Below are 228,922 nucleotides of genomic sequence, written 5' to 3'. Positions count from 1 at the left end.
CACGACTGCGGGCTCAGCCGCACCGCGCCTCGCCCTCGACGCCGGATCGAGCCGTCGAGACAACAGTCTCCCAGGCGATGCACTGCAACGTTTCCGCCAGCGGTTCGCCCAAGAAAGACGGTGCGGACAAGCCCACCGGGTTCTGGCCGTAAAGCGTCGCAAAGTGCACCAAGGCAGACATATAAATCCCAATCGCGGTGGGATGTATGTCGTCGAGCGGTCGCGTGGGGTCCCGCAGAACGAGCGCCTGACGTTGTGCTTCTAACTCGTCCGCATTCGCATTTCGCGTCGGCCAGTTCCGAGGCCAATTGACGTAAGGATTCTCGAATAGATCCGAGAAGGCAAGCCGACGTCCATCCGGCAGATCAAAACGATCCCCCGGCCTCGGTTCGGCAAGGCGATCGCGAAGCGAAATCAGGGCCTGCCCAACCGGAACAATCAGGATCGGATCCTTTGGAACGCATCCGCCGTCGGTCATCGACGTCAATCCAAGGCGTGCCAGCCAGCCCGGTTGCGGAACACGCGGCTGCAAGGCCCCATCGGCGAGCGCCTCCCAGCGACCCCTCTGCGCAACCATTTCAGCGCCCCAGTCGAACTCATGCATCGGCGGATAGCCCGCATAGGGATCGGTGCCGTGAAGATTGATCCAGGACTCGTACAGAAACACGCGCGCCGCCGGATTGGCCTGCTTGATCGTGCAATAGAACTTGCGAAGGTAATAGGTGCTGAACTCGTTCGCGAAAGAAGCCTGCAAAGGCAGGGCCTCCGTGAGCACGACCGTATCGTAGCGCCCGGCCTCGCGCTCGAAGGCCTCCCGCTTGGAAACCATCTCCGAAGCGTCGCGTTCGTAGGAATGGGGTTTCCCCCGCCACTGCGCCGAAAGCGGAATGCCTGAAAACGTATGATCGCCCATCGCGTAGTCCAGACCGCGCGTCTTTGCAAAGGAGCTGACAAGCGACATGAGGTCGATCGTCCCTTCCTCTGTTTGGACTTTGGTGTTGATGAGGCTGTGACCGATCCAATACACGGAGACCGAGGCAAAGCCGTTTGGGGACACTGTTTGTTGCTCGGCCACGCTATTATTCCAGGAAGTAGCCAGCGCAACGCTCAAGACCGCTGCTCCTAGCCGCCGACGTTGGGGCGCCCTTTTGCTCATCGTTCTGCTCCTTGCAGGACATCCCGACTAAGCTTTGGATCGCTCGCTCGCACGGAGCACAGGTGCATCGCGATCGGTTGCGGTTCTCGACACCGCTTCATTCCCCGCCGGAAGCACGCGCGACCTCAGACCATGCAGCATCGGACGCTCGACAAACTCATGCACCGTAAGAGCCCCAACGATGGACACTCCAACTCCGATTGCCCCCCACGCGATGGCATGTTCGGCCGTCCCTCCTAATGCCTTTATGGAAAGGAGCGCGATGTCGAGGAGCAGGACATGGAGCAGGTAGAGCGCATATGAAGCGTCACCGAGCGCGGTGAACGCGCTCATCCACCTTGGCGCGCCGCGGCGGATCTCCTGAGCCGCCAGCGCCAGGACCAGAAGCGCGCTCGGCACGCCCCAGAGAACAACGGTTGGGATACTGCTGGCGTCGTACGCCGCGCCGGACAGAAACAGTAGCAACGAAATGACAATGAGCGGCGCAATTGTGCGTTCCGGGACATCGTCAGGGCCGAGAACGAGAACTGCAATCCAGGCACCGAGCAAGAATTCGAGGAGCAGCGGGTTGGTCAAAACTTGCAGCCACGGCTGCTCAAATCTCGAGATCACGCCTACGGCAATGCAGAATAGGAAAAAGATTGTCACCGCAAGCAAGCCGCGGCGGCCAGTGAGCAGCAGACCTGCGGCAAAGCAGGCATAGAAGTAAACCTCATAGGAGAGCGTCCAGCCCGGCCCGATGATGCCAGCTGATTTACCCGGCGCAAGAGCAAGCGCGAGCAAGAGATCCGGAATGGCCAGTTGGTTGGGCGTTCCGACAAGGGCAAAGATAGCCAAGTAGAGAACGCAACATAGTATGTAGAATGGATAGATGCGTAGGAAGCGCCGCGCTAGAAATGCGCGCGCGGCAGCAGTTCCTCTCGCTGTCATCTCGGTCGTTAGGACCATGATAAATCCGCTGATGACAAAGAAGATGTGCACGCCCGCCGCGCCCATATCCGTCCACCGCGCCGATCGGGAAACGACGTCGTCCGCCAAGTCGTGATGCACCAGGGCGATCTGCGCATGATGCACAACCACCATGAACGCAGCTAGGAAGCGCAGAAATTGAATGCTTACGACGTGGTTGGGCATGTGTCCTCGACGCCGAGCCAATACATGCGGCCACGATCGGCCAACAAAAAAGCCCTCATGTGGGGCTGGCGCCGAAGCAACATAGAGGGGTTGGCCGCTCGCGGCCGCGTTTGACACGCGCAAGGGTTAATCTCGATCCCGAAGTTCCTCAGGCACCGCGCCCATTCACCATCAGAGCTTTATGGTTTTCCAGAATGACTCCGAGACGGCCTAATGTGCGCCCGCTGCACCTCGCGGACCTAGCTCGGCCAATGGAATCCAATGTTCGATAAATTCGAAAAGGCAGTGGTCATCAACCTTCCGGAACGTTTGGATCGCCGCCGCGACACCGTGGCAGAGCTCGAACGTGTCGGCGCGACCGGTGCCTCCTTCTTCTCTGCCATCCGGCCAACATCGGCGGGCGTATTCGGGTCGCGCGGCGAACACGGATGCTTCCTCAGCCATATGAACGTGCTGAAGGAAAACCAAGCGGCGAAGAGTCTAATTGTCATGGAGGACGATGTGGCGTTCTCGCCGAGCTTCGGCAGCCGATCGTCGATCGTTTCCAGCCTCCCGGACAACTGGGACATCTTTTATGCGGGTCACTACCAATTGCCCGAGGTCCGGGTGGAGTGGACACGGGACGGGTTAGTTGAGGTCGACGGGTCAGTCGAGTTCATCGGCGCGCATTGCTACGGCATTCGCGGTCCTGCCCTGCCAAAGCTCCTGAGTTTCTGCGAAACCCTTCTGAACTCAAAACAGCCACCCGACCGATGCATGCCATTCGACGGAGCCATCAACATCGCGCGCCGCGAGCTTGGGCTGCGGACATTCGCGGCTATTCCGCCGCTCGCCCACCAGCGCCCATCCCGGACCGACATAGCAAACGTGCGCTGGTTCGATCGGATCAAACCCCTCGAGCCGATCGTATACGCCCTTCGGAAGGTCAAACACAGGCTGGACGCACGCACATAGCCAGGCAGCAGAACACCGCCTCTTCCCATTCCATTTCTTCCGTAGCACCCGGAAAACCCCATCCGGAACACCATGAAATGAAGAACGCCATTCTTCTCGTGACTCATGTTGCCCTTCGCAATCGCGGTGGTGTGCCTCACATCGACGACCAGACCTTTCATGGGATCGAGCGTTGGCTGGAGCATTTCGATACCGTAACATATGCCGGGCTCGACCAGAGTGGCGACACAGGCGAGTCCACCGTCGCTTGGCGCAGCCTCGCGCCCTTGATCAACACCGGCCGATTGAATGTCCTTGCCCTTCCGGTCGGCTATCGCGCCCTCGATCATGTGAGGCACTACGGGAGCGTTCGGAGCACCCTCGGCGATCTCATTGCTCAGCACCAATATCTCTGCTTTTCGATTGGTGCCCTTTTCGGCGATTGGGGCGCCATCGCAGGCCTCGAAGCGAAAAAACAAGGCCGACCATTTGCCGTTTGGTTCGACCGGGTCGAGCACCGGGTGCAACTCGCAACGCTATCCTCGTCATCGATCAAGCGGCAGGCGAAGACACTGGCGCTTCTGCCGGCCATGAAGCTCTACCATGAGCAGCTCATCCGAAAGGCGACCGTCGGAATTTTTCAGGGAAAAGACTGCTTCGACTATTACAAGGCACACGCCGCAAATCCGCAGCTCGTCTACGATACCCATACGAAAACGTCCGACCTCATCAGTGACGACGATCTTGAGAGGAAAACCGCACGCATCCTCTCAGGCGCTCCCGTGCGCATCTGCTACGCAGGTCGCGCAGCTCCGATGAAGGGCCCGGAGGATTGGATAGCCGCGCTCATCGCACTACATCGTTCTGGCGTTGCATTCGAAGCCACGTGGCTGGGCGACGGACCGAGCCTGCCCGAAATGAGAAATAAAGTGGCGCAGGCCGGTCTCTCGGATGTCGTCCATCTGCGCGGACACGTATCGGATCGCGACCAGCTGCTCGATCAGTTGCGCGAAAGCGATGTCTTTCTCTTTTGCCACAAAACACCGGAATCACCGCGATGCCTGATTGAAGCGCTGGTGTCGGGAACGCCGATCGTCGGCTACAAGAGTGCTTACCCCGAGGGGCTGGTCGAAGGCTTCGGCGGCGGAAGCCTGACGCCCGTTGGAGACGTTCCCGCCCTCGTGCGTGAGATCCGTCAGATCGACAAAGAGCGCCAGACGCTAAAAACACTGATCACACAAGCCGCACAATCCGGCCGCCGCTTTGACGAGGAAACGGTCTATCGGGCGCGCGCTGAACTCATCCGAGACAGCTTAAGCCGCGCATAAGTATCGCCCAGCGCAATATTCAGATCAGATCACGGCGCCATCTCGAAGAAGAGGTTGCGGGCCAACCGTTGCAGGTTTCCGCATCGCCACCCGCGACGCCACTCCGGCTACGATTCCGAACGTAATGGCAAAGACGTACTGCACATCCTGGCCAAACAAGATGTACTCATAACTGGAATGCAACGACACGATGGTGAGTGCGGCCGCGATCCCCATCAACAGATCTCCGGCAACAAGCGTGGGAGCCGATAGCGAGTATCGGAACGCCGTCACAAGCGGGTAGAACAACAAGACAACGAACGCGAAGAGACCGAGATATCCGGTCTCCACCGCCGCAAGTAGGTAGGCGTTGTGGACAATGTTGTTGAGATTCCCATCAACGTCGATAACGCCTGCCTTGATCGAGTATCCGAAGTTTTTCGCGACATACACATAGTGATTGGCACCCACGCCCCAAGGGTTGCCATCAACGATCATCGCGGCAGCTCGATTGAAAGCTGCCCGCTCGTCATACGCGTTCTCACTCAGCGGCGTCGCGGCAATGCGCCTTTCGAACGACGATAGGGCGATCGGCACCACCAACAGAACCACGAGAAATCCAAGAGCACCCGTAGTAATCTTTCGTTTCGAGACGCCGCGGAAGAGCGACAGAAAATAGGTGAGCCCCAATCCCGCAAGGCATAACACAATCGTGGCACGCGACGCTGTGAGCGCCGCGATGAGCAAGCTCATGGGCGGTACGACAACGAACTGCAGTCCGCGCGCGCCGGCAAGAAACATCGCGAAGTGGGGAAGCGCGATGAAATGAATGACCATGCCCAAGGTGTTCTGATGCGCAAAGGTTCCGGGAGGCTGCACATAAGCGCCACTGGCGAGCTGATACGCCACAACGATGAGCTGTAGAGCGAGGCCCAGCGCGAGCCCCTTCATGAGCAGTAAAGGCACACCCTCCTCGGCGCATCCCCGCGCGACGACGACGGCGAGCAGATAAATACGCGCGAACTGGACGACGTTGAAGAACGCGGCTACGGGCTCCGCCGCCTGTGTGAGCGAAAGCACCAGCGCGAACATGTAGAGCGCCAGAGGCACGTGAAAGCTGAGGACCTTTCGCGTGCGCGGCAACGCAATCAGGAGAGCGATGACCAGAAAATCGATGACCGTCATCTCGGCGCCGTGCACATATCCGATCCAACCCTCGCCGGAGATGAGCGCGATATCCACCTGCTGCACAGCGGGAAGGAGAAAAGGAAGGAAGCCAATGGCTATCCAAGCCCACTCCGCAATGCGACGGCTAGAACGAAGGAGCAGACTGAGCGGCAACACGCCGGCAAGAGCGACGAGAACCACGACAATTTTCATGGACGATGCCCTTAACCGCTCGCCCACCAACACGTTGCATTGCAACCCACGCCGGCACTACCTGTTCTCAAGGGCTTTCGGAACCGGAGCATAGCTTCTCCGGCGCGAAAGTGAGTTTCGCGCATCGATAGAGTTAACAGCGGTCTTTGTCTCCGCCAGCGGCGCTGGCCTCGAGACAGTTGAGGATACATGCAGAGATCTTCGGTACTCTCAACGGCAGCTTGGGCTCTTGCGCTGTTCTGGCTTTCGACATCCGCCGCATGGTCCAATCTCGAACCGCAGGTTGCCGAGGTAACCATCGCAGCACCGGATGTCATCGGCGTTGTCGTGCGCGATCCTCCGTTCACCCCCGGCCGCCTCATCAAGGTTGCTCCTGGCATCGCGACGCGGAATAGCTGGATGAGTCACGGCGGCGAATGGGGCGTGCTCGTCGGGCCCCGGCAGGATCATCTGCGTACGCAGGATACGCCGCCCAGCACCTATCTCGACCGCGAGGCAATTGACGCCGCACAGGATTACGCACCGATCTCTGGCCGGAAGGTCGAAGGCGTTTACCGCAAGTCCGTTCCCTACGACTCAGGCGTCAGCCGCGGCGCGATGGGCGCAACCCTGAGCGGCGCGAGCTTTCAGCACTTCATCTATCTGAAGCTCGAGGCACCGCTGCCGGAAGGATCTCATCGCATCGTCTGGCCACGCGCGGCGCTCGCGCCTACGCAGTTTGACTATCGCGAGGATACGACACGGGCAATTGCGCTACGCATTAACCAGAATGGCTATGCGCCCGGCGACAAGGCAAAAGTTGCATATCTATCCCTCTGGTTGCCCGGTGGCCCCAACGAGGGGCGGGTCGATTTTCGCCGCTACGGTCTTAAACGCTTTGAAATCCGTGACGAGCAAGGATCTCGCGTCTTCGAAGGTCCAATCACACTCCGCCGCGCACCAGGCGATCCAGAGATCGGAACCGGGATGCCAAACCTTCTCGAGTATCCGAGCTCCTCCGTCCCCGCGCACAACGCAACCGCTCTCTCGGTCGACAAGGAGATGATCCTCCAAGTACCGGAACACGGCCTCACAGGGCCGCGCGCTTGGCTTCAAGGGTTTTCCGGAAATCTGGCTGCTTTGAACGGAGCACACGCGTTCAGGATCGTAGATGCCGACCGCATCGCTCTCACCGATACGACGGCTTCGGTTACGTCCTGGTCCCGAAACGAGCTTGGCGTCGTAGGTCCCGCCGTCAGCTCCAACAGAGCCGGCACCTATGTATTCGAGTTAAACTTCGGTAATTGGACGCCGGACAAAAGCGGTACGTATCGGATTCACATCAACGGTCTCGGCGTCTCCGACAAATTTCCAGTCACAGATGACGTATGGCTGCGGGCAGCTCAAACCGCTTTCGCAGGCCTTTACAATCACCGCAGCGGAATCGCGCTCGATGGCCGCTTCGGCTACACGCGTCCGGCCGCATTTCGCGCCGGCGGAGATACCAAGATCTTTAGCTCGAAGCTGCCCCTGATTTTCACCTCGAACTTCCCCGAAGGCCCGATCCCGTTCACGGTTGGCGCGGAAACCAATTGGATCGGCGCAGTCTCGACAGACGAAGATCGTCTCTGGGGCGGCTACATGGACGCAGGTGACTGGGACCGCCGCATCCAGCATTTGGAAGTCAGCTACGGGTTGATGGACCTCTTCGAGTACGGGGGAGAAGCGGCACGCACCGCGCGCCTATCCATTCCAAAATCTCACGAAGTTCTGGATCCGGCTCTATACCTCGAACTCGACGACGCGCCCGATCTCATTCACGAGATTGCCTGGGGTTTGGACTTCTTCCGGCGCCTCCAGCTTCCGAACGGACAGGTTCGCGGCGGCATCGAAAGCGCCGAGCACCCGCGCGCCAACGAGCCAAGCTATCTCGAGTCCCTTCGCGTCTACGCGTATGCCCCGGACCACATATCGAGTTTCCGCTACGCAGCCGCTGCTGCAAAATTCTCTGTCATCCTATCCGCACTCCGCAAACCTTCCCTCGCTGAGCTCTACAAAGCGAGCGCATTGAAAGCCTGGGCTGCCGCGGAACAGGGCTACCAGAACCCCGACGGTTTCTATTCCGAAGCGATCAAGACCGCCCTCGAGACCAAGGCGCTCGATGCGGCGGCTTGGGACCGCCTTCGCAGCACATTGCAAAAGATTGCCCATGAACACAGAGCCGGCGCCGCTGGCGCGCTCTACCGTCTTACCGGCGACAAGACCTATGCTGTGGTCTTCGAAACCGCTTGGAAGGAGCACCTTCCCCTATTCTCACACGCCGCCGACGGCGCCTGGGAGTACTTGCACGCGGCGACCGCAGACCCGACCCTCCGAAATGCCGTCCGACGCGCATTCGAAGCACAAGCCCGAGAGTTTCTGCGCCCGCTTCAGCAGGCAACCTATCCAACTCTCAAACACCCGCAAAGCCCCGCCGGATGGGGCCAGGGACTGGTGCCCGACTCAAACGTTCTTCAGACGCTGATGCGCGCACACATTCTTTCTGGCAATCCAGCGATCGTTCAAGCGATGCAGATGAACTCCGGAGTAATCCTGGGAGCCAATCAGAACGGCCTTTCCTTCACGACTGGTCTGGGTGTCCGCAACGTTCGCCATCCCCTGCACGAAGACCATCGCGCAATGGGCGTCGCGGCACCGATCGGCATCACCATCTACGGCTGGGCGCCGCAGGCCATGACGTCATACGACTGGGTGTTCGGTCCGCACGTCTCGGCGCCCTTGCCGGATAGCGGCAGGCGTGAGAACAGCGTCGAACCCAACCGCTTCACCTTGCCCTACTACGAATATCTCATCGAGCATCCCGGCGTGATCATGCAGCAGGAGTACACGATCAACCAGAGCATCGGCCCTACGGCCACCATGTGGCTCTATCTGCATTCCCAGTCCGCCCGTCCGCCAAGCGCCCCCAGGGTACACTGATCGCAGCCGTTGATATGCGCTTCTTTCCTGAAATCTGGAGCACCTGATGCAGCTTTCGACAGGCATGCTCTTTCGCGGCGCAAGCTGGATCGCAGGGCTCTTCATCCTGTCGACGCTCTTTCGCTTTGGCTCGAACATCTACCTCACGCGCCTGCTCACACCGGAGATCATGGGCGCGCTACTCGTCATTATGACCGTGCGCAATGCCGTCGAGCTTCTCTCGGACGTTGGCATCGGCCAGAACATCGTCGCCAGCAAGCACGGATCCGATCCCGTCTTCCAGAACACCGCCTGGCTGATCCAGTGCGCACGCGGAAGCATCCTCGGCTTCCTTATGTACATGACGGCGTCTTACATCGCCGATCTCTACGGCGTACCAGCCTCGGCCATAGAGCTGGTTGCCATCTCGCTGGTGGCAAGTGGCCTGTCATCAACCTCAATCTACATTCTGCAGCGAAATATCCAGGTGGCGCGTCTGTCACTCTTCGATTTCGCGCACGAAATGCTCGGCGCCACGCTCGCCATCCTTGCCGCGACCATCTCGCCCACTATCTGGGCGCTGGTGATCGCCAACGTCGCGGCCTCGATCATCAGAGCCCTCACCACCTATCTGCTGCCCGCCGATCGGAGCACACACACCGTTTCCAGATCCTATGCCAAAGAGATTCTACATTTCGGCAAGTGGATCTTCCTGATGTCGGCGCTCATGCTCTTTTGCTCTAGCTTTGACAGATTGTATCTCGGCGCAGCGGTCCCTCTGGCACTCGTCGGCATCTACGGAATTGCGCGCACGATTAGCGACATCCCGGCCATGCTTGCGGCCCGGCTGTGTCACACCCTCGTGTTTCCTGCCATCGCCTCCGCCGCCTCGAGACCGCGCGAAGATCTGAGATCCCAGTTGGCTACAACGCGGCTGCGCGCCCTTACCTTCGGTGCCCTATGCATGGGCATCGGCATCAGCATTTCGGATCTCGTCATCAACTTCGTCTACGACCAGCGCTATCAGGAAGCCGGCCTGATGCTCCCCATCCTTCTGATGGGCGTATGGTTCGCGATCATCGCGAACATCAACGAGTATGCGCTGCTTGGTGTCAGCCGGCCGGCATACGGGGTCGGCGGCAACATGCTCAAGGCTGGCTATCTACTGATTGGCCTGCCTCTCGCGCTGGCCGTGGGCGGCCTCATGCTGGCACTTGCGGTCCTTGCAACGGCGGATCTGCTCCGCCTGGTCCCGCTGGCTATCGGCCTAAAACGCGAGCAACTGACCTTCTTCACCCAGGACGCCGCTTGCACGCTCATTGTGGTCGTCACCGCGATCATCGTCGCGATCCTGCGCTACAGCCTTGGCTTCGGCGCCGGCTTCCTGCGCTTTCTGATCTGAGGGATGGCCATGTCGGAGACGTCGGTTGGCATTGTGGTCATCGGACGGAACGAAGGCGCCCGCCTCGAACGCTGCCTCGCATCCGTCGCCGATCTGGGACTGCCCTGCGTCTATGTCGACTCGGGCTCGACCGACGGCAGCATTGCGGCCGCGCGACGCGCTGGTGCGCTCGTGGTCGAACTCGACTTGACGATCCCGTTCACCGCGGCCCGCGCGCGCAATGCAGGTTTTGCGGCGCTGAAGAGCGCGCACCCAGGTGTAGCGTTCGTACAATTCGTCGACGGAGATTGCGAGCTTGCGGCAGGATGGATCGAAGCCGCGCGCACCTTCCTCGTAGCACATCCCGACGTTGCGATCGTCTGCGGGCGGCGAAGGGAGCGTTTTCCTGAGCAGTCACTCTACAATCGGATGTGCGATATCGAGTGGAACACACCGATCGGGGAAGCGCAGGCGTGTGGCGGTGACTGTTTGGCAAGAACCGAAGCCTTCGCCGCTGTCGGCGGATTTCGCGCGACGCTCATTGCCGGAGAAGAGCCGGACTTGTGCCGCCGTCTACGGAACGCCGGCTGGAGAATTTGGCGGCTCGATCACGAAATGACATTGCACGACGCAGCCATCCTCACCTTCGGGCAATGGTGGCGGCGCTCGGTGCGTGCAGGACATGCCTTCGCCGAGGTCTCGTCCCTGCATCCCGAACGCGACTTTCCTTGGCATCGGAACGTCAAAAGCGCGCTGGCCTGGAGCAGCCTCATGGGCGCGTCTCTTATCGCCGCCCTTTGGGACTGGCGCGCCGCCGTCGTCGTCCTACTTTTTCCAGTTCAGATTTTCCGGATCGCCCAGCGCCAGCGGGTGAACGGCAAACCGGACTACGGATACGGAAGCTTGATCCTGGCCGGAAAAGTCGCGGAGACCGTCGGCATCCTCAAATTCTACGTCAATCGCCTGCTGAGCAAAGAAAACACCCTCATCGAATACAAGTAGCTACCGGGGCCCACAACGAACAATAGATGCCCGTGTGCGAGCCTCCGCCTAAACCGCAACCGGAGGCAGGTGTTGCGAGCAGAAGGCGCGCACGATGTGACAGGCCTGCCTGTTCGCCGCATCCATGCAAAGGTGGCCTGCGTCCCGGATGATCTCGACCGAGACCAGAGGATTGCCGATCTGCCTGATAAACGCCTTGTCGACCTCATCGATCAGGCACGGGACATGCTTCGGGATATCTTTGACATCAGGGAGAGCAGGAAACAGCGGTGTATCTCCGGTGATCACCAACGTCGGCACGCGAACCTTTTCGATCAACGGATAGTAGAGATGATCTTTCAAGATCTTATCGCCATCGAACCCCATCATGTTGGTCAGGAGCGCGCGCTGATACGGCGTCATCGGTATGGCCGGTCTTTGCACGTTGAGCCGAACACACCACTGCTTCGCCGTCGAAAGCGGAGGGTCGGCCGCCATGACAGCCGCAACCCGAGGCGTCGTCCCCTGACCGAGCCCGAGAGCGACCAAACCTCCGAGGGACTCGCCCAGAACGGCGACCTTCCGGCGTTCGTCGATGACTGAGATAAAATCCTGCAGCCGCACCGCATAGTCGCTAAGCGACGGATTGCCTATTGCGCGATCTCGCCCGTGCCCCGGCAAATCCACGAGGATCATATCGTAGTCGCGGGAAAGCACAGGCAGCCAACCGGCGAGCGAGTCACAACACCGCAACGCGCCGTGCAGCATGATCACGACATGGCGGTTGGAATTTTGGAAATCGGTGCTCGCGATGAAGTGGAGCGAACCGCTCGTCGTGCTCGACTCGCAGATTTGGAAGGTTAGGTCCTGCATCCAGCGCGAAATCCCCGGGCCGAGCCATGCGAGTCGGTCGCGAGAAAGTAGGCACAGGCGCGGTCGGCATTGCAACCCCGGAGCCCGGCTGAGCTGACTGCGTTGACCATCGACGCCAAAGGCTATTTTTCCGGCCCGCACCCGAAACCAGGGAACTCCTGCACAATCGAACCCGTTCACAGGGGAAGACTGACGGTGGTTCGCGTGAACGTACCGCATGAACCGCTGAGGATTGAGCAATGCCCGGCAGCCAACCTCAAGGACGATACCTCCCATACTTCATCCTGCACGAAGCCCAACCTGCAGGCCGCTGCATTGGCTACCTCGGGGATGAGCCAATATCAGAATACGTCACTGATTATTTTGGGAGATCCTATATCTACGTCGGCATGGCCCCGCGCACATGGGGAGGCGAAATTGATATCGACGCGCTCGGAGACGGTGAGTTCCTCCTTCCGCCATCGTTGTTGTATCGCAGAAGTGAGCGCGCGAGCACCCGCACCCCTGGGCTCATCGGCCGTGCCCTGCACGCCTTGCACGTCCGAGCAACCGGCCCGCGATAGTTGAGCGCCCCTCGAACAGCCTTCGAAAGCTCTATGATGAAGGGGACGACAACGGCATTGCTCAGGGCACGGCCGACATGAGCATGACCTTCGGCGAGTTAGCTCCCGCCGCCGTAACATATTGATATAAATACCGGAAAAAGGCAGTGGCGGTCCCTACGGGAGTCGAACCCGTCTTTCAAGATTGAAAATCTCGCGTCCTAACCGATAGACGAAGGGACCTAGCGCCGTGCCGGACGAAGGTCCGCCGCACAAGCGAGCACGGACGTATAGAAAGGTTTGCCGCAAGACGCAAGCGCCAGCCGAGCGACAGCGCCGAAGCGCGCCATTTTCGCGCAGCCATCTGGTAATTCAGGATTTTCTGGGATTTGCCGCGTCCTCGATCTGAAGCTCGATCCGGTTTCGCCCGCCCCAAGTGTCGCGCCTGAGTTGCCCTGCCACATGAATAGGGAGTCCGCCGGATGCGGCCATCAGAAGATCGCCCAGCGGTTGCCCTGCGGCTCGAAATGCGACCGCGTCCAACCGCGACCCATCGCCCGCCTCGAGCACACAGCGGATGTGCGCCGTGCCGACGGGTTTTGCAAATTTCACGCGATGGGCCGGAAACGCAAAACGCGGCTGCGGATTGCCCTGACCGTAAGGTCCCGCCCGCTCCAGAAGATCGACGAGCCCGTCGTTGACGGCGGAAGGCGTCAGCGCGCCGTCAATGGCCAGCGACGCGCGTTCCGCGAGACGAACAGCGGCGCCCGCAAGCGTCGTCGCAAAGAAACGTCCGAGGTCGTCCAGCTTTGCCTTGTCGACGGTGAGCCCCGCAGCCATCGCGTGGCCGCCGCCTTTGAGCAGGTGGCCAGCCGCTACGGCCTGACGCACGGCCGCCCCGATATCGATGCCGGCAACCGAGCGCAGCGAACCCGTCCCGGCGACAACGCCGCCGATGGCATCCTTATCCCACGCGATGACGCACGACGGCCGCTTGAAACGCTCCGTCAAACGGCTCGCGATCAGGCCGACGACACCCCTATGCCAATCTTCCGAGCCGACCATGAGCACGCTGAGATCGGGCGTCTCGGTCAAGAGCCGGTCCGCCGTCGCTGTCGCTTCCTCCAGCGCGGCCTGCTCGATCTCCTTCCGCTCCTTGTTCAGCCGGTCGAGGATCGTCGCGATGCGCACGGCCTCGGCCGCATCATCCGTGGACAAAAGCTTCGCGCCCAAAGCCGCGTCGCCGATACGGCCGCCAGCATTGATGCGTGGACCTAAAATGAATCCGAGATGATACGCGGTCGGCGCCTCGCTGAGCCCCGCTGCGTCGGACAGCGCCCGAAGGCCCACGTTGTCGCGCCCGCGCATCACCGTGAGCCCTTTGGTCACGTAGGCACGGTTGAGTCCCTTGAGCGGCACGACGTCGGCAACCGTCGCCAGCGCAACAAGATCGAGGTCGCCGATGAGCTGCGGCTCGCGCGGGTCGGCACCATAGTGTCCTCGCCGTCTCAATTCACGCGCCGTAGCGACGAGCGTGAGAAACACGACGCCAGCCGCACAGAGGTGCCCCTGCCCCGAGATGTCGTCCAAACGGTTCGGATTGACGAGCGCATGCACGTCCGGAAGCACCTCGTCGGCCTGATGGTGATCTATGACGACCACATCCACGCCGCGCTTGCCCGCGCCAGCCAGAACATCGACGCTCGTCGTACCACAGTCGACGGTCACGATCAGTCTCGCACCCTCGCCGATAAGCTGATCGATAGCCGACGCGTTCGGGCCATAGCCCTCCGTCAGCCGATCGGGAATGTAGATCCGGCTTGGCACATCATGGTGTGCGAGGAACCGCGCCAGGAGCGCTGACGAGCAGGCTCCATCGACGTCGTAGTCGCCGAAGATGGCCACCGGCTCTCGGCGCATGATTGCATCGGCCAATCTGCGCGCTGCCTTCTCCATATCGGTCAGCGTAGAGGGATCGGGCATCAGCGCGCGGATCGTCGGATCCAGAAACACCGGCACCTCGTCAAGACCGACACCGCGAGCGGCGAGCACGCGGCCCAGCAATTCCGGCAAACCATGCTGCTGGCTGATCGCCGTGGCGTCCTTCGCCCGCGAGGGCTCGAGCGTTTCGCGCCAGCGATACCCCCGAGCCGACTGAACGACGTCAAGAAATGGCGTTTCGGCCGGCACCGGCGCCTGAACGTCGGCGCGCACCTTACGAACTGCGGTCATGCTGCGAGATGCCCCCACCCGATTCGCTCGATGGGGAAGGCTCCCATGCTGGGAAGCGAAAGGCGAATCGCTGGGTAGGGATGTCCACAACGCACGCTTGTTCGGCCGCGGCCCTTATGGCAGGAGGTGCAGCACGGACACAGAACAAGGCGCCCCCACATGAGCGACCCGAAGAACATCCTGATCGTGCTGTTGCTCGTCGCCGTCGGCGTGCTCGGCTACCTGTACTACGATAGCCAGCGCACGGCGGTCCGCATCGACGTCCCGGGATTCAAGCTCGAAGCGAAGTGAGCGGAACTCAGTCCCCGTTGCCCGGCAGGCGCTGACCCACGTCGCGGAAGCGGCTCTTGATCCGGCGTACGGTGCCGGTCTTCGAGCGCATGATCAGCGTCTCGGTTTCCGCAGTACTTCCGCGGAAACGCACGCCATCGAGAAGCGAGCCGCTGGTCACACCGGTGGCCGCGAAGATCACGTCCGACGACGCCATATCTTCCAGCTTGAACTTCTTGCGGATGTCGGTGATGCCCATCTTGTGCGCGCGCTCGCGCTCCTCGTCGTTCGAGGGCATCAGGCGGCCCTGGATCTGCCCGCCGATGCACCTGAGCGCGGCAGCCGCGAGCACACCTTCCGGCGCACCGCCCGAACCCAGATAAATGTCGATCCCCGTTTCGGCCGGGTCCGTCGTCCAGATGACGCCTGCGATATCGCCATCCGGAATAAGCTGCACGGCGGCACCCGCCTCACGAACGGCCTTGATGATATCCGCATGACGCGAACGATCGAGTACGCAGGCCGTGATTCCGCTGATCGGCACGCCCTTGGCTTCCGCAAGCGCCTTGAGGTTCTTTTCGACCGGTGCATCGAGATCGACGATCCCAGCGGGATAACCCGGACCGATGGCGATCTTGTTCATGTACATATCGGGCGCATGCAGCAGACCGCCGCGCTCCGAGATCGCAAGTACGGCGAGCGCGTTTGGCATCAACTTGGCGCAGATCGTCGTGCCCTCGAGCGGATCGACAGCGATATCGACCTCAGGTCCCGTGCCGTTTCCGACCTCCTCGCCGATATACAGCATCGGCGCTTCGTCCATCTCGCCTTCGCCGATAACGACGGTACCACGCAGCGAGACGCGGCCGAGCTCATGACGCATGGCATCGACGGCCGCCTTGTCCGCAGCCTTCTCGTTCCCTCGTCCGCAGAAGCGCGCCGCCGCGATCGCCGCGGCTTCGGTCACGCGTGCGACCTCGAGAACGAGCATACGGTCGAGCCCGCCCTCAGCAATGTCCTTCGCCATGTAATTCCCTTGACCCAATTCAGCTCTCAAAGATCTTCGATACGGATCATCTGCGGGCGCTCGGTGATTTTACCATCCTTCTCGATGGCCCGGAGCGCCTTCCGCATCGCATCCTCAGTGGTATCGTGTGTAATAAGTATGACGTTGACCGCCGCTTCCGCTTCGCCCGGCGCCGGTTCGGCCGCCTGGCCCGGATGCACGGGACCAGGACGCCGCTGCACGATGCTCTCCAACGAGACGTTCTCGTCGCTCATGCGCTTCGTGATCGCAGCCATGGCGCCCGGCCGGTCATAAACCTTGAGGCGCACATAATAGTTGCCCTGATGGGCCTTGAGATTGAGACCCTTCACTTTTTCGAGGACCGACGTGGGGCGAATAAACGGCGGCAGCACCAAGCCGCGCGCCACATCCATGATATCGCTCGCGACGGCCGAAGCTGTCGGCTTCGATCCGGCCCCGGGCCCGACGAGCAGAAGGTTTCCGGCGAAATCACCGTCGATGCCCACGCAGTTCGTGACGCCGGACACTTCGGCCAGGGCCGACTCTTCCGCGACCAGAACCGGCGTTACACGCGCCTCGATGCCGTGCTCGGTCTGCATCGCCACGCCGAGCAGCTTGATGCAGTAGCCAAGCTCGGTCGCAGCCTCGATGTCGGCACTCGTGATGTTTTCGATGCCCTCGACATGGATCTCGTCAAAGGCGACCGCAGCTCCGAAGGCGAGGCATGTCAGCAGCGAGAGCTTGTGCGCGGCATCGAACCCACCAATGTCAAACGTAGGATCGGCTTCCGCATACCCCTTCTCCTGCGCCTCCTTGAGCGCATCCGCGAAGGCGCGCTTCTCATCGGTCATCTTGGAGAGGATGAAGTTACAGGTGCCGTTCAGGATGCCGTAGACACGACGAACTTCGTTCGCGGCCAGCGCCTCACGCAGCATCTTGATGATCGGAATGCCGCCGGCAACAGCCGCTTCGAAATTGAGGGCGACGCCGTTGCTTTCGGCAAGCTTGGCCAGCGCGATGCCATGCTTGGCGAGCAGCGCTTTGTTCGCCGTCACCACGTGCTTCTTCGCCTTAAGCGCGGCTTCGACGGCCGCCTTGGCTGGCCCGTCCTCACCACCCATCAACTCGATGAACACCGAGTTCGAGGGGTCCTTGGCAAGCGCGACGGGATCGTCAAACCACTGTGCGCCGCCCAGCGCTGCCTCTCGCTCTTTCTTGCGCGACCGGGCTGAAACACCGGTGACGGTGATCGGGCGTCCGAGCATCTTCTCGATGCGCGTCGCATGGGCGGAAAGCAGTTGGATGAGACCCATTCCGACGGTGCCAAGTCCGGCAACGCCGAGGGTCAAAGGCTCTGACATGGTTGGCAAATCTGAAACAGCTAACGACTGGCTTTTTGCTGGATGGGGATGACGTTATGCATCGTTTCCGGAGACTGGGCCAGGAACTTCTTGATCGAGCGGGCGGCCTGCCGGATGCGGTGCTCGTTCTCGACCAAGGCGATACGCACATAGCCTTCGCCGTACTCGCCGAAGCCGAGACCCGGAGAAACGGCAACATCAGCCTTTTCAATCAATAGCTTAGCAAATTCGACCGACCCCAGCGCACGGAACGGCTCCGGAATCGGACACCAGGCAAACATGGTGGCCGGCGGCGGCGGCACCGGGAACCCAGCCCGCTCGAAACTTTCGACCAGACAGTCACGCCGGTTCTTGTAGGTCTTCCGGATTTCCTCGACGCAATCCTGCGAGCCGTTGAGCGCGGCCGCGGCAGCCACCTGGATCGGAGTAAAGGCGCCGTAGTCGAGGTACGACTTGACCCGTGCGAGCGCGCCAATCAGCCGTTCGTTGCCGACGGCAAAGCCCATGCGCCAGCCCGGCATGTTGTAGGTCTTCGACAACGACGTGAACTCGACAGTGATGTCCATCGCACCCGGAACCTGAAGCACCGAGGGCGGCGGATTGTCATCGAAGTAGATCTCCGAATAGGCGAGATCCGAAAGAATGATCAGGTCGAGCTTCTTCGCCAGCGCCACGGCCTCTTTGTAAAAGTCGAGGTCCGCCGTCATCGCCGTCGGATTCGACGGATATGAGAGGACGACGGCCAGCGGCTTCGGTATCGAGTGGCGCACCGCATGTTCAACAGCCCGCAGGAAATCGTCACCATTCCCAGCCGGCACATGCCGCATCGCAGCCCCGGAGATCAGGAACCCGAACTCGTGGATCGGATAGGTGGGGTTCGGCACGATGATCACGTCGCCCGGCGCCGTAATGGCCTGCGCCATGTTGGCGAAACCTTCCTTCGAGCCCAGCGTCGCGACCACCTGCGTATCGGGATCGAGCTTCACGCCGAAGCGGCGCGCATAGTAGGCAGCCTGCGCGCGGCGAAGACCCGTAATGCCCTTCGATGCCGAGTAACGATGCGTGCGCGGCTTCGACACCGTCTCGACGAGCTTGTCGACGATGTGCTGCGGCGTCGGCAAATCAGGATTGCCCATGCCGAGATCGATGATATCGGCGCCCCGCGCGCGCGCCGCCGCCTTGAGGCGGTTCACTTCGGCGAAGACATACGGCGGCAAGCGTTTGATGCGGTGAAAATCGTCGATCACGATCGTCTCTTGGTGTTGCGGCCCCGCGCGGGAACGCCACGACGCGCAACCGCTTTGAGCGGCGCCCGCGCAGACGCGGCGAATACAGGGTCTACCTCCTCGGGTTTTACGCCAAGCTGCCCCGGAACGTCCAGTGGCGGGCAAATTGTGCTTGCTTCTGTGCACATCCTGTTCCGAACCTCAGTCCTTCTTTCATCCTACTAGGCATTGTCACAGGGAGGCCCTATCTTGGCCCCATGACCGAGCCGATGAGCACGACCGCAACGCCCTACCGCATCGAGAACCCCGAGGAATTCGCGCGCAATATGTTGCGCTTCTTTGAGGAAGGAGGGCGCGCGGTTTCCGAGCTCCTGGAGCGGCCCGATGCCAAGATCACTCCGTTCTCCGCAGCGAGCGAAATGACGGAGGCCGCCGCGACGCTGACCGATATAGCCCGCCTCTGGCTGACCGATCCCGCCAAGCTCGCCGAGGCGCAGGGAACCCTGCTCAGCTCCTACATCGACCTGTGGAATACCTCGATCCGCCGCCTCCTGGGTGAAGAGGTTGAACCCGTTGCCGAACCGGAGCCGTCCGACAATCGCTTCAAGGACCCGGAATGGTCGTCGAATCCCTATTTCGACTTCCTGAAGCAGGTCTATCTCGTGACGACGAACTGGGCCGAGGATGTCCTGCAGCAGACCGAGGGGCTGGGCGAGGCCGAGCGCCACAAGGCGGAATTCTATCTGCGTCAGCTTTCGAGTGCTCTTTCGCCGTCCAACTTCCCGATGACAAACCCCGAAGTCGTCCGCGAAACCTTCGCGACGAATGCCAGAAACCTCGTGACCGGCATGGCGCACCTCGTGCGCGACATGGAGAAATCCGGCGACCTCCTGAAGATCAGTCAGACGGATACGGAGGCGTTCGAGGTCGGCCGCAACCTGGCCACGACACCCGGCAAAGTCGTCTTCGCCAACGACATCTTCCAGCTCATCCAGTATTCGCCCACGACCGACAAAGTGCGCGAGGTCCCGCTGCTCGTGATCCCGCCGTGGATCAACAAGTACTACATCCTCGATCTCACACCGCCGAAGAGCCTGCTGAAATACGTCGTCGATCAGGGTTTCACGGTCTTCGTCGTGTCCTGGGTGAACCCGGACGAACGCCTCGCCCACAAGACCTTCGAGGACTACATGCTCGAAGGACTCCTGACGGCAGCAGACGCCGTGAGCCGCGAGACCGGCGTCGAAAAGATCAATGTCGTCGGCTACTGCGTCGGCGGCACGCTGCTGGGCACAACCCTTGCCTATCTCGCCGCACGAGGCGAGGAGCCGTTCCGCTCCGTTACCTTCCTCACCACTCAGCTCGATTTCTCGAAAGCCGGTGACCTCCTGCTCTTCACGACGGACAGCCAGCTCTCCTCGCTGAAGGAGATGATGGCCGAGCGCGGCTACCTCGACGGCTCACGCATGGCGAACGTGTTCAACATGATGCGCCCGCGCGACCTGATCTGGCCCTACATCGTCAACAACTACCTGCTCGGCAAGAAGCCGTTCCCGTTCGACCTGCTCTACTGGAACCAGGATTCCACGCGCATGCCGGCCGCGAACCACGGCTTCTACCTCACGGAATTCTACAACGAGAACAAGCTCGCCAAGGGCGAGATGACGCTTGCGGGCGTGAAGCTGGATCTCAAGAAAATAAAGCTGCCAGTCTTCGAACTCGCCACCAAGGAAGACCACATCGCACCGGCCAAGTCGGTGTTCATCGGCTCCAAGCTGCTCGGCGGCCCAGTCGAGTTCGTGATGGCCGGATCGGGCCACATCGCCGGCGTGGTCAATCCGCCAGACAAGATGAAGTACCAGTACTGGACCGCCAACAAGGCCGCAGCCGATACCCTCGAGGAATGGCTCGGGATGGCCAAGGAGCATGTCGGCTCCTGGTGGCCGTACTGGATGGAATGGCTAACGAAGTACTCGGGCGGGTGGACGATCCCGCGCGAGTCCGGCGAGAAGCTCGGCGTCATCGAAGACGCCCCCGGCAGCTACGCCAGAACGAAGACTTGATTTCATAGGCTTCCATTGAGCCGTACACGGCCCTGCGGCCCTGTGAGGGCTACACGGGGACCGAACCTGTGCTAGAAGGCCGGTTTTCCGCCTCCAAGGCCTGAGATGACCGCCAAAACACCGGCAAGCCCATCCCTGTCTCCCGCCCCGCGCGGGCCGAAATCGGCCCCGAAGGTCGGCTTTGTCTCGCTCGGCTGCCCGAAAGCCCTTGTCGACAGCGAGCGCATCATCACGAAGCTCCGCTCCGAGGGCTATCAGGTCGCGCCCGATTACGCCGGCGCCGACGTGGTCGTCGTGAACACCTGCGGCTTCCTCGACAGCGCCAAGCAAGAGAGCCTCGACGCCATTGGCGAAGCGTTGGCCGAGAACGGCCGCGTCATCGTCACGGGTTGCATGGGCGTCGAGGAGGGCCGCATCCGCGAGGTTCACCCTGGCGTGCTCGCCGTCACCGGACCGCATCAGTACGAGCAGGTCGTCACTGCCGTGCATGACGCCGTTCCGCCGATGCACGATCCCTACGTCGATCTCGTGCCGCCGGAAGGCCTGCGCCTCACCCCGCGCCACTACGCCTATCTGAAGATTTCCGAGGGCTGCAACAACCGCTGCTCGTTCTGCATCATTCCGAGCATTCGTGGCGATCTTGCGAGCCGCCCCGCCAATCACGTCATGACCGAAGCCGAGCGCCTCGTGAAAGCTGGCGTGAAGGAGCTGCTCGTCATCAGCCAGGACACGAGCGCCTACGGACTCGACATCAAGTACGCCGAGAGCCCGTGGAAAGGTGCGCCGCTCAAGGCCAAGTTCCTCGATCTCTCACGCGCGCTCGGCGAACTCGGTGCATGGGTCCGCATGCACTATGTCTATCCCTATCCGCACGTCGACGACGTCATCCCGCTGATGGCGGAAGGCAAGATCCTTCCCTACCTCGACATTCCCTTCCAGCACGCCTCACCTGCTGTACTGAAGGCCATGCGCCGTCCGGCGCATCAGGAGAAGACGGCGGACCGCATCGCCAATTGGCGCAAGGTCTGCCCGGATCTCGCCGTCCGCTCGACGTTCATCGTCGGCTTCCCCGGCGAGACGGAGGAGGATTTCGAATTTCTTTTGCAGTGGCTCCGCGAAGCGAAGCTCAACCGCGTCGGCTGCTTCAAGTACGAGCCCGTATCCGGCGCCAAGGCCAACGAGATCGCAGACATCGTGCCGGACGAGGTCAAGGAAGAGCGCTGGCATCGCTTCATGGCGGCCCAGCAGGAGGTCTCGCGCGAAATCCTCGCCTCGCGCGTCGGCACCACGATCGACGTCATTATCGACGAGGTGGATGAAGACGGCGCCCTCGGCCGCTCCAAGTGGGATGCTCCGGAAATTGACGGCAGCGTGTTCCTCAACGGCGAACAGAACGTGAAGCCCGGCGACATCGTCAAGGCACACGTGGATACCGCCGACGACTACGATCTCTGGGCCTCTGTCATCAAGACGGCCTGATCGGCTGTTAACCCTCCCCAGGATCTGTCCGTACCCGGCCTGCGTTGACAGTCGGCGCGCACGGGTGCGACAGTTCCGCCCAATAATCGGGGAGGACGTCTCGCAATGGCTATGCCGGACCAGGCGGCTGCTTCCGCGCCCACAGCGCAGAGCGGAACGGAAATTCGCATCTACGCGCACTCGCCCATCCTCTACTGGTGGGTGATCTGGGCCTACGGCTTCGTCTGCGCCGCCCTCACCTATTTTCAGGGCGACAAGCTGACCATCGGCGAAAGCGCAAAGCCCCTCTTCGTCCACCCGAGCCCGTGGGTGGGACTGTCCTTCACGCTTCTTCTCCTGCTCGTGATCGTCGCAACATCGGTCCGCGCCCGTGGCGTAAGCGCCCTTCTGCTACTGCTTCTGATGGGCGGCGCTGCGGCAGCCACCTATTTCGTCATGACCATGCCCGGCCTCTGGACAACCCCGCCGTCGCTGCTGCTGCACATGAACCTCGCCTTCTATTTGCTGATCTCGTCGGTGCTGTTCATCGTCTGGTTCGTGATCGTCTTCATCGTCGACCGCCTGAGCTACTGGCGCGTCCGCGGCACTCAGGTCGAGCGCGTCCAGATGTTTGCGAGCGTCCTCGGCCGTGCGCCCGAGAGCTGGTCCGTCATGCACATCCGCCTGACGCGATACAGCGACGACATCATCGCCCATAAGATCCTCGCCCTCGGCATCCTGGGCCTGGGCACAAGCGACATAGACGTGAAGCTGTCGATCTTCGGCGGCGGCCACGAGCAGTTCCGGATCGAGAACGTCTGGCGTGCCGCAGGTCCGATGAAAGCTGTGCAGGCTGCCATGGGGCCGAAGGCAACGGTGGTTATCTGAGAATTGGGGCCGGAGCTGAGTTGCGGCGTCGCCCAAGGGCTATGAGACTGCCGTGATGACATTGCACCGGCCATCGCTCTATCTGATCGTCACCGCCGCGGTCCTCGCGCTGGCGGTCGCGCTGCGTATTGCCGATCCAGACCCGGTTGCGCGCCTGCGGCTTTCAATTTTCGATAGCTACCTGAACCTCAAACCACGCGAGACCGATCCCGCGTTCCCGGTCCGCATCGTCGACATCGACGAAGCCTCCCTCGCCAAGATCGGCCAATGGCCCTGGCCACGCTCCGAGCTGGCCCACATCATCGACAAGCTTGCGGAGGCAGGCGCCAAGACCGTTGCGATCGACCTCATTCTCGCCGAGCCGGACCGCCTCTCGCCCGAAGCGCTCGCCCGGCAAGCGCAAGTCCGCAGCGAGCTCGCCCCTATCGTCGCGGAGCTGTCCTCGCTGCCCTCGAACGATGCGATCCTCGCGCACGCCATGGGCAAGCTGCCGGTTGTGGTCGGAAGCGTGGGGGACGCCTCGACCCAGCGCTCCCCTCCGCCACCCAAAGCCTCCTTCGCCATCGCAGGTGACGATCCGACCTCCTTCGTGCCGAGCTTCCCCGGCGTGATCACCCCGCTGCCCGTGCTGACCGATGCTGCCGCGGGCAACGGCGCCGTCAACTGGCTGCCCGCCAAAGACCAGATCGTTCGCCAGGTTCCGTTGCTGGTGTCCCTTCATGGCACGCTCTATCCGACGCTCTCGCTCGAGGCGTTGCGGACCGGCCTCGGCGAAAAGACGGCCTTCGTGCGCTCGTCCGGAGGAAGCGGTGTCCTGGCCTTCGGCCAGCAGACCGGCGTCGACACCGTTCGCGTCGGAAAGACCGTTCTCCCGACCTCCCACGACGGCCAGCTCTGGCTCAACTTCGCCGAACCCGATCCACGCCGCTATGTCTCGGCGCACAAGATCCTCGACGGCAGTTTCGATCCGAAAGATTTCGCAGGCCGCCACGTCCTGATCGGCGCCAGCGCAACCGGACTGCTCGATCTGCGCGCGACACCCCTCGCATCCTCCGTGCCGGGGGTCGAGATCCACGCGCAAGCCATCGAGCAGATGCTCTCAGGCGAGCATCTCACGCGGCCCGCGCTCGCGACCGGCGCGGAAATCCTGTTCCTCGTCGCCATGGGCGCCCTCGTGGCCGCTCTCATCCGCCGATCAGGCCCATTGAACGCCGCCATTATCGGCTGCGTAGCCATCGCCGCGATCGCCATCGGCTCGTGGCTCGCCTTCGCGCGGGGCGGATACCTGTTCGACCCTGTCTATCCGTCTCTGTCGCTGCTAGCCGTCTACCTCTCCGGCTCGCTTCTCTCATTCATCAAGACGGAAACGGACCGCGCCCGCGTCAAGCGCGCCTTCGGTCACTATCTCGCTGCACCCCTCGTCGAGGAATTGGCCACCGACCCATCCCGACTCAAGCTCGGCGGCGAGACCCGCGACGTCACCTTGCTGTTCGCGGACGTGCGCGGCTTCTCCCGCCTCTCCGAGGGCATGGACGCCGAAACGCTCATCCGTTTCGTCAACCGGCTCTTCACGCCCCTGTCGGACATCATTCTTGAACACCGCGGCACCATCGACAAGTTCATGGGTGACGCCGTGATGGCCTTCTGGAATGCACCCGTCCGTGACCCGGAGCACGCCCGCAACGCCTGTCGTGCAGCGCTCACCATGCAGATTGAGATGGATCGCCTCAATCGCGAAGAGGCCGCGCGCAAGGCGGCGGCCGGAGAAACGCATGTGCCCATCCGGATCGGGATCGGCCTCAACACCGGCGCCTGCTGCGTCGGCAACGTCGGTTCGCCGCAGCGCTTCGACTACTCCGTACTGGGCGACGCCGTGAACGTTGCTTCCCGCATTGAGGGCACAACGAAAACCTTCGGCGCGCCTATCATCGCCGGCGAGACCACCGCGCACGATGCTGCGGACTTTGCATTTCTGGAAATCGACACAGCCGTACGCCTCCGCGGCAAGGATCGGCCGGAGCGGCTCCATGCGCTCGTAGGCGATGAAGCGGTGGCGACCTCGCCAGCTTTCCGGAATCTGAGCCAACACTACGCCGCACTGCGAGCAGCTATGGAAGCGAACCAAATGATGGCCGTTTCGGCCGAGATCGCCGCGTGTCGCGAAGCCGCCCAGGCCCTCGCCATCGCGAACCCAGGCGCCATGCCGCTAGATGCCCTGTTCGAACACTATGCTCGCCGGGCAGTAGGATCCTGAGACCTACCGCGGGCTCATGCCGCCGCCACCCATGCCGCGCCCGCCCATGGAGCCGCCGCCGTAGCCGCCTCCGCCGCGATTTCCGCCATAGTCACCACCGCCGCGGTTGTGCTTGCCCATGCCGCCGATGCCGATCCCAATGCCAATCCCGATCGCAGAGCCGATGCCCTTCATGTCATCGTCGGAATTCTGCTTCTTCGTCGTCCTGGTCTTCTTCGGCTTCTGCTTGTAGTCGGACGGTGTCTCGCGCGTGCGCTCGGCCCGTTTGGTGGGCTTCGTAGGCTTCGTTTCCGTCCGCTTGGGCTTGTCGTCGTAGTCAGGAATTTTGCCGGTAACGATGGCTTCGCGTGTGAAGACCGGTTTGGGATCGATGCCCGGCGCCTTGATGACGAAGGGGAACGCATCGTCGAACGGCACCTTGTCATTGCCGGACAGCGAAGCCCATTTGACGGGCGACCCGACGTCACCATCACCGCCGATCCGGATCAGCTTTCCGGGCTGATCGAGCACCTTGCACTGTTTGCGCTCGTTGCAGACCTCGACCGCGCCCTCGTGAAGAAGCAGCCAGGACATCCCATCATCTTGGACAAAGACGTCAAAGACCGTACCGCGCACCGTAATTGACGCAGCCGGCGTCTTGATTTGATAGGTCGGCTTCTCGGCCACGCCGGTCATGAAGCGGAACGTGCCCTTGACGAGATCGAGCACAATCGAGCCGTTCGACTTGGCGGGGTCATAGACGAACTTGTCCAGCGTCAGCTGAGAACCGGGACCCAGCGCCAGCTTGGTGTCGTCATCGAGCTTGAGTTCGCTGGACGCATCGAGGCCGACTTCGATCGACTCGTCCTGATGCACGCGATCGCCGACCTGCAGAGTACGTGTGTCGCGATTGTATTCTGCGGTGACGAGATTGACGACTGTGAGGGTGGACCCGATCGGTTCCTGGGGCGCGGCCTGAAGACCCGATACCGACAGCAACAGCAGGGACGCGCCCGTAACGGCCGAAGGAAACTTCATGACATCTGTCCTTCAAACGTGCCCCTGCGAGAAACATGGAGTTGCGTCTGCATAGCAAGGGCCGCAGTGATATGGCCACGGATCATAGCAGATAACGGATCAACCACCCAAGGGACGACAGTCCCGGCCGCAGCTCGATCAACGAGGGGACACGAGGGAAGATGCGGGCGCAGTTACCTAGGGAACAACGAGCGCGCTAAAGCGGGATGGTACCCTTGGAGTGATCCTTGGCCTTATGCTCGGGTTCGACATGAATGACGACCTCCGAGCCCTCGATCTCCGCTTCGAGGGCGGCTTCCAGCCGGTCGCAGATCTCATGCGCCTCATGCACGGTCATATTGCCTGGCACAACGAGGTGGAACTCGATGAAAATGGCTCGTCCCGCCTGACGGGTCCGCACGTCGTGGGCTTCCAGCGCCCCGTCCCCGCTTCGCTGGATTGCCTCGCGGATGCGCGCCTGGATGGCGGTCGATGCCGCCTCGTCCAGAAGTCCACTCATGGATGAAATGATGATCTTGGACCCGCTCCAGAGGATGTACACCGCCACCGCGATGGCCAGCAAAGGATCAAGGATTTTGATCCCCGTGACCGCGACGAGGACGAGACCGGCGATGACGCCAACCGAGGTCATGACGTCGGTGAACAGATGCCAGCCGTCGGCCACCAGGGCCGGCGAACGCAGGCTCCGTCCGCGCCGGATGAGAAATGCCGACCACCCGCCGTTCAGCGCCGTGGCGAGACCACTCAAAGCCATGCCAATTCCGAAGTCCTCGATCACACGCGGCGCGACGATCGCATCATAGGCCTCGCGAAAAATCAGGATAGACGCGACGACGATCAGCACGCCTTCGAGAACCGCCGACAGGTACTCGGCCTTGTGATGTCCGAACTGATGATTCCGGTCTGCCGGACGTGAGCTGACGTTGATCGCAAGCAGGGCCGCGAGTGCGGTCACGAGATTGACGATGCTCTCGAGCGCATCCGAATAGAGCGCCACGCTGCCCGTGACGAGGAACGCACAGTACTTAAGCGCCATCACGGCAATTGCGACGGCGATGCTTCCTGCGGCGATCAAATGCAGCGTACGGACCGAGCTGGTCTCGGCCAAAGACGGCGTGGCTGTCATGTGGGGCACCCTGACTCGCGGGACGAACCCGTCGTGGACAGTCTCAGAGCACCCTCGTGCCAGACTTGAATCGAAAGCGCCACCCTCCATTCGTGCGGCGTCTCGGCACAATTTCCCTGTTGTTGCAAGCGGTTCGCAGCAGCCCGCGTTTTCCACACCGTTTGCGCCACCTAACCTCCCCGACAAGCGGCGAATCTGGTCCCAAGAGCAACCAGGGGCGCCGCGGGATGGGGACAGGCGCAAGGCTTCGGATCAAGGAGCATTTTCGCCATGGCGAATTTCACGACCCATATTGCAGTCGGCACCGTCGTCGCCGGCACTCTTGCCACACTCACTCTCGCCGCCGACGTCATCGCAACGGAGAATTTGATCCCGATAACGATGGCCGGAGTGTTGGGCTCTGTTCTGCCGGACATCGATCTCAAGGACAGCCGCCCGAGTCGCGCAATGTTCTCCGGCCTCGCGATCTTCTTCTCGTTCGCTGTGCTGTTCTCAGCGGCCGATCGCTTGTCGATCGCCGAGCTCTGGATCCTCTGGCTCGGAACGCTTCTGCTCGTGCGTTATGGATTGCACACGATCTTCCACAATCTCGCCGTCCATCGCGGCATCTGGCATTCCATCGTTGCCGCGCTTTTCTGCGCTGCGGCCACGGCGGTCGTGTTTGGTCATGTCTTGGATCGCCATTCAGGCGTCGCCTGGCTGGCCGCGGGGTTCATGCTGATCGGCTATCTCGTCCATCTGACGCTTGACGAGATCTATTCGGTCGACGTCATGGATACTCGGATCAAATCCTCATTCGGCACGGCGTTGAAGCTTTTCGACCGGCGCCATCCCTATGCCTCGGGAGGCATGGCGGCCGCGCTTGCGCTCGCCGTCTGGCTCGCTCCGTCCCCAACCGTATTCGTCGACGGCTTGTCTTCCCGCGACATGTGGGCCGGACTGAACGAGCGGCTCCTCCCCAAGGAAAGCTGGTTCGGCATCGTGAAGGTTCCCCACGCAGTGGCAAGCACGCCTGCGCCGGGCGGAGGCATCGAGACCGGCGCCATTCCCGACAAAGCCTTGGCACCCGCACCGAGCAACCCGCCCGCCAGTCCATAGGCGGGGAGGCGAGAGCCAGACCCTGGATGCGCGTGCCGCCGGCCCGTTACGCGGGCTGGCGGCGTGCGCCCTCAAAACCAGCCAGATAGTTCCGGATCAGATTGTCCATCAGGACGTTGGCATCGTCCGCGGTAATGGTGGAAAGCTTGTCGGCAGCCGACAGGGACGAGACCCCATGCACGCCGGCCCACAAAACACGGGCCGAGCGCCGAAGCTCTTCGGCGTCGAGGCCGTCGGCGAGTGGCGCCAGCACATCCTCCACCTTGCCCATAAGCGCCTCGAGCTTTTGCCGGTACCAGTCTGGAATGGCTTGTGACGCAGGGACGTGATGCTCGAACAAAAGGTTCCAGAGCTTCGGATTTCGGCCCGCGAAGGTGAGATAGCAATTTGCGATGGCGTGAACCTGCTTGCGCGGATCATCGGCAGTCGGAAGCGAGGAAATGGACGCCAGCAGATCATCGAGAAGTCTGCCCTCGATCGTCAGCACCAGATCGTCGAGATTTTCGAAGGAATTATAGAGAGTACCCGGCGAGTAATTGATGCGCCGGGCAATCTCGCGGGCAGAGAGCCCACTCAATCCGGACTCCTGGATGAGTTCCGTGGAAGCCCCGATGATCAATTCGCGCAGCTCTTCAGCGGTATGCAGGGAACGGCGGCCCATAAGGATCTCTCGCGCAAAAGACCGGAACAACGGGGTGTGCCGATGGGTATCCCGAGACTCGGCTCAGATCCTTTTCAATCCGACGTGCCGGCACGGCCTTCGGATTGAAATCACTCTGAACAAGTCGCAACAGCTCTGCTCGTGGAGCTCCTGAACACCCCGGCAAACCAGCAGTGCACGCGCAAGGCCGCAAACCCTCACAGAACGGACAGGGCGAGATTTCGTTCCTTGTCGTTCGCGAGATCACGAAAGGCGAGGAACGAAACACGTCACTTGCGTCGCTTCGTTACTGTATACGGAATAATTTCGCGGGCCACAATATTTTGCGTGCCTCGATCAAGAGAAGCAGGTGCCACACGGCTTGCCAATGCCATCAAAATCAACACACGCCGACTTGCGCGGCCTGGTGATTGACTTCGCTTCAAACGTCATTTTGGGCAGAAGAAACAGATCAGCGAATTCGTAGCTGGACTCGACGACGATGACGCTTTCATTGGCGGCGATAAGCCCAGCAGACAGGGGATAGGCCTGACACTTGGCAAGCTCCCCGCCCGCAGCAGGGAACGAAGGCCTGTTCGTCGTCGCAGCATAGACAGCCGTCTTATTTGCGTCCGTGGGATTCGACGCCACCGGAATGATCGCCACCTTCAGATCTGTTGTCCCGTAAGGCGACATAGCCAGCCTGGCGATATCGTAGATCTTCCTTACGTCATCGCCCGTAAGCTTCTCCTCGCGCGCCACGAGGTCGGAGACCATGCTGGTAACGAGTTCGAACTTGCGATTTGCCGCGATCGCCCGCGCAAGATCCGCGCTGCCAAGCAACAGCACCATCAACACGGGAGCGATAAAGCCGAATTCTACAGCCACAACACCGCGCACATCGCTCCAAAACGTGCGGAGCGATCGCACCGTCTGAGCTGGCCGCATCATTGTGCGAGGACCTGGCATCGACTCTTTCCTCTTGCAGATCGGATCCAGCCGTTTCCAGCCGTGCTTTGCACTAGACTTCCGCCTCATTGGAACGGCTCGGACCTAAAGGCTGAGACCGCCGAAAGAACGACCTTGCCCTCTTCCGTTGCGGGAACGGGGGCCACCAAATTGAAAAGCATCCGCCAAAGACCACCACCCTGTGCCCACTCATAGCAAGCCAGGACCACGACGGCATCGCTTGCGCCTCCCGCACGGGTACCGACACCGTCGGCGGCTGCGCCGGCCGATGGAGTCAATTGGCCGTTTGTCACGCAGGGCGTCAGCTCGCCGAGCCCTGCAAAGGTCTTGCTGTTCTTGACATGAATCACGAGGTGCTGGTCGCAATCGACGTAGCCGCCCGCCGCGTCGCAGAACAGCTTGCGGAAATCGTTGAGGGTTATCCCGGCCTTCTGCGCTTCACCCGTGCGGAGCTTGCGCGAAGCTTCGGCAACACCATGCTCGAGGAAATGCATGACGAGAAATTGCATGCCGATGACCATGATCGCCAGCACCATGGCAAAGAAAGGCGCCGCGACCATTGCAAACTCGATAGCGGTCGCACCACGGCAATCGGCGCGAAAGCGGAGCAGCTTGCGCGCCAGAGCGACGCGACGTCTGTCGATAAAAGAGCTACGTTTGCGCATAGGCTCCCGCCCAAGGGATTAAGATTCCCGGAGCTTAGAAGCGGCGCGATATACGAATGGTTTACGGCTATTGAATTCGCAAAGCGAAGGTAAAGGAAGCGTTACCTGGCTCCCGCCTGGGTGCGCTCCGCGACGCAAGCGCCTTACGGAGATCTGGCACCCCTCCCGGCGCCCGATCAGGTGCGCCGAAGGAGAGAGCCATATGGTGCGGTCGAGAAGACTCGAACTTCCACGGGTTGCCCCGCTACCACCTCAAGGTAGTGCGTCTACCAATTCCGCCACGACCGCATCATGGCTCGAAGCGCCCCATATAGCCAACCCGAGGGGGTCGAACAAGAGGCGCCTGGAAGCCCGCCGAACTAACAGAGGCCGCCGGAGAAGGCAAGCAGGAAACCACCCGCCAAAACGTCTCATCGCGCGATGGCAGCCTCCCAAAACTTCGAGGAAATGCGAAGATCTAGGCTTCGCGCCGATAACCCGCGCAGGACACACGCAGCAGGATGGCAGGAAAGCACCATTTTTCGGCGCGGACCGTGAGTGATAGATCTCTATCCATGACCGATTTCGATAGAAGAGCCGTCGAATGGACCGCGAGTTCAGCCCTCGTTGGCTACCCTTTTGCCGTGGCGTTCATGGAGCAGCGCGCGGCCGAGATCCGCGAGGGTCGCGCGTCTGAACTCGTCTGGCTGCTCGAGCATCCCCCCCTCTATACCGCTGGCACCAGCGCCGTCTCCGCCGACCTCAAATCCCCCAGCCGGTTTCCCGTGTTCGCAACGGGACGTGGCGGCCAATACACCTATCATGGTCCGGGCCAGCGCATTGCTTACGTGATGCTCGACATTCAGCGCCGTTTCGGCACGGATGTGCGTGCATTCGTGGAAGCTCTGGAGCTTTGGATCATCGGCGCCCTGGCACTGGCGGGCGTGCGGGGCGAGGTCCGCGACGGCAGGGTCGGCGTGTGGGTCGCCAATGAGCAGGCCGGAGGCGTCGAGCAGAAGATCGCCGCGATTGGTATCCGCATCCGCCGAGGCGTGAGCTTCCACGGCATAAGTCTCAACGTTGCTCCGGACCTGTCGCACTATGAGGGGATCGTCCCCTGCGGGATCTCTGAGTACGGGGTCACCAGCCTTGCCGGACTGGCAAAGCCGATCCCGATAAAAGATGTGGATATGTTCTTGCGGCAGAGTTTCGAGCGCGTGTTCGGACCCGCAATCGACGCTGGCGCACCTCAAACGGACGATGTGCTTGTCCGATAGTGGGCGGTCTCAACGGGCACGTGTCCTCGCAAAAAAAAGAAAACCCGGCCCGCGGTAAGCGGGGCCGGGTCTCTATTCACTACGACAAGCCTCGGCTACGGACGCGAACTGGGCTGAGAAGGCTGGGCGTCAGATCCTGTACCAGTCCCTGACGGCACCCCCACCTCGTCGTCGTAGAGCTGCCCTTCCTCGATCGACGTGACATCCGAGCCTTCAAGCTCGAAGGGATCTTCCCGGTTGTCGTCCAACCGGATCAAACACCCCGTCCCGCATATCCCCTCAAGCACCGCATTCGGCTTTAGAACATGGACTTTTTGGGAGCTTCCCTCAATGACGGTGACCGTGTGGTCCCTGTCATCCCGATTTGTGATCGACGCCGAATGAACGGCTGAGGGTAAGAGACAGAGTGCGATAAGAACCCCTGGAATGACGCGACCAAAAATCAACGGCCAGCTCCGAGAGCTCGTGGCAGAAACTCGTTACTTCTTCTTCTTCGCCGCGGGCTTCTTCGCAGCAGCCTTCTTAGCAGCAGGCTTCTTAGCAGCTTTAGCCATCTTCGTTAGTCCTTCCATTGAACGCCCAGCGTGAGCTGAGCCGAATCTGACCCGACTCGAGTCGAGCCGATCCTCAATGTGGTCAGAATCAATCTCCTCTTCAAACGGAAATTTCCGGTGACGGCTATCGAAGATTTCGATAGATAGCCGTCGAGCGCATTCACGCGTTGCGAGCGGCATATGGATATCAATCTCGCACGAACGTTTCTGATGGTCGCCGAAACCGGCAGCTTCATCGAAGCGGCTGAGAAGCTCAACATCACGCAATCCACGGTCTCGGCCCGCATCAAGGGGCTCGAAGAGCTCCTCGGCCGCCCACTTTTTGAGCGGTCGAAGTCCGGAGCAGACCTCACGGCTGCCGGAGAGCAGTTCCGCAAACACGCCCTGGCGCTCGTCCGCGTATGGCAGCGCGCCCAGCTCGAAGTCAGCCTCGCCGACCAGCATCGCGATCATCTGGCTATCGGTGCGACCGTCGGATTGTGGCAAGGTTTCCTGCTCAAATGGATCGCGAAGATGCGCGCGACGGCTCCGGACATCGCCGTCTCCGCGATATCTGCCCCCTCGAGCGTTCTGACACAGCGGCTCATCGAAGGCACTCTCGACCTCGCGGTCATGTATCGTCCCATCCAGCCGCCCGGACACGTCGTCGAGCATCTCTTCGACGAGGAGTTCGTTCTTGTGACGAGCGCCAAGCCATCCGGACGGCGCGGGACCAGCGAGTATGTGTTCGTCGACTGGGGACCGGACTTTCAGCAGGACCATGCCGCGGCCTATCCGGAGCTTGCAAGCCCCGGCCTGCACCTCGATCTCGGATCGATCAGCATTGAATATCTGCTGAGCAACGAAGCGTCGGCTTATTTTCCGGCCCGTATCGTCAAGCCCCATATCGCACGCGGCCGGCTCCGCCAGCCAAAGCGCGCGCGCCGCTTCGTCTATCCCGTCTACATGGTCTACCCGGAAGCGCGGGACGAGGAGACGTACGAGTTGATCATCCACGGCCTGCGCAGCGCCGCCGGCCGGTTCAGCAGGGCTGCCGCGTCCGAATGATCAGGCGGTTTCGCGAACCTCGAACCCTTCGAAGGCGCCGACACCCTCGCCCACGATGTGAACCTCGCTGACGGCCGCCCCCGCCGGACCTGAGCGGCAGCGCTCGATCATGAGGCCCACATCGGCATCAGCCCCCTGGAACACCGCCTCGACGGAGCCATCGCGCCGATTGCGCACCCACCCGGAAAGACCGATCCCCGCGGCTGTCCGCTGCGTCCACATCCGATACCCGACACCCTGGACCCGTCCTTCGATCCTGACGTGAGTCGTCCGCGACGCGCCTGCCATCTGCTGAACCTCCAAAAACAATGTCCCCTCCCGCTATGTGCGGAGAGGGGACAGGGCATTCCAGATCTCGATCGGACGAGCGGCAAACGCCGGCTTATACGAACTCGAGGATCACAGCATCGACAGCCAAGCTGTCACCCGGCTTGGCGTTGATCTTCTTGACCTTGCCGTCGCGCTCGGCGCGGAGAATGTTCTCCATCTTCATGGCCTCGACGACCGCGAGCGCGTCACCCGCCTTCACGTCCTGCCCCTCGGCGGCATGGATCACCTTGACGAGGCCCGGCATCGGGCAGAGCAGGAACTTCGACATGTCCGCCGCTGCCTTGACCGGCATCAGCGCCACGAGCTCAGCTTCCTTCTCGGTGTAGACGTAGACCGGCGCCTGGATGCCGCGATAGGACAGCGTTGCACCGTTGAGGATCGGCCGAACCTGGACCGCAATGGTCTTGCCACCCACCTGGCCGCGCCAAACCGGCTCACCGGCCGCCCAAGCGGAGCTGACAGAGACCGTCTGCGCGGCATTGCCCTCGGCATCGAGGAAGCTCACGTGCAGGAGATTGCCCTCGGTGCCACCCACCACGATCGCCTGACGCTCGCCAGCAATCTCGACCACGCGACGTTTCGCGAACTCAACGGCCCCATTCACCATCTGATCGCTGATCTGGCGCCGGCGCATATTGTTGAGGTGGTCGATCGCGGCCGCGACAGCGACGAGAACCGCCTTCTCCTCGCCCTCCGCCTTACGGCCCTTGAAGCCTTCCGGATACTCCTCGGCGATGAAGCCGGTCGAAAGCGCCCCCTCCCGCCAGCGCGGGTGATGCATCAGCGCCGTCACGAACGGCACGTTGTGCTGGATGCCGTCGATGTAGAAGGCGTCGAGAGCTTCGGCCTGCGCGTCGATGGCCGCGATGCGCGTCGGCCCGTGGGTCACGAGCTTGGCGATCATCGGATCGTAATACATCGAGATCTCGCCGCCTTCGAAGACGCCGGTGTCGTTGCGCACCGTGAGGCCGTTCTTCACCTCCTCGGCGGGCGGGCGATACTTCACGAGGCGGCCGATCGAGGGCAGGAAGTTGCGGAATGGATCCTCGGCATAGACGCGGCTCTCGATGGCCCAGCCGTTGAGCTTCACGTCCGACTGCTTGAACGGCAGCTTCTCACCGGCTGCCGAGCGGATCATCAACTCGACGAGGTCGACGCCTGTAACGAGCTCCGTCACGGGATGCTCGACCTGAAGGCGCGTATTCATCTCGAGGAAGTAGAAGCTCTTGTCCTGACCCGCCACGAACTCGACCGTGCCGGCAGAATCGTAACCGACCGCCTTGGCGAGAGCGACAGCCTGCTCGCCCATGGCCCGGCGCGTCTTCTCGTCGAGCAGCGGCGACGGCGCCTCTTCGATGACCTTCTGGTTGCGACGCTGGATCGAGCACTCGCGCTCACCGAGATAAATGACGTTGCCGTGCTTATCGCCGATCAGCTGGATCTCGATGTGGCGCGGATCGACGATGAACTTCTCGATGAACATGCGGTCGTCGCCGAACGACGCTTTCGCTTCCGAACGAGCCAGCGGGAAGCCTTCCTCGACTTCCTTGCGGTTGTACGCGATGCGCATACCCTTACCGCCGCCGCCAGCCGAGGCCTTCATCATCACCGGGTAGCCGATTTCCTCGGCAATCTTGATGGCGTGCTTTTCGTCGGCGATCTCGCCCATGTAGCCGGGCACGGTCGAAACCTTGGCCGCTGCCGCCGCCTTCTTGCTCTCGATCTTGTCGCCCATTGCGGCGATCGCCTTGGGATTGGGACCGATGAAGACGATGCCGGCCTTTTGGAGGGCGATCGGAAAGGCTTCGCGCTCTGAAAGGAAGCCGTAGCCCGGATGGACGGCCTCAGCGCCGGTCGCCTTGCAGGCTTCGACAATCTTGTCGATCAACAGATAGGACTGAGCGGCGGGCGGAGGACCAAGATGGACCGCCTCGTCTGCCATCTCGACATGGAGCGCGTCACGGTCGGCATCCGAATAGACCGCAACGGTCTTGATGCCCATCTTGCGTGCGGTCTTGATCACGCGGCAAGCGATCTCGCCACGATTGGCAATGAGGATTTTCTTGAACATTATCCCTTGGCGCCCTGTCTGAATGTCGGGAAGGTCGTTTCGTACGGCTCTTCTAGACTAAACCCGCCGAGCCCGTAAACCGCGATAAATGGGGGCATCCGGGCAGAGCCCGGCCGAACCGCGACGGCGGGAATGACGGAATTGCTACAGGAACAGGCCCAGCGCCGGTTCACGCGTCAAAATGGCTCTATCCCGCCTGAGACTTGCATAGCAGACGCTGGCCGCGGCCCGAGGCCCCGGTTAGGCCGCCCACCCGCTCCTGAGCGGCGGGGACACGAAATCCCCGATGAGGCATTCCCGGTCCAGATGAGCCAGCACCGCCGTTTCGATTGCGGCCGGCAGGAAGCTGGAAGCCAGCCGCTCGCCGAGCCAGCCCATATCCTCCGCTCCGATCGATTCACCGGTCACAATTTCGATCCGCTGCCGCTCCAGCCGGGCAAGAGCACGTTCTTCCCCGGACTGCCGATGGTAATCGCGCCGGAGGTTTCCGAGGCACACGGCAACCTGCTCGTCGAGGGCCGCGGGAACCTCGTCGGAGGTCCAGACAGACAAAGCTACCGAGCGAGGAGGAACGGAATAGCCGTGCTCGGCCAGAAGGACGTTCGCGATGGCCTTGGCGTAGAGATCAACCCACGCGAGCGGCAACGGCCGCCCGGCTACCGCCCGATGCACGCTCATGAGAATTTCGGCTTCGGGCCGTGTGAGCGGCAGAGCACTATCGCCCCCAAACGCATTCAAGATCACGCGCAGAAGCGCGATCTCCGACCCTCCGATCGTGCCGGGAACAGCGCCATTGGCAATTCCCGATGCATGGCTGCCGCGCAAGGGACCGAACCCATGGATGACAGCACCGGCCACCTGCTCGAGTGCGAACGTTGCCAAGCTGAGCGGAAACCAGCGCGCCTTTCCGAGGATGCTGACCAGAAGATCTAGCTCGGCGCGGTTTGCCACCCATCCGCCGCTCGAAAGCTTGGAAACGAGCCACTGGCTCTTTTCGGCGGTGATGTAACCCTCGGGGCCGCTGTGATTGAGAATATAGTCGGCGATCACGTCGACAAGGAAGCCGCTCCATGTCGGTCCCTGAATCGGGCAGCGCCGGTTCAGCCGGAGTAGGGCTTCGGCCTCGTCCTCATTGATGTGGGGTTCTTCTCCAAAGGCGCGGATAAGCTTGGTGACGTCACTGTCCTTAATGCTGCCGCGAAACTCGAAATCCTCAATTGGAACAGACTTGACTACGCGCATTGACTTCCCCGCCGCCCGAGCACTGCACTACGCCTCGACGCTAGGCGAGCAACCTTACCAATCGCCTAATGGTCGCACCGAGATGGGCCGGCTGAAGGACCGTAGGACTGAGGTGTTGCCCAATTGCCGCGTCGCCTTCTAACGTGGCAGAGGCACCTGAAGACAATTATTGGCTCGTGGTGGTAGAGCCCTCCGATCATCCGCCTAAAGGACAAATGATGCGTCCCCTTCGGGCTCTCCTGGTCAACGATGCATCTTTGTCCGGTCACCACGGATCAGCTCTGGTGACGGATCAGGCCGTGCGCTTGGCAAGCGACGCCAACATTGACCTTGCAGCGGGATGGGATTGGGCAGCGGTTGAAGACACACTTTTCGATCCGCTCGCACGGAGCCGTTTCGATCTCGCAATCGTTAACGGCGAAGGCTCGATCCACCACGACGCAAAAGCCGCGATACGGATCGCTAAGATCGCAACGACCCTGAACGCAGCACACTTTCCTGCTTACTTGATCAACGCAACGGTGGAAGCGACGCCACCGCATGTGACCACCGCCCTGAACACGTTCCGGCGCATCTTCGTCCGCGATCGCGAAAGCGCCGCCTTCCTGGCGACGTCGGATATCGCGTCCACGGTCGTTCCCGATCTCACACTCAGCTTTGACGGAGCGCCAAGCGCCATGAAACGTGGCCCCCTGCTGGTCACCGACAGCTCCGAACCGCGCAAGACTGCGGCACTCCTTGCCCTCGCCGGAAAATGGTCCGGCGCCGCGCCCATGACGATGCGCGCCGAGCCGCCATGGCCACAAAATGGAAGCAAGCGCCGCCGCTGGAAGTTCGAGGCCAAACGTATTCTCGCACGGCCGCTGCCGGTTTCCCCTTGGTCGATCCGATACAAAGGTGCGCTCCGCACCCGCGCTGAATTGCTGGATCTATTGGGATCTCATGCCCGCGCGGCCATCTGTGGACGCTACCACGCGGTCTGCTTCGCCCTTTTGACGCGCCTTCCCTTTGTGGCTGTGGCCGGAAATACGTCGAAAGTGGCCTCCCTCCTCGCTGACATCGGCCTCTCATCGCGCCACGTCACTTTAGCCGAGCTGGAGGAGGCCGATCCGGCGCAAGTCGCTCCGGATTTCACGCCCGAGGATGAGGCGCGGATCGATGCATTCCTCCAGAGTGCCCGGCGCAACGCCACGGAAATGTTCCACCTCATCGCCCGGGATGCCGTCCAGCAAAAGGCCGTGCGCTAGCATTCACCCCCGATCGCGCTGGAGCTTGAGTTCTCGCAGCCGGACGATAGGGTGGCGCCGAACCCACGCCGCGAACCCGGCCAATCCGACACGCCGAAAGAAGAACCACGCGCCTCATGAAACCCACCGTACGCTTCGCGCCGAGCCCCACGGGCCGGCTTCACATCGGCAACATCCGGACCGCGGTGCTGAATTATCTCCTTGCCCGCAAGGCCGGAGGCACCCTCATCCTGCGCCTCGACGACACCGACCGCGAGCGCTCGACCGAAGAATTCGCCGAGGGGATCCGCACGGATCTCCGCTGGCTGGGCTTCGAATGGGGACGTGAGGAACGGCAATCCGCGCGGCTCGCACGGTATTCAGAAGTTGCCGAACAGCTGAAAGGCGCGGGCCGCCTCTACGCCTGTTACGAGAGCGAGGAAGAGCTCGACCGCAAGCGCAAGCGCCAGCTCGGGCGCGGCATGCCGCCGATCTACGACCGCGCAGGCCTCAAGCTGACCGATGCGGAAAGGGCAAAGCTGGAAGCCGAGGGCCGCCGTCCGCACTGGCGCTTCCGGCTGAACAACACCAGCGCCGAAAGCGGTCTGACGCCTCTGCCGACCATCGTCTCGTGGAACGACCTCATCCGCGGCGACCAGACCGTCGACATAGGCTCGCTGTCCGACCCCGTCCTGATCCGCGAGGATGGCACGCCGCTCTACACCTTCACGAGCGTCGTCGACGACGTCGATTTCGGCATCACACATATCGTCCGTGGCGAGGACCACGTGACGAACTCCGGCGTGCAAATCTCGATTTTCGAAGCGCTCGATGCCGTCCCGCCGGCACTGGCTCACCACAGCCTGCTGATCGGCGCCGACGGCCACGCGCTCTCGAAACGGCTCGGCACGCTTTCGATCGAGACCTTCCGCAAGGACGGCCTCGAACCCATGGCCATTCTGAGCCACGCTGCCCTCGTCGGCACCTCCGACGCCATCGAGCCGCACGGCAATATCGACGAGTTGGCCGAGTTGTTCGATTTCGGCAAAATTTCCACCGCGCCCGGCCGCTTCGATCTCGAAGAGCTGAAGACGCTCAATGCCAAGCTTCTTCACAAGCGTCCCTATGAGGACGTTGCCGATCGCTTGGCAGCCCTTGGCATCACAGGCGGCGCGCCGTTCTGGGAGGCAGTTCGCGGTAACGTCACCGTGCTCTCCGATGCACGCACTTGGTGGACGGTCGTCGCTGGCGAAATCGACCCCGTGATCGAAAACCCCGATGTAACGGCGAAGGCCGCGGAACTGCTGCCCTCAGAGCCGTGGGACAGCTCCACTTGGGGCAAGCTGACCGCAGAGGTCGGAAAGGCAACCGGCCTCAAGGGTCGGGCCCTGTTTCATCCGCTGCGTCTGGCGCTTACAGGCCAGGATGCAGGACCGGAGCTGAAAGCGCTTCTTCCCCTCATCGGCCGCGCGCGCGCCGAAGCGCGCCTGCGCGGCCAGCGAGGCTAAGTCACTGAAAACAGCAAAAAATTATTGACTCTGCGTCGCCCAAGGGAGCGTTTCGCCACCCTGCCGAGCTGGCGGAGGCGGCGGCGGAGCTTGAGCGGGCACCTGAGCTTGGCCCGCCGTCGATCCGGTCGGGCTCTCGGAAACCCAGCCGCCCGCATCACCCTGCGTCGAGCCCGGCGCAATCGTGCCCGGCGCCGGGGTGTACTCGGCCATCTTGCACGAGCAGCCCTGAATGTATTCCTTGCGGTAGCGGAAGGCCTGCTTGAGCTGCGTGTAGGGTTCGTTGGAGCGCGCGTTGACCGCCTGCTCCATACCGGCGCCCGGGTTCTGGTGATAATAGAGCTCCGCCGGGGCGGCGCACTTCGAGTGACACACTTCCTCGTCGCGCTGGAAGTGGTTCGGCAGCGTCGAGAAGCTGACCGGGAAGTAATAGCCGTCACACATTCTCACGCACACCGTGCGGTAGGTCGCATAAGGCAGCGCACCGAAGCCCGATCCGCCGCTCGCCCCGCTGCTTTCCTCATCTTCCCAGAATGAACCGCTGCCGCCGCTTTGACGACGCGCCTGCTGCTGATAGTTGGCGCCGCAGTTATTGCGGGCCAGCTCGCGCACGATCTCATCTTGATAGGAACGCCCGGACGAGCCCTGGAGCTGCTGGAGTTGGACTTCAAGGTCCTCGATACGCTGGCGCGTGGCGTCGGCCTGATTGGCCAGCTCCACGCAGCGCCGCGTTCGCTTCAGCGTCTTGGAGAACAGGAAATATTCATAGCAATCGCTGCGATCGAGCTGTTGCTTCTGACCCCGGTAGGCTTCCTCGGCCTGCCGCATCTCGTTCTCGACCATCGGCACCAGGTTGCGGGATTCGCTGCCGCGCTGCCCTTCCTGCACAAGCCGCTGCTCAAGTTGAAGACAGATCGGACTACGCCCCGCGGCACCACCGCCTTGCGCCCAGTTTCCCTGTGTTCCCGGCTGTCCTTGCGGCGGGGGCGGCGGACCATCGTCCATGTCGCCAGGGTAAACGGGGGCCTGGGGCACGGGCGCGGGTCGCTGACGCGGCTGCTGCTCATTGCCGCCGAAGGGCCACCAGCTCTGCGCGAGGGCCGGCACGCCTGCGGAGAGCGCGAGCGTGGTCCCAGCCAGAATTCCGAATAGGGCGCGCCTGTTGGCCATTGCCGCCAACGCAGAAAGGAACCGCCTCAGGCTATTGCCGCTTATTTTCATCAGCTCATCGATCGTCGGGGCAAGCGCCCGGAAATGCTCACGTCGTTCAACGCACTATGAGAGCCCCCGGATAGGGGGTCAATGCGGGAGAAATGCGGCGTCTCGCCCAGAACGCCACTTACCCCCGGGGAAACCCTGGCGGCCATGCAACGGTTCGCTAAGGCGTTTCAGTGGCCGGAGCTTGACGCAATGCGTGCCGCCCCGCATAACACCGGACCATGAGAACGCTGCTGCGCAACCCTGCCGTTACCATTTGCGGCATTATTATCATTTCGAGCTAGTCATACCGGCTGGCGCGCGGCCCCGTTCTTTGCCTCATGACAAGACAGAGAAACGCCACCGCCAGACGGAGGATCGGTCTGCGCACGACGATTTCGCGTCGTGCGGTGCATGAGGAGAGAACGCGTGTCGCTCACGCTTTATAATACGCTGACACGCCGCAAGGAGCCGTTCGAGCCCATCGATCCGGCCAATGTCCGCATGTATGTCTGCGGACCGACGGTTTACGACTATGCCCATATCGGCAATGCGCGCCCCGTCATCGTCTTCGACGTTCTCTATCGCCTCCTCCGCCATATCTACGGGCCGGAGCACGTCACCTATGTCCGGAACATCACGGACGTCGACGACAAGATCAACGCCCGCGCCGGGCAGGACTACCCGAACCTGCCGCTGAACGAGGCCATCCGGCGCGTCACCAGCGCCACCGAAAAGCAATTCCACGACGACATCGCCGCCCTTGGCGTGTTGCCGCCTTCGGTCGAACCGCGTGCCACCGAGCACATCGAGGAGATGAAAACGCTTTGCGAGGCGCTTGTCGCCCGCGGCCATGCCTACGTCGCACAGGGCCATGTGCTCTTCGACGTCTCGTCCATGCCCGACTATGGCAAGCTCTCCAACCGCTCGCTCGAGGAAATGGAAGCCGGCGCCCGCGTCGAGGTCGCGCCCTACAAGAAGGGCCCCATGGACTTCGTGCTGTGGAAGCCCTCGAAGCCGGGCGAGCCCGCGTGGCCATCGCCAGCTGGCATTGCCGAGCCCGGCCGTCCCGGCTGGCACATCGAGTGCTCCGCGATGTCCGAAAAGCACCTAGGGCCCGTTTTCGACATTCATGGCGGTGGCATCGACCTCGTCTTCCCGCACCACGAGAACGAGATTGCGCAGTCCCGCTGCGCCCACGGCCTTCCCGTGATGGCCAACGTCTGGATGCACAACGGCTTCCTGCAGGTGGAAGGCGAGAAGATGTCGAAATCCCTCGGCAACTTCATCACCATCAACGAGCTGCTGGCGACGAAGAAGTTCGGGGCCAACCAGTGGCACGGTCGCGTTGTCCGCCTCGCCATGCTTGGCACGCACTACCGCCAGCCCATCGACTGGACGGCGGAACGGCTGCTGCAGGCCCGCGCCACGCTACTCGACTTCGCCGATTTGCTGTCGGACATCGACCCTGCGTCTGAACCCAACGCGGACGTCATCGCAGCGCTCTCCGACGACCTCAACACGCCAAGCGCGCTGTCGATCGTCTATGGCCTTGCCAAATCCGCAAAGCGCAATCCCGACACGGCAGCCGAGCTTCGCGCCACGCTGGAGTTCATAGGCGTCTACGGCGGCGAGACGCGCGAGGAGCTGAATGTCGGCATCGAGTCCGTCTCCGTCGACGCCGATATCGTGGACTCGCTCGTCGCAGCCCGCCTGGCGGCCCGCAGGGCGAAGGACTTCAAGGAAAGCGATCGCATCCGCGACGAGCTGGCCGCCATGGGCGTCGCCCTCAAGGACGCGAAAGACCCGAAAACGGGCGAGATCGTCACCACCTGGGAAATCGCCCGATGAGTGACTGGCGCAAGGATCTCCCGTTTCCGCGACACTGGCTGTTCTACATCGCGGTCAAGATCGGGATCCTCGCGCTCGCCGTCTATTTGGCATTCCACTATGGCTACATCTGAGCATCACGCGATGACCACGGCTTATCCGCTCCGTCCCTTTCTCCGCGCCGACACCATGGCGCTGCGGGAGCTCTTTGCCCATAGCATCGAGGAGCTGACGGCCGACGACTACGACGAAGACCAGCGCGTGGCCTGGGCCAGCTCGGCCGCCGACGCCGATGCTTTTGCCGAACGGCTCGCCGGCATGGTCACGCTCGTCGTGCAGGTCGACGGCGAGTACGCAGGCTTCGCCTCCCTGAAGGACAACGACAAGTTCGAGATGCTCTACGTGCATCCCTATTTCGCGGGCCAAGGTGTCGGCGCGGCGCTCGCCGATGCAATCGAGCGGCTGGCCCAGGGTCGGGGCGCGGCAGCGATTACGGTCGAGGCCAGCGACACGGCCGAACCATTTTTCGGGGCGCGCGGCTACCAGGCGACCCAGCGCAACATGATGCCGCGTGATGACCTCTGGCTCCCCAACACCACCATGAAGAAGCGGCTCGGCGCCGCGAACGATGGCTGAGATGACCAAAGAACGCCTCTACCTCTTTGACACCACGCTGCGTGACGGCGCGCAGACGACCGGCGTCGATTTTTCGCTCGAAGACAAGCGGCGCGTCGCGGCCATTCTTGACGAGCTGGGTATCGACTACGTGGAAGGCGGCTATCCGGGCGCGAACGACACGGACACCGAATTCTTCAAATCGAAACCAGCGTTTCAGAATGCCCGCTTCACGGCCTTCGGCATGATCAAGCGCGCGGGCCGTTCTGTTTCGAACGACCCCGGCCTGCAGGCGCTGCTCAATTCCGCGGCCGACAGCATCTGCATGGTCGCCAAGTCGTCGGACTACCACGTGCGCGTCGCCCTTGGCATCTCCAATGAGGAGAATCTTGAAGCAATCGCCGAAAGCGTCCGCGCCGTGGTGGCATCAGGCCGCGAAGCGATGCTCGACTGCGAGCACTTCTTCGACGGTTACAAAGCCAATCCAGCTTATACGCTGTCCGTTGCGCGAACCGCATTTGAGGCCGGCGCCCGTTGGGTCGTACTCTGCGACACGAATGGCGGAACGCTGCCGCATGAGGTCGAGGCCATCGTATCGGAAGTGGTCAAGCACGTGCCGGGCGATCACCTCGGCATCCACACCCACAACGACACCGAGAACGCCGTCGCCAATACGCTGGCCGCCGTGCGTCAGGGCTGCCGCCAGATCCAGGGCACGTTGAACGGCCTCGGCGAGCGCTGCGGCAACGCCAACATGACCTCGATCATCCCGACGCTGCTCCTGAAGAAGGACTTCGCGGAACGGTTCGAGACGGGCATCACGCCGGAACGCCTGCGCACGCTCACCCACGCCAGCCGCGTCCTCGATGAGCTTCTGAACGAAGCCCCGAACCGCCACGCGCCATACGTCGGCGAAAGCGCGTTCGCCACCAAGGCCGGCATCCACGCGTCCGCGATCCTCAAGGATCCGGAGACGTACGAGCACGTGCCGCCGGAAACCGTGGGCAACGAGCGCCGTCTTCTCGTTTCGAAGCAGGCCGGTCGTTCGAACGTAACGGCCTCCCTCGAGCGGCTGGGCCTTGCGGTCGACAAGGATGACCCGCGCATCCAGACGCTCCTCGACGAAGTCAAGACACGCGAGTCGGCCGGCTATGCCTATGAATCGGCGGAGGCCTCGTTCGAGCTTCTGGCACGCCGTTACCTTTCCAACGTCCCGCGCTACTTCTCGGTCGACAGCTTCCGCGTCATGGTCGAGCGCCGTCACAACGCCCTGGGCGAGCTGGTCACCGTCTCGGAAGCCATCGTGAAAGTCTTCATCAACGGCGACCGCGAGCCGCTCTGGTCGGTCGGCGAAGGCAATGGCCCCGTGAACGCGCTCGACCGCGCGCTCCGCAAGGATCTCGGCCGCTACCAGAAACACATCGAGACTATCGAGCTGGTCGACTACAAGGTGCGTATCCTGACAGGCGGCACGGAGGCCGTGACCCGCGTGTTGGTCGAGACGCTCGATAACGCAACCGGCGAACGCTGGATCACCGTCGGCGTTTCGCCGAATATCATCGATGCGAGTTTCGAAGCGCTTCTCGATTCCATCAACTACAAGCTGCTGACGGACGGAGCGGCGGCATAGACCATGATCGCTTCGGACCCCAGTCGCCCCGATCGCCGCGCCGCCTATCAGGCGCGGCGTGAATCGGCGGCGCAGGAAAAGTCCGAAGCGTGAATCATCGGTCTCAAAAAAGATCAGCGGCCCAGTACGGTCGGGCAGAGATTTTGATCAGGAGAGGGAAAGACATGCGTCTCCCCAACGGCATTGCAACGCTGGCCTTGATCCTGGCTGCCACGACCGGCGCCGTCGCAGGCGGGCTGCCGAGCTACACGGCGCCGGCGCCGGACAGCAAACCAGCCGAGGCTGAAGATTCGAAACTCACCGCACGCGATGTGACCGAGCGCCTGTTCAAAGCCGCACCGGGTTCCAAGCCGGAACTCAAAGGGCTCAATCTTACCCGCCTCGACTTAGCGGAACTCGACTTCAAGGGAGCGAACCTCGACGGCTCCGATCTGTACGGAGCAGACCTGACACGCGCCAAGCTCGCCGGTGCGTCTCTGGTCGGTGCGCGCCTTGATCGCGCGACGATCACCTCCGCCGATTTTTCGGGCGCGGATCTGACCGATGCGCGCATCCTCCGTCCGACGATCTTCACGACGCTGGAAGTCGAAACCATTGAGGCCCCCAAGTTCACTGGCGCCAAGCTGGTCCGCATTCGCTCGGATGGGTGGCTTGATCGCGCGGATTTCTCCGGCGCCGATCTGACCGGCGCCGTCTTCGGCGGCGGAGCCTCACGCGAAGAAACGCTGTTCTCTCCCGCAAGCCTGGTCAGCGCAAACTTCACCAAGGCCATTTTGAAGGAGACGAAGTTTCCTGGCGCCTCGCTGAAATACGCGCGTTTCAACGGCGCCGATCTCTCGGGCGCCAATCTCGTGGGTACGAACCTCACCCAGGCCAACTTCACCGGTGCCAATCTCGCTGGAGCGGATTTCACCGGCGCAAACCTGGACGAAGCGGACCTGCGTGGCGCGCGCGGCCTCGAGCAAGCGGTAGGCCTCACGTCCGCAACCAACCTCGACCGCGCCCAGCGCGACACGATCCCGTAAACCGACCGCCTGTTGCCAGCCGCCGACGAGCCTCCCCCCATGTCCGACACTCTGAACCTCGCAGCCTTGGCCGACGGCACGATCCTTTCGCCGTTCTCGCGTCTCCGCACGCTGCTGGACGGCACGGAGCCCGGCCACGCGAAGCCCATCGACCTGACGCTCGGCGAGCCGCGCGAAACAATGCCCCCATTCGTCGCCGCCAAGATTGCCGAAGCCGAAGCTCTGTTTGCGAAGTATCCGCCCATCCGTGGCTCCGACGAATTGAGGGGGGCCATTGCTGACTGGGCCGGCCGCCGCTTTGACCTCGCAGGCCAAATCGATGCAGCGCGCGAGATCCTCCCCTGCAACGGTTCGCGCGAAGGCCTCTTCTACGCCGCCTTCCCAGCCGTGGGCCGCAAGCGTGGCGTCCCACGCCCCGCCATTCTCATGTGCAACCCGTTCTACCAGGCCTACCTCGGCGGCGCGTTGGCCGCGGGAGCCGAGCCCGTCTTCCTCGACGCCACCGCCGACACCGGGCATTTGCCGGACCTCGCCGCCCTGGAGGCGGACCCCGACCTCCTCGCCCGCACGGCCGCACTCTATCTCTGCTCGCCCGCCAACCCGCAGGGCGCCGTGGCGGACGCAACCTACATCGCCCGCGCCTTAGCCCTCGCCCGCCAGTACGACTTCATGTTGTTCTTCGACGAGTGCTACTCGGAGATCTATTCCGGCGCGCCTCCTGTCGGCGCCCTCCAAGTTGCAGCAAAAACCCCGGAACGCTTTCGCAACCTCGTCGTCTTCAACTCGCTTTCCAAGCGCTCGAACCTGCCAGGTCTGCGGTCCGGCTTTTCAGCCGGCGACCCGGAGTTCATGGCGACCCTGTTCGAGGTCCGCAACTTGATCGGTCCGCAAATGCCGGGACCCACCCAGCATGCCTCCGCCGCTGTCTGGGCAGAAGAACAGCATGTCACGGCCAACCGGCTGGCTTACTCCCGGAAGTACGACATCGCCGACGCCGTCCTGGGTGACCGCTTCGGCTACAAACGACCCGCCGGCGGATTTTTCCTTTGGCTCGACATGAGCCAAATCGGCGACGGCGCTCATGCAGCACTAACCTTATGGAAACGTTTCGGCGTCAAGGTGATACCCGGTGCCTATCTGGCTCAGACCGGCCGTGACGGAACCAATCCGGGCGCAAACTATGTGCGCGTCGCATTGGTCCACGATCCCGAAACGATCAGAGAGGCCCTCGAACGGTTCGTTCATGTATCTGCGTAAGAGACGTTCGCAGCCATGCCTTCTGTTACCGGGTCGTCCACTCGTGGACCTGATCGCCAGCGGTTTTTGCCGCCCGCACTCGAAGCGCGCCTGATCGGCACGCTTGGACGCGGTGGCGGGTTGCTGCTTGTTGCCGTTCTCGCAGCCGTATGGACCAGCATGGTCTCGTGGTCGGTCGCCGATCCGAGCCTCACCCACGCGACGGATGGCTCGATCCGCAATGCGCTTGGCGCGCCGGGCGCCATCATCGCCGACCTTTTTCTGCAGACGCTCGGCCTCGCCACGGCTGCCGCACTGCTCCCGCCCATGATGTGGAGCGTCGAGCTTCTGACCGCCCAGCACATCGCAGGGCTCCGCACCAAGGCAACCTACTACCCGCTTGCCATCCTCGGCCTCGCGGGCGCAGGTTCCGCCTTTCCCAACTCTCCGACTTGGCCCATCCAGCGCGGTTATGGCGGCATTCTCGGCGATGCGATCTTCGACTTCACCGCGTCGTTGCTCCGCTTCATAAGCACGGACACGGCCGCGCTTGCCGCTGGCGTGCTGTTACTCGGCGCCGGTCTCTCTGCGCTGCTCCATGCCGTCGGAATGACCCACGACGACATTCTGAAATTCGTTCCGGCTCGCACGCCTCGGCCCAAGTCGCCTCACGCCGATTGGGAGCAGCCAGCCCGCGCTCCGAGCCATCGCCTCCCGCGCGCCGGAAGCCTGCTTTCGGCGCTGAACGCTTTGCGCCCACGTAGCATTACCGCCGCAGTCATGTCGCGCCAGAGCGTCGACGCTGGCGAATTCGTTTTGCCTGGGGCATTCGGGAGAACCGCCCCCGACGCCTACACAAAGGCTCGGCATCAGGCGAACCCGCACGCGGACTACAGCGCGTCTGCCGACCTTCCGGACTTCGACGAAAACGCCGTTGAGGATTTCTCGCACGAAGAATCCGACAGCGTGACCGCCGACTCCGCCCTCGAAATGTCGAGCCGCGCCATCGCCGAACGCTTCGCGCCCGCCAACGGACGCCCGATGCCGCGCGACCCCGAACTTCCCGAGATCGACCTTCCCCGCATTCTGCGCGCGGCGGTACGCGATGCAGCACCCGCACCTGCGCCGGCGCCCGCGCCGGTCCAGAAGCAAGCCGAGCCGCAGCGCCGCCAGAAGCCGAGCCTTCTGCGCGCAGTCGCCGCGCGTCCTGCTGTTTTCAAACGCCCCTCGCCGGCGATGCTGAAGCGCAGCCCGCCGTCGAAAGCAGGCAGCGAATTCTCGCAAACCGTCCTGCGCGGAACCGCACGTCTCCTCGAAGACGTGCTCGCAGACTTCGGCGTCAAGGGCGAGGTTCGCGACATCAAGCCCGGTCCCGTCGTTACGCTCTATGAGCTCGAGCCCGCGCGCGGCACGAAGGCAACGCGCATCATGGCGCTCGCCGACGACATCGCCCGCTCGATGAGCGCCACCAGCGCACGCGTTGCCGTCATCCCAGGACGCAATGTGATCGGCATCGAGTTGCCCAACGCACGCCGCGAGACCGTTGGTCTGCGCGAACTGCTCGAGAGCCCCAACTTTACGTCTGCCGAAGGCATCTTGCCTTTGGCGCTTGGCCGTTCGATTGGCGGCGAGCCCATCGTTGCAGACCTGACGCGCATGCCCCACCTGCTGGTCGCCGGCACCACCGGCTCGGGCAAGTCGGTCGGCGTCAATGCGATGATCCTGTCGATCCTGTTCCGCCACACACCGGAGCAGTGCCGCTTCATCATGATCGACCCGAAGATGCTCGAGCTGTCGGTCTACAACGACATCCCGCATCTCTTGACCCCGGTCGTCACGGACCCGCAGAAGGCCGTCGGTGCGCTGAATTGGGTCGTCGCCGAGATGGAGGAGCGCTACAAGCGCATGGCGCGGCTTTCGGTGCGCAACATCGAAGCCTTCAACGGCCGCGTAAAGAGCGCGGCCGAGCGCGGCGAACAGCTCTCGCGCACGGTACAGACCGGCTTCGATCCTGCCACCGGCCAGCCGATCTATGAGCGGGAGGAGATGGACCTCGCGCCTATGCCGCACATCGTCGTCGTGGTCGACGAGTTCGCCGACCTGATGATCACTGCGGGCAAGGACATCGAAACCGCCGTGCAGCGCCTCGCCCAGAAAGCGCGCGCGGCCGGCATTCATCTCATTATGGCGACGCAGCGTCCGTCGGTCGACATCATCACCGGCACGATCAAGGCCAACTTCCCGACGCGCATCAGCTTCAAGGTCGCGTCCAAGATCGACAGCCGCACGATCCTGAACGAGCAGGGCGCAGAGCAGCTCCTCGGTCAGGGTGACATGCTCTATACCTCGGGCGCCGGGCAAATGCTCCGCGTACACGGCCCCTTCGTCTCGGACGAAGAGGTGGAAGCCGTTGCCGCGTATCTGCGCTCGCAGGGCTCGCCCCGTTATGTTGAAAGCATTGCCGACGCCCAGGAGAACATCGGTGCACCGGGTCCGTCGTCCGGCGGCTCAGAGGACGGCGAAAGCCTCTACGATCGCGCGGTTGCTGTCGTGCTCCGCGATCGCAAGGCCTCGACCAGCTACGTGCAGCGCCGCCTGTCGATCGGCTACAACCGCGCGGCCGATCTCATTGAGCGAATGGAACAGGAAGGCCTTATCAGCGCACCGAACCACACCGGCCGGCGCGAAATTCTGGCTGGAGACGGCCCGGCCCGTTCGATTGCCTGAGACCAACACGAGCGCACGCTGAGACGATTGTCTCAAAGGTGGGAAAAGCACTGACGTATACCCACCGCCACTGGACTGAAGAGACGCCAGATCCTATCAATCACGCGGCTCCGGCCAGATACCGGGCGCCCACGCGGTAAAGGAACCGCAATTGCATCCACAGGCTCGCAAACTGCCAACTTGTGGTCGCAATGTCCGGTCAGACAGCTATTGGTGCCTCCGGATGATTTTCGGGGGCGGGGGCTTATGGACACAAAAATGAAGAGATTCAACTCGGTCGCCGCTGCGGGAATCGTGCTCGCGCTGATGACAGCATCAGCCCGGGCTGGCGACACGCCCCAGGCCGCGACACCCGCCCCCCCGGCCGCAACGGCTGTTCCCGCCCCCGTTCCAGCAACACGCCCCGGCACCCCTGCGCCGGAGGCCAAGGCAGAGGATCCGAAGGCCCCCGCAGCGCCCGACAATGGCGCCGCCGCGGTGGGACAAGGCTCGGGCTGGAATGCCGAAGTCGCAACCCCCGGCGGTGGCATCGTGCTCAGCGACGCGCAGGTCGAGATCGTCAAAAAGGTCAACGCCTACTTCAACGCCCTCGGCGACATGAAGGGCACCTTCGTTCAGACGACCGCCGACAACAAGCGTATGAAAGGCAAGTTCATGGTGAAGCGCCCCGGCCGCTTCCGCTTCGACTATGCCCTGCCGTCAAAACAGATCATCATTTCAGACGGCGAGTACCTTGCCATTCAGGATCTGGACCTCAACAACGAGGACCGCGTCTCCCTCGATCAGACGCCCTTCCGGCTTCTTCTCCGGAAAGACGTAGATCTGGTGCGCGACGCCAAGATTGTCGAAGTGCAGGAATCGGACGATCAGCTCGTCCTCGCGCTCAGTGACAAGAGCCCCGATGCTCCCGGCAAGATCAAGCTGCTCCTGGGGACCAAACCGGAGATTGAACTCAAGGAGTGGGTCACCACGGACGCTCAGGGCCTTGATACGCGGGTCGAGGTCTCCCAGTTATCGAAGGGCGAGCCCCTGGACGCCAAGCTCTTCAAGATCGAAGCCGTTAGCCTCAATAATTTCCATCCGTGACAAACTGTCCTAGCCGTCAGCAGGCCTGTTGCGGTGAAATCCCCTGAATTCAAGCCGCTGGCAGCAAAATAAGCAGCCAACGGAAGCGTTTAAAAACAAGGCATTTTTAGTCCCTTCGGGCGACCAAATCGGGGCGTTCTGGGGATTCGGTGGAAAAGTCCATCACGATTTCGTGATAATAACGTTTGCCCCCTATTGAAAGCTGGCGTGTTGCGCTTATGTCAATGGCAGTCAGACGATGCCATATACATCGGTAGCTCCCCCCGTCTAACCGAGGCACTCGTCTGGAACGCCGGCTTCCCTCCCGGCGTTGCGCGCGAGAGCGCTACACGCCCAGCCCCGCCCCCCGGGGTTGGGCGTTTCTCATTGTAAACGTCCCGCCCGTTCGCAACCTCCGATATTCGCAATCTCAGATGCCGGTCAAGATGAACGCTGGCTGACCGCCGCGTTCAGTCACGGTTCAACGCGCCTCGTCTATCCATTGCGCCATCGACGCCCGGCATGAAGCCGAGGGCACGACCGCAAAAGGATAACGCCACGATGACCCGCTCTATTCTTCCCCTCGCTCTCATTCTTTCGATTGCCGCTCCGGCCATCGCGTCGGCACACACGGTGGACGATCGCCGCGATCGTCAGGCCGAGCGCATCGAAAAAGGCCGCAACAACGGCTCGATCACCTGGACCGAAGGCATCAAGCTTCGCGCCGAGCAGCGCAAGATCGCGCGCACCGAAGCCGCTCTGAAGTCCGATGGCTATCTCTCGAAGAGAGATCGCACCAAGCTGAACAAGATGCAGAACGAGGCGAGCCACAACATTCGCGCTGAATCGAATGATGGCTGGCACCGCCTCTGGGGCCTCCCCCGCGTCGGCAAGTAATCCGGCAATTACTTGCACGACCACCCCGGCGGAGCGGCGAAAGCTGCTCCGCCGGTTTCCTTTTGTGTTCGCCTGGAGTGCTTCCAGCAAAGTGGGAACCGGTCATGGCGAAGCCGTGCAAACAACGAGCCCGATAAGAAGCACGACAAAACAAGAACGAGGGTCGGTCCTCGATTCAGCTATAGCCGGAACGACCCTAGGTGCAGCCGAACATGAACGTAGCCTGCAAGAGGTGTTCAGAACAGGTTCAAGGCCAATCCGCCATTCTCTGTCTCAAGGCCTAAGGGGGCTGACACATGTCAGCCAGGCCCCAAAGGGAGAGATGACATGAAGCACTCAATTTTCGCCACGGTCGCAATCGCTGCGGCAGCCACCATCGTTTCGCTGTCACCTGCACTCGCCGACCGCGGCGACTATCGCCACGCCAAGAAGCCGCAGCACACTGAGCGCGGCTACGGCCACGACCATCGTGGCGACCGCAACGACTATCGCCGCAGCCGACACGGGTACGGCTATGGTCACCACCATCATCACCGCCCGTATTGGAAGAAGCGGTTCTACGGCTGGAACTACGACTACAGGCCCTACCGCGGCTGGTAAGGCACCCGCGGCCCACTGACCTCTTGATACGCCCTTCCGCCTTGGCCGCCCTTCGTGGGCGGCCTCTTTTTTTTGCTCCGTCTGCCTTGCATTGCGCAGCCTCCGGCCCCAAAGTCTCGACGTTCCAAGGGGCGCCGGAGAGACCGGCTGAGATGGCGGTAGTTGTCTGCCAGAACCCTTCGAACCTGATCCGGCTCATACCGGCGAAGGGATGGACGATATGACGAACGCAGAGCTAATAGCCGGCTTTGCCGGCCCGCTGTTTGTAGCGGTTGCGGTGGCACTTCTGATCAACCGGCAGACTGTCGCCGGATTGGTCACAGGCGTGCTGAACACACCGGAGTTCATTTTCTTTTCCGGCATCTTCACGCTCCTCGCCGGACTTGCGATCGTCCGCGCTCACAACATCTGGTCGGCCGAATGGACTGTGCTCGTCACAGTCATCGGCTGGTTGTGTGTGATCGGCGGTTTCATCCGCATCGTCTGGCCTGAACACGTCTCCTCGCTGCGCGACCGCATGATGGGCAGCGAGAACGCCATCACGGCGTGGGCGCTCGTGACCTTGCTCCTTGGCGCTTTCCTGACCGCCAAGGGCTACGCGCTCGTTTAGCGCCTCACCGTTTCACACATTCACTCGGAGTGCACTCTATGAACAAGCCGACGCGCGCGTCAGACATGACGCCATTCAAAGTCACCGCGAGCGCCCTCCCCGGCTCGCGCAAGATCTACACGTCGCCCGAGGGCGCGTCGGATCTCCACGTCCCCCTGCGCGAAATCGCCTTGTCGCCCGACAGCGGCGAGCTCCCCGTCCGCGTCTACGATCCGTCCGGCCCCTACACCGATACGAACATCGAGATCGACGTGAACCGCGGCCTGTCGCGCCACCGCGAAGCGTGGGTGGCCGAGCGCGGCGGTATCGAGCGCTATGACGGGCGCACCATCAAGCCCGAGGACAACGGCGGCGTCACCGGCCGCCACGCCGCGCGCGAATTCCCGACCGTATACCGCCCGGCACGGGGTCTCGACGGAAAGCCCGTGACGCAGCTCGAATTCGCGCGCGCCGGCATCGTCACGAAGGAAATGATCTACGCCGCACATCGAGAGAACATTGGCCGCACGGCCGTGTTGGAGCGGGCGAACGCGGCGCTGAAGGATGGAGAAAGCTTCGGCGCCGCCATTCCGCCCCACATCACGCCCGAGTTCGTGCGCGACGAGATCGCGCGCGGGCGCGCCATCATCCCGGCCAACATCAATCACGCCGAGCTTGAGCCGATGATCATCGGCCGCAACTTCCTCGTGAAGATCAACGCCAACATCGGCAACTCCGCCGTCACCTCGTCGGTGGAAGAGGAGGTCGAGAAAATGGTGTGGGCCATCCGCTGGGGCGCCGACACCGTCATGGACCTCTCGACCGGCCGCAACATCCACACCACACGCGAGTGGATCATCCGCAATGCGCCCGTGCCCATCGGCACCGTGCCGATCTACCAGGCTCTCGAGAAATGCGGCGGTGATCCCGTGAAGCTCACCTGGGAGCTCTACCGCGACACGCTCATCGAGCAGTGCGAGCAGGGGGTCGACTACTTCACCATTCACGCCGGCGTGCGCCTGCGCTACGTGCCGCTGACCGCCAATCGCGTCACTGGCATCGTCTCGCGTGGCGGCTCGATCATGGCCAAGTGGTGCCTCGCCCATCATCGCGAAAGCTTCCTCTATGAGCGCTTCGACGAGATCTGCGACCTGATGCGCCGCTACGACGTGTCGTTCTCGCTCGGCGACGGCCTGCGCCCCGGCTCCATCGCCGACGCCAACGACCGCGCCCAGTTCGCCGAGCTGGAAACCCTTGGCGAGCTGACGCAGATCGCCTGGGCCAAGGGCTGCCAGGTCATGATCGAAGGCCCCGGCCACGTGCCGATGCACAAGATCAAGGTCAACATGGAGAAGCAGCTCCGCGAATGCGGCGAGGCGCCGTTCTACACGCTGGGGCCGCTGACCACCGACATCGCGCCCGGCTACGACCACATCACGAGCGGCATCGGCGCCGCCATGATCGGTTGGTACGGCACCTCGATGCTCTGCTACGTGACGCCGAAGGAGCACCTCGGACTTCCGAACCGCGACGACGTGAAGACCGGTGTCATCACCTACAAGATTGCGGCCCATGCTGCCGACCTTGCCAAGGGCCACCCCGCAGCCCAGCTCCGCGACGACGCCCTCTCACGCGCCCGCTTCGAATTCCGCTGGGAGGATCAGTTCAATCTCTCGCTCGATCCCGACACGGCCCGCAGCTTCCACGACGAAACACTCCCGAAGGAAGCGCACAAAGTCGCCCACTTCTGCTCCATGTGCGGGCCGAAGTTCTGTTCGATGGAGATCACGCGCGAGGTCCGCGACTACGCCGCGAGGCTGAACGAAGCCGCCGCGTCGGGGCTTGCCCCGGAGCGGGAAGCGGAAAGAGATGTCGAACTCGCCGCGGAAACCACACAGATCGACCCTGAAGCCGGTATGGACGCCATGAGCGAAAAGTTCCGCGAGTTGGGCAGCGAGATCTACATAAGTCCGGATGGAAGCCGCAACGGTTAGAACTTGCTCCCACTGTCATCCTCGGGCTTGTCCCGAGGATCCAACCTGCCGCACGAAGAGCGTTGAGTTGGATGGTCGGGACAAGCCCGACCATGACACCGTAAGGAGCGATCCGCATCAAACATGCCGGTGAAAACGTGTATCCATAGCAGGAGAAGCGCTTCTGTTTGATGGACCGCGATGGCTACTTTGCTACCCGACGACCTCGTCCCCGGCCGTTCGTGCGACGGCTGCACCATGTGCTGCAAGCTCATGGAGATCGACGTCCTCGCGAAGCCACGCGCGGTCTGGTGTCCGAAGTGCGATCAGAAGCGCGGCTGCACGATTTACGAAGTGCGCCCCGAGCCCTGCCGCATCTTCTATTGCGGCTATCGCAAGGTGCCGGCCCTCGACGATCGCTGGAAGCCGTCCAAGGCCAAGTTCCTGGTCAACTATGAGAGCCGCAACAATCGCATCGTGATCCACGTCGATCCGGCGCGCGCCGGCGCCTGGCGTACCGAGCCCTACTACTCCGCGATCAAGGACTGGGCCAAGAACGCCGTCCGCCAGAATGGCATGGTCATCGTCTGGACCGGCGACACGGCCACAGCGGTGTTGCCCGGCCGAGAAAAGGATCTCGGCCGCGTGCGCGACGACCAGATCCTGATCGCATCCCTGCAAGAGACCGCCAACGGCCCCGTCTATGACGTGACGGTCTCCGATCCAACCCCGCCGGGCTGAGCCTCAGAACACGTCAATGTGGAGCATGGCTTCGCCTTGACGCGGCAGCGTGTATTAAGGGGAAAGCAACTCCCGAAGGCAGAAAGCCCCTCGGCGCGTTGCGGGGACGAGGGAGGGAACCATGCGCCTTAAGGCATCACAGCTCTGCGAGTTGGTCGGCATCTTCATCCTGCTGGCATCGACCGCCGCACAGCTTTTCTATCTGGAACCGCTGAAGCGTGAGATCGAATGGCGCTTGGCCGCGTTCTCGACCCAGCAGTCCACCCAAGTGCAGACGCGCGCGCTCTACGACAACCACATCGAGCTCCTGACCTTGATGAAGGCGCCAGCCGAGCAGGTCAAAGCCGCCGAAACCAAACGAGACTCGACGCTCGGCCAGTTCAAGACGGCCGACGCCAACATTTCCGACTACATGATCGAGAAGGAAAGCGTCGAAAGCCATATCGAGATCATCGTCATCGCGCTGTTCGCCTTCGGCACCATTCTCGCCGGAGTAGGTCGCGCCCTCGAGATGCAAGCCGCACCGGAGTAGCGTCGAATGACCGATGACGAACGCGCCATCCGCGATCTCGTCGCGACCTGGATGACGGCCACATCCAAATGAACGTTCTGAACATTTAGAGGACTGGAAGAGCGAGAAACACAAGCCAAATCATGGCCCTGCGAGCCACCACCGCACTGGCCTATCGATTTCTAAAGGTTACGGAAGGGGACTTGCGCGGGAAAGCCCGGACGGGTGTAGAATTGCGGCGTTCCTCCTGAGTGTTCCTCCTCCTTGAGTGCGAGGCCTGGACCGATGACGACGAACCATTTGTCCGCTGCCCTCGGATTGGGTCTCGCAATCCTTCTCGGCCAACTGCCGAGTGCCCCCCCTGCCCACGCCGCCAATCCCAAGGAGGTGTCGAAAGACATCATCGCGACCCAAATCCGCAGACAGGGATTCGAGTGCAAGAACCCGCAGAAGGCGGAACGCGACCAATCAAGCGGCAACCCCGACGATCCGACCTGGACGCTGACATGCGAGAACGCTGTCTATCGCGTCCACCTCATTCCCAATATGGCGGCGAAGGTCGAACTGCTCTCCCAACAACAAAACAACCCAAATCAATAGCCACCCTTTCGACGCGCCTCCCGTCAAACTCGCCTCTTTGGCAATTGACCCCGTGCAGCCGAGCCGCGATGCTTTGCGCCCCACCGATGAAAAGGCGCAAGACAAATGCGTGATGCCGACACTCCGACACCCCTAGCGATCATAGCCAGCACGGCGCCGCTGCGCACGAAGCCATCCAACTATCCGGAACCCTTCTTCAGCCGCATGGCCAAGCGGGAGAAGCGCCCGCTCGGCGAGCTCTTTGGGCTGAAAAACTTTGGCGTGAACCTCACGACGCTCACACCGGGCGGCGAGTCCGCACTGCTGCATCGCCATTCAAAGCAGGACGAGTTCGTCTTCATCCTGGAGGGCGAGCCGACGCTGATCACGGATGCCGGTGACGTCCAACTCCGCCCCGGCATGTGCGCGGGATTTCCGGCGAAAGGCGTCGCCCATCACCTCGTCAACCGCACGGACACGAACGTCGTCTACCTGGAAATCGGAGATCGCACCGAAGGCGATGAAGGTACCTACCCGAACGACGACCTGAAGGCCGCACTAGGACCCGACGGCAAATGGACCTTCACGCACAAGGATGGACGCCCCTATTGAGGTGATCGCCACCGTATCGCTCAATCCACGGCGAACCGCATCGCATTGCGCGCCTTAGCCTTCGCGGCTTCGACCTCGCGATCACGCGGCGGCGCCATCGTCACGAGCGAGCCGAGGAGATCTTCCGCCGCCTTGGTGACTTGCTCCACGGCGCGGTTGAAAGCTTCCTCGTTCGCCTGCGACGGACGATTGAACCCCGAGAGCTTGCGCACAAACTGCAACGCCGATGCCCTAATCTCGTCTTCAGTGGCGGGCGGCGAGAAGTTGTAGAGCGTCTTGATGTTGCGGCACATACGCAAACTCCCCACTTCTTCTTCCTTGAAGACGATTGAGCTCGCCTCCATCCGACACCCCTCGTCAGGCTAGTTCACTGCAGCCGCCGCAGACTTCGCGATCTCCGCTTCCACAGCCGAAACCAGCCGATCCGCATCCGGTGCCGTCGCAGAGAAGAAGCTCGTCACCAGCTTGCCGTCGCGGCCGACGAGATATTTGTGGAAGTTCCACTTCGGCGCATTGATCCAGCCGAGCTCGTCCCGCGCCCACTTGTAGAACGGATGCGCGCTGTCGCCCGTGACGACATTCTTGTCAGTCAGCGGGAACGTCACGCCGAACATGCCTTCGCAGAATTCCTTGATCTCGCCCGCCGCCTTCGGCTCCTGCCCGCCGAAGTCGTTCGACGGCACACCGATCACCGCAAAGCCTTTTGCCTCATACTTAGCGTTCAGGGCCTGCAGCGCTTCATACTGCTTCGTGAAGCCGCAAAACGAAGCGGTGTTCACGACAAGCAGCACTTTGCCCCTGAAATCCGAGAGCGGCATCGGCTTGCCGTCGATCGACGTGAACGAGAAATCCCACGCCGTCTTAGCGGCCGCCTGGCCCGCCTGCGAAAAAAAGCCCGCCCCGAGGGCCGCAGCCAACATGGAGAAAGTGGCAAGGAGCCAGCGCATACGTCACCTCTTCGTCGCCTGACAAGGACATACGAAGCAAGCGCCCGCCGTTCAAGTTTTGATCCGGGATTGGGCCGGCCGCGGCCTCAAAACCCCGATTTCAGCCCGACAAAGCCCGCAACGGACTGTGCCTGACCGGTGAGCAACACTTCGGTGTCGGCGAAGAGCGCGACACCCGGCGTCAGCGCCGCCGCAAACCCGATGCTTCCGTACGCACCCGCCTCCGTTTCCTCCATGCCGGAGGCAAACGTCAGCGCGGTTCCGAGCAAGCGCGCGTCGACATCGAGATCACCCGCCAGTCCACCGCCGAGCGATTGATCGGACTTGAGCAATTCGTCGCCGTTGATCTCCGCAAAATTGCCAAGCGCGACAGCCCAAAGGTGCGATCGCTTGGCGTCATCGAAACCATCCAGCTCTCCGGCAAGTACGTTGCCAACGCCGGTCATCAAGGCATATCCCGCGCGGTCTTCGTTGGCGAAGGCAGTTCGGTCGATCACGGCGACCTGCGAGCCGCTGACAACGAAGGGGTTGCCGCCGGCGGAAATCATCACGTTGCCGAAGGCAGAAGTATCGATGCTCCAGTTCGCCTTGCTGAACGTGAGCGACGTGACCGTGAGCGACACGTTCGGAACCACATTGAAGAGCGTCACTTTCCGGTTGCCCTTCCGCGCTGTCGTCCTCTCAAGCTCTTGCACACGCTCCTCGAGATCAGCGCAGCAGTTCCCACCCAAGTTTGCCGCTTGTGTCGGGAGGACGGCGAGATCGACTGCGATGACTGCTAAGGCACAGACCCTGGAAATCCACGCCACCCGGCTCTTCATCTGCCCTCGCTATCAGAATGACTAGCGTCGAATCCGCGAGACTCACATAGCGTCAAAGCTTGTACGCGCTCGGCATTGTGTGAGTCATGGGGCGCAGGTCCCCGTCCGCCTCCGAAGGAAATATGGCGTTGCCTGACAGTCACAGGACTGCGCACTCGCACGAGGCGAAACCCGGCAATCGGTTGCAGCACCTATCTAAAACTTAACTTTGCAAGTCTCGCGAAGCATGGCACGCTTTCTCCAGGCTTCAACAACTGGAAGGAGGTGATCCGATGTCGAGTGGGATCTTGAGGACGGCGATGTCGGGATCGCTGGGTTTCAAGCCGGATCTACCTCTAGGATCCGTCTGAGATCAGCGGTTCGCGGCACGGCGCAACAATCGCCGAATTTCGCCGCCCAATCTCACGGGGGCTGCCCATCGGGCGGCCCCTTTGTTTTTGTCCTGGCAAAAGCCCGGGCTTATTCCTGATCCCCTGTCGTGCCGTCGAACATCCGCTCGCCGGGATCTTTCATCTCATCCCGGGACGGGTCCGCCGCATCTTCTTGGGGCTGCGCGGAAGGTGCATCACCCACCACCTCCACCGCATACTCCTGCGTCTTGGCCGGTGCTGCACCCGCTTTGACGTAGTGGAACACCAGACTGGCGCTTCCAGGCGTAACGCCCGTAACCAGCACCTGCATTTTCTGCGGCGCGCCAAGAACAGGCCGTTCTCCCGGCGCCAGCTCGCGCTTCGCATAGCCGAGAAGATCGACAGCCACGATTTTCGGCGTCCCAACGAGAACCCACGAATAGCCAGTCGAAGGATTGCCATCGAGCTGGAGGGTTACGCTGTCCCCAACGCTGACCTGAACCGGAATCTGCTGATCGACCGCCAACGTAGGAGAGCAGCCGAACACCAGCATGAACCCAAGGCCAAAGGCGATAAATGATCGCCTGCCAAGACCGATTGCCATCTGACCCTCCACCCGAAAACCACGGCGACGGACCTTCGCACGGCCGAACATGGGCAGTCCACCGGACGCACACGACGCATCCAAGGCTTTCCCATGCCGCGAGCATAAATTAGGGAACCGGACTGGCACCATGCGAAGAGAAACTTGAGCAGCCCACCACCCACGCCAAGTTCAGGGCAGATTTAATTTTATTCCCGGCGCGATCCGCGCTTCTTGGGCGCAGAAAAATTAAGACAATTTCTTCGACATTCACTCTTTAAAGACAAATTTCCTCCACCTGACCGTGGTTCTGTCCATAGTGGATCATCCATTTGGTGGGTTGTTAGGGGAGGTAAAGCGTGTTCAGCCGCGGCTCAAATTCAGATCCTGCTATTGGTTTGCCGAAACCGCCGGGTGCGGCCAACGGCTTGCCGCCGACCATCCCCTCGGCTCCGGTCGCCACCAACGGGCGCGCTTCGCCTTTTGGCGCAGCTTCCGTCATTGGGCAGTCCGTCATCGGCACGGACCTGACCATTCTCGGTGAGAAGATCACCATCATCTCGCAGAACAGGCTGCAGATCGACGGCGACGTGCGCGGCGACGTGACCGGCAAGCAGGTCGTAATCGGCGAAGAGGGTTCGATCATCGGCACCGTCTGCGCCGAGCAGATTGAGGTGCGCGGCGGCGTCCGCGGAGCCATCAAGGCCCAGAATGTGATGCTGCATCCGACCTCCGTGGTCGAAGGCGACATCTTCCATCAGACGCTATCGATTTCCGAAGGCGCCCAGTTCGACGGCCGCGTGCGCCGCGCGAAGGATATTTCCGAGATCACGCCCAATCTGGACGTCAACAGCTATCCGGTCTCATCATCGCAGACTGGCTGACGCCGCCTAGACCGGAAATTCAAATCGAGCCCCTCCCGTCCGGGAGGGGCTTTTTTTTGCGCACGGACGGCTTTCAGAACCCGCGCCGGCCAGCGCTGTTGGCGTCGATGCAGGCCTGGTAGATACGGATGTCGCGCCCTACGAACTGGCAGACGTTGCGCTTGTAGTTCGGGTTGTTGCGAACCTCGGATGCGGAAACCTTCATACCGTGCTCGCGCGCAACAGAAGCCACCAGCTCATCTTGGCAGTACGGCGTGGCGAGCAGCGAGCCGTTAACAATCTGGTTTCCGTTCACGCAGCGAATGCGCGCTTCTGCTGGGTGAACCCAGGCCAGTGCGACAAGCGGTAAGGCAAGGGCCGCCGAGACGGCACAAATCCGGGTGCGGGCGAAATATCGAGATACGGGGCGAAATGTCATGAATCTGCTCCATTAATCAAACCGTCCGCCAAGTTTACCAAAGCCGACGGAGAGGCCTCGATCGAGCGGCGTATCTTAGATGGGTCTCATGGGGCGCGGCTGTACCGAAAGTAAACGAGCCGGATCGGCCTCCGCGCCAGATCGAAAGAGCACCAATCCACTTTGAAGTAAGGTATGGAAAAACGCCAGGGGAGTTCAAGGCGTCAGGGGACCAATCATGCTTACGATCTACGATACGACGGGCCACAGCCTGCTGAAACACAACGAAACCGCCCCAATTACGTCGGATACGGTTTGGTTCGACCTTCTGAACCCAACCAAGGAGGAGGACAATCACGTTGAGAGCCTTCTCAAAATCTCCGTTCCGACGCGCGCCGAGATGCGCGAGATCGAAGCATCCAGCCGCTTCTATCAGGAGAACGGCGCGAGCTACATGACGGGCTACATCGTCCACAATATCGACGAACAAACCCTGGGCTCGTCCACGCTGACCTTCATTCTCACTGGCAACGCCCTCGTGACGGTACGCTATACGGATACCAAAGCGTTTCCAGATTTCCTGTCCCGCGTCGATCGCGGCGACGCGACGTGCAAAACCGGCGCCGCCATCATGATCGGCATTATCGAAACGCTCATCGAGCGCCAGGCAGATCTCATCGTCCAGATCCAGGATCGCGTCGACAAGACGGCCCAAGGCGTTTTTGAGCTGCGCAAACGGCGCACGCGCGACACCAAACTCGATGTTCTGCTGAAAGGTACGGGCAAGCAGGGTGACATCGTTGCGCGCGTCACCGAAAGCGCGACATCCATCGAGCGCGTCCTGCACTTTTTCAAGAATACCGCCCAGGAGCGCAATTGCGACGGCAAGATCTTTCAGCGCATTGAAACAGCCGATCGAGATCTAAAATCTCTCGCCGAGCACACACGTTTCCTGTCCGATCGCATCGGCTTCCTGCTCAACGCCACGCTCGGCCTGATCTCTAACGAGCAGAACCAGATCATCAAGCTCTTCTCGGTGATGGCTGTCATGCTGATGCCGCCCACGCTCGTTGCCTCGATCTACGGCATGAACTTCCGCCACATGCCCGAGCTCGAGTGGCTCGAGGGCTACCCTTGGGCTCTCGGCCTGATGTTCCTGTCGGCCGTCATTCCGTTCATCATTTTCCGCCGCAAAGGCTGGCTCTAGACTGAGGGCACCAGAAGAGACCAAGCAAGGCTCGCGGCCGCACAGATCGCGAGCGTGGTCAAGATTCCGCGTTTCAAGACGAATATGAGGAGCGCTCCGAGCACGCTCAGAACGGCCAGCACCGGCTGGAAGCTAGAAAGCACCGGAACGGAAAGACTGAAGACGCTTGCCTGCACACGTTCGACGTCGGCAAACAGCACGTGAAGTCCGAACCAGACTGTCAGGTTGAGAATGACACCGACGACGGCAGCGGTCACAGCTTTGAGCGCGCCCGCGAGCCTCGGTTCGTGCGTCAAGCGATCGATGTAGGGGGCACCCGCAAAGATCCAGAGGAAGCAGGGCGCAAATGTCGCCCACAGCGTCACCAGTGCGCCGAGCACTCCCATGAGAAGCGGCGAGCCACCTCCATGGCGCCAGGCCGCCAGCGTGCCCACGAACTCGGTGACCAGGATAAGCGGCCCCGGTGTGGTTTCGGCCAAGCCCAGCGCATCAAGCATTTCGCCCGGTGTGAGCCAGCCATAGCCCTCCACGACCTGCTGCGCCATGTAGGAGAGCACGGCGTACGCCCCGCCGAACGTCACCACCGCGAGCTTCGAATAGAACCAGGCGAGCTGGGACAGAACGTGGGACGGTCCAAAAGCGAGCACGACCAGACCCAACGGCGCGATCCAGATCACCAGCCACAAGAGGACAGTCCGCAAGGTTCCCGCCAATGAAACCGGCGCCGGCGACGCGAATGGCACTTCGCGCTCCGTTCGACCCGATATCAAGAAACCCACGATGAGCGCAGCCGCGACGATGAAGGGGAAAGGCGCAGCGAACAGGAACAGCGCCAAGAATGCGACACCTGCGATCACCCAATCCAAATTGCCATGCAGCGCCCGGCGGGCAACACGAACAAGAGCCTCGACGATTATCGCGAGCACGGCGGCCTTGATACCGATGAAGAGAGCCTCGACCACCGGCAGCTTGCCGAACGCCGCGTACAGCAGTCCCAAGGCGAGAATGACGAACGCGCCCGGAAGCACGAACAGCAGTCCGGCGGCGAGACCGCCGGCAACGCCATGCAGGCGCCAACCGGAATAGGTCGCCAGTTGCATGGCCTCCGGACCAGGTAGGAGCATGCAAAAGTTCAAAGCCGATAGAAAACGCCGCTCGTCCAGCCAGCGACGCTCCTCCACCAGCACCTTGTGCATCAGCGCGATCTGACCGGCCGGCCCTCCGAAGGACAGCAAGCCGATCCTGAGCCAAACGCCGAGGGCTTCTTGAAATGAAGGACGGTTTTCTTCTGTTGTCGTCATATGTCGAGGAGCGGCAAGCGCATCTTGTTGTCGTTCTGTCGACACTAACCGCATCACGATGACGGACGCACAACAAGCAAATGCTTGCCGCCATCCGCGCACTCCAGGGATCGCAACCCCAAAACGCGCGCCACAAAGTCGCCGTATTTCCAGCCCCTTGCGCGACAATCGTCAGATTGCGTGTCGTGCGACCTGCCGTCGCACTTTTTGCGACGCACCAAGAAAAGAGGAGTTAAATCAATATGCGTGCAAAGTCTTAAAAACGACGTTCAGTATTTAGCGTTGATTCCGCCCAATTCGACTGTTCAGGTGCCGGCACCAGAACGGGGGGTAGTAAGGGACCCCGCATTTTATAGAGTGGCAGGACAGAGTTCTGGAGTTGCGTCGAGGTTCGTTCTTCACGCCGGTAGCCCCGTCTTCTTGATGAAGAGAAATCGTTCGCCGCGAGGCGGACATCCGAAGCCCAGCCGAGAAAATCCTATTGGGCCGGAGAGGCGCACCGTATTTGAACCGCGGCACTGCCACCATCGATGAATGGAGACTTGATCATGCGATTTTTTGCATTCGCAGCGCTTGCACTTATGGCAGTTGGTCTGATCGACGCTCGCCCGGCGAGCGCAGCTGGCTGGCAGTGCTCCGGCCCGGAAGTTGCCTGCGGTGGCGCATCCCATGCAAAGAAGGCCACCTACAAGAAGGCCGCTTCTCACCGTAACCACAAGGCCAACCGTTATGCCAAGACCGCAAAGCGCTCGTCCTCGCACGCTGCGAGCAGCGGTTCGTACGGCGGCGGCTCCAACGGCATGGCGTCCTACTACTGGCAGGGCCAGATGACCGCCTCGGGCGCACGCTTCAATCCGAGCGGAATGACGGCCGCCCATCGCACGCTGCCCTTCGGCACCAAGGTCCTCGTGACGAACCGCAACAACGGCCGCTCGGTCACCGTGACGATCAATGACCGTGGTCCGTTCATCAAGGGCCGCATCATCGACCTCTCGTCCGGCGCAGCTGGCGTCATCGGCATGAAGGGATCGGGCGTCGCCCCGGTTTCGATTACGGTCCTCGGCCGCGGCTGATACCCGGATTATCTATGAGTTGCAGAGGCGGGTCGCGGTGCGGCCCGCCTTTTTTCTGTGATCTGACGGATCTTAAGAGGTCTTCACCAACCCAGCGGGTTAGCACTTGGGGTGGCGGAAAAATTCGGTATATTACGGAAAGTTGTTATCCAAGACTTGGGTCCCACCGCAATGAAGCCGACGGCGAGCACCAAAGAGCGGGTTGCGGCGGTCCAGATTGTTCGCACCGCCATGGTCGAGAAGAAGCTGACTCAGGCCGAGTTGGCTGACGCCGCCGATTGCCACGAAAAAACGATCCAGAACCTGCTGCACGGCAAACCGGTCCGCGAACAAACCCTGTTCGACGTGGCGATGGTGCTCGGCCTCGACTACCAGCGCCTCAAGGAATCCTGGTTTGGCTCCATGTCGACCGCCCAGCCCATGGAGCTCAAGGGCGAAGGCGGCGTCGTGGCTCCCGTCTACATGGGCGCTTACACGCGCGCGGCGGTCGACCACTACATCGGCAGCTATCTTACGATCCGCCCGGCGTTCGCCAAGCCGGATACCATCGTCGCGTATCGTACGGACATCGTCTGGGATCCGGAATGGCCGAGCCTTCTTTTCGAGGAGCGCGATCGCCCTGACGCGCCGTTCTGCCATCGCGGACGCCTCTATGTCCCCGCGTCGTCCATGTACATCCACTTGGTCTCGCTGACCAAAGGCGCCATGCGCATGATCCTGGTCTCCCAGATCGACCAAAGCGGCGAGATGCGCGGACTGATCACGACGCTGAACAAGCAGCGCGCGACGTTCATCCCGGTTTCCGCGCCGATCGTTTACTTGAAGCGACAGGAATTCAAGTCGCTCACGCTGGGCGAGCTCACGCCGAAAAACCCGGAATACAAACTCTATAAGGCTGCGCTCGAAACATCGGTCGATGAAGGTTACGCGCGCCTCGTCGGGCCATGAACCCGCACCAAGTTCGCTGAGTTAGCGGCGTCAATTTCATCGGCCTCTGCAGCCTCCTCGTCGACGACGCCCGAGCCACCGGACCCGAACCGTTGCGCAAGATCGACCGTCTCACGTCGCCCAACGGAACTCAGGTGACGCGCGATCCACTTGTGGGTTTGCGTCCGCCCGGCCGCATGCAGGTACGTGAACAGCCCCAAATCCGGCTTGAGCTTGCTGTCGTCCGATAGCGAAGCTGTGTAGCGACCCGCCTCGATCATGTGAAAGCGATGCGTCGCAAGCGCGCTTTGGCGGCCGCGACGTACAGCGCCGAAACGGCCGCGCAGCGCCTCGCGCACAGCCAGGATCAACTCGACGTCCCGAAGCAACGGGGCATTGAACGTGAGCCGGTTAGCCGTCCCCGCGATTTCGCGCGCGCCCTTAGGCAACTCGCGCCGCTCGAGCGGATTGAGCTCTACGATCAGCGTATCCTGGATCGGGCTCTCGGTAGCGACCGTAATGAGATCCGGATTCTTCGAAAAGCCGCCGTCCCAATAACCGACACCATCGATCACCACCGTTCGGTGCAGCGTCGGAAGGCAGGCCGAAGCCAGCACCGCTTCAATTGTGATTTCTTCACGTCGAAAAAGACGCGGCCGGCCAGTCGAAACTTCGGTGGCGGCGATCAGAAGTTCAACTGGAGAATTCTTCCGTATGCTTTCGAAGTCGATCGTCTCGGCCAGAAGATTGCGCAATGGATCGTAGCCGAGCGGATTGAAGTCATAGGGAGACAGAAGACCCGCGACCTGCGCGAACGTCGAAGCATTGCTGAGGCCGAAGAGAAATGGGTTGAGCCGCAAAAGATCCGGCACGCCCGCCTTGTGTACGGCCTCCCAAACTTCGCGCAGCTTGGCACGCGCTCCGTCTCTCCCGCCCTGCGCGAGACCGGCAGCGACAGCCACGGCATTCACGGCTCCAGCGCTCGTGCCCGAAATCCACCCGAGCGTCAGTTGCTCCTCTTCGAGCAACCGATCGAGCACACCCCAGGTGAACGCACCATGTGCGCCGCCGCCCTGAAGCGCGAGGTTGATTTTGAACTGACGTCTGAAAAGCTGCAACAAGTGCGGTGCTCCTGCCCTGATTCCGGAATGTCGGAAAGAAGCGCCAACATGGAAATCCTACGTGCCGCGATTGGAGACTAGCACGAACGCCACACCGGATTGCCGCGCAATCGGCCGCACAATCGAGATTTGCATGTCCAATTTGCAACACGATATCGGTTTCGCACCGTCACTCCGGTGCAATGAGATCGCGGCGTCCCAGACTCGTAATCACACCCGTGCCATCCAATCCGCGCGTCTCACAGTCCACGTGCACAATTCCGTCCTCGCGCCTGAGACGAATGAGATTGTAGCGCGCCGAAGGCTCGTCCTTGTGCCTCACCGCCGCTGAAGCCGACGCGACCCCGACCACCGGAATGCCGCGTCCTGCAGATGTCCGCCACGCGAGCATGTCACGGTGATTGTGACCGTGTAGAACGAGCTCCGCACCGTATCGTTCGAGCACTTCGGTCAACTCAACAGCATCTTGCAACGCGCGCCTCGGTGGCGCCTGATCCGGCAACGGCGGATGATGAATAAGAACGACGCGAATGAGCTGCTCGCCAGCCAACCTGTCGAGGATCGGTCCGAGTTCCGCAATCTGAGATTTGCCGAGCCGTCCCGCGGCGACGAAAGGCGGTGTCGGCACGGCCGAGTTCAAGCCGATGAGCGCAACGGGGCCGAGCTTGCGCACGTAAGGAAAGTGAACCGGCTGGTCGTCATCCACGCCGTCGCTACCACGCATGAATGACGCCCACGCACTGAGGCACGAGGCCGTGCCGATACGCCCGGAGTAGATGTCATGATTGCCAGGGACGACGGAAACGTGCTGCGGATCGCCCAGAGACTCGAGCCACGTCAACGCCGCGGCAAACTCTCCCGGCAAGCCGAGATTGGCGAGGTCACCGGTGACGGCGATGTGGTCGGGGTTCTGCGCCAACGCATCGGCGGCGATCAAATCTGCGACCGGCCTCAGGTGCACGCGCCGCCGTCCGCGATGCCAGTTGACGAGACCGAGCGCACGCTTGGCATTCATGTGCCGGGGATGAAAGCCCACGATTGGCCCGAGATGAACGTCCGAAAGGTGGACAAGCTTGAAAGTCTCGGTCATATGCCCTCTAGGACTTCCGGCGCGTGAATTCCAACTTCGCCATGCAGATCTCCAGCCGCCCTGCCCGAAGTAACTTTCCTGGAGGCACAACGTGTCGCCTGAGAAACTGATCCGCGCCGCCATGCAGCGATATTGGCGCTACTCTCGCGGCTTGACGCTTGGCGCGCAAGGCGTGGTGCTCGATAGCGACAATCGCGTGCTTCTGATCCGCCACACCTACCGGCCAGGCTGGCATTTCCCTGGCGGCGGGGTGGAGAAGAACGAAACCATCGAGGATGCGCTGACACGAGAGCTTCATGAAGAAGCAGGCATCACGCTGGAAGGCCCGCCGGAGCTATTCGGGCTATACGCCAATCACCGGCTCTTTCCGGGAGATCACATCGCACTCTTCATCGTTCGGAATTGGCGGCAACTGTCCATCCCGAAACCGAATGCGGAAATTGCCGAGCAGGTCATGGTGCCTTGGAACGCCCTGCCGGCAAATACCAATGCCCCGACACGGGAGCGGATCATCGAAATTATGGGCCAGCACCCCCGCTCATCTCATTGGTAAATGAGCCTGGAAAGGCCGCTGTCGGCCTGACGGCCCTGCGCCGTTGACGCACGCCCTGGACCCGATTTTTCGCGCATGCTAAAGCCGCGGCCATGAGCATCCGATCCTCACGCCTGAACGAACAGCGACCGCGACGAGCGCGCATTGCGCGCACTTCGCGTTGACACGTTTGCCCGGCCCCATTCCAGGATCCACCTCGATGCTTTCGAAAGTCGTCACCCGGCCCGTCACGCCGGAAGACATCCCCCTGATCTCCGCCCTGCACGACCGCGTTTTCGGACCCGGCCGCTTTGCGCGCACAGCCTACCGCGTCCGCGAGCAGATCGGCCCCGCATCCGAACTTTCGCGCTTCTGCCTGCTGGCAATGGCCGACGATCGGCTGATCGCGGCATTGCGCATGTCGGAAATTGTCATCGGCGGCAAGAAGGGCGCCGCACTTCTCGGCCCTCTCGTCGTGGCACCGGAGTACGCCGGACAAGGCTACGGACGCGCCCTCGTGAAGGAAGCGATGGAGGCGATGCGCGCGGCCGGAGTGAAGGCTGTCGTCCTTGTCGGTGACGAACCCTACTATGGGCGCTTCGGCTTCAAACCGGTGGCGCCGGGCGCAATAACATTTCCCGGCCCCGTCAATCCGGCGCGCATTCTCGCCGCCGAACTTGAAGACGGCGCGCTCGCCGGCTTTAACGGCCAGATCTCTGGCCGTTAACACCAAACTGCCGACCGCCCAGCTATATCAGTCCTCGAACGGATCCTTCATCAGGATCGTGTCCTCGCGCTCGGGGCTCGTCGAGAGCAGCGTGATCGGGCACTCGATCAGCTCCTCGATGTGCTTGACGTATTTGACGGCCTGAGCGGGCAGATCCGCCCACCGCCGCGCGCCACGCGTCGACTGCGACCAGCCTTCGAACGTCTCCCAGATCGGCTCCACCCGCGCCTGCGAATTCGAACCCGCGGGAAGACGGTCGAGCTTCTCGCCGTCGAGCTTGTAGCCGACGCAAACCTTTACTTCGGAAAAGCCATCGAGCACGTCGAGCTTCGTCAGTGCAATGCCATTGATGCCCGAGACCTTCGCCACCTGACGCACGAGCACCGCATCGAACCAGCCGCAGCGCCGCTTGCGTCCCGTCACCGTACCGAACTCGTGGCCACGCTCTCCGAGCGTTTCGCCGATCTTGTCGGTCAATTCGGTCGGGAACGGCCCCGCACCGACGCGCGTCGTGTAAGCCTTCGCAATGCCGAGCACGAAACCCAGTGATCCCGGCCCCATCCCCGATCCGATCGCAGCCTGCGCTGCAATCGTGTTCGAAGACGTCACGTAGGGATATGTCCCGTGATCGACGTCGAGCAACGCGCCCTGCGCGCCTTCGAACAGAATGCGCTTTCCGGCCTTGCGCTCGGCGTCGAGAAGATCCCAGGTGACATCCATGTAGGGCAGCACCTTCGGCGCGACGGCCGCCAGCTCGGCCATCAGCGCATCTTTGCTGATCTCCGGCTTTCCGAGCCCGCGCCGCAGCGCATTGTGATGGAGAAGGATGCGATCGATCTTGGGACCGAGCGTCGCCAGATTCTTGAGATCCTGCACGCGGATCGCACGACGTCCGGCCTTGTCCTCATAGGCAGGACCGATGCCGCGGCCAGTCGTTCCGATCTTGCCGTCGCCGGCTGCTTCTTCGCGCATGACATCGAGTTCGCGGTGAAGCGGAAGGATGAGCGTCGCATTTTCGGCAACGCGCAGGTTGGCCCGTTCGACAGACACGCCCTGCGCTCTGAGCTTCTCGATCTCCGCGCAGAGCGCCCACGGATCCACGACGACGCCGTTGCCGATGACGCTGAGCTTGTTCGAACGCACGACGCCCGACGGCAGCAGCGACAGCTTGTAGGTTTTTTCACCGATGACGAGCGTATGGCCCGCATTGTGCCCGCCCTGGAAGCGGACCACGACGTCAGCTCTCTCCGAGAGCCAGTCGACGATCTTGCCCTTCCCCTCGTCGCCCCACTGCGCGCCGACGACTACGACGTTAGCCATTTCTGCCACCACTTGTCATGAAATGGCCCCGGTCGATCGAACCGGGGCCGAAAACCAAGGATCTACGTTTAAAGGGCCTGTCAAAAAGTGGAAGCGGTTTTCCTGCGACATGGGCTCATCCAGTGTGATGATCGAGAAATTCGCCATACTTGGCCGCGAGGGACCTAGCGAATTTCTCGATCTGAATCACACTGGCAACTCATAGGCTTGCTAGTGTCCCTTTGATTTCGAAGTTCGCTCGGTACCTAGCATTAAACTCTGGCGAACTTCAAAATCGGGACACTAGCCCATTTTCCAGCCCATTCAGATCCTTAACCGCTACCTACTGCCTGTAGATGACCGCCTTCGACGAAGGCCAGGAGACCCGATAGCCGAACTCGATGGTCTGTTCCTGATCGGGCTCGAGTTTCCCCTCCCACACGAGCACGCCGCGTTTGTCGTCGACGTTCTGCTTACTGGGACTGGTCCGGCCGGTCAGCTCGACCTTGATGTCCTGATTGGCCGAAACCGGAATCTGATCGTAAACCACGAGCGCGATGGCGCGTTCATGCATGCTCTTCACCGAAAGGATGTAGTTGCGGCTGTCTGTGCGCGACGTCGAGATGAGGCCCGTCTCGCCGCGCGTTTCCTGCGCGATCGCGTGGCGCACGCGGACCAGGTCGTCCACGCCAAACCCGAGTTCGTGCTCTTCGCCAGGCGACAGCATGGGCAGCCGGCCCGTCCCGACGAACGTCCCGTCGCGGAACAAGGAGACTGCGCCCGGGAGCAGCGGAGATCCCTTAGGCAGATTGAACTTGGCGTAGAGATAGGCCTTCGCGTCGACCTTCGGAACCGCACGGATAGTCAGCTGCGGCTCGATCGTCTCTGCGCCGAGCTGAACACGTTTCGACTCTCCCGTCTCCGGAATGGAGAGACGCCCCGGCACGGCGTAGAGCGCGTGGAAAGGCGCCCGGATCACCTCGGCGGGGCGCTCGACCAGAATGGCCTTCCTCGGACGTACGCCGCCTCCGAGTCTATCCAGCTCCTTGCTCTCTTCCTCCGCAGCCTCGGGTTGGGCTGCTACGGAATCCTGCGCACCCATCGCCCTCCCTTCGGTCGAGGGAGCGGCAGCCACCGGCGCCGGAGGGGGTACGAATTCAGGCTCGAAATCCACGATCAGCGACCGGAGTTCCGGCGCTGCGGCACCCGCCGTTGGACGCGTCGTGGACAGCGTCAAACCGATATCGTCCCAGCTCTCGCCGGTCTTCTGGTTGATGGCAGCACGGCGCGCGAGATCGATCTTCGGCGCAACCGTCTTGCCACCCGTAGCGAGCCGTACGTCGTAGAGAGGTGTCCACGAGGCATGCGCGACCTGATAGCGGATGGTGATGTCGGCTTCGAGCGGCGACTGCGCCACGACGAAGACCTTGGCTTCCGTGCGCTCGGTCTTCTCGGGCGCTATCTCTCCGAGCTTCTTCTCGAGATCTTCGATCTTGCGGTCGGTCTCCCGCATGCGGATCTGCGCGTCCTGCAGCGATTTCTGCGCTTCGGTCGATCCCGCCGCGATCAACGCGAGGATCGCCGTCCAGTCCTCGCCGCGCTCGGCGCCGTTGGAGGGAGCAGGCCGCGTCGGCAGTTGCGTGAGATTGGAGATGAGGGATTTTTGCGTCTCTGCGGCTTGGACCTGGGCTTCAAGCCGCGCACGGTCGTCCCGAAGCTGCTCGATCTCGGTCTCGATCCGCCGACGCTCCGACGCTGCGGCTTCGGCATCGGCGCGCGGCACGAACAATCGGCGCGTATCGACAGAACCGATTTCGAGCTTGCCCGATGCCGTTCCCTCGACACGGATCGATCCCTCGATCGCACTCGCCGGAAGATCGCGGAACAGGATGGTGTGCTCGCCCTTTTCCAGCTGCACTTTGGCGACGCGCATGACTTCGGCGCCCATCGGGAACACGACGACACTGTCGATCCGCGAGACGGCATCGACTTCAGCCGCCTCAACGGTGCCTGCGCCAAAGCTGACAGACAAGAGCGCGGCAAGGAGAACCTTCTTCACGGGAGCGCGACCTTTCGCTTGAGTTGAGCGGGACGTGAATGGAGCGTGACGTTTGTGGCCGCAGGAAGAGTGTGCGGCGCGCCCTCGACGGCTCGTGTGCGGCCGTTTCCCGACGAAATTATGGCCGAAAATGCGGCTCCCGCTGAAGAAGATGAAAGACGTCGGGATTCACCAAACCTCATTGGAATCGATCAAAAAACAAAACGGGACCGGCGTCGCGCCAGCCCCGTTCGAGTCATTCCAAAACCTACGAAGACGCAGCCCGGTACGAGACACAGGACGGGCCGCGCCTTCAATTCTATTTGATGGCGACCGGATACATTTCAGCCGGGCGATCCAGGCGATAACGGGCGCTGAACAGCAGGTCGTGCGAAACGATATCGCGGATCTCGAGGCCGCCGTTCGTAAACGCGCCGTCGTAGGATGTCGTTGCCCCGGTCTCGACGGTGCCGAGGTCGGTATAGCGATACCCGAGATCGACCGTGAACTGCGGTGTCACGTCGTAGCTCAAGCCGGCATAGAGTGCCCAGGCGAAGTTGGTCTGCCCTTTGTCGGCATTGCCGTACCACACGCTGTTGGCTGGAACGTTCACGTCCTTGTAGCCTTGCACATCGATGTAGGCCAAGCCGATACCGCCGCCGACATACGGCGTGACCCCGTGCCAGGTGCCGAGATCGATATAGGCGTTGAAGAGGCCGAGCCAGCTTTCGAGATCGGCCGTGTGCTCGTTGGTGCCGCAGATCGTGGGATCGCCGTTGCAAACACCGTGACGGTAGGAATCCTGCGCGATGAAGAGCTGCTTGCCGCGGTATTCACCGGTTACGTCGAAGCGCAGCCACCGGCTGTGCTCGATACCGATACCGAACCCGTAGAGCGCCGTGCTCTTGATGTCCTCGTGATGGACCGTAAAGCCGTCATGACCCGGGCCATCGTCCACGCCGCGGATCGAACCCACTTCCGGGTTCTTCATGCCGATGGTGCCCTTGAGATACCACGCGCGGCCCGAAGGCGGAGGAGGCGGAATGTCTTTGATGCTGCCGTATCCGAGGTCAGCAGCCTGAACAGGCGCGAAGGATACGGAAAGAATCGCGGCGGCCGCTGCGCCCAGGAGGACGCAGACGCGTGAGGTTCTCATGACTGTCCCTTTCAATGTGTCCCGAACGCTGCGGCGGGACGTGCGTAGACGCAGCACTAACTGAAGGGAAATCTGTCCGAGAACGTTTAATATACACTTAAATCCTGTATCGGAACGAAGCGCACGAGCGCACGCACCACATGGAAGGCGACACAGGCGCCACACATGTATCGATGCGGTGATCGAGTCCGTTAAGGAAGGATTTATGCGGCTTGCGCGGCGGCCTTCACGGCTTCGACGATATCGCCCACCACCGTATTGACGAGCGTCTCGTCGTCACCCTCCGCCATCACGCGGATGACAGGTTCGGTCCCGGACGGCCTAATGACAAGACGGCCCGTATCGCCGAGACGTTGCTTCGCCCCTTCGATCGCCTTGCGCACGCGATTGTCGTCAAGCGGCTTGCCGTTCGCATACCGTACATTCTGCAGCACCTGCGGCAGAGGCGTGAAGCGCGCGCACACTTCCGACACCGGACGCCCGGTTGCCACAACGCAAGCCAGCACCTGCAGCGCAGAGACGAGGCCGTCGCCCGTCGTTGTGAAGTCGGACAACACGATGTGGCCCGACTGCTCACCGCCGAGATTGTATCCGTGACGGCGCATATACTCGACGACATACCGGTCGCCGACCGGCGTACGCGCGAGCGAAAGCCCATGCGCCTTAAGATAGCGTTCGAGACCGAGATTGCTCATCACGGTCGCGACGATACCGCCAGCGCTAAGCTTTCCGCGCCGGTGCCAGCTCTCGGCGATCACCGCCATGAGCTGGTCGCCGTCTACGATGGAGCCCTTCTCGTCGACGATCACAACGCGATCCGCGTCGCCATCGAGCGCAATGCCGATATCCGCCCGGATCTCACGCACTTTCTCGATAAGCGCTTCAGGCGCCGTGGATCCGCACTTGTGGTTGATGTTGCGACCATTCGGATCGACACCGATCGGAATGACTTCCGCGCCAAGTTCCCAAAGCGCCTCGGGCGCCACCTTATAGGCGGCGCCGTGCGCGCAATCGATAACGATCCTCAATCCATTGAGCTTGAGGTTCTTTGGAAGCGTCCGCTTCGCGAACTCGATGTAGCGTTCCTGCGCGCTGTCGACTCGCGTGGCCCGCCCGATCTTATCGGCGGACACGAGGAGCTGTTCGCTCGGACCCTCGATCAACTGTTCGATTTCCTGCTCCACTTGGTCCGAGAGCTTGTACCCATCGGGATCGAAGAGCTTGATGCCGTTGTCGTCGTAGCGATTGTGAGAGGCCGAAATCATGACGCCGAGATCGGCGCGCAAACTGCGGGTCAGCATGGCGACGGCGGGAGTGGGCATGGGGCCGAGCAGAAACACGTCCATACCCACCGCTGTGAAGCCGGACATCAATGCCGCCTCGAGCATGTAGCCCGACAGCCGCGTGTCCTTGCCGATCACCACCCGGTGCCGATGCGTGCCGCTTTGAAAGAGCTTGCCCGCGGCCATACCGACCTTGAGCGCAACCTCGGACGTCATCGGGTGCCTGTTGGCGAGGCCACGAATGCCGTCGGTCCCGAAATAGCGGCGTGTCATGTGTTCCCTCATCGGAAGGACGACCTTGGCGATTTTAGGCTGCTTACCAACCCGCGCCAAGGCATGTTGTCGGGCGAACTCGGCCAGTCTGTGCCACAGTCAACACCCGCCCCTGAAGCGTCAGAAATGCCCTAACCAGGGTACCAAGGCCAAGCGTAATCGCGACAATGATCACATAAAAAAGGAGGTCAGCAGAGCGCCGTCTCCGAGCCAGCCTGCGCCGCCTCCCACACGGCCACGGCCTGCCGCGTCTCGGCGACGTCGTGCACGCGAACGATCTGCACCCCCTGTGCAATCGAGTGCAGCGCAGCCGCGATCGAGCCGGGAACGCGCTCTTGAGGCGCCTCCAAGTTGCAGAGTTGGCCAATTAGCTTCTTGCGGCTGGCCCCCAGGAGCACCGGAACGCCAAGGCCATGATACAGGCTCATGGCGCTCAACACGGCTACGTTATGATGCAGATGCTTTCCGAAACCGATTCCCGGGTCCGCAATCAGCCGCGACTTGGGAATCCCGGCTGCCACGCAAGCGCGGACCCGCTGTTCGAGAAAATCGAACACATCGAGCACCACATCGCTGTACTGCGGGTTGTCGTTCATCGTCTTCGGGTCGCCCTGGGCATGCATGAGCATGACCGGCAGCCCGCTCTCGGCCGCGACTTCAAGTGCAAGGGGATCATGCGTCAGGGCCGAAACGTCGTTGAGAATGTCCGCACCGGCCTGTGCGGCACGGCGCATTACTTCGGCTTTCCGCGTATCGATTGAGATCAGTTTGTCGGTCTTTGCCCGGAGCCCCTCGATGACGGGAATGACTCGCCGCAGCTCGTCGTCGACCGCAACAGTGTCGGAACCCGGCCGCGTCGACTCCCCTCCGACATCGAGAATATCGGCGCCCTGTTCCGCAAGCTTGAGGCCATGAGCCACCGCCGCAGTGACGGAGTCGTACTGGCCGCCGTCGGAAAAGCTGTCAGGCGTGACGTTGACGATGCCCATGATGCGCGGCCGGTCGAGCGAAAGTCCGGCGAGGCGGGGCCGCGGGCTTCGGATCTGTTCCAGCAGATCCGAGGCAACCAAAGTATTGCGTCCCCAGTCGCGCTCGAAAAGGTCGCCAAGCCCGATCGTGCGCCGAAGAGTGCCGCGCGAACTGCGCTCCAGAACTTCGAGCGCCGAGAATGCCAAGGGACCGCCGGCAAGAGGCAAGCCGCCCCAGACCCCCTGCGGCACGTCTTCTGTCGCAGCGTCCTGCCGGAACGCATAGACGCCGAGCGGTCGAATATAGAGCGAACGTTGCATTGAGCCTATTTTCCCAAGCGCCTTTGCCTCGGCGCCCATCAAAGCAGAACGGCCGCGAGATCAGCGCGGCCGTTCAGAACTTACGCGAAGCCTTTGAAGCCCATCAAGCCTGCGGTTGAGGCTCCATGCCGCCCGTACCCGGCTCCTCGCGCGGACGCGTACGTCCTGCAGTCGGAACAGCCGGCCCGGCCGAGCCCTTGGAACCATCATCGTCACGGCGCACGATCTTGTCGCCGCGCATGATGGTCGCAACTTCCTCGCCGGAGATCGTCTCGAAGTCGAGCAGGGCCTTGGCGACGGCATGCAGCTTGTCGATGTTGTCCGTCAGGAGCTTCCTGGCCTTCTCCTCACCCGTATGAATGAGATTGCGGATCTCCTCGTCGATGAGCTTCGCCGTCTCGTCGGAAATGTTCTTGGTCTGGGTGACGGAATGGCCGAGGAACACTTCCTGCTCGTTGCCGTTGTAGCGCACGCGCCCGAGCTTGTCGGACATGCCCCACTCCATGATCATCGCACGCGCGAGCTGCGTCGCCATCTGGATGTCGCCGGTCGCGCCGTTGGTCACGTTGTCGGGACCACCGAGAAGGATCTCAGCCTCGCGTCCGCCGAACAGCACCGCGAGACGGGCCTCGCACCACTGCCGCGTACGGCTGTAGCGATCGCCTTCCGGCAGGTTCATGGTTACGCCGAGCGCGCGTCCGCGCGGAATGATCGTCACCTTGTGCAGAGGATCGTACGGCACCAACAGACCCACTATGGCGTGACCCGCCTCGTGATAGGCCGTGTTGCGCTTCTCTTCCTCGCTCATCACCATGGACCGCCGCTCGGCGCCCATCATGACCTTGTCCTTGGCGTCCTCGAACTCCGCTTGAGTGACGAGCCGCTTGTTGCGGCGCGCTGCAAGCAGGGCTGCCTCGTTGACGAGGTTGGCAAGATCGGCACCCGAGAAGCCGGGCGTACCACGCGCGATCGTCTTCGGATCGACGTCCGGCGCGATCGGGCTCTTGCGCATATGAACCTTGAGGATCTTCTCGCGGCCGACGATGTCGGGGTTCGGCACAACGATCTGCCGGTCGAAGCGGCCGGGACGCAGCAACGCAGGATCGAGCACGTCCGGCCGGTTGGTGGCCGCGATGATGATGATGCCTTCGTTGGCCTCGAAGCCGTCCATCTCGACGAGCAGCTGGTTGAGCGTCTGCTCGCGCTCGTCGTTGCCGCCGCCGAGACCGGCGCCGCGATGACGGCCGACCGCGTCGATTTCGTCGATGAAGATGATGCAGGGCGCGTTCTTCTTCGCCTGCTCGAACATGTCGCGCACACGGCTCGCGCCGACGCCGACGAACATCTCGACGAAATCCGAGCCCGAGATCGTGAAGAACGGCACGTTGGCTTCACCGGCCACCGCGCGTGCAATCAGCGTCTTACCGGTACCCGGCGGGCCAACCAGAAGCGCGCCGCGCGGAATGCGTCCGCCGAGCCGCTGGAACTTCTGCGGGTCGCGCAGGAACTCGACGATCTCCTCAAGGTCGGATTTAGCCTCGTCCACACCGGCGACATCCTCGAACGTCACGCGGCCCTGCCGCTCGGTGAGAAGCTTTGCGCGGCTCTTGCCGAAGCCCATGGCCCGGCCCGAACCGGACTGCATCTGGCGCATGAAGAATACCCACACCGCGATCAGAAGCAGCATGGGGAACCAGTTGAGAATGACGGACAGGATCGAGGGCACGTCCTCATCGGACGGCCGCGCCTTGAACTTCACATCCTTCGCCTTGAGACGCTCGACCAGGCCGGGATCGGCGGGAGCGTAGCTCGTGAACGGGGTCGAATTCTCCCGCATCGTTCCGTAGATGCGATTGCCGGCCAGCGTCACCTCCGACACCGTGCCCGCATCGACCGCACTGAGGAAATCCGAATAGCTGATCTCGCTGCCGCGCCGGCCCTGTGTCGGGTTGTTGAACAGGTTGAAGAGCGCTGCCAGCAGCACGAAAACCGCTACCCAGATCGCAAGCTTCTGAAAGTTCGGATTCATTTGTTTTCCCGAGAAGTCCGGCGCGAGGCATAGGGCCGGCACGATCCGCGTCTAACTAGGCCAGTAAGATAGGTGCCACACCCGTGTTTGCCAAGTTTAATGGCCCATTTGCTACAGGGTGACGGCGCCGCATCGTTCCTCATTGGTGAACAGTGAGTCTCGGGCGTTTTTAGGGGCCCAGACCCTGCGAAAACTACCTCGGTAAGCGATCCAGGCCCAGGAAAACCGCGCTGAAGCGGTCATCGAACGCCGAACCCCCGGACAGGGCGGGAGCCGCCAGCAGCCGCTGGCCCGCCCAGATCGACGGCAGCCCCGCAGCGGCTAGCGCCGGAGGACGGGCATTGCTCGGCAAACTACCGCGCAAGGTTGCATACGCTGAGAGACCAAGCGGCCGCACTGAGACCACCGGCGGAAGCGGATCTTCGCCCCCCTCGCTGGCATCATACCGCACCCGAAAGCGCCAATCCCAAAGGGCCTCTTGGCCGGGCCCGAGCGGAAACTCCGGTAAGTCATGATGTCCAGGCTCCCGGTAGAGCCGCAAAGTTGTCCGGCCCTGCGAGACGATGCAACCGCCGAGCGTTTGGGCCATCGGCCGACCGTTCGCCATCGCCGCCTCCAAGGCTTCGACCTGGGAGAGTTGCGCCGGCTTGGCACCGCCACCGAAGGCGCCGAGCAGCCGTGCCAGGAGACGCACGCGAATCTCTGCAGGCTCCCGCTCCCACGCCCCACGACTAAGCGATGCAAACACTCCGTTGTGCAGATCGACCAAGCTCGCGAGCCGATCATCCGTTAGCTTCTCCAGAGCGTCCCTCGCCCGCGTCAGACGCGCCGCACTCAAGGCGAGCTTCTCGTTGGAGAGCCCCAGCGCCGCCATGTGTGCCTGCGCTGCCCGCAGTCGGACACGTTCGAAATCGGTCCGTTCGTTGGAGGGATCGTCGAGCCAAGCGCACGCCGCTTGGGTCAATGTGGCTTTGAGTGATTCCTTCGAGACCCCAAGCAGCGGACGTACGAGCTGAACCGAGCCATCAGGAAGGAGCGGACGCCCCACTGCCATGCCCGAGAGTCCGTCCAGACCGCTGCCCCGCCCGAGCCGCATCAGAACCGTCTCAGCCTGATCGTCGGATGTGTGGGCCGTGACGATAGCGGCGGGAGCACTCTTTCTCGCGTGCGCCACCAGCAGTGCGTAGCGCGCCTCGCGCGCCTGCGCTTGAATTCCGGTGTCCGGCTTCGCGCCGCTCCAGACGAGCGTGGTATGCGTGAATCCCAGCTCCTTCGCGCGCTCAGCGACCCAGTCCGCTTCGCGGCTCGATCCGAGCCGAAGACCGTGATCGACGGTCGCCACATCGAACGAGAGTCCGCCCGGCGCACGTCCCAATCGAGCCCAACGCGCGACCAAGTGCATGAGCGCCATGCTGTCCGGGCCGCCAGAGACCGCGAGCACAATACGATTGAACGCCGTCAACGGCGCGAACAGCTGATCGAGATCACCATCCTGGACAGCTTGGTCGTTCAAAGGCTCTCCTGTCGGCGTCGCGCACCCTCAAAGACGCCCCGCTTCGCGAGGTTCTCAGCGCCCCATGCGCGCCGCGGCACGCCTCACGGACAACCGATCCTCTGCCGCTCGCTGTCGGCCTTCGCCTTAAGCTGAGCGGGTGCGCTCGGAAACTTGGACGCCACGCCCCTGAGAGCCGTGCAGGCATCCTGCCTCTTGCCGAGCTGGGCGAGCGACATGCCGCGCTTCAGTTGTGCATCGGCAGCCTTGCCGCTTGAACTGTAAGCCGTCGTGACAAGGTCAAACGCTTCCGCAGCGTCCGCATAGTTGCGCTGCACGTATTGCGTTTCGCCAAGCCAGTAGAGTGCATTCGGCGCCAGCGGGTCTTGCGGATAGGACTTCAGAAACTCTCGGAAGCCGGTCTGGGCCGAGCCGTAGTCCTGCTGCAACAGATGCCCGTAGGCCGTCTCGTAGAGCTGCTTCGGATTTCCACTTGCTGCCGGGTCGGCCGCAGCGAACTGAGTACCCCCGCCGCCACCAACCGACGGCAGCGTCTCAGATCCATAGGTCGAAGGCGGCGCCGGCGGTGCCTGCGTCGGAGCGCGAGCCTGCGGTGCCGGGCCTTGCGGTGCATATGCGCCGTTCGGATCAGCGAGCGCGCCGATCGGATCGGCATTATCGGATGTCACCGTCGTCGAGCCAAAACGGCTCGTCTGCGGTGCCGTGTCGGCGAAATTGTTTTGCTGCACCGGAGGAGCAGCATCCGAGCGGCGTTGTCCCTGCGCGCGCACTTCGCTCGCAAGCTGCTCGACTTGCGCGGTCAGCGCACGAATTTGCGTTTCCATGCTGTCGAGGCGCGCGCGATCGCCCGTTCCAACACCACCGCCGCCTCCTTCGGAACGAGCGGGCGCGGATACGGGCCCACCAGTGCGAGCCAACGACTCGAGCGTACCGATGACCACCTGTAGATCGACGAGCTGCCCCTCGAGCTGCTCCACCCGTTCGCGCAATCCGGCGTCTCCGCCGCCGCCACCCGACGGTGACGCGGCCTTCTGCTGCGGCTTGGCCTGGGCGCCCTTCACGGCCGGCAACTGCTCGCTCTCGACACCCTGTCCGAATGCGCCAACCGCGCTCAACCCCACGGCAAGCGCAGCACTCGCGATGACACCGAAGAAGCCCCGTGCGGATACGGGCCTGGACGATTGCATGGGCGAAACGCCCTCCTTAACTGTGTGCTTTGACCCATGCCTGGACGAAGCACGAACAATCAGAAACCTAGTTGACTTCAGCCAGCATAAGCTCGGCACCTTGCGAAAGCCACCCAGCGGCATAGAAGCACGTCTGCCGAAGTCCATACTGCATGCGCGGCCTGGTGTCTGTCGCTCGCCTGTTGTTGTCAACTTGAACGGCCGCGATCAACCCTACTACTGGCTCGGCAGCGCGCCATTCCCCGCATCCAGACCGGCGTCCGCGGCCCGGCGCTGCGGTTTGATTTCCGACAGGATTGACCCTTCCAGAAGGATGGTCACGACGCGCCGGTTTTGCGCCAGACATTCCGGCGCTGGACAATCGGACACGCGATCCTCGCGGCCGCGCCCATAGGCAACGATACGTGCCGGCTCGACACCCTCGGCGATCAGACGATCGCGCACGACCGCGGCGCGAGCTTCCGAAAGCCGTACCGTTTCATCGCCCGGAAGCGATCCATCGTCCGCATGACCTTCAACTGCAGCGGAAAGCGCAGGATGTTGCCGAAGAAACCGAGCCTGCTGCTGAATTACGCCGCGGGCCCGCACACCAAGATCCGCGCTACCCGCGCTGAAGAAAACCCGGTCACCCGCGTCCGAAAGGAACTGGCCATCGATGACCGACGAAACGCGAGCGCGCTGCAGGGCCGCGCTCGAGAGCACCGGCGACAAATTGAGCGACGCGGCTTTTGCGACCACCGGCTTGCCATCGCTCCACTGCCCCGCATTGACTGGCGCACTGGTGGACGGGGTGACAGCGCCTGTCTCGACGGTTCGATAGATACGGCCCAGATGCTGGCGCGCCTCACCAGCGCGCGGACTACTCGGTGACTCGGCAATCAGTCGCTCGAACAGGCGCTGTGCGTCGGTCGTGCGCCCTTTGTCGAGCGCCTCCATGGCATCGCCGTAAAGCTTTTCGGACGAGTCGTTCGGAGCAGCTTTCTCCCAGCCTTGGAAGAACCAGCGTCCGCTCCCGTCGCTCGGGTTATCCCGCCGCCCCGTCTGCACTCCGGCGGGCGGTTCAACGACGGAAAAACCATCCGGAGAGCTACCCAGATTAAAAGTGCCGATCGGCACTTCACTGGGAGGTGAGCCCGCTTCTTGTCCATGGGATGCGAGCGGCATCACCACTAGACCGGCAGCTGCGACAAGGAACATCGACGTCACGCGAACTGTACGGCCTGCTGTCACGTACCGCGACGCACATCCCGCGCTCATGGAGGACACCTCACCTCACGTAGCGGCAACCGAAGGCAACCGCTGATAGTTGCAGGCAAAGCTGTGCACCCGCATTGCGGCCAAACTTTGCCGCATGCCGGGCCATCGCCCGGCAAAAAACCAATTTAAATGAAGGATTTCCGAGCGTGAGGTATTTTGATCAAGGCCGCGCGCTGAGCACGCGGCCTACACCTCACGAGGCCACGCGGTTGTTGAGCACCGTCTGTGCGCGGCGGTTCTGCGACCAGCACGAAATGTCGTTACACACGGCAACCGGACGCTCCTTGCCGTAGGAGATCGTGCGGATACGATTCGCCGCCACGCCATTCTGCGCCAGGAAGTTGCGTACTGAGGTCGCACGGCGTGCACCGAGAGCAATGTTGTACTCACGCGTGCCGCGCTCGTCCGCATGGCCCTCGACGGTGATCGTGAACTGAGAATACTGGCGCAGCCACTGAGCCTGCTTCTGCAGGATGGCTTGGGCTTCAGGCGTCAGGTCCGTGCTGTCGGACGAGAAGTAGACGAGATCGCCCACGTTCACGCTGAAATCGCGCTGCGTGCCCGGCGTGATCGGACCTTTTCCGTCCGGCCCGAGCTGCGAGTTGGGGTCGTTCTGGTTATTGGCGCAACCGACGAGTGCCGCTGCTGACATCAGAAGCAACAAAGCGCAGGCAAAGCGTGAGGCCCGAGAAACAGGCGCCATAAAGTTCATCCTTTCGCCGACTCGACGGCGGCCACTCCCGCGCACCGGAGCCAAAGTATTCCCCTAAAACGACCCAGATAACCGAGCCGAAGTACGAAAATGTGGCCACTTACCGCGTTCGACTGAGATCCGCGAAAAGTGCCCGCACACCCGCTTTGCCGTGCAGCCTGAGCGCTTCCTGAAGCCGCCACCCGCCTCTGCCGGGCTTAAAGAGCGACCTGCATGCGGATGGCACGGACGGAATACCGTCACGGAAATTGCCGCCTAAGTGGTCGATCCCTGAGACGCTTTTTTGCAAAATGAGCGATCTAACGCAATGCGGCAAGCTGCGTTTGTGAAACGCACAAAATCGGCTGGGGAAACCCGCCCAGTGTGTCAAAAAATTCGGAATGACCTGGACCACGATCGCTTCGGACCCTAGTCGCCCCGATCGTCGCGCCTCCTATCAGGCGCAACGTGAAACGGCGGCGCAGGGAAAGTCCGAAGCGTGAATCATCGGTCTCATCAAAGGCCTAGAACGCAATTTTGATTCAATCAAAATTAATGACGCTCTAGCGAGCGTTGAATGGAATCGCCAGCAACGCGATTGCTCAAAAAAAAAGAACTGTCGTAGCGCATGCTACGACAGCTCTTTGATTTCCAAGCGTGCACGGGCATTACGCCCGTGCCAGCTTTGAATTCGCTTAGCGAACGTCGGCGACAGCCGGAACGTCTGCGCCGAGCTTGAGCGGAGCAGCCTCTTCACGACGGCAAGCGCCGAGAGCGACAGCAACGATAGCAGCGGCAAGAACGATAGCGCCCTTCATGGTAGTATCTCCTGTTGTGTCCCAAAAAATATTTCGGACGTTAGCGAGCCACTTCCGTGGCAGTCGGAACCTCGGCGCCGAGTTTCAACGGTGCCGCTTCTTCACGACGGCAAGCGCCGAGAGCAACAGCGACAACGGCAGCCGAGAGAACGATCAGCCCCTTCACACCCTGCATGGTCTTATCTCCTGATGCTTGTTCGGCAACGAGCCGAATATTTGGGTACCGGCACGGCATGATTTGATCAAGAACTGAGGGTCAAGCAGCACTGTTTTCCCCCCTCGTTGATGCGAAAATGCCACTCCGTTGTCGACGCCCCACGAACCTCTGAAGGACCAAAGGATGGTGTTCGGAACTTGCTGATTTACAAGACAAAACCGCCCCATCACGACGCAAAGGCGGGAGATGCAATCCTAAGGCTTGTGCCGTTAAAATCAGGTTAAGCGTCGTCTCAGTTCAGGAGCGGAGACCACGCCGGATCCGACCCATAGGACGGCGTGTTCACGACTCGCTCGTTGTAGCCCGTGAGGTCCACGGAGTAGATTCGCGGACCACTGTTCTCTCCCTGGCTCTCGCGGAAGAACATGAGCACGCGGCCGTTCGGCGCCCAAGTGGGCCCCTCATTGTGATAGCCCTCGGTCAGAACACGCTCGCCGGACCCGTCAGGCCGCATGACACCAATCAGGAATCGGCCGGCGAGTTGCTTCGTAAAGGCGATGTAGTCCCCGCGAGGCGACCAGACCGGCGTCGAATAGCGTCCGTCTCCCAAGCTGATGCGCCGGGCGTTCGATCCGTCCGCGTTCATGACATAAAGCTGCTGCGTACCCTCCCGGTCCGATTCGAACACGATCTGGCGGCCGTCGGGCGCGAAGCTGGGGCTGGTGTCGAGCGCACCCGAGTTCGTAAGCTGGCGTGACTGCCGGGTCCGCAGATCCATCACGTGGATATTGGAATCACTCCCGCTCTGAAGGCTCATGATCACGCTCTGCCCATCGGGTGAGAAGCGCGGCGCGAACGTCATGCCCGGAAACTCGCCCACGGCCTCCGCCTTCCCATTCTGCAGGTTCATGAGGAAGACTTCCGGCTGATCTTTCGTATAGGCCATGTAGGCGATCTCGCTCGCAACCGGATTGAACCGCGGTGTCAGCACGAGCTGCTGGCCTTGCGTCAGCAACCGCACGTTGGCGCCATCCTGGTCCATGATCGCGAGACGCTTCACGCGCTTCGCCTTTGTCCCCGTCTCGTCGACGAACACGACGCGCGTGTCGAAGTAGCCCTTCTCGCCCGTGAGGCGTTCATAAACCTGATCGGCCACGAGATGTCCGACTCGCCGCCAGTTCTGTGCGCTAGTTGTGAAGCGTTGTCCGGCAAGCTGCTTGCCGGCTGTCACATCCCACAGTCTGAATTCGGAGGTCAGCTTCCCATCGGCGCCCCGCACGACACGCCCCACGGCCAGCGCTTCGGCACCGACCTGGCGCCAGTCAGGAAAACGCGGCAACGCGTTGACGTCTCGAATGTCCTCCAGGAACGACGCGGGGTCGAGCGGCTGGAACAGGCCCGAACGCTCGAGATCTGCCATCACAACCTGAGCGACGTCTGCAGCGAGCTTCGGATCGTCGCCCGTGAACACCGGAATAGCGATCGGAATCGGCGCCACAGTGCCCTGCCGCTGCGTGCCGCGAAGACCGCCTTCACCCGTGAAGTTGTTGCCGCCGCTCATGCCGGGGCCGCCCCCAGGGCCAGCCGCACCGCCGCCGCGGAAACCGCCCTCTCCGCCCCCGCCACTCGGCGGCGGAACGTCGTAGCCTTGCTGGCGCAATTGATCGCCGAAGCCCCCGCCGCCACCACCACCGCCCGCCGGTGGGCGGTAGGCGTCATCCACCTGAGCAAATACGGGCTGCGCAACGAACGTCATCGCCGTGATCACAAGCGCAGCGAAAGGAAGGGACATCAAACGCATCTGGCGGTTCCGGATGGCAAAGAAAGGGGAGCGGCGGTCGGTCATGGTCCTCTTCTTCGGTGCTAATCGTGGCGCCAGAGTGCTTTCCGAGACCGGATAAGCAAAAAACATCCTAAGACGCTACGCTTACAGCATTTCGCGCGGATCGAAATCCCACGTGATCAACTTCCAGGCCCAGTACTTGTCGGGCGGCAGATTGAACGGCGAGCAGGCCTTGACGGCGCGGAGCGCCGCCTCGGCCGCAATCTGGAACACGGGGCCCGACTGCGGAGCCTCTATTACGGGTTCGCCGTCAAGCGAGCCGTCCGGATGCATTCGCCAGCGGATCGTCACAACCATTGTTTCGATGCCGCCGCCGCCGCCCGGCAGCTTCCAGCATTGCCGAAGCTGTGCGCTGATCTGCCCGCGAAGTAAATCCTGCTCTCGCACGGAAAGGACCGGCGCATCGCCTTCGCGCGCGCCCGCCGTCGGGCCGGTATAATCCGTGGGATTCTGCGGCTGCGTCGCGGAGTTCGGTGCACCTTTCCGCGTCGGATCCTTGTCCAACAGGGCCGCAAGCCGGTCGGCCTGCTGCTTCTCTTTTTTCTTCTTTTCCTCTTCCTTGCGCTTCTGCTCGGCGAGCTTTTTCTTCTTTTCCTCTTCGAGCTTCTTTTTCTTCTCCTCGGCCTTCTTTTTCTCTTCGGCCTTTTTCTTTTCTTCTTCCGCCTTCTTCTGCTCCTCGAGCTTTTTCTGCTCTTCCGCCTTCTTCGCTTCCTCGGCCTTCTTTTCGTCCTCGATCTTCTTCAGTTCGTCGGGCGTCGGCCCCGGCGGAGGATCGGGCGGAAGCGCCGCGAGCTTGTCCGCGATCGGGTCGGACTTGGGTGGCTCCTGCTTGGGCGGTTCCTGTTTCGGAGGCTCAGGCGGAGGGGCTTCCGCGGCCTTCGTCGGCTCCGGCGGAGTGGGTGGCGTGGGTTCGACGGGGAGTTCGGGTGCCGTGATTGGCTTCGGCTTTTCCGCCTCGACCTTGGAAACTTCAGGTTTCGGCTCATCCTTGGCCTTGGCCTCGAGTTCCTTCGCGGTCTCACTGCCCTTCTTGAGCGCCAAAAGCTCGGACGGCGTGATCAGCGCGACCGTAACCGGCTCCGGCTCCGGCGGCGCCAACGGGGGCGTCGAGGCCATCGCAAGATAGGCCCACAACAGCGCTCCGCCATGCAAGAGGATGGAGAGGGTCAGCCCGAAAGGCACGGCTGGCCCCCGCGATGAGGTTGAGCGTGTGCGGAGACCGGCGCGCGAAGCGTCGCCGGGATCGAGGGCGCGGAGCCGGCGCGGAAAAGCGCCTCATGTCCTCGCAAGTGCTGCATCTGCCTTCGTCCTCGCACGCACATCCGGATTGCCCGAAAGCGCGGATCGGTCTCTCAAGGGGCCTTGGCGGCCCCTTCTTCCACCTCAGTTACGAGCGACACCTTCTTGAACCCTCCGGCGCTGATGCGGCCCATGACGCGCATCACCGTGCCGTAGGTGATCCCTTTGTCGCCGCGCACGAAGATCTGTTCGTCGACACCGTTCTTGGCGATGGCCTTGAGCTTCTCGGCCACCTCGTCGATCGAGACCTTCGTTTCGCCGATGAAAACATCACCGTTGGCCGAAACCGAGATGGTCAGCGGCTCTTTGTTGCTTTCGAGCTGCTTACCTTGCGATTGCGGTAGCTCGATGGGCACACCGACCGTCAACAGCGGTGCGGCGACCATGAAGATGATGAGAAGCACGAGCATCACGTCCACCATCGGTGTGACGTTGATCTCGCTCATGGGGGCCGCTTTGGCGCGCCTACCACGCCGCCGGCCGCCGCTCCCCGCTTTGACGCTCATCCCCATCGAGGTATCAGCTCCTGACGTCGATCTGGCGCGAGACGATCGCGGCGAACTCGTCGGCGAAGGCCTCGAGGCGATGACTGATCTGCGCCGAGTCAGCCGAGAACTTGTTGTAGAAGACAACCGCCGGAATGGCGGCCATGAGGCCGAGCGCCGTTGCGAACAGGGCCTCTGCGATACCGGGTGCCACGACCGCAAGGTTGGTGTTCTTCGAAATGGCGATGGCCTGGAAGCTCGTCATGATGCCCCAGACCGTGCCGAACAGCCCGACGAAGGGGGCGGTGGAACCGACGGTCGCGAGGAACAGGAGACGACGGTCGAGCCGTTCCATCTCGCGGCTGATGGTGACGTCCATCACCTTCTCGACGCGGAGCTGAATGCCGCCAAGCGCGCGGATGTTACCCTCGACAGAGCGCTTCCATTCGCGCATCGCGGCCACGAACAGCGCAGCCATGGTGATCGTGTGCCCACGCGACAGCCCATTGTAGAGCTCGTCGAGCGATTGGCCCGACCAGAACGTCTGCTCGAAGCGGTCCGCCTCGACGCGCGCGCGCCGGAACGCGATCAGCTTCTCGATGATGATCGCCCACGACCAGATGGACGCGAGACCGAGACCGACCATCACGAACTGGACGGTCGGCGAGGCTTGCATGAAGAGTTCGATGAAGGACACACCATGCGCCTGAGGCGCAAGGGTGGTTTGCGTCACGTCTGCCGGATTCATTGCGTCAACCGTCTTTCGAGGCTTAAACCGTGATTGCGCCGGACCCTACTCATCCGGAGCGAGTATCATCGGTCTCATACATGACCTGAGGTCGGGCGGCCGAGTGCCCCGTGAAGATATCGGTGTCGAATCGGCAATCCGCCCCCTGGCGGCCGCAAACGTGCACTGACGCGCACGGACCATCAAGAACCTTGTTGCCGCGCAATATGACCAAACAAGGGCCATGTTGTCATGGTCTCTGGCCGGTCCTCCACAGCGGCGATTTTCTACACAGTCCGTGGACCGTAAAGGATCAAGATCGCGCCGAACACGCACACCACGCCACCCGCCACGTCCCAGCGATCCGGCCGCGTTCCTTCGAACACCCAAAGCCACAGCAGCGACGCCACGATGTAGATCCCGCCGTAAGCCGCATAGGCGCGGCCGGCGTGGTCGCTGTCGATCCGGGTCAGAAGCCAGGCAAAGGCAATAAGCGCGGCCACGCCCGGCCCGAGCCACCACGCGGACGCCCCCTGGCGCGCCCAGGCCCAGAACGCGAAACATCCGGCGATTTCGCACAGCGCGGTCAGCGTGAAGATGGCGATTGTCGTCATGGCGTTTCCTGCGCCGCGCCCTCGAGCAGCCCGCGCCACGCGCCGGTCTTGGCGTCGTAAGCTTGGATCTCGCCCTGCTCCATGTCGTAGAGCCAGCCGTGGATGCCGACTTTTCCTTCCGCCACGCGGTTCGCGACGATCTCATATGTCATGAGGTTGTCGAGCTGGAACAGAATGTGCGCCTTGATGGTCGCGGCAATCCGCTCCTCGTCCGGCACACGCGCAGCGGCCACGAGTTGATGCGCCGGCCGCGTATATTCCACCCAGCGCCCCAGATGAGCCTCCTGGTCCGGGGGGATCGGCTCGGCCAAGGCATGGATACCGCCGCATCCGGAATGTCCACACACGACAATGTCGTCGATGCCGAGATGTCCCAGCGCGTACTCGATCGCAGCTCCGACCGCCTCGTCGTTCGCCCAGGCCGGCGGAACGCAGTTCGCGATGTTCCGCACCTCGAACAGCTCACCGGGATCTGCCTGTGTGATCTGCGACGGCACCACACGGCTGTCACAGCAGCCGATCCACAAAAGCCGCGGCTTTTGCTTCTTTGTCGCGAGGCTTTTGTAGAATGCCTTGTCGCGCTCGAACTCGAGCCGGAACCGCTCGTGCCCTTCCATCGCGTCCTTGATGTCGAGATCGATCCCGCTCGCATCTTTCGCGGTCGTCATGGCGCCCCCCGGCAAATCCCTGCAAAGCCAACATCATTGCTGGCCGTTGACGACTTGTCTATGCGCCTTCGATGACGGAACTTACGCCGGGTCTGGGCGAGTGCCCAAAATATGAGCTTCGTCCGCGCCGCTGAATGCCGAGCGAACAGCCGTCGAAAGCCGCAGCGGTTTCCCCGAGACGGCGACCAGCACGACGGTGACCTCGGCTTCGAAGACGCGCCGATCCTGATTGAGAACAGTCTGAAGCAACGTGACGCTTGCCCCGCCGAGCTCCTTGACGCGCGTCTCGACGATCAGCACGTCATCCATGCGCGACGGCCGCAGGAAATCGCAGTTCATGCGACGCACAACGAACGCCGCCGGCTCGTGACTTGCGGATCCGTCGATCAGCCGCCGCGAATCCGTACCCAGCAGTCGCAGAAAATCCGTGCGCCCACGCTCGCACCAGCGGATGTAGGAGGCGTGATAGGCAATGCCGCCCGCATCCGTGTCTTCGAAATAGACGCGAACTGGCAACACATGCCGCCGCCCCGTTTCGTCATCGATGATGCGGCCTGCGAGATCCGGCCAGGCGTTTGCTGTGTCACTCATGTGTCGATTTCCGATTGATCAATCGTCGGCGTCACGCAACGTTGCGTCCGGACACGACGTCCACGACCACGATTTCCGGCGGCGCGCCGAAGCGCACCGGCAGAGTCGAACATCCGAGCCCCGCCGAGACGATCAGGTTGCGGCCGTCTTCGACGATGTGCCCATAGAGATAGCGCTGACCGTACCGCGACGGAACGATCGGCGCATATCCCGCGATCCGCACCTGTCCGCCGTGTGTATGTCCCGCGAGCGTCAACGCCACCCGCGACGGAACCTTCGGGAAGATGTCAGGCTCGTGAACCATGAGGATCACGGGCTCGTCATCCGTGACCTTACCGAGCGTGGCTTCGAGATCGTCGACGCCTTGGTACGAGTCTTCGCGCTCGTCTGCGTGCCTTCTCGGCCAAAAGGCCCACTGGTCGCCCAATCCGGCAATCCAGAACGGCCAGCCATCCTTCTCGAAACGCACGGCATCGTTTTGGTAGACCGGGATACCGGCCGCCTCGAGCGCCACCTTGGATTTGATGGGACCAGCCCGGCGCCGCTGCACCTCGATATCTTCCCACCAGTCGTGATTGCCGAGTACGGCGTGCACACCAAGCGGCGCCTTGAGGCCCGCCAGTACGGCGGCCCAATCGGCGTGTTTGACATCGCGGCTCCAAAGCGCCATGCGCCCGCCGCGCACATAGTCACCGAGCAGAAAGATCGCATCGGCGCCAAGCACGTTCGTGCGGCTGACAATGCGCTGCAAACGGTCGAGGCCGAGCCACGGCTCACAGATGTGCAGATCGGTGATGACGGCAATTCGCAGTGAGAAGTCCTGCGGCCAGCCAGGCGGCGAAACGGTGTAGCGGGTAATCCCAAGCCGGAACGGTTCGGCAAGCGCATAGCCGCCGAAGGTCATGGAGCCCACCCCGGCGACCGCCAAACCCTTGAGAACTTGCCTGCGCGTAAGCAATGGAACTCCGCAATCGCAACCGGATCGGCCCGGCCCGGCCCGAGCCGAACCTCAGCATCGAAAAATGACGAGATGGAAGCCGCCGAATTCGCCGGACCAATAATCCGCCGGAACTTCTAGAGTGCTTCCGGAAAAGTGGGAACCGGTTTTCCGATAAGAAGCACGACAAAACAAAGAATTAGGGTCGGCCCTCGATTCAAGCGAAGCCTGGACGACCCTAATGGCTCATGAAGGCTAAAACGCGCTTGCCCTTCAAGGCATAAGACAATTCCGCACGCCCGCGCGCCTACTCCTCCCCCTCCTCGAACATGGGGAGTTCGGGAGTGGACGCCCGCGCCGGCCCGGAAAGTCCCAGGTGCCGGAAGGCCTTGAAGGTCAGAACGCGCCCCCGCGGCGTGCGTCCGATGAACCCCTGCTGCAGGAGGTAAGGCTCGACGATTTCCTCTAGGGCGTCCCGCGGTTCCGAGAGCGCGGCAGCGATGGTCTCGATGCCGACGGGACCGCCTTCGTAGGTGCCCGCGATGCAGGTCAGATAGCGATGGTCGAGCGCATCAAGCCCGGCGTGATCGACCTCGAGGGCGCGCAGCGCCGTGTCCGCGATTGTCGCGTCGATGACGGGCGAACCCGCGACGGCCGCGAAGTCGCGCACGCGGCGAAGCAGCCGCCCGGCGATACGCGGCGTGCCACGCGCGCGCCGCGCGATCTCGACTGCGCCATCGGGTGCAATAGGGGCACCCAACACCCGCGCCCCGCGCGTCACGACGCTCTCCAGCTCCTCGACCGTATAGAAGTTGAGCCGGATCGGGATGCCGAAGCGGTCTCGCAGCGGTGTCGTCAGGAGACCCGCGCGCGTCGTCGCGCCGACAAGCGTGAACTTCGCGAGATCGATGCGCACCGAGCGCGCCGCAGGCCCCTCGCCGATGATGAGGTCGAGCTGAAAGTCCTCCATTGCAGGATAGAGGATTTCCTCGATCGCCGGATTGAGGCGATGGATTTCATCGATGAAGAGCACGTCGCGCTCTTCAAGATTGGTAAGCAGCGCCGCAAGATCGCCCGCCTTCGAGATCACCGGACCCGACGTGGCGCGGAACCCGACGCCCATCTCTTTGGCCATGATCTGGGCGAGCGTCGTCTTGCCGAGGCCGGGTGGCCCGGCGAACAGCACATGATCCAGCGCATCGCCGCGCGTCTTCGCCGCCTCGATGAAGACGCGAAGGTTGGCGCGTGCCTGCTCTTGGCCCACGAAGTCGTCGAGCGAGCGCGGCCGGATTGAGGCCTCATAGGCATCCGCCTCGCGCTTCGCTCCGCTGATGAGGCGGTCGGTCATGTTTTGTTCGTGGCCGTGTTCGGCCCGCAGGTCAAGGGTACCTGGACGATGGAGCGGTCAGTTACAGACTGATATGTGCAGCTAAGGTAACGGCTCTAGGCCCGGCGGCACATAAGCCGTCCGAACAGAAGGGCGATCGCCGGCGGCACGGCCGCGAGCAGCCCGTACATGATCGCGTGCTTGCCGGTCGCGGCGCGCAAAGCTTCCACCGTCGCAGGATCGTTCGCGGACATATCCATCGGCACATGCGGCGTGGTGGTGTAGCCGAAATAAGCGACGATGCCGACCCAGATCAGGGACAGCACAAACCACATCGGAAACGAGAACAGCCTGCACATCGCCCTGTCGCTCCATTGCAGCCAACTGCGTTGTCCTAGCACACCACGACCGCGGACGGTGTGAGGAGCTCCCAAAAAAGCTAACGCGCCAACTCCTTAAGCCCGCGCCGGATGAGCTTGGCCGTGTCGGCGTCCGCGCCGAGCTCTTTCATGGCCGCCGCGACCGCCGCCGACGCCTGGGCAGGGTTGTAGCCAAGATTGGTGAGCGCCGAGATCGCCTCGGCTGCGGCCATACCCTCGACTGGCACGCTCGACGCAACGCCGCCCGCACCGGAAACCTCGGGAACGTTGAGCCCCGCGACGGACAGCGCCGGCGCCTTGTCCTTGAGCTCGGCGACGATGCGCTGCGCGAGCTTCTTGCCGACACCCGGTGCCTGCTCCACCGCCGCCCAGTTGCCGAGCGCAATGGCATTGGCGAGATCGTGCGTCGAGAGCACTCCGAGCACCCCGAGCCCCACCTTTGCGCCCACGCCCTGCACGTTCTGCAGCGTGCGGAACCAGCTACGCTCCACTTCGCTTTGGAATCCGTAGAGGCGAATGGCGTCCTCGCGTACGTGCGTGTCGATGGTGAGCGTCACCGCTTCGCCGATCTTGAGGTTGCGCAGCGTGCGCGTCGAAAGCTGTACCTCGTAGCCGACCCCGCCGACGTCGATGATCGCGTGCGCTTCGCCGATGGCGTCGACCTTGCCCCTAAGTTGCCCGATCATGAGTGCTGCCCGATCATCGCACCGCCTCTTCCTTGAGTACGCGTCGCGCCAAGGCAGCCGCGCCGCGATGATTGGCGTGACAGATGGCGATGGCAAGCGCATCCGCCTCGTCCGCGCTCTCGAAGCGCGCCTTCGGCAGCAGAAAGCCAATCATGGCCTGGATTTGCTGCTTTTCCGCATGTCCCGCCCCGACAACGGATTTCTTGATGAGGTTGGGTGTGTATTCCGCCACCCGCAGCCCCTTCATGGCGGGGGCCAGCAAGGCCATACCGCGCGCCTGCCCGAGCTTCAGCGTCGACCGCGGGTTCTCGTTGACGAAGGTCTCTTCGACGGCCGCCTCGCTGGCACCGGACACCGCGATGACACTGGTCAGGCCCTCGAACAGCTCTCGCAGCCGGTAGGCCAAATCCTCGCCCGACGTAGAGGTGATCAGCCCCGACGAGATGTAGCTCAGCCGCACGCCGTCGGTCTCGATGACGCCCCATCCGGTGCGCCGGAGTCCCGGGTCGATGCCGATAATGCGAACCAATGTCTGTCCCCTCATGCCACCGGCTTAACACACGCCGTGTGATTCGCGGCGGCATGCGCCTGCCAAATCGGCGGCACCAGGCCGACGGCTAATTCCCAATAACCACAACCCCATCCGATTGCTCCGAGTCGTGAATTTGCGGCGGCAGAACCTCTTGTTCGTGATAGAATCGCTGCGTCGTCTCGCCCCATGAGGAGATCCCGATGTCATTCTCAACAGACCAGATCGTCGTTTGGATCATCGTCGGTTTGCTCGGAGGGAGTCTCGCCGGCCTCCTCGCGAAGGGCGAGAAGCGGGGGTTCGGAATCTGGAAGAACCTCGCTCTGGGCCTCGCAGGAGCCCTCATCGGTGGGCTTCTGTTTCGCCTTCTCGGGCTGTTCCCGTCCCTCGACGGCGTTACGGTTTCACTCCGCGACGTCGTCTCGGCATTCATTGGATCTTTGCTGGTCCTTATCGGCCTGTGGCTGAAGGACCGGAGCACGTCCGGCTCCTGATCGCCCAACGTCCCTGTTGACCGGATACGCGTCGGCCGTCATCCCTCCACTTTCTTTGGGCTGAATACGTCCGCGTGACGGATCAAGAGGACCTGCATGACCTTCCCGACCGAGCTTGGCTCCAACGAATGGATGATGATCTGGGGTGCCGGGCTGGCGCTCCTAGCCGTCGTGATTATGTGGCGCGTCTCTCGCTACGATCTCGCGGGCGCGGCCTTCGATAGCGCCTGGCAGGTCGCGCGCGGCCAACGCACGACCGAAGCACCGACTGCGCTCGAGGAAAAGTACAATGAGATCGCCCGCGAAGCCTCCGTAACGGGAAAAGCCAAGCGCGCCGCCGGCACCGTCATCGGTCACTTCGCCGCCAAGGTGGCGAACCTGATCGCCATGATCATGCTCGGCATTGGTGCCGTCTTGATCGGGCTCGGCGTCTACTGGCGCTGAGCGCGGGGTGCCCCTCCACCCACTGCGGGAAAGGGGCGCGCCGCCACCTATTCGCGCTGCATGAACTTGTCGGCGACGGTCACGAGGCCGGTCTCTCGGCTCTGCGCGCAGGCCTTGCCGATTTCGTAGCCTTCGGTCTTGAGCTTGTCGAAATCGATCATCTTGTCTCCGGCATAGCTGGCGTAGTAGCCCGCAAGCCACATCAGGATGATGCCGAGCCCTTCATTATCGTTGCTGTCGGCCGTATCGACGATGCGCTGGCATTTGATCGTCGCAAGATCGATCGCCTCGGAGGACGCTTCCGTGGCGTTCTCGCCCATGAATTTCTCGGATGCCGTGTAAACACCGATCCGCGGATTCTTCTTGCAGAACTCGACCGTGCGCTGGATGTCCTCTTTCAGCCCATCGAAATCGACCACCGTCCCCTGGTCCTCGGTCGCGTGATAGCCCGCCATCCAGGACAACAAGGCAGCCCCGCCGAAATGGTCGGAATCCGAACCCGACGCATCCACTTCCGCTAGTTCGGCACAGGTGAACGTCGTTGCGTCGACGGCATTCTCGGCCGACGCGGGTAGGCTAAAGGCACACAGAAGGGGGATGATCGCGACGAGGGAATGACGCGGCATGGCACGCTCCACGGGGACCCGGCAGCCCGATGGGGGCGCGCCTCTCGATCCGACACTGCATTCTGTCCGCGCACGCCTTAAATAAGCTTTAGCAAAGCATAAGGGCCCGAGCGCATGGCCCGAGCCCTTGTTTCATGATCGCCACATCGTGCTGGCGTCTGTCTCTCAGATGAGCTTGCCCATCGCGACGGCCGTATCGGCCATGCGGTTCGAGAAGCCCCACTCGTTATCATACCAGGAAAGAACGCGCACCAGCGTGCCGTCCATGACCTTCGTCTGATCGAGATGGAAGATCGACGAACGAGGATCGTGATTGAAGTCAGTCGATACGTTCGGCTGATCGGTGACGCCGAGGATTCCCTTGAGCTGTTGCGCAGCCGCCGCCTTCACGCCCGCGTTGATCTCGTCCTTCGTCGTCTCGTTCTTGGCGATGAACTTGAAGTCGACGACCGACACGTTGGGCGTCGGCACGCGGATCGAGGTGCCGTCGAGCTTGCCGTTGAGTTCCGGCAGCACGAGACCGACCGCCTTGGCCGCACCCGTGGTCGTCGGGATCATCGACAGCGCCGCCGCGCGAGCGCGATAGAGGTCCTTGTGCAGCGTATCGAGCGTCGGCTGATCGCCCGTATAGCTGTGAATGGTCGTCATGAAGCCCTTCTCGATGCCGACCAGATCGTGCAGCACCTTGGCGACCGGCGCCAGGCAGTTGGTCGTGCACGAGGCGTTCGAGACCACGAGGTGGTCCTTGGTCAGCTTGTCGTGGTTGACGCCATAGACGACCGTCAGGTCGGCGCCATCCGCAGGCGCGGAAACGAGCACGCGCTTTGCCCCCGCCGTCAAATGCGCAGACGCCTTATCCTTGCTCGTGAAGATGCCGGTGCACTCGAGCGCGATGTCGACGCCCATCTCCTTGTGTGGCAGCTCCGCAGGATTCTTGACCGCCGTCACCTTGATCGGTCCGCGTCCGAGATCGATGCTGTCACCCTTGACCGTGACCTCGCCGGGAAACCGTCCGTGCACGCTATCGAACCGCAGAAGATGCGCATTCGTCTCCACCGGACCTAGATCGTTGATGGCAACAACTTCGATGTCGGTGCGGCCGGACTCATAGATCGCGCGCAGCACGTTGCGGCCGATGCGGCCAAATCCGTTGATCGCGACCTTGAGTGCCATGAGTGTCCTCCAGAGGGGTGATGAGATTGTCTTCGGGCGGGAGGCCGGGCGATACGCAACGCCAGCAACCGCCGGGCGGGCGCCATTAAGTTGGCGGACACCCATGCTGTCAATCCTTCCTCCGTCCACAGCGCTGCGCTTAAAGCCGCGCTTGAAAAAGTAATCCTCGTTTTGTTTCGTCCGTTTCGGGTGTTTTCTTGCACCGCAACGTTAGATTACATATGCTGCGCGCCGTGGTGCGGATCCCCTGAATTCATGGTCCGCAGATCTGCGAGGGAGGGAGCGGATCATCTCATGGTTCAGCGTGCAAAAGAGAAGGCAAGGCGTCCGGCCGGCCGTCTGAAAGAGCAGCCGGCAGCGGCGCAAACCCCGGAAGCGCGCGTCAAGGCGCTCGAACAAGAACGGGATGCACTCAAGGCCGACTTGGACGCTGCTCGCCAGAGAATCGCCGCCCTCGAAGAAAGCCGCAGCGCCGTCGCCAACCGCATCGACTGGGTCATCGAGTCGCTTAGCGGCGTTGTCGACAGAGAGGACTGAGCCCCTCGCTTTTTAGTCCCCCCGGCACTATGTTGGTTCTGCTGCGGGGTTCGTCAGGAACACATGAATCTCCAGGGCCTATAAGATCTGCCTGGGAGCTGTCCCTGGCCGGGGCCGTGGCCCCGGACATATGGCGCCCACCTTACATTTGTAGGGACCCGGCGAGATCAACCGTTCCAACGGCCACCGCGGCACTTTACCCTTCCCCGTAATCATTCCTGAGTGGTCGAACGCCCTCGCAGGACGCAGCGAGAGGGCCCAGTCAGGAATACGCATGTCGACGACGATTTCCGATCTCAAGAAGGAGATGCGCCGCGCCGCCAAGGCCACGCGGCAGCAAGCGTTTGCGCGCCTGGGCGATAGCGCATCACACGCGATTGCCGGGCATGGCGTCGGCTTCGCTGGCAAGCCCGCACCCGCAATCGTCTCCGGTTTTCTGGCCATCGGAGACGAGATCGACCCGACCCCTCTGATGCAGCGCTTGCTCGGCGAAGGTTACCGGCTTTGCCTCCCGGTCATGGAAGGCAAAGGCAAGCCGCTCGTCTTTCGTGCCTGGTCGCCAGGCGACCCGCTGGCGGAAACCACTTGGGGCATTCGCGAGCCTCTACCGGAGGCCGAGGTTCTGGATCCTGACATCGTGCTCGGCCCGCTGCTCTCGTTTGACGATCAAGGTTACCGTCTGGGCTACGGCGGCGGCTTCTACGACCGCACGCTTGCGCGGTTGCGCGCGTTGAAGCCGATCGTTTCGATTGGGATCGCTTTCGACGAGCAAAAGGTCGACGCCGTCCCCCATGTCGACTATGACGAGCGGCTTGACTGGATCTTGACCCCCTCCGGCCCAACGAGATGCCCGGCTAAAGGATAAGAACGACCCCAGAATGCGCCTGCTCTTTCTTGGAGACATCGTCGGACGAGCCGGCCGCCGGGCAGCGGTCGAAGCCATTCCGCGGCTGCGCGCGCGCTACAAGCTCGATTTCCTGGTCATCAACGCAGAGAACGCCGCCGGCGGTTTCGGAATCACCGAAGCCATCCACCTCGAGCTGATCGACGCCGGAGCGGACGCCGTCACACTCGGCAATCACGCCTTCGACCAGAAGGACACGCTCGTCTTCATCGAGCGTCAGGAACGCCTCATCCGGCCCATCAACTTTCCACCGGGAACGCCGGGCCGCGGCGCAGGTCTCTTCAGAGCAAAGAACGGCGCCGACGTACTCGTGATCAACGCCATGGGCCGGGTCTTCATGACCGAAATCGATTGCCCATTCCGGGCAGTCGATCGCGAGATCACCGCCTGCGGCCTGAAGTCCGGCGCCGATGTCATCCTCATCGACTTCCACGCCGAGGCGACGAGCGAGAAACAGGCCCTCGGCCATTTCGTCGACGGGCGCGCCAGCGTCGTTGTCGGCACACACACGCACACACCGACCAGCGACGAGCGCATCCTTTCGGGCGGCACCGCCTACATGTCGGACGCCGGCATGTGCGGCGACTACAATTCCGTGCTCGGCATGGAAATCGACGAACCGCTCAATCGCTTCCTGACCCGCCTGCCGCGCGAACGCTTCGAGCCGGCTCTGGGCCCGGCGACTGTCTCGGGTCTGGCTGTCGAAATCGACGACAAGACCGGGCTTGCCGTGCGCGTGAAAAGTTTGCGGCTCGGTGGCGTTCTTGAGCCGACCGAGCCGCTCTTCTGGGTAGATTGAGAGAGAGTCTATGGCAACCGCATGAGGAGGGGTCTGCCCCGCCCTCAGCGCAATGATGAGCATGCTCACCCTGTCCGCGATTGGGCATTGGCGGTATGGGGTAAGCCTAGTTGATTCTGCACCGCACAGCGAGACCCCGCCCCTTAAGGAAAAAACAGGGGGGAATCGCCCTGTTGTCGCTGATATTGCGGGCTTGAGGGGGGTTGACCGGCGCGAGGCGCCCGCTCATTAAATCGGACCCAAACCTGCGGGGGACCGCCCCGCCAACGGACTTCAGGACACATGGCCGGCCACTCAGCGTTTAAGAACATCATGCACAAGAAGGGCCGCAAGGACGCAGCCCGCGCCAAGATGTTCACGAAATTTGCCCGGGAAATCACCGTCGCCGCCAAGTCCGGCCTTCCCGATCCCGATATGAACCCGCGCCTGCGTCTCGCCATCCAGTCGGCGCGGGCCGAAAACATGCCCAAAGACAACATCGAGCGGGCCATCAAGAAGGCGATCGGCGGCGATAGCGAAGCCTATGAAACGATCCGCTACGAGGGTTACGCGCCCGGTGGCGTCGCCGTCATCGCCGAGGCCCTGACCGACAATCGAAACCGCACGGGCGGCGCCGTCCGTGCGGTTTTTACCAAGAACGGCGGTAACTTGGCCTCGACCGGCGCCGTCTCCCACATGTTCGAGCACGTGGGCGAGATCCGCTTCAAGCCGGCCGCCGGATCGCCCGACGCCGTGCTCGAGGCAGCCATTGAAGCCGGCGCCGATGACGCGATTTCCGATGCAACGGCCCACGTCGTGACGTGTTCGTTCGACAGCCTCGGCACCGTCGCAGGCGCGCTCGAGGAGAAGCTGGGCGAACCCGAGAGCGTCAAAGCCGTTTGGAAGCCAAACCTCACGACCGAGGTGGACGAGGAGAACGCCCAGAGCATCATGAAGCTCATTGCGGCGCTCGAGGACGACGACGACGTTCAGAACGTCTTCGCCAATTTCGAGGTCTCCGAGGAAGTCTTGAAGAAGCTCACTGCAGCCTGATCGCGCACCAGCCGCGAGATCGGCACGAAACCCTGAAATCAACGAACCGGACCAGAGGCACATGACCGAGAAGCTCGCAGACATCGCCCAAGCCATGGTAGCGCCCGGAAAAGGCATCCTGGCCGCCGACGAAAGCTCCGGCACCATCAAAAAGCGCTTCGACAGCATCGGCGTCACCTCGACGGAAGACACCCGCCGCGATTATCGCGAGATGCTGTTCCGCGCCAATGACGCCATGAAGAACTACGTTTCCGGCGTCATCCTCTACGACGAGACGATCCGCCAGAAGGCCAAGGATGGTACGACGCTTGTCGACATCATGAAGGCCGCCGGCTCCATTCCCGGCATCAAGGTGGACGTTGGAGCCAAGCCGCTCGTCGGCCCAACCTCCAAGAACGAAACCATCACCGAAGGCCTCGACGGCCTGCGCGAACGTCTCGCCGAGTACTACAAGCTCGGCGCCCGCTTTGCGAAGTGGCGTGGCGTCATCACCATCGCCGACGGCCTGCCTACCTGGAACTGCGTGAAGGCCAACGCCCACGCCCTCGCCCGCTACGCGGCGCTCTGCCAGGAAGCCGGCATCGTCCCGATCGTCGAGCCGGAAATCCTGATGGACGGTCCGCACTCGAGCCACGACATCAACGAGTGCTACCGCGTCACCGAGTGGACGCTGCGCACAGTGTTCCGCGAGCTTTATGACGCGCGCGTTGAGCTCGAAGGCATGGTCTTGAAGCCGAACATGGTGATCGCGGGCCAGAAGGCCGTGAAGCAGGCCTCCGCCGAAGAGGTCGCCGAGAAGACGCTGCGCTGTCTGAAGTCGACGGTGCCGTCGGCGGTCCCTGGCATCGCGTTCCTTTCGGGCGGCCAGTCCGACGAAGCCGCAACCCAGCATCTCTCGCTGATGAACGCCGCAGGCCCGCTACCCTGGGCGTTGACGTTCTCCTACGGCCGAGCACTCCAGGCCGCAGCGCTCACCGCCTGGGGCGGCAAGCCCGAGAACGTTGCGGCAGGCCAGCGCGCATTCACGCACCGTGCCCGCATGAACAGCCTCGCCGCGCTCGGCAAGTGGGATGCGAAGCTCGAGAAGGCCGCGTAACCTCTCAAGTTGCAACACTAACAATCAGGGTGCGAGCGATGAGCTCGCATCCTTTTTTATTGGAAAGCCGGAACCGGCTGCGGGGATCTGCATTGTGGGGCAGGCGCGGAGCATTGCGCGTATTTATTCGCGCGTAAAACTCGCCGCCGAATCTTGAACCGAATTCCTTGGGTGGAGACCCAAACCCTATAGCCTTCGAACCGATGGAACGAAGGCCAAGCAGCAAGGCGCGACGAGCCCCCTCGTTGCGCCTTGACTGTTTTCAGATCTCAAGTTTCGAGGAGCTCTCAGTTCATCCAGAAGCCGGAGATCGCATCGGCCAGCGTGTCAGGCGACTGATACTTCTTTTTCTTCTTCTGCTTTGAGCCGCTCTGCATCGGCTCGTCGGAAACGGGATCGGCCGACGACGTCTCGATCACCGGATCGAGCTTCAAAGCCCGCCCGGTCAGCGCCGCCGAAAGGCGGCTGTCGTGGCCATAGAGATCGGCGAATGTCGAGACATGGCCTTGCTCATCCGCGACCGCTGTAAAGTAGGTCATGTGCACGGGGATCGGATTTTTGAGGGTGACATCTCCGCCTCCACCGACAGCACGTTCCACACCGGCAGCGTCGAGACCGTTGGCCTGCTCGATCATGACCTCGGCGAACTGCCGCGGGTTCTGCACGCGGATACAGCCGTGGGACAGCGCGCGGCTCGGCTGAGCGAACAGGGATCGCTCGATGGTGTCGTGCATGTAGACATCGTGTTTGTTGGGGAACAGGAACTTGACGGTCCCGAGCGGATTCTTACCGCCCGGCGGCTGAACGAAGCTGAAGTTCCTGACATCGGCCGTGGTCCAGTCGACGCTGTCCGGATCGATCCGGCGGCCGCCGCGATAGACGTCGAGACCATAGGCGCGGATGATATTGCCCCCGCCTCCGCCGCCGAAGAACAGGAAGCCGCCGCCCGCAGCCCGCAGACGCGGAGCGAGCTCGCGCGTCTTGATACCATCGGGCATACCCCACGACGGGTTGAAGACGATCGTCTTCATCGTTTCCGAGAACACCGGCGTCGGCCACTGCGGCAGGCCCACGATGATCCGCTCTTTGAAGATGACCTCGTTGCCCTTGTAAACGCGCGTGACGTATTCGGGGATGTTGTTCTGGACATAGACCTTGCCGAGATCCTCCGGCATCCAGCGCCAGCGCTCCATATTGAGCACGATCCGCTGCGTGCCGCGCTCCGGATCGGGCGCGCGCTGCGCGTCCACTTCTTTGTTGAGCGACACGCGCGTGGCGCCGGAGAGCTGTCCGCTCGCCTTGATCCCCTTCTCGACCTGATAGGCCTTGAGCGCCAGCTCGAGCTTCTCGTCGAACAGTGAGTCTTTGGCCCCCGCGTCCGCGGGAACCTTGAGACGCTGGCGCAGCAGCGCCACTTCCGGCGCATCGACACCCACTTTCAACGTTGTTTTCGTGGGCGGCAGATTGATCTTGAGTGCTGGATCCACCTCAACCGCGGTGTCCGTGGTGCCGCGCGCCTTGAGCAGCGCCTTGTGCAGGAGCTGGAACTGCGGATGCTTCGGATGGAGATTGCGTAGATAAGCATCCGGCGTCGCTGAAGCCGCCAGCTCCGTCATCACGACGGCCGGGTCCTTGATGGGCGGCGTCTGATCCATGAGACGGCTCAGCGAAGCCAGACTGACACGTCCGCCCCTTGCGAAGCGCGCATACTTCAACAGCGCAAGCGTCAACTTACTTTCAGCCTCGGCACGAGCTTCCGGCGTCGCAGACGAGTCCGCAAGGGTCGGCAGGTCGAACGCTGCAGCCGAGAGGCCCCAGTCATCCGCCTTCCGTACCTCGGCCATCGCGCTCTTTGCTTTCGCGTTGAACCCCGAGGCGTCGACCCATACCGGGCCTTCAGTACGGTTGCCGTAGAATGCTGAGGCAGCCGCGACGTCATCCTTGGCAAACTTCGACGTGTTGGCCGACGTGCCGAGCCAGGTCCGCACTACGGCGACGACTGGATCGACCACGGGCGCTTGAGGCGCTGCAGCCTGAGCGGGCGTTGCGGGCGGCGTCTGAGCAGGCGCGGTTGTCGCTGCTGCAGCTGCAGGAGCAGCTGGCGGCGTCGCTGCCGGCGCTGCGGTGTCGGTGGGCGCGGCCTGCGCTGCTGGAGTTGCAGCAGGAGTGCTGGAACCCGATGGAGCGTTCGGAGTCGTCGCCGTCGAAGCCGCAGCGGGTGGCGTGGAAGCTGCGGGAGTCGCCGGCGCAGCAGACGTCGCAGCCGGAGGTGTGGGTGCTGCTGCGTTAGCAATGGCGTTCGCGGGAGCTTCCGCAGGTTTCGTGTCCGTTGCGGCCGGAGCCGCCGGCGTTGTCCCGGTTTGGGCGGCGGGTGCTGGTGGCGTTTGTGGTGTGGGGAGCGCGCCTGTCGTAGTCTGGGCTCCGGCGCTCGAAGCGGCCAGAGCGAATGTGCCAAGCGCGACTGTGGCGGCAAAAATGCGCGTAGAAACTGTCGTGAGCATCAATTTGGCTCCCCCAAAGCGGGACACGCAGCACCCCGTTTGTAACACCCACTTTCTGGGCATTGCCCGACAAGTGGAGACACAGCATGGCAATTTCATGCCCGGAAAATCAGGCATAGACCGGAAACAATCGATAGAAACACGCTTAACATCGGCGCCCGAATCTATTCGGCCATACTGCAGAACAGCGGCAGCAAGCTTAAGTCAGGCTTAAAACTGAGCCCGCTCTGTCGGTTAGGCAGACCCAACCCTCGGATTCGCAAGAGCTGACGATAGCCGGAACCAGGCCCCCGCGATAGAGAAACACCTTTTCTTTCCCTCACAATTCCATCACACCGGGCGGAGTCTCTTTTCCGCCGGATTTGAGACACATAGGCTCGCGCGAAAGGGGCTTCCAAGCCCCTGTGGAATAGAACCGAGGGGTCATGTCCCAGAAATCTTCAGACCCTGGCTTGTGCCTCATCGTGGAAGCGCGTTCCGGCGCGGACTGGTCCTCCCGTCTCGATGCAGCACTCGAGGCAACCGGCGCATTGACTCTGATCCTTGTCCCGCCCGGCGATAGCCCGGCTATCGATCCGACTGTCGCGAAGCCCCTCGTGGCACTCGCGCAGAGCAAGACCATTGCGGCGCTCCTTGCGAACGACATAGCGACCGCCAAAGCCGTCGGCGCGGATGGCGTGCACATCTCCTGGCGCCCCGAAATCGAAGACGCGTACGAAGCCGCGCGCACAGCGCTCGGCCCTGACGCGATCGTCGGCGTCGACGCGGGGATCTCGCGCCACGATGCGATGGCACTCGGAGAGGCAGGCGCCGACTACATCGCCTTCGGCCGCATGACAGATGCCTACACGCAAGAGGAAGCGCGAGAGACCCAGCACGAGCTGGTGACTTGGTGGGCGGAAATCTTTCTCGTGCCGGTGGTCGCGCTCGTTTCGGCGACACCGGATGACGTCGCCGAATTCGTGCAAGCCGGCGTGGATTTCGTTGCCGTGCAGCTTCCCTCCGAATTCCCGGGTGCAGCGGTTGAAAAGACATGGGGGCAGGACTTGGCCTCGGCGCTCTCCGCTTCCGCCAACGCAGCCTGAGGAGCAGCCGTCGTGAAAACAGCCCATCTTGTCGCTCTGGGATGCGTGGGCTTGTCCCTCGGGGGGATCGGTGGCCTCGTGGCGACGGGAATGCTCAAGCCGTATTGGCCGCAGACCACGATGGCACCCGCACCTCCCGCAGCCACGACTCCCGAGCTGAAAAGCGAATCTTCGGCCCTTCCGGAAGAAGATCCCGCCTACGCCGCATTCGATCAGGGACAATATCTGACGGCGCTGAAACTCGCGGAAGAAGCTGCCGCTCACGACGACCCCGAGGCACACACCCTGGTCGGACGCATTTACGCCGAGGGGCTCGGCGTTCCCAAGGATGAAGGCACCGCCGCCCGTTGGTACGCGAAAGCCGCCGAGTTAGGCGACCTCCAGGGTATGGTCGCGCTCGGCAAGATGCTTGCGGAAGGACGCGGCGTCTCGAAGGACATGAACCTCGCCGCTGAGATGTTCGAAAAGGCCGCCGCGACCGGCGACCCGGTAGCGAACTACAATCTCGGCCTTCTGTTCTTGCGCGGCTCTGGCAAGCCCGAGAACCCTTACCGCGCCGCGCAGCACATCCGTTACGCCGCCGAGAGAGGCGTCGCCGCCGCGCAATACGATCTCGCCGCGCTCTATCTCGAAGGCAACGGCGTCCCGAACGATGCGCTCGAGGCCGCGAAGTGGAGTTCCAAAGCCGCAGCCCAAGGATTGCCCGCGGCCCAGTACGACTACGCTGTGATGCTGCTCCAGGGCCGCGGCCTCACCGCCGACGAAGGCAAGTTCGTCACGTATCTCCAATCGGCAGCCGACAAGGGCGTCGCCGGCGCTCAGAACCGGCTTGGCCACTTGTATGCCGAAGGCGTCGGCGTCGAGGCCAATCCGATCGAGGCTGCCAAATGGCGCTACATCGCCAAGGCGGGCGGGATCGTTGACGACAAGCTGGACCTGTTCGTCGCGGCATTGCCCGATAAAGATCGCACCAAGGCTGAAGCCGCCGCGACCGAATGGCGCGAACGCCGGGAAGTCATGGCGTTACCCTGATCGTTCAACGCCTCCGCGCGCGGAACGTTAAGGAGTTGAACGGAACCGCCCGCGAAAAAGGTTGACGTTCCGGCCCGAAAGCGTCAGAGCCTCGCCATCCCTCTCAATCGCCGTGCCGCCAGCCTGCGGCCCGCCTTCAACTTTCCTGGCCGCTGCTCATGCCCGCCTCAGCCCTGATGAACGTAATGGTCGCCGCCGCGCGCAAAGCCGGCCGGTCGCTCGCCCGCGACTTCGGCGAGGTCGAGAATCTTCAGGTGTCCGTGAAGGGACCCGCCAATTTCGTGTCCGCCGCCGACCATAAGGCCGAGGACATCATCTTCAAGGAGCTGTCGAAGGCGCGCCCCGGCTACGGCTTCCTGATGGAAGAGCGCGGCGAGATCGAAGGCGTCGACAAAACCCACCGCTGGATCGTCGATCCCCTCGACGGCACCACGAACTTCCTGCACGGCATTCCGCACTTCGCCATCTCGATCGGCCTCGAGCGTGAGGGTGTGCTCGTAGCAGGCGTCGTCTACAATCCCGCAAGCGACGAACTTTTCACGGCCGAAAAGGGCAAAGGTGCGTTTCTGAGCGACAAGCGCCGCCTGCGCGTGGCCGCCCGCAAAAGCTTGGCCGACGCCGTCGTCGTCACCGGCATCCCCCATCGCGGCCGCCCTGGCCATCCGCGCTTCTTGAACGAAATGCAGACGGTGATGATGGAAGTCGCGGGCCTGCGCCGGTCCGGCTCCGCCGCCCTTGATCTCGCCTACGTCGCAGCCGGCCGATACGACGGCTACTGGGAGCGCGGGCTGAAGCCGTGGGATCTCGCGGCGGGCATCGTTCTCGTGCGCGAAGCCGGTGGACTGGTAACGGACGTGGATGGCGGCGATACGGCGCTCACCCGCGGCGATGTCCTGGCCGGCAACAGCGCCATCACGAAGGCTCTCTTGCCCCTCCTCGCCCACTAACCCGTCGAGGCGAACTTTCGCTCCGCGCGAAAGCAGTCAATCAAGACCGTCGACCGAGATCATCTGGGGCCACAACCGGCTCGCCTCAGCCGGTATCCCCTCTTCTCCCAACGCCCCTCTGTCCTGCCTGATCCCACCTCGTCACGAGGGCCATGCCGGAGCATGCACACATAATGACAGTGTGTGGCAGCGACGCCGTGTGCTTGTGGCAAGGTTACCATACTTTGATGCGCATACAGAAAGTGATTCGGCCTGTCATCAGAGGGGGAACGGTTATGCGATTCAAACTGACGCTAGCGATCATCGCGAGTCTTGTGGCGGCACCGGCCGTCGCTGCAGACAAGCCGGCCCGCGGTGTTTACGTCGGCGTTTTCGGCGGTGGGGGCTCCAGCACCGCCACTGACGTCAGCCAGCTTGGCACCGCCTTTTTTCCCGAGGCCTCGGGAGGCCCGTTAGCCGTCAATGCGACGGGGCGGACCGGCAGCGGCGGTGTCGGGTTCGTCGGCGGACAGGTCGGTTATGAAATGTCTTATCCCTCGCTCGTGCTGCCCGCCTTCGAAATCGAAGGTTTTTATCTCGACACTGGCACCCGGCGCGCGGCGCTGAACAACCCTACGAACAGGCTTCCTGAGCATACGTTCGATGCCACCTACCCGATGAATAGCGCCGTTTTCCTGGCAAACATGGTTCTCAGCTTTCCAACGTCCTATCCGGGTGTGACGCCCTATATCGGCGGCGGTATCGGCGGCGCCCTCGTCAGCATCGACGGCGCGAAGTCCCTTCAGACCAACCCATCGGAGGGTAACCTCAACCACTTCAACTCCGGCCCCGACTCCTCTGCCTGGACCTTCGCTGCGCAGATCAAGGCCGGTCTTCGCGTCGCAATTGGCAGCAACGCCTACCTGTTCGGCGAGTATCGCTACCTATACCTCGGCGCCGTCGATCAGACATTCGGGCCCACTGCGTTTGATACCCATGTTCCCACGAGTGCCTGGACAGTTCGCTTCGACGGCACGTCCCACCATCTGGCAACCGCCGGCATCGGGTTCGATTTCTAGTTTGACGCCACGGACGTGCCGCCGGGACACTGCGTCTCGGCGGCACGGTTCGCGCGTTGCGACGTGGAGAACGCCATTTAGGGCTGAGGAGCGAGCGTCCGCTTGGGATCAGCCGCGAAAATCGCGGACACGCGTCGCGCTGTGCGCTTTGAGCCGGAAACCGGACACGCACTGAGGATCCGGCCTAGCGCGCCCTCTTGCTCCCACGCGAGGCGAAGCGCACGGCTTCCTCTGCTGCTCGCACAATGGCCTTGGCCTTGTTGATGCATTCCTGCTGCTCTTTTTCAGGAACGCTGTCGAACACGATGCCCGCACCCGACTGGACATAAAGCTTCCCGTCCTTCACGAGCGCCGTGCGCAACACGATGCAGGTATCCATCTCGCCATCGGCCGTGAAGTACCCGACGCAACCCGCATACGGACCGCGCTTCGCCTTCTCGAGATCGTCGATGATCTCCATCGCGCGGACCTTGGGCGCGCCGGAGACGGTGCCCGCGGGAAAACCTGCCATCAGCGCGTCGATCGCGTCGTGTTTCTTGGAGAGCCGCCCGATCACGTTCGAGACAATGTGCATGACGTGGCTGTAGCGTTCGACGACGAACTTCTGCGTCACCTCCACCGAGCCCACATCCGCCACGCGGCCCACATCGTTGCGCCCGAGATCGAGCAGCATGAGATGCTCGCTGCGCTCCTTCGGATCACGCAGCAGCGTGTCCGCGAGTGTCTTGTCCTCGGCTTCCGTCGCACCACGCGGCGCGGTTCCAGCGATCGGACGGATCGTCACCTCGCCGTCCCGCACACGCACCAGAATCTCTGGGCTCGATCCGACAAGAGCGAAGGAGCCGAGATCGAGATGGAACAGGAACGGCGACGGGTTCGTGCGCCTGAGTGCGCGGTAGAGCGCGAACGGCGGCAGCGCAAACGGCGCCGAAAAACGTTGCGAGAGCACCACCTGGAAAATGTCGCCGGCGCGGATGTACTCCTTCGCGCGGTCGACCATGCTCATGTATTCGCGTGCGGTGGTATTGGACTTCGGCTCCGGCTGCGCAAGCTTCTTGGAAGCGACGGACGCCGCATGGGGGAGCGGCTCGTCCAGCGCGTGCACGGTCTTCTTGAGCCGCTTCAGCGCGGCCTTGTAGTCCTTTTCCGCATCGGCCTTGCCGTCTTTGCCCACAGGACGGACCGGCGTCACGATGCTGATCTCGTCCTTCACGGAATCGAAGATCACGATCACCATCGGCCGCATCAGCACGGCATCCGGCACGTCGAGTTCATTGTCCTTGACGTCGGGCAGCTTCTCGATGAGCCGCACCGTGTCATAGCCCATATAGCCGAAGACACCGGCCGCCATTGGCGGCAACTCGGACGGAAGTGCGAGGCGCGAGTCCGCCAGGAGCGCGCGCAGCGACTCGAGCGCGGGCTTCTTGTCGGCCTTGAAAGCGTCCGGCTTTTTTACCGGGTCGCAATTGATCTCCGCGGAGTTGCCGTTCGCGCGCCAGACCACATCGGGCGAAAGCCCAATCACCGAATAGCGCCCCCGCGAGGCGCCACCTTCGACAGACTCGAGCAGGAACGAGAACGGTTTGCCCAGCGCGAGCTTGAGATAAACCGAAACAGGCGTCTCAAGATCCGCAACAAGACGCGTCCAGACCACCTGCGCTTCGCCTGCGCGATAACGTTTGGCGAAGGCGTCGAGCGACGGGAGCGCCTCGATTGCCTGGGCCCTCTGCGAGAGCGTGCTCACGACGCCTCCTGCTTTACTGGGTCTCGGACGCCGCGCCTGTTGCGCGGGCGAGCTCGGCTTCGTTGATGCGGACGCCGAGAGTCTTCTTGATGGCGTCGACGTAGGCGAGAAGGTCGTCGTTGGCGAGCTGGTCCTTGAGCTCCTTGGCGAGCTTGTCCGCTTCTTCCTTGGTGGCTGCGGGCGCCGCAACGATGTCCTTCACCTGGAAGATGACTCGGCTCGCCTGATCACTCGTCGCTGCATACCCCGCACCACCCTTGGGCAGCGCGAAGGCCTGCCTCACGGCCTCGGTGGTGAGCCCCGGCGGCGAGTGATTGCGCTTGATTTGCTCGGACACCTCGGCCTCGCCGCCAGCATCTTGCGCGATCTTGGCGAACGGCTCGCCAGCCTTCAGCCGATCAACCAGCTTCTGCGCCGTTTCGTTGAGCTGCTTGGCGGTCTCCTTGTCCATGTAGAGCTTCTTGACGTCCGCCTTTACGTCATCGAACGGCTTCTGCTTCGGTTCCGTGACCGACAGCACGTCGAACCACACGAACGTCGAACCGGGCAGCTCGACGGCCTCTGGCTGCGTGCCGACGCCCGACGCGAAGATTTCCTTGAGCGCGACTTCTGCGTCCGGAATGTCGATGCCGGCCTTGCCGTCGGGCGTCTTGTTGGTGCGGTCCACGGCATCCACGTCGAAGAACTTCAGCTTCTGCTCTGCACTGATCTCTTTCAGCGTCTTGCCAGCGTTGCGCCCCTCTTCGACAAGATCAAAGCGCTCCTGAATGAGACCCTCGGCCTTCTGCGACGCAAGCTTGTCGCGAACCTTGTCCTTGGACTCTTCAAACGTGCTTTCCTTGCCGGGGTCGATCTCGATCGCGCGCACCAGCACAGTCGCGAAGTTGCCTTCGACAGGTTCCGAAAGCTTGTCGCGCTCGAGCGCGAACGCCGCGTCGGCGATCTTCGAGTCGATCATATCCTTCTTGGCGAGCATGCCGAGGTTGACGTCGGTCTCGGTTGCGCCAGCCGCCTTGGCCACGTCGAGGAAGTTCTTCTTACCGTCGACGATCTCCTTGCGGGCCGCTTCCGCCGCTGCCTTATCCTTGAAGGGGATCTGCTGGATGCGCCGCCGCTCGGGTTTGTCGTAGGTCGCCTTGTTCTCGGTGTAGTAGGTCTTGAGCTCGTCGTCGGTAAGCGTAACTTCCTTCTTGAGCTCGTCGACCGAGAGTACGAGCGCCGCAGCCTTTCGATACTCGGGCGTCATGAACTCGGCCTTCTGAGCCTCATACGTCTCCTGCAGCTTCGCGTCGTCAGGCTCGGCAACGGAGACCTTCTTGGAATCCATCGTGACCTGATCGAGTGTCCGCGTCTCCTCGCGCCATGCATGCAGATTGTCGATCATCGGCTTCGGCACCACGACTGCGCCTGACAGCGCATCGGAGATCTGGCCGCGCACCTCGTCGTCGCGCCGCATCGCAAGGAAGCCTTGCTCGCTGAGATTGAGCTGGCGCAGCAGGCCGTCGAAACCGACGCGCGAGAACTTCCCATCGGGTCCCGCAAAGTTAGGGTCGTTTTTCACACCCTCGGCCAGGGTCTCCTCGGAGAGCGAAAGCCCGAGCTCGTTGGCATGGCTCTTGACCGCCGCTTGCGCGATGAGCTGGTCGAGCGCCTGCCGGTCCAGACGCAGCATCAACGCCTGTTCGGTCGTGAGCCGTCCGCCATCCTGGAGTTGCAGCGACCGGAGCTGATTCTGGAACGTCCGCTGGAAGTCTGTGACCGAGATCTCCGTATCGCCGACATGCGCGATTGAACCGCGCCCGAACCCGCGGAATACGTCGGCAACGTTCCAGAAGATGCCGAAGCTCACGATCAAAATCGCGAACAGAAGCTTAGCCACCCAGCCTTGGGCGCCGCGTCGGAGGGCGTCAAGCATAGAAGAAAATCTTCCTGTTAGATGCGGGTCGGCGAGGCACAGCTTTCCAGCTCGGCCGCCACCGCTTGCAGAAACGGTTTATCCCGTCCATGACGGGGGATGGGCTGATATGAAGCCCAGCCCGCTGCTGAATGCAAGACCGAGCTGCGGCGCCGAGGGTAAACAAATGTCCACGTTCGAAGCCGCCTACGGCACCGCCGTGAGACGATCAGGGAGCAGTCGTGCCGATGGCCGAAAATTCGAACGGAATTCGCCCCTTGGTAGCCGGCAACTGGAAGATGAACGGGCTTGCTGCGGCGCTGACCGAAGCGGCGGCCGTGCGTGACGCCCTCCCCTCCCTCGGGACGGGCGCGCCGGAGGTCATGATATGCCCGCCGGCCACCCTGCTGTCCCAGCTTGCTTCGACATCCCGGGGATCCGCCCTGGCAGTTGGTGCCCAGGACTGCCATCCGTCGGCATCCGGCGCACACACCGGCGACATTTCGGCGGAAATGGCGAAGGATGCAGGCGCATCCGCAGTCATCGTCGGTCATTCCGAACGCCGCGCCGATCACGGCGAGCTGGATCGCATCGTACAGGCCAAGGCATCGGCCGCGCACCGGGCCGGCCTCTCCGCAATTATCTGCATCGGTGAAACCAACGGCGAGCGCGTGGCAGGCCTCACGCTCACCGTCGTCGAGCGCCAGCTTCGTGGCTCCATTCCCGGCACAGCTGACAAAACCAACACCGTCATTGCCTACGAGCCGATCTGGGCGATCGGCACCGGCCTCACCCCGTCGCCCAACGACGTGGCCGAAGTCCATGCAGCCATTCGCAAAAATCTCGAAGATCGCTTCGGTGCCGACGGCCTGAGCATGCGCATTCTCTATGGCGGATCCGTCAAACCCTCGAACGCACGCGAGTTGCTGTCGCTTCCCAACGTGAACGGCGCGCTTGTCGGTGGCGCCAGTCTCAAGGCCGAAGATTTTCTCGCCATCATCCGGGCCTATGCCTAAAACCCCCTGCTAAGTAGCAGGCCGGTGTTGCAGGTCGGCGGATCAAAAGCCATGAAGGCATATCGCAGTTCGGATTCGGCCGGACGAGGTTGAAGCATGCGCATCACGCGGATTTTCTTGCTCTTGGCGCCTGCCGTCCTTGCGGCTCCGCAGGCCGTCGCCGCGCCGCTTGATCCGCCCGCCTGCACGGCCCTGAAAACCGAATATGACGGCCTCATTGCTGCCGGCGCCAAGGCCGACATGGACCGTGGCCCCGAGTGGGCAAAGACCAACCTCGCGCCCGATCGCCTCGGCAAGATCGAGCGCCTGATCGCCATCGAGGAGCAGCTGAGTTTCCGCTGCGGCGAGCAGCTCACGGCACGGCCCGCCATCAAGGAGCTGCCGAAACCGCCGCAGACCGCCGGGGCAGACCCCGATCAACCTACTGCCAAGCTCAACGGCAACGCGACCGGCGGCGGCACGCCGAGCAACATCCCGCCTCCCAAGCGCAAGAACAAAAGCGCGGCGTCAAAGCAATAGGTGCACCGCCCGGCGGATAACGGCGAAGTGAAGAATTGATCGCCTGCTGCGACAACCTGTCATCTACTCGCCAAGAAACTGGCTCCTCGCGGACGAAGACTGTCCGAATACGGAATACCTCGAAGTCTACTCCAGCAATCGTTGCACTAGCAGGGACGACGCGCGTAGTGTAGAAACCGCGCCAATCCCCCTGATTTCGCCCTTCTCGAAAGGGCACGGAGTTGCATCCTCTATGACCACCGTTCTACTCGTGATCCACATTATGGTTGCAGCCGCTCTGGTAGCAGTCGTCCTTTGGCAGCGTTCCGAAGGCGGCGCGCTCGGCATCGGCGGAGGTGGCGGCGGCTTCCTGACCGGCCGTGGCACCGCCAACCTGCTGACGCGGACCACGGCGATCCTCGCCGCCTGCTTCTTCCTGACCAGCATCCTGCTGACGCTGATCTCGCAGCACTCGGCACCGAAAGGCTCGGCCTTCGACGCGCCGGCCTCCGCTCCGGCGACCACGTCGGCACCCGAGACGCCCGGCGCCCAGCCGACCGCTCCGGCCGACAACGCACCGCGCGGCGGCATTCTGGACAAGCTGAAGTAGGCGCCGGTCCAGGCGCATTGACCTGAGGATGTTGCCGCGCCGCAACTGGCGGCGCGGGGCGTCCGTTGCTACCGTCCGCGAAAGCTTGGGGACGGGAGAGCGGCCATGTTCAGGCCATTGGCAAACTGCGCGGCACTGGCTTCAGCCGCGATTTTTATGGCTGGCTGCTCCACGGGGGTAGGCGGCATCGGAGCCACGGGCGCGCTGCCGTATCAGCATTCCAACGCCATCATTTCAGCCGGCTACTCCGAATCCATCATCGGCCCGGACCGCTACCGCATCGAGGTCAAAGGCCCGGTCGCGACGCCCCGCGAGCGCATGGAAAAGATCGCCGCCACCCGCGCGGCCGAGATCGGCTCAGAGAACAAGCTCAAGTTCTTCAAGATCGAGAGCATGGCCCACAACACGATCTGCAAATCCTACGTCGCCGGTGGACAGCCCGGCAGTGGTGCGGGCCCGACCAAGAAAACCCAGCAGCTCGCCGTGCTGACGGCCGACGTCTCCTATGCCGCCGCGCCGGTTGACGCCTCCTACGCCGAATCCAAAACCGCCTTCGACCAGTACCGCGCCGAGCTCGACCTCCCGTCCGCCACCCCAGCCGCTGCGGCGCCCGTATCGTCCGCCCCCTGCGGGTAGTCCACCCGACGCTGCTCTAAAATTCACCAACCGTCAGCGTTCCCCACACCCGGCCGTGGATGAGACAAGAAATCCTCTTCGAATCACGCCGCTAGGGCTGTACTGTTAAAGCCCATGCAACGGTACATCTTCATTACCGGCGGCGTGGTCTCCTCCCTTGGAAAAGGCCTGACGTCAGCCGCGCTCGGCGCGCTTCTGCAAGCGCGTGGGTATTCCGTACGTCTCCGCAAGCTCGACCCGTATCTCAACGTCGATCCCGGAACGATGAGCCCCTATCAGCACGGCGAGGTGTTCGTCACCGACGACGGCGCCGAGACGGACCTCGACCTTGGCCACTATGAGCGCTTCACCGGCGTTCCGGCCAAGAAGTCCGACAACATCACCACGGGCCGCATCTACCAGGACATCCTCACGCGCGAGCGCCGGGGCGACTACCTGGGCGGCACCGTGCAGGTGATCCCGCACGTCACCGACGCCATCAAGCAGTTCGTCATCACCGGCAACGAAGGCATCGACTTCGTGCTCGTCGAAATCGGCGGCACAGTGGGCGACATCGAGGGCCTTCCCTTCTTCGAGGCCATCCGCCAGCTCGGCAACGAGCTGCCGCGCCATTCGTCGATCTTCATCCACCTGACGCTGGTGCCCTACATCCCGTCCGCGGGCGAGCTCAAGACCAAGCCGACGCAGCACTCGGTGAAGGAGCTGCGCTCCATCGGCATCCAGCCCGACATCCTGATGTGCCGCGCCGACCGCGAGGTGCCGAAGTCGGAGCGCAAGAAGATTGCCCTCTTCTGCAACGTGCGCGAGGACGCCGTCATCCAGGCGCTCGATGCGCCGTCGATCTACGACGTGCCGCTCGCCTACCACCGCGAAGGCCTCGACGAGCAGGTGCTCGAAGCGTTCGGCATCACTGGCGCGCCGAAGCCCGACCTCACCCGCTGGGAGACGATCTCGCGCAACATCGCGACCCCCGAGGGCGAGGTCACCATCGCCATCGTCGGCAAGTACACCGGGCTCAAGGACGCCTACAAATCGCTGATCGAAGCGCTCGTGCATGGCGGCATCGCCAACCGCGTGAAGGTCAAGCTGGATTGGATCGAGAGCGAGATCTTCGAGGGTGAGGACGCCGCGCCCTATCTCGAAGGCGTGCACGGCATCCTCGTGCCGGGCGGATTCGGCGAACGCGGCTCGGAAGGCAAGATCCTCGCCGCCAAGTTCGCGCGCGAGCGCCGCGTGCCCTACTTCGGCATCTGCTTCGGCATGCAGATGGCGACCGTCGAAGCCGCGCGCAATCTGTGCGGCATCACCGGCGCCAGCTCGACCGAGTTCGGCGCCACGCCCGAGCCCGTCGTCGGCCTCATGACCGAATGGATGAAGGGCAACGAGCTCGAGCAGCGCCGCCAGGGCGGCGACCTCGGCGGCACCATGCGCCTCGGCGCCTTCCCCGCGCACCTTGGAAAAGGCAGCCGCATCGCGCAGATCTACGGCTCGAACGACATCTCCGAGCGCCACCGCCATCGCTACGAGGTCAACACCGACTATCGCCAGCGCCTGGAGAACGCGGGCCTCCGCTTCGCCGGCACCTCGCCCGACGGGCTACTGCCGGAGACGGTCGAATACCCGGATCACCCGTGGTTCATAGGCGTCCAGTTCCACCCGGAATTAAAGAGCCGCCCCTTCGAGCCGCATCCGCTCTTCAAGAGCTTCATCGCGGCAGCGGTGGAGCAGTCAAGGTTGGTTTAACTAGCTTTGCGTCGGGCATCTCCCCCACCCCGGCTGCCTCAACAAACGTTAGGAAATCACGGTGACCCAACAGGACACTTGATTTTTTCGACGAATCTGACAACATACTTGAATTCTCATGCTGCGGAGCCTTTATGGCCGCTCTCGACCACATCGACGACTGCCTCAGAGACATCGACCCTGAGTTTTTGAGCTCGGCGTGCATCGCCGCCGCCTGGGAGTATCGTCGGCTTTATGACGAGCTTGCCGAGAACGCAGATTTCTCCGACGAGTATCGGAACGAGCAGTTCAATCGCCGTCGCGGTGATTGCCTTGTGAAGGCCCTCTGCTTCGCGGCGAAGAAGCATGGCGTTCCTTTTGAATTCCTGAGTTTGGGTTCGAACGGCCAAGCGAAACTCCTGCTGAAATGCGGCCGCGTCACGATCATCCAGGAACCTATTCTTTCCCTTAAAGATGCGCCTCGATCAGCCGACTACAAGGTGGAGTTAGCGAACGCCCACGGCGTGGTCCGCCAGCTTGAGTTCGATCTCGGGGACTTGCCGGGCCGCGTTCTCGATTGGGATGGCCGCGTGCTCGGTGTCGTTCTGCACGGGCCCGCCGGTCAACACTTTGACGAAGATGATCGCGCATTGGGTACGCTGATGTTGGGCATCCCCGATGCGGCGTACTCGCACTGGGTCGTCCGAGTAGACCTGCACAACGTCGCAATGGAAGGCTTGCGCGCTCACAAACCGGATCCCGCCCCGACGCCGCCGGACGGTTCGACCCAGCCCGACAACGTGACCGTGACGCTGAAAAGAAACTCCAAGAAGGCCGTGTGATGACGGTTGGAGTTCCGACATTTTGTGGCGGCCGACTGGCCGAGGCACGTCGCGCGCGCGGACTTTTTAAGAAGTCGCTCGGCGATATGATCGGTGTCAGCGGCACTGCCATAACGAGGTATGAGGATGGTGATGACAATCCTCAGCTGTCAAACTTGTCCGCGTTAGCGGAGAGACTCAATTTCCCTGTCGAATTTTTCGCCCGCCCTGTATGGCCTGAGACGCTATCGCCTATTTTTTGGAGATCTCAGTCAGCCGAGAGCAAGCTCGCAAGAGAAATGACAGCGCAACGCGCTGTATGGGCCTGCGAAATCTTTTATTTCTTGGAACAGGAGGTCAACTTTCCGGCGTTCGATTTGCCGCAAATGGATCTCCCGAATGACTACAGGCTAATCACTCCTGAGATTATTGAGCGAACCGCCCGCGACCTCCGCGAATATTGGGGATTGCGGAATAGGCCTATACCAGATGTAACGCTGGCGCTGGAGAATGCTGGAATTCCCGTCATTCATCTCGATATTCCGTCCGATAAGCAAGATGGTTTTTGTTTTAGCTCGAAAGAAATCGGACGATCGTTTGTTGGAATCAACATTGCACAGATAAGTGCTGCTCGTGCTCGGTACGACGCTTGTCATGAGCTTGGACATGCCGTCCTCCATCGGTCGGTTGCCGCGGAGGAAATCCGGGAGGCGGCACTCAAACAGATAGAGGCACAGGCACACAGATTTGCCGGCGCATTCCTTTTCCCGCGTGACGAATTCATGACGGAAGTACGCGCGCCGTCGCTGGATTATTTTTGCAGTTTGAAAAGACGATGGGGAATGTCCATCGCCGCGATGGCATATCGCGCATTTAATTTGGGCCTCATTGACGACCTCGAGAGATCAGCGCTTTTTAAAAGCATGGCACGACGGGGTTGGCGAGGGGTCTTGCGGGAACCATTCGACCAGCCGGGAGAGATGCCTGTGGAGCGACCCCGAATGCTCAAGCGCGGTGTAGAAGCCGTTGTAGAGGGCGGAGTATTTGGTCGCTCGGCGCTTCTCGCGGCGTTGACATTGCCCACAGTGGAAATTGAGCAAATTGCGGGGCTAGATGCCGGATATCTTACAACCGCGGATATCGTTCGGCTTCCGATATCGACAAAGCAAGGTGAAGTGCGCGCTATTGATCTGGAGAGCGGAAAAATCGTTGAGTTTCATCCCCGAAGCAAGAAGTAGGGGACCCTGATTTCTTCCGCGGCCGCCGAGTCCGCACTTGCTTCCAAACGTGGGTAGTGGCCGCATAAAATGCTAGTCGACATATTCGCGAGGAGATACGCGGCACAGCCGCTGTGGACGAGCTTTGGCGAGAATGAGCGCAGATTGCTCGTTCAATCATTTAGATTGCTTGAAGAGCAAGTCGCGCCCTACTACGACGCTAAGGGCAACGCGACGGACGAGGGAAAAGCATTCTGGAGCGATCTACAATCTCGACTCAGCATGGAGCTTGGATTGAGGTCGCTATCAACATTGAACTACTCTTATCAAACGTCATGGAACGGCAATAATTTTACCCAGTCGGGGACATGGCCGATGACAAAAGTTTGCGAGAACTGGTTCATGGCAGACCTGCCATATGGAGGGGACACAAACCGTTATGTCCAAGAGCGGCTAAGCCTGATTGAGATCGGTTTCCGCATGCGAGAAGAGAAGATCCGGGAAATCAATGCCGGACTCGACAAGCGCATTGCAGATACTCGCAAATGGCAGCCGGTCTTAGGCGGTAGCGATATCGGCGACGTAATGCGTGCCTTGAATACGAAGCTCAATGCCGAGTTCCATTCGGCGGTGGACGAATTGAATGTCCGCTTCCGTCAGGCTGAGTGCGATCTCCACTACCACAATGGATATATTCAAATTGGGTCAGACGCCCTCACTGCCGAACATGTTCAAGCTCCGTTCTGGTCGATCGTCGCCGCACCACGTTGGAAAAATGTTGATACGGACATGAAGGAGGCGATCGATCGACGCGATACTGACGGTCGAGATCCTGCCTTCTACGCAGCCCGCGCACTCGAAAGCACCATCAAGATCGTTTCAACTGCGAAGGGCTGGACGCACGGCAAGGAAAAGGGTGCGCACAACTTCATTGACAACTTGAGTTCAAAGAATACGGGCTTCATCGATCAATGGGAGGCCGACGCGCTGAAATGGTATTTTACCAACATTAGAAACCCGCTTGGCCACGGACCTGGCGATCAGCCAATGGTTGCGTTGTCACCCGAACAGACGACCTTTGCTATCGAGTCTGCGATGATGTGGATTAAGTCATTGATACGACGTTCGTCCCTTTGAGATCCCTCAACTGAAAGTAGGGACTCACCACAACTTATCCCCGCCCCCAATCCTCCGCATACCCTCGCCCCATCCCGCTCATCCGGGGGCCGGCACGAGCTGGGCGTTTGGTGAGCAGGAGCTGCGCCTCCGCTTATCGCTGGTACCATCAGCTAGGCTGGCAAGGTGCGGAGCAGTCTTCTCGATGTGATGGATCGAGGAGCAAACGCGCGCACGGTGGATGTTCGGGCGCGCGGTTCCGTATCGGTGGAGGTCGTGTTGCGATGGAGTGGCCTCATAAGCCATTCACCTCGTCGCGATGCTGGGCAGCGGCGGAGCGGCATGGCCGCATCCCCGAGTTCTACCCACGGCCTGCCGCTCCGCTCCCCGGAATTCCCGGGTTGCACTTCTGCTCTTTGAGCCTGACCGTTTGACACCCGCGCGAGCTGCGTCCTGCCGAAGGCGGGCAAGCAAACACGTCGCGGCTATCTCATCATGCCTGACATCCGGCCTCACCCTTCGAGCCGCATCCGCTCTTCAAGAGCTTCATCGCCACCGCCATCAAGCAGAGCCGGTTGGTGTAACGAGGCGGACCTCCTCCCCACCCATGTCATCCTCGGGCTTGTCCCGAGGATCCATCGCTCCGCAAGGGCGGCGTGAGTAGATTGGCGCGCGTACGACCTCGACAACGCGCGAAATGCTTAATGCGCCAGATGCAAAGCCTCATGGACATTCAAACAATTAAGCAGCTATGTTGAAGGTGCATCTCGTCCGGTTTCACGGATGTCAGTTGGGGGGATGGCGCATTCAGTGCCATCGGCCGAGTCGAGCTCCCTTCAGACCTTTGGAGATAAAAGCCATGTCGACAAAAAACACTTTTGCAGTCCTCGGCGCTTCCCTGTTGGCACTCCTGTTTGCCCTACCCGCATTTGCCGAAGACCTCCCGAAAATGGAGAAGCAGAACATCGAAGGCTCGGGGCCTGATGTGGATGCCAGCGCATCCAAGGGAAAAGACCCGTCTATCGTCAAGCAGGAGCAGGAGCAGTTGCAGGGTTCAGGGCCGGATGTTGATCCTGGCGCGTCCCAGGGCAAAGATCCTTCTATCGTCGATCAGGAAAAGAAGGACTTGCAGTAAGCCGCCTGGCTAGCGAGCCAATCGAACACGAGCGGGACTCTGTTCGGCTTGCGCTCGCCTTTCGAGGGTTCATCGTGGCCCGGCGGAGTGGCTGCGATGAACCCAAAATTCCACGTTTGCGAAGCATCGCGTTTCCATTTCACAGGGTCTCTTAGCGAACATCGCTGACGACGCGCCTCCGCGCATCGCAAAGCGCCGCCGTACGCGAATGATCGCCCTAAGGATCGGCGCGCAGCGCACAACGAGCGGGTTTCGATTGCGCACCGTCCTCCCGGTTCCTAACATCGAGGAACTGATCGGCAGCGAAGGTGAGTGACTAAGAAGCAGCTCAAGGATGGCGACGATGACCAACCAGGCGACGCTCGAACTCGAAGACTTCCCGGCAGCTCCCAACGAAAACGGCCACTGGCTGCACGAAGATGGCCGGACATTCTTCCTCTGGCCCGCGCGCGACCTGAAGACCAACGCGGCCGTCCGGGTCGAGGTCGAGGTCACGAGCATCCGCCACGAGGCCGTGGCCGAGCAGCTGAAGCCGAGCCGCAAGGCCATCGAGTTCGCCGCACGCGAGCTGTACCTGCCGGGAACGCCCGCCGTCCGCCTCATGCGCCCCGACGCCTACTGGATGCAGCGCGGCCATTGAGCGTTGGTGCGGGCGGCGGCCGTAGCGAACCCGGCGTAGAGCAAATGCCCCGTAGCGCGCGGGATTGGAAAAGCGGGATGGAGGCGATGGCTTGGTTTGGGTTCCAGCGCATACGCTGGTTGACGGCCGGTCGTATGGACCAAACGCGCGGCGCCCCAACACGCGTAAGCACGTCTATAAGAAAGTGGACGAGAGCTTGCTGAACATCTCCTGTTTGGAGAACACCTTTCACCTTAAGAATCTCGGAATCGCCATCAACGCTAACAGCGTTCGAAAAATTGCCGAAGACAAGTACGAGATCGACCTGCCGGACACGGAGTATCACGGCGTGCTCAACGGCGGTCACACTCTTGACCTTGTCGCGCGGCGCATTAAGGACGGCGCTCTTTGAAACGGTCTGAACAAAAATCCGCGTGGCTCGGCTCCTCGCGGCCATCCTCACGCGTCTTTCTCTTCCCCTCTGACTCCGCCTGTCAAATAACCTAACCTCACCGCGTCGATAGCGACGCAAAGAGATAAGCGGGAGGAGAGTGAATGGGCATTGTAATATTGCTGGTTTTGCCACTGTGCGTGATTGCATTCGCTGCAGCTGTTGGGGTCGCTACGGTTATCCTCTTCCGGGGCAAACTGGTTTACGAGGGAGAGGATGTGTTGAGCGAAGATGTCACAAGATTGTTTCTGACACTCGCGATTGCATGTGGAATTCCCTCGGTGGGCATAGTGGCACTCGCTTTTTCAGAAGCGGGTTTCATAAGGGAACTTTTCGGGCCACGCGCGGCACACATTTGGGTTTTTACAGCATGTGCATACCTCGTCGGCGCGATAGCTGGTTGGGCTTACACCCGGCGCCCATAGATAACCGAACCTAACCTTACCCCTCTTCAACCGCAGGCGGCTCAAGTGCTCACACGTATTGCCCTCTCGGTTCTGCTCATCGCGTGCGCCCTCGGACGCGAGCCCGCGTTCGCCGCCGACCGCGCGCTCACGGTGTCGTTCGGGGAGGCGAAGACAACGTTCACCGCCGCCGAGTTGCTGGCGCGGGCCGACGCGGAAACGCTCGCCATCCCTGCCGATGTCTCCTATCGCCGCGCCATGACCTACCGCGCCGTGCCGCTGCTCGCGCTGATCGGCGACGCGGCCCGCGCCTTCGACACCCTCGAAGCGCGCGCAAGCGATGGGTTCGTCTCGCAGCTCCCGGCCAAGCTCGTCACGGAGGGCGCGTCAGGCGGCGCCGTGGCCTGGATCGCGGTCGAGGATCCGACCGCGCCGTGGCCCAACCTTCCGGGTCGTGACGCGAGCGCCGGACCATTCTACCTCGTTTGGCAGCATCCGGAGCGCTCCAACATCGGGTCCGAGCAGTGGCCGTTCGCGCTAGCTGCACTGACCGGAGTGGAAGATCCCGTGCATCGTTGGCCGCAGCTGGCCGTCGATCCCGCCTTGCCGTCTGATGCCGCCGAGCGGCGCGGTCAAGCGGCCTTCATCAAGACGTGCCTGGCGTGCCATCGCCTGAAGGGCGCGGGCGAAGGCGACATCGGCCCCGACCTCGGCCAGCCCATGAACGTCACTCGCTACATGACGCCGGCCGGGCTGCGCGCCCTGATCCGTGATCCGAAGTCCGTGCGCACCTGGCCGCAACAGCAGATGCCCGGCTTCGACGCGAAGAACCTGCCCGACGCCGATCTCGAAGCGCTGATCGCCTTTCTCACGCACATGGCCACGCGCTGAAGGCAGAAACCCCCAGCGCGGGCGCCAGGGGCTTCAGGAAATCGAAACGCTCGAAACGCTCGGCTTCAGTGCTTGTGCTTGTGATCGCCGTCCTCGATCTCTTCCTTCACGATCGAGCCGTCGACCGGATTGAAGTAGACCTCGACTTCCTTGCCGTCCTTGTTCTTCCCATAGATCTCGTAGCAGTTACCCGAGACCTTGAAGACGTCGTGCGTGTAGCCCAAGTCGGCCACCTTCTTCTTCATGTCGGCTTCGGACAGCCACTTATCCTTCGGCGCGGCCGGGCAATCGGCGTCGGCGAGTGCAACGCCCGAGCCAAGAACGAGAGCAAGGCCGGCGAGCGCGAGTTTGAACGTCATGGAACAGCACCTCTTTTGCAGATGACGGTCTGACATAGCATGCAAAATGTGCCACCCATCTGACGGTTCCGGCCCTCCGGATTTGCACGGAGGGATTGGGCGCCGCCATGAATTCCCCAGAAGTAGCGGAGGACCACGCCGCTGGCGTCGTTTCCTGGAATTCCTGGAAGTGGAAGGTGGGCGCTAAGCGCTCAACGCGATGCCATCAGCATCACACCGAAGCTGCGGCCGAACACGTCCGCAGCAGGCGTCCGAACCGCTCGTACCGCGTGGCGGGCACGGGTCCGGCTGATGGAGCGGACCGAGGGCTTCACCGTCGCGAGATCTGCACTCTCGGAAACGTCCATCTGCGCAGCCAGGACCGGAAGAGCGATGTCGGGAGCGTCCGGGACGATGGTCACCTCGTCTTGCAGATTGGCCTCGATCACGATAGCGGCCTCGATCTGCCGGCGCTCCACGAGCGTTGGAGCGCGCTCACCCTGCGCTGGCATCAGATATGGGGAGGCAAGCACAATTGCATGTGTTCCGGCGTGGCGGGCAAGATGGACGCATACGGTCCCGAGTCCGGCGATGAACGCCAGATAGGCCGTAATTCCTAGGGATCTTGCAAGGACCGTACGCACGTTACTGGCTCCTGGCCTTGCGTTGCAACGCCAAGTGCGCGCAACGGTTCCACAGCCAGACCTCCTCCAAACGTCCAAGACTGCGCGGTATCCTTGTCGTCCGTCAACGCGCCAATTACGCTCAGGCCCTGGTCCAGCCCTGGCAAAAGGACATTCCCGTGCACTCGCGACATTTCATCGTTTTCGGCGCAGTGACCTGTATCGCCGCGATGCTGGCCTATCTATTCGTGTTTGCCGACGGGCCCATCGTATCGGCCGAGCCGCCCCCGGCTACGACGGCGCCGCAATAGCGCGCTTCCCGTAGCGCAAGATTAGGGTAAAAGGCGGCATCAACCGAAGGAGACTCCAATGCCTACGATGACGGACCAGCGCCGCAAGCGCATTCAAGCCAGACAGCGCAAGGTAAAGAACGCCCAAAAGCGCGTTGCGAAAGCGGCCAAGCGCGAGAGCAACAGCAAGTAGGCTTCTGCCTACTGACGGCTTCGGCCCATCACGATCGTGATGGGCCGCTCACACGCTCTGGCAAGCCAACCAGACTGTGCTAGACTTGCATCCGCACGACCCGGGGGAAGATGTTCTGAACCTGTGAGGTGGATGCTATGCGTTTGAAATCTGCATTTGCAGCACTAGTGGCAGTCGGCGCAGTGATCGTTGTCGCTGCGTGGGCTCCGGCAAAAGCGATGGGACCGTTAGGCCCATCGGCGGCGAGCAAGGCCGATAACAGTGTCGTCGAGAAGGTGCATCGGCGCTGGCGCCGGGGCTATTACGGTTACTACGGCGGCTACCGGCCCTATCGCTACTACCGCCCCTACAATTATTCCTACTACAGACCTTACTATCGGCCTTACTACTATGGCGGATATTACCCGTACTACGGCGGCTATTACGGCCCGCGCTATTATGGCTATGGGTTCTATGGACCTCGTTTCGGCCTTAGCATCGGGTTCTAATTGAAGCACCGCCACGCGTTCGCACCAGCCGGTCCCGTCACGAACGGGACCGGGGCGCAGGTGCAGACGCACGCGCAGACTTCTTCGCCTTGATGGACCGCGTCGTCAGCAGCCCCGCCTGAGAGGCAGCCTCCTGTAACTCGTGCCGGAATTCATCGCGCTTCTCATGAATGGACGCGATAACAAGTCCCGTGGGCAAGCCAAGCCCGACCAGCGTCGCTTCCGAGAGCTGGAGGCTCGCCTCGATCGTTTCGGGCACCGCATCCGTCACACCCTTGAGATAGAGATGGCGCGCATGTTCGGCGTCTCGGGCGCGCGCAATGACAAGGACGTCCGGCCGCTGTGCACGGACTGTCTTGACGATCTCGTCGATGGCTGCTTGCGACCGCACCGTTACGATCACCCCTGCAGCATCCGCGAGTCCGCAACTGTTGAGAAACGCCGGATTCGTCGCCTGCCCATAGTAGACATCACGCCCCCGCCGCCGGTGCTCCGTCACGGCCACGGGATCGCTGTCGACCGCTAGAAACGGAAATTTATGGCCCTCAAGCATCTCGGCGACCACCTGCCCCACGCGGCCATGGCCGACGACGATGGCGTGCCCCTTCGCTGATTTCGGGGTAACCGCAAGTTCTGGATCGCGCGGCTTGCGCTTCTCGAGCTTGGCCGAAAGCCGCCGGCCGAACAAAGAGAGCAGCGGAATGAGCGCCATGCTGAACGAGGTCACGGCAAGCGTGAAGCTCGAGGTGTCTTGATCCACAATTTCCAAAGCCGTCGCCATGCCGATACCGACGAAGGCGAACTCCCCACCCGGACCAAGCAGCAAGCCGGTCTCTATGGCCGCCGGCCAAGGTATGGAAAAGAGCCGGGCCAACCCCGTCAGAACTGCAGACTTGAGCGCAATAACACCGACGACCGCCGCCGAAAGCAGGAGCGGCTCGCGCGCGAGCTCCCGCAGATCGATGCTCATGCCGACCGTGAAGAAGAAGATACCGAGCAGCAACCCCTTGAAGGGTTCGATGGTCGTTTCGATCGCCTTCCGGTATTCGGACTCAGCCAGCAGGAGCCCCGCGACGAAGGCCCCGATCGACATCGGCAGCCCCGCGAGCCCTGCTGCCGTGGCCGTCCCGACGATCACGAAAAGAATTGCCGCGACGAACAGCTCAGTCGTGCCGACAGCGGCAACGAGCCCGAACAGAGGCCTCAGGAACAGGCGCCCGAGAAGCACGATCAAGCCGAGCGCCAGAACGCCGGTGGCCAGAGCCAGAACAACGCTCGTTAAAGCGGAACTGCTTTCCCCGCGCCCCAGGATGGAAATCGTGAGCAGGATAGGAACAACGGCCAGATCCTGCGCAAGCAGCACGGAAAAACTGGTACGGCCGGTCGTCGTGGTGAGCCTGCGCTGGTTCGAAAGCACCTCGATCACGATCGCGGTCGATGACAGCGCGAGACAGGCGCCGAGAACGACCGCCACGGATGGTCCGTAGCCGAGCAAAGACGCAATTCCGCCGATCAGCGCCGTCGATAACACCACCTGCAAGGTGCCGAATCCGAACACGAGGCGCCGCATCGTCAGAAGGCGTTGATAAGAAAGCTCGAGTCCGATCACGAAAAGGAGAAAGACAACGCCAAGCTCAGCGATAGCGGACACGTTCTTCGCGTCGACCACTGTCACCCAATAGAGAAATGGGAACTCGCTCTTGAACGATCCGAGGCCGATCGGCCCCAGCACGGCGCCGGCACACAAGTAGCCGAGGACGCTGCTGAGCCCCCATCGCTGCACCAGCGGAACGACGATGCCCGCAGTACCGAGCACAACCAACGCGTCACTATAAGCCTCGATATTGAATCCGGCAGCCGCCATGAACACCCCTCTGAAGCCAAAGCATGAAGGGTTCGCGACCGGCACACAAGGCCAGCGTTTGGCCATCGAGATGACCGAAAAACAGGCAGCAAGGGCTTTTGCACTGCAAAGCGGGTCCGGGCGGGCACAGTACACCCCCGTCCGCCACTCACCAAGACGGGAGCGTGCCGGACGGGTTATGGTCCGTGCCATGCTGACGCTCTACTCCTACCCGGCCCTCTTCGGCGTCGCCGACAACAACGGCTACGGGCTGAAGGTCTACGCGTTTCTCAAGCTTGCTGGGGTGCCGTTCAACCACGAGCACATCTTCGACGCATCAACCGCCCCGCGGGGTCAGCTCCCCTACATCGTCGACAGCGGAGAAACGATCGGCGATAGCGAGACCATTATCGCCCACGTCACACGCAAATATCGCCTGACCACCGACGCCGCACTCTCGGTGGCCCAACGCGACGGCGACCTGCTCGTCACGCGTCTGCTCGACGACCTCTACTGGGTGATGTCGTATTCACGCTGGAAAGATGATCGCTACTACCCGTCATTCCGGGACGCGCTCAAGCGAGAGCACCCGCGATTGACGAATGACGCGCTCGACAAGGCCCGAGCCTTCAACTTCCAGCGCTATCATTTCCAAGGCATCGGCCGGTATACTCCCGACGGAGCCTATGCGCGGGGCCTCGCCGACCTCGGCATCCTGGCGCGCCTCGTACCGGAAACGGGCTTCGTGCACGGAATGAGGCCGGCGACTATCGATGCCAGCATCTACGCCTTCATAGCCAATATCCACTATTACCCGATCGAAACGCCGCTAAAAGCCTGCGTCGAATCCCATACGAACCTCGTGCGCCACTGCGAGGAGATACACGCGGCCGTGTCGGGATAAGAACTAGCTCTCGAGCCGAGCCACGTAGTCGCCGCCCGCCGATCCGCCGATGGCGAGATTCGTCTCACCCGACCCGCGCGAGCGCTGCTCACTGCGCCAGAGCATGGACCCGTCTTCGACGCGAAGCGCGAACACATGGCCCATCGCCCCAGCGAGCACCATCTCATCGGCAATGCCGACGCTGACTGGCTGGCCTTCGCACTGGGACGCACCCGGCAGCGCGGCAAGGGCACACGTCCAGATCAGCCGTCCGGTCACCGCATCGAGAAGATGCACGTGCCCCGCATGCCCGACGGCAACAACGCGGTCCCCGCGCATCGCCGTTCGCCCGAGCGGCACCTTGATATCGGAGATGCCAGTCATGACCATGGGTCGCTATCCTCCATTGCAGTGAAGATCAGCACGAGACCGAACATGGCGGCGAAGCGGAACGCCGCCTCCTGTCCGTTCCAGGTCTGGGACTGCCACATCTGGAACCATTCGCCACCGACCACAAGGAAACCGAAGAAATAGAGCGCGAATCCGGCAACGAGGCCGGCAATCGCCAGCGACTTCGCGCTCCTGAATTCCCGTGGGGGCAAGTCCCGCCCGGCAAAGATGCGCCAGGCTCCCGCCGTACACAGCAATCCCACACCGATTTCGGATGCGATAATGGCGGCATAGGCGGCGTGATGCACCCCCTCGCTGGTGATGGCGCGCCACATGAGGGTGTTGCCGGGAAACGTCGTATCCATCGACAGGACGTGGCGCACGAACGCGAAATTCGTCCCGTAGTCGATAACATTGTCCACGCCGACCAGAAGCGCAAAGACGCCAAGCAGCAGGGCCAGCAGGGCTTTAGAGAGACGGACGAGCATGAGGCGGCCTCTTCCGCAATTCCAGTTGCAGCCGGCCGTCTATATCACATTACGGACATTTGAGAGCAGTCCACGCGAAAGGCGCGGCCGTTCCAGCCCTTACATCCGGGCCTGCCCCTTGGTCACGGCGGTCTCGCCTGCAGGAGCCAAGGCGGCCGCGGAACGCAGAGACTGCGCCAGTAGGTGGCCCAGGCAATCGTAGGACCTGTCGTTCAAATGAAACTGATCGGGCGACAGCAGGGTCGCCGTCGTGAACTGTGCACTCGATATCAGATGCTGCATGATGCGAAAGCGCTGTACGACCGGCACGTTGAACTGGGCCGCCGTGTCGCGCAGAGCCGCCAGATAGAGCGGCCCGTCCTTCACCGACTTGAACCCGGGATAGTATTGCTGATCGATGAGAACGACGTCTGCGCCCGTCGCACGCAGACGTTCGATCCCTGTGCGCACCTGAAGCCTAAAGGTGTCGAGCGGCACACCCCGGATGGCATCGTTGACGCCCGTCTGCCAAATGACGAGCTGCGGATTGTGCGGCGTCACCTGCTGTCCGATACGCGCCAGCATGTTGCGTGCAAGCTCACCGTTGACACCCGCATTGATGACGCGAACGTCTGCCTTCGGCCACGCGGTACGCAGTTCGCTTTCGAGACGAGCTGGATAGGCGCGTGCCCGGCTGCTCGCCCCCGCCCCCCATGTGCTGGAGGATCCAAGCGCAACGATGCGAATACGCTCGCTCTCGCGCACGGCGGCGACAAGCCGTGGCAACGGGGCTTGAAGCTTCACCAGATCAGCGGGCGCGGTGCAGTCAGCGGAGGCCGGGACGGAGAACAGGAGAGCCGCCAACGCGGCACCTCCAAGAAGCGAACCTAGGAAGCGAGAGCCTGCACGGGCTGCGATCCGGAGTGCGGACGAGCCTGCGAGGACGTGCGGCGCGACATCTGCCATGCGGTCATACCCATGATCGCGATGCCGGCCGCGTTGACCACCAGCATCGTCATCTGATTGGAACCCAATTCTGTGAGGGCTATCCAACCAAAAAATGACAGCAGTGTGCCAAGTGCGAAGATTTCGAGCGAGCGCTTCCCGCAAAGCTCAACCATGTGGGCCCAGGATTGCTTGAGCCACGGTGCATTCTTGGGCACCAGCGCCGCGATAACGTAGGCCAGCGCGAGAACGTGCAGGAAGCGCCAGACCGAAAGGTCCGACTTGCTCATCGGTCCGAGGATCTCTCGCGCGAGCAGCCGCTCGTCGGGAAGCCAGGAGATTGCAACCCACGGCGCAGCCACAAGGAAGGAAAAAACCACGTAGGCGACGGCCGGGAAGGCGAGCTCCGGCCGTGGATGCGTACCGTCCAGCCGGCGCGCAAGAACAGACGCCGCTGCACCCGTGGTGAACAGGAGCTGCCAGGCAAAGGGATTGAACAGCCAGCCCTCAGAACGCTGATGGGCAGGCAGGTTCAGCCCCGCCTGATTGGCAATGAACCAGATCGCAAACGACACGCCCAGCGCAAGCACAACGCTCCGGCGCAGCATCACGATCACGAACGGCAACCAGAACATCAGAACGACGTACATCGGCAGAATGTTCATCATGTTCGGCTGGTAGAAGAGTGCCAGCGCCGACGCCAGGGTGCGAACGGGATTTGTGGCCAACTCGCTGATGGCGATGTTGTTGACGTAAGAAGGATTGTTGAAGAGGCGCGCTGCGGAATAGAGCAGCAAGGCCGAAACGACGAAAAGCCCAATGTGCCAGATGTAGATCTCGCGGGCTCGACGGCTGGCCCGGCTGAAGGCTGCGCTGAACCCGCCCGTCTCGGTCGTCGACCAATAGGCGAGCCCCGCCGAATAGCCGGCCAGCAGAACGAATACCTCGCTTGCGTCGGCGAAACCGAAGTTCCGCAGCGTCCCCAACGCCCACGTGTTGTCGGGAATGTGGTCGATGAAGATGAAGATGAGCGCCAACCCGCGGAAGAAATCAATCCGCAGATCCCGTTCCTTCTGATGGCTCAGACGCATGGCAGCGCAATCATCTCTTTACTGAGGCTCAAGCGACAGAGTTTGTCCATCGCCGCCTGATAAACCCGCAAGTGTCATTTTTGTTTCAGGTCTGAGAACTCCCGCGCCGCACCACGCTGGGCTTTCATCACAAGGCTCGGCTGGAAACAAATCGTATCATTCTCCGAGATAGCGGATCGAACCTGAACGGCAGATGAGCGGGCGAACGGCAGGATAAGCTTGGCCAATGCGCCTGGAACCTGACGACGAGCGTCAAAAAAACGAGCCCAATCCGCGTCGCAGGACAATTTGTTCGACAGCGGTACCCTCCAGGGTCATAGTCCCGACATCAACACGTCCGATAATACGCGCTTAAGCTATTTCATTGCTCCGCTGCACGCAGCACCTCATTTCAGGCATAATTCGCCAGCGAAGACCCCGTCACAAGAGTGACGCCCAACACCAAATTCCGGAGGTTGGACGATGGAACGAACGGCCATTCACGTCACGCATCACAAGGACGTCGGCTGGACGATCAAACAATCGTTTGGGAACAAGTGCTTCGGTAGCTTCCGTAAGCGCGAGTATGCTGAAGCTTACGCACGCGCCTTGGCACATCGTGGCAAAGTCGACCTGATCGTACATCAGACAGACGGCAAGCAAGCCCGCGTCCCGGCGTCTGACCTCACTTACCCCGTGTTTCTCTGAGTACGACGCGCGGATGCGGTGACGACCATCGCCCGCTACCGGTCGATCTCGGCCAGCGCCAATTTTGCTACCGCAAGATCTATGTCCGCTCCCTCGCCGTCATTTAGGAGCCACGCGGCCGACAGGCCCGTGTAGGCGAGAACCCATTGCAGCAACCGCTTCCGTTCCAACCCCGAGCGTTCGACGACGATCTCGAGCCGACGCAGAAAACGCTCCGGCAGAACGGCAACGGGGCGCGCGGGGTCTTCTATGTCGGGGTTGCAGAAGAGATTTGCGTAGTCGTACCCGCGCTCTCCGCAAAGCCGGTTCGGATCGATTGCAAGCCATCCGCGCTCGCCGAAGTCGAGAATGTTGTCATGGTGGATGTCGCCATGAAGCGCCCCAATCTCCCGCTCGCTTGAAAGAAGGGCCCGGGCCGCTTCGGCGGAGCGCGCGAAAATTCCTCCTTGCGTTGCCGCGACAGGCCAAAGCTCCGCAAACCAGCGATCGAGAGGGATGAGATCGGGAAGCGCCTTGTCGCGCGGCACGTGCAGCTCTGAGATGACGTCGCAGATAATCTCCGTGGCTTCGTCGTCCCGGCCGTTGCGGGCATAAGCCGAGAGCGAGCGGGAGCCCTCCGCCCGCTCGAGCAGAAGCGCATCGCCATCCACGGCGAGAACGCGCGCGGCGCCGCGTCCCTCCCACCAGTTCAGAAGCACCTCGCCACCCTTCGCCTCCTCCAGGACGGTGATCCTGAGCATCGCCGCCTCCCCGCCACGGCGGACGGGAAGCAGGCGAGCGGCCCGCGTGAAGATGGGATCGCCGTCGGGCACGAGGCCCCAGCGCGTGAGGTAGACGTCGAAATCGGTGCTGTTGGGAAGCATGCACCGATTTCGCACACTGCACCGCGCAACTCAATCGATGAATCTCAAGAACTCGTGACGCACCGAAGCATCCTCGCGAAAGCACCCCAGCATCCGGCTCGTAACCAGATCGGTATTCGCCTTGCGCGCGCCGCGTGTCGTCATGCAATGGTGTGCCGCCTTGAGAACGACGCCGACACCACGCGGTTTCAGAACGCTGTGGATCGCAGTCGCGACCTGCACCGTCATCTTCTCCTGGATTTGAAGGCGTTTTGCATAAGCCTCCACCACGCGCGCAAGCTTGCTGATCCCGACCACGCGCCCCTGCGGAATATAGCCCACCCACGCGCGTCCGATGATCGGCGCGAGATGATGCTCGCAATGACTTTCGAAGGGAATTCCCCTCAGCACGACCATTTCGTCATACCCCTCCGTCTCCGCAAAAGTCTTCCGAAGAAGTAGCCGGGGATCGACGGCGTATCCCGAAAAATGCTCCTCGAACGCCCGCGCCATACGAGAAGGCGTCTCGGCCAATCCCGGACGATCCGGATCATCGCCAGCCCACTGAATGATCGTCCGGAACGCCGTTTCGACTTCGACCCTATCCGGCCGAACATGCGTCGGCACAACCCCGTTCCTCACGCTCTCGTCGAGCGGTTTCACCCATGCATCCATGATTGCCTTGCCTACCTGATATTGCGTTGCACGAACGGAGCGCGTCCCTCGTCGCGACGCGCTCTAGTCGCTCGTGACATGCACTTTTCCCTTCATGTTGGGATGTATGGTGCAGATGTAATCGAACGTTCCCGCCTTCGTCAGAACAACACGCCCTGTTCCGCCAACCGGCAGCACGACGTCCCAGCCTCCTTCACTCGACGTCGCCGTGTGATCGATGAAATCGGCATTTTCCCACGTCACGGTGTCCCCGACATGCGCCGTGACCTCCGCCGGAGCGAAAGCCAAGGCGGCGATCTTTACGTCCACCGTCTTCGCCGCGACGACGACGACGGCGCCTGCCGTCGCGGCCAGCACAAAGATCGCGCAGGGTAGCGCGATCGCGCGAAACATTGCCCCGATCACTTCAGTGAACCTAGAAGGTGCTCCGCGTGTTGCTGGTGGCCCTGAAAGATCTTGAGCCCGGTTTCCAGCAGACCTTTCAGCTCGGCATTGCTTGACGATGGGATCAACGTTTTCTCAAGTGCCCCATTGACCGTCTTGTGATAGGCGACCTCGTTCGCGACATAGGCCTTGTCGAACTCGGCGCCCGAGAGCTTCGCCAGCTTTGCGCGCTCCTGATCGGCATCCTTTACGAGCCCCTTGCTCGTATCGTTGTCCTCTGGCGTGACATTGAGTTTTTTCACCAACGCCAGCGCCTTATCGTTCACGGCCTTATGGTCGCGAACCATGTCCTCAGCAAAGGCGCGCACAGTCTTGGTTTTCGACTTTTGAAGCGCGAGCTCTGCGGTTTTGACGTCGATATCGCCCGCCGTGTAGGCGATGTGAGCAATCTGCGGATCGGTGGGCCCTTCGGCCAGGGCGCTTGTTGTGGCACCGGCCAGGATCAACCCAATCGCCGCGCCGATGACATTTGAACGATGCATAATCTGATCTCCATGAGGTGAGCCGTTACGGCTCACGTGCTGCACGGAGAATTGGATGCAGGGTCGGAACGAAGGTTCCCGCAAATATCAGAGTTGAGCGTTGAGCCGCTTGATGACGCTGTCCGTGATCCGCTCGCACCGGGGACCATCAAACGGAAATACGTCGCTGAACAGAGAATCGACGTGCTCCGAGAGGGCATCCCGGAGCAACCGGCGCGCGCGATGGAGCCTTGTCTTGACGGTTTCAGGACGCAGCCCGAGCAGTTGGGCCGTCTCCTCGACGCTCATCGTCTCGATGACGCGCGCCACCAACACCACCCGGAACTCCTCGGGAAGGTCATCGATGGCGCGCTCGAGCAATCGGCACAGCTGCTTCTGGGCCGTCGCACGCTCGGGATCGACAGTCGGATCGCCTGTTGGAAATTGTATCACTTGAGCCTCGTGCAGCGGGAAACCCTCGTCCGCCGGCAACGGCGCCCCGTGCGCGCGCCGGAGCCGTTGAAGCGCCTCATTGATCACGATGCGCGTAAGCCAGGTAGAAAGGCTTGAATCTCCCCGAAAGCGATCCAACGCGGAAAACGCCCGGAGATAAGCCTCCTGCACGATGTCTTCGGCCTCGCTGTCATCCTTCACGATGCTCCGCGCCGCTCGGTAGAGCCGCCTGTTGTTCGCCTGAATGATCGCGCGTATCGCGGCCTCATCCTTGGACAAGGCGCGCGAAACAAGATCGCTCTCGGCAGTGCGGGCAGCGGCATCGCGTTGCGGATACGTCATGGACCCTCCGGGCTCAGGATCAGCCTCTCGGGTCTTTGATGCAGAGTTTCAGACGAGGTTCCCAGTCGCGAGCAAAAAACTCTAGCGGCCAGCCTCTTCGATGACATCCTTGAGCACGACCGCATTGTTCTGGTCCTCGGTGCGGGCGGCAAACAACAACGTGACGGCGCGTTTCGCTGCCGCTTTCCGAAGCATTTGGACGTGTTCCGCCTTGCCGGCAAGCTCATGCCGATACTTCTGCTGGAATGCGCCCCACCGGCCCGGATCGTGGCCGAACCAGCTTCTCAACTCCGAGCTCGGCGCAATGTCCTTCAGCCAAAGATCGACCTTGGCGCGCTCTTTCGCGAGGCCTCGCGGCCAAAGACGGTCGACAAGAACACGCAGCCCGTCTCCGCGCTGCGGCGCGTCGTAAACACGCTTGATGCGAATCCGCATGCTGGTTCGGCTCATGGCCGATCACCTCTGCCCCGCGTAAGGGAACGCGGGGAAAGCAAACTCGAAAGCCCGCCGCTAAAGAACCGGCGTCACTTTCTGGCTGTCGAGCCACTTGGCGATGATCGACCGGTCGTGGAACTCGATCGCCCCACAATTATGGCACACGATCATCAGAACGTTCAGCGTGGAGCTCGACGAGCAGTCAGCCGTGGCGCCCCGCTGGCAACTCAACGTGTGGACGTCGAGATCGCACTTGGAGCGAAAACGCCCGCAGACGGCGCAGCTCGTGAGATGTTTGCCGAACAGGAACTTGTCGACATCGGCTTTCGTGATATCGCGGGTCGGCGTTTCGGTCATTCGCACCCACCTTCGAGATTTGGAAGTTTCCTCGGCTTTATTGTTCTAGCCTTATCTCGAAGATAATCTCCCCAAGTATTCGGAGCAAGAAGGCGTTTGCTATTCTCGCAATGCAGCAATGCCTTTTGAGCAGCTAGTTGGCTCCCACTCGCTTGATCTGCGGAACGCGCGTCTCGTCTGCGCTCTTGAGAGCGACCGTCGCCCCCGAGCCTCCCCCCTCGATCACGATCTCAGCGGACTTGATGCAGATCGCCATGCGCTCCGGCTTGAAGGTCTGCTTGATCTCGAACACGCCGTCGTTGTCGCGCACGGTGAGGTTGGCTTGGCCTTGCGCCAGCTTCTCCACCTCCGCCTTGCCGCCGAGGCGCGCGAGATCCGTCTGCTTGAGTTTGTAGCTGACCGCACCCGCACGCACCGTCTCGCGCACGAGGAAATACTTGCTGCCCGGCTTGGGCTTCATGCTGGCCTTGAAGAGGTCGACGATCTTATCGGCTACGTTGTCGTCGATCACCTCGCCGACCATGTCCTCAACCGTGATGTCGACCGTCATGGCCTTCTTGTAGTCGGCAGAGCCCGAGGCATTGAGCCCCGGCACGACTTTTTTCAGAAGGTCGAATGAGAGCCCCGCGTTCGCTTGTTGCGTATCGGACAGCTGATAGTTGGAAATCGGCACGTCGCGCTTGTAGGGCCCAAGCGCCGTGACGCTCGGATCCGACGTGAAATCCTTCACGCGGAAATAGGTGCCCTCCTTGTCGAGGCGATAGATGGAGCCGGCAGGATCGAACCCGTTCGGGACCAGCGGACATTGATAGCCCTTCGGCACCCCCGGCACGAAGTCGTGCGTCACGGCGTCCGCAGCGGGTTTGATCGAAGCGGTATCGACACCCGAAAGGCCTTCGGAGCAACCTCCCAAGAGCCCAGCGAGGCTGAGCAACCCAGCCCAACGAAGAAACGTCCCCATAGCGCGCCCCTGCTCCCACCTAGCGACTCGGAGTCGTAGCAGCCGTTCAGCGCACCAACAATGTCGCCCAGAGCACAATCACCAACCGCAAGAAATCCTCGCAAGAGGGAGAAGTGCTGGAGCCTCGATCCGCGCGGCAGCCTCAGATAGAAGCTGACGAAGCAATCGAACATCCACTGCGGCGACAACTCCAAAGAACTGCAACGCAAACACGCGTCCACTTGCCATGAATGCAACGCACGCATGAGGTGCATTCAATTTTTCTGTACTGTTTTACTACTCGTTAAGCATGCAAGCAGGACACACAGTGCTGAAAATACGCCTCCAATTGATCCTTGCTTTCGCCACAGACTGTCCGCATATACGCCAGTGCCGGTGCGCTCCGAGGTGGATCGTACCCTCACGAAGTTGAATGAGAGAGCGTGCCACCGGCCGTTTTGCCTTATTCCTGATCGACTGAGATCCCAGGCGTACGGCGTGCCGTCTGGGATTGGCTCAACTTTTTTGCACGCAAGAAGGAACACTGCCTATGGATCGCATCACCGGAACCGTGAAGTTCTTCAACACCGCTAAGGGCTTCGGCTTCGTCCAGCCCGAGGACGGCTCGAAGGACGTCTTCCTCCACGTTTCCGCTCTCGAGCGGGCCGGCATCAACGGCGTTTACGAAGGCGACAAGATCTCCTTCGTTCTCGAGGACGACCGCAAGGGCCGCGGCAAGCAGGCCGGCCAGGTTCAGCTCGTCTAAGCGAGCACCGGCTTTACAGAAATTCATGCCGCCGGCCCCCGCCGGCGGCATTTTCGTTTATGTGCTCCGCGCGAGCCAAACCGTATGACCGCCGCACGTCCTGTCCTCCACGACGTGAGCCAGCGTTTCGAAACCGTTCTCGGCAAGCAGCGTCTCGTACTCGGAAGCGGCGAGGCTCGCGTGATAAAGCGGCTCGCCCTGAAAGGAGCCGATTGCTTCGCCCTGATCCGGTCCGCTCGTAAAGAGAAGCGCCGCTCCAGGCTTCGCATGCGCCTTGAACACGGGAAACATCCCCCTCTGATCATCGGGCGACAGGTGGAAGAAGCTGTCCCAGGCGATCAGCCCGCCGAAGCACCGGCCGAGGCTCAAACGCCGCATGTCGGCGACGATCCACGTCTGATCCGCGAAACGCTCGCCGCAAGTCCGGATGAGAGACGCTGAAGAATCGACGCCCGTCACGGCATGCCCCGTCTCGATGAAATACCGCGCAATCGGCTCGCCCGAACCGCATCCGATGTCGAGGATAGAGGTATCGCACCCCATCGCGGCTCTGAACCGGTCGAGCCAAGGCTTCTCAAATAGCGATTTACCTCGATCCGAGTCCCAGGCACCGGCGTGCCGCTCATAGAGGTCGATGATCTTGTTGGCTGGGGTCTGCATCGGCCGAGTGTTAAGGATCATATCTTCCGGATCAAGCCGTCCCAGTACGCAGGAGGGTCAGCGTTGGGCTGCGACCCCGTCAACCGGCAGCTCACCTTGACTTAACACCCCCAACATGAGACAAGCCGCGCAACGCTCACACAAAAAGAGCGTCTTCCGGCGCTCCAGCCGCGTGAAGGGACATGTGTCGAACTCGAGGTCCATGAGACCGCAGTGAGTTCAATTCGTCCTCCTGTTGAGCGCCCTGAAAAAAATCCCCATCCGACAGCCCAGGCCACGCGGGGCGTCATCGAAGAATGAGACATGTCCGGCACGGAGCTGGGCAACTCGTCGCCGCGTGCGCGGCCTCAAAAAGAAAGACTGTCCTTTGACATCATTTACCGACCTTCGCCTCGCCGAGCCGATCCTTAAGGCCCTCGCGGAAGAAGGCTACTCGACCCCCACGCCCATCCAGGCCAAGGCCATTGCGCCGGTCATGGAAGGCCGCAATCTCCTCGGCATCGCACAGACCGGCACCGGCAAGACCGCTGCCTTCGCGTTGCCGATTCTCCACCGCCTTGCCGCGAATCCGCGCCCGGCACCGCGCAAAGGCTGCCGGGTGCTCGTCCTCTCTCCCACGCGCGAGCTGGCGTCCCAGATCGGTGATAGCTTCCGCGCCTATGGCCGCCATCTCGGGATCACCGTTGCGGTTGTCTTTGGCGGCGTCGCCCATCGGCCCCAGATCCAAGCACTCTCCCGCGGCGTCGACGTCCTCGTCGCGGCGCCGGGCCGGCTCCTCGACCTCATGGACCAGCGCTGCGCCGACATCTCCGGCACGGAGATCTTCGTCCTCGACGAAGCCGACCAGATGCTCGACCTCGGTTTCGTGAAACCGATCCGCCGCATCGTCTCGCATCTCTCCCATCGGCGGCAGAACCTTTTCTTCTCAGCCACCATGCCGAGCGAGATTTCGGGTCTCGCTGATGAGCTTCTTGAGAACCCGACCAAGGTTTCGGTCGCGCCCGTTGCGACGACTGCCGAGCGCGTCCGCCAGCGCGTGATCCATATTGAAGCTGGGAAGAAGCGTGCGCTCCTGGCCGAACTGCTCGCCAATCCCGAGATGACACGCACCCTCGTGTTCACGCGGACCAAGCGCGGCGCAGATCGCGTCGCCCGGCATCTCGAAAGCCATGGCATGAAGGCCGCGGCCATTCACGGCAACAAGAGCCAGCGCCAGCGTGAAATCGCACTCGAGGATTTCAAGCAGTCGCGCATCAAGATCCTGGTTGCCACCGACATCGCAGCGCGCGGCATCGACATCGATCTCGTCACCCACGTCATCAACTACGAGCTGCCTGAAGTCCCCGAGGCGTACGTGCACCGCATCGGCCGCACGGCCCGCGCGGGTGCATCGGGCATCGCCATCTCATTGTGCGACGTTGAGGAACGCGATCAGCTCCGCGCCATCGAGCGCCTGACGCGACAGCAGATCCCGCACGAGGACCGTCGCAACGATCCCTCGATTGTCGCCGACCGTACACCCCCGCGCCGCGAAGACGGAGAGCGGTCGCAGGGTAGCCATCGTGGACAGCGCAACGGTGGCGGACGCGACAATCGCCAAGCGCAAGCGTCGCGCGGTGAACGTCCGCAACGCGGACAGCGTCCGCACCGCGATCGGAATGCGAACGCGAGCGCGAACGAAGGCAAACGCGGTCAACAGCGCAACGAGCACTCCCGCGACGAGGATACCGGATCGCTGGCCCATGTCGGCTTCCTCGCACGCCCCGGCAACGGAGGCGGCGGACGCCGCGATGGCGCACGCGGACACGCTCACCACGACCGCCATCAGAATGGCGATCGTGCGCACGCCCAACGCGACCGCAACGGCGGTCGGCCGAACGGCGGCGGACACGAGCGCCAGCGCCGGCCGAATGCCGACGCCGGCAGCCGGAATCGCGACGCGGGATAACGGGCCGGAGCCGTGCAAACGGCACTCTGAAACCCCATTTCACACGTCAACGCCGTGGAAGCAGCGCACTGCCGCCGCATCCCGCCTTGCCTCACTGAAAGGACGCCCATGGCCCGCAAGAAACCGAACCCGAAAGCCGAATTCGTGCTGTTCAATGTCCTCTATCAGGACGGGTCCCAAACTTCGAACCGCAAAGTGCCGGGGGAAATCCTCGGAGGCCTGGATGGCGATGAGCCGGCACGTGCCGCGATCGAAGCTCAAGATCGCGAGATCGCTGAGCGCTCAGGTCGCCCCCGCGGTCCGATCAAATCCATCGAGCGTGCATGAGATCTGCAAGCGCGCCCGAAGAAAATAAAAACCGGCCGCCCAGAAAGGCGGCCGTTTTTTTTATTGGAGCATCCCGGAAAGGAAGCGGCGGCTTAGGCGATAGCTGCTTCGGACAGAGCGACGAGCCGGCGCCCCTCCTCGTCCCAAAGACGCAGCTTCACGCACTTGAAGCTTTCCCAGAGCGTGATGCGGTGCACGTTCGCGAGTTCCGGGTGGTCCTTCAAAACCTTCGGCAGGTTGTAATAAGGAATCCGGCTGTAGAGATGATGAACGTGGTGCACCCCAATATGCGCCGTCAGCCAAGGCAGGAACCCGGGGAGAGCATAGTGCGAGCTGCCGTGCAGAGCGGCCTCGTGCACGTTCCAATCGGGCTTCTCCGCCCAGATCGTGTCCTCGAATTGGTGCTGGATGTAGAACAGCCATACGCCAATCGAAGAGCCGATCGCCACGATCGGAAGCTGCACCGCAAGGAAGGCTTTCCAGCCCACAAGCCAGATGAGCAACCCGCCGCCGGCGATGAGCCCAAGGTTGGTTCCGATCACGCTCGCCCAGCTGCGCCAATCCGCACCACGGAGCATGCTGAACGGCAGACGGTGCTGCACGACGAAGAGCAGCGTCGGCCCAATCCCAAACAGAACGATCGGGTGACGATACGTGCGATATAGGAAGCGGCGCCATGGCGAGAGCGCCGAATACTCGCGTACCGTGAGCGTATCGATGTCACCGGTGCCACGGTCCTCAAGGCTGCCGTGCGTCGCGTGGTGGATCGCGTGAGAACGCTTCCAGGCGTCGTAAGGCGTCAGCGTGAGGACGCCCATCACGCGACCGACCCAATCGTTGGTCAGCCTCTTGCGGAAGAGCGCTCCGTGGCCGCAGTCGTGCTGAATGAGGAAAACCCGCACGAGGAAGAACGCGGCCGGAACGGTGATCAGGAGCGTAAGCCAGTAGCCGACATCGAGCGCCAGCCAGGCAGCGATCCAAAGCACGACAAACGGAACGAGAGTGATGAACACTTCGAAGATGCTGCGCGCAGGATCTGGATGGCGATAGCGCTGCAGGATCTCGATCCAATCGCGCGCCTTTTGCGGCTGCGCCAGCGTCTCGGAACCGGACGCGGCTGAGCCGGACGCAAGAGTGTGTGCCAAATATTCCCCCGTGGAATTCGCGGTCGAAGCGCCCGCCGAGGCGACTCCCCATGGTTGCGGGGGCACACTTGCAGGCTGCCAGTCAATCCGCAAGTAGGCGCGCCAAATTCCACTGGGCTGGTACACAAAAAGCCAAATACACGCCGAATGCACGCCGACTTGGTTTTGTGCACTGCACGAATTTCTAATAGAGCACGGGGCTTTCTCACAAATCCGTCAAACCGTGACGGTTGTGGGACGAAACAAAGCCCTATCGAGGCTCAAGGAAAGAGCCTCGTTTTCGTCCACGGCTCCGAAGAGGCCGCGCGACGAAACACCACTCTGTCGTGCAGGCGAAACGGACGATCGTGCCACAACTCGATCTCGACGGGGGTCAGCCGGAAGCCCGACCAATGCGGAGGCCGCGGCACCTCGCTCATCCCGAACTTTGCCGTGAACTGGGCGACGCGCTTCTCGAAGGCGTAGCGGCTCTCGAGCGGCCGGGACTGATCGGAAGCCCAGGCACCGATACGCGACAAACGTGGACGCGATGCGAAATAGAGATTTGCTTCCTCGGCGGACACTGCCGTAACCGGCCCCCGAACGCGGACCTGCCGCCTAAGGGACTTCCAATGGAACAACAACGCCGCGGCGGGATGCTGCGCCAGCTCGCGGCCCTTCGCACTTTCGAGGTTCGTATAGAAGACAAAGCCGCGCTCCGGATGCACGACCTCGTCGACGCCTTTGAGCAGCACCATGCGAACATTGGGATTTCCCGCAGCATCGACCGTCGCGAGCGCCATGGCCGTGGGATCGTTGGGCTCAGAGACAGTGGCTTCGGCGAGCCAGGCTTCGAACAGCGCAAACGGTTCATCCGACGCCGTGAAATCCGGCGTCTCTGCACAAGGTTCGAAATTGTCTTTTGTCACTAGCCCTACTGCCTGCTGCGAAAAATGGGACGAACCTTTAGCACCTTTTAACCAAGCGCGACCAGAATAGGCTGGCCGGCTCTGAGTTTTTGTCGGCCGGTAAAAAGTTGAGTTTTGGAGTTGGTCGTCATGCGTCACGCCCCCGTGCTGGAGACCTGCGTCCTGGCCGCTGCGACTGCGGTCATGCTGATCGCGTTCGTCTTCCTGTGGAACGATAAAAGTGTGGCAGGCGAACAGGCCGTCGGCCAGCTTCGCTGCACATGCCCCGGCGCGGAAAACGGGTCTGCCAAGCCGAAATTCGCAGAATTCGACTCCCGCCGCTTCTTCCTTGACGAAACAGACGAGATCGCCGCTCTCGAGAGCATTCAGGTCGGCCTGACCCGTATGGACGACGGGACCGCCTTTGTATGGCGCCGCACCAACGGCCGCCTCTCGGGGGTCGTACGCCCCACCACCTCGTTCCGCAATGCCAGCGGCACCCTTTGCCGCCATGTCGTCGTTCTGTTGACCACGGGCTTCAAAACCAGAACGGCCGAAGGGGTCGCCTGCCGATCGGCAGATCGCCGCTGGGTGCTCGAAGGCTGAGCAGCATCGCCGCACCCGGCCACTGGCGAGAAGTCCTCTTAAGGATTTGATAAAACATTACATTTTGTAAGGAAGCCGACGGGACACCGCCCTGGTCGGCGTCCCTGGGCACCTGAGGCTCCGATGGTATGCGCATAAGACAAAGGGCGCATCTGGACCGGCATGGCCTTTTGTGTAGGATGCGCCCAAATTTCAAGACGAGGGATTACTTGCAAATGACCGAAAAGGCGGCGGACGTGGAACACCTTGCCGGCACGCTGATGGCGGGCAAACGCGGCCTTATCATGGGTGTCGCCAATAACCGCTCAATCGCCTGGGGAATTGCCAAGGCCGTCGTTGCCCAAGGCGCTGAAGTGGCCCTGACCTATCAGGGCGACGCCCTGAAGAAGCGGGTCGAGCCGCTCGCCACCGAGCTGGGCTCGAAGGTCGTTCTGCCGTGTGACGTGTCCGACCGGGCTTCGGTCGACGCGCTCTTCGCAGAGCTCAGCAAGACCTGGGGCCGACTGGACTTCCTCGTCCATGCCATTGCGTTCTCCGACAAGAACGAACTCGACGGCCGCTACGTCGACACGACGGAAGCCAACTTCACCCAGACGATGCTGGTCTCCTGCTACTCGCTGACCGCACTGGCCCAGCGCGCCGAGAAGCTGATGACCAACGGCGGATCGATCATCACACTCACCTACTACGGCGCCGAAAAGGTAATGCCGCATTACAACGTGATGGGCGTCGCCAAGGCCGCGCTCGAGGCGTCCGTCCGCTATCTGGCTTCCGACCTCGGCAGAAACGCAATCCGCGTCAATGCCATCTCGGCCGGCCCGATCAAGACCCTCGCCGCTGCTGGCATCTCCGATTTCCGCTACATTCTGAAGTGGAACGAGTACAATTCTCCGCTGCGCCGCACCGTCACCATCGAGGATGTCGGCGGGGCTGGTGTCTATCTGCTCTCTGACCTCTCGAAGGGTGTGACTGGCGAAGTGCATCACGTGGATGCCGGCTACCACGTTCAGGGCATGAAGAACGAGGATGCGCCTGACATCGCCGTCGTGAAAAACGAGGGCTGATCCCCGCGGGATCGGCCCACGATCCCCGCTCTCGCCGGACACCGGATCGCCTATGCGGGACCACCCGACGATCTACTTCATTCGCCACGGCGAAACAGACTGGAACCGGGACCGCCGCTACCAGGGTCAGAGCGACGTCACGCTCAATGAAACCGGCCGCGCCCAGGCCCGTCGGAACGGAGCGGCGCTTCGCGCCTTCCTTCCCGCCATCGCTGAGGCCGAGTTCATCGCCAGTCCGCTCGGCCGCACGCGGGAGACGATGGAAATCGTTCGCCAGTCCCTTGGTCTCGAACCGCTCGGATATCGGGTCGATCCGCGATTGCTTGAGCTGTCCTATGGCGCATGGGAAGGCACGCTCCAAGACGACGTAGCCACACAAGATCCGTCCGGATTTGCCGATCGAAAAAAAGACCCACTCCGCTGGCGCCCAAAAGGCGGTGAGAGCTACGCGGATCTTCACGCTCGCGTAAAGATCTGGACCGATACGATCGAACGCGATTGCGTGGTCGTCTCCCACGGCGGCGTGTCGCGTTGTCTTCGCGTCGACTTCCTCGGGCTTGACCCGGAACTGATCCCTCAGCTCGAAAGCCCGCAGGACCGGGTGCTGATCCTCCAGGACCGCACCATGCGATGGCTTTGAGACGCAGAGCCCAAAAAATAGGGAGCCAGAGCAGCGGCTGCTCCAGCTCCCTCATGCAAACTGAATAAGTGCGAGACCCTCGACGCGGTTGCTCAGACCGTGAGGAGGTGCCCGCTGAACGCAAAAAGTACGCACTCAAGCAACGCTGAGCGAGAGCCCGTATGCAGCCGGACCTCACTCGTTGCGCCACATGCTGCCACCCGTCCGAAACGGCGCACACATGCGCTGGCACTCTGTCTGATTAACTGCGTCGCGCGTCCTTGCAAAACAATTCCGAAAGCACCCATCCTACTTGTACATGCCCTCGCGCAAATTGATCCCGTGTTCGAGAAAAGCTTTGAGCGCGCACAGCATTTGCGTCCAGCCGTGGCAATTGCCGTAAGACGCCCTGAGCGCTTTTGGCGTCTCACGCCAGCCTTCCTCTGAGATCGTGACCAGCGTCCGCCCATCCTCAAGCGCTTCGAATTCCATGGTCACTGTCGTGTTGTATCCGGCAGATGCAGCGCCCGCATCGCCGTCGGAGGGCGCGCCTTCGTGCGCTGCCCATTGGAAAACGATGCGCTTGTTCTCCTCCACCTCGGCGACCTCAACCGGAAACTCACCGGGAAAGTCGTGGAAGCTCCAATAAACGACCGCCCCTGTCGCGAGCCGCCCCTTCGCTCCGCCGGTCGTGAAGTACCGCGACAATTGCTGCGGGTTGACCACGGCCTCGAAAACCTCAGCCACCGGTCTGGCAACGCGCCCCGTCACTTTGAACTTGAGTTCCATCACAGTTACTCCCTTGCTGACCCTCCCATAATGTTATAAATATATAACATGTCAACAGAAGACGAGAATGATAAAATATTCAAAGCTTTATCGGCATCGACCCGCCGCGTGATTCTTGATGCGCTAAGGGACCAACCTCAAACAACAGGCGCGCTCTGCGCGCGCTTTACGGCGCTTGATCGGTGCACTGTCATGCAGCACCTCAAGGTCCTGGAGGATGCGGAGCTGATCATCGTGCGGCGCAAGGGGCGCGAGCGCTGGAACTATCTCAATCCCCTGCCCATCAAACACATCCACGACCGATGGATTGGGCCCTACGCTGCGCATGCTGTCGAAATTCTCGATCGTCTGAAGGCCGATCTCGAAACGCCAGAGTAGGTGGGCGTTCCGCTGAAGGAGAGCTAGGTCCTAACGCCCTTTGAGCACTGCCCTTGCTGCGCAAGCCCACGACACTTAAGACAGGCTATGCACGTGCGTCGGATTTGTTACCGATGCTATCGATACACCCCAACAGCGGCATCCATGTCACACAATACCTTCGGCCATCTCTTCCGCATGACCACCTGGGGCGAAAGTCACGGGCCCGCCATCGGCTGCGTTGTCGACGGATGCCCGCCCGGAATTCCGCTGACCGCTGAAGAAATCCAAGTTCACCTCGATCGCCGCAAACCCGGACAATCGCGTTTCACCACCCAGCGCCGCGAAGCCGACGCCGTCGAGATCCTGTCCGGCGTATTTCCGGACGCGAACGGCCAGCAGGTCACGACCGGTACGCCAATCTCACTCCTGATCCACAACACGGATCAGCGCAGCAAGGACTATGGTGAGATCAAGGACGCATTTCGCCCTGGACACGCGGACATCACATACTGGATGAAATACGGCATCCGCGACCATCGCGGCGGCGGGCGGTCCTCGGCGCGCGAGACGGCCATGCGCGTCGCGGCAGGCGCCATTGCGCGCAAGGTGCTCGGCCCTGGCGTTGTCATCCGCGGCGCACTCACGCAAATCGGTACTCTTAAGATCGATCGCTCCCGCTGGGACTGGGACAGCGTCGATAGCAATCCGTTCTTCTCGCCCGATCCGTGCATGGTGCCGGAATGGACTCACTACCTCGACAGCGTGCGCAAAAGCGGCTCGTCGGTCGGAGCCGTCATTGAAGTCGTGGCGGAGGGCGTGCCGGCGGGACTCGGCGCCCCCATCTACGGCAAGCTCGATCAGGATCTCGCGTCCGCCATGATGAGCATCAACGCCGTTAAAGGCGTCGAGATCGGCGCCGGCATGGGAGCCGCCGAGCTGACCGGCGAAGCCAACGCGGACGAAATTCGCATCGGCGCCGACGGCAAACCGCGCTTCCTCTCCAACAACGCAGGTGGCATCCTCGGCGGCATCTCGACGGGACAGTCGGTTGTTTGTCGCTTCGCCGTGAAACCGACCTCGTCGATCCTGACCCCGCGGCAAACGATCGACTCGCAGGGCCACGAGACCGAAATCGTCACAAAAGGCCGTCATGATCCGTGCGTCGGGATCCGCGCGGTACCCGTCGGAGAGGCCATGATGGCACTCGTTTTAGCCGATCATCTGCTGCGACATCGAGCGCAACGCGGATGACCTGAGCGCCAGCCTCTTGCGCACAGGAACATGCCGCACGAGGTATGCAATGTGACGCGAAGCCTGGACGCGGGTTTTCGGCGAATGTATCTATAAGGATATGTGCGCGACCGGGCGTTTCCCAAGGGAGACCGGCGATGACCAAATCACCAGCCACTTTCGAGGAATTCTGGCCCGAGTACTTGCGCGCGCACAGCGATCCCAAAACGCGCACAATGCACCTCGCAGGCACCGCAATGGGCATTGGTTGCGCGGCTATGTTTCTCAGCACGAAGCGCCCCGGCTGGGCGATCGCGGCGGCTCTTTCTTCCTACGGCGCTGCCTGGACCAGTCACGCGCTGTTCGAGCACAACACACCGAAGACCTTCTCCAACCCGCTATGGTCACTACGCGGCGACTTGCGCATGTTCCGGCTTGCGCTCGAGGGCAAGCTGGACAACGAGGTCACAAAACTCTGCGGCCCCGAGAAGGCCTAGCCACCCCACATGGCCGGATTGATGCGGCGCGGAACAAATCTCCGCACCGTACGGTTCTATTCGCACATAGCCGTCACCGAAACGGCAGACCACTAAGCAAACTTAGCGAACGGAGCTGAGACATGCGGAGAGCAATCATTGCCGCCGCAGCGAGCGTTGTCGCGTGCGGAACTGCATACGCCCAGGAAGTCTATGTAGACCCCAATATCGACGACGATGACCCCTACGTCGAAGAACCAGCTTACACGGATCCTCCTCTCGTCGACGAGGACGTCGCCCCTGGCCCGCGCGTCTATGGCTGGCATGCGATCCGTCCCGCCGATTGCGGCACGTTCAGGTATTGGAATGGCGAGTATTGCGCGGACGCGCGTGACGGGCCGCCGGAGGACTGAGGGTGCGCGGAGCAGTCAGGCGAAATTGAAATGCGGATCGCTGCTTCTGAAAAAAGGAATCACAACAATGCACCCGATCATGGCGCTCTATCTCTGGTCATCCTTTGTCCAGAGGACTGTACAGTCCACAATGCGCCCGGCCGACCCCGCCCCGGCCTCAAGTCAGCCGCGCGGAAAGGACTGATAGTTCCGATTCTGAGCCTCAACTACGCTCGACGGCGGCGTCCGCGCCAATATTTTCGTCTGAGCCAGAACGTAAACTTGCGTCACCAGCGCCAAACATCTGCTTGATCGCTTGACTGATTTCGGCCTCGATCGCTTTGCGCTGTTCGGGCGGCAGGGCCGCCAAGCTGCGTTCATCGAGGTCCTTGGACTCGAGAATGCGCTCGCGCAATTTCTCGATCGGGTCCTTTTTCATCCAGTCCAGGAAGTCGTTCGCGACTTTCTCGTTGGCCGACGAGTTGTCATCGTTCTCTCCCCACCTGACCTTCGATGGCGAGGACTGCGTAACGCCGGCCGCAGTTTGGTCGCCTGCAGACATGAGGGCGTTGAATGCCACCCCTGCCTCGGCAGCGGCAGAGCGGCCGCTCACAAAAGGCCTCGAACCGAACTGTTCGGCAGCGTTTGGTCCAATCCGCATCGATGTCTCCCTCTGTCGAGAGTCCACGACGCTAGAGGGCTAGCCCTGCCCGAAGCTGGTCTGACGGTGAACGATCAGGCGCGAAGGAGACTCAGTTCCCGCCTTTTATGGCCGCAACCGCTCCGCCGAATATCGCAAAGCCGGCCAGGATGCAGAGAAGGTCCCGATCCGTGCACATGCTGGAAAGACCATTCATGATCGGATGCTCATCGCGGACATCCACAACCTCATGGCCGCTCGCACTCATCGGCTCCGGGTTGTAGTGGGCGCACCCCGCCAACATCGACACGCTCACACTTACGCTGACAAGGCTTCTAAGAAATCTTGCCGCCATGGAGCTTCTCCAGAAAGAGAATCGCTTGCCATCAAGCTAGCGCCTTCGCAGCTCTACGTACGGGATTTTGCGGGACGTCTGACGGGTTGAATAGGCGCGCGTGGCAAAGCCGCAACAAAGCGCCTCGACAACCCTTGCTCATTGAAAGGGCCCTGAAACGAACAATCCGTCCACGACCCTGGGGTCGTGGACGGATTGCGGTAGGACCTGAGCGTACTTGAGCTCGGTTGCTCACACGGCCAGGAACAATCCAGCAAGCGCGATCGCGCCGCCTGCAACGCGCGAAGCTGCACCCTGCATCGAGATCATCCGGCTGAGACCGGTGCCGGCTGCAATGCCGGCGAGGTGCAGGAGTCCGGTGGCAACCAGGAAACCTGCCGCATAGCTCGCGCCAGAGGCGTCGATGGGCATCTCAGCCCCATGCGCATAGCCGTGGAAAATCGCGAAGAAGCCAGCGGCTCCCATGGCGGCGATGATCGGCAACGGCAACCGCAACGCGACCGTCAATCCGAGCGCGACGACGGAGAGCGAGATGCCAAGCTCGACAAAGGGGAGATGGATTCCCGCCATCGCTACGCCCGCGCCGACGGCCATCATGGCCATGAAGGACGCCGGTACCAGCCAGAGCGCGCGGCCGCCGAGAGCTGCAGCCAGCATGCCGACTGCGATCATCGCCAGCATGTGATCTGCGCCGCCGATCGGATGCATGAACCCGTGCATCAGACCATGGGTCTCTCCATGTCCAACGTGCGCCGAAGCAGGAACCGCAGACGAAAGGATCAATAGCCCGGCAAGTGCCGGCTTGAGGAACGAACGGTTTGCCATTGTTATCTCACTTCATGACCTTGTTGCGATGACCGAGATGCCCCTCGGCGACGAGCGTGCCGAGAACATCGAGCACGACGCGGCAAGCGAGCTGTGCCGTGTTGTCGTTGACGTCATAGGGCGGAGAAACTTCGACGACTTCCATACCGCAGAGACCTTCCCGCGCGATCGTATGGATCATTTCAAAGGCCTCACGCGGCAGAAGCCCGCCGGGTTCGGGCGACCCCGTTCCCGGTGCGAAGCCGGGATCGATGGAGTCGATGTCGAAGGAGAGGTAGACGGCTTTGCAACCCTCCCACGCCATCTCCAGCGCGATTTCAGCCACCTTCTGCGGGCCATGCTTCTGCACGTCATGCATTGTGAGAACGCTGGTGCCGCGCCGTTTGGCGACGGCCGTTCCCGGACGATTGCCGTACCAGCCGCCGATACCGATCTGGACGAGATTCTTCGGATGGCAGTTCGGCAAGCCGACATCGTGCATGTGGCTGTGATCGCGGTGCGAGTGTGTGCCGCCTTCGTGCGTGGTCCAGAACCACGGCGTGGTGTGCATGCGCTCATCCATATCCTTCTCCTGGATATCGATGTGCCGGTCGATGTGAATGATGCCCACGTTGCCGTCGATGTGCGGAGCAATTCCGCGCACGTTCGGGAATCCGAGGCTGTGGTCACCGCCACAGATGATCGGGAAAACCCCGGAGGTGTAGATGTGCGAAACCGCTTTCGTGACCTGATCGAAGGTTTTCTCGATATTACCGGGAATTACGAAGATATCTCCCGCGTCGCAAAGATCGAGTTCTTCATAGATATCCACGCCGCCATCGAACCAATAACCGTCGTAAAGCGCCGAAATTCGGCGCACAGCCTGCGGTCCAAAACGCGTTCCAGGCCGATAGGTCGTAGCGGAGTCGAAAGGTGCTCCGACGAATGCTGCCTCATAATTTCCGATTTTGCGAATATCCTCGCAATAAGGCGCCTTCATGAAGGTATTAATTCCGGCAAAAGCCGGTTGATGGCCGCGGCTGAAAAGCGAAATATTGCGGTCGATGACCGAGTCGGCGGCTTCGAGCCCGAACTCGAGGGACTGCCTCACCTCTTCATCCTGCTTCCGCTGCGAGATGCGCGAAAGCGCCTCCATCGTCTTCGCGCCGTGGGTGTCCTCCCGCTTCACGCCGTGAGGTTGATGATGATGCGTATGTCCGTGGCCGTGCGTGTGGCCGTGATCGTCTTTTTTGCCTGCCATCGAAGTAACCTTGATCGCTGCTGAACCTCAGTCAGCCCGATGATAGAGGCGCTCATCCCACATAAAACTCCCAAAGGTTTTATGGTGATCATTGGTGCCATCAATGTTCGAAGCGGCAGCTCGTCCATGCTGCATTGCACTCATGCTTGCTAGATGGCGGCGGATCTGTAGAGTTCCGCGACGTCGTAGAGAGCGATGGGCCCGCGGCCCAGCCCTTATGCCCCCGAGGAGCATGCATGAGAGCGCGTCAAAAATTTTGCCTCGACCTGGACTGGAATCTCCTGAAGATCTTCCACGGCATCGTCGAGGCAAATGGCGTGACGTCCGCAGCCAACGCCTTGTGGCGCAAGCAATCCACGATCAGCCTCGCCCTGCAGAGACTTGAGAGGCACCTTGGAAAGAAGCTCTGCCGCCGAGGCCCTGCCGGGTTCGAGCTGACCGATGAGGGCCGAATTCTCTACGAATGCGTGAGCGAGGTCTATGCCAAGCTCGATAGGATTCCTGACAGCCTGGACAACGTCTCACAGGAGCTGCGCGGTCGGTTGCGGCTGCGCACAATCAGCAATTTTGTGAGCGCGAAGTTCGACAAGTTGCTTGTCGCTTACAGCGCGCGTTGCCCCTACGTCGAGCTGCAAATCGAAGTCGCCACCTGGGAGACGATCTCACTCGCCGTGCTCCGCAACGAAGTTGATGTCGGCATCGCTCCTGTACACGCGAAGTATCCGGAACTTCACTACGAATTCCTCACCCGAGAGGTGCACCTCGTCTACTGCGGAAAGCGCCATCATCTGTTCGGAGTATCGTTGGACACGGTGGAATCCCTGTCCGACGAGCCCCTCATTCTTACAGGCGCCGACGAGCCAGATAGTCTGACGTACTACCGCCTGCGGCACGGCCTCGGAAAGCGCATCGCAGCAACGACCCCCAATCTCGAAGAAGCAAAGCGCCTCGCGGTCTTAGGGCTCGGAATCTGCTTGCTGCCGGAGCGGATGGCGGCCGCCGATGTGAGGAAGGGTACGCTTTGGCCACTCACCTCGAAAACGCTCGGCACCGGATGTGATATCTATGCCATCTCGAACCGCCATGCGCCGAAGCGGCTCGTCACTGATATCTTCATGGAAGAGGTGAGCCGAAAGGCCAACCGCGCTGTCGCGGAAAAGACAACCGCATGTGAAGATCTTCTATTTGCCGACGAGACTGAGATGCGCGATGTCGTTGCAAAAACGAATTAAGCGCAACCCTTCGTGCGTAACGCTCGGCGATGCATTCCCCCAAGCATCAAACTGCTCAATGCAATAAATAGCCGCCCGGGGAGTTTTACAATCGCAACCCTGTGATCTCCTAGAAGCTGGGATTTGGCATATCGAAAAATCGAGTGCCGAGCCCGGAAAAAAGAAACTTTATATTGGGAGGTGGGGATGTCGGAGGCGGTATTATCATCCGCACAAGACGTGCCGGAAGACGCGGGCACGATGCGCCGCACGTTGAATTGGACGCACGCGTTCTGGATCGCGTCCGGCACACCGGTGCTTGTATTGTTCTCGATTGGAGCCGTGGCATCAGCGGCCGGAAATATTTCGGCAGGCGTGTGGATCGCGTCGATGTTTATCGGCTTCGTTCAGTGCTTCACGTACGCCGAGATCTCGGGGCTCTTTCCTAAAAAGTCGGGCGGGGCATCCGTTTACGGTGCAATTGCCTGGGTGCCATACGGCAAGATGCTGGGACCGATTTCCGTCTGGGCAAATTGGTTCTCGTGGTCCCCGGTGCTCGCGATCGGCTCCGGCTTGGCTGCGGGCTACGTCCTGAACCTGCTGTTTCCAGCCGATTCTCTGATCAGAACGTGGCAGATCACGCTGTTCGATCTGAGTTTCATCAAGGAAGGCGTCGTGGTTCGGCTCAACGCCACGTTCTTCCTCGGCCTGGCGCTGATGCTCACCGTCTTCATGATCCAGCATCGCGGAATCCTGAAAGCAGCGCGCGTTCAGATGATCGTCGCGATCGCCGTTCTGTTGCCGCTGCTTCTGATCGGCATCGTGCCGCTTCTGACGGGCGACATCCAGACTCAGAACTTCACGCCCTTCGTTCCTCTCGTCCTCGACGCGGCCGGAAAGCCCGTGCACGGGGCTTGGGACATGGTGGGAATGACCACGCTGATGGCCTGCCTTTTGCTCGCGGCTTGGTCCACCTATCCCTTTGAAACGGCCGTTTGCTACGTGAGCGAATTCAAGAACCCGGGTTACGATACGGTTCGAGCGCTCGTCTACTCCGGCCTGCTGTGCATCGCGTTCTACACGCTCGTTCCAGTCGCCTTCCAAGGGTATCTCGGCCTAGACGGCCTCCTCGATCCCGGGATCTACGACGGCACCGGCGTGGGCAAAGTCATGACCCAAATGGTCGGCGCCGGTCCGATGTTGGGCAACGTCATTATCGCGACGCTGACACTTTCGATCTGTCTCGTCGTGATGACGGCAATGGCTGGCTCGTCGCGCACGCTCTACCAGGGCTCCTATGACGGTTGGCTGCCGAAGTACCTGTCGCGCGTCAACAGTCACGGCGCACCGGTGGCGGCGATGTGGACGGATCTCGCGGTCAACGCCGTGCTGCTGTCCATATCGGACTATGTGTTCCTCATCGTCCTTGCGAACACTACCTACATGATCTTCGTGTTCCTCAACCTGCAGGCCGGCTGGCTGCACAGGATTGATCGCCCCAACCAGGAGCGTCCCTACCGCGCACCGACCTGGCTGCTGGCAGTGGGCGCGGTTTGCGGCTTCCTCAATCTTCTTATCATGGGTTGGGGTGCAGACTTCTGGGGCCAGCGCGTGTTGCTGACCAGCTTGCTCATCGTAGCGGGTATCATTCCGATCTTCGCATATCGTCACTACGTGACCGACCGCGGCCAGTTCCCGCGGTGGATGCAGGATGATCTGGAGCAAAATGGTCAGCCCATCCGTCGTCGTGCAGGCATCTTGCCGTACCTGACGCTTCTAGCAGGCGGCCTGACGATCTACGTCGGTCACCTACTGGCCACCTATCACGTTCCTTGAGGTGACATGCCGGGGCGGCGGACCGCCGCCCCGCGCAAGGCCACGAGGCTCAAAAATCGCGACAACCGAAACGGTATTCCCCCTTCACAGGAATGTGCCCTGTGGAGCGACTGGACACCTCGGTCACTGGCCGAGGTGTCCCTTTTGCGTAACGAGCGGTTCGACAAGCTGATACCGGCGTGGCCGACGTCAGCATCCCGGTGAGAAACGGCCGTCACCGGCACGCTGACGCGTTGCACACGATTGCTCTCCACCACACCAAGCTCGCCGGCGTCTTTCGCGCGGCAGCATTTTCGCCGGAAGGTGTGCCGCCCGGCCTTGACCGATAGGGTTGACCGCATCCAAGCGAGCGTTATTGGTAGCGTACGCAAATCGCGCGCCTGAGATGGGTGCAGTCGTTAGTGGAATGTGGCGCACCAGGTCGTTCTCGGCACGCCAATTCTTTTTCGCACCGAGCCGCGCATTTCCGGAAGGTGAAACGATGGATCCCACGGACTGGCGAATCGTGCGCTTAACGCCTCTTCTCGGCGCAGTGTCAGAGGAGGTCGCCCAGTCATTGATCGGCAACCAGTCCGTCGGCGTCTTCAAGAAGGGCGAAACGCTATTCCAACAGGGCGAAGCGGCGGATGCGTTCTTCGTCGTGCTCGGTGGGTGGGTTAAGCTTTATCGTGCAACGCCGGACGGCAACGAAGCGGTCGTAGGTGTCTATCGGCGCGGAGAGACGTTCGCCGAGGCGGCCATGTTTCTGGGCGGCCGCTATCCGGTCAACGCGGAAGTCGTGACGGATGCGCGCCTGCTTCGGGTGGATGGCCGTGTGCTGCGCAGGCGCATCATGGAGCAGCCGGAGCTCTCGCTCTCGATGTTGGCATCGGCGTCATACCATTTGAAGGCGCTCGTAGAGCAGATCGAGCACATCAAACTGCTTTCGGCGCCGCAACGTCTCGCCGATTTTCTCGTCCGCTTGGCGCCGGTGCGCGAGGGTGGCGCCACCATCGAGCTTCCTTACGAGAAGGCGCTGATCGCCAACAGGCTCGGCATGAAGCCCGAAAGCCTGTCACGCGCGCTCGCAAGGCTGCGCCCGCTCGGGGTCAGCGTCGACCGCGAGCATATATCTGTCGTCGATGTGGCGGTGCTCGTGAAATTCGTCGAGCAGGGCGACCGCGGCGAAGAGGGATTCTGACGCGCGCCGCGCACGCTAGTTGACCGCGGTTAAGTGGCGCCCTGGGACAAAAGGCTATCCTGCCACGCAATCAAAGAGGCAGGGAGGCCGAGGTCTCGGCCGCAGTGCGGCCTGCCCGGCGGGCAGCGATGACCATCTCACACGTCCCCCAGTCGCCATCTTCGGCGCCGCCGTCAGCCGCACGCCCGAGTTTCGAGGCGCTATTCTCCTATGGATTCCGGCCGTTTTTTCTAGGCGCGGCCATCCATGCCGTTCTCGTGATGACCCTCTGGATTGCCTGGATCGCTTGGGCCACCGCCGGGTGGACGCAAGACTGGCTGCCCGTGGCCGGATCACCGTATGCTTGGCATGCCCATGAAATGGTATTTGGATTCGCCGCCGCTGCGATCGCAGGCTTTCTTTTGACAGCAGTGCCCAACTGGACCGGCGCCCTTCCGCTATCCGGCCTGCCGCTCGCAGTCGTGTTCGTTGCTTGGCTTGTAGGTCGCGTGGCAATGGGGGCTTCCGCCTTGATGCCGTACCCGCTCGCGGCGGCGCTCGATCTCTTGTTTTTACCCACCCTCGGCGGAGTCGCCGCGCGCCAGCTCTTCGCACGTTCCACGCTACGCAATCTCGTCTTTCTCGGCCTCGTCGCCGGCATGACGGTCTGCAATGGTCTCTTTCATCTCGGAAACGGCGGCTACATCGACGTCGATCCGCTAGCCGCGACCCGGGCCGCCATGCTGATCGTCATAGTCATGATCGCTATCATCGGCGGCCGCATCATCCCGGCCTTCACCCACAACTGGCTAAACGGAAAGCGCCCGCCCTTGCCCATGCCCCAGCGCATTCCCTGGCTGGACAGGAGCGCGCTCGCATCTCTCGTCGTGTTTGCCGTGTTTGAAGCGAGCGGCGTGTCCGGCATGCTCTTAGGCACGGTTGCGTTGTGCGCCGCCGTTGCAAACGGCGCGCGTCTCGCGCTCTGGCGTGGCATTGCCACGCGCTCCGAACCGATCGTTTGGATTCTGCACATCGCCTATGCCTGGATCGTCCTGGCGCTGGCGCTCGCGGCGTTGGCCTCGTTCGGCGGCGGGGTTCCCTTACCCCTCGTTTCGCATGCGTTCGGCACGGGCGCGATCGGCACCATGATCCTTGCCATCATGAGCCGCGCCTCCCTCGGCCACACCGGCCGGCGCATCGTAGCGTCGCGCGCCATCGTCGTTGCCTATCACCTCGTCACGCTCTCGGCGGTGTTGCGAATTGGAGGCCCACTCCTCGCCCCTGAGTATGCTGCACCTCTGCTCGCCGCGGCGGGCCTGGCCTGGATCGGCGCATTTCTTCTTTTTGCGATCGTCTATGCGCCGATCCTGACAACGCCCCGGGTTCACACAAAGCTAGCGCATTGATGATGCCAGTGCGTCGGCGCCCGTCGTGCCCGCCCACAGCGACACCGAAATCTCTCCACCGCTTGCCTTTCGTCAAGAGCCACCCGGAAGCTTCGCGCCACACTCCGCTTCCAGGACTCTCGGCGGGAGGCAACGAGCAATGCGCGAAGTCATGACGAAAGCCATGGCCCGAAACATTTTCTATGGCGGGTCGCTGTTCTTCATTCTGATTTTCGTCGGGCTGACAGCCCACAGCCACTACTACATCGTCACCAAATCGACCGCGGCCATGCCGCTCACGGAGAGCGTCGCACGCGGTAAGCGCGTGTGGGAGGTCAATGCGTGCATCAACTGCCACACGATACATGGCGAAGGCGCCTATTTCGCACCCGAAGTCGGAAACGTCATGACGCGATGGGGCGTGCTCAATTCGCCCGATGACGCGTTCCAGGCGCTCAAGGGGTGGATCGAAGCCCAGCCGACCGGCATTCCCGGTCGCCGGCAGATGCCGCGCTTCCACCTGTCCGACGAGGACATCCGCGCGCTCTCCGATTTCCTGATCTGGGCCGACAAGAGCGACACACAAGGCTGGCCGCCGAAAGATTCCGGCTGACGCGGATGCACGGGAGCACAATGCAATGAAATATCAGACACAGAAGATCGCCCTCGCCTACTTCGTCACGGCACTGGGGCTGTTTATCGTGCAGGTCTCCGGCGGGCTACTGGCCGGCTGGATCTATATCTTTCCGAATACCCTGTCGGACGTGCTGCCGTTCAACATCGTGCGCATGTTGCACACCAACGCGCTCATCGTGTGGCTCTTGATCGGCTTCTTCGGCGCCGCGTACTTCATCATACCTGAGGAGGCGGAACGCGAGATCCACTCACCGAAGATCGCGTACTGGCAGCTCGCAATACTGGTCGTGGGCACGCTCGGGGCTGTCGTCACGTACGTGTTCGACCTGTTCCACGGCAATATCCTGCTCGGCAAGGATGGCCGCGAGTTTCTTGAGCAGCCGCTCTGGGTGAAAATAGGCATCGTCGTAGCGGCCCTGATGTTCCTCTACAATGTCTCGATGACGGTCCTCGCCGGCAAGAAGACGGCCATCACCAGTGTGCTGCTCATTGGACTTTGGGGCCTCGCACTCCTGTTTCTCTTCGCCTTCTACAATCCCCACAACCTCAGCGTCGACAAGATGTACTGGTGGTACGTCGTCCACCTCTGGGTCGAGGGCGTCTGGGAACTGATCATGGCGTCGATCCTCGCCTATCTCATGCTGAAGCTAACAGGCGTGGATCGCGAGATTGTCGAGAAGTGGCTGTACGTCATCGTCGGCACGGCACTCTTCTCCGGCATTCTCGGCACCGGACACCACTACTACTGGATCGGCACACCCGGTTACTGGCAGTGGATCGGCTCGATCTTCTCCTCGTTCGAGGTCGTTCCCTTCTTCCTGATGATGGCGTTCAGCTTCGTCATGGTCTGGAAGGGGCGGCGCGAGCATCCCAACAAGGCCGCGTTGCTTTGGTCGCTCGGCTGCACGACGCTCGCGTTCTTCGGCGCAGGCGTGTGGGGCTTCATGCACACGCTGCATGGGGTAAATTTCTATAGTCACGGCACGCAGATCACGGCTGCCCACGGGCATCTCGCGTTCTTCGGCGCCTACGTGTCGCTCAATCTCGCCATCTTCACCTACGCGTTCCCGATGCTGAGGAACCGCGATCCCTACAATCAGGTGCTCAACATGGTGAGCTTCTGGCTGATGGCGGGCGGCATGTGCTTCATGACCTTCGTGCTGACCTTCGCCGGCATCATCCAGACGCACCTGCAGCGTGTCATGGGTCAGTACTACATGGAGGTGCAGGACCAGATCATGCTGTTCCACTACATGCGCTTCGGCGCAGGTCTCGCGGTGGTGCTTGGCGCGTTCCTATTCGTATTCGCCATCCTGGCGCCGCGCCGGGAGATCATCGACGCCGGCCCCGCAACGAACCAACTGTCGCCGGCGGAGTGAAGCACCATGCAAGCCGTTCAACTCCCGGAGAAGGGAACAGCGCTTCCCTTCTACCTCCCGCAAGGCGACGAATGCGACGTCTTCCGGGCCGCGTACCGCAACCAGATGCCGCTCTTGCTCAAAGGGCCGACCGGTTGCGGAAAGACCCGCTTCGTGGCGCACATGGCCGCCGTTCTCGGTCGTCCGCTCTACACGGTGGCCTGCCACGACGACCTCTCTGCCGCCGACTTGATCGGACGCTTCCTTCTTAAAGGTGGCGAGACCGAATGGATCGATGGACCGCTGACGCGCGCGGTGCGCGAAGGCGCCATTTGCTATCTCGATGAAGTCGTCGAGGCCCGCAAGGACGTGGCGGTGGTCCTGCATCCGCTGACCGACGACCGGCGCATGCTGCCGATCGAGCGTACGGGTGAGGTGCTGGAGGCGGGTCCGCAATTCATGCTCGTCGCCTCCTACAATCCCGGCTACCAGAACATCCTGAAGACGCTTAAGCCATCCACCAGACAGCGCTTCCTCGCCGTCGACTTCGATTTCCCGGCGCCCGATCGCGAGGTGGAGATCGTCGTTCGGGAAAGCGGGCTCGCAAAGGAACGCGTCGCATCCCTTGTCAGGCTCTCCGGCAAACTGCGGGCGCTCAAGGGACAGGACCTGGAGGAAGGCGTATCGACACGCCTCATCGTCTACTGCGCGAGTCTGATCCAAGGCGGCATGCCGATCGAGCGGGCCGTTCAGGCGGCGTTGATCGAGCCGCTCACCGACGACGCGGACATCAAGCGAGGCCTCAGCGATCTCGTCGCGACGGTCTACGGGTGAGCAGTCGGATGGCGCACCTCGAGTTCGAGCCCTGGGAGCCGGAAGAGAGCGTCGGAAAGCTGTGGCATTCCCTCGTCACCCCGCTCGATGCGCCGGGCGCCTTCGAGAACGCGGCCGTGACACTCGAGGAGACGCGCGGGCGCCTCGGCGTACTCTTCCGCGGACTTGGCGGAGCACCTGACGTAGAGATCAAGGTAACGACGCCCGAGATCTCTGCACACCGGCTCTCGTGGCGGCGCGCGCTTGGCCGCAACGCCGAACGCCTCGCAACACCAAGCTTCGACGGCGAGACGCTGCGGCTGCCGGATCGCATTGCGGCGTTCCCCGATCGTGAGGCGAACATCTCTCTCTACTTGTGGCTCGCAGCTTCCGCAGTCTTCGCGCGCGCCCCCGGAATGGAACGCGATCCGCTCATAGCTGATATCCGCACGCTGCAGGCAGCGCAGAGAATGACGCGCGACACGCTCGCAGAATGCCCGGGGCTGCGCAGGATGCACGCCGCACTTACCGTCGAGATGCGTACGCGGCGACCGGAGCGGCACCTGCCTCCCGCCGAAACAGCAATCGAGGCCACTATCCTGCATCTGCTCGGGGCACCACCGCCGAAACAGGATTTTGCGGCGGCCGTCTCGGCGGCGGTGCACGGCCAAGCGGACGATCTTTCGACATTTTCGGCGCCGCGCGGATATCGGCCATTCCTGCCCGTTCTGCTATGGCCGAACTTACGTCCTCTCGCGAACCGTGCCGAAAACCTCCGAGATGAAACGCCCCAAGGCGAGGCCGAAACGCCTCCGAACGCAGAGCAGGGAACGTTCAAGGCCTCGCGCAAACCCTCCGACCAGGCGGCGCGCAAGGATAGTCTCATCCTGCACAAGTTCGAGGCCATCCTGTCCTGGGCCGAGCTTCTGAACATCAACCGCCGCATCGATGATGACGACGAGGAGAACGCTAAGAAGGCCGCTGACGACCAAGACGAGATTAGCCTCGCGCAGGTGCCGCAACGCGCTCGAACGCGCTTGAGGCTGCATCTCGATTTGTCGCCCGAGGAGGCTGAGTTCGAGCGGCTGGCGGGCGTGCACGTCTATCCGGAGTGGGACCACCGCACCAAGGCCTACCTGCCGGACTATTGCCGGGTCCTCTCCGGCGTGGCCAAGCCGTCCCCGGCGCTGGATGTTCGCGAAACGCCCGACAGCGCACGCACGCGACGCCGCATCCGAAGCGTGCGGCGGCAGTTCGAGGCGCTGCGGCCAAAGCGCGTTCAGCTGACGCGCCAGCTCGAAGGGCACGACATCGACATCGCAGCCGCAATCGAGGCACGCGTCGATCTCGCAACGACAGGCGAGCATTCCGACCGCGTCTATCTCGCGACACGCAGCCAAGAGCGCGATCTGGCCGTCTCTATCCTGCTCGACGCCTCGCGCTCCACGGAGACCTACGTGGGGGGGCGACAGGTGATCGACATCGCGCGAGAGGCGCTGGTCGCGCTCGCCTGGGGACTCGATGCTTGCGGTGACGATACGGCCATCGAAGCCTTCTCCTCGCGCCGCCGCGACCGAGTATTCGTTGAAACCTTGAAGGCCTTTGACGAGCCCATGGGCTCCACGGTCGAGGCGCGCATCGCCGGATTGAGGCCAGGACACTACACCCGGCTCGGCACGGCAATACGCCATGTTTCGAATGCACTTTCCGAGCGCCCTCGCCAGCGGCGCCTCCTGCTCGTGCTGACGGACGGCAAGCCCAACGACATCGACCACTACGAAGGCCGGTACGGCATCGAGGACACGCACATGGCCGTGCGTGAGGCGAGACGGCGGGGACAATCGGTTTTCGGCGTCACCATCGACACCAAGTCTCAGGCGACATTCAGCCGGATCTTCGGCCAGGGCGGCTATGTGGTCATTCCCGATCCCGAGAAGCTCGTGGCGGCCTTGCCGCAACTCTATCGTCATCTGGTCAGCGGATGAGCAACGAGGCGAACCCACCGTCCGTCACGAACGGCTCCGATGTGCTCTCCGAGCTTCCGGGCGAACTCATGATGTGGGTTCTCATCGTGAGCGAGCTCCTGGTGTTCGGCGCGGCGCTCATCGCGTGTCTGGCGGTCCGCGCGACCGATCCCACGGCGTTCGCTGCCGATCAGGCTCGGCTCGACCAGACCGCAGCCGCCATCAACACGATAGCGCTGGTAACGAGCGGTCTCTGTGCCGCCGCCGCGGTGCGCGAGCGCGAGGCCGAACGGCGCCGGGTGGCGAGGCTTTGGCTCCTCGCGGCCGGCAGCCTCGGCGTCCTGTTCCTGGTCGTGAAGAGCTTCGAGTATGCCGGCAAGGCGAGCCTGGGGATCGGCATCGAGACCAGCCCTTTCTTCACGTTCTACTATCTGATCACCGGCTTCCACGCGCTGCACGTCGTCGCCGGCGTCCTTCTCCTTGCACTCGTGGCCTGGGCCGACAGCGTACGCAACATGGAAGCGGCCGTCGCCTTCTGGCACATGGTCGATCTGGTGTGGGTCCTGCTGTTTCCCATCATCTATGTCCTGAGGTGACGCCATGCCGGCACGCGATCTTATCGAAGCGTGGGGATCCCTCGTCGCTCTCAGCATTGGAACTGTGCTGATCGCGTCGGTCGACGCCTCGGGGAAGCGCGGAACGCTTGCGGCCGCAGGTGTTCTGACATTGGCCGGCATCAAGGCGCGCGTGATCCTAGCTCGCTACCTCGGTCTTTCCGGCTCGCGCTTCTGGACGCGCACCTTCGACCTCGCGATTGGGATATTCCTCGCACTGGCTTTCGGGCTCTACACGTTCGGCTCAGGGAACTGAGATGTCGGGGCGCCACGGCACACCCCTCGGAAGACGACAGAAGCGCCCACTCCCACGCGGGCTCGTCCTGTTCTGCATTGCGTTGATGGGGCCAGCCTTTGCCATCAATGCCGCCTTCATCGCCATTGCCCTACCGATGATGGCGCCCTACGGCGTCAAGGGGCTGGTGATAGCCGGGCTCATCGGATCGGTGTTCGGGATCTTCCCGGCCCTCTGGCTCGCGCGCCGGATCCATGACGGCATCCAGGATCATTAATCCACAATCCTCGCGCCACTGGCAGCGCAAGCTTCACGGCCGTCTCGAGGCACACGCCAGCAGCGACCGGAGATCGCGCCTTCGGCTCAACGGAGCTCGTAGCAATTCAAGACGATCCGTGGCGTGCGCGTAACATCGTAGAGAGTTCCGCACTGGACGAGATACGTTTCCGTCGGATGGCGAAATAAGATGACTGACGCCCGGTTCTCGAAGGTCCCGGCATAGCCGATGACCTGCCAACCACCCTTCAAAAGGGTTTCGACTGAGATGTTGTCGGCGGCGGCCCCCACCGCGTCTATGGCTGATAGGGCGAGAGCAATGGCTGCAACAAGGGACCGGCTGAGTTGTTTTTCCATGGCATCCTCCAGTCGACACTTTTCGGGCTGTCACCTCGACAATCGAGTGGGCGTCCGCTGGGCGCCTTCCGCTGTTTGATGTAAGCTGGCGTTGCGGACCATTGGAGATGGCAATGGATCAAGATGAGGCTAGGCCGACCGGCCCCGACCTGACACTTGGCATTCCGCTTGATGCGCTCTCGGACGGCAAAATGGTTGCCGGTCATGTGGGCGGCGAGGAGGTCCTCTTAGCTCGGCGGGGAGACGAGATCTTCGCGGTTAGCGCCCATTGCTCGCACTATAGCGGCCCTCTTGCCGAGGGCTTGATGATTGGCGACACGGTCCGGTGTCCTTGGCACCACGCCTGTTTCGATCTGCGCACAGGCGAGGCGCTGGACGCGCCAGCCATCGGCCCGCTCGCATGCTGGTCCGTCGAGCATCGCAACGGGACAATCGTAGTCGGCGACAAACGCGAGCAGCCTCAGCCGAAGCCACGCGGCAAGCCTACAGGTGCGGAGCCGGAGAAGATCGTCATTGTCGGCGGTGGAGCGGCGGGATTCGCAGCCGCCGAAATGTTGCGACGGCAGAAGTACAAGGGGAGCATCGTCATGCTGAGCAGCGACGAAGCTCGGCCCTACGATCGACCGAACCTCTCCAAGGACTACCTCGCGGGTGGTATACCCTTCGATTACGTGCCGTTGCAGCCCGAGAGCTTTTATTCCGACAACGGCATCGATCTGCGCCTGGGCCGAACGGCGGTCGAGATCGACACGCATGCCCGCGAAGTCGTGCTCGCCGGCGGCGACAGGATTCCGTACGACCGGCTGCTGCTTGCGACGGGTGCCGAGCCCGTTCGTCTCACCATCCCGGGAGCCGATCAGCCGCACGTGCGGACACTACGCTCGCTCGCCGACTGTGATGCCATCATCGAACGCGCCAAGGGCGCACGCCGCGTCGTCGTCATTGGGGCAAGTTTCATCGGCCTCGAGGTTGCAGCAGCGCTCCGAGCACGCGAACTCGAGGTCCACGTTGTGGCACCGGACAAGCGGCCGATGGAGCGCGTCCTCGGTCCCGAGATCGGCGAATTCGTTCGCGCGCTACACGAGGAGCACGGCGTTGTCTTCCATCTCGAAGACACCGCAACCGCCATTGACGGCAAGACGGTCAAGCTCAAGAGCGGCGGCACGCTCGAAGCGGATCTCGTGGTCGTTGGCATCGGCGTCCGCCCGCGCCTCGAGCTGGCCGAGAAAGCCGGGCTTAAGCTCGACCGCGGAGTTGTGGTCAACCAATTCCTCGAGACAAGTGCTCCGAAGATCTACGCTGCCGGCGACATCGCGCGCTGGCCGGACCCTCATTCCGGCGAGAGTATCCGCGTTGAGCACTGGGTCGTCGCTGAATGCCAAGGGCAGAATGCAGCGCTCAATATGCTGGGTCTTGGGATTCCCTTCACGGCCGTGCCGTTCTTCTGGAGCCAGCATTACGATGTCCCGATCAACTATGTCGGCCATGCTGAGAAATGGGACGAGATAGCGATCGACGGTGACGTCATGAAGCGGGACTGCTTCCTGCGCTTCATGCGAAATGGACGCGCACTGGCCGTGGCTTCAATCTTCCGCGACCTTGAAAGCCTTAAGGAGGAGGTCGCAATGGAACGTGCCACCGCCTGAGCCACAGCCATCCTTCTCGCGTCTAATTCCCAAACCTGCCGCCAGGATCGGGAAACGGCGGAGATATTCCGAATATTTTCAATGCTGAAACCGGTGGCGACCCCGGCAGGATTTGAACCTGCGACCCCCAGATTAGGAATCTGGTGCTCTATCCAGCTGAGCTACGGGGCCTCGTCGGCCGAACTGACCCTGACCTATCAAGAACCGAGTCGCACTGCAATTTCATAAAGCAAGGCACCGGATTTCCTAAAAGCTGCGAGCTAGCTCTGAGCGCCAGCCTCGATCAGCAGGCCACGGGCCATTTCCGCGAGTTCACGGGGCAATCTCCCGAGCTCGCGATGGCGGGCAACAAGCGTCAGCTTCCGCGAAATCTGGGCGCCCGGCAACGGAGCCGTAATGAAACTCGCCTCAGGAAGCGCCGCTTCACGAATGCAGAGCGGCGTCGTGATCGCAAATCCCAGCCCGCCCGCGACCATCGAGGCCACGCCGAAAGGAGAGTCGAACTCGAACGTTCGCGGCGCTTCGAGCCCGAGACGGCGAATGTGCGCCTCGATCTCGAGACCCGTCTGCGAGCGAGAGCTGAAACGGATCAAGGGCATATCCTGAACGAGCTTGCGCAGCGCCCCCACCGTCCGCGGCGCAGGCGTGGCTGCCGGAAGCATGAGCACATAGGGCTCCCGCGCAAGCTGCCATCGCTCGAGACCGGCCCAGTTCTCGAGATCGTCGACACCAAGAAAAATATCGAGGCGCCGCGTCAGGAGATCGCTTGCGTGCGAGGCAGTGAGCCCTGACAGGATAGCCACTTCATCCGCCCTTGCATCAAGGAACGCCGCAAGCGGCCCGGTCAGGCTCCGCGCGAGGGAATCCACGAGACCGACGCGAATGAGGGGAAGCTTGCCGTGCTCCGTCTCACGCAGCAGCGGACCGATCTGCCGCGCTTCCGCAATCAGGGCGCTCGCCCGCTGCCGCAGCAGTCCGCCGGCGACCGTGACGGCCAGCGGGCGCACGGTCCGGTCGAAGAGATCGAACCCCAGTTTCCGCTCGAGCTCGCCGACGGCCAGCGACACCGCCGGCTGCGTCAGGCCCAGCGCCCGGGCAGCCGAGGACATGGCCCCCGTTTCACAGACAGCCAGAAAGATCTCCAGCGAACGGAGATCGAACGGAAGAGTGGGAGACAGCTCACGCATGACAGCAGTATAAATAACACTTATATGGCCCACAATACCGTTTTCTTTTAGTCATTGAGCGTCAAGTCCGAGGAGCGAGCTAGCCGATGTCAGGCGCCCATTATTCGATCTTCTCAGTCCTTCGCGAAGCCCTGCGCGGCCACACGGGTTGGGGCCCGGCGTGGCGCGACGCGGCGCCTAAGTCAGACTACGACGTCGTGATCGTAGGCGGCGGCGGTCACGGCCTCGCAACGGCCTACTACCTTGCCAAGAACCACGGCCCGCTGAAGATCGCGGTGCTCGAGAAGGGCTGGATCGGCGGCGGCAACGTCGGCCGCAACACCACCATCGTCCGCTCGAACTACCTCCTGCCGGGCAATATCCCGTTCTACGAGCTTTCGATGAAGCTCTGGGAAGGCCTTGAGCAGGACCTCAACTACAACGCCATGGTCAGCCAGCGCGGCGTGTTGAACCTCTATCACTCGGATGCGCAGCGCGACGCCTTCGCACGCCGCGGCAACGCCATGCGGCTGCACGGCGTCGATGCCGAGCTGCTCGATCAGGCCGCCGTCCGCAAGATGGTTCCCTTCCTGAACTTCGAGAACGGCCGCTTTCCGATCCACGGCGGCCTCCTGCAGCGCCGCGGCGGCACGGTTCGTCACGACGCCGTGGCCTGGGGCTACGCACGCGCCGCCGACAAGCTCGGCGTCGACATTATCCAGAATTGCGAAGTGAAGGGCTTCAAGCGCGAGAACGGCCGCATTGTAGGCGTCGAGACATCTCGCGGCTACATCGGCGCGAAGAAAGTGGCCATGGCCGTTGCCGGCAGCTCTTCCCGCGTCGCGGCTATGGCCGATCTCCGTCTTCCCATCGAAAGCCACGTGCTCCAGGCGTTCGTCACCGAATCCATCAAGCCGTTCATCGATGGTGTCGTCACCTTCGGCGCGGGTCACTTCTACATCAGCCAGTCCGACAAGGGCGGCCTCGTGTTCGGCGGTGACCTCGACGGCTACAACAGCTACGCCCAGCGCGGAAACCTCCCGGTCGTCGAGGATGTCTGCGAAGGCGGCATGGCCCTGATGCCACGTATTGGACGCGTCCGCCTGCTGCGCCATTGGGGCGGCATCATGGACATGTCCATGGATGGCAGCCCCATCATCGATACCACGCCCGTACCCGGCCTCTACCTCAACGCGGGCTGGTGCTACGGCGGCTTCAAGGCGACGCCGGCGTCCGGGTTCTGCTTCGCGCATCTGATCGCGCGAGACGAGCCGCATGAGGTGGCGCGTGCTTACCGCCTCGACCGCTTCGCCACTGGCCATGCCATCGACGAAAAGGGCATGGGTCCGCATCCCAATCTGCACTGACGCGCAACCCCAGAGGAAACACCGGCGATGAGAATCGCATGCCCCTATTGCGGCGAACGCAGCCTCGACGAGTTCGTGTACTCAGGCGACGCAACCGTCAAACGGCCCGACTTCGCGAGCCCGACCGCCGCGGTCGACTTCACGCGTTACGTCTACGAGCGCACCAACCCGCCCGGCGAGCACCGCGAGCTCTGGTATCACTCTGCCGGCTGCCACGCTTGGCTGGTTGTAACGCGCAATGTCGCCACGCACGCGATCTCTAAAGTCGAATCTGCGCGCGATGTCGCCCTCGGCGAGAAGTCTCAAGGGAAGGACGCCACCTGATGGCCACGCCCCACAAATATGCGAGCAACAGCACGCAGCCGAACCGCCTCAATAGCGGCGGCTTGATCGATCGCAGCCGCACGCTTCATTTCACGTTCGATGGCAAGACGTACTCCGGCCATCCCGGCGACACGTTGGCATCCGCGCTGCTGGCCAACGGCGTGAAGCTCACCGGCCGGTCATTCAAGTATCACCGCCCGCGCGGCATTCTGAGCGCCGGATCCGAGGAGCCGAACGCGCTCGTCGAGCTGCGCTCCGGCAAGCGCCGCGAGCCGAACACGAAGGCCACTATGGCCGAGATCTACGACGGGCTTTCCGCCACGAGCCAGAACCGCTGGCCGTCGCTCGACTTCGACGTCATGTCGGTCAATTCGCTGCTGTCGCCGGTTTTCGTGGCTGGCTTCTACTACAAGACCTTCATGTGGCCGGCGGCGTTGTGGGAGAAGTTGTACGAACCCGCCATCCGCCGCGCCGCAGGTCTCGGCCGCGCCTCGGACGACGCCGATCCCGATACCTACGAAAAGGCGACCGCGTTTGCCGATGTCCTCATCATCGGCGGCGGCCCGGCTGGCCTCATGGCAGCCCTTGCGGCAGCCCGCACCAACGCGCGCGTAGTCCTCGTCGATGAGAACGCAGCGCTCGGCGGACGCGCCATTGACGACGGTTCTGACATCGGCGGCAACCCCGCACACGAATGGCTTCGGACCGTCGAAGCGGAGCTCGCCCGCACGGAAACCGTCCGCATCCTACGCCGCACGACCGCGTTCGGCCAGTACGATGGCAACACCTATGGCGCTGTCGAACGCGTCAGCGATCACCTCTCGTTCGCGGCGAATGGCGTCCCGCGGCAACGGCTCTGGCGCATCGTCGCCAAGAAAGTCGTGCTCGCATCCGGCGCCACCGAACGCCCGCTGGTATTCGGCGGCAACGATCGTCCCGGCGTCATGCTGGCAGGAGCCGTGCGCACGTACATCAACCGGTTCGGCGTCGTCCCCGGACACCGGGCGGTCGTGTTCACCAACAATGACTACGGCGCAACGACGGCCGCTGCCCTCAAGCGGGCGGGAGCCGAGGTCGTAGCGCTTGTCGATACGCGCCCTCAAGCCAGCGAAGCCGTGAAACGCGTGGCAATGGACACGGGCACCAAGCTCATCCTGAGCGGAGTTGTGGCCGGAGCCATCGGCGGCAAGCGTGTGACCGGCGCGAACGTGCGCACGCAAAGCGGCGATATCGTGCGGCTCGAATGCGATCTCATCGCCATGTCGGGAGGTTGGAACCCGAACATCCAGCTGACCACGCATACCGGCGGCAAGCCGACCTGGAATGATCGCCTGCACTGCTTCCTCGCAGGCACCTTCCCGCCGCACATGACGCTGGCCGGTGCCGTCGCAGGCGAGTTCAGCCTGGCGAAGTCGCTCAGCGGTGGTGCAGCCGCAGGTTCGGCCGCGGCCGATCAGACAGGCTTCAAGGCTGTATCGGTTATCGTGCCGAAGGCTGACGACGAAAGCGACGCCATCACACCGATGTGGCGCGTCGACAATCCCGACGGCAAGGCCTTCGTCGATCAGCAGAACGACGTGGCTGTCACCGACATCGACCTCGCCGAACGCGAGGGCTTCCGGTCGGTCGAGCACCTGAAGCGCTATACCACGCTCGGTATGGCCACCGACCAGGGCCGCACGGCCAACGTCAATGCTCTTGCGATCATGGCCGAGCTTACCGGCCGGTCCATTCCCGAAACCGGCATGACGCTCGCGCGTCCGCCGTATTCGCCGGTTGCGATCGGTGCATTTGCTGGCCACCACCGCGAAAAGAGCTTCAAGCCAACCCGTCTCCCCCCGTCCTACAAGTGGGCGAAGGAAAACGGCTGCGTGTTCGTCGAGACCGGGCTTTGGCTCCGTCCGAGCTACTTCCCGCGCCCTGGCGAGAAGGATTGGCTGGAAACTGTCACGCGCGAAGTGAATACGGTACGCAATGCGGTAGGCATCTGCGACGTCTCCACCCTCGGAAAGGTGGACATCCAGGGCGCTGACGCAGCCGCGTTCCTCGACAAGATTTACATGAACGGCCTCAAGACGCTGGCCATCGGCAAATGCCGCTACGGCGGCATGCTGCGCGAGGACGGCATCCTGATGGACGACGGCACCGTCGCCCGCCTTGGCGAGAACCACTACTTCATCACCACGACCACGGCGAATGCCGTGAAGGTCGTGCAGCACATGGAGTATTGCGCTCAGTGGCTCTGGCCGGAGCTTGATGTTCAGATCGTCTCCGCCACCGAACAGTGGGCACAGTATGCGGTCGCCGGACCGAAATGCCGCGACCTGCTGCAGAAGGTTGTCGATCCCAAGTTCGATATTTCGGATGCGGGCTTCCCCTATCTCGGCGTCGGCGAGATCTCGGTCTGCGGTGGCATCAAAGCCCGCCTGTTCCGTCTCTCGTTCTCGGGCGAACGCGCCTTCGAGATCGGCGTCCCGGCCCGCTACGGCGATGCCCTCATGCGCCGCCTCATGGAAGCCGGCAAGGAATTCGGCGTCTGCGCTTACGGCACCGAAGCCCTCGGCGTCATGCGTATCGAGAAGGGTCATATCAGCGGTCCCGAGCTCAACGGCACGACAACCCCGCGTGATGTCGGACTTGGCGGCATGGTTTCGACGAAGAAGGACTTCGTCGGCCATGTGCTCGGCAACCGGCCGGGTCTCAAGGATCCGGAGCGCCCCGCGCTCATCGGCTTCCGTCCCGTAGACCGTTCCCAGCGCCTGCGGTCGGGTGCACACTTCATCGCCCGCGATGCGGCACCCAATGCGAGCAACGACGATGGCTACATGACGTCCGTCGCCTTCTCGCCATCGAACGGGCACTGGGTCGGCCTCGGCCTTCTGAAACGTGGGCCAGACCGCATCGGAGAAATTGTGCGCGCCTACGACCCGGTGCGCGGCGGGGATACCCTCGTAGAGGTCATATCGCCTGTATTTGTCGATCCCGAAGGAGGACGCGTCCGTGGCTGATCAAGGATTGATGGCAACGTCGGCATTCCTCGACTGGCATCCGCCGACGGTGCCGGGCCTCGCCCTCGAAAGGCGCGAGACTCTGACGATCGCCAGCCTTGCCGCGCTCAAGGGTAAGAAGGATGCGCTCCTCGCAGCCATCCGCTCCACCTATGGTGTGGATCTTCCGCAGCGTCCAGGCCGAGTCGAGAGCGCGGGATTGGCGTTCGTCTGGGCCGGCCCCGACCAGTGGCTGGCCATATCCGAACGCGGCCAGAACAACCGCGATCTCGAGGTCGAACTCAAGACCGCTCTCGCGGGCTCCGCCTCGGTAGCGGACTTGTCCGATGGTCGCGTAATTCTGCGGGTTTCGGGGGATCGCGCACGAGACGTACTCGTCAAAGGCGTACCGGTCGACCTCCATCCACGCGCTTTCCGTCCGGGTGATGTCGCCATCACGCACGCAAGCCACATCGGCGTCATTCTTTGGCAAGTCGACGAGAAGCCGACGTACGAGCTGGCAATGTTCCGCAGCTACGCCGACAGCCTCGCACACTGGTTGTTCGACGCCGCAGCCGAATTCGCATCGGCACGTTGATAGAGACGGGAGAGACATATGAGCGGTCGCATTGGAATTCGCGTTGGTGAGGCGCTCGTTGCAGGTGGTCCTCCCGGCACGGCCGCGGAACCCGAGGTTGCCATCGGCGAGATGGACGGCCCGCTCGGTACCGCATTCGCGAACCTGCTCGGAAATCAGGTAGCGGGCCACAGCCGCGTGCTCGCATTGCTCAACACCGACGTCATGGTCCGTCCGGCCACGATCTGCGTGAGCAAGGTCACCGTCACCAGCGAGCGCTACACGAATATTCTCATGGGAACCGTGCAGTACGCCACCGCGATGGGCGTCCTCGATGCGGTCCGAAACGGCGACATCCCCAAGGAGAAGGCCAACGATCTCGGGATCATCGTCTCGGTTTGGCTTAATCCCTCGGTCGCCACTATCGACAACCTCGATCACAAGATCCTGTTCGACATCCACCGCGAGGCCACCACGCGCGCCATCCACAAGGCGATGACGAACGAGCCATCCATCGATTGGCTGCTTCAGAACCAGGACAAGATCATCCACAAGTACTTCGAGAAGGGTCTCAAGGGCGAGATTTAGCCCGCGGCCCGGACAAGGACTTGACGGCGCACGTGAGTTTGCCATGCTCGGCAAATGCTGACCCTTTCGATCCTCCGTCACGCCAAATCAAGCTGGGCCGACCCAGAGCTGGATGACCATGACCGCCCCCTCGCGAAACGGGGCGTCAAGGCGATGCCGGGTATTGCCAAGTTCATCCGTCGCGAGAAACTGCGCCCCAGCCTGGCGCTTTGCTCGGACGCCATGCGGACGCGTGCAACGCTGAGCCTGTTGCTCGCCGAGCTTGGGCCACCTGCGCCTCGCATCGTTTACGACGAAGCTCTCTATCTTGCCGCGCCCGAAACCATACGGGCTCAGATCGCACAGCATGGCGACGGCGAGCCACACATCCTGGTCGTAGGGCATAATCCCGGGCTCCACGCGCTCACTCTCGAGCTGGTGGGCGAAGGGGACTACAAGATGCTCGCTGCCCTCGCACGCGAGTTTCCCACCGGCGCCCTGGCCGTTCTGACGTTCGATGTTGCGGACTGGAAGGACGTGACAAGCGCGAGCGGCCACTTACAGCACTACACGACGCCGCGCAGCTTGGCGTCTTAATCCGCGAGGATCATGTCCTGCGAGAGCCGCATTCGGCATGCGAACCCGTCCGGTTCAAAGCTGAAGGTGCCCGACCTCGACAAAGATGACACGAGCGCAAGGCCGAATCCGCGGCGCGGAGGCGCATGAACCGGTGGCCCTCCGCGTTCCGTCCAAGCAACTTCAAGATAGCGGTCCGGTCCCGTCTCGAAGAATGTCCAGCCAACAGCAACCGATCCGTCAGGCCCGGAGAAAGCACCGTACTTCGTCGCGTTCGACGCCAGCTCGTGAATGGCAAGCACGAAGGTCAGGACAACAGATCCTGAAAGCCGGGCTGGCGGTCCTGAGGCGGTCGCACGGTGCGCAGCCGCCCCCAATCCCGCCTCGACCATATCGGAGATCTCTGTACCCCGCCCGTTGGCGGCTATTAGGAACTCATGGGCACGCGCCATCGCGCGCAACCGGCCGGCCAACGCCTCGCGCGCGTCCCCCATCTCCCGGCCATCACCGAGCGTGCGCATGGAGACGGACTGGATGATCGCGAGAAGATTTTTGCTGCGATGGATTTGCTCGCCGACGAGGCTGCGAAGAAGCTCGGTTGTTTGCCTTTCCTCGCCGAGGGCGCGTTTCAATTCGTCGATCTTGTGATTGAGCGCGCCGGAACCTGCCCCGGCGTCAGCGAGCCGGTGTCGCGCATATGCGAGGTCCGCCAGAAGGCCGACCTTTGAACGAAGGAACGCCGGCACGATCGGCCACGCCAGAAAGTCCAGGGACCCTCGGATATGGTCCTCGAGAGCGAGCGCATCGGCAACGTCGTGTGCGATTAGTACGAACGGGGTACGCCCGGCAGCGCCGAGCAGCGATGCAAGCTCAGAGGAGCGGCTCTCGTTGTCCGCTCCGATCCCCTCGAGATTGATGATAATGGCTAAGAGCCCCGGGTCTCCGGCAAGCCGGGCGGCCTCGTCTCCCGGTGTGACTGTCACCACCCTCGAGACGATATCTTCAAGAAGATTCCGATAGACCGCATGCCGCGCAACGACTGCGTCGACAATGAGAACTGCGGCGGAGGCCGCTGGATCTGTCATTCAATGACCATTGGGCTGTCGCTGGCATCGTTGGAGATTCAGCGCACGCAGTTCGGACAAAGTTCCACAAGTCCGAAGCTCATGAACGCCGACGCCCCGCCCTGCAAAACGCCCCCCGCCCTAAAGATGCTGCTGTGGTGCAACCAGCTCATCGATGAGCTTACGCACGACGTCAAAATCGAAGGGCTTGGACACTGTGATGCGCTCTCGAAACGCGTCTGGCATCGATTGGACGCCGTGTCCGGTCGCGAACGCAAACGGAATACCGCGCGCCCCCAGCGCTTCCGCCACTGCAAAGCAGTCGTGGTCCCCCAGCGTCACGTCGAGGATGGCCGCATCAATCGGCGTCGAGGCCACCAGTTGAAGGGCCTGATCCTCCGAATGCGCCGGACCGACGGTTTCATGACCATACTCGACGATGAGATCGCTGAGCATCATGGCAATCAGCGCTTCGTCGTCGACAACCAACACACGCGCCATTCAAACCTACCTGTTATCACGCCGAACTGGCCCCGCGGACAATGGACAATTGCCGAGAAGCATTCACTCGGAGTGTTCGGCCAAACGGCCGAGCTCAAGGATGAGCCTGAATCACGTTGGACTGTGATTCAACACAAAAATTCGTCACACCTTTGGGAACTTAGTAGGAATATGCTCGCGCGCAGACCAATTTCCGGCCTCGTTCAAAAACGAGGTCACTGAGAGACGCCCCAATCGGCGCGCCTCTCATGCAAGAGCGTCTGATCTTCAGGACCGAGCCGCCCGCGCGCCGGCGGAGGTTGCCAAACGCGGTCCGCGCTGGCTTCCAACACCAGCAGGCGTATCAGGAATACGAGCATCCGTTCCGAAGAACAGAGCCTGACTGACAAGCGCGCGCACCGTGTTCGGCTCGAACGGCTTGGTGATCAGGAACGTAGGCTCGGGCCGCTCGCCGGTAAGCAGACGCTCGGGGAAAGCCGTGATGAAAATAACGGGAAGATTGAACCCAAGCAGGATCTCGTTAACCGCGTCTAGACCGGAACTTCCGTCAGCGAGATGAATATCCGCAAGCACGAGGCCGGGCTTCTTCTTCTTGACCTCGGCAAGCGCTTCGCGGTGCGTTCTGGCGATACCCGAAACGCGATGGCCGAGCCCGCCAACCAAGGCCTCGAGATCCATCGAAATCAACGGCTCGTCCTCGATGATCAAGACGTCGGTCGCGGTTTGCTCGGCGATCTGCTCGCCAGCCTCCTCAATCAACGCGGTGACTTCGGCAGTTGAGCAGTTGAGAATCTCAGCGATCTGCTGCGTGGTGAACCCCTCGACAGACGCCAGCAGAAACGCTTGGCGGGGTCGCGGCGTGATCGCCTCAAGGCTGCGATCCGCCTGAGTCTTGGGTGATGAAGCCTCGTGATTGAGGCTGATGGAATCCCAAACTTTAAGGAAGCACTTGTAGAGCGCCACGCGCTTCATGTTTCCCTGAGGGAAGCTCTGCGGGTCTGCCACCAGCGTCTCGAGCACAGCGACAACATAGGCGTCGCCACTTTCCTGGCTCCCGGTCAAGGCGCGAGCGAAGCGCCTCAGATACGGAAGTTGTGGAGCGATTGTTTCTGCGAGCGACATGAGATTTTCTCCCTACCTAGCGGCGCTTCAGCCATTCCGGCTGGGCCGCGACCCTGGCGCTCAACGCCCGGGCAAGCCTCAAAGTTCCAATCAATAATAGTTGATGTTTCCGTAGACTGAGCGAAGGCTGGCCTCCCTTTAGCCGCGCGCGGTGTCCTTGACCAAACCGGAATTGGCGGCCTGCGGGTTCGCGTGCCCGGTCCCCTTGAGCTCCGGATCGCCGAGTAACTCGATCAATCTGTTTCTCGCCCGGTTGACGCGGCTTTTTATGGTCCCAACTGCGCAACCGCAGATCTCAGCGGCTTCCTCATAGGAAAACCCTTCTGCACCGACCAGAACCAGGGCTTCGCGCTGATCGGAGGGAAGCGCGCTCAGCGCGGTGCGGAAATCGGCAAGATCGAGATAGCCGTACTGCTCGGGCGGAACGGCTAGAGAATTTTGATACTGCTCATCTGGGTCGTCCACCTCACGGCGCAACTTGCGATGCTGGGAAAAATAGACGTTGCGCAGAATGGTGAAGAGCCAGGCGCGGAAGTTGGTGCCGGGTGTAAAGGACTCCCTGCTGTTCCATGCCTTCACCAGCGTTTCCTGCACAAGATCGTCAGCGCGCGCCGGATCGTTCGCAAACGACCGCGCAAAGGCGCGGAGATGCGGAATCGCACCGACGAGGGATTGCTCGAAGTCAGGCGCTACCATTATCAGCCCTTGCTGCTGGTTTCGGAATGCTTGAGCTGGTCGAGCAGCTTGAGAAATTTGTCGGGCACCTGCTCGCGCACAACTTCGTCGTAGCTCTCGCGCAGCTTACGCCCGAGCGCACCCTGGATAGCCTCGTCGAGGCTCGCCGCCGGCTCGGCATCCACCGCCTCTTGTGCCGCGATATTCGCCGGTTGGACGGGTTTGGGAGTGGTCATTGGTATTCTATCCCTCCGAATCCTTCGCACGCTCGCACCGGCCGCTGGCATTCCCGCCCCGCATGGGCCGACACGTTCGATCGGTTCGTTTCCGTCGAACGCGCGAATTCTGACTTTGAAATGCGCCCCTGTCTCGCCATGTCCCAGCTCTTTCCTCCACTTTCGTTGAAAAAGGAAAACGGAGAAAAACAAATTATTATCAGAGCATTACGCAAAAGGATGGAGGCCACAAGCTAGCTTTCCCCCTCCCGCCCCGACGGCTCAAAACGCTCGGGCCCGGAATAAGTTCCACCCCCGCGGAATTGAGGCGACGGAACCCAGCCAGCCGATTTGCGTTGTCTGGGTGACGAAGGCGATAGGTCGTTGTGACGAGATCCGGTGAACCCGGCTCAGTCGACCCGATTTTCGCATGTTGTAGCTGACGCCACCCGCACCCCCTCCCCGACCCTAGAGCACGGGTGTCGTCATGCTCGTGGTGCCGGCAGGCAGTTCCCTCCCGATCAAACTGCCGGCACCACACCTCCACGGCGTCGCCGGGTGAACCGCGGTAATCAGCTGTTCACCAAGCGTGTGTAAGTCTTCTGGTCCGTGGTCGGATTCAAAAAAAGAAGAACGGATGCACGTTGTCATAGTCGATCCAAGCCGGGTCGTTCAGCAGAAGCTCGCAATCGAACTCGAAGCGACTGGCTGTTACGTCGATTGCTTCTCGGCATCCGATCTGGCCCTGCAGTACGTCGAAGCCACACGTTCCGTGGATGTCGTTCTAACGAGCCTCGAGCTCGAACCCATTCCAGGGCTCGAGCTGTGCTGGAACCTGCGCACGCTGGTTGGCGAGAAGCGCCCCTTGCACATCATTGTCATGTCGTCCAACACCAGCGAACGCGCGCTGGCAGAAGCCCTCGATTGCGGCGCAGATGACTTCACCGTGAAACCCGTGCGCCGAGAAGAGCTGATGGCGCGGCTCCGCGCCGCCAACCGCATCATCACGCTGCAACGCCAGCTCGTTGAGCAGGCCCACACGGACTATCTGACCGGAGTTCTCAATAGGCGCGCGTTTCTAGCGGCGATGGAGGAGAAGCGCCTGGAACTGGATCCGACCGATCACCTGTCGCTCTGCCTTCTGGACATCGACCGCTTCAAGAACATCAATGACACCTACGGCAATGATGTCGGCGACACGGTTATCAAGGCGGTCGCCCGGATCGCCGGCGAGGAGGCACCCATCGTGGCGCGGCTGGGCGGGCAGGAATACGCGCTCGCGTTCCCGGTCCTCGACGCAGCCCAAGCCGCCCACTGGTGCGACGTCATCCGCACCAACATCGAGGGTCACGTCTTCGAGCACGAGAACGGCACATTCAACGCCACATGCAGCTTCGGTGTAACCGAATGGAATCAAGGTGAGTCGCTAGGTGTTGCACTGCAGCGAGCCGATCGAGCGCTGATGACTGCGAAGCACAATGGGCGCAACCAAGTCCAGACCGCAGAGAAACAACCCGCGCTGGAGACAGCCTAATTTCGCCTGATCAAGCGATAAGCGCATTGCTCGAAAAATAAGCAAAATCAGAAAAACGGACATTTACCTAAGCTACTGATGGCTTTTCCGATCTGCTGACATATCCTTGGCGCGCCAAATTGGCGCACTTTGGGGAGCACAACATGCAGCAGTCAACGCAAGGCGTTACCTACGAGAAAGTAGATGACGCTTACTTCAAGGCACGCGGCCTGAGACGTCATGCCGGTGTTTGGTCGCTCTGGGCGCTCGGCGTGGGCGCAGTTATTTCAGGTCACTTCTCCGGTTGGAATCTCGGTCTCGCGCAAGGTGGTTGGGGCGGAATGTTCTTCGCCACTATCATCATCGCGATCATGTACCTGGGCCTGACGTTCAGCCTCGCGGAGATGAGCCCTGCCATGCCGCACACTGGCGGCGCTTATTCCTTCGCACGCACCGCATTCGGCCCCTGGGGCGGCTTTCTTACAGGACTTGCCGAAAACGTCGAATACGTCATCACGCCCGCCGTTATCGTGTTCTTCATCGGCAGCTATGCCGCGGCCATCCTCGGCGCACCTGCGGAAATGCAGCCATTGTTCTGGATTGGCTTCTATATCGTCTTCGTCGGCCTCAACTACATCGGCGTCGAACTGTCGTTCAAATTTTCGCTGGTGATCACAATCCTCGCTTTGCTGTGCCTTGCTGTATTCTACGTCAGCGCCATTGGGCACATCGATTTCAACCGTTGGGCTTTGAATATCGGCTCCGACGGTACTGAACTTCCGGAAGGTAACGGACCGTTCCTGCCGCTCGGCGCGTACGGTATTCTAGCCGGCCTGCCTTTCGCAGTTTGGCTATTCCTCGCCATCGAACAGCTTCCGCTTGCAGCAGAAGAGTCGGTCGATCCCAAGCGCGACATGCCGAAGGGCATTATGCTTGGGATGTTCACGCTTCTTCTTTCGGCATTTTTGGTGCTGACGCTCAACCCGTCCGTCAACGGTGTCGGATCCTTCAAGCTCGGCGCATCGGGCGAACCTCTGCTCGACGGTTTCCGCGCCCTGTACGGAAACGAGATCGCAACGCTGCTTGCAGTCGTGGCCCTGACAGGCTTGATCGCGAGCTTCCATACGATCATCTACGCTTATGGACGCCAGATCTACTCGCTGTCCCGCGCAGGCTACTTCCCGCGCACGCTTTCTGTGACCCACGGCACGCGCAAGACCCCGCACGTCGCCTTGTTTACAGGCGCCTTGCTCGGTCTCACGGTGATGATGATCGTGTGGTTCGCCGAGGGCGCTGACCAGGGCGCTAAGGTAATCGGCGGCACGCTTCTCAACATGGCCGTGTTCGGCGCCATGTTCTCCTACGTGATGCAGGGCCTCACCTACATCAAGCTGAAGAAGGACTTCCCGACCCTCGAGCGGCCGTACAAGAGCCCGCTTGGTACCGTCGGCGCTGCGCTCACGGTCATCATCGCGCTGGTGACGATCTACATGCAGCTCCAGGACCCGGTCTATCGAGTTGGCGTCTACTGGGTTGCGGCTTGGTTCGCCATCGGCATCGTCTACTTCGCCCTGATCGGCCGTCACAAGCTCATCCTCTCGCCGGAGGAAGAGTTCGCGCTGACCAAGGGCGAGAAGGCCTACGAGACGCACTAATTCCAGAAAACCAGGATTGCAGAGGGGCCGGGCATTCGCTCGGTCCCTTTTGTTTTCAGACAAGCGGCAATGCCCAGCTGAAAGGCTGCAATAACGGAGCACCTTGCCAACATCGCGGCTTGTGACGGGCTCGTGACAACCTCGGAGAAAGAAGCTTCGAGCAGAGCGCTTGACACAGAGCCGTCGCCAGGAGATCGCTGTATTCACCAAAATACAGCTAAGGACATCCCATGTCGCAATTCGCCCGGCTGCTCATTGGCGCACTCGCCCTCGCCTTCGTAAACCTTCCCCTGGCGAACGCCCAAGACGCGCGCCCCGCCGAGAACACCGCCACCACCACCAAGCCGGTCGTCGTGTTCGCCGCCGCGAGCCTCAAGAACGCGCTGGATACGGTCAGCAAGGAGTGGGAAGCCAAGACCGGCAACAAGACAACCTTGTCGTTCGCGGCATCTTCGGCAATCGCCAAGCAGATCGAATCCGGAGCGCCCGCCGACCTTTTCATCTCCGCCGACCTCAAGTGGATGGACTGGCTCACCGAACGCAAACTGATCGACGCCGCATCCCGCAAAACACTGCTCGGCAACACCCTCGTGCTGGTTGCGCCGAAGGACAGCAAAGTGCAGCTGAAGATCGAAAAAGGCTTTGCTCTGGCAGCAGCTCTCGGCGACGGCCGCTTGGCCATGGGCGATCCGAAATCGGTTCCGGCTGGCACCTATGGGCAAGCCGCACTGACCGATTTGGGTGTCTGGGACCAGGTTTCGTCGAAGGTTGCAGGCGCCGAAAACGTGCGTGTCGCTCTCGCCTATGTTGCCCGCGGAGAAACCCCGCTCGGCATCGTCTACGGCTCCGACGCCAAGAGCGAACCGCAGGTAAAGATCGTCGATACGTTCCCCGCCGACAGCCACCAGCCGATCGTCTATCCGGTGGCTATTACGTCGTCGTCGGCCAATGCCGAGGCCAAGAAGTTCCTCGAGTTCCTTTCCTCTCCGGAAGCTGTCAAAGCGTTCGAAGCCGAAGGCTTCACCGTGCTCAAATAACCGCGAGCGGCATCAAACGTCGTTGAGGTCGGATTCGAACGCGATCAACTCCGCGCGAACCGCCTCAGCGGCACGATCCTCGATCCTGCGATACGCCGCGATCAACGCACGGCCGAAATCGGTCAACTCCGCGCCACCGCCGTGGGCGCCCCCTGCCGCCGTCGTCAGAATGGGCCGCTTGAACAGCTTGCCCAGTTCATCGACCAGCAGCCAAGCGCGCCGGTAGGACATCCCAAGATCGCGCGCGGCCGACGAGATCGACCCGGTCCGCGCGATGGCTTCCAGCAAGTCGGCTTTTCCAGGACCAATCTGCCTCTCATCCGGAAAAACGATCCGTAAGCGCAAGGAGGCCCGCGAGAGCGGCCCTTGCTCGGCAATCTTTTTGCGCCGCGTTGTGCTCGGCGGCTCTGACTTGCGTTTCCCGCTCATCGCCTCTTTGCCATCGTGACGGAATGCCCTCTAACGGTTTCAGCCGAAGATTCTACAGTGCACCGGCGACGGAAGCGATAGCCGTCCGGAGGGGCACAGGGCAAGGGAGGAGAGAGGGTTGACCGACGCCGGCACAACGAAGGACGCGCTCGATCGACTGGCCGAACAGGCCGTCGCACACTTTGAAATCCCCTCGCGCGCCACATCCACCCTGATCAACATCTCCGAAAACGCCACCTACCGCCTCGACGACCCCGCGTCCGGCACCAAATGGGCGCTCCGTATACACCGGGAGGGTTACCACTCTCCGACTGCGATCGCTTCCGAGCTGGCGTGGCTGCACGCCCTTTCGGCCTCTGGCACCGCCAAGGTTCCCACTCCGCTGGCTGGCAAAAACGGAAAATTGATCCAGACGCTTTCTGCTGCAGGCCTTGAGCGGCCGCGCAACGTCGTCCTTTTTGCCTGGGAGGCGGGGACCGAGCCGGCGTCCGACGACATCGCAGGCTATGAGAAACTGGGCGAGACCGCCGCGAAAATGCACGCGCACGTCCGCGCTTGGACGCCCCCGGCCTGGTTCGAGCGGCATACGTGGAATTTTAAAACCAGTCTCGGTGTAGCTCCCCACTGGGGACGCTGGCGCGACGGAATGGGCATGACACCCGAGATCGAAGCCGTCTTCGGGGAGACGGTGGCGTTGATTGGGCAGCGGCTCGGTCGCATCGGTACAGGACCGGATGTGTTCAATCTGGTCCATGGTGACATGCGCCTCGCCAACCTGCTCCTGGACAACGGCACCGTGAAGGTGATCGACTTTGACGACTGCGGATTCTCCTGGTTCCTCTACGACTGTGCCACGACGGTTTCCTTCTTCGAGGACGCGCCCGAAGTGCCGGACCTTATTCAAGCCTGGGTTCGCGGTTACCGCCGGTTTGGCAACCTCAGCCCTGAGGAAGCGGCCGAAATCGAGACCTTCGTCATGCTTCGCCGTATCCTCCTCGTCGCGTGGATCGGCTCACACTCGGAAACCGACCTCGCCCGCTCGATGGGCGTCGCCTACACTCAGGGGACGGTTCCATTGTGCGAGCGCTATTTGAGCCACTTCGGCGCATAAACACAGGAAAGACGTTCCGATGCAGCCGAAGCTCTTCATCGATGGTAGCTGGCAAGACGCGACAAACGGCGGGACCATCGACGTCGTCAACCCGGCGACCGAACGCACCTTCGCCCAGTTTGCCGCCGGGACCGAGATTGATGTCGATCGCGCCGTCGCCGCCGCCAAACGTGCGGGGCAAAGCACCTGGAGCCAAACGACCGGCCGCGAGCGCGCAGCCATTTTGCGCGCCATCGCGTCAGGCATCGAACACGAGCAGGATGAACTCGCGCGTCTCGAAGTGCGCGACAATGGCAAACCGCTTGCGGAGGCACACGGCGACATCGCCGACACGATCTACTGCTTCAATCTCTACGCCGACTACGCGGAAGACTTGGACAGAAAGCAGGGTGAATCGATCACTATCCCGGACGACCGGTTCAAAACCACTGTCAAATATGTGCCAGCGGGCGTGGCTGGACTCATTGTTCCCTGGAACTATCCGCTGCTGATGGCCGCCTGGAAAGTGGCCCCCGCGCTCGCCGCCGGGTGCACCGTCGTGCTGAAGCCTTCCGAATTCACATCGCTGACCGCCCTCGAGCTTGCCCGCATTTGTCGCGACGCCGGTGTGCCCCCCGGCGTGTTCAACCTGGTCACTGGCTATGGCCGCGAAGCGGGAGCGCGCCTTGCGGCCCATCCCGACGTCCGCAAGCTCGCCTTCACCGGCTCGGTACCGACGGGCATCGCCGTGGCGACAGCCGCCGCAAAAGACGTGAAAAGCCTCAGCTTGGAGCTTGGCGGAAAATCACCCATCGTCGTTTTCAACGATGCCGACCTGGAGCAGGTCGTCGAGTGGGTGATGTTTGGCATCTTCTGGAACCAGGGACAGGTTTGTAGCGCCACCTCCCGTCTGATCGTGCAATCCGGCATCGCCGGTCGACTGATCGAGCGCCTTGCGGAGGAAGCAAAGAAAATAACGATCGGCGATGGCATGACCGACGGCGTTCTGCTCGGCCCCCTCGTCAGCAAGACGCAGTACGACAAGGTCATGGGTTACATCGAGGCAGGCAAGCGAGAAGCTTCGCTCGTCTGTGGCGGCGGCCGGCCCGCAGGCTTCAACGCCGGCTACTTCGTCGAGCCGACGATCTTCACCGGAGTGCCTGCCGATGCACGCATCTGGGCAGAAGAGATCTTCGGTCCCGTGCTCTCCGTCGCCGCCTTCAAGACGGAAGACGAAGCCCTCGCTCTGGCCAACGACACGGAGTTCGGGCTCGCCGCCGCCGTGATGACTCAAGATTTGGAGAGAGCCGCCCGCGTTGCAGATCGCTTCGAAGCGGGTGTTGTGTGGATTAACTGCTCGCAGCCGAATTTCCTGGAGCCGCCGTGGGGAGGAATGAAACACAGCGGCGTCGGACGTGAGCTTGGCACCTGGGGGCTGATGAACTTCCTGGAGCCGAAGCAGATCACCGCGTATCAAAGCGCCGAGCCATGGGGCTGGTACTTGAAGGATCCGAAGTCGCGCTGAATGGCGTTTGACCGTCCTCAAGTTCCAACCACCGATGAGCTGGCAAAGACGAAAGCGGAAAGGTCGCGGAGCACGGGATGCCGAGAGAACGACAACCGCATGACCTCGCGGGAGCCGACGCAGAGGAAAAGGAACTCATCGCATTCCTTACGGATCCGGCCTCCTACCCCGATCATCCCGAACGCGTCGACACCATCAAGACACACGCCGCCCGCGTATTCCTGGCTGGTGACAAGGCCTACAAGATCAAGAAACACGTCAAGTTGCCGTTCCTCGACTTCTCGACACGCGAGTTGCGCCGCCAAGCCCTAGAACGCGAGCTGGAACTGAATCGGGACCACGCACCCGACATCTATCTGAAGACTGTTGCGATCAATCGCGATAGCGGCGGCGCGTTGACCTTCGGCGACGGACAAATCGTAGACTACGCCCTGGTGATGAATCGCTTCGAGCAGAACGCGGTTCTTGCCCGCATTGCGGAGAAAGGTCCGCTCCCGGCGCCGATCCCGAGAAACCTTGCCGAAATGGTCGCGCAGTATCACAGCTCGGTGCCCATCGCAGAGGGAACCTCCGGCTCGGACATCATGCGCGACACGGTCGGCGGTCTCGCCACCGGCCTGTTGGATGCGGCACCTGCCGCCGCCGCCCCGTTGATGGACACCTTCGCGCGCTTGAGCCGTGCGGAAGTCGTACTCCTCGGACCGCTCTTGGAACTGCGGGGACAAAACGGACACGTGCGCCGCTGCCATGGCGATCTGCACCTTGGCAACATCGTCATGCGAGACGGGCGCATCGTTCCATTCGACGCCCTCGAATTCGACGAGCGCCTTGCCCGCATCGACGTCCTTTACGACCTCGCCTTCCTGCTCATGGACCTCGATGTGCGCGGAGACCGGGCCGCAGCCAACACAGTTCTCAACGCCTATGTCGTCGCTGAACCCACCGGAGAGGAAATCGAAGGTCTGGCGACCCTGCCGCTGTTTCTTGCGACGCGGGCCGCCGTACGGAGCCTCGTTGCCCTCGAAAGCGCCTTGCAAAAACCTGAGGGCGAGGACACCGACGACATTTCGAGAGCCATCGACTACGTGACGGAGGCCAACCGCTACCTCACGCCGCCACGCCCGGAGCTGATCGCAATCGGCGGCCTGTCAGGAACTGGAAAATCGACCCTGGCGGCGCGTCTTGCACCCCTCATCGGTCCCGCACCGGGAGCGCTCGTACTGCGCACGGACGTCGAACGAAAAAAAATGTTCAACGCACGTGAGAACGAGCGTCTTCCCCGGGAACTGTACACGGAACAGGTATCCGACGACGTTTACGCCGTCCTATACGACAAGACACGTCGCGCACTTTCGGCCGGACACGCCGTCATTTTCGATGGCGTGTCCGCCAAGGCTGCAGAACGCAACGTAATAGAGGACATTGCGCGGTCGATGGACCTTCCGTTTTCCGGATTGTGGCTCGAGGCACCGCTCAATACGCAAATTGCACGCGTCAGCGCCCGGCGCGGCGATGCCTCGGATTCAGACGAAGCTGTTGTTCGTGCACAATCCGAGCGCGATCTCGGAGATGTGGCTTGGACGCGCATCGACGCCGGGCGGAATCCCGAGCACACCCTCGCGGCTGCACTCGGCGTCTTAGGCCTTCACGACCACTCGAACCCTTGAGCCGACGGCACGCCGTCTACGGCAACAAGCTCGTGCACGCTGAACTGCAGCTCCGGATCTGTCCACACTTTGGATGGAATCCAGCCGGACGCGCGGGCGACGTCATGAAATTGAGCGATCGAATACTTGTACGAGTTTTCGGTATGGATGCTCTCGCCGGTCCTGAAATGGAACCTCCGCCCTAGAATAGGAACGTCCTGGGAGACACGGCTTACGAGATGCATCTCGATCCGCCCTTCCCGTGGATTGTAAATTGCCTCGTGCTGGAACGTGTCGAGATCGATAGCCGCGCCGAGTTCTCTATTGACGCGGGCCAGTATGTTTAAGTTGAAGGCCGCCGTAACCCCCGCCGCGTCGTTGTAGGCTCTGACGAGCGTGCGCGGATCCTTCTTGAGATCGATGCCGATGATCAAGCGGCTGCCCGCCGACAACCCCCGCAGGAACAACGATAACAAATCGACTGCGCGCCCTGGCTGCAGATTGCCAATGGTGGAGCCGGGGAAGAAGCCAACTTTCGGCCGGCCTTCAAGATCAGACGGAAGCGCAATCGGATCCGAGAAATCGGCGAGAACCGGCCGAACATCGAGACCGGGAAAACGCGAAGCCAACCTGCGCCCCGCGTCAGCGAGCGCGGCAGTCGACACATCGACCGGCACGTACGCGATCCCGCGCGGAGCTTTCGAGAGCAAGAGCTCCGTCTTGAGACTCGAGCCCGAACCGAATTCAACCAGCACGCCCCGGCCCGTCAGCCGGTCGATCATCTCGGACGCGTGGCTCGCGAGGATCTGCGCCTCCGTACGCGTGAGGTAGTACTCGGGGAGACGTGTGATCTGTTCGAACAGCTCACTACCGATCGCGTCATAGAAGAAACGCGAGGGGAGAGACTTTATCCGCTGAGAGAGCCCTTCCAAAACGGCGGCTGCAAATTGGTCGCCGTCGCCTGCCTGCGTGAAACGCTCGATCTGCGCAGTACCGCCAGACGGGCGCTGCGCACTATGGGGTCCGATGGCATGCATCAACGCGCCTCCGAAGCCAGCCTCAGGCCGACAAATTGCCAGCGCTGGTGCGGGTAGAAGAAATTGCGGTACGTGGCCCTCGAATGGCCATCCGGCGTGACGCAGGACGCGCCACGCAGAACCTGCTGGCTCACCATGAATTTGCCGTTGTACTCCCCGATGGCACCGGCCGGCGGACGATAGCCGGGATAGGGAAGGTAGGCGCTCTGCGTCCATTCCCAGACGTCACCAAACATCTGGTGCAGCGTCGCGCCCTCTTGAGAGTCGACGGGCTTGGGCCGGAGCGCCCCTGAACCGAGCGTATTGCCCTGAATAGCGGCTCCGGACGCCGCGACTTCCCATTCGAACTCGGTCGGCAAGCGGTATCCAGCCCAGCGCGCAAAGGCATCGGCCTCATAGTACGAAACGTGTGCGACAGGGGCCGCCGCCTCGATCGGAATGAGACCATCCAGCGTCATCATCGTCCAAGCGCCGTCGCGCTCTTCCCAATAGCGCGGACACTGCCATCCTTCCCGATTCACGGTCATCCATCCGTCGGCAAGCCAGAGCGACGCTTTGCGGTACCCACCATCGGACATGAAATCGAGCCATTCGGCGTTGGTTACCAAGCAGTCCGCCAGGCGAAACGGATGAACCAGCGCCTCGTGGCGTGGCCCCTCGTTGTCCCAGGCGTAGCCGTCTCCCGCATGCCCGATCGGAAAGATGCCACCATCGAAGTCGACCCATCCAAAACCGTCGCTCAAGGCGACTTGAAGCGATGTAGCCGCGCCTGTCTCGCGATAAGCGGGACGCAACGGATTCGCAGCGAACAGGGCAAGGATATCCGTAAGCAGCAGCTCCTGGTGCTGCTGCTCATGGTTGATCCCGATCTCGATGAGCCGCGCGATCTCGCTTCCGGCCTCAAAGCCACGCTCAGCCAACCGCTGCAGGCTATCGTCCACATGCTCGCGATAGTTCAAAACCGTGCTTGCGGAGGGACGCGTCAATAGCCCACGAGCAGGCCGTGGCTGCCGCACACCCTGGCTCTCGTAGTAGGAGTTGAAGCAGTAATTGAAGTTCTCGTCGAAGAGCCGGTAGCCCGGCAGGTGCGGAGCGAGAACGAACGTTTCGAAAAACCACGTCACATGTGCCAAGTGCCACTTCGTGGGACTCGCGTCGTCCATGGCTTGGGCAACCATGTCCTCCGCAGTCAGCGGGCGAGCGAGTTCGAGCGAAAGGCGCCGTGTTTCGAAGAGACGCCTCGCGAGCGAGGCGTCTTCGGATCCAAACTTGGCTGGAATGATTGTTGCTTGGGGTCTCTCGGCTCTTGCCATGGAAGAGCGAGCCATGGGGATCTCCTCTCTCTGGCCGGGCGATCAGCAGGAAAATCAGCCATTGGCCGCACCCGCCGCGAGGCGGGCACCATGCACTTCGGGAAAGGCTAGGCTCGCTGCACCAGAGAAGGAGAACATGGAACCAGCCCGACGCGTCAGACCTCACCAACGTACGGAACGATTGCAGGTTCCGTACTTTGGCGAGGAAAGCGGAGAAAGTTCCGAGGGATTGTCCTGTTACTCGGCGGGAGCTGGCGCTTCACCGGCAGGGCGTGGCTTCCGCCGGGTGAAGAGATCACCCAGCCACCGGCAGACGACATAGAACACCGGGGTAAAGATGAGGCCGAAGCCCGTCACGCCAATCATGCCGGCGAAAACTGCGGTTCCGAGAGCTTGACGCAGCTCGGCACCCGCTCCGATGGCCCAAACCAGCGGAACGACGCCCAGAATGAACGCCAGCGACGTCATCAGAATGGGTCGCATTCTGAGGCGCGACGCTTCGGTGGCCGCATCGAACTTGTTCTTGCCTTGGGCTTCCAGCTGGTGCGCGAATTCGACGATCAGAATGGCGTTTTTCGCCGCAAGACCAATTAGAACGATGAAACCAACCTGGGTCAGAATGTTGTTGTCCATCCCGCGTAGGATCACGCCCGAAATGGACGCGATGAGGCTCATCGGCACGATCAAGATCACGGCCAGCGGAAGCGTCAGACTTTCGAACTGAGCTGCGAGAACCAGGAACACGAAAACAACGCCAAGCGCAAAGGCGAACGCGGCCGTATTGCCGGCTCTGATCTGCTGATACGCAAGCTCTGTCCACTCGAAGCTGAACCCCTGCGGCAGAACTTCAGCCGCGACCTTTTCCATGAGATCGATCGCTTGGCCTTGCGAATAGCCGGGCGCGGCAGAGCCATCGAGCTCTGCAGCCGGATAAAGGTTGTACCGAGGCACGCGCGACGGAGCAGAGATGTCATGCACGGTCGTGAACGTTCCGAGCGGAACCGTTTCGCCTGACGAGTTCCGCACGCGAAGCTTGAGCACATCTTTGCTCTTGAGGCGGAAATCGCTGTCGGCCTGCGCCGTGACGCGGAACGTGCGTCCGAGCAGGTTGAAGTCGTTCACGTACGCCGAGCCGAGATAGGTCTGCAGCGTCGAGAACACATCGGTCATGTTGATGCCCAGCATCTGCGCCTTGACTCGATCGATGTCGAGATAGAGCTGAGGCGTGGCGTTCTCGAACAGCGAGAACACCTGCTGCAGGCCGGGCGTCTGGTTCGCTTTGACCATCATCGCTCCGACCGCCTGTTGAAGGGCAGCTGATCCGGCGCCCCCGCGATCCTGCACCATCATGCGGAATCCGCCCGCACTGCCGATACCGCGGACCGGCGGCGGAGCGACCACGAGAAGCAGTGCGTCTTGAATGGTTGAAAACTTGGCGAGCAACGCCTTCTGGATCGCCTGCGCGGATTGGTTGGGATCCTTCGCACGTTCCGCGAAATCCTTCAGGACCACGAACACGGCACCGGCATTCGGCGCATTGGTGCGCGTGGCACCCGAGAACCCGACGATATTGACGGCATGCGCGACGCCCGGCACCTCGAGGGCAAGCTCCACGGCCCGTCGATTGACTTCGTCGGTTCGTTGCAGAGACGCCGCAGGAGGCAGCTGCGTGACGGTGATCAGATAGCCGCCGTCGACCGCTGGAATAAAGCCGATGGGCGTTTTGCGGAACTCGTTCATGCCGAATGCGATGATGCCCACATAGATGACGAGCATCACCACCGCCAGCCGAACGATGCGGCCGACCACCCAAGCGTACCCGTGAGAGAGCTTGTCGAAGCTCCAGTTGAACAGGCGGAAGAACGCGTTCACCGGCCGCATGAACAGGTTCGCGCGCTTGTGCCCCTCTTCTTCATGCGGCTTCAAAAGAAGAGCGCAGAGCGCAGGCGAAAGGGTCAACGAAACGATGAGCGAGATGATCGTCGCACCAGCAATCGTCAGCGCGAACTGGCGATAGAACTGGCCGGAGATGCCTGTGATGAAGGCCGACGGAACGAACACGGCCGACAGCACCAATGCGATCGCGATCAGCGCAGCACCCACCTCTTCCATCGTACGATACGACGCTTCGCGCGGGCTCATCCCTTCGGCAATATTGCGCTCGACGTTCTCGACGACGACGATCGCGTCATCGACCACGATGCCGATCGCCAGGACGAGACCGAACAAGGAAAGATTGTTGAGCGAGAACCCGAACGCCGCGAGCAGGAAGAACGTGCCGATCAGCGACACGGGAATGGCCACGATCGGGATGATCGCCGCACGCCATGTCTGGAGGAACAGGATGACGACGAGCACAACCAGCACGACGGCTTCCAAGATCGTATGGAACACGGCGTCGACGGACTGCTGAATGAAATCTGTCGGATTGTAGATGATGTCGTACTTGAGCCCGGCGGGAAAACTCTTCGAGAGTTCCTGCATCGTCGCCTTGATGCGCTCGGCCGTCTGAAGCGCGTTGGAGCCGGGCAGCTGGAAGACGCCCAACCCTGTTGCCGGATTCTTGTCGAGATAGGAGTTGACGCCGTAATCGAGCGCAGCGAGCTCGACCCGTGCAACGTCCTTCAGCCGAACGACCGCATCGCCGCTTTGCTTGACGACGATCTCCGAAAATTCATTTGGATTCGCAAGCCGCCCTTGCGTCTGCACGGAGATCTGAAACGCTCCGGGCTGTTCTATTGGTGGTTGATTGAGAATACCCGCTGCGACCTGCACGTTCTGCCGCTGCAATGCCACGACGACATCGTTGGCCGTCAGCGCGAGCGACTGCAGGCGGTCCGGATCGAGCCAAACGCGCATCGAGTAGTCGCGGCTACCGAAGACGGTAATCGAGCCCACGCCCTCGATACGACTCAGCACGTCAACGACGTTCACGCTCGCGTAGTTGGAAATGAAGAGGGTATCTCGCGACTGATCTGGGGAGAACAGATGCACGACCATCATCAGGTCGGGGGACGCTTTGGCGACCGTCACACCAATGTTGCGAACGTCCACCGGCAAGCGCGGCTGAGCGATCGCAACGCGGTTTTGAACCTGCACCTGCGCGATATCGAGATTCGTACCGAGATCGAACGTCACCGAAATCGTGAAGCGGCCGTCCACCGTCGAGTTGGACGTGATGTAGAGCATGCGCTCCACACCATTGATCTGCTGCTCGAGCGGTGCAACGACGGTCGATGCGACGACCTCGGCGCTCGCGCCCGGATACTGACCTGTGACGTTCACGACCGGCGGCGCGATATCCGGATACTGTGCAATCGGCAAACGCCCGAGCGCGACAGCACCCACGATCACGAAAACGACGGAGATGACCGCGGCGAAGATGGGGCGGTCGATGAAGAAATGAGAAATACGCATCGGTCAGACCTGCCGCCTGATGATTTGCCCGGCGAATGAGATAAGGGCATTCGCCTGACAAGCTGTGAAAGCTAGTTGGTGCCCACGACGGCCTCTTTTGAGCCGCCAGCGCTGGCCGTCGCCTCTTCAGGCGCAACCTTGATGCCGGGCCGAACGCGCATCAGGCCGTTAACGACCACCGTGTCGCCCGCCTCGAGACCCGCTGTTACGACGCGCATTCCGTCCACGACCGGCCCAAGCGTCACGTACTTCGGATTGGCCGTGCCATCGGCCGAAACAGCGAACACGAACTTGCGAACCTGCTCCGTGCCGATCGCGCTGTCGGGAACCATGAGCGCGACAGCTGGCGGCGCCGTTGTGATCTGAATGCGCCCGAACATCCCAGGCGTTAGCTTGCCGTCCGCATTCTTGAATTCGGCGCGGCCGCGGATCGTGCCGGTTCCCCGCTCGATCACGTTATCGACGAAGTCGATCTTGCCTTCATGCACGAAATTGTCTTCGTCGATCAGCTTGAGCTTGACCGGCAGCGACATACCGCGGTTCGGCTTGTCTGACGCCTGTTCGGAAGCGGCCCGCAGATAGCGAAGGTACGAAGCCTCATCCATCGTGAACTCGAAGCGGATGGGATCGACCGAAACCACGGTTCCCAATAGCGTCGTGTTCGCGCTGACGAGGTTGCCGATCGAAACACGCCGATCGCCGATCCGGCCCGAGATGGGTGCCTTGAGCTCGGTAAATTGCAAATCGAGCTCAGCCTGCTTCAGCGCGGCCTCCTGAGCCATGACGGACGCCTCCGCGACGCGTTTGGCTTGAACGCGCTGATCGAGCGTCTGCTGCGTGATGGAGGTACCGGGAACGAGGTTTGAGCCGCGCTTCAAGTCAGCCTCGGCGAACGCCAAGTTCGCCTTGGCCTGCTCAACGGCAGCCTTTGCTTGTTCCAGCGACGCCTCGAACGGGCGCCGGTCAATGATGAAGAGGCGATCGCCTTCCTTCACGAGCTGTCCGTCGGTGAATTGAATCTTGTCGAGATAACCGGAAACGCGCGCGCGAATTTCCACAAAGTCATAGGCCACGAACCGGCCCACGTATTCGTCGTAGTCGGCAACCATCTTCTGAACTGGCTTGGAAACCGTAACCTTTGGCGGTGGCGGTGCCACAGCTTGGTTGTTCTGTGCCTCCCCGCACGCGGCTAGTGCCAGCGGAAGGAGCAGCGCAGCTAAGAGGGCAAATCGGACATGACGGGGTTGCATAGACCCTCCAGCGCGGAAAATATGATCACGTCTCGGGCTGTTCCAGATCAACCTTGGGCAAAAAATATTGCGCCGGAGCCGAAAATCCTAGAATCAGACTACGAACTTTGTCGTGAGCGGTTGATCCGATGGTAAAGTTGACTTACGTGTGGTAGGACGTTACTGACCGGTAACACCTGGATAGGTACCGAGTGGTAACATAGCAGTCAAGGGCCAATGAACGAGACCTTGAGCCAGCCTCGGCGAACCTCTGACGCAGGCGCCCCAGCCCTACCGCCTCCACGCGAGCGCATTTTGGCGGTCGCACGCGACCTTTTCTATCGTCACGGCATTCATTCCGTGGGGGTCGAGCTGATCGCGGAAGCTGCGCAGACCAACAAAATGACCCTCTATCGTCATTTCAAATCGAAGGACGATCTCGTCGTCGCCTATGCGCGCGAACTGGCGGGAGAAGGGGATGCGGTCTGGCAACGTCTGGTTGAGGCATTCCCGAATGCCCCGCAGAAGCGGCTCGATGCTTGGGTTGATCACGTCGAGCAAATTCTGACCGACAGCTGCGAGCGGGGCTGTGCACTTGCGAATGCGGCCGTTGAACTCCAGCCCGGCCATCCGGCGCGGACAGTGATTGAAGACTACAAGCGCCGCAAGAGAGACCATCTCGTCAAACTTTTTGACGATGCGCGCTACCGCAACCCCGACCTGCTGGCCGACGAGGTCTTCCTCCTTTTCGAAGGAGCCCGCATCAGCATTCAATGCGGCGGGCGCGGGCCAGCCTCCCGCGTTGTCCGCATGCTTCGCGACCTGCTGTCGAGTGCCGAGCGCCTATAGCAGGGCTTCGGAGCACAATTCCCCGCATCAATCTCCTTCAACTTGCGATCCTTGAGAGTGTAGCCCCGCTCCGCGCGAATGATGTTGCGCAGGGATACATCCACCAATTCGGAAATCACTCCGGGATGGTCAACGCCAGAGCCCGACCTGCTCCCAGGTGTCGGGGGGGATCTCGTCACCAACCACGTAGGTGAAGGCAAGGGCTTTCATTTGATCTTCAGACACCGTGCATTCGAAGGTGAGCGCGTACCAATGGTTGTTGGCCCTCACGGCGGCGCCCTTGGCGGTCACCACCGAGCCGCTGAAACGGGCACGCTTGAAGGTGTCGGGCATTAGCCGATCCGCCCTGGCGAAGCGCTTGTCACGCCGCACCGTTTCAAGTCCTTTGGCCACGCAGGCTTGGTGAGCGCGCTCTTCCGGATCGAGCTTCATCAGCGACTTTTCGAGGGAGCCGGCAGACGCAGCTGTGCTCAGTCCACCCACAAGGGCGATCGCAATTGCAAGATGTACAATTTTCAAGAGAATCCCCCAATGCAGCCCTTGCCCAACCACCAAGCAAATGTGGCAGCATTGAGTGACGATTGTCCGCTAACGGAACAGGAGCGATCGCCGTGCGGGTTGCTCCGATGTATGAGTGCGATCGCAACTTCAGACGGTCGGAGGCTTTCCCCCCTTCGCGTCGCCGAGCGGTGGCGGCTCACTGAGGCTTGAGCCCTCTTCAGAGCCTCCTTGCGTCGCGCTGGCCTGACGCTCACAGGCCTCCTCGAGGCTGGCCAACCGATCGATCACGCGCCACGGCATAGGCTGTTGAACGACTGCACCGAAGTAATGGTGAAGCGTTTGGCCAAGGTGTTTGAGCAAATCGTTCATGCGCGTACAAACCGGATCGCCCGGGAGCGGTTCCCTATGGGGACGACTGGAAAAGCGGGGCGCCAGCAGCGGAAGAAGGTTCCCCGGCAGAAGCGATCGGATTTGATGCGGATATCCGCGTCGCTCAATAAGGCTTTGCGACGTACACCGGGCTTGACGAGTCGCGAAGCGACCCCTCTTCGGCGAGGTAATACCGGTTGACCCAGCCCTTCACGTTGCCATAGCGGATCGGACACCAATCAGCCTGACACTGCCCGGTGATTTCAACACGACGCCCCGTCGGCGGAATGGACGCAACGGTATTGTGCTGCTCGGACGGTCCGCGGCGCACATTGAGCACATCATACGGCCGGACGCCCGTCACCTTGTAGAGCGATACGGAACGCGTCGTTTCCGCTCCTACCGTTCGTTCACGGGCACTGGCCGTGGCGAGCTGTTGCTGACCAAAATGCTTGCCAGGGTCGGCCGAGCGATCCGCCGGAGGGAGCTTGGCGACGGGGGCCACCTTCTTGGCGGGCTTGGCGGACGCAGCCGCCCCCTTGCCTGGTCTTGCCGTCTCAGGTGCCGCCTCGCGGCGCGGAGCGGCGGGTTGCACCGTTGGAGCGATAGGGGCCGCCTGCACCGGCGCGCTAGCTTGCGGAGCCACTCCGGCCAAGCCCGTCGCATCGAGCAGCCCCGCACCTCCAAATCGCATGGATGGCCCCACGACGGGGGCACCCGGCGCCGCAGCAACATCGGCGCGCGCCACGACGGTTGGCGGAGGTTCGGGCGTTGAGGCAATAGGTCCAACCGGCGCAGCGGCCGCCACATGCACAGCGGTTGCTTTCTCCGTTACAGCCGCAGTGTCATTGAGGGATGTCGACTTCTTAACTGGAGCCGGCTCTGCCTTCGCCACCACGACCGGCTTCGCAGGGACTTCCTGAGGCTTGTCGGCAGAGGCCACGATCGTGCCCGTGCCGGTTTCGCCATCGTCGATCTTGCGCCAGTTGATGCGATTGCCCTCACGCGCGATGGTGAGGCAGCGCACCTGCGCGTCGAACCAACGGAACCATTTGGTGCAGAGCTTTTCGCCCTCGACCCACCAGCGTCCGCGATCCTTGGATGCGCCGAGGACAGGAGCCAGAACACCAGCTTCCGCGGAGACGAGCCCATCCGTTCCAAATCGCATCGGAACGGTGGTGCCGAGAGGGGTATCGATTTCAACGGTCGAGCCGGAAACGGCTTGCTTCAGGTCATCGTTTGCGAGCGGCACCGGGTCCGCGAGTGCGCCCGTCGCCGCCGACAATAGACCAATGACGATGAACGACCTGAGCAAACTCTGACCCTAACACTGGCACCCGACGGCATGATCCCCCTTCCTCCAACAGGAGTGTGGCAGGAACAGGGTTCAACCCGTCTTCTTGGTCCGAAAAACCCACGCGCTCCAAAAGTCTACGCGACCGTGCAAACAGAGCGTCGAGAGCCGCCTCGGACCAGCTTAATCATTAGGGTGGCGAGTGTTACCGTCAGGTAAAAGGGCGGCGCAACCATTCACAGAGGGTAAAGTTCCGATGGAGCATTGACTTGTTTCCGCCAGGGGCCCGGCCAAAAGAAAACCTACCGCATGGCAATCAATTGCTGCCCCCAGGACCAAGCCGCCAATTCCGCGACACGGAAGGGAACGGGTGCCAAGGCGGCTGCGTTGCACAAGACCCACATGGAGGTGCAGCCATGCAGCAGACCGAGATCCCTAACGAAGCAATGGTATTTTTCACTGAGGGCGGTGATGGCGTCGGCGCCGTCCGCGAGGTGACACCAGACGCCCTGACCGTCTACGTCGAGAACTTCGGTGAGTTTCTGGTCCCGCGAAAAGCGATAAAGGCCGTGCACGACGGCAAAGTCGTGCTGGATCGTGATCAAGTGAGCGAGAAGCTGCTGCGCGCTGTCGCCCACGCACACGATGGAGAAGATCCGCGCCTCGTCGGCTAAAGGCGGTGCGATCCCGAAGCAAGGCTCCAGACGTGCCATGAACACACGCGCGCGCTTGGCTAGGGCGAGCCGACAAACGAAAAAGGCCGCTGCCTTGCGACAGCGGCCTTTCGTTGTTTGGTGCGACCAATCAGAACAGGAACTTGACCATTGCGCCGCCGTAAGCGCCTTCGCCGCCAGCGCGCGTGCTGCCAATGCCACCGTTGGTCCCGTTGTCATCTTCGTCGATGAACTGATAGCCACCGTGGACAGTGAGCTCCGACGGCATGGACCGCAGCGTGAAGGGAATCTTGGTGAAGGCGCCGACTCGTGCCGACCAGTCGCCCTCATCGCTGTAGAATGCGCCTTCCGGACCGATCACATACCGCTGCGCATTGTAGCCGACGCGGCCCAAAGCGAAGAAGGAGTCGAAGGCCGTCGAGTAGCTACCGTCGAAGCTGTAGTAAAGCGGACCCTCTCCTTCGGTCTCAATTTCAACAGCGACCTTGAACCCAGTCTCGGTGCCGCGAACGTCATTCGTGGGATCGTTGGGAGAAATGTCGACGTCGCGAATTTCCATACCGAGGTACACGATCGCGCTGACATCACCGAAGTAGTGCATGTAGCCGAGCATGGCGTCGATCGAACGGTCCTTGGCGTCGAACTGGGTCAGCGGCGATCCGCCCTCATAGTCGTATTCTGCATAGACGCCGAGCGAGCGCGCAACGAAACCGCTCCGCGAGAAGTCGCCGTTAAGCGCGAAGACCGTACCGGAGTAGATCGCCCAGGCATCCTTTGCGACATCGATGCCCGTATAGTTGGCAACCTTGACCGTATCGACCTCCCGCGAACCATCGGCAAACGGACCCTCGCCACGGCCGAGCTTGTAGACAACGCCGAGACGGCCAGTCCAAAGTTCCGGATCTTCCTTATCGACGTACGTCACGCCTGCAAACGTGCCGGCATTCGTGACCTCTTCATCGTATTTGGCGTAGCGCACTTCGCCGCGCAGGAAGAAGTTGCTTGCGCCGAGGCGCGTCTCCGCACCGCCACCGATGAAGTAGCCGTTGAAATCGACGGAACCCTTACCAGGAAGAGTCGCCCCGAAGCCGTCGGCGTTGTTAAAATCCCACCACCCGCCGTTGTCGAAGTGGGCGCGGCTGTAGCCGGCCGTCGCAAACAGGAGCGTGTTTTCTGTGATCAGATAGCCGAGCCGCGCACCGATATTGACGGACCTGTCGATCGTCATCTCGTTGCCGTCGAACCCGCGGTCGATGTCGGACCAGTCAAAGTCGACGAACGCACCGACGACGATGCGATCCCTGAGCATGCAATCGATGCCCCACACGAGCGAGACAAGACCACCATTGGCGTCTTCGGAGACCGACGAACGATCTCCGTCTGAGTCGTGATAGTTGTTTTTGGAGTCGTTACGACCGTAGCCAATGCTACCGCCGAAGTAGAGACCCGACCACGAGGGCGCGGCCGGCGCAGGCGTGTCTTTCAATGAGACCATACCATCCGCGAGCGCTGCTCCACCCGTCAGCGAAAGAAGAACGGCACTGGCAATCGTTGTTTTCACACGGAACTGCATCTGGACCCTCTTGCGTGAAAAGGCGCGAAACTACGCAAGTACCGAAGTTCAGTCCGCAAAGCCTCTATCGAATAAAGCACCACGAGCGGTGATTCGCCCATGCCTGTCGAGGGTCAAGATCCGTGCGCGCGATTTCGGTGGGCCGACTATGGTGATGCCGCAACAAACAACGGCCGGAGGCAAAAATTCCACGAAAATCAGAGGACAATTTTTAACACCTTGTCCCCTGATTCTTTTCGCTCGACGGTGATGTCTCCTGAAACGACCTCCACGCAGTGCTCGGTCAATGTGCGGGTGTGGCGGCCAGCGGCGCAACAAGTCCAACCGCGATCCCATCCGGGTCCTGAATGATCGCAAAGCGGCCGGAGTTGCCGTCATCGAAGGGCGCCTTCAGAATTTTTCCGCCCTTCTTGAGCGCCTCCACGACGGCCTGATCGACGTTCGCGACCTGGATATAGGTCACCCAGCCTGGCTTGATGTCATCCGGCCTCTTGTTCTCTGCCGCTGCGGCACCCGCCACCTCGACGCCGTCGCGCATAAAGATCGTGTACTCGGCCTCGCCTGGATCCGGCGCGCGCGACGTATCCTCCGCCGAAACGACCTTGGGAGCCCAACCGAAAACGCTGGCGTAGAAGTCCCGGCTGCGGGCCGGATCTGAGCTGACGAGCTCCGACCACCAGACACTGCCAACCTGAGACGCATCCGGCGCAGTAGTGTTCTCGGCAAGCGCCGTGCTCCCGAACAGTCCGGCAGCAAGGACAGCACCTAAGGCAGCCGGGCGCATCCGGATCATGAACGGCACGCGGTTCGAGCAACGCATGACAACACCTCTTCGCAACAACGATCCTTGAGCCAGGATCAACTCCGAGATTGTCTGCAAGCCGAATGCCAGCGGCGGCACCTCAACCGTTCAGGTCTTCCTGCACTGGAAGATATAGGTAAATCCGCGGAACTTGGAGTAGTTGCGCCCGCGTTCGAAGGGCACGACCGAAACCGAACGCCCATCGTCGGGAGGCCTATGCACACCCAGCATGTAAAGAGGATCGATCAAGCGCGCCCTAGGGTTGCGCCACTCACGCCCCCCGTAACGATTGACTGTCCAGGTCAAGGTATCGTCCTCGACCTCCCACACCTCCCAATGCACCTCGGGTAGATAGTGCGCATGCCCTCCGGGGCGGTAAACGCGCGCAAGCCGCTCACCGCGGGCAATCTTCTGTCCAGGCTTGAGCTTCGCGATCTCATCGTATTTCAGATGGTCGTAGACGGTGTAGTAGAATGCAGCGCCCTCGCCTTCGAGATTGAGATCCTCGGCCGTGTGAACGACAAGCAGCGCGCCTTCTTTCCCCCACTGCCAATCCGCCTCCCAGACTGCACGGACCGTGCCCGCGGCCGGCGCCAGAATCCACTCCCCGAGCTGGCCACCATCCACGCCCGAATGAATTTCGTCGCGGTGGGTCCCGTCGACGTCGAGCCAGCTCGCATAGAACGAGGTGAGGGGCGAGCAAGCGTATCCCTTGGGATAAACCGGCACCAATCCGGTCTTCCTTATGTCATAGCCCTTCTTCATCTCGCTGCCTTCGCTGGGTTCCAGGTACGAGTAGCCCCACGCGCTACACAGCACGAGCGCGGGCACAACGACTGCACCTAGCAAAAAAGACACCAACCGCATTCCGGCTTTGCCTGCGAGCGCCAACGACACAGAAAGCTCCATTTCCCACTGCCGCATTAAAATATTTACTTAGGCCGCATCGTCATTGCCCTTCAGCCCCGAATTGCAAAATTTTATGCGTTCATGGATAATTTTAACTTGAATTTACTAGTTATGATTCCGTTTAGCGGTAAATGGTTGGTTAATTCAAGTCGTTTCGCTACGCCTATTGACGATTTCGTAGGGACGGAGACATCCCGAGTAGGCGTTGCGTATGTTTTCGATATCTCAGATAAATTTGGCTCGCGCACATCGTGCCGCAGCAGAAATACGCGAACAAGCAGGCCGAAACGTCCGGTTTTCGCTGAGGCCAACTCAGCGCAATGCAATACTCGCGCCAAATCAACACAATCCTTTTCTCGACGTGTCAGTTTGGTACGTCCAGCATGCCTCCGCCCAGAAAACGGAGGGTTATTGTTCGACCCTCACCGAAACCGATTTCGCGGAATTCGCTCCAATTCGGCACACGGCCACGCGCGATCGCTCCCTCGCCACGCGTGCCCTTCTGCGTAAAGCGCTTTCGCAGGTCACGAACGATCGAACCCGAGCAACCGAATGGACTTTCGAACGGGGTGAGCATGGCAAGCCCATGCTGGGCAGCGCCCACCCGCAGCTCCACTTCAGCTGCTCGCATACGCCCTGGATGTCGGCAGTGGCCGTTTCACGCACACATCCAGTCGGCATCGACATCGAATGCGCTCAGCCTCGTTCAGAAGAGGACCTGACCGACGACTACTTCACATCGTGCGAACGGATGGCACTTTCACGCCTCCCCGTCGGCACGAGAGCCCAGGCACGAGCACGCCTTTGGGCCCTGAAGGAAGCCACCGTCAAGATGCTTGGCACGGGGCTTGCCTATGACATCTCGGAACTGGAATTCGACCCGGTACAAGACCGCCTGAATTCAAGCCGCGAAGGCTTTTCGAGATTGTCCGAAATGCGGATCGCGACCTGGTCGATCCGTAATGAAACACAACCTCTATCCGTTGCCCTCGCTGTCGGGATTTAGCGGGATAGAGACCAAGCACCTCCGAAGGGGGGAAATATGGCTTTGCTAGACACGGCTTGGGAGCCTCGCCGGAGGCGCGCCCCAGGAACATCGCCACGCCTCCTGCATCGCTTTTTCGAAGCGCAGGTCGAAAAGCGGCCAAATCACACCGCTGTGGAGTTCGCAGACGAAAGTCTGACATACAAAGAACTCGATCAGCAGGCGAACAGAATTGCCAACACTTTGGCCGCCCGTGGCGTAAAGCCCGGCGACCTAGTCGCGTTGTATCTAAAGAAGTCTCCGCGTCTCTATGCGGCCATGCTCGGCATCCTCAAGGCCGGCGCCGGCTATGTGCCGATAGATCCCAGATTTCCGCTGGAGCGCATCCGCGCCATCCTCGATGACTCTCGGGCGAAGTCGATCATCACCGAGCATCCCCTGGCAGGCGAGATCGACGGCCATATCGGAACGCCCATTCTGCGCCTCGACCTCAATCGGGACGAGATCGCACGGCAATCGCCGCGCGCCGTCGCAGGAGGCGACAAGGTTGACCCGCAGTCCCTCTCCTACGTCATCTACACATCCGGATCGACGGGACGCCCGAAGGGCGTCATGATCGAGCACCGTAACGCGGTCGCATTCGTACGAAGCCTGAAGAGCATCTACAGGCTGACCGCCGACGACCGCGTCTATCAAGGCTTTTCGACCGCATTCGATGCCTCGGTTGAAGAGATATGGGCCGCCTTCTCCCGTGGCGGAACGCTCGTTGTCCCAACGGAAGATGTTGAACGCTCGCCCGCAGACGTTGCCGAATTCATCAATGAGCGGGAGATAACCTACTACTCGACCGTTCCGACGATGCTCTCGATGATCGATCGGGATCTGCCGACCGTACGCACCCTCGTGCTTGGCGGCGAGGCCTGCTCGAGCGAGCTTGTGGCACGTTGGGCAAAACCCGGCGTCCGGATGATCAACACTTACGGCCCCACAGAGGCAACTGTTGTCGCTACGTGGGCTGATTGCGTGCCGGGCGAGACCGTCACCATCGGCGTTCCGCTGCCGGGATACGCGACATACGTCCTGGACGAGAACTTGCAGCCGGTGGAGCCAGGCGAATCCGGCGAACTCTTCATCGGCGGCCTCGGTGTGGCTCGCGGCTACATGAACCAGGAGGCACTCACAGCCGAGCGCTTCATATCGAACCCGTTCGTCGCCAACGATGGCGACCGTCTCTATCGCACATCCGACCACGTCCGCCTCGGCGACAATGGCGAACTCTATTTCCTTGGTCGCCTAGACGATCAGATCAAGATCCGCGGTTTCCGCGTCGAGCTGAGCGAAATCGAAGCTGTATTGATCGAGCATCCCGCGATCAAGGCTGCTGCAGTCCGCGTCGTCGACATTGAGGACATGAAACAGCTCGCGGCTTACGTCGTCTGCGAAGGCGATGGGGCCTCGCTCGATCGCACGTCGCTCGCCGAATTGCTGCGAGCCCGCATGCCGTCCTACATGATCCCGCAGTATCTCGATGTACTGCCCACATTGCCGGTGACGACCAGCGGGAAGATCGACCGCAAGGCTCTTCCTTCCCCGCAAAAGCTGTTCGCCGACATCGGCGTTGTCGTGCCGCCAGCGGATGAGCTCGAACGTAGCGTCGCTGAGGCGTGGCAGGAGGCATTCCGCCTGTCGCAGATCTCCGTCGAAGCGGACTTCTTCCGCGATCTCGGCGGTCACTCGTTCCTCGCCGCCAAGACGGTGACGCTCATGCGGCGCGCCACCGGCGCTACCCGCCTGTCGGTCCGCGACGTGTACGAACACCGCACAATCCGCGCGGTCGCGAAACACATCCGAAAGCTGAACCCGTCGCAGACGGGAATGAACCCCGCCACGCGGCTGGCAACAGACGCGCGCACCTTGCCGCCCGCAGAACTCCCGAGCGATGTCGCCTTCAAGAGCGTGCATCCCGTCGTCCGCTGGACCACAGTGGCGCTGCAGGCGCTCGCGGCCACTCTGTACTACGGGATCATGGCTGCGCCCCTCGCCTACACGGCGTTGATCATTACGGCTGTGGCGGACGGCCATATCGGCTGGACCCATGCGGCATGGATTTCGACGATCGTTGGATTTGCAGCGTGGCCATTCCTGCTCGTGCTCAGCATCGCGGTCAAATGGATCGTCGTTGGTCGCTATATCCCCGGCCGCTATCCGCTATGGAGTTTCTACTACCTGCGTTGGTGGATCGCGAACCGCTTCCAGGCTCTGGCCTGGGCCGAGATGTTCAAGGGCACGCCGCTCATGAGCCTCTACTGGCGCGCGATGGGCGCAAAGATCGGCCGCAATGTGACGATCTCCACACCCTTCTGTTCGGCCTTCGACGTTATCTCAATCGGCGACAACTCGAGCGTCGGTCTCGAGACGCAGCTCCTCGGCTATCGCGTCGAGGACGGATGCCTCGTCATCGGCCCCACCACGATCGGTAACGACTGCTTCATCGGCATGCATTGCGCCGTCGGACTCGGCGCGACGATGGGGGACGGCGCACGCTTAGACGACATGTCGCTCCTCGCAGACGGAACCGAGATTGCGGCCGGCGAAGGTCGCCGCGGGATCCCGGCAGCACCCGCAGCCGTGACCGTGCCCGAAGCGAAGCCCGCGGCCCAGCGCTTCAAGACCGTGCGCAGCCTCGGACACGGGCTGAAGCGCATGCTGTTCGGCGCGCTTCACCTCGCTCTCATCTACGTGATGGGCTACTTCCTGCTCGCGACGAGCCTTCCCGCGATCGCGCTCGTGCTCACGGCTTTGTACTTTGGTGGCCCCACGTGGGGGATCATCGCCGCATTCGCGTCCGTGCCTGTTTGGCTTCTCACCTACACGCGCAGCGCGATCATGCTGAAGCGTCTGCTGGGTCCCCTCAAGGCCGGGACGTTCTCGCTCTACAGCGTGAGCTACCTCCGCCACTGGTTCTCGGCCTATCTTCTCGAGAACACCAAAAACATCCTGATGCCGGTGTACGCGACCGTGTACCTCCCGGGACTACTGCGGGCATTTGGCGCCAAGATCGGCCGCGGCGTCGAGATCTCGACCGTATCTCACGTGTGCCCCGACGTGCTGGAGGTGGGTGAAGGAAGCTTCCTCGCCGATGCGTGCCTCGTCGGAGGCGAGCGTATTCACAATGGCAAGGCCGAATACGGAGCCGTCCGCATCGGATCGAAGACGTTTATCGGCAACAGCGCGCTCGTGTCTGGCGGTCACACGATCGGAGACGGCGTCCTGATCGGCGTCGCATCGACACCACCCGCCGATACGGCCAATGTCCCCGACAACACCCGTTGGCTCGGCGCGCCGGGATTCTCTCTTCCCAACACGCAGAAAGACCTGTGTTTCGGGGAAAACGAAATATTCACGCCCACGATTTGGGCGCGGATGGAACGCGCCGCCACCGACGCAGTCCGCATTCTCCTGCCCGGCCTGGTCGGCACGGCCTGCGCTATCGCGTTCGTGAGCTTGCTCGTAGCTGCCTTCCGGACGCTACCCATCCTATATGTCATTGCGGGAATTCCCTTCGCCGCGATGGCCATCTCACTCGCGTCGGTCGTCATCACGGCGATCCTCAAGAAGGTGCTGATCGGCGCCCACAAAACCGTGGTCAAGCCGCTCTGGTCGCGCTTCGTCTGGCACAACGAACTCGTCAACGGCGTCTACGAGAGTGTGGCCGCGTCTGCCATGGCCCCGCTCATGGGCTCGCCGATGGTGTCGCCATGCCTGCGGATGATGGGGTGCAAAGTTGGCAAGTGGTGCTTCATCGAAACGACGCTCTTCTCTGAATTTGACCTCGTCAAAATCGGAGACCGCGCCGCATTGAACCTCGGAGCAACCATCCAGACCCACCTTTTCGAGGATCGCGTCTTCAAAGCGGATCACCTGAACATCGGCCCAGGCTGTTCGGTGGGCAACATGGCGGTCGTGCTCTACGGCACCGAGATGGCTCCTGGTTCGGTGCTCGGTCCTCTGTCGGTACTTATGAAGGGTGAATCACTTCCCCCGCATACACGCTGGCACGGCATTCCCTGCGAGCCCGTCGCGGTGCCAACCACAAGCGCAGCAGACATCAAAGCGGTCGAGAAGCGCACCCTACCGGAAATCATCGTCGTTGATTTCCCGACAGCTGCCTAAATCCAACGCCCAGCAGACCGCCAAGTACAAGGCGGTCTGCTGCGAAAGGCCGTGCTGCCACACCGTACCTGCAAGCATCGTGTTGTAGCAGCGCAGATGCGCGCCGTAGCTCAGAAAATGCGCCGGCATTCGACTCAACCACGCGTGTCGCGCGTGCATCTTCAACGAAGCATTTTTCTCCCTATCCAGAAATAGCCGCGCGAATCCCAATAAGGTCGCCACGCGCAGGCGCAAACGCGTTTGCATTGAGACTGTGCTCGTGCCGGAACCAACGAGCTTCATTTGAAACCACAAACGTCCGTTCGCACGATGGAGCATTCGCGTATCGGGGCGCTCAAAGCAGGACTTGTTGCGATCGCAATGATGACCGCCGGCGGATGCGCTGTCGGTCCTGATTACATTCCGCCACCCGCACCCGTACCTCCTGCCTTCAAGGAATTGAAAGGCTGGAAAATCGCGGAGCCCCTGGACACGTTCGATCGCGGCGCGTGGTGGTCGGTCTACCACGACGACGTACTCGACGGGCTGATGCGTCAAGTCGAAGTCTCGAACCAAAATCTCGCGGCTGCCGACGCCGCCTTCCGCCAGGCGGCCGCTATCGTTCAGCAAGCGCGCGCCCAACTCTTCCCGGTATTTGGGCTCGACTACAACGCCGTTAGATCGCACACCGGACCGGCTGCGGCCGCAGCCGGATCAGGCTCACCTGGACAGGCGATTGGTCTGGCGCAAACCAGGACGACCGTGACACTCGAGACGACGGGCAGTTGGGATCTCGACGTCTGGGGAAAGATCCGGCGCACGATCGAAAGCGATGTCGCCAATGCCCAGGCAAGCGAGGCGGACCTTGCCAACGCCCGTCTGTCCGCCCAGACGCAGCTCGCAACGGCCTACTTCAATATGCGTGCGGCCGACTCGCTTCAGCGCATTCTGAACGAAAGCGTTGCCAACTTTAAGCGCACACAAAAGATCACCGAGAACCAGTACAACCAGGGCACTGTTGCCCGCTCCGACGTGGTCGTCGCCCAGACGCAGGTCAAGACGACCGAAGCCTTGGAGATCAACGTCGCCATTCAGCGCGCCCAGTTCGAACATGCGATCGCAGTCCTGATCGGACTCCCGCCGGCTGAGCTGACGATCAAGCCGAAACCGCTCGGAACGAAGGTTCCGACAATTCCGGGAACCCTTCCGTCGCTGCTGCTAGAGCGGCGACCGGACATCGCCGCAGCGGAGCGGCGCATTCAAGCACAGAGTGCGCTCATTGGCGTGACGGTAGCCGCCTACTTCCCCGACATATCGGTCTCCGGATTCATCGGATGGGTAGGTAACCGCGCGTTCCCCATTTCTGTCGCAAACGAGGTGTGGTCCATCGGCGGTGCTCTGAGCGAGACGCTCTTCGATGGGGGTCTCCGCCGCGCTCAGGTCATCGCCCAGGAAGCCACGTACTACCAGTCCGTCGCAACCTATCGCCAGACCGTGCTGACCGCCTTCCAGCAGGTCGAGGATCAACTCGTGGCCCAGCGCGTCCTCGCCAAGCAGGCCACAGCCCAGAATGAAGCCGTGACCCTCTCGCGCAAGGCGGTAGAAATCGCACTCAACGAATACAAGGCCGGCACGACATCGTTCACGACGGTTGTTACCGCTCAGTCGACACAGCTCACGAACGAGCAGGCCGCACTGACGGTTCTCCAGAACCGATACTTGGCGACGGTCAACCTGATCTCGGCACTCGGCGGCGGATGGGATACGAGTGACATCCCGGACTATGAGATGCTGCGCCACTGGCGAGGCTGCATCAGTATTCGCGACACCATCGTCGGCAATATTCCACCCGAAATGCCGCCTTGCCTGTAAGCAGGCCCCCGGTACTTCACTCCGCCGGGCTGGGAGGCCGTCCCCAACGCGTCCGCAGCGCTTCCCTCCGGCCCGCCCACCATTGACTGAATTCATCGACATAGAGATAGACGATCGGCGTCGTGAACAGGGTGAGAAGCTGGCTCGCCATGAGCCCGCCGACAATCGATATTCCGAGCGGCGTCCGCATCTCCGCGCCTTCGGCCGTACCCAGCGCAAGAGGCAACGCTCCGAGAGATGCTGCAAGAGTCGTCATGAGGATGGGGCGGAAGCGGAGCAGACAAGCCGTCCGGATCGCCTCGCGCGAACTCATGCCCCCGCGCTCTGCCTGCAAAGCGAAATCGATCATCATGATCGCGTTCTTTTTCACGATACCGATAAGCAGTATCACGCCAATCAATGCGATGACGCTGAATTCCTTGCCGCATATCATCAGCGAGAGAACGGCTCCTACGCCGGCCGACGGCAACGTCGACAATATGGTGATGGGGTGAACGTAACTCTCATAGAGAATGCCGAGCACGATATAGACGGCTGCCAGCGCCGCCGCGATAAGAATAGGCTCGCTGGACAATGAGGCAATGAAGGTCGCCGCAGTACCTGAGAATGACCCTGTCACGGCCGCGGGCATGCCGAGACTGTTTTTAGTATGCTCAATAAGCGCAGCCGCATCGCTGAGCGACTGACCCGGCTTCAGATTGAACGAAATGGTAGTTGAGGCCAGAACGCCCTGATGATTGACAGATAGAGAGGCCTTTCCCTGCCGGTAGCGCGTGACGGCGCTGAGCGGCACCATCTTTTCGACACTCGTACTGACCGGAGTCCCGCTCGACGCGATGCTGTTGCCCGAAGTTCCGATGGAGTTCGTGGCTTGGTTCCGCGCAGCATCTGATGCGATCGCAGCCGCATTTCCCGCAGCGTTGCTCGTGGAGGAACCCGTCGAACGCCCGCTGACTGCTCCCGCCGGCAGATTGGTCGTCTGGGTTCCACTCGCATTCGTTGGGGCCGTGCTGACGTAGATATCGTGCAAACTTCTGGGATCCTGCCAATACTGCGGCGCGACCTCCATCACCACGTGATACTGGTTCAGTGGGTTGTAGATCGTTGAGACCTGCCTCTGACCGAACGCATCATAAAGCGTATTGTCGATGGCATTCGCGGTTAGGCCGAACCGGCTCGCATCGTCGCGATCTATTGTGAGATTCGTCGAGAGCCCGTTTTGCTGTTGATCTGAATTGACATCATCGAGCGCACCGGACTTCTGAAGCGCAGCCGTTAGCTTGTCAGCCCATTCGAAGAGCAAGGCAGGGTTCGCGCTCTGTAGCGTATATTGATAGAGCGCGGCCGACTGGCGTCCGCCAACTTTGATGTCTTGAACGGACTGAAGATAGACGCTCGCTCCCGGTACTTCCGCCATCTTCTTGCGTAGCCGCGCAATCACTTCATCCGCCGTTGCCCTTCGCTGGTCGATGGGCTTCAACGCCACGAAGATAGAGCCGCCGTTGACTTGGCGTCCGCCCGTGAAGCCAACGACATGCGCAACAGCATGATCGGCGCGAATGATAGCCACGTACTGCCGAAGCTTGGTCTCCATCGCCTGGAACGAGATGCTCTGATCACCCTGAATTGTTCCGATGATCCGGCCGGTATCGGTCTGCGGGAAAAGCCCCTTCGGCACAACGGCAAACAGCGCGACATTGAGGGCAATCGTAAGACCCAGGATCACCATGACGAGGCGCGGGTGACGCAAGGCCGTATCGAGGGCGCGGGCATAAGCACCCACCAGGCGATCGAAGCCACGTTCCACCGCCTTGAAAAATCGGCCGGGGTTCTCGTCCCGGCGAAGCGGAAGAAGTCGCGAGCACATCATCGGTGTGGTCGTCAGCGAAACAACGAGAGAAATGAGAACCGCGATCGACAGAACCACAGCGAACTCTCGAAATATCCGGCCGACGATGCCCCCCATCAGCAATATCGGTATGAACACCGCGATGAGGGACACGCTGATTGTAAGGACTGTGAAACCGACCTCTCGCGCGCCTTCGATGGCAGCGGCGCGCCGGGACATGCCCTCCTCCATATGGCGCGAGACATTCTCCACAACGACGATCGCATCGTCGACGACAAATCCTGTCGCGACAATCAGGGCCATGAAGGAGAGATTGTCGAGGCTGTAGCCCAGAAGGTACATCGGACCTAACGTGCCGACGATCGAGATGGGCACGGCAATGGCGGGAATAAGCGTGGCACGCGCATTGCGCAAAAAAATGAACACCACGACAACAACCAGGGCAACCGCTATCACCAGCGTGCGCCCAGTTTCCGCGAGAGCTGTCCGGATCGTTGTCGTACGATCCATGATCGCGGTAACATCCACGCTGCCCGGCAGCGACTTCTGCAGCTCAGGCAAAAGGGCCTTCACCCGATCGACGGTGTTGATGATATTGGCGCCTGGCTGACGGTAGACGATCGCAAGCACAGCGGGCTTACCGTCCGCAAGGCCAAGATTGCGCAAATCCTCAACCGAATCCTTCACCTGCGCCACATCCGTTAGCCGAACCGGCGCTCCGTTTCGATAGGCCACCACCAAGGGACGATAGTCACCCGCCTTAGTCGCCTGATCGTTGGATTCGATCTGGAACCGCCGCTCGCCATCCTCGATCGCCCCTTTGGGGCTGTGCGCATTTGCGGAGGCGAGTGCTGCGCGCACGTCCTCGAGCCCAATACCGTATTTAAAGAGCGCGCTCGGGATCAGCTCCACGCGTACCGCAGGGAGCGCGCTGCCGCCGAGATCGACGTTGCCGACGCCCGAAACCTGCGAGAGCCGCTGCTGTAGAACCGTCGCCGCCTCATCGTAAAGCTGTCCTTGCGTCATCGTATCCGACGTGACTGCGATGATGAGGATCGGGAAGTCCGCCGGATTGACCTTGCGATAGGTTGGATTGCTGCGCAGGCTGGATGGAAGGTCCGCACGAGCGGCATTGATGGCGGCCTGAACGTCGCGCGCTGCGCCATCGATATCGCGGCTGAGATCGAACTGAAGCGTAATCCGTGCCGTTCCGAGCGCGCTCTGCGACGTCATCTCCGAGACCGCGGCCAGCTCTCCCAAGTGGCGTTCCAGAGGCGCCGCCACACTCGAAGCCATCGTTTCCGGACTGGCGCCGGGAAGCTGTGCCTGGACCAGGATGGTGGGGAAATCGACTTCAGGCAACAAAGCCAAGGGCAGGTTTGGAAACGCGATGATACCGAACAAGGCGATGCCCGCTGAAATCAGCGTCGTCGCCACCGGCCTCGCAACAAAGGGAGCCGACAGGTTCATGGCACCCTTCGCCCGGCGGAAAGATCCGACGCCTCTTCCTCCTGCCACCCGATGCGCCGATTGAGCCGATCAAACGCGAGGTAGATCACCGGGGTCGTGAAGAGCGTCAGAAGCTGACTGACCGTCAAACCCCCGACGATGGCAATGCCGAGCGGTTGGCGCAATTCAGCACCTGTGCCACCGGCCAGCATCAACGGCAACGCGGCGAATAATGCGGCCATTGTCGTCATCATGATGGGCCGGAAGCGAAGCAGGCACGCCTGAAAGATCGCGTTCCGCGGGGGCATCCCCTCCTCCCGCTCAGCACGGATAGCAAAGTCGATCATCATGATCGCGTTCTTCTTCACGATTCCGATCAGAAGCACGACACCGATCAGAGCAATGATATCGAACTCCTTGCCCGCGATGATCAAGGCGATGAGAGCGCCTATGCCGGCGGACGGGAGTGTCGAAAGAATAGTGATCGGATGGATGAAACTCTCGTAGAGAATGCCGAGAACGATGTACATCGTCACAATCGCAGCCAGTACGAGCAAAAGCTCGTTGCCGAGCGAGCTTTCGAATGCCAGCGCCGCACCTTGAAACTTGACGACGAAACTCTCGGGTAGTCCGACGTCGCCCTCGACCGACCGGATCGCGTCAACGGCTTCGCCGAGCGAGACCCCCGGCGCGAGGTTGAACGAGATCGTAGACGACGGGAACTGTGCGAGATGACCAACCGATAGCGGCGCGTATCGCGTCGTAACGGTCGCGATGGCGGAGAGTGGCACCTGCGCCATCGTTCCGGTCGAAGACGGCAAATAGAGTGCCGAGAGATCCGTGATGCTTTTCTTCAATGACGGATCTGTTTCTAGAATCACCCGATACTGATTGGATTGCGTGAAAATCGTCGAGACAATTCTCTGCCCGAAGGCATCATAGAGCGCATTGTCGACGGTAGCCGGCGTGATCCCGAAGCGGGCAGCCGTCGCCCGATCGACCGTAACATCAACCGTCAAACCCCTGCTCTGCATATCGCTCGCGACGTCGGCAACTTGGGGAAGCGTCTGGAGGCGCGCGACAACAATCGGAACCCACTTTTCAAGCAGAGACGCGTTGATGTTCTGCAACGTGAAACGGTATTGCGTAGGAGCGACAGCTGCATCGATTGTGAGATCCTGAACCGGTTGCAGGAACAAATCGCTGCCGGCTATCCCTGCTGTAGCTTGCTTGAGGTCCTGCATGAGCTCGCCCACAGAGCGTTTGCGTTCCCCGAGAGGCCGCAAGCTGATCAGGAACCGTCCCTGATTGAGCGTCGCATTGCTGCCATCGACGCCGATCAGCGACGACAGGTTGGCCACGTCCGGATCCTTGAGAATGGCCTCTGAAAGCTCATGCTGTCGCGACACCATCTTGGCGAACGAACTCGACTCGGACGCTTGAAAAATGCCCTGGATCATCCCTGTGTCCTGCACCGGGAAGAAACCTTTGGGCACGACCACATAGAGCGCTGCCGTCAGCGCCAGCGTCAAAATTGCCACGGCGAGTGTGAGAGGTTGGTGTGCGAGCACCCACGTCAGACCGCGTCCATAGGCAGAAATCGTAGCCTCATAAGCCCGGTCGCCCCATCCGCCGCGGCCTCTTTCCGCCCTTGGAGGCTCTTGTTTCAAGATTTTGGCGCACAGCATCGGCACAAGCGTCAGCGAGACGATCGCCGAAACCACAATGCTAACCGCCAAGGTTATCGCGAACTCATGGAAGAGCCGGCCGACGACATCGCCCATAAAAAGCAGCGGGATCAGAACGGCAATCAGCGATACCGAGAGCGAAATGATCGTGAACGCGATTTGACCGGACCCCTTGATTGCGGCATCGAGGGGCCGCTCTCCCTCCTCGATATAGCGCGTGATGTTCTCGATCATGACGATAGCGTCGTCGACGACGAAGCCCGTCGCAATCGTCACCGCCATGAGAGACAGGTTGTCGAGGCTGAACCCGAGCAGATACATGACGCCGAACGTGCCGACAATCGAGATCGGCACCGACAGACTTGGAATGAGGGTCGCGCGAACGTTGCGCAAAAACAGGAAAATAACGAGCACCACGAGCGCCACCGCCAGGTAGAACTCGAACTGTGCGTCAGCCACAGAGGCACGGATCGTCGTCGTTCGATCGCTCAACACCGACAACTCGACGCTGTTCGGCAAGGCAGCCTTGAGCGCGGGCAGCAAACGCTTGATGCGGTCGACCACATCGATAACGTTGGCTCCGGGCTGCCTTTGAACATTGACGATGATGGCTGGAACGGTGTTGGCCCAAGCGCCGAGGTGAATATCTTCCGCCCCGTCGACGATCTTGGCGACATCCTTTAGATGAACCGGAGCCCCATTCCGATACGCGATGACGATGTCACGAAAGGCTGCGGCATCCGGCAGTTGGTCGTTGGCATTGACCGCAAATGAGCGGGAAGGTCCGTCGAAGTTCCCCTTCGGAATATTGACGTTCGAGTTGCCGATGACAGTCCGCAGGTCGTCGATGTTGAGCCCATGCGCCGCCAGCGCGCGCGTATCCGCCTGGATGCGCACGGCTGGCCGCTGACCGCCGCTGAGCGTCACCAAACCAACGCCAGGAATATTCGAAAGCTGTTGCGCGAGCCCAGTCTCGGCAAGGTCGTGCATCTTGTTCAGCGGCGTCGTTTTCGAAGTCAGCGCCAGCGTGATGACAGCCGCGTCGGCCGGATTGACCTTCGCGTAGATCGGGGGCGCGGGCAGGTCTGAGGGCAGCAGATTGCCCGCCGCATTGATGGCAGCCTGCACCTCCTGCTCGGCAACGTCGAGACTGAGATTGAGGTCGAACTGGAGTGTAATGACCGACGCACCGCCCGAACTCGTCGACATCATCTGGTTGAGGCTTGGCATCTGCCCGAACTGCCGCTCGAGCGGAGCGGTTACCGATGCCGTCATCACTTGCGGGCTGGCACCGGGATAGAACGTTTGCACCTGGATCGTTGGATAATCGACCTGCGGCAAGGCCGACACGGGGAGCTGCATGTAGCCGATGAACCCCGCGAGCACGATCGCGACCATCAAGAGGGTCGTCGCCACGGGCCGGTGAATGAAAGTGCTGGATGGATTCATGACTTGAGCCGCAGCACGCTTATGAAGCCCTACGCTATTTGGCGTCAGGTTGGGTCTTTGACGTTTCTCCGCCAATCTTTTCGGTTTTGGGTGTCGGCGATCCGGACGAGGAAGCGCCCAATGCCGATTTCTTGTTGTCGTCCGCGACGGTGATCTTTGCCCCGTCCCGCAACCGGTCGGCACCGTCAACTACGACCTTGTCACCCGGCGACAAGCCTTCGAGCACCACGACGTGCTTGTCGTCTGCAGCGCCGAGCTTGACAGGGCGGACAGTGACCGTGCCGTCGTCATTGGTCCGATAAACGAAGGTTCCGGGTACCCCCAGCTGCACCGCGGCGTTGGGCATGAGCGTCACGCCGTTCAAAGTGTTCGTAATGAGCTTCACGTTGACGAACTGGTTCGGAAATAGAAGCTCGTCCTCGTTCTGAAAGGTCGCGCGGAGTTTCACGGTGCCGGTCGTGGTGTCGATCTGATTGTCGACCGTCGTAAGGGTACCGCTTGCGAGCAGATTGCTGGCATTGCGATCGAAGGCTTGAACGGTCAGCTGTTGTCCAGAACGCAACTTCTGAATGAATTGCGGGATGGCGTCTTGGGGTAGCGGGAAAATGACGGAGATGGGCCGCATCTGTGTGATGACGACGAGACCACCTGCCGTGCTCGGCTGGACGTAGTTGCCAGGATCGACGAGGCGTAGTCCCACCCTTCCGTCTAACGGCGACACAATGCGGCAGTAATTCAGATTCAACGTGGCGTTTTCCACCAGCGCCTTGTCCGAGGCGACAGTGGCTTCGTTCTGCTTCACCAGCGCGCGTTGCGTATCGACCTGCTGACGGGCGATCGAATCTTGCGTCATCAGTTTCTCGTAGCGCGCAAGGTCGATCGTGGAGGCGGCGAGCTGCGCCTCGTCACGCGCAAGCTGCCCTTGAGCCTGCCCCAGCGCCGCCTGATAGGGCCGCGGATCGATCTGCGCCAGGAAGTCGCCCTTCTTGACTTCCTGCCCCTCCTGGAAGCCGACCTCAGTGAGATAGCCGCTGATCTGCGTCGTGACAGTAACCGTGTTGAGTGCGGTCACCGTACCGAGACCGTCCAGCACCACGGGCATATCGCCTTGCGCGAGCGGCGCCACTTTCACATTCACGCCGACATCGCCCTGATGACGGGCCGGGTGATCGGCGTTGGGTTTCGACAGGTTCCACCACGCAAGCGCACCGGCTCCAGCAACAAGGAGCAGCAACGCCATAAAGACGCCAAAGCGACCGCGTTTGCGTGCCTTGTGTTCAGGCGGCGCGGCAACATCGTGGCCACCGTCACGTGCGAGCTTGTCCATCGACCAAAGCTTTCGCGAGAACCCAGCCGTCCGCCAACAGGTCAACCGGGGAGCAACGAAACCCTAGGCGGAGTACCGATACGCCAATCCAGAACTAACGAGGATGGCGTCCAAAATCCGTCTGGCCCAGCACAGGATATGTTGAGGCAAAGCCACGTACGCAAGCAGGAGCTGGCGCAGCGCGGCTCGCTTTCACACCCCGGCGTATCAAATCAATGGATTTACTGAGTAATACGGGGAAGCGGGGCCGCACCGCACGACGCCATAATGGTTACCGGCCATCCGCCTCGCTATGCCCGCCGGCTCTGAGACCTTACTTCTCGCGTTCGTCCAGCAAGACGCGGGTCTCGGCGAAGGTGTCGCCACGGAAGTAGGTCACGGTTATCGACTTGCCGATCGCGTCATGACCCAACAGCCGCAGGATGTCGTCCACACCGGTAACCGGCGTACCGTCGATACCGACGATCACATCGCCCGGTCGCAGACCAGCCCGATCCGCCGGACTGGAAGCATGAAGATCGCGAATGGCGACACCGCTTTCCTGACTGAGGTTTGCAGCATAAGCAGCGCGCCGCCTCAACGGGACCTGCTCACCCGCTATGCCGAGACGAGCCCGGCGCACCCTGCCGTGAGCCAGCACCTGCATCAGCACATTGAGCGCCGTACTGGATGCCACTGCGAATGCAATACCCTGCGCGCCCATGATCATAGCCGTGTTAATGCCGATCACTTCGGCATGCGACGATAGAAGCGCGCCACCCGAGTTTCCGGGGTTCAACGCCGCATCCGTCTGTATGACATCCGAAATAAGGCCACCGTTCTGCGCACGCAAAGACCGGCCGACGGCACTCACGATGCCGGCCGACACCGAAGATTGAAATCCCAGCGGATTACCGATGGCGATTGCGATCTGGCCTGGCTTCACACGCTTCGAATCCGCGAGCATGGCAGTCGGCAAGTGATCCATGGTTTCCGCGCGAAGAACAGCGATATCGGTGTCCGCATCGCGTCCCAATGTCCGCGCGGAGAAACTCCGGCCATCGGCGAGCGTAACGCGCACGTCCCGCGCGCCATCCACCACATGATTGTTGGTGAGTATGATTCCGTCGGGCGAGACAATGACGCCAGAACCCGAGCCTTGCGATGCCCGTCCATCACGCTCGCCTTTGACGCCAACGTGAACGACGGCAGGGGACACCGCGTCCACGGCGCCCGTGACAGCTTCAGAGTAACTGTCGAGCCGATCTCGATCGGTGGCGCCGGAATGCTCCGGTTTACCCGTCCTGTTGCTCGTATTGGAGAGGAAGGAGAGGCCGTACATGATTGCTCCCTTCTCCGGTCGGCGACGCGAAAACTAGCCGTGGCGCTGCCGGGATGATTGGTGGTGGGCGGGGAGATGGGAACTGCGCCACACCAGTACAATAGGGCCCGCGTGGGTCGCCCAGCTGACCATGCAGCGAACGCCGGACTGATGTGCGGCGGTTACGCTATCGCGTTAAAGCCCTACGAGACCTTCGGCCTGCCCTCGACCGGCCTCTGACGCCGGTCCCCTCGTTGCGCCCTACCCTCCAGCACGAATTCCACCTACCCAAAGTATGAATTGGGCAACGGGGGCGTTTCCTGCTTTGCTTTTTTCACCAGCTGCGAGAGATCTTCCACCATCCAAGAAAAGAGTTCCGCGCCTTCTGCGCGCGTCGCCAGACTGGGTTTGCCCGTAACACCGTTTGTGCTGGTGCGGTTGACGGGGTGGGAAAAAACCAAGCCCGCCGTCCGATCGGGGTCATCTGAGCCGTCTATCGCGTCAATTCTCACGATCTCAGGCGCGACTGCGAGCATCAGAGCCGTCTCGGCGCGGTTTGCGTGCCAATCATCCCCATCGGAGCAGTGAGAGGCGCGTACGCGTTGACTGATCTGAGCCGTGTTGATGACGGCGACCATGAGGTCGTCGTATTCCGCTCTCAGCATCTCAAGCGCGCATCGAAGGGGGGCCGCGTTCGTCACGTGGCCATTTACAATCAGCAGTCGGCGCACACCACTAGAGTACGCCCAATCACCGATTTCCTTCACGAGGGTAATGAGCGTAATGGGCTGCAACGCAATCGTGCCCGGCCAACGGCGGCTGTGGCCCAGCGAACAGCCATACGGCACGGTCGGAAGCATCAACGCGCCCGTTTTCTCCGCCACCGCGCGACAAAGCTTGTCTGCGATTACAGTGTCCATGCCCGTGGCAAGATGCGGCCCATGCTGTTCTGTTGCGCCGACTGGAAGCAGTGCGGTGTAATTCGCTGTAGCGAGATCGGCGGGAAACTCGGTCCAAGTGCGTTCTGCCCAATTCATATCGAATCCAATATTTTTGAACGGCGTCGGATCCATCACCTGCAGGCCATCGGGAGGGCGACGTCGAAAGGGAAGAAAAAGGAAAGCGTTGCCAGGGGAGCTGTGCAACGCTTTCCAGTCGAGAGAGCGGGCTTGGTACTCGCTCTCCTGCTTTCGGCTTTAGTAGAATTTCAGGTAGCGGTTCACTTCCCACTGCGAGACGTGATTGGTGTAGGCATGCCACTCGTCACGCTTGAATTCCAACCATGAATTGAACATCGCCTCTCCAAACACTTCCTTGGAGAGAGGATCGGCCTCGAAGGCGTCAAGAGCTTCAGAAAGTGTTGCAGGCAGCTGCTTTACGCCCAGCTCCGCCAGTTCCTGTGGCGACTTCAGATACATGTTGTCCAAGTGCGGATCGCCCGGATCCAGCTGCTGCCGCACGCCCTCAAGACCCGCCCTGATGGTCATCGCGGCACCGAGATACGGGTTGCAGGCACTGTCGGCCACGCGCAGCTCGACGCGCCCGCCACTCTTCGGAATGCGAACGGTATTGGTGCGGTTATTGTTGCCGTAGCACAAGAACACCGGCGCCCAGGTGAAGCCGGACATGCTGCCCTTGGTCACAAGACGCTTGTAGCTGTTCACAGTCGGCGCCACTACGGCACAAATGGCGGGCAAGTGCTTCAGAACGCCAGCGATGAAGTGGTAGCCAAGCTTGTCGAGTTTACAGCCACGCGGGTCGGTCGCCGAGGCGAAGAGATTCTTCCCCGTGCCTTTATCAGCAAGCGACATATTAAAGTGTGCACCGCTGCCCGCGCGGTCCGCGTAAGGCTTGGGCATGAACGTGGCAAACCCGCCGTGCTTGCGAGCAATCTCATGCGCCATCAAGCGGAAGAATACATAGCGGTCCGACATCGTCAGCGCATCGGCGTGACGGAAGTCGATCTCGAACTGACCGATACCGTCTTCATGATCGAGCGAATAGACGTCCCAGCCGAGGTCATTCATGGCGTTGACGAGTTCAAACAACCAGCCGCGATTGTCGAGAAAGCGTGAAACGTCGTACGCCGGCTTGGCAAGGTGGTGACGTTCGGACAGTGGCTTGAATCCCTCCTGATCATCGTCTTTGAGAACGAAAAATTCCGCCTCGATGCCGAGGTTCACGCCGTAGCCCATCTCATCAGCGATGGCCAATGTGCGCTGAAGGATGTTGCGACTGCAGGGCTCGAAGGGTTTCCCGCCGCACCACAGATCGCTCGCGAACCACGCCACATCGTTGTTCCACGGAAGAACGGTTGCCGAGCGAATATCGGGATGCGAGGAGACCTCTTCGTCACTGACATCCTGCGGCACGCCATCGAGTGCGGCGCCCGTGCAGAGCTCGGAGCCGTCGACCATGTCCTCAATATGAGGAAGCGGCACGACCTTGGTTTTTGATACGCCGTGCATGTCGACGTAGCTTGGCATCATGAACTTGACGCCGGCATTCTCGAGTTTCTTCTTGAGCGTCGCGATTGAACTAGCTTTGTCTGTAGTCATAGTTTCCTCGTAGTTTGTTGTTTTTGCCGCCGGGCGTGAGCACTGCCGCTTGGAAATGCGCCAGCGCTCAGCCCAAATCCGTTTCGATTGTTTGTCAGTAGACAGCGATGACGTAGCCGAGAGCGATCACTCCCGCGCCTGCCAGAAGTGTCAGATAGGGAAGGATGCCTGCCCTCGTCTTGACTTCGGACTCATCGACACCGGCGAAATCCTCGAACGTCTGCTCCGGGAACTTTCCGCGATCGACAATGAAGTGACGGAACGCGAAGACCGGCAGGATCATCAGCGCGACGGCGAAGCCTGCCGCAAGCGTTCCGGGTCCCCAGATGTTTGCACCCATGCCGAGCAGAAGCAGGTTGACGAAACCGAGTACCGCGCCCGCCGCCAACACCATTGTCGGAGCCTTGTAAGGACGCGGCATCTCCGGTCTGTCGATGCGATGCAGCCAACCGGATTGCAGGTTGAGGAAGTTGAAGATCATGTAGTTGACGTTCGCGATCGCCAGCAGGAACACGTAGTCCGACATCATCAACAGCAGCATGTTGAAGCCGAGGTCGGTCCACATGGCCGAGACCGGCGCGCCGTGACTGTTGACGCGATTGAGGTAGCGGGGAAGCCACCCATCGACGGAGCCCTGGTAGAGAGTACGGGCGGAACCTGCCATCGACATGCTGACCGTCAGAAGCAGGGCCAGGATGAGCATCACGATCAGGATTTTTGCCACAATGGCGCTCGCGCCGATCATCCCGGCCATCGCGTCGGCGACGCCCATCCCGCTGTAGATTCCGGGATCCAACATTCCGTTCAGGCCGAGAGCGCCTTGGAACGCGAGAGGGACGAGAGAGAACACGAACACACACAGAAGGCCGGCGGCAATCAATGACCTCGGTGTATCCGTGCCCGGGTTTTGAAACTCACGCGTGTAGCAAACCGCTGTTTCAAATGCGTAGGTGGACCAACCCGCGATAAACAGGGCACCCGCGAATACGGTCCAGCCCGCCATATCCCAGGCACCTGGGACAGGATTGCCGGCAGCGTCACGGGCCAGAGGTACGAAAGGTTCGAAACTCTCAGCGGAAATGTTCCCGGACAGGATCGGAACCAAGCCTATGATGATCAGCGGAGCCAGCGCCGTGATGGCCAATACCTTCTGCAGGTTTGCGGCCTTCAGGACGCCGCGATGCTGCACAGCGAAGACCACCAGCACCAACACCCATCCCAATACGAAGACAGAGTTTATGCGTAGGCTCAGGCCCTGCTTCAGGAAATCCAGATTCAACAGAGTGATCTGCCAGGTCTGGACCCAATGATCGGCAGGAAAAAACAGATTGAGGATATAGCCAGCGCCGAGACCGGTACCGATTGCGAGCACGGGCGACCAGGAGAACCAGTTCGACCAAACCGAAATCGGCCCTAGCATCTTGCCATAGCGCACCCAAGCGAGTGCGCCGTAGACCGACGCACCGCCTGACTTGTGCGGGTACATCGAGGAAATCTCTGCGTACGTAAACGCCTGAACGAAACCGAACAGTGCTGAGATCGTCCAGACTAGCGGCGAGATGTTACCGGCGGTAGCGGCAATGGCCCCGACAGAGAACAAGACCAGCGCTGGTGTTCCTGCCGCAAACCAAAATGCGTGCGTCCAGTTCAAACTGCGAACAAGGGAATAGTGGTCTGCGGCACCCGCCCGCTGGGCGGCTGCCTGGGGCAGCGTCGTGTCGGTCATCTATCCTCCCTCCGGCGGTCGGCACTTTGTGCTCTATCCGCCTTCCACTTGGCGTTCAGTCCCTAAGGATTGCGACCTTGACAGGCATTGATTGATCGGTCAATCAAAAATGCAGATGCGATCAACAACGACGCTTTCGCGCGACGTATACGAGATTTCGGGAGCTCTACAGAATGGGCGGCAACAGTCGCGCCGGCGGGAAGTTCGCGTTACTTCTGATATCCGACATAGGCCCAAAACGCGTCGCGCAGCGTATCGACCGCAGCCGCAATGTCGAGCCGCGGCTGAATGATGGAGCGAACCATCACCCCATCAAGGTGAGTCGACGCGAACACCGCAGCGGCTTGCGGAGACACATTATTGAACAGTCCCGCACGCTGTCCTCGACGAACGGCCTTGGTCAGGATCTGGATCTCAACATCATAGAACTTGCTGACCACGTCATCCAAGACGCGGGTCTGCGATTGCGAGCTCGAGTAATCCATCAGAATTTTGACAAGCCGGCGGATATCACCGGCAAGCTCGACGTGCATCTGGAACCAATCATTGATCAGATCCACCGGCTCGGAGTGCTTGCTTGCGACGTCGTCGTAGTTGCGCATCGCGGCGCCGACCGCTTCTTCGAGCGCCGCGCGGAACAACGCTTCCTTGTCCTCATAGTAATAGTAGAGGAGAGACGTGTTGACGCCCGCGAGTTGCGCGATGTCCTTGATGGTGATTGCCGAATAGTCCCGCATGGAAAACAGGTTCAGCGCCGCGGAAAGGATCTCCTGTCGCCGCGCCAAGCCCTCCTTCTGCGACGAGCCCTTTTGGATGGCTTTTGCGGTCCGTGTCTTGGTCGTCATGATACGTATGCGTCCTCATTGCCCGATACGGGCGAACCGAAAATATATGAACCCACCAAAACAACGTACACCGCTTCCGGCAGGCCCCGCCCAATAAGAGCGCTGATCCATGCCTGACCTACAACGGATCATCGACAATATACATGCAGAGCTTCTTCCGCAGCTGGGCACAGGCAAAGTTGCCGATTACATCCCGGAGCTTGCTAAGGTCAATCCTCACAGATTTGGGATTGCGGTCGCAACGGTGGGCGGGGGATCGTATTTCGCAGGAGATGCCGGAGAACCATTCTCAATCCAGAGTATTTCAAAGGTTTTTAGCCTGACGCTTGCGCTCGGCAAACACGGGGATGCGCTTTGGAGTCGCGTTGGACGAGAGCCATCGGGAAGCAGCTTCAATTCGATCGTTCAGCTCGAGCACGAGAGTGGCGTTCCACGAAACCCCTTCATCAACGCCGGGGCTATCGTCGTCTGCGACGCCATCCTAGCCGGGCACCGTCCCAGGGAAGCCATTGGCGAAATCCTACGATTTGTCCGGTCCGTCGCTGACGACGATACGATCGCCATCGATCCAGCCGTTGCACAGTCCGAGCAAAAGACCGGATTCCGCAACGTCGCTCTGGCGAGCTATATGCGGTCCTTTGGCAATCTCCTACATCCGGTCGAACTGACACTCGGCGTCTATTTCCATCAATGCGCGATTTCAATGACCTGCCGCCAGCTCGCCCGAGCCGGCTTGTTCCTGGCCAATGGCGGACACATGCCGCAGACGGGACTGACTGTCGTTTCCCGTGATCGGGCGCGACGCATCTGTGCATTGATGCTCATGTGCGGCCACTACGATGGATCGGGTGATTTCGCGTTTCGCGTCGGACTTCCGGGCAAGAGCGGCGTGGGCGGAGGTATCCTGGCCGTGGCGCCAGGCCAGGCATCCGTCGCCGTCTGGTCGCCTGGCTTGGATGAACACGGGAACTCACAATTGGGGACGCGTGCGCTTCAGTTGCTGGCGGAACGCACGGGGTGGTCGATTTTCGGCTGATGGCCCATAGGCGGCCTATTCACTGATCGGCCGCGCGCCGAAGGGTTCTTGAAAATATTGGGGGAAACCCGTACATTTCAGCTAAGAGGACGGCCTCTTCTTGCAAAGCAACGTCCGGGACGGCCCGGCCCTGGAGGGGCTGAGCGTGACCTGGAACCGACCATTTTCTTCGCTAGGCTATCGGAAATCGCCTCTGCGTCGTTCAGACATAGGGCCGACGCCTCATCCAACACATCTCGAACAGATCCATAGTCGTGACGACGGTCACGATTATCCCGCCTCTGAAAACATGCGCGCTGCCTATCACGACGCTGTGACCCAGCGAAGCGGCATGATGGGCACTCCACAAACCGAGCTGCAGAAGCCTGCCGAGCACTCAGCAGCCGTGCCCGCGATCGGATCCGCAACCGTATCGAGCGTCTTCTTTTCACTGAGGGGGAGCCTGCCGCGTGAACAATGGTATCTGGCAATGGTCATTGCGGTGTCTGCCTTCGGTCTCGTTGCCTCATTGCTCCTCGGAGGTGGGGACGAGAGCTATGGCCGTTCCGAATGGTCGCCGACATGGCCATTCGTTGTTTGGTGCCTTGCCACACTTTGCATCGTGACATTGCTATGTGCAAAGAGGCTTCTGAATTGCCACCGGCCGGTGTGGTTGGCGTTGCCCATACTCGGTCCTGGCCTTCTACTCGTGTTTGCCTTGGGCACAGGCGCGCCGTGGTCAACGTTCACACTGATGGCAAGCTATCTGGCCGCGTTGACGTTGCCGGGTTTGATAGCCTGTGCGGTCTACGACGCAGACGACTGATTCACGACCGTACTATCTGAATCAAGCAATCCGGATCCCAGCCCGCGGGAGAAAATTGAAGACCTTTTGTATTTTTTCTCCGAGGGTCATCCAGAATACAGCGCGCCTGGAGTGAGCTGCCAGTGATCGCGCACGCGTGGCGATCAGCTGCGCGGCGGGTCGCCGTGTTGGGTAGTGGCAATCGCAGAGCAAGTGATGCGCTTCACGTGCGGAGAGATCGAAGAATGCGACCGCATCAAGATACGCATCGCTCTCAAGCCCCTGGCTCCGAAGAACTGGGTCGGAGAACGCGACTGATAGTGGAGAACTGTCTGATCGCAACGACCGCAGTTCGCGTTCAGTAAGCGCTTCGAGTTGGGAAAACGGGCGCACAGGGGCAATGTAGGCGTCGAGCAAAGCAGCAAACCGCTCTAGTCGTCCGCGGCGCACGTCAGCCCGCGAAACCAACGGCGAGGCAACCACCTTTGCGACGGGTTTCAACTCTTCGACTGAAATGTGTTTCATGGGAACCTCCAGCCACCCAGCCTGGGACATGCGTCAAGGGGAGCCAGAAGCCTCCAGGTGCGGAAGGCAGCGCGTCGGAGGCCTCAACAGCCCGGGACTGATACGGGTGCGATCAAATCATCGCCGGGCCGGGGAAGAAGTTCCCACGCGACCCAAAAAAAATTTACGTCGTCGTAGACCTCGCAAGCCAGCTTCGTCTGCGGCTTCCGACGCCACCAAACAGAATGCCGGTTGTCATCCCGATTGCGGACGGGCCATAGGGCCGCGTCCGTGCCGAGTGGATGTCGCGCGGCGAGGACCGCTACTGGGAGTTGGCGACCAATCCGCCCTCATCAACTGCCCTGCGCAAAACGCCATATCGCCCCCGTCATTAAGCGCGCGTTTACCGTGCTTGAGCGAGTCTGCTCCAACATTTGCCACGGTTGTCCTGCAAGTCGGAAAACTGATTTTAGCGAATCGGCCCGCGTTACATGCCACGGAAGAAGCATCCGCTGCGTGCTGCAGCCTCCTATTTTTCAACAGGTTGGCGGTTTGCACTGCCGGCTTTGGTCGGCGCCGGCGCGACCCTCATTGTTGGCGCGGCGGCCGTGCCGACTGCGGAGGCAAAGTCTCCCGGCGCCCGCTACTGTTTCAACGGATATTGCCATCGCGTCGGGACGTTGGCGCAGACCGACACGCTTGTCGGCTGGCGCGGCTATTTGCTCGCCTCCTACTACGATAGCTGCAAGCTCGATCGCTTGAACCCCTGCGGACTGACCAGCTCGGGCGCCGTCTTCCGCCCCGATCTCCCCGACAACGCCGCAAGCCCGCTGCTGCCGGACGGCACCGTCATCCTCGCCTACAATCCCAAGACCGGCGACGCCTCCGTGCTGCGCGTCACCAACGCCGGCCCCTACAGCGGAAAGCGCAAGCTGGACGTATCGCGCGCGGCTGCGGAGAAGCTCGGCTTCAGTAAGCAGGGGGTGGCGGGTCTTGTCATCAGCGTCCTGCAATCTCCGACGCATGCCGAGGCGAACTACGTACGCAGGCGCGTGTACCCAGCGGTTCCCGGCTACCTAGGCAGGTTCGAGACCTTCGATATCGCGCTCGAGGCGGCCCAGGAGCGCCTCGACGTCCCTGGGGAGGGCGAGCAGCCGGCCGGAGACACGGACACACCCCTAGAAACCGCCGCGCTGGTGCCCAGACCACAACTCGCGGTTTCCCCCTCCCTCGCCCGCGAGCTGGTGATGTTGCGCTCCCCCCCACGACCGGTGAGCCGGGGGGTACGGCTTGTTCAGGGCCCGCGTCTCGTGAGCCGAGACAGCTTCAAGGCGCGCCAGGCTCCTGAAGCAGCTGGCCCGACGATAGATTTCGCATCAGGTCTGCAACGATATCTGCTGGAGCCGAGTGCGCCCGAAGGCGGAAAATAGTCAGCGCGCCTCGAAGCGGGCTCTGCGCCCGGTAGCGCTCCATCCAGGATGCCCGCTCTTCATCGAACACCGAGCGTCTTCGAAGAGAGGCTGTTAGCGCCCGTCTTTGGTCTGCTGCAGAGTGTTCTTGTAAATCTTGCCGTCCTTCATGATGACGACGAGGTTCCTGGCCGGATCCGTGAGCAACTTGATGTCGGCGATGGGATCGCCGTCAACCAGCAGAAGATCAGCGAGCGAGCCTCCCTCGACGACGCCGAGCTTGCCCGGGTACGGGTTGCGCTTCCCAGACATCGCCAGCAGCTCGGCGTTGGTTCCGGTTGCCATGACGAGCGTTTCAGCCGGTGTGTACCACCGCGTGAACTTGACCAGCAATTCGCCCTGACGCTGCGCCAGCCTCTGCGAGAACAGGATGTCCGTGCCCCAGGCCGTCTTGAGTTTGTATTTTTTTGCCAGCTGGATGGTCTTGTCTGTGCCCGCGAACACTGTGAACGCCTTGGCGCGCTCTTGCGACCCGGGCGGAAACGCATCGGCCATCTCGTCCGGAAAAGCCTGAGTGCTGAGCCAGATGCCGCGCTCGCCGATCAGCTTTGCCGTCTCCTCGTCCATGAGGTGACCGTGCTCGATACATTTCACACCGGCGGCGATGGCGCGCTGGATCGAGATCGGCGTGTAGGCATGCACGGTAACGTAGGTGCCCCAGTTCTCGGCCGCCTCCACGGCGGCGTGCAGCTCGGCCTCCGTAAAGGTCGAGGCATCAAGCGGGCTGTTGGGCGACGCGACACCGCCGCCCGCCGTCAGCTTGATGTGCGACGCGCCCTTCAGAAGCTGCTCGCGCACCCGCACGCGGACTTCGTCCGGACTATCGGCGACCATTGACGCTCCGGTCCGCTCTTGCCGCGAGAGAGGCGCGCCGATGACACGGGGCAGCTCATTGGCATTGCGGAAGTCGCCATGGCCGCTCGTGACCGTGATGATGGCGCCGGACGGAAAGATGCGTGGCCCAACGACGATACCCTCGTCGATCGCGCGCTTCAGCCCGAACGACGGCCCGCCCACGTCGCGAACGGTAGTAAACCCGCGCATCAGAGTGTCCGTAGCCTCGGCGCCCGCAACCAGATTCAGATAGCCAACGTCGTCCGTAAGAAGCGATGCCGGCGTGGGCCGAACGAGCATCGCGTGCCAATGCGCATCGATAAGGCCTGGCATGAGCGTGCGCCCGCCGCCGGCAATGACATTGGCCGTGGAACCGCCATCGATCGGAATGGGGTCTTTGGAGATGATATCGATCGTGTTGCCGCGGATCAGAACATTCATAGGTCCGCTCAGCGCATCGGTCTTGCCGTCGAAGATGCGGACGTTCTCAAATAGTGTGAGAGCGGCTGGCTCGGCGGCGTGTAGGCTATGCGTGAGGCAAAGCAGAGCGGCAACAATAGAAGTCCGAAACAACATTGGATCCTCCTGCGCGGTCCCCATAGCGGCAACGTATCTGGAACCTTGCCACCCTAATTGAGAGCCCCCTGTCAGCCCACCGTCTAGTGGTTAAGGATCCGCCTCAGTCGCCCCATACTGGGTCTGACGCATGCCGACAGCACAACGGTTCGGTCCGGCGAGAGACCTAGCTGTCGCACTTCAGCCTTGGCGACCGTCCGGATACAGAATTCCATCGGCGCGATGACCTGCAGGCAGGCACGGAGATCCGAGTTCGCGTCCGCCAGAGGGGCGTCGAGCCACAGACCAACCTCCCCCTCAGGCTCCCGCCACAACTCAAGAACAAAACAAAAACGAGCGCTTCAGTTTACCTTCAGGTTCGCAAGGTACTGCAAGCGGCCCCGCATGACCAAGCCATCCCAGGAGGCCGTTCCTATCATGGTTGCAACAAACCCCCTGCCATTCGAGGGGTCCGTTTCGAATACTGCGATTTGCGCGCTTTACCGCAGCAAAGCGGAGAGCAATCCTGTAAAGCTCCTCACGAACAAGCCTGTTGCCACAATCACCTCGACCAGAAAAGCACGAACGGTCCTCGCCAAGACGGACCGCAATCTCCTGACGCCTGCCGGTGTCCGCGGAGCACAGAACGAAACAAAAATTGCGCCGTGACGAGTAACGCTGAGCAGGAACATACGATGATAAAGCGTCTGATGGGCAGGTCGTGGTCTAGCGGCGAGCTGATCGTTGCCGTTGCCGTGTTCGTGGCGTTGTTCTGCAACGTCGGCTACTTCAAGTCGGCAGCAAATGCGGTCGGCACGTCCGGCAGCAACCTCATGTTTCTCGGCTCGCTCTTCCTCCAAATGGTGACGCTTTTCATTCTTGTCTTGTCGGCGATCTGTCACCGGTATCTGATTAAACCCATCCTCATCGCGTTCTTGGTGCTGAGCTCGGGACTGACGTACTTCACGACCAAGTACGGCACCATTTTCGACTTCCAGATGATCAGCAATATTTTGGAAACTGACAGCGCTGAGGTTGGCGATGTGCTCAGCACCCAGCTCGGTATCTACGTGCTCCTCTTGGGCCTTCTGCCGTCGTTGGCCATTTGGCGGGCAAAGCTCGTGCATCCGCACTGGAAAACGGAGACGGTCGCGCGCATCAAGCTCATCGCGACCGCCGCGGCCATAATGCTATTGTCATACCTGCCCTTCAGCGCGAACCAAGCATCCCTGGGTCGCGAGCATCGGGACGTCACGAGCAAAGTCATTCCGACGTATGCCGCCTATTCCACCTTCAAGCTTGCGTCGCGATCGATGAAATTCCGCGAACGCGAGCACGTCATTGTGGGAGGCGATGCCAAAGTGCGTGCGGGTGATCCTCACCGCCAGCTCATCGTCATGGTGGTCGGCGAAACCGTGCGAGCCGACCATTGGGGGCTCAATGGTTACGCACGGGATACCACACCCCTGCTGCGGGGCCACGGCGTGATCAATTTCCCCGATTTCTGGTCCTGCGACACCTCAACCGCCAAGTCGGTACCCTGCATGTTTTCCAACCTCGGCAGGGCGAAATTCGATCGCAACGAAGCCGCGCGCCGCGACAATGCTCTGGATGTTCTTGCTCGCGCCGGCGTCGACGTCTTGTGGCGGGACAACAATTCGAGCTCGAAAGGCGTCGCCGATCGCGTCACATACCAGGATTTCAAAGGGCCAGACCTGAACCCGATCTGTGAAAACGGTGAGTGTAGAGACGAAGGCATGCTGCATGGGTTGCAGGAATACATCGACGCTAAAAAGGGCGATATCCTGATTGTGCTGCACCAGATGGGGAATCACGGGCCGGCTTATTACAAGCGGTACCCCAAAACCTTTGAGCGCTTCACGCCGGTCTGCCGCACCAATGATCTGGGCTCTTGCAGCGAGGGGGAAATCAAAAACGCCTACGACAATGCGGTCCTCTACACCGACTATTTTCTTTCAAAAGTAATCGAGCTGCTGAAGCAGAACGAGGACCGGTTTGAAACGGCCATGTTCTACCTCAGCGATCATGGGGAATCGCTGGGAGAGTACGGCATGTACCTCCACGCGACGCCATACTTGATAGCCCCTGACGCGCAGAAGCATATTCCCGCTGTAATTTGGATGGGATCGGCAGTCGAGCACGACATTAATATCGGCGCAATTGATGCACGCCGCCAGCGTCCCTGGTCGCATGACAATGTGTTCTCGACGCTACTCGGGTTCTTTGAAATCGCATCGAATGTCTATGTGCCTGACATGGACCTTCTCCAGCGCGCCGAAACGAAAGTCAGCTCACCCTAGTGCAAGCTCTAGATCGACCAAAGATTTGGGCAGGCAAAGGTGTTCAAAGCACGTCCGCGAGCCGCGCGATCCCAGTTGCGATTTCTCTTTCGGTGAGTGAGGAGAACCCGAGCACGAGGTAGCGTTCACTCTCCGCCGAAGCATCGAAATTGACGGCCGCGCCGGAAGCCAATGTGTACACGCCGACACCGGCTTCGATGGCCAGCTTCTCCACCTTGCTGGCAGACGGCAAATGGCGCGGAAGACGCCAGGCAAGATGCATCCCGGCTTCGTCCCCGATGATTTCGCCGCCGCTGAAGTGCTTTTCCAGAGCGGCCAGCAGCGCATTCCGCCGCGAGAAGTAGAGCTTTCGGATGCGTCGCACGTGGCGCTCGTAGCCACCACTCTCCATGAAGTCCGCGAGCGTTGCCTGCTCGAGCCAAGGCTGCCCATTGTTCATCAGCGTCTTCATATGCCGCGCGCGATCGACCAGCTCCGGCGGAAAGATGACGTAGCCGAGACGAAGGCCGGCACCGAGACACTTCGAAAAAGTGCCGAGGTAGATCACGCGTCCCGTGCGGTCCAAGCCCTTCAAGGCCGCAATGGGGGCGCCGTGAAAGCGGAAGTCGCTGTCGTAGTCGTCCTCCAGAATGTACGAGTTGGTCTCTGCCGCCCACGCCAGAAGTTCAAGGCGGCGCTCCAGAGAGAGCGTTACTCCCAGGGGATATTGATGCGAGGGCGTAACATAGGCGATCGCATTCTTGGCGTTGGGCAACTGCCGGCAATCGAGCCCGCGTTCATCCACACGCACTGGAAAGATATTGGCCCCAAAACTCTCGAAGAGAAACGCCGCGCCCTGATAGCACGGCGACTCGACGACAGCCGTCGAGCCGGGCGATAGCATCATTCGGCTCACGAGATTGAGGCCATCCTGACAGCCGCCGACGATGATGATCTCGTCAGCATCCGTTGCGATGTTGCGAGTGGGACGCACGCGATCGGCAATGGCCCGGCGAAGCTCGATGAAACCCGACGGATCGCGATACTCGGTCAGCGCCGATCCAGCACTCAAGAGCCGCCGGCTGATGAGCTTTGCCCATGTCTTGCGCGGAAACGAGTTGGGATCAGGCCGCCCAACCCAAAAATCGGCGACGAACCGCCGCCTGTGCGGATTTACGAGAGCCTGAGAACGGATGCCTGGGCTTTCGGTCTTAGTCTTTGCGCGCCGTGTGCCACGAGCCGGCACCACTGACCTGTGCGTCGCGGCATAGAGCGCGCCTTCCGGAATTTGCATGGAGATAAACGTTCCGACGGACCGTCGCGTCTCTATGTATCCCTCTGCAATCAAGCGCTCATAGGCAAGTGCGATGGTGTTGCGCGCGATTCCGAGTTGCTCGCTGAGCGCTCGCGTTGCTGGGACCGGCTCGCCCGGCCGCAAGCGCCCCTCTAGGATCATCCCGCGCATTTGCTCGAAAATCTGCGTTTGCAAACTGATCTGGCCAGACTTCTGGAGCTTGAGGGGGAGTGGCATGAATTCCTTCCCGCGGCGAGATGCGCACGACGTGGCACCACGATATATCGCTCGAGTGGCACTTCTATAGGTCCACATCAAGCTGAACATATGGGGCCACGGTAGACAAACTGGCGCGGGATCGCCAAACGCGAGCCATTCTCCGTTATTCCGCGCCAAATCCAATTTTAGATACTCCGTGTA

213 protein-coding genes, 3 tRNA genes, 1 other RNA gene and 1 riboswitch are annotated in these 228,922 nt (G+C 61.6%); of the genes, 108 read left to right on the top strand and 109 right to left on the bottom strand.

Annotated features, from left to right (window positions below; translation table 11 throughout):
• Positions 1-13: 13 nt before the first annotated feature.
• Both VHO05_RS14605 and VHO05_RS14600 read right to left on the bottom strand, forming a co-directional pair.
• Entirely contained in the window at positions 14-1,075 is a 1,062-nt protein-coding gene (locus VHO05_RS14605; RefSeq protein WP_329647311.1) for a hypothetical protein, read from the bottom strand.
• 108 nt (positions 1,076-1,183) lie between these two features.
• Entirely contained in the window at positions 1,184-2,290 is a 1,107-nt protein-coding gene (locus VHO05_RS14600) for an acyltransferase (RefSeq protein WP_329647310.1), read from the bottom strand.
• Positions 2,291-2,551: 261 nt separating this feature from the next.
• Between VHO05_RS14600 and VHO05_RS14595 the strand changes: the two genes are divergently transcribed.
• Together VHO05_RS14595 and VHO05_RS14590 are read left to right on the top strand one after the other, a co-directional pair.
• Entirely contained in the window at positions 2,552-3,244 is a 693-nt protein-coding gene (locus VHO05_RS14595; protein WP_329647309.1) for a glycosyltransferase family 25 protein, read from the top strand.
• A gap of 77 nt (positions 3,245-3,321) precedes the next feature.
• Positions 3,322-4,551: a glycosyltransferase gene (locus tag VHO05_RS14590; protein WP_329647308.1), complete on the top strand. Its 1,230-nt coding sequence runs from the start codon at positions 3,322-3,324 to the stop codon at positions 4,549-4,551.
• Positions 4,552-4,575: 24 nt separating this feature from the next.
• On the opposite strand, the gene VHO05_RS14585 is transcribed toward VHO05_RS14590, so the two are convergent.
• A complete protein-coding gene (locus VHO05_RS14585; protein ID WP_329647307.1) occupies positions 4,576-5,910 on the bottom strand; it encodes an O-antigen ligase family protein in 1,335 nt (444 codons plus the stop codon).
• A gap of 189 nt (positions 5,911-6,099) precedes the next feature.
• Here VHO05_RS14585 and VHO05_RS14580 point away from each other — a divergent pair, with 189 nt between their 5' ends.
• From VHO05_RS14580 to VHO05_RS14570, 3 genes are read left to right on the top strand one after another with little or no spacing between them, the layout of a single operon-like run.
• A complete protein-coding gene (locus VHO05_RS14580) occupies positions 6,100-8,868 on the top strand; it encodes a glycoside hydrolase family 9 protein (protein WP_329647306.1) in 2,769 nt (922 codons plus the stop codon).
• A 46-nt stretch (positions 8,869-8,914) separates the two neighbouring features.
• The gene (locus VHO05_RS14575; RefSeq protein ID WP_329647305.1) at positions 8,915-10,249 is read left to right on the top strand and encodes an oligosaccharide flippase family protein; all 1,335 of its coding nucleotides are present in this window, start codon (positions 8,915-8,917) and stop codon (positions 10,247-10,249) included.
• 9 nt (positions 10,250-10,258) lie between these two features.
• Positions 10,259-11,230, top strand: coding sequence for a glycosyltransferase (locus VHO05_RS14570; RefSeq protein ID WP_329647304.1), 972 nt, complete (start codon positions 10,259-10,261; stop codon positions 11,228-11,230).
• A gap of 48 nt (positions 11,231-11,278) precedes the next feature.
• On the opposite strand, the gene VHO05_RS14565 is transcribed toward VHO05_RS14570, so the two are convergent.
• The 3 genes from VHO05_RS14565 to recJ all read right to left on the bottom strand — a co-directional run bounded on the left by VHO05_RS14565 (position 11,279) and on the right by recJ (position 14,856).
• On the bottom strand, positions 11,279-12,082 hold the full coding sequence (locus tag VHO05_RS14565; RefSeq protein WP_329647303.1) for an alpha/beta fold hydrolase: 804 nt from the start codon (positions 12,080-12,082) through the stop codon (positions 11,279-11,281).
• A gap of 710 nt (positions 12,083-12,792) precedes the next feature.
• Positions 12,793-12,867: transfer RNA gene (locus VHO05_RS14560), tRNA-Glu, on the bottom strand.
• A gap of 129 nt (positions 12,868-12,996) precedes the next feature.
• A complete protein-coding gene (recJ, locus tag VHO05_RS14555; protein WP_329647302.1) occupies positions 12,997-14,856 on the bottom strand; it encodes a single-stranded-DNA-specific exonuclease RecJ in 1,860 nt (619 codons plus the stop codon).
• A gap of 159 nt (positions 14,857-15,015) precedes the next feature.
• Here recJ and VHO05_RS14550 point away from each other — a divergent pair, with 159 nt between their 5' ends.
• Positions 15,016-15,147, top strand: a complete 132-nt coding sequence (locus VHO05_RS14550; RefSeq protein WP_329647301.1) for a hypothetical protein — start codon at positions 15,016-15,018, stop codon at positions 15,145-15,147.
• A gap of 7 nt (positions 15,148-15,154) precedes the next feature.
• Here VHO05_RS14550 and glpX read toward each other — a convergent pair whose 3' ends face one another.
• The 3 genes from glpX to VHO05_RS14535 are packed head-to-tail and all read right to left on the bottom strand — an operon-like array spanning position 15,155 to position 18,761.
• Positions 15,155-16,153, bottom strand: a complete 999-nt coding sequence (glpX, locus tag VHO05_RS14545) for a class II fructose-bisphosphatase (RefSeq protein WP_329647300.1) — start codon at positions 16,151-16,153, stop codon at positions 15,155-15,157.
• Positions 16,154-16,179: 26 nt separating this feature from the next.
• On the bottom strand, positions 16,180-17,514 hold the full coding sequence (locus tag VHO05_RS14540) for a homoserine dehydrogenase (protein WP_329647299.1): 1,335 nt from the start codon (positions 17,512-17,514) through the stop codon (positions 16,180-16,182).
• A 20-nt stretch (positions 17,515-17,534) separates the two neighbouring features.
• The gene (locus VHO05_RS14535) at positions 17,535-18,761 is read right to left on the bottom strand and encodes an LL-diaminopimelate aminotransferase (protein ID WP_329647298.1); all 1,227 of its coding nucleotides are present in this window, start codon (positions 18,759-18,761) and stop codon (positions 17,535-17,537) included.
• 248 nt (positions 18,762-19,009) lie between these two features.
• Between VHO05_RS14535 and VHO05_RS14530 the strand changes: the two genes are divergently transcribed.
• The 4 genes from VHO05_RS14530 (at position 19,010) to VHO05_RS14515 (ending at position 25,403) form a co-directional block, all read left to right on the top strand.
• Positions 19,010-20,803 carry a class I poly(R)-hydroxyalkanoic acid synthase gene (locus tag VHO05_RS14530; protein WP_329647297.1) on the top strand — a complete coding sequence of 598 codons (1,794 nt, stop codon included), beginning with the start codon at positions 19,010-19,012 and terminating at the stop codon, positions 20,801-20,803.
• Positions 20,804-20,908: 105 nt separating this feature from the next.
• On the top strand, positions 20,909-22,282 hold the full coding sequence (gene rimO, locus VHO05_RS14525; protein WP_329647296.1) for a 30S ribosomal protein S12 methylthiotransferase RimO: 1,374 nt from the start codon (positions 20,909-20,911) through the stop codon (positions 22,280-22,282).
• Positions 22,283-22,387: 105 nt separating this feature from the next.
• Entirely contained in the window at positions 22,388-23,149 is a 762-nt protein-coding gene (locus VHO05_RS14520; protein ID WP_329647295.1) for a hypothetical protein, read from the top strand.
• A gap of 55 nt (positions 23,150-23,204) precedes the next feature.
• Positions 23,205-25,403 (top strand): adenylate/guanylate cyclase domain-containing protein, encoded by a 2,199-nt coding sequence (locus tag VHO05_RS14515; protein WP_329647294.1) that lies wholly within the window; start codon positions 23,205-23,207, stop codon positions 25,401-25,403.
• A gap of 3 nt (positions 25,404-25,406) precedes the next feature.
• Here VHO05_RS14515 and VHO05_RS14510 read toward each other — a convergent pair whose 3' ends face one another.
• Both VHO05_RS14510 and VHO05_RS14505 read right to left on the bottom strand, forming a co-directional pair.
• Complete coding sequence (locus VHO05_RS14510) at positions 25,407-26,420, bottom strand: FecR family protein (protein ID WP_329647293.1); 1,014 nt, start codon at positions 26,418-26,420, stop codon at positions 25,407-25,409.
• Between the two features lie 196 nt (positions 26,421-26,616).
• The gene (locus VHO05_RS14505; protein ID WP_329647292.1) at positions 26,617-27,546 is read right to left on the bottom strand and encodes a cation diffusion facilitator family transporter; all 930 of its coding nucleotides are present in this window, start codon (positions 27,544-27,546) and stop codon (positions 26,617-26,619) included.
• Between the two features lie 270 nt (positions 27,547-27,816).
• Here VHO05_RS14505 and VHO05_RS14500 point away from each other — a divergent pair, with 270 nt between their 5' ends.
• Positions 27,817-28,644, top strand: coding sequence for a metal-dependent hydrolase (locus tag VHO05_RS14500; protein WP_329647291.1), 828 nt, complete (start codon positions 27,817-27,819; stop codon positions 28,642-28,644).
• A 46-nt stretch (positions 28,645-28,690) separates the two neighbouring features.
• Here VHO05_RS14500 and VHO05_RS14495 read toward each other — a convergent pair whose 3' ends face one another.
• The 4 genes from VHO05_RS14495 to VHO05_RS14480 all read right to left on the bottom strand — a co-directional run bounded on the left by VHO05_RS14495 (position 28,691) and on the right by VHO05_RS14480 (position 31,206).
• Positions 28,691-29,305: a TetR/AcrR family transcriptional regulator gene (locus VHO05_RS14495; RefSeq protein ID WP_329647290.1), complete on the bottom strand. Its 615-nt coding sequence runs from the start codon at positions 29,303-29,305 to the stop codon at positions 28,691-28,693.
• A 336-nt stretch (positions 29,306-29,641) separates the two neighbouring features.
• Positions 29,642-30,253, bottom strand: a complete 612-nt coding sequence (locus VHO05_RS14490) for a TadE/TadG family type IV pilus assembly protein (protein ID WP_329647289.1) — start codon at positions 30,251-30,253, stop codon at positions 29,642-29,644.
• Positions 30,254-30,318: 65 nt separating this feature from the next.
• The gene (locus VHO05_RS14485) at positions 30,319-30,918 is read right to left on the bottom strand and encodes a TadE/TadG family type IV pilus assembly protein (protein ID WP_329647288.1); all 600 of its coding nucleotides are present in this window, start codon (positions 30,916-30,918) and stop codon (positions 30,319-30,321) included.
• Between the two features lie 203 nt (positions 30,919-31,121).
• Positions 31,122-31,206, bottom strand: a tRNA-Leu gene (locus VHO05_RS14480).
• Positions 31,207-31,472: 266 nt separating this feature from the next.
• Between VHO05_RS14480 and lipB the strand changes: the two genes are divergently transcribed.
• On the top strand, positions 31,473-32,174 hold the full coding sequence (gene lipB / locus VHO05_RS14475) for a lipoyl(octanoyl) transferase LipB (RefSeq protein WP_329647287.1): 702 nt from the start codon (positions 31,473-31,475) through the stop codon (positions 32,172-32,174).
• A gap of 95 nt (positions 32,175-32,269) precedes the next feature.
• On the opposite strand, the gene VHO05_RS14470 is transcribed toward lipB, so the two are convergent.
• Complete coding sequence (locus tag VHO05_RS14470; protein WP_329647286.1) at positions 32,270-32,431, bottom strand: hypothetical protein; 162 nt, start codon at positions 32,429-32,431, stop codon at positions 32,270-32,272.
• A 477-nt stretch (positions 32,432-32,908) separates the two neighbouring features.
• On the opposite strand from VHO05_RS14470, the gene VHO05_RS14465 reads away from it, so the two are divergent.
• Positions 32,909-33,775, top strand: a complete 867-nt coding sequence (locus tag VHO05_RS14465; RefSeq protein ID WP_329647285.1) for a LysR family transcriptional regulator — start codon at positions 32,909-32,911, stop codon at positions 33,773-33,775.
• Here the strand turns inward: VHO05_RS14465 and VHO05_RS14460 are convergent, their stop codons facing one another.
• From VHO05_RS14460 to VHO05_RS14450, 3 genes are all read right to left on the bottom strand, one after another.
• Entirely contained in the window at positions 33,776-34,063 is a 288-nt protein-coding gene (locus VHO05_RS14460) for an acylphosphatase (RefSeq protein WP_329647284.1), read from the bottom strand.
• Between the two features lie 94 nt (positions 34,064-34,157).
• Positions 34,158-36,176 carry an acetyl/propionyl/methylcrotonyl-CoA carboxylase subunit alpha gene (locus tag VHO05_RS14455; protein ID WP_329647283.1) on the bottom strand — a complete coding sequence of 673 codons (2,019 nt, stop codon included), beginning with the start codon at positions 36,174-36,176 and terminating at the stop codon, positions 34,158-34,160.
• A gap of 240 nt (positions 36,177-36,416) precedes the next feature.
• Positions 36,417-37,418: a hypothetical protein gene (locus VHO05_RS14450; protein ID WP_329647282.1), complete on the bottom strand. Its 1,002-nt coding sequence runs from the start codon at positions 37,416-37,418 to the stop codon at positions 36,417-36,419.
• A 215-nt stretch (positions 37,419-37,633) separates the two neighbouring features.
• Between VHO05_RS14450 and VHO05_RS14445 the strand changes: the two genes are divergently transcribed.
• Together VHO05_RS14445 and gltX are read left to right on the top strand one after the other, a co-directional pair.
• Entirely contained in the window at positions 37,634-38,665 is a 1,032-nt protein-coding gene (locus tag VHO05_RS14445) for a polysaccharide pyruvyl transferase family protein (RefSeq protein ID WP_329647281.1), read from the top strand.
• Between the two features lie 116 nt (positions 38,666-38,781).
• Positions 38,782-40,152, top strand: coding sequence for a glutamate--tRNA ligase (gene gltX / locus VHO05_RS14440; RefSeq protein ID WP_329647280.1), 1,371 nt, complete (start codon positions 38,782-38,784; stop codon positions 40,150-40,152).
• Between the two features lie 21 nt (positions 40,153-40,173).
• Here the strand turns inward: gltX and VHO05_RS14435 are convergent, their stop codons facing one another.
• Entirely contained in the window at positions 40,174-41,373 is a 1,200-nt protein-coding gene (locus VHO05_RS14435; RefSeq protein WP_329647279.1) for a DUF2865 domain-containing protein, read from the bottom strand.
• 405 nt (positions 41,374-41,778) lie between these two features.
• Between VHO05_RS14435 and cysS the strand changes: the two genes are divergently transcribed.
• From cysS to VHO05_RS14360, 15 genes are all read left to right on the top strand, one after another.
• A complete protein-coding gene (cysS, locus tag VHO05_RS14430; protein WP_329647278.1) occupies positions 41,779-43,200 on the top strand; it encodes a cysteine--tRNA ligase in 1,422 nt (473 codons plus the stop codon).
• 123 nt (positions 43,201-43,323) lie between these two features.
• Positions 43,324-43,815: a GNAT family N-acetyltransferase gene (locus tag VHO05_RS14425; RefSeq protein WP_329647277.1), complete on the top strand. Its 492-nt coding sequence runs from the start codon at positions 43,324-43,326 to the stop codon at positions 43,813-43,815.
• Between the two features lies 1 nt (position 43,816).
• A complete protein-coding gene (gene cimA, locus VHO05_RS14420) occupies positions 43,817-45,424 on the top strand; it encodes a citramalate synthase (protein ID WP_329647276.1) in 1,608 nt (535 codons plus the stop codon).
• Between the two features lie 164 nt (positions 45,425-45,588).
• On the top strand, positions 45,589-46,449 hold the full coding sequence (locus VHO05_RS14415; RefSeq protein ID WP_329647275.1) for a pentapeptide repeat-containing protein: 861 nt from the start codon (positions 45,589-45,591) through the stop codon (positions 46,447-46,449).
• Between the two features lie 39 nt (positions 46,450-46,488).
• Complete coding sequence (locus VHO05_RS14410) at positions 46,489-47,706, top strand: aminotransferase class I/II-fold pyridoxal phosphate-dependent enzyme (RefSeq protein WP_329647274.1); 1,218 nt, start codon at positions 46,489-46,491, stop codon at positions 47,704-47,706.
• Between the two features lie 15 nt (positions 47,707-47,721).
• Positions 47,722-50,412 carry an FtsK/SpoIIIE family DNA translocase gene (locus tag VHO05_RS14405; protein WP_329647273.1) on the top strand — a complete coding sequence of 897 codons (2,691 nt, stop codon included), beginning with the start codon at positions 47,722-47,724 and terminating at the stop codon, positions 50,410-50,412.
• A gap of 258 nt (positions 50,413-50,670) precedes the next feature.
• Complete coding sequence (locus tag VHO05_RS14400; protein ID WP_329647272.1) at positions 50,671-51,498, top strand: outer membrane lipoprotein carrier protein LolA; 828 nt, start codon at positions 50,671-50,673, stop codon at positions 51,496-51,498.
• A gap of 540 nt (positions 51,499-52,038) precedes the next feature.
• A complete protein-coding gene (locus VHO05_RS14395; RefSeq protein ID WP_329647271.1) occupies positions 52,039-52,374 on the top strand; it encodes a hypothetical protein in 336 nt (111 codons plus the stop codon).
• Between the two features lie 327 nt (positions 52,375-52,701).
• On the top strand, positions 52,702-52,974 hold the full coding sequence (locus VHO05_RS14390) for a hypothetical protein (protein WP_329647270.1): 273 nt from the start codon (positions 52,702-52,704) through the stop codon (positions 52,972-52,974).
• 117 nt (positions 52,975-53,091) lie between these two features.
• Positions 53,092-53,203, top strand: a riboswitch (TPP riboswitch).
• Positions 53,195-53,584 (top strand): hypothetical protein, encoded by a 390-nt coding sequence (locus VHO05_RS14385; protein WP_329647269.1) that lies wholly within the window; start codon positions 53,195-53,197, stop codon positions 53,582-53,584. It overlaps the preceding riboswitch by 9 nt.
• A 38-nt stretch (positions 53,585-53,622) precedes the next feature.
• On the top strand, positions 53,623-55,557 hold the full coding sequence (gene thiC / locus VHO05_RS14380; RefSeq protein WP_329647268.1) for a phosphomethylpyrimidine synthase ThiC: 1,935 nt from the start codon (positions 53,623-53,625) through the stop codon (positions 55,555-55,557).
• A 180-nt stretch (positions 55,558-55,737) separates the two neighbouring features.
• Positions 55,738-56,277, top strand: coding sequence for a YkgJ family cysteine cluster protein (locus VHO05_RS14375; RefSeq protein WP_329647267.1), 540 nt, complete (start codon positions 55,738-55,740; stop codon positions 56,275-56,277).
• A gap of 121 nt (positions 56,278-56,398) precedes the next feature.
• Positions 56,399-56,809, top strand: coding sequence for a hypothetical protein (locus VHO05_RS14370; RefSeq protein WP_329647266.1), 411 nt, complete (start codon positions 56,399-56,401; stop codon positions 56,807-56,809).
• 264 nt (positions 56,810-57,073) lie between these two features.
• Positions 57,074-57,388, top strand: coding sequence for a hypothetical protein (locus tag VHO05_RS14365; protein WP_329647265.1), 315 nt, complete (start codon positions 57,074-57,076; stop codon positions 57,386-57,388).
• 105 nt (positions 57,389-57,493) lie between these two features.
• Positions 57,494-57,979: a cupin domain-containing protein gene (locus tag VHO05_RS14360; protein WP_329647264.1), complete on the top strand. Its 486-nt coding sequence runs from the start codon at positions 57,494-57,496 to the stop codon at positions 57,977-57,979.
• A gap of 20 nt (positions 57,980-57,999) precedes the next feature.
• On the opposite strand, the gene VHO05_RS14355 is transcribed toward VHO05_RS14360, so the two are convergent.
• From VHO05_RS14355 to VHO05_RS14340, 4 genes are all read right to left on the bottom strand, one after another.
• Positions 58,000-58,272 carry a DUF2277 domain-containing protein gene (locus tag VHO05_RS14355; protein ID WP_329647529.1) on the bottom strand — a complete coding sequence of 91 codons (273 nt, stop codon included), beginning with the start codon at positions 58,270-58,272 and terminating at the stop codon, positions 58,000-58,002.
• A 69-nt stretch (positions 58,273-58,341) separates the two neighbouring features.
• Entirely contained in the window at positions 58,342-58,926 is a 585-nt protein-coding gene (locus VHO05_RS14350; RefSeq protein WP_329647263.1) for a glutathione peroxidase, read from the bottom strand.
• 86 nt (positions 58,927-59,012) lie between these two features.
• Positions 59,013-59,747 (bottom strand): hypothetical protein, encoded by a 735-nt coding sequence (locus VHO05_RS14345; RefSeq protein WP_329647539.1) that lies wholly within the window; start codon positions 59,745-59,747, stop codon positions 59,013-59,015.
• Between the two features lie 459 nt (positions 59,748-60,206).
• A complete protein-coding gene (locus VHO05_RS14340; RefSeq protein ID WP_329647262.1) occupies positions 60,207-60,701 on the bottom strand; it encodes a protease inhibitor I42 family protein in 495 nt (164 codons plus the stop codon).
• A gap of 338 nt (positions 60,702-61,039) precedes the next feature.
• Here VHO05_RS14340 and VHO05_RS14335 point away from each other — a divergent pair, with 338 nt between their 5' ends.
• On the top strand, positions 61,040-61,564 hold the full coding sequence (locus VHO05_RS14335) for a polymer-forming cytoskeletal protein (protein WP_329647261.1): 525 nt from the start codon (positions 61,040-61,042) through the stop codon (positions 61,562-61,564).
• Between the two features lie 73 nt (positions 61,565-61,637).
• On the opposite strand, the gene VHO05_RS14330 is transcribed toward VHO05_RS14335, so the two are convergent.
• Positions 61,638-61,982 (bottom strand): hypothetical protein, encoded by a 345-nt coding sequence (locus VHO05_RS14330; protein ID WP_329647260.1) that lies wholly within the window; start codon positions 61,980-61,982, stop codon positions 61,638-61,640.
• A gap of 217 nt (positions 61,983-62,199) precedes the next feature.
• Between VHO05_RS14330 and VHO05_RS14325 the strand changes: the two genes are divergently transcribed.
• The gene (locus VHO05_RS14325) at positions 62,200-63,168 is read left to right on the top strand and encodes a magnesium transporter CorA family protein (protein ID WP_329647259.1); all 969 of its coding nucleotides are present in this window, start codon (positions 62,200-62,202) and stop codon (positions 63,166-63,168) included.
• Here the strand turns inward: VHO05_RS14325 and chrA are convergent.
• On the bottom strand, positions 63,165-64,469 hold the full coding sequence (gene chrA / locus VHO05_RS14320) for a chromate efflux transporter (protein WP_329647258.1): 1,305 nt from the start codon (positions 64,467-64,469) through the stop codon (positions 63,165-63,167). The two genes, VHO05_RS14325 and chrA, sit on opposite strands and share 4 nt — an antisense overlap.
• Positions 64,470-65,017: 548 nt before the next feature.
• On the opposite strand from chrA, the gene VHO05_RS14315 reads away from it, so the two are divergent.
• Both VHO05_RS14315 and VHO05_RS14310 read left to right on the top strand, forming a co-directional pair.
• On the top strand, positions 65,018-65,542 hold the full coding sequence (locus tag VHO05_RS14315; protein ID WP_329647257.1) for a septal ring lytic transglycosylase RlpA family protein: 525 nt from the start codon (positions 65,018-65,020) through the stop codon (positions 65,540-65,542).
• Between the two features lie 171 nt (positions 65,543-65,713).
• Complete coding sequence (locus VHO05_RS14310; RefSeq protein WP_329647256.1) at positions 65,714-66,490, top strand: helix-turn-helix transcriptional regulator; 777 nt, start codon at positions 65,714-65,716, stop codon at positions 66,488-66,490.
• Here VHO05_RS14310 and VHO05_RS14305 read toward each other — a convergent pair.
• Positions 66,466-67,590, bottom strand: coding sequence for a patatin-like phospholipase family protein (locus tag VHO05_RS14305; protein WP_329647255.1), 1,125 nt, complete (start codon positions 67,588-67,590; stop codon positions 66,466-66,468). The genes VHO05_RS14310 and VHO05_RS14305 overlap by 25 nt on opposite strands.
• Before the next feature lie 169 nt (positions 67,591-67,759).
• Positions 67,760-68,680 carry a metallophosphoesterase gene (locus tag VHO05_RS14300; RefSeq protein WP_329647254.1) on the bottom strand — a complete coding sequence of 307 codons (921 nt, stop codon included), beginning with the start codon at positions 68,678-68,680 and terminating at the stop codon, positions 67,760-67,762.
• 91 nt (positions 68,681-68,771) lie between these two features.
• Between VHO05_RS14300 and VHO05_RS14295 the strand changes: the two genes are divergently transcribed.
• Both VHO05_RS14295 and VHO05_RS14290 read left to right on the top strand, forming a co-directional pair.
• Positions 68,772-69,233: an NUDIX domain-containing protein gene (locus VHO05_RS14295; protein ID WP_329647253.1), complete on the top strand. Its 462-nt coding sequence runs from the start codon at positions 68,772-68,774 to the stop codon at positions 69,231-69,233.
• Positions 69,234-69,432: 199 nt separating this feature from the next.
• Positions 69,433-69,939, top strand: coding sequence for an N-acetyltransferase (locus VHO05_RS14290; protein WP_329647252.1), 507 nt, complete (start codon positions 69,433-69,435; stop codon positions 69,937-69,939).
• A gap of 27 nt (positions 69,940-69,966) precedes the next feature.
• On the opposite strand, the gene VHO05_RS14285 is transcribed toward VHO05_RS14290, so the two are convergent.
• The 24 genes from VHO05_RS14285 to ruvC all read right to left on the bottom strand — a co-directional run bounded on the left by VHO05_RS14285 (position 69,967) and on the right by ruvC (position 95,030).
• The gene (locus tag VHO05_RS14285) at positions 69,967-71,259 is read right to left on the bottom strand and encodes an adenylosuccinate synthase (RefSeq protein WP_329647251.1); all 1,293 of its coding nucleotides are present in this window, start codon (positions 71,257-71,259) and stop codon (positions 69,967-69,969) included.
• 322 nt (positions 71,260-71,581) lie between these two features.
• The gene (locus tag VHO05_RS14280) at positions 71,582-73,297 is read right to left on the bottom strand and encodes a mucoidy inhibitor MuiA family protein (protein WP_329647250.1); all 1,716 of its coding nucleotides are present in this window, start codon (positions 73,295-73,297) and stop codon (positions 71,582-71,584) included.
• Positions 73,298-73,595: 298 nt separating this feature from the next.
• Positions 73,596-74,432: an outer membrane protein gene (locus VHO05_RS14275; protein WP_329647249.1), complete on the bottom strand. Its 837-nt coding sequence runs from the start codon at positions 74,430-74,432 to the stop codon at positions 73,596-73,598.
• A gap of 203 nt (positions 74,433-74,635) precedes the next feature.
• The gene (gene glmM, locus VHO05_RS14270) at positions 74,636-75,988 is read right to left on the bottom strand and encodes a phosphoglucosamine mutase (protein ID WP_329647248.1); all 1,353 of its coding nucleotides are present in this window, start codon (positions 75,986-75,988) and stop codon (positions 74,636-74,638) included.
• 188 nt (positions 75,989-76,176) lie between these two features.
• Positions 76,177-77,277 carry a dihydropteroate synthase gene (gene folP / locus VHO05_RS14265; protein ID WP_329647247.1) on the bottom strand — a complete coding sequence of 367 codons (1,101 nt, stop codon included), beginning with the start codon at positions 77,275-77,277 and terminating at the stop codon, positions 76,177-76,179.
• Positions 77,278-77,380: 103 nt separating this feature from the next.
• Positions 77,381-79,306: an ATP-dependent zinc metalloprotease FtsH gene (ftsH, locus tag VHO05_RS14260; RefSeq protein WP_329647246.1), complete on the bottom strand. Its 1,926-nt coding sequence runs from the start codon at positions 79,304-79,306 to the stop codon at positions 77,381-77,383.
• Between the two features lie 193 nt (positions 79,307-79,499).
• The gene (tilS, locus tag VHO05_RS14255; protein WP_329647245.1) at positions 79,500-80,819 is read right to left on the bottom strand and encodes a tRNA lysidine(34) synthetase TilS; all 1,320 of its coding nucleotides are present in this window, start codon (positions 80,817-80,819) and stop codon (positions 79,500-79,502) included.
• An 83-nt stretch (positions 80,820-80,902) separates the two neighbouring features.
• Entirely contained in the window at positions 80,903-82,006 is a 1,104-nt protein-coding gene (ybgF, locus tag VHO05_RS14250; protein WP_329647244.1) for a tol-pal system protein YbgF, read from the bottom strand.
• A gap of 216 nt (positions 82,007-82,222) precedes the next feature.
• On the bottom strand, positions 82,223-83,263 hold the full coding sequence (locus VHO05_RS14245; protein ID WP_329647243.1) for an OmpA family protein: 1,041 nt from the start codon (positions 83,261-83,263) through the stop codon (positions 82,223-82,225).
• A 193-nt stretch (positions 83,264-83,456) separates the two neighbouring features.
• Positions 83,457-83,966 (bottom strand): peptidoglycan-associated lipoprotein Pal, encoded by a 510-nt coding sequence (gene pal / locus VHO05_RS14240; protein WP_329647242.1) that lies wholly within the window; start codon positions 83,964-83,966, stop codon positions 83,457-83,459.
• A 683-nt stretch (positions 83,967-84,649) separates the two neighbouring features.
• Complete coding sequence (locus VHO05_RS14235) at positions 84,650-84,772, bottom strand: hypothetical protein (RefSeq protein ID WP_291151118.1); 123 nt, start codon at positions 84,770-84,772, stop codon at positions 84,650-84,652.
• A gap of 40 nt (positions 84,773-84,812) precedes the next feature.
• Entirely contained in the window at positions 84,813-84,947 is a 135-nt protein-coding gene (locus VHO05_RS14230) for a hypothetical protein (protein WP_280173052.1), read from the bottom strand.
• A 274-nt stretch (positions 84,948-85,221) separates the two neighbouring features.
• Positions 85,222-86,490, bottom strand: a complete 1,269-nt coding sequence (gene tolB / locus VHO05_RS14225; RefSeq protein ID WP_414653780.1) for a Tol-Pal system beta propeller repeat protein TolB — start codon at positions 86,488-86,490, stop codon at positions 85,222-85,224.
• A gap of 366 nt (positions 86,491-86,856) precedes the next feature.
• Entirely contained in the window at positions 86,857-87,954 is a 1,098-nt protein-coding gene (gene tolA / locus VHO05_RS14220; RefSeq protein ID WP_329647241.1) for a cell envelope integrity protein TolA, read from the bottom strand.
• Between the two features lie 170 nt (positions 87,955-88,124).
• The gene (gene tolR, locus VHO05_RS14215) at positions 88,125-88,583 is read right to left on the bottom strand and encodes a protein TolR (RefSeq protein ID WP_329647240.1); all 459 of its coding nucleotides are present in this window, start codon (positions 88,581-88,583) and stop codon (positions 88,125-88,127) included.
• 7 nt (positions 88,584-88,590) lie between these two features.
• Positions 88,591-89,304, bottom strand: coding sequence for a protein TolQ (tolQ, locus tag VHO05_RS14210; RefSeq protein WP_329647239.1), 714 nt, complete (start codon positions 89,302-89,304; stop codon positions 88,591-88,593).
• 266 nt (positions 89,305-89,570) lie between these two features.
• Entirely contained in the window at positions 89,571-89,897 is a 327-nt protein-coding gene (locus VHO05_RS14205; protein WP_329647238.1) for a YnfA family protein, read from the bottom strand.
• Positions 89,894-90,565, bottom strand: a complete 672-nt coding sequence (locus tag VHO05_RS14200) for a carbonic anhydrase (protein ID WP_329647237.1) — start codon at positions 90,563-90,565, stop codon at positions 89,894-89,896. The genes VHO05_RS14205 and VHO05_RS14200 overlap by 4 nt, the downstream gene beginning before the upstream one ends.
• Positions 90,566-90,646: 81 nt before the next feature.
• The gene (locus VHO05_RS14195; RefSeq protein WP_329647236.1) at positions 90,647-91,156 is read right to left on the bottom strand and encodes a YbgC/FadM family acyl-CoA thioesterase; all 510 of its coding nucleotides are present in this window, start codon (positions 91,154-91,156) and stop codon (positions 90,647-90,649) included.
• 31 nt (positions 91,157-91,187) lie between these two features.
• On the bottom strand, positions 91,188-92,114 hold the full coding sequence (locus VHO05_RS14190) for a metallophosphoesterase (protein WP_414653771.1): 927 nt from the start codon (positions 92,112-92,114) through the stop codon (positions 91,188-91,190).
• A gap of 286 nt (positions 92,115-92,400) precedes the next feature.
• Entirely contained in the window at positions 92,401-93,441 is a 1,041-nt protein-coding gene (ruvB, locus tag VHO05_RS14185) for a Holliday junction branch migration DNA helicase RuvB (protein ID WP_329647235.1), read from the bottom strand.
• A 95-nt stretch (positions 93,442-93,536) separates the two neighbouring features.
• Positions 93,537-93,779: a hypothetical protein gene (locus VHO05_RS14180; RefSeq protein WP_329647234.1), complete on the bottom strand. Its 243-nt coding sequence runs from the start codon at positions 93,777-93,779 to the stop codon at positions 93,537-93,539.
• Positions 93,780-93,859: 80 nt separating this feature from the next.
• Positions 93,860-94,486, bottom strand: coding sequence for a Holliday junction branch migration protein RuvA (ruvA, locus tag VHO05_RS14175; RefSeq protein ID WP_329647233.1), 627 nt, complete (start codon positions 94,484-94,486; stop codon positions 93,860-93,862).
• Positions 94,487-94,499: 13 nt separating this feature from the next.
• Positions 94,500-95,030, bottom strand: coding sequence for a crossover junction endodeoxyribonuclease RuvC (gene ruvC / locus VHO05_RS14170; protein WP_329647232.1), 531 nt, complete (start codon positions 95,028-95,030; stop codon positions 94,500-94,502).
• 188 nt (positions 95,031-95,218) lie between these two features.
• Here ruvC and VHO05_RS14165 point away from each other — a divergent pair, with 188 nt between their 5' ends.
• Both VHO05_RS14165 and VHO05_RS14160 read left to right on the top strand, forming a co-directional pair.
• Positions 95,219-95,509, top strand: a complete 291-nt coding sequence (locus VHO05_RS14165; RefSeq protein WP_329647231.1) for a GlsB/YeaQ/YmgE family stress response membrane protein — start codon at positions 95,219-95,221, stop codon at positions 95,507-95,509.
• A 96-nt stretch (positions 95,510-95,605) separates the two neighbouring features.
• Positions 95,606-95,953: a hypothetical protein gene (locus VHO05_RS14160; RefSeq protein WP_329647230.1), complete on the top strand. Its 348-nt coding sequence runs from the start codon at positions 95,606-95,608 to the stop codon at positions 95,951-95,953.
• Between the two features lie 47 nt (positions 95,954-96,000).
• On the opposite strand, the gene VHO05_RS14155 is transcribed toward VHO05_RS14160, so the two are convergent.
• On the bottom strand, positions 96,001-96,579 hold the full coding sequence (locus VHO05_RS14155) for an HdeA/HdeB family chaperone (RefSeq protein WP_329647229.1): 579 nt from the start codon (positions 96,577-96,579) through the stop codon (positions 96,001-96,003).
• Between the two features lie 165 nt (positions 96,580-96,744).
• Positions 96,745-97,752: a type I glyceraldehyde-3-phosphate dehydrogenase gene (gap, locus tag VHO05_RS14150; RefSeq protein ID WP_329647228.1), complete on the bottom strand. Its 1,008-nt coding sequence runs from the start codon at positions 97,750-97,752 to the stop codon at positions 96,745-96,747.
• Positions 97,753-98,046: 294 nt separating this feature from the next.
• Between gap and VHO05_RS14145 the strand changes: the two genes are divergently transcribed.
• From VHO05_RS14145 to VHO05_RS14120, 6 genes are all read left to right on the top strand, one after another.
• The gene (locus VHO05_RS14145) at positions 98,047-98,289 is read left to right on the top strand and encodes a DUF4164 family protein (RefSeq protein WP_329647227.1); all 243 of its coding nucleotides are present in this window, start codon (positions 98,047-98,049) and stop codon (positions 98,287-98,289) included.
• A 35-nt stretch (positions 98,290-98,324) separates the two neighbouring features.
• A non-coding RNA gene (gene ssrS, locus VHO05_RS14140) (6S RNA) lies at positions 98,325-98,488 on the top strand.
• A gap of 75 nt (positions 98,489-98,563) precedes the next feature.
• Positions 98,564-99,154, top strand: coding sequence for a 5-formyltetrahydrofolate cyclo-ligase (locus VHO05_RS14135; RefSeq protein ID WP_329647226.1), 591 nt, complete (start codon positions 98,564-98,566; stop codon positions 99,152-99,154).
• Positions 99,155-99,167: 13 nt separating this feature from the next.
• Positions 99,168-99,992 (top strand): TIGR00282 family metallophosphoesterase, encoded by an 825-nt coding sequence (locus VHO05_RS14130; RefSeq protein WP_329647225.1) that lies wholly within the window; start codon positions 99,168-99,170, stop codon positions 99,990-99,992.
• Positions 99,993-100,274: 282 nt separating this feature from the next.
• A complete protein-coding gene (locus VHO05_RS14125) occupies positions 100,275-101,024 on the top strand; it encodes a YebC/PmpR family DNA-binding transcriptional regulator (RefSeq protein WP_329647224.1) in 750 nt (249 codons plus the stop codon).
• 61 nt (positions 101,025-101,085) lie between these two features.
• Positions 101,086-102,120 carry a class I fructose-bisphosphate aldolase gene (locus VHO05_RS14120; RefSeq protein WP_329647223.1) on the top strand — a complete coding sequence of 345 codons (1,035 nt, stop codon included), beginning with the start codon at positions 101,086-101,088 and terminating at the stop codon, positions 102,118-102,120.
• 287 nt (positions 102,121-102,407) lie between these two features.
• Here the strand turns inward: VHO05_RS14120 and VHO05_RS14115 are convergent, their stop codons facing one another.
• A complete protein-coding gene (locus VHO05_RS14115) occupies positions 102,408-104,621 on the bottom strand; it encodes a L,D-transpeptidase family protein (protein WP_329647222.1) in 2,214 nt (737 codons plus the stop codon).
• Positions 104,622-105,046: 425 nt separating this feature from the next.
• On the opposite strand from VHO05_RS14115, the gene VHO05_RS14110 reads away from it, so the two are divergent.
• From VHO05_RS14110 to VHO05_RS14095, 4 genes are all read left to right on the top strand, one after another.
• On the top strand, positions 105,047-105,706 hold the full coding sequence (locus VHO05_RS14110; protein ID WP_329647221.1) for a thiamine phosphate synthase: 660 nt from the start codon (positions 105,047-105,049) through the stop codon (positions 105,704-105,706).
• 12 nt (positions 105,707-105,718) lie between these two features.
• On the top strand, positions 105,719-106,738 hold the full coding sequence (locus VHO05_RS14105) for a tetratricopeptide repeat protein (protein ID WP_329647220.1): 1,020 nt from the start codon (positions 105,719-105,721) through the stop codon (positions 106,736-106,738).
• A gap of 158 nt (positions 106,739-106,896) precedes the next feature.
• A complete protein-coding gene (locus VHO05_RS14100; RefSeq protein WP_329647219.1) occupies positions 106,897-107,685 on the top strand; it encodes an inositol monophosphatase family protein in 789 nt (262 codons plus the stop codon).
• Positions 107,686-107,960: 275 nt separating this feature from the next.
• On the top strand, positions 107,961-108,743 hold the full coding sequence (locus tag VHO05_RS14095) for an outer membrane protein (protein ID WP_329647218.1): 783 nt from the start codon (positions 107,961-107,963) through the stop codon (positions 108,741-108,743).
• A gap of 184 nt (positions 108,744-108,927) precedes the next feature.
• Here the strand turns inward: VHO05_RS14095 and trpE are convergent, their stop codons facing one another.
• Entirely contained in the window at positions 108,928-110,487 is a 1,560-nt protein-coding gene (trpE, locus tag VHO05_RS14090; protein ID WP_329647217.1) for an anthranilate synthase component I, read from the bottom strand.
• Positions 110,488-110,500: 13 nt separating this feature from the next.
• Positions 110,501-112,402: a SurA N-terminal domain-containing protein gene (locus tag VHO05_RS14085; protein ID WP_329647216.1), complete on the bottom strand. Its 1,902-nt coding sequence runs from the start codon at positions 112,400-112,402 to the stop codon at positions 110,501-110,503.
• A gap of 227 nt (positions 112,403-112,629) precedes the next feature.
• Between VHO05_RS14085 and tpiA the strand changes: the two genes are divergently transcribed.
• From tpiA to VHO05_RS14025, 12 genes are all read left to right on the top strand, one after another.
• Complete coding sequence (gene tpiA / locus VHO05_RS14080) at positions 112,630-113,397, top strand: triose-phosphate isomerase (RefSeq protein WP_329647215.1); 768 nt, start codon at positions 112,630-112,632, stop codon at positions 113,395-113,397.
• A gap of 96 nt (positions 113,398-113,493) precedes the next feature.
• Complete coding sequence (locus VHO05_RS14075) at positions 113,494-113,916, top strand: hypothetical protein (protein ID WP_329647214.1); 423 nt, start codon at positions 113,494-113,496, stop codon at positions 113,914-113,916.
• Positions 113,917-114,148: 232 nt separating this feature from the next.
• Positions 114,149-114,505 (top strand): preprotein translocase subunit SecG, encoded by a 357-nt coding sequence (gene secG / locus VHO05_RS14070; protein WP_329647213.1) that lies wholly within the window; start codon positions 114,149-114,151, stop codon positions 114,503-114,505.
• 105 nt (positions 114,506-114,610) lie between these two features.
• Positions 114,611-115,141 (top strand): CC0125/CC1285 family lipoprotein, encoded by a 531-nt coding sequence (locus tag VHO05_RS14065; protein ID WP_329647212.1) that lies wholly within the window; start codon positions 114,611-114,613, stop codon positions 115,139-115,141.
• Positions 115,142-115,255: 114 nt separating this feature from the next.
• Positions 115,256-116,884, top strand: coding sequence for a CTP synthase (locus VHO05_RS14060; RefSeq protein WP_329647211.1), 1,629 nt, complete (start codon positions 115,256-115,258; stop codon positions 116,882-116,884).
• 134 nt (positions 116,885-117,018) lie between these two features.
• A complete protein-coding gene (locus VHO05_RS14055) occupies positions 117,019-117,705 on the top strand; it encodes a hypothetical protein (protein ID WP_329647210.1) in 687 nt (228 codons plus the stop codon).
• Positions 117,705-118,922, top strand: coding sequence for an XRE family transcriptional regulator (locus VHO05_RS14050; protein WP_329647209.1), 1,218 nt, complete (start codon positions 117,705-117,707; stop codon positions 118,920-118,922). Before VHO05_RS14055 ends, VHO05_RS14050 begins: the two co-directional genes overlap by 1 nt.
• Positions 118,923-118,991: 69 nt before the next feature.
• The gene (locus tag VHO05_RS14045) at positions 118,992-120,038 is read left to right on the top strand and encodes an AbiJ-NTD4 domain-containing protein (RefSeq protein ID WP_329647208.1); all 1,047 of its coding nucleotides are present in this window, start codon (positions 118,992-118,994) and stop codon (positions 120,036-120,038) included.
• A gap of 838 nt (positions 120,039-120,876) precedes the next feature.
• Positions 120,877-121,152, top strand: coding sequence for a hypothetical protein (locus VHO05_RS14040; protein ID WP_329647207.1), 276 nt, complete (start codon positions 120,877-120,879; stop codon positions 121,150-121,152).
• A gap of 343 nt (positions 121,153-121,495) precedes the next feature.
• A complete protein-coding gene (locus tag VHO05_RS14035; RefSeq protein ID WP_329647206.1) occupies positions 121,496-121,792 on the top strand; it encodes a hypothetical protein in 297 nt (98 codons plus the stop codon).
• A gap of 91 nt (positions 121,793-121,883) precedes the next feature.
• A complete protein-coding gene (locus VHO05_RS14030) occupies positions 121,884-122,183 on the top strand; it encodes an AIPR family protein (protein WP_329647205.1) in 300 nt (99 codons plus the stop codon).
• A 509-nt stretch (positions 122,184-122,692) separates the two neighbouring features.
• Complete coding sequence (locus VHO05_RS14025) at positions 122,693-123,517, top strand: c-type cytochrome (RefSeq protein WP_329647204.1); 825 nt, start codon at positions 122,693-122,695, stop codon at positions 123,515-123,517.
• A gap of 65 nt (positions 123,518-123,582) precedes the next feature.
• On the opposite strand, the gene VHO05_RS14020 is transcribed toward VHO05_RS14025, so the two are convergent.
• On the bottom strand, positions 123,583-123,876 hold the full coding sequence (locus VHO05_RS14020) for a PepSY domain-containing protein (protein ID WP_329647203.1): 294 nt from the start codon (positions 123,874-123,876) through the stop codon (positions 123,583-123,585).
• 191 nt (positions 123,877-124,067) lie between these two features.
• Positions 124,068-124,499 carry a hypothetical protein gene (locus tag VHO05_RS14015; protein WP_329647202.1) on the bottom strand — a complete coding sequence of 144 codons (432 nt, stop codon included), beginning with the start codon at positions 124,497-124,499 and terminating at the stop codon, positions 124,068-124,070.
• Positions 124,500-124,657: 158 nt separating this feature from the next.
• Between VHO05_RS14015 and VHO05_RS14010 the strand changes: the two genes are divergently transcribed.
• Both VHO05_RS14010 and VHO05_RS14005 read left to right on the top strand, forming a co-directional pair.
• On the top strand, positions 124,658-124,789 hold the full coding sequence (locus VHO05_RS14010; RefSeq protein ID WP_329647201.1) for a hypothetical protein: 132 nt from the start codon (positions 124,658-124,660) through the stop codon (positions 124,787-124,789).
• A gap of 309 nt (positions 124,790-125,098) precedes the next feature.
• Entirely contained in the window at positions 125,099-125,449 is a 351-nt protein-coding gene (locus VHO05_RS14005) for a hypothetical protein (RefSeq protein ID WP_329647200.1), read from the top strand.
• A 37-nt stretch (positions 125,450-125,486) separates the two neighbouring features.
• On the opposite strand, the gene VHO05_RS14000 is transcribed toward VHO05_RS14005, so the two are convergent.
• Entirely contained in the window at positions 125,487-127,313 is a 1,827-nt protein-coding gene (locus tag VHO05_RS14000; RefSeq protein ID WP_329647199.1) for a cation:proton antiporter, read from the bottom strand.
• Between the two features lie 190 nt (positions 127,314-127,503).
• On the opposite strand from VHO05_RS14000, the gene VHO05_RS13995 reads away from it, so the two are divergent.
• Positions 127,504-128,196, top strand: a complete 693-nt coding sequence (locus VHO05_RS13995; RefSeq protein WP_329647527.1) for a glutathione S-transferase family protein — start codon at positions 127,504-127,506, stop codon at positions 128,194-128,196.
• A gap of 3 nt (positions 128,197-128,199) precedes the next feature.
• On the opposite strand, the gene VHO05_RS13990 is transcribed toward VHO05_RS13995, so the two are convergent.
• From VHO05_RS13990 to VHO05_RS13975, 4 genes are all read right to left on the bottom strand, one after another.
• The gene (locus VHO05_RS13990; RefSeq protein WP_329647198.1) at positions 128,200-128,565 is read right to left on the bottom strand and encodes a PQQ-binding-like beta-propeller repeat protein; all 366 of its coding nucleotides are present in this window, start codon (positions 128,563-128,565) and stop codon (positions 128,200-128,202) included.
• Positions 128,556-129,053, bottom strand: coding sequence for a DUF2165 domain-containing protein (locus tag VHO05_RS13985; RefSeq protein ID WP_329647197.1), 498 nt, complete (start codon positions 129,051-129,053; stop codon positions 128,556-128,558). Before VHO05_RS13985 ends, VHO05_RS13990 begins: the two co-directional genes overlap by 10 nt.
• Before the next feature lie 99 nt (positions 129,054-129,152).
• Complete coding sequence (locus VHO05_RS13980; protein WP_329647196.1) at positions 129,153-129,896, bottom strand: SGNH/GDSL hydrolase family protein; 744 nt, start codon at positions 129,894-129,896, stop codon at positions 129,153-129,155.
• A gap of 23 nt (positions 129,897-129,919) precedes the next feature.
• Positions 129,920-131,068, bottom strand: coding sequence for an OpgC domain-containing protein (locus VHO05_RS13975; protein WP_329647195.1), 1,149 nt, complete (start codon positions 131,066-131,068; stop codon positions 129,920-129,922).
• A 462-nt stretch (positions 131,069-131,530) separates the two neighbouring features.
• Between VHO05_RS13975 and VHO05_RS13970 the strand changes: the two genes are divergently transcribed.
• Positions 131,531-131,755, top strand: coding sequence for a DUF2188 domain-containing protein (locus VHO05_RS13970; RefSeq protein ID WP_329647194.1), 225 nt, complete (start codon positions 131,531-131,533; stop codon positions 131,753-131,755).
• A 35-nt stretch (positions 131,756-131,790) separates the two neighbouring features.
• On the opposite strand, the gene VHO05_RS13965 is transcribed toward VHO05_RS13970, so the two are convergent.
• The 8 genes from VHO05_RS13965 to VHO05_RS13930 all read right to left on the bottom strand — a co-directional run bounded on the left by VHO05_RS13965 (position 131,791) and on the right by VHO05_RS13930 (position 136,725).
• Positions 131,791-132,618: an aminoglycoside phosphotransferase family protein gene (locus VHO05_RS13965; protein ID WP_329647193.1), complete on the bottom strand. Its 828-nt coding sequence runs from the start codon at positions 132,616-132,618 to the stop codon at positions 131,791-131,793.
• A gap of 30 nt (positions 132,619-132,648) precedes the next feature.
• Positions 132,649-133,272 (bottom strand): GTP cyclohydrolase I FolE, encoded by a 624-nt coding sequence (gene folE, locus VHO05_RS13960; protein ID WP_329647192.1) that lies wholly within the window; start codon positions 133,270-133,272, stop codon positions 132,649-132,651.
• A gap of 63 nt (positions 133,273-133,335) precedes the next feature.
• Positions 133,336-133,665 carry a cupredoxin domain-containing protein gene (locus VHO05_RS13955; RefSeq protein WP_329647191.1) on the bottom strand — a complete coding sequence of 110 codons (330 nt, stop codon included), beginning with the start codon at positions 133,663-133,665 and terminating at the stop codon, positions 133,336-133,338.
• Positions 133,666-133,673: 8 nt separating this feature from the next.
• Complete coding sequence (locus VHO05_RS13950; protein ID WP_329647190.1) at positions 133,674-134,198, bottom strand: DUF4142 domain-containing protein; 525 nt, start codon at positions 134,196-134,198, stop codon at positions 133,674-133,676.
• 87 nt (positions 134,199-134,285) lie between these two features.
• Entirely contained in the window at positions 134,286-134,972 is a 687-nt protein-coding gene (locus tag VHO05_RS13945) for an RNA polymerase sigma factor (protein WP_329647189.1), read from the bottom strand.
• Positions 134,973-135,053: 81 nt separating this feature from the next.
• Positions 135,054-135,422 carry a DUF488 domain-containing protein gene (locus tag VHO05_RS13940; RefSeq protein ID WP_329647188.1) on the bottom strand — a complete coding sequence of 123 codons (369 nt, stop codon included), beginning with the start codon at positions 135,420-135,422 and terminating at the stop codon, positions 135,054-135,056.
• Between the two features lie 60 nt (positions 135,423-135,482).
• On the bottom strand, positions 135,483-135,764 hold the full coding sequence (locus tag VHO05_RS13935; protein ID WP_329647187.1) for a hypothetical protein: 282 nt from the start codon (positions 135,762-135,764) through the stop codon (positions 135,483-135,485).
• 133 nt (positions 135,765-135,897) lie between these two features.
• Positions 135,898-136,725 (bottom strand): hypothetical protein, encoded by an 828-nt coding sequence (locus VHO05_RS13930; RefSeq protein ID WP_329647186.1) that lies wholly within the window; start codon positions 136,723-136,725, stop codon positions 135,898-135,900.
• Positions 136,726-137,254: 529 nt separating this feature from the next.
• Here VHO05_RS13930 and VHO05_RS13925 point away from each other — a divergent pair.
• Positions 137,255-137,470: a cold-shock protein gene (locus VHO05_RS13925; protein ID WP_329647185.1), complete on the top strand. Its 216-nt coding sequence runs from the start codon at positions 137,255-137,257 to the stop codon at positions 137,468-137,470.
• Positions 137,471-137,527: 57 nt separating this feature from the next.
• Here the strand turns inward: VHO05_RS13925 and VHO05_RS13920 are convergent, their stop codons facing one another.
• A complete protein-coding gene (locus tag VHO05_RS13920; protein WP_329647184.1) occupies positions 137,528-138,151 on the bottom strand; it encodes a class I SAM-dependent methyltransferase in 624 nt (207 codons plus the stop codon).
• Between the two features lie 346 nt (positions 138,152-138,497).
• On the opposite strand from VHO05_RS13920, the gene VHO05_RS13915 reads away from it, so the two are divergent.
• Entirely contained in the window at positions 138,498-140,078 is a 1,581-nt protein-coding gene (locus tag VHO05_RS13915) for a DEAD/DEAH box helicase (protein ID WP_329647183.1), read from the top strand.
• A 108-nt stretch (positions 140,079-140,186) separates the two neighbouring features.
• Positions 140,187-140,405, top strand: coding sequence for a hypothetical protein (locus VHO05_RS13910; protein ID WP_329647182.1), 219 nt, complete (start codon positions 140,187-140,189; stop codon positions 140,403-140,405).
• 92 nt (positions 140,406-140,497) lie between these two features.
• On the opposite strand, the gene VHO05_RS13905 is transcribed toward VHO05_RS13910, so the two are convergent.
• Together VHO05_RS13905 and pdxH are read right to left on the bottom strand one after the other, a co-directional pair.
• On the bottom strand, positions 140,498-141,550 hold the full coding sequence (locus tag VHO05_RS13905; RefSeq protein WP_329647181.1) for a fatty acid desaturase: 1,053 nt from the start codon (positions 141,548-141,550) through the stop codon (positions 140,498-140,500).
• A gap of 260 nt (positions 141,551-141,810) precedes the next feature.
• Positions 141,811-142,458 carry a pyridoxamine 5'-phosphate oxidase gene (gene pdxH / locus VHO05_RS13900; protein ID WP_329647180.1) on the bottom strand — a complete coding sequence of 216 codons (648 nt, stop codon included), beginning with the start codon at positions 142,456-142,458 and terminating at the stop codon, positions 141,811-141,813.
• Between the two features lie 129 nt (positions 142,459-142,587).
• Between pdxH and VHO05_RS13895 the strand changes: the two genes are divergently transcribed.
• The 3 genes from VHO05_RS13895 to VHO05_RS13885 all read left to right on the top strand — a co-directional run bounded on the left by VHO05_RS13895 (position 142,588) and on the right by VHO05_RS13885 (position 144,747).
• Positions 142,588-143,043, top strand: coding sequence for a hypothetical protein (locus VHO05_RS13895; RefSeq protein WP_329647179.1), 456 nt, complete (start codon positions 142,588-142,590; stop codon positions 143,041-143,043).
• Positions 143,044-143,258: 215 nt separating this feature from the next.
• Positions 143,259-144,107 carry an enoyl-ACP reductase FabI gene (gene fabI, locus VHO05_RS13890; RefSeq protein WP_329647178.1) on the top strand — a complete coding sequence of 283 codons (849 nt, stop codon included), beginning with the start codon at positions 143,259-143,261 and terminating at the stop codon, positions 144,105-144,107.
• A gap of 52 nt (positions 144,108-144,159) precedes the next feature.
• Positions 144,160-144,747 (top strand): histidine phosphatase family protein, encoded by a 588-nt coding sequence (locus VHO05_RS13885; RefSeq protein WP_329647177.1) that lies wholly within the window; start codon positions 144,160-144,162, stop codon positions 144,745-144,747.
• A gap of 288 nt (positions 144,748-145,035) precedes the next feature.
• Here VHO05_RS13885 and VHO05_RS13880 read toward each other — a convergent pair whose 3' ends face one another.
• Entirely contained in the window at positions 145,036-145,515 is a 480-nt protein-coding gene (locus VHO05_RS13880) for an SRPBCC family protein (protein ID WP_329647176.1), read from the bottom strand.
• A 48-nt stretch (positions 145,516-145,563) separates the two neighbouring features.
• Between VHO05_RS13880 and VHO05_RS13875 the strand changes: the two genes are divergently transcribed.
• The 4 genes from VHO05_RS13875 (at position 145,564) to VHO05_RS13860 (ending at position 147,994) form a co-directional block, all read left to right on the top strand.
• On the top strand, positions 145,564-145,893 hold the full coding sequence (locus VHO05_RS13875; RefSeq protein ID WP_329647175.1) for a helix-turn-helix transcriptional regulator: 330 nt from the start codon (positions 145,564-145,566) through the stop codon (positions 145,891-145,893).
• A 144-nt stretch (positions 145,894-146,037) separates the two neighbouring features.
• Entirely contained in the window at positions 146,038-147,126 is a 1,089-nt protein-coding gene (gene aroC, locus VHO05_RS13870; protein ID WP_329647174.1) for a chorismate synthase, read from the top strand.
• Positions 147,127-147,263: 137 nt separating this feature from the next.
• Complete coding sequence (locus tag VHO05_RS13865; RefSeq protein WP_329647173.1) at positions 147,264-147,602, top strand: DUF962 domain-containing protein; 339 nt, start codon at positions 147,264-147,266, stop codon at positions 147,600-147,602.
• A 122-nt stretch (positions 147,603-147,724) separates the two neighbouring features.
• Positions 147,725-147,994, top strand: coding sequence for a hypothetical protein (locus VHO05_RS13860; protein WP_329647172.1), 270 nt, complete (start codon positions 147,725-147,727; stop codon positions 147,992-147,994).
• Between the two features lie 202 nt (positions 147,995-148,196).
• On the opposite strand, the gene VHO05_RS13855 is transcribed toward VHO05_RS13860, so the two are convergent.
• From VHO05_RS13855 to VHO05_RS13840, 4 genes are all read right to left on the bottom strand, one after another.
• Positions 148,197-148,586 carry a hypothetical protein gene (locus tag VHO05_RS13855; RefSeq protein WP_329647171.1) on the bottom strand — a complete coding sequence of 130 codons (390 nt, stop codon included), beginning with the start codon at positions 148,584-148,586 and terminating at the stop codon, positions 148,197-148,199.
• Positions 148,587-148,725: 139 nt separating this feature from the next.
• Positions 148,726-148,968 (bottom strand): hypothetical protein, encoded by a 243-nt coding sequence (locus VHO05_RS13850; protein ID WP_329647170.1) that lies wholly within the window; start codon positions 148,966-148,968, stop codon positions 148,726-148,728.
• 231 nt (positions 148,969-149,199) lie between these two features.
• Positions 149,200-149,793: a HupE/UreJ family protein gene (locus tag VHO05_RS13845; RefSeq protein WP_329647169.1), complete on the bottom strand. Its 594-nt coding sequence runs from the start codon at positions 149,791-149,793 to the stop codon at positions 149,200-149,202.
• Positions 149,794-149,800: 7 nt separating this feature from the next.
• The gene (locus tag VHO05_RS13840; protein WP_329647168.1) at positions 149,801-151,033 is read right to left on the bottom strand and encodes an agmatinase family protein; all 1,233 of its coding nucleotides are present in this window, start codon (positions 151,031-151,033) and stop codon (positions 149,801-149,803) included.
• Between the two features lie 236 nt (positions 151,034-151,269).
• Here VHO05_RS13840 and VHO05_RS13835 point away from each other — a divergent pair, with 236 nt between their 5' ends.
• From VHO05_RS13835 to VHO05_RS13785, 11 genes are all read left to right on the top strand, one after another.
• The gene (locus VHO05_RS13835) at positions 151,270-152,265 is read left to right on the top strand and encodes a LysR family transcriptional regulator (RefSeq protein ID WP_329647167.1); all 996 of its coding nucleotides are present in this window, start codon (positions 151,270-151,272) and stop codon (positions 152,263-152,265) included.
• 186 nt (positions 152,266-152,451) lie between these two features.
• Complete coding sequence (locus VHO05_RS13830) at positions 152,452-154,080, top strand: APC family permease (protein WP_329647166.1); 1,629 nt, start codon at positions 152,452-152,454, stop codon at positions 154,078-154,080.
• A 481-nt stretch (positions 154,081-154,561) separates the two neighbouring features.
• Positions 154,562-155,260, top strand: a complete 699-nt coding sequence (locus VHO05_RS13825) for a Crp/Fnr family transcriptional regulator (RefSeq protein ID WP_329647165.1) — start codon at positions 154,562-154,564, stop codon at positions 155,258-155,260.
• A 128-nt stretch (positions 155,261-155,388) separates the two neighbouring features.
• On the top strand, positions 155,389-156,645 hold the full coding sequence (locus tag VHO05_RS13820) for an NnrS family protein (RefSeq protein ID WP_329647164.1): 1,257 nt from the start codon (positions 155,389-155,391) through the stop codon (positions 156,643-156,645).
• Positions 156,646-156,784: 139 nt separating this feature from the next.
• A complete protein-coding gene (locus VHO05_RS13815; protein ID WP_329647163.1) occupies positions 156,785-157,237 on the top strand; it encodes a cytochrome c in 453 nt (150 codons plus the stop codon).
• Between the two features lie 25 nt (positions 157,238-157,262).
• Entirely contained in the window at positions 157,263-158,639 is a 1,377-nt protein-coding gene (locus VHO05_RS13810) for a cbb3-type cytochrome c oxidase subunit I (RefSeq protein WP_329647162.1), read from the top strand.
• A gap of 6 nt (positions 158,640-158,645) precedes the next feature.
• Complete coding sequence (locus VHO05_RS13805) at positions 158,646-159,452, top strand: CbbQ/NirQ/NorQ/GpvN family protein (RefSeq protein ID WP_329647161.1); 807 nt, start codon at positions 158,646-158,648, stop codon at positions 159,450-159,452.
• A gap of 8 nt (positions 159,453-159,460) precedes the next feature.
• The gene (locus VHO05_RS13800; RefSeq protein ID WP_329647160.1) at positions 159,461-161,416 is read left to right on the top strand and encodes a nitric oxide reductase activation protein NorD; all 1,956 of its coding nucleotides are present in this window, start codon (positions 159,461-159,463) and stop codon (positions 161,414-161,416) included.
• Positions 161,413-161,991 (top strand): cytochrome c oxidase subunit 3, encoded by a 579-nt coding sequence (locus tag VHO05_RS13795; protein WP_329647159.1) that lies wholly within the window; start codon positions 161,413-161,415, stop codon positions 161,989-161,991. The genes VHO05_RS13800 and VHO05_RS13795 overlap by 4 nt, the downstream gene beginning before the upstream one ends.
• Positions 161,992-161,995: 4 nt before the next feature.
• Entirely contained in the window at positions 161,996-162,265 is a 270-nt protein-coding gene (locus VHO05_RS13790) for a cytochrome C oxidase subunit IV family protein (RefSeq protein ID WP_329647158.1), read from the top strand.
• A gap of 1 nt (position 162,266) precedes the next feature.
• Positions 162,267-162,521: a hypothetical protein gene (locus VHO05_RS13785; protein WP_329647157.1), complete on the top strand. Its 255-nt coding sequence runs from the start codon at positions 162,267-162,269 to the stop codon at positions 162,519-162,521.
• A gap of 86 nt (positions 162,522-162,607) precedes the next feature.
• Here the strand turns inward: VHO05_RS13785 and VHO05_RS13780 are convergent, their stop codons facing one another.
• Positions 162,608-162,877, bottom strand: coding sequence for a hypothetical protein (locus tag VHO05_RS13780; RefSeq protein WP_329647156.1), 270 nt, complete (start codon positions 162,875-162,877; stop codon positions 162,608-162,610).
• Between the two features lie 113 nt (positions 162,878-162,990).
• Between VHO05_RS13780 and VHO05_RS13775 the strand changes: the two genes are divergently transcribed.
• Positions 162,991-164,523 (top strand): FAD-dependent oxidoreductase, encoded by a 1,533-nt coding sequence (locus tag VHO05_RS13775; protein ID WP_329647155.1) that lies wholly within the window; start codon positions 162,991-162,993, stop codon positions 164,521-164,523.
• Between the two features lie 94 nt (positions 164,524-164,617).
• Here VHO05_RS13775 and VHO05_RS13770 read toward each other — a convergent pair.
• Positions 164,618-164,694, bottom strand: a tRNA-Arg gene (locus VHO05_RS13770).
• A gap of 89 nt (positions 164,695-164,783) precedes the next feature.
• On the bottom strand, positions 164,784-165,710 hold the full coding sequence (locus VHO05_RS13765; RefSeq protein ID WP_329647154.1) for a LysR family transcriptional regulator: 927 nt from the start codon (positions 165,708-165,710) through the stop codon (positions 164,784-164,786).
• A gap of 86 nt (positions 165,711-165,796) precedes the next feature.
• Here VHO05_RS13765 and VHO05_RS13760 point away from each other — a divergent pair, with 86 nt between their 5' ends.
• The 6 genes from VHO05_RS13760 to VHO05_RS13735 are packed head-to-tail and all read left to right on the top strand — an operon-like array spanning position 165,797 to position 172,108.
• On the top strand, positions 165,797-167,056 hold the full coding sequence (locus VHO05_RS13760) for a sarcosine oxidase subunit beta family protein (protein ID WP_329647153.1): 1,260 nt from the start codon (positions 165,797-165,799) through the stop codon (positions 167,054-167,056).
• Between the two features lie 27 nt (positions 167,057-167,083).
• Positions 167,084-167,380 (top strand): sarcosine oxidase subunit delta, encoded by a 297-nt coding sequence (locus VHO05_RS13755; RefSeq protein WP_329647152.1) that lies wholly within the window; start codon positions 167,084-167,086, stop codon positions 167,378-167,380.
• Positions 167,380-170,388 carry a sarcosine oxidase subunit alpha family protein gene (locus VHO05_RS13750; protein ID WP_329647151.1) on the top strand — a complete coding sequence of 1,003 codons (3,009 nt, stop codon included), beginning with the start codon at positions 167,380-167,382 and terminating at the stop codon, positions 170,386-170,388. The genes VHO05_RS13755 and VHO05_RS13750 overlap by 1 nt, the downstream gene beginning before the upstream one ends.
• Entirely contained in the window at positions 170,381-170,965 is a 585-nt protein-coding gene (locus VHO05_RS13745; RefSeq protein ID WP_329647150.1) for a sarcosine oxidase subunit gamma, read from the top strand. Before VHO05_RS13750 ends, VHO05_RS13745 begins: the two co-directional genes overlap by 8 nt.
• An 18-nt stretch (positions 170,966-170,983) precedes the next feature.
• Positions 170,984-171,532, top strand: coding sequence for a formaldehyde-activating enzyme (gene fae / locus VHO05_RS13740; RefSeq protein WP_329647149.1), 549 nt, complete (start codon positions 170,984-170,986; stop codon positions 171,530-171,532).
• A 54-nt stretch (positions 171,533-171,586) separates the two neighbouring features.
• Positions 171,587-172,108, top strand: coding sequence for a histidine phosphatase family protein (locus VHO05_RS13735; RefSeq protein WP_329647148.1), 522 nt, complete (start codon positions 171,587-171,589; stop codon positions 172,106-172,108).
• On the opposite strand, the gene VHO05_RS13730 is transcribed toward VHO05_RS13735, so the two are convergent.
• The 5 genes from VHO05_RS13730 to VHO05_RS13710 all read right to left on the bottom strand — a co-directional run bounded on the left by VHO05_RS13730 (position 172,105) and on the right by VHO05_RS13710 (position 175,685).
• Positions 172,105-173,172, bottom strand: coding sequence for a sensor histidine kinase (locus VHO05_RS13730; RefSeq protein ID WP_329647147.1), 1,068 nt, complete (start codon positions 173,170-173,172; stop codon positions 172,105-172,107). The genes VHO05_RS13735 and VHO05_RS13730 overlap by 4 nt on opposite strands.
• A gap of 120 nt (positions 173,173-173,292) precedes the next feature.
• A complete protein-coding gene (locus VHO05_RS13725; protein ID WP_329647146.1) occupies positions 173,293-173,652 on the bottom strand; it encodes a response regulator in 360 nt (119 codons plus the stop codon).
• 267 nt (positions 173,653-173,919) lie between these two features.
• Positions 173,920-174,774: a response regulator gene (locus tag VHO05_RS13720; RefSeq protein ID WP_329647145.1), complete on the bottom strand. Its 855-nt coding sequence runs from the start codon at positions 174,772-174,774 to the stop codon at positions 173,920-173,922.
• A 138-nt stretch (positions 174,775-174,912) separates the two neighbouring features.
• Positions 174,913-175,470, bottom strand: a complete 558-nt coding sequence (locus VHO05_RS13715; RefSeq protein ID WP_329647144.1) for a sigma-70 family RNA polymerase sigma factor — start codon at positions 175,468-175,470, stop codon at positions 174,913-174,915.
• 2 nt (positions 175,471-175,472) lie between these two features.
• Positions 175,473-175,685 carry a NepR family anti-sigma factor gene (locus VHO05_RS13710; RefSeq protein WP_329647143.1) on the bottom strand — a complete coding sequence of 71 codons (213 nt, stop codon included), beginning with the start codon at positions 175,683-175,685 and terminating at the stop codon, positions 175,473-175,475.
• A 616-nt stretch (positions 175,686-176,301) separates the two neighbouring features.
• Here VHO05_RS13710 and VHO05_RS13705 point away from each other — a divergent pair.
• From VHO05_RS13705 to modA, 3 genes are all read left to right on the top strand, one after another.
• A complete protein-coding gene (locus VHO05_RS13705; RefSeq protein WP_329647142.1) occupies positions 176,302-177,198 on the top strand; it encodes a diguanylate cyclase in 897 nt (298 codons plus the stop codon).
• A gap of 143 nt (positions 177,199-177,341) precedes the next feature.
• Positions 177,342-178,832, top strand: a complete 1,491-nt coding sequence (eat, locus tag VHO05_RS13700; RefSeq protein ID WP_329647141.1) for an ethanolamine permease — start codon at positions 177,342-177,344, stop codon at positions 178,830-178,832.
• A 230-nt stretch (positions 178,833-179,062) separates the two neighbouring features.
• Complete coding sequence (gene modA / locus VHO05_RS13695) at positions 179,063-179,869, top strand: molybdate ABC transporter substrate-binding protein (protein WP_329647140.1); 807 nt, start codon at positions 179,063-179,065, stop codon at positions 179,867-179,869.
• A 12-nt stretch (positions 179,870-179,881) separates the two neighbouring features.
• Here the strand turns inward: modA and VHO05_RS13690 are convergent, their stop codons facing one another.
• Entirely contained in the window at positions 179,882-180,157 is a 276-nt protein-coding gene (locus tag VHO05_RS13690; protein WP_329647139.1) for a winged helix-turn-helix domain-containing protein, read from the bottom strand.
• A 259-nt stretch (positions 180,158-180,416) separates the two neighbouring features.
• Between VHO05_RS13690 and VHO05_RS13685 the strand changes: the two genes are divergently transcribed.
• The 3 genes from VHO05_RS13685 to VHO05_RS13675 all read left to right on the top strand — a co-directional run bounded on the left by VHO05_RS13685 (position 180,417) and on the right by VHO05_RS13675 (position 184,580).
• Positions 180,417-181,409, top strand: coding sequence for a phosphotransferase enzyme family protein (locus VHO05_RS13685; RefSeq protein WP_329647138.1), 993 nt, complete (start codon positions 180,417-180,419; stop codon positions 181,407-181,409).
• A 19-nt stretch (positions 181,410-181,428) separates the two neighbouring features.
• Positions 181,429-182,913 (top strand): aldehyde dehydrogenase family protein, encoded by a 1,485-nt coding sequence (locus tag VHO05_RS13680; protein WP_329647137.1) that lies wholly within the window; start codon positions 181,429-181,431, stop codon positions 182,911-182,913.
• A gap of 77 nt (positions 182,914-182,990) precedes the next feature.
• Complete coding sequence (locus tag VHO05_RS13675; protein ID WP_329647136.1) at positions 182,991-184,580, top strand: AAA family ATPase; 1,590 nt, start codon at positions 182,991-182,993, stop codon at positions 184,578-184,580.
• Here VHO05_RS13675 and egtD read toward each other — a convergent pair.
• From egtD to VHO05_RS13655, 4 genes are all read right to left on the bottom strand, one after another.
• Positions 184,559-185,596, bottom strand: coding sequence for an L-histidine N(alpha)-methyltransferase (gene egtD / locus VHO05_RS13670; protein ID WP_329647135.1), 1,038 nt, complete (start codon positions 185,594-185,596; stop codon positions 184,559-184,561). The genes VHO05_RS13675 and egtD overlap by 22 nt on opposite strands.
• Positions 185,596-186,924 (bottom strand): ergothioneine biosynthesis protein EgtB, encoded by a 1,329-nt coding sequence (egtB, locus tag VHO05_RS13665; RefSeq protein WP_329647134.1) that lies wholly within the window; start codon positions 186,922-186,924, stop codon positions 185,596-185,598. The genes egtD and egtB overlap by 1 nt, the downstream gene beginning before the upstream one ends.
• Positions 186,925-187,146: 222 nt before the next feature.
• Positions 187,147-190,326, bottom strand: coding sequence for a multidrug efflux RND transporter permease subunit (locus tag VHO05_RS13660; protein WP_329647133.1), 3,180 nt, complete (start codon positions 190,324-190,326; stop codon positions 187,147-187,149).
• 71 nt (positions 190,327-190,397) lie between these two features.
• A complete protein-coding gene (locus tag VHO05_RS13655) occupies positions 190,398-191,576 on the bottom strand; it encodes an efflux RND transporter periplasmic adaptor subunit (RefSeq protein ID WP_329647132.1) in 1,179 nt (392 codons plus the stop codon).
• 294 nt (positions 191,577-191,870) lie between these two features.
• On the opposite strand from VHO05_RS13655, the gene VHO05_RS13650 reads away from it, so the two are divergent.
• Positions 191,871-192,404, top strand: coding sequence for a TetR/AcrR family transcriptional regulator (locus VHO05_RS13650; RefSeq protein ID WP_329647131.1), 534 nt, complete (start codon positions 191,871-191,873; stop codon positions 192,402-192,404).
• Positions 192,405-192,533: 129 nt separating this feature from the next.
• Here VHO05_RS13650 and VHO05_RS13645 read toward each other — a convergent pair whose 3' ends face one another.
• On the bottom strand, positions 192,534-192,923 hold the full coding sequence (locus VHO05_RS13645) for a DUF930 domain-containing protein (RefSeq protein ID WP_329647130.1): 390 nt from the start codon (positions 192,921-192,923) through the stop codon (positions 192,534-192,536).
• Positions 192,924-193,398: 475 nt separating this feature from the next.
• Positions 193,399-194,589, bottom strand: a complete 1,191-nt coding sequence (locus tag VHO05_RS13640) for an SH3 domain-containing protein (RefSeq protein WP_329647129.1) — start codon at positions 194,587-194,589, stop codon at positions 193,399-193,401.
• Positions 194,590-194,984: 395 nt separating this feature from the next.
• On the opposite strand from VHO05_RS13640, the gene VHO05_RS13635 reads away from it, so the two are divergent.
• Complete coding sequence (locus VHO05_RS13635; RefSeq protein ID WP_329647128.1) at positions 194,985-195,242, top strand: hypothetical protein; 258 nt, start codon at positions 194,985-194,987, stop codon at positions 195,240-195,242.
• A gap of 130 nt (positions 195,243-195,372) precedes the next feature.
• Here VHO05_RS13635 and bcsS read toward each other — a convergent pair whose 3' ends face one another.
• The 3 genes from bcsS to VHO05_RS13620 all read right to left on the bottom strand — a co-directional run bounded on the left by bcsS (position 195,373) and on the right by VHO05_RS13620 (position 198,514).
• Positions 195,373-196,815, bottom strand: a complete 1,443-nt coding sequence (gene bcsS / locus VHO05_RS13630) for a cellulose biosynthesis protein BcsS (protein WP_329647127.1) — start codon at positions 196,813-196,815, stop codon at positions 195,373-195,375.
• Between the two features lie 283 nt (positions 196,816-197,098).
• Entirely contained in the window at positions 197,099-197,635 is a 537-nt protein-coding gene (locus VHO05_RS13625; protein ID WP_329647126.1) for a VOC family protein, read from the bottom strand.
• Positions 197,636-197,725: 90 nt separating this feature from the next.
• A complete protein-coding gene (locus VHO05_RS13620; protein ID WP_329647125.1) occupies positions 197,726-198,514 on the bottom strand; it encodes a M23 family metallopeptidase in 789 nt (262 codons plus the stop codon).
• Positions 198,515-199,175: 661 nt separating this feature from the next.
• Here VHO05_RS13620 and VHO05_RS13615 point away from each other — a divergent pair.
• Both VHO05_RS13615 and VHO05_RS13610 read left to right on the top strand, forming a co-directional pair.
• Positions 199,176-199,532, top strand: coding sequence for a 4'-phosphopantetheinyl transferase family protein (locus VHO05_RS13615; protein WP_329647124.1), 357 nt, complete (start codon positions 199,176-199,178; stop codon positions 199,530-199,532).
• Between the two features lie 36 nt (positions 199,533-199,568).
• Complete coding sequence (locus VHO05_RS13610) at positions 199,569-203,684, top strand: Pls/PosA family non-ribosomal peptide synthetase (protein ID WP_329647123.1); 4,116 nt, start codon at positions 199,569-199,571, stop codon at positions 203,682-203,684.
• Here VHO05_RS13610 and VHO05_RS13605 read toward each other — a convergent pair.
• A complete protein-coding gene (locus tag VHO05_RS13605; protein ID WP_329647122.1) occupies positions 203,643-203,930 on the bottom strand; it encodes a hypothetical protein in 288 nt (95 codons plus the stop codon). The genes VHO05_RS13610 and VHO05_RS13605 overlap by 42 nt on opposite strands.
• 36 nt (positions 203,931-203,966) lie before the next feature.
• Here VHO05_RS13605 and VHO05_RS13600 point away from each other — a divergent pair, with 36 nt between their 5' ends.
• Positions 203,967-205,535, top strand: a complete 1,569-nt coding sequence (locus VHO05_RS13600) for an efflux transporter outer membrane subunit (protein WP_329647121.1) — start codon at positions 203,967-203,969, stop codon at positions 205,533-205,535.
• A 16-nt stretch (positions 205,536-205,551) separates the two neighbouring features.
• On the opposite strand, the gene VHO05_RS13595 is transcribed toward VHO05_RS13600, so the two are convergent.
• The 8 genes from VHO05_RS13595 to VHO05_RS13560 form a co-directional block, all read right to left on the bottom strand.
• Positions 205,552-208,854, bottom strand: a complete 3,303-nt coding sequence (locus tag VHO05_RS13595) for an efflux RND transporter permease subunit (RefSeq protein WP_329647120.1) — start codon at positions 208,852-208,854, stop codon at positions 205,552-205,554.
• Complete coding sequence (locus VHO05_RS13590) at positions 208,851-211,970, bottom strand: multidrug efflux RND transporter permease subunit (RefSeq protein ID WP_329647119.1); 3,120 nt, start codon at positions 211,968-211,970, stop codon at positions 208,851-208,853. The genes VHO05_RS13595 and VHO05_RS13590 overlap by 4 nt, the downstream gene beginning before the upstream one ends.
• A 34-nt stretch (positions 211,971-212,004) precedes the next feature.
• Positions 212,005-213,297, bottom strand: coding sequence for an MdtA/MuxA family multidrug efflux RND transporter periplasmic adaptor subunit (locus VHO05_RS13585; protein WP_329647118.1), 1,293 nt, complete (start codon positions 213,295-213,297; stop codon positions 212,005-212,007).
• Between the two features lie 313 nt (positions 213,298-213,610).
• Complete coding sequence (locus VHO05_RS13580) at positions 213,611-214,618, bottom strand: S1C family serine protease (protein WP_329647117.1); 1,008 nt, start codon at positions 214,616-214,618, stop codon at positions 213,611-213,613.
• A gap of 263 nt (positions 214,619-214,881) precedes the next feature.
• Positions 214,882-215,634 (bottom strand): creatininase family protein, encoded by a 753-nt coding sequence (locus VHO05_RS13575; RefSeq protein ID WP_329647116.1) that lies wholly within the window; start codon positions 215,632-215,634, stop codon positions 214,882-214,884.
• 159 nt (positions 215,635-215,793) lie between these two features.
• Positions 215,794-217,155, bottom strand: a complete 1,362-nt coding sequence (gene glnT, locus VHO05_RS13570) for a type III glutamate--ammonia ligase (protein WP_329647115.1) — start codon at positions 217,153-217,155, stop codon at positions 215,794-215,796.
• Positions 217,156-217,249: 94 nt separating this feature from the next.
• A complete protein-coding gene (locus tag VHO05_RS13565) occupies positions 217,250-218,881 on the bottom strand; it encodes an APC family permease (protein ID WP_329647114.1) in 1,632 nt (543 codons plus the stop codon).
• A gap of 209 nt (positions 218,882-219,090) precedes the next feature.
• Entirely contained in the window at positions 219,091-219,726 is a 636-nt protein-coding gene (locus VHO05_RS13560; RefSeq protein WP_329647113.1) for a TetR/AcrR family transcriptional regulator, read from the bottom strand.
• A gap of 109 nt (positions 219,727-219,835) precedes the next feature.
• On the opposite strand from VHO05_RS13560, the gene VHO05_RS13555 reads away from it, so the two are divergent.
• The 3 genes from VHO05_RS13555 to VHO05_RS13545 all read left to right on the top strand — a co-directional run bounded on the left by VHO05_RS13555 (position 219,836) and on the right by VHO05_RS13545 (position 223,480).
• Entirely contained in the window at positions 219,836-220,762 is a 927-nt protein-coding gene (locus VHO05_RS13555) for a glutaminase (RefSeq protein WP_329647112.1), read from the top strand.
• Between the two features lie 334 nt (positions 220,763-221,096).
• Positions 221,097-221,567: a hypothetical protein gene (locus VHO05_RS13550; RefSeq protein ID WP_329647111.1), complete on the top strand. Its 471-nt coding sequence runs from the start codon at positions 221,097-221,099 to the stop codon at positions 221,565-221,567.
• 974 nt (positions 221,568-222,541) lie between these two features.
• Positions 222,542-223,480, top strand: a complete 939-nt coding sequence (locus VHO05_RS13545; protein WP_329647110.1) for an RlpA-like double-psi beta-barrel domain-containing protein — start codon at positions 222,542-222,544, stop codon at positions 223,478-223,480.
• 93 nt (positions 223,481-223,573) lie between these two features.
• Here the strand turns inward: VHO05_RS13545 and VHO05_RS13540 are convergent, their stop codons facing one another.
• Positions 223,574-224,929, bottom strand: a complete 1,356-nt coding sequence (locus VHO05_RS13540; protein ID WP_329647109.1) for a metal-dependent hydrolase family protein — start codon at positions 224,927-224,929, stop codon at positions 223,574-223,576.
• Positions 224,930-225,313: 384 nt separating this feature from the next.
• On the opposite strand from VHO05_RS13540, the gene VHO05_RS13535 reads away from it, so the two are divergent.
• Both VHO05_RS13535 and VHO05_RS13530 read left to right on the top strand, forming a co-directional pair.
• Positions 225,314-225,577 (top strand): hypothetical protein, encoded by a 264-nt coding sequence (locus VHO05_RS13535; RefSeq protein ID WP_329647108.1) that lies wholly within the window; start codon positions 225,314-225,316, stop codon positions 225,575-225,577.
• A gap of 26 nt (positions 225,578-225,603) precedes the next feature.
• Complete coding sequence (locus VHO05_RS13530) at positions 225,604-227,229, top strand: phosphoethanolamine--lipid A transferase (protein ID WP_329647107.1); 1,626 nt, start codon at positions 225,604-225,606, stop codon at positions 227,227-227,229.
• 43 nt (positions 227,230-227,272) lie between these two features.
• Here the strand turns inward: VHO05_RS13530 and VHO05_RS13525 are convergent, their stop codons facing one another.
• Positions 227,273-228,739 carry a PLP-dependent aminotransferase family protein gene (locus VHO05_RS13525; protein WP_329647106.1) on the bottom strand — a complete coding sequence of 489 codons (1,467 nt, stop codon included), beginning with the start codon at positions 228,737-228,739 and terminating at the stop codon, positions 227,273-227,275.
• Positions 228,740-228,922: the final 183 nt, after the last annotated feature.

It is taken from the genome of Hyphomicrobium sp., assembly GCF_036262015.1.
In the GTDB taxonomy this organism is placed as follows: domain Bacteria; phylum Pseudomonadota; class Alphaproteobacteria; order Rhizobiales; family Hyphomicrobiaceae; genus Hyphomicrobium_C.
The sequence above is the reverse complement of the archived record's forward strand: the minus strand, read 5'-3'. Positions and strand labels throughout refer to the sequence as shown.

Bases quoted from the DNA above. Each gene is read 5' to 3' on its own strand.
- VHO05_RS13660 (WP_329647133.1), bottom strand. From the start codon at position 190,326: ATGCGTATTTCTCATTTCTTCATCGACCGCCCCATCTTCGCCGCGGTC.
- VHO05_RS14050 (WP_329647209.1), top strand. From the start codon at position 117,705: ATGACGGTTGGAGTTCCGACATTTTGTGGCGGCCGACTGGCCGAGGCA.
- VHO05_RS14085 (WP_329647216.1), bottom strand. From the start codon at position 112,402: ATGCTTGACGCCCTCCGACGCGGCGCCCAAGGCTGGGTGGCTAAGCTT.
- VHO05_RS14125 (WP_329647224.1), top strand. From the start codon at position 100,275: ATGGCCGGCCACTCAGCGTTTAAGAACATCATGCACAAGAAGGGCCGC.
- VHO05_RS13790 (WP_329647158.1), top strand. From the start codon at position 161,996: ATGCCGGCACGCGATCTTATCGAAGCGTGGGGATCCCTCGTCGCTCTC.
- VHO05_RS14040 (WP_329647207.1), top strand. From the start codon at position 120,877: ATGTCGACAAAAAACACTTTTGCAGTCCTCGGCGCTTCCCTGTTGGCA.
- VHO05_RS14565 (WP_329647303.1), bottom strand. From the start codon at position 12,082: ATGCAGGACCTAACCTTCCAAATCTGCGAGTCGAGCACGACGAGCGGT.
- VHO05_RS13625 (WP_329647126.1), bottom strand. From the start codon at position 197,635: ATGCGTTGCTCGAACCGCGTGCCGTTCATGATCCGGATGCGCCCGGCT.
- VHO05_RS14275 (WP_329647249.1), bottom strand. From the start codon at position 74,432: ATGAGAACCTCACGCGTCTGCGTCCTCCTGGGCGCAGCGGCCGCCGCG.
- VHO05_RS13755 (WP_329647152.1), top strand. From the start codon at position 167,084: ATGAGAATCGCATGCCCCTATTGCGGCGAACGCAGCCTCGACGAGTTC.
- VHO05_RS13815 (WP_329647163.1), top strand. From the start codon at position 156,785: ATGCGCGAAGTCATGACGAAAGCCATGGCCCGAAACATTTTCTATGGC.
- VHO05_RS13605 (WP_329647122.1), bottom strand. From the start codon at position 203,930: ATGCAAACGCGTTTGCGCCTGCGCGTGGCGACCTTATTGGGATTCGCG.
- VHO05_RS13840 (WP_329647168.1), bottom strand. From the start codon at position 151,033: ATGGCAGGCAAAAAAGACGATCACGGCCACACGCACGGCCACGGACAT.
- VHO05_RS13945 (WP_329647189.1), bottom strand. From the start codon at position 134,972: ATGACGTATCCGCAACGCGATGCCGCTGCCCGCACTGCCGAGAGCGAT.
- VHO05_RS13825 (WP_329647165.1), top strand. From the start codon at position 154,562: ATGGATCCCACGGACTGGCGAATCGTGCGCTTAACGCCTCTTCTCGGC.
- VHO05_RS13550 (WP_329647111.1), top strand. From the start codon at position 221,097: ATGGGCACTCCACAAACCGAGCTGCAGAAGCCTGCCGAGCACTCAGCA.
- VHO05_RS13565 (WP_329647114.1), bottom strand. From the start codon at position 218,881: ATGACCGACACGACGCTGCCCCAGGCAGCCGCCCAGCGGGCGGGTGCC.
- tolQ (WP_329647239.1), bottom strand. From the start codon at position 89,304: ATGAATCCGGCAGACGTGACGCAAACCACCCTTGCGCCTCAGGCGCAT.
- VHO05_RS14130 (WP_329647225.1), top strand. From the start codon at position 99,168: ATGCGCCTGCTCTTTCTTGGAGACATCGTCGGACGAGCCGGCCGCCGG.
- eat (WP_329647141.1), top strand. From the start codon at position 177,342: ATGCAGCAGTCAACGCAAGGCGTTACCTACGAGAAAGTAGATGACGCT.
- VHO05_RS13635 (WP_329647128.1), top strand. From the start codon at position 194,985: ATGCAGCAGACCGAGATCCCTAACGAAGCAATGGTATTTTTCACTGAG.
- VHO05_RS14165 (WP_329647231.1), top strand. From the start codon at position 95,219: ATGTCATTCTCAACAGACCAGATCGTCGTTTGGATCATCGTCGGTTTG.
- lipB (WP_329647287.1), top strand. From the start codon at position 31,473: ATGACCGATTTCGATAGAAGAGCCGTCGAATGGACCGCGAGTTCAGCC.
- VHO05_RS14390 (WP_329647270.1), top strand. From the start codon at position 52,702: ATGAAGCACTCAATTTTCGCCACGGTCGCAATCGCTGCGGCAGCCACC.
- VHO05_RS13875 (WP_329647175.1), top strand. From the start codon at position 145,564: ATGTCAACAGAAGACGAGAATGATAAAATATTCAAAGCTTTATCGGCA.
- VHO05_RS13610 (WP_329647123.1), top strand. From the start codon at position 199,569: ATGGCTTTGCTAGACACGGCTTGGGAGCCTCGCCGGAGGCGCGCCCCA.
- VHO05_RS13765 (WP_329647154.1), bottom strand. From the start codon at position 165,710: ATGCGTGAGCTGTCTCCCACTCTTCCGTTCGATCTCCGTTCGCTGGAG.
- VHO05_RS14485 (WP_329647288.1), bottom strand. From the start codon at position 30,918: ATGCGCAAACGTAGCTCTTTTATCGACAGACGTCGCGTCGCTCTGGCG.
- VHO05_RS14345 (WP_329647539.1), bottom strand. From the start codon at position 59,747: ATGAAGAGCCGGGTGGCGTGGATTTCCAGGGTCTGTGCCTTAGCAGTC.
- VHO05_RS14330 (WP_329647260.1), bottom strand. From the start codon at position 61,982: ATGACATTTCGCCCCGTATCTCGATATTTCGCCCGCACCCGGATTTGT.
- egtB (WP_329647134.1), bottom strand. From the start codon at position 186,924: ATGGCTCGCTCTTCCATGGCAAGAGCCGAGAGACCCCAAGCAACAATC.
- VHO05_RS14400 (WP_329647272.1), top strand. From the start codon at position 50,671: ATGAAGAGATTCAACTCGGTCGCCGCTGCGGGAATCGTGCTCGCGCTG.
- VHO05_RS14590 (WP_329647308.1), top strand. From the start codon at position 3,322: ATGAAGAACGCCATTCTTCTCGTGACTCATGTTGCCCTTCGCAATCGC.
- VHO05_RS13990 (WP_329647198.1), bottom strand. From the start codon at position 128,565: ATGGTCATGACTGGCATCTCCGATATCAAGGTGCCGCTCGGGCGAACG.
- VHO05_RS13710 (WP_329647143.1), bottom strand. From the start codon at position 175,685: ATGACCACTCCCAAACCCGTCCAACCGGCGAATATCGCGGCACAAGAG.
- VHO05_RS14115 (WP_329647222.1), bottom strand. From the start codon at position 104,621: ATGCTCACGACAGTTTCTACGCGCATTTTTGCCGCCACAGTCGCGCTT.
- ruvC (WP_329647232.1), bottom strand. From the start codon at position 95,030: ATGAGGGGACAGACATTGGTTCGCATTATCGGCATCGACCCGGGACTC.
- VHO05_RS13545 (WP_329647110.1), top strand. From the start codon at position 222,542: ATGCCACGGAAGAAGCATCCGCTGCGTGCTGCAGCCTCCTATTTTTCA.
- fae (WP_329647149.1), top strand. From the start codon at position 170,984: ATGAGCGGTCGCATTGGAATTCGCGTTGGTGAGGCGCTCGTTGCAGGT.
- VHO05_RS14300 (WP_329647254.1), bottom strand. From the start codon at position 68,680: ATGACCGAGACTTTCAAGCTTGTCCACCTTTCGGACGTTCATCTCGGG.
- VHO05_RS14405 (WP_329647273.1), top strand. From the start codon at position 47,722: ATGCCTTCTGTTACCGGGTCGTCCACTCGTGGACCTGATCGCCAGCGG.
- modA (WP_329647140.1), top strand. From the start codon at position 179,063: ATGTCGCAATTCGCCCGGCTGCTCATTGGCGCACTCGCCCTCGCCTTC.
- VHO05_RS14145 (WP_329647227.1), top strand. From the start codon at position 98,047: ATGGTTCAGCGTGCAAAAGAGAAGGCAAGGCGTCCGGCCGGCCGTCTG.
- VHO05_RS14600 (WP_329647310.1), bottom strand. From the start codon at position 2,290: ATGCCCAACCACGTCGTAAGCATTCAATTTCTGCGCTTCCTAGCTGCG.
- VHO05_RS13910 (WP_329647182.1), top strand. From the start codon at position 140,187: ATGGCCCGCAAGAAACCGAACCCGAAAGCCGAATTCGTGCTGTTCAAT.
- VHO05_RS14120 (WP_329647223.1), top strand. From the start codon at position 101,086: ATGACCGAGAAGCTCGCAGACATCGCCCAAGCCATGGTAGCGCCCGGA.
- VHO05_RS14505 (WP_329647292.1), bottom strand. From the start codon at position 27,546: ATGACAGCCACGCCGTCTTTGGCCGAGACCAGCTCGGTCCGTACGCTG.
- VHO05_RS13795 (WP_329647159.1), top strand. From the start codon at position 161,413: ATGAGCAACGAGGCGAACCCACCGTCCGTCACGAACGGCTCCGATGTG.
- fabI (WP_329647178.1), top strand. From the start codon at position 143,259: ATGACCGAAAAGGCGGCGGACGTGGAACACCTTGCCGGCACGCTGATG.
- VHO05_RS14540 (WP_329647299.1), bottom strand. From the start codon at position 17,514: ATGTCAGAGCCTTTGACCCTCGGCGTTGCCGGACTTGGCACCGTCGGA.
- VHO05_RS14235 (WP_291151118.1), bottom strand. From the start codon at position 84,772: ATGAAGGGCGCTATCGTTCTTGCCGCTGCTATCGTTGCTGTCGCTCTC.
- glmM (WP_329647248.1), bottom strand. From the start codon at position 75,988: ATGACACGCCGCTATTTCGGGACCGACGGCATTCGTGGCCTCGCCAAC.
- VHO05_RS14340 (WP_329647262.1), bottom strand. From the start codon at position 60,701: ATGGCAATCGGTCTTGGCAGGCGATCATTTATCGCCTTTGGCCTTGGG.
- VHO05_RS13800 (WP_329647160.1), top strand. From the start codon at position 159,461: ATGGCGCACCTCGAGTTCGAGCCCTGGGAGCCGGAAGAGAGCGTCGGA.
- VHO05_RS13655 (WP_329647132.1), bottom strand. From the start codon at position 191,576: ATGCAACCCCGTCATGTCCGATTTGCCCTCTTAGCTGCGCTGCTCCTT.
- tolB (WP_414653780.1), bottom strand. From the start codon at position 86,490: ATGAGCGGCGGCAACAACTTCACGGGTGAAGGCGGTCTTCGCGGCACG.
- cimA (WP_329647276.1), top strand. From the start codon at position 43,817: ATGACCAAAGAACGCCTCTACCTCTTTGACACCACGCTGCGTGACGGC.
- VHO05_RS13730 (WP_329647147.1), bottom strand. From the start codon at position 173,172: ATGACAGATCCAGCGGCCTCCGCCGCAGTTCTCATTGTCGACGCAGTC.
- VHO05_RS14365 (WP_329647265.1), top strand. From the start codon at position 57,074: ATGACGACGAACCATTTGTCCGCTGCCCTCGGATTGGGTCTCGCAATC.
- VHO05_RS13715 (WP_329647144.1), bottom strand. From the start codon at position 175,470: ATGGTAGCGCCTGACTTCGAGCAATCCCTCGTCGGTGCGATTCCGCAT.
- VHO05_RS14060 (WP_329647211.1), top strand. From the start codon at position 115,256: ATGCAACGGTACATCTTCATTACCGGCGGCGTGGTCTCCTCCCTTGGA.
- VHO05_RS14445 (WP_329647281.1), top strand. From the start codon at position 37,634: ATGATGCGTCCCCTTCGGGCTCTCCTGGTCAACGATGCATCTTTGTCC.
- VHO05_RS14520 (WP_329647295.1), top strand. From the start codon at position 22,388: ATGGCTATGCCGGACCAGGCGGCTGCTTCCGCGCCCACAGCGCAGAGC.
- bcsS (WP_329647127.1), bottom strand. From the start codon at position 196,815: ATGCAGTTCCGTGTGAAAACAACGATTGCCAGTGCCGTTCTTCTTTCG.
- VHO05_RS13935 (WP_329647187.1), bottom strand. From the start codon at position 135,764: ATGACCGAAACGCCGACCCGCGATATCACGAAAGCCGATGTCGACAAG.
- VHO05_RS14315 (WP_329647257.1), top strand. From the start codon at position 65,018: ATGCGATTTTTTGCATTCGCAGCGCTTGCACTTATGGCAGTTGGTCTG.
- ruvB (WP_329647235.1), bottom strand. From the start codon at position 93,441: ATGACCGACCGCCTCATCAGCGGAGCGAAGCGCGAGGCGGATGCCTAT.
- VHO05_RS13950 (WP_329647190.1), bottom strand. From the start codon at position 134,198: ATGCATCGTTCAAATGTCATCGGCGCGGCGATTGGGTTGATCCTGGCC.
- tpiA (WP_329647215.1), top strand. From the start codon at position 112,630: ATGGCCGAAAATTCGAACGGAATTCGCCCCTTGGTAGCCGGCAACTGG.
- VHO05_RS14230 (WP_280173052.1), bottom strand. From the start codon at position 84,947: ATGCAGGGTGTGAAGGGGCTGATCGTTCTCTCGGCTGCCGTTGTCGCT.
- VHO05_RS13860 (WP_329647172.1), top strand. From the start codon at position 147,725: ATGCGGAGAGCAATCATTGCCGCCGCAGCGAGCGTTGTCGCGTGCGGA.
- ybgF (WP_329647244.1), bottom strand. From the start codon at position 82,006: ATGCAATCGTCCAGGCCCGTATCCGCACGGGGCTTCTTCGGTGTCATC.
- secG (WP_329647213.1), top strand. From the start codon at position 114,149: ATGACCACCGTTCTACTCGTGATCCACATTATGGTTGCAGCCGCTCTG.
- VHO05_RS14065 (WP_329647212.1), top strand. From the start codon at position 114,611: ATGTTCAGGCCATTGGCAAACTGCGCGGCACTGGCTTCAGCCGCGATT.
- VHO05_RS13750 (WP_329647151.1), top strand. From the start codon at position 167,380: ATGGCCACGCCCCACAAATATGCGAGCAACAGCACGCAGCCGAACCGC.
- VHO05_RS14490 (WP_329647289.1), bottom strand. From the start codon at position 30,253: ATGCCAGGTCCTCGCACAATGATGCGGCCAGCTCAGACGGTGCGATCG.
- VHO05_RS14100 (WP_329647219.1), top strand. From the start codon at position 106,897: ATGCCCGCCTCAGCCCTGATGAACGTAATGGTCGCCGCCGCGCGCAAA.
- ftsH (WP_329647246.1), bottom strand. From the start codon at position 79,306: ATGAATCCGAACTTTCAGAAGCTTGCGATCTGGGTAGCGGTTTTCGTG.
- tolR (WP_329647240.1), bottom strand. From the start codon at position 88,583: ATGGGGATGAGCGTCAAAGCGGGGAGCGGCGGCCGGCGGCGTGGTAGG.
- VHO05_RS14290 (WP_329647252.1), top strand. From the start codon at position 69,433: ATGCTTTCGAAAGTCGTCACCCGGCCCGTCACGCCGGAAGACATCCCC.
- VHO05_RS14245 (WP_329647243.1), bottom strand. From the start codon at position 83,263: ATGAGCGCGGGATGTGCGTCGCGGTACGTGACAGCAGGCCGTACAGTT.
- VHO05_RS14465 (WP_329647285.1), top strand. From the start codon at position 32,909: ATGGATATCAATCTCGCACGAACGTTTCTGATGGTCGCCGAAACCGGC.
- VHO05_RS13920 (WP_329647184.1), bottom strand. From the start codon at position 138,151: ATGATCCTTAACACTCGGCCGATGCAGACCCCAGCCAACAAGATCATC.
- gltX (WP_329647280.1), top strand. From the start codon at position 38,782: ATGAAACCCACCGTACGCTTCGCGCCGAGCCCCACGGGCCGGCTTCAC.
- VHO05_RS14515 (WP_329647294.1), top strand. From the start codon at position 23,205: ATGACATTGCACCGGCCATCGCTCTATCTGATCGTCACCGCCGCGGTC.
- VHO05_RS13940 (WP_329647188.1), bottom strand. From the start codon at position 135,422: ATGAGCCGAACCAGCATGCGGATTCGCATCAAGCGTGTTTACGACGCG.
- VHO05_RS13865 (WP_329647173.1), top strand. From the start codon at position 147,264: ATGACCAAATCACCAGCCACTTTCGAGGAATTCTGGCCCGAGTACTTG.
- VHO05_RS14385 (WP_329647269.1), top strand. From the start codon at position 53,195: ATGACGAACGCAGAGCTAATAGCCGGCTTTGCCGGCCCGCTGTTTGTA.
- VHO05_RS14205 (WP_329647238.1), bottom strand. From the start codon at position 89,897: ATGACGACAATCGCCATCTTCACGCTGACCGCGCTGTGCGAAATCGCC.
- VHO05_RS13590 (WP_329647119.1), bottom strand. From the start codon at position 211,970: ATGAATCCATCCAGCACTTTCATTCACCGGCCCGTGGCGACGACCCTC.
- glnT (WP_329647115.1), bottom strand. From the start codon at position 217,155: ATGACTACAGACAAAGCTAGTTCAATCGCGACGCTCAAGAAGAAACTC.
- VHO05_RS14425 (WP_329647277.1), top strand. From the start codon at position 43,324: ATGACCACGGCTTATCCGCTCCGTCCCTTTCTCCGCGCCGACACCATG.
- VHO05_RS14455 (WP_329647283.1), bottom strand. From the start codon at position 36,176: ATGTTCAAGAAAATCCTCATTGCCAATCGTGGCGAGATCGCTTGCCGC.
- VHO05_RS14135 (WP_329647226.1), top strand. From the start codon at position 98,564: ATGTCGACGACGATTTCCGATCTCAAGAAGGAGATGCGCCGCGCCGCC.
- folP (WP_329647247.1), bottom strand. From the start codon at position 77,277: ATGCAACGTTCGCTCTATATTCGACCGCTCGGCGTCTATGCGTTCCGG.
- VHO05_RS14310 (WP_329647256.1), top strand. From the start codon at position 65,714: ATGAAGCCGACGGCGAGCACCAAAGAGCGGGTTGCGGCGGTCCAGATT.
- rimO (WP_329647296.1), top strand. From the start codon at position 20,909: ATGACCGCCAAAACACCGGCAAGCCCATCCCTGTCTCCCGCCCCGCGC.
- VHO05_RS13995 (WP_329647527.1), top strand. From the start codon at position 127,504: ATGCTGACGCTCTACTCCTACCCGGCCCTCTTCGGCGTCGCCGACAAC.
- VHO05_RS13805 (WP_329647161.1), top strand. From the start codon at position 158,646: ATGCAAGCCGTTCAACTCCCGGAGAAGGGAACAGCGCTTCCCTTCTAC.
- VHO05_RS14575 (WP_329647305.1), top strand. From the start codon at position 8,915: ATGCAGCTTTCGACAGGCATGCTCTTTCGCGGCGCAAGCTGGATCGCA.
- VHO05_RS13975 (WP_329647195.1), bottom strand. From the start codon at position 131,068: ATGCGTCTGAGCCATCAGAAGGAACGGGATCTGCGGATTGATTTCTTC.
- VHO05_RS14000 (WP_329647199.1), bottom strand. From the start codon at position 127,313: ATGGCGGCTGCCGGATTCAATATCGAGGCTTATAGTGACGCGTTGGTT.
- VHO05_RS13895 (WP_329647179.1), top strand. From the start codon at position 142,588: ATGCGTCACGCCCCCGTGCTGGAGACCTGCGTCCTGGCCGCTGCGACT.
- VHO05_RS14580 (WP_329647306.1), top strand. From the start codon at position 6,100: ATGCAGAGATCTTCGGTACTCTCAACGGCAGCTTGGGCTCTTGCGCTG.
- VHO05_RS14110 (WP_329647221.1), top strand. From the start codon at position 105,047: ATGTCCCAGAAATCTTCAGACCCTGGCTTGTGCCTCATCGTGGAAGCG.
- VHO05_RS14095 (WP_329647218.1), top strand. From the start codon at position 107,961: ATGCGATTCAAACTGACGCTAGCGATCATCGCGAGTCTTGTGGCGGCA.
- thiC (WP_329647268.1), top strand. From the start codon at position 53,623: ATGAACAAGCCGACGCGCGCGTCAGACATGACGCCATTCAAAGTCACC.
- VHO05_RS13555 (WP_329647112.1), top strand. From the start codon at position 219,836: ATGCCTGACCTACAACGGATCATCGACAATATACATGCAGAGCTTCTT.
- VHO05_RS13540 (WP_329647109.1), bottom strand. From the start codon at position 224,929: ATGTTGTTTCGGACTTCTATTGTTGCCGCTCTGCTTTGCCTCACGCAT.
- VHO05_RS14595 (WP_329647309.1), top strand. From the start codon at position 2,552: ATGTTCGATAAATTCGAAAAGGCAGTGGTCATCAACCTTCCGGAACGT.
- VHO05_RS13785 (WP_329647157.1), top strand. From the start codon at position 162,267: ATGTCGGGGCGCCACGGCACACCCCTCGGAAGACGACAGAAGCGCCCA.
- VHO05_RS14055 (WP_329647210.1), top strand. From the start codon at position 117,019: ATGGCCGCTCTCGACCACATCGACGACTGCCTCAGAGACATCGACCCT.
- VHO05_RS13810 (WP_329647162.1), top strand. From the start codon at position 157,263: ATGAAATATCAGACACAGAAGATCGCCCTCGCCTACTTCGTCACGGCA.
- VHO05_RS14035 (WP_329647206.1), top strand. From the start codon at position 121,496: ATGACCAACCAGGCGACGCTCGAACTCGAAGACTTCCCGGCAGCTCCC.
- VHO05_RS13725 (WP_329647146.1), bottom strand. From the start codon at position 173,652: ATGGCGCGTGTGTTGGTTGTCGACGACGAAGCGCTGATTGCCATGATG.
- VHO05_RS14325 (WP_329647259.1), top strand. From the start codon at position 62,200: ATGCTTACGATCTACGATACGACGGGCCACAGCCTGCTGAAACACAAC.
- VHO05_RS13850 (WP_329647170.1), bottom strand. From the start codon at position 148,968: ATGGCGGCAAGATTTCTTAGAAGCCTTGTCAGCGTAAGTGTGAGCGTG.
- VHO05_RS13595 (WP_329647120.1), bottom strand. From the start codon at position 208,854: ATGAACCTGTCGGCTCCCTTTGTTGCGAGGCCGGTGGCGACGACGCTG.
- VHO05_RS13925 (WP_329647185.1), top strand. From the start codon at position 137,255: ATGGATCGCATCACCGGAACCGTGAAGTTCTTCAACACCGCTAAGGGC.
- VHO05_RS14460 (WP_329647284.1), bottom strand. From the start codon at position 34,063: ATGGCAGGCGCGTCGCGGACGACTCACGTCAGGATCGAAGGACGGGTC.
- glpX (WP_329647300.1), bottom strand. From the start codon at position 16,153: ATGGCGAAGGACATTGCTGAGGGCGGGCTCGACCGTATGCTCGTTCTC.
- VHO05_RS14005 (WP_329647200.1), top strand. From the start codon at position 125,099: ATGCGTTTGAAATCTGCATTTGCAGCACTAGTGGCAGTCGGCGCAGTG.
- VHO05_RS13735 (WP_329647148.1), top strand. From the start codon at position 171,587: ATGCTGACCCTTTCGATCCTCCGTCACGCCAAATCAAGCTGGGCCGAC.
- aroC (WP_329647174.1), top strand. From the start codon at position 146,038: ATGTCACACAATACCTTCGGCCATCTCTTCCGCATGACCACCTGGGGC.
- VHO05_RS14570 (WP_329647304.1), top strand. From the start codon at position 10,259: ATGTCGGAGACGTCGGTTGGCATTGTGGTCATCGGACGGAACGAAGGC.
- VHO05_RS13525 (WP_329647106.1), bottom strand. From the start codon at position 228,739: ATGCCACTCCCCCTCAAGCTCCAGAAGTCTGGCCAGATCAGTTTGCAA.
- VHO05_RS14155 (WP_329647229.1), bottom strand. From the start codon at position 96,579: ATGCCGCGTCATTCCCTCGTCGCGATCATCCCCCTTCTGTGTGCCTTT.
- VHO05_RS14285 (WP_329647251.1), bottom strand. From the start codon at position 71,259: ATGGCTAACGTCGTAGTCGTCGGCGCGCAGTGGGGCGACGAGGGGAAG.
- VHO05_RS14550 (WP_329647301.1), top strand. From the start codon at position 15,016: ATGAGCGACCCGAAGAACATCCTGATCGTGCTGTTGCTCGTCGCCGTC.
- VHO05_RS13955 (WP_329647191.1), bottom strand. From the start codon at position 133,665: ATGTTTCGCGCGATCGCGCTACCCTGCGCGATCTTTGTGCTGGCCGCG.
- VHO05_RS14020 (WP_329647203.1), bottom strand. From the start codon at position 123,876: ATGACGTTCAAACTCGCGCTCGCCGGCCTTGCTCTCGTTCTTGGCTCG.
- VHO05_RS13575 (WP_329647116.1), bottom strand. From the start codon at position 215,634: ATGAATTGGGCAGAACGCACTTGGACCGAGTTTCCCGCCGATCTCGCT.
- VHO05_RS14355 (WP_329647529.1), bottom strand. From the start codon at position 58,272: ATGTGCCGCAACATCAAGACGCTCTACAACTTCTCGCCGCCCGCCACT.
- VHO05_RS13835 (WP_329647167.1), top strand. From the start codon at position 151,270: ATGAGAGCGCGTCAAAAATTTTGCCTCGACCTGGACTGGAATCTCCTG.
- VHO05_RS14075 (WP_329647214.1), top strand. From the start codon at position 113,494: ATGCGCATCACGCGGATTTTCTTGCTCTTGGCGCCTGCCGTCCTTGCG.
- VHO05_RS13830 (WP_329647166.1), top strand. From the start codon at position 152,452: ATGTCGGAGGCGGTATTATCATCCGCACAAGACGTGCCGGAAGACGCG.
- VHO05_RS14200 (WP_329647237.1), bottom strand. From the start codon at position 90,565: ATGACGACCGCGAAAGATGCGAGCGGGATCGATCTCGACATCAAGGAC.
- VHO05_RS13720 (WP_329647145.1), bottom strand. From the start codon at position 174,774: ATGTCGCTCGCAGAAACAATCGCTCCACAACTTCCGTATCTGAGGCGC.
- VHO05_RS13775 (WP_329647155.1), top strand. From the start codon at position 162,991: ATGGATCAAGATGAGGCTAGGCCGACCGGCCCCGACCTGACACTTGGC.
- VHO05_RS14585 (WP_329647307.1), bottom strand. From the start codon at position 5,910: ATGAAAATTGTCGTGGTTCTCGTCGCTCTTGCCGGCGTGTTGCCGCTC.
- VHO05_RS13880 (WP_329647176.1), bottom strand. From the start codon at position 145,515: ATGGAACTCAAGTTCAAAGTGACGGGGCGCGTTGCCAGACCGGTGGCT.
- VHO05_RS13580 (WP_329647117.1), bottom strand. From the start codon at position 214,618: ATGTACGGCCTCTCCTTCCTCTCCAATACGAGCAACAGGACGGGTAAA.
- pal (WP_329647242.1), bottom strand. From the start codon at position 83,966: ATGGCGCCTGTTTCTCGGGCCTCACGCTTTGCCTGCGCTTTGTTGCTT.
- VHO05_RS14415 (WP_329647275.1), top strand. From the start codon at position 45,589: ATGCGTCTCCCCAACGGCATTGCAACGCTGGCCTTGATCCTGGCTGCC.
- VHO05_RS14375 (WP_329647267.1), top strand. From the start codon at position 55,738: ATGGCTACTTTGCTACCCGACGACCTCGTCCCCGGCCGTTCGTGCGAC.
- VHO05_RS14500 (WP_329647291.1), top strand. From the start codon at position 27,817: ATGGCGAATTTCACGACCCATATTGCAGTCGGCACCGTCGTCGCCGGC.
- VHO05_RS14370 (WP_329647266.1), top strand. From the start codon at position 56,399: ATGCGCCTTAAGGCATCACAGCTCTGCGAGTTGGTCGGCATCTTCATC.
- egtD (WP_329647135.1), bottom strand. From the start codon at position 185,596: ATGCATGCCATCGGACCCCATAGTGCGCAGCGCCCGTCTGGCGGTACT.
- VHO05_RS13585 (WP_329647118.1), bottom strand. From the start codon at position 213,297: ATGGACAAGCTCGCACGTGACGGTGGCCACGATGTTGCCGCGCCGCCT.
- VHO05_RS13970 (WP_329647194.1), top strand. From the start codon at position 131,531: ATGGAACGAACGGCCATTCACGTCACGCATCACAAGGACGTCGGCTGG.
- gap (WP_329647228.1), bottom strand. From the start codon at position 97,752: ATGGCACTCAAGGTCGCGATCAACGGATTTGGCCGCATCGGCCGCAAC.
- VHO05_RS14160 (WP_329647230.1), top strand. From the start codon at position 95,606: ATGACCTTCCCGACCGAGCTTGGCTCCAACGAATGGATGATGATCTGG.
- VHO05_RS13705 (WP_329647142.1), top strand. From the start codon at position 176,302: ATGCACGTTGTCATAGTCGATCCAAGCCGGGTCGTTCAGCAGAAGCTC.
- VHO05_RS13680 (WP_329647137.1), top strand. From the start codon at position 181,429: ATGCAGCCGAAGCTCTTCATCGATGGTAGCTGGCAAGACGCGACAAAC.
- ruvA (WP_329647233.1), bottom strand. From the start codon at position 94,486: ATGATCGGGCAACTTAGGGGCAAGGTCGACGCCATCGGCGAAGCGCAC.
- VHO05_RS13780 (WP_329647156.1), bottom strand. From the start codon at position 162,877: ATGGAAAAACAACTCAGCCGGTCCCTTGTTGCAGCCATTGCTCTCGCC.
- VHO05_RS14510 (WP_329647293.1), bottom strand. From the start codon at position 26,420: ATGAAGTTTCCTTCGGCCGTTACGGGCGCGTCCCTGCTGTTGCTGTCG.
- VHO05_RS13535 (WP_329647108.1), top strand. From the start codon at position 225,314: ATGACCAAGCCATCCCAGGAGGCCGTTCCTATCATGGTTGCAACAAAC.
- VHO05_RS13820 (WP_329647164.1), top strand. From the start codon at position 155,389: ATGACCATCTCACACGTCCCCCAGTCGCCATCTTCGGCGCCGCCGTCA.
- VHO05_RS13965 (WP_329647193.1), bottom strand. From the start codon at position 132,618: ATGCTTCCCAACAGCACCGATTTCGACGTCTACCTCACGCGCTGGGGC.
- recJ (WP_329647302.1), bottom strand. From the start codon at position 14,856: ATGACCGCAGTTCGTAAGGTGCGCGCCGACGTTCAGGCGCCGGTGCCG.
- VHO05_RS13930 (WP_329647186.1), bottom strand. From the start codon at position 136,725: ATGGGGACGTTTCTTCGTTGGGCTGGGTTGCTCAGCCTCGCTGGGCTC.
- VHO05_RS13885 (WP_329647177.1), top strand. From the start codon at position 144,160: ATGCGGGACCACCCGACGATCTACTTCATTCGCCACGGCGAAACAGAC.
- VHO05_RS14530 (WP_329647297.1), top strand. From the start codon at position 19,010: ATGAGCACGACCGCAACGCCCTACCGCATCGAGAACCCCGAGGAATTC.
- VHO05_RS13985 (WP_329647197.1), bottom strand. From the start codon at position 129,053: ATGCTCGTCCGTCTCTCTAAAGCCCTGCTGGCCCTGCTGCTTGGCGTC.
- VHO05_RS14045 (WP_329647208.1), top strand. From the start codon at position 118,992: ATGCTAGTCGACATATTCGCGAGGAGATACGCGGCACAGCCGCTGTGG.
- VHO05_RS14395 (WP_329647271.1), top strand. From the start codon at position 52,039: ATGACCCGCTCTATTCTTCCCCTCGCTCTCATTCTTTCGATTGCCGCT.
- VHO05_RS14360 (WP_329647264.1), top strand. From the start codon at position 57,494: ATGCGTGATGCCGACACTCCGACACCCCTAGCGATCATAGCCAGCACG.
- VHO05_RS13560 (WP_329647113.1), bottom strand. From the start codon at position 219,726: ATGACGACCAAGACACGGACCGCAAAAGCCATCCAAAAGGGCTCGTCG.
- chrA (WP_329647258.1), bottom strand. From the start codon at position 64,469: ATGACGACAACAGAAGAAAACCGTCCTTCATTTCAAGAAGCCCTCGGC.
- VHO05_RS14435 (WP_329647279.1), bottom strand. From the start codon at position 41,373: ATGAAAATAAGCGGCAATAGCCTGAGGCGGTTCCTTTCTGCGTTGGCG.
- VHO05_RS13675 (WP_329647136.1), top strand. From the start codon at position 182,991: ATGCCGAGAGAACGACAACCGCATGACCTCGCGGGAGCCGACGCAGAG.
- VHO05_RS14195 (WP_329647236.1), bottom strand. From the start codon at position 91,156: ATGAGTGACACAGCAAACGCCTGGCCGGATCTCGCAGGCCGCATCATC.
- VHO05_RS14350 (WP_329647263.1), bottom strand. From the start codon at position 58,926: ATGCGCTGGCTCCTTGCCACTTTCTCCATGTTGGCTGCGGCCCTCGGG.
- VHO05_RS13760 (WP_329647153.1), top strand. From the start codon at position 165,797: ATGTCAGGCGCCCATTATTCGATCTTCTCAGTCCTTCGCGAAGCCCTG.
- VHO05_RS13530 (WP_329647107.1), top strand. From the start codon at position 225,604: ATGATAAAGCGTCTGATGGGCAGGTCGTGGTCTAGCGGCGAGCTGATC.
- VHO05_RS14450 (WP_329647282.1), bottom strand. From the start codon at position 37,418: ATGCGCGTAGTCAAGTCTGTTCCAATTGAGGATTTCGAGTTTCGCGGC.
- VHO05_RS14410 (WP_329647274.1), top strand. From the start codon at position 46,489: ATGTCCGACACTCTGAACCTCGCAGCCTTGGCCGACGGCACGATCCTT.
- VHO05_RS13845 (WP_329647169.1), bottom strand. From the start codon at position 149,793: ATGGCAAACCGTTCGTTCCTCAAGCCGGCACTTGCCGGGCTATTGATC.
- VHO05_RS14180 (WP_329647234.1), bottom strand. From the start codon at position 93,779: ATGTGCAGGCTGTTCTCGTTTCCGATGTGGTTTGTGCTGTCCCTGATC.
- VHO05_RS14495 (WP_329647290.1), bottom strand. From the start codon at position 29,305: ATGGGCCGCCGTTCCCTGCATACCGCTGAAGAGCTGCGCGAATTGATC.
- folE (WP_329647192.1), bottom strand. From the start codon at position 133,272: ATGGATGCATGGGTGAAACCGCTCGACGAGAGCGTGAGGAACGGGGTT.